This is a genomic window from Pyrococcus sp. ST04 (assembly GCF_000263735.1).
Lineage (GTDB): Archaea > Methanobacteriota_B > Thermococci > Thermococcales > Thermococcaceae > Pyrococcus.
Map to the genome: position 1 here is coordinate 113,934 of NC_017946.1, position 227,546 is coordinate 341,479.

Annotated in this window: 227 protein-coding genes, 3 tRNA genes, 2 rRNA genes, 7 other RNA genes, 2 pseudogenes and 1 CRISPR repeat array (2 of these 242 cut by a window edge); of the genes and pseudogenes, 134 read left to right on the forward strand and 107 right to left on the reverse strand. The window is 42.5% G+C overall.

From position 1 onward, the window contains the following. The 8 genes from PY04_RS00615 to PY04_RS00650 all read right to left on the reverse strand — a co-directional run. Positions 1–22, reverse strand: the start of a protein-coding gene (locus PY04_RS00615) for a DNA cytosine methyltransferase (protein WP_014733246.1). The gene continues 875 nt to the left of window position 1, outside the view; the window shows 22 of its 897 coding nt (coding positions 1–22); the start codon lies at positions 20–22; its stop codon lies beyond the left edge, outside the window. 19 nt (positions 23–41) lie between these two features. After that, positions 42–335 (reverse strand): DNA-directed RNA polymerase subunit L, encoded by a 294-nt coding sequence (locus tag PY04_RS00620; RefSeq protein WP_014733247.1) that lies wholly within the window; start codon positions 333–335, stop codon positions 42–44. Further along, entirely contained in the window at positions 295–954 is a 660-nt protein-coding gene (locus PY04_RS00625) for a DUF2067 family protein (protein WP_014733248.1), read from the reverse strand. The genes PY04_RS00620 and PY04_RS00625 overlap by 41 nt, the downstream gene beginning before the upstream one ends. Further along, the gene (locus tag PY04_RS00630; protein WP_048055853.1) at positions 951–1,541 is read right to left on the reverse strand and encodes an exosome complex RNA-binding protein Csl4; all 591 of its coding nucleotides are present in this window, start codon (positions 1,539–1,541) and stop codon (positions 951–953) included. Before PY04_RS00630 ends, PY04_RS00625 begins: the two co-directional genes overlap by 4 nt. Further along, positions 1,517–4,075 carry a DUF5814 domain-containing protein gene (locus tag PY04_RS00635; RefSeq protein ID WP_014733250.1) on the reverse strand — a complete coding sequence of 853 codons (2,559 nt, stop codon included), beginning with the start codon at positions 4,073–4,075 and terminating at the stop codon, positions 1,517–1,519. The genes PY04_RS00630 and PY04_RS00635 overlap by 25 nt, the downstream gene beginning before the upstream one ends. 8 nt (positions 4,076–4,083) lie before the next feature. Next, on the reverse strand, positions 4,084–4,551 hold the full coding sequence (locus PY04_RS00640; protein ID WP_014733251.1) for an Lrp/AsnC family transcriptional regulator: 468 nt from the start codon (positions 4,549–4,551) through the stop codon (positions 4,084–4,086). An 82-nt stretch (positions 4,552–4,633) separates the two neighbouring features. Then, complete coding sequence (locus PY04_RS00645; RefSeq protein ID WP_014733252.1) at positions 4,634–4,963, reverse strand: transcriptional regulator; 330 nt, start codon at positions 4,961–4,963, stop codon at positions 4,634–4,636. 89 nt (positions 4,964–5,052) lie between these two features. Continuing rightward, positions 5,053–5,421 carry a cupin domain-containing protein gene (locus tag PY04_RS00650; protein WP_014733253.1) on the reverse strand — a complete coding sequence of 123 codons (369 nt, stop codon included), beginning with the start codon at positions 5,419–5,421 and terminating at the stop codon, positions 5,053–5,055. Positions 5,422–5,515: 94 nt separating this feature from the next. On the opposite strand from PY04_RS00650, the gene PY04_RS00655 reads away from it, so the two are divergent. Further along, positions 5,516–7,186, forward strand: coding sequence for a DUF4910 domain-containing protein (locus PY04_RS00655; RefSeq protein WP_048055854.1), 1,671 nt, complete (start codon positions 5,516–5,518; stop codon positions 7,184–7,186). On the opposite strand, the gene PY04_RS00660 is transcribed toward PY04_RS00655, so the two are convergent. The 7 genes from PY04_RS00660 to PY04_RS00685 all read right to left on the reverse strand — a co-directional run bounded on the left by PY04_RS00660 (position 7,173) and on the right by PY04_RS00685 (position 13,267). Further along, the gene (locus PY04_RS00660) at positions 7,173–8,228 is read right to left on the reverse strand and encodes a glycosyltransferase (RefSeq protein WP_014733255.1); all 1,056 of its coding nucleotides are present in this window, start codon (positions 8,226–8,228) and stop codon (positions 7,173–7,175) included. The two genes, PY04_RS00655 and PY04_RS00660, sit on opposite strands and share 14 nt — an antisense overlap. Before the next feature lie 37 nt (positions 8,229–8,265). Next, positions 8,266–8,949: a fibrillarin-like rRNA/tRNA 2'-O-methyltransferase gene (locus PY04_RS00665; RefSeq protein ID WP_048055855.1), complete on the reverse strand. Its 684-nt coding sequence runs from the start codon at positions 8,947–8,949 to the stop codon at positions 8,266–8,268. A 5-nt stretch (positions 8,950–8,954) separates the two neighbouring features. Further along, positions 8,955–10,163, reverse strand: a complete 1,209-nt coding sequence (locus tag PY04_RS00670) for a hypothetical protein (protein ID WP_014733257.1) — start codon at positions 10,161–10,163, stop codon at positions 8,955–8,957. A gap of 173 nt (positions 10,164–10,336) precedes the next feature. Continuing rightward, positions 10,337–11,335, reverse strand: coding sequence for a pyridoxal-phosphate dependent enzyme (locus PY04_RS00675; protein WP_014733258.1), 999 nt, complete (start codon positions 11,333–11,335; stop codon positions 10,337–10,339). A gap of 84 nt (positions 11,336–11,419) precedes the next feature. Next, an RNA gene (gene ffs / locus PY04_RS09425) (signal recognition particle sRNA) lies at positions 11,420–11,734 on the reverse strand. Positions 11,735–12,090: 356 nt separating this feature from the next. Then, on the reverse strand, positions 12,091–12,783 hold the full coding sequence (locus PY04_RS00680) for a ThiF family adenylyltransferase (protein ID WP_014733259.1): 693 nt from the start codon (positions 12,781–12,783) through the stop codon (positions 12,091–12,093). Continuing rightward, a complete protein-coding gene (locus PY04_RS00685) occupies positions 12,773–13,267 on the reverse strand; it encodes an HIT domain-containing protein (RefSeq protein WP_014733260.1) in 495 nt (164 codons plus the stop codon). The genes PY04_RS00680 and PY04_RS00685 overlap by 11 nt, the downstream gene beginning before the upstream one ends. A 136-nt stretch (positions 13,268–13,403) precedes the next feature. Between PY04_RS00685 and PY04_RS00690 the strand changes: the two genes are divergently transcribed. Genes PY04_RS00690 through PY04_RS00705 form a run of 4 tightly spaced genes read left to right on the forward strand, consistent with a single transcriptional unit; the run spans position 13,404 to position 16,178 of the window. Then, entirely contained in the window at positions 13,404–13,880 is a 477-nt protein-coding gene (locus tag PY04_RS00690; protein ID WP_014733261.1) for a 30S ribosomal protein S15, read from the forward strand. Between the two features lie 27 nt (positions 13,881–13,907). After that, on the forward strand, positions 13,908–15,335 hold the full coding sequence (locus PY04_RS00695; RefSeq protein WP_014733262.1) for a DHHA1 domain-containing protein: 1,428 nt from the start codon (positions 13,908–13,910) through the stop codon (positions 15,333–15,335). Continuing rightward, positions 15,319–15,570: a KEOPS complex subunit Pcc1 gene (locus PY04_RS00700; RefSeq protein WP_014733263.1), complete on the forward strand. Its 252-nt coding sequence runs from the start codon at positions 15,319–15,321 to the stop codon at positions 15,568–15,570. The genes PY04_RS00695 and PY04_RS00700 overlap by 17 nt, the downstream gene beginning before the upstream one ends. Continuing rightward, on the forward strand, positions 15,570–16,178 hold the full coding sequence (locus PY04_RS00705) for a 30S ribosomal protein S3ae (protein WP_014733264.1): 609 nt from the start codon (positions 15,570–15,572) through the stop codon (positions 16,176–16,178). The genes PY04_RS00700 and PY04_RS00705 overlap by 1 nt, the downstream gene beginning before the upstream one ends. A 2-nt stretch (positions 16,179–16,180) precedes the next feature. Here PY04_RS00705 and PY04_RS00710 read toward each other — a convergent pair whose 3' ends face one another. The 3 genes from PY04_RS00710 to PY04_RS00720 all read right to left on the reverse strand — a co-directional run bounded on the left by PY04_RS00710 (position 16,181) and on the right by PY04_RS00720 (position 17,359). Continuing rightward, positions 16,181–16,627 (reverse strand): Lrp/AsnC family transcriptional regulator, encoded by a 447-nt coding sequence (locus PY04_RS00710; protein WP_014733265.1) that lies wholly within the window; start codon positions 16,625–16,627, stop codon positions 16,181–16,183. Positions 16,628–16,706: 79 nt separating this feature from the next. Next, a complete protein-coding gene (locus PY04_RS00715) occupies positions 16,707–16,982 on the reverse strand; it encodes a nucleotide pyrophosphohydrolase (RefSeq protein ID WP_014733266.1) in 276 nt (91 codons plus the stop codon). Then, the gene (locus PY04_RS00720; RefSeq protein ID WP_014733267.1) at positions 16,979–17,359 is read right to left on the reverse strand and encodes a helix-turn-helix transcriptional regulator; all 381 of its coding nucleotides are present in this window, start codon (positions 17,357–17,359) and stop codon (positions 16,979–16,981) included. Before PY04_RS00720 ends, PY04_RS00715 begins: the two co-directional genes overlap by 4 nt. Positions 17,360–17,475: 116 nt before the next feature. Here PY04_RS00720 and PY04_RS00725 point away from each other — a divergent pair, with 116 nt between their 5' ends. The 4 genes from PY04_RS00725 to PY04_RS00740 all read left to right on the forward strand — a co-directional run bounded on the left by PY04_RS00725 (position 17,476) and on the right by PY04_RS00740 (position 19,705). Further along, positions 17,476–18,231, forward strand: a complete 756-nt coding sequence (locus PY04_RS00725; RefSeq protein ID WP_014733268.1) for a DUF2666 family protein — start codon at positions 17,476–17,478, stop codon at positions 18,229–18,231. A gap of 60 nt (positions 18,232–18,291) precedes the next feature. Further along, positions 18,292–19,005, forward strand: a complete 714-nt coding sequence (locus PY04_RS00730; RefSeq protein WP_014733269.1) for a PrsW family intramembrane metalloprotease — start codon at positions 18,292–18,294, stop codon at positions 19,003–19,005. Beyond that, positions 18,999–19,214: a hypothetical protein gene (locus tag PY04_RS00735; protein WP_014733270.1), complete on the forward strand. Its 216-nt coding sequence runs from the start codon at positions 18,999–19,001 to the stop codon at positions 19,212–19,214. The genes PY04_RS00730 and PY04_RS00735 overlap by 7 nt, the downstream gene beginning before the upstream one ends. Before the next feature lie 278 nt (positions 19,215–19,492). Further along, complete coding sequence (locus tag PY04_RS00740) at positions 19,493–19,705, forward strand: hypothetical protein (protein ID WP_014733271.1); 213 nt, start codon at positions 19,493–19,495, stop codon at positions 19,703–19,705. On the opposite strand, the gene PY04_RS00745 is transcribed toward PY04_RS00740, so the two are convergent. Together PY04_RS00745 and PY04_RS00750 are read right to left on the reverse strand one after the other, a co-directional pair. Continuing rightward, entirely contained in the window at positions 19,689–20,675 is a 987-nt protein-coding gene (locus PY04_RS00745) for an asparaginase (RefSeq protein WP_014733272.1), read from the reverse strand. The genes PY04_RS00740 and PY04_RS00745 overlap by 17 nt on opposite strands. Positions 20,676–20,761: 86 nt before the next feature. Continuing rightward, a complete protein-coding gene (locus PY04_RS00750; RefSeq protein WP_014733273.1) occupies positions 20,762–21,451 on the reverse strand; it encodes a DUF4152 family protein in 690 nt (229 codons plus the stop codon). Between the two features lie 75 nt (positions 21,452–21,526). On the opposite strand from PY04_RS00750, the gene PY04_RS00755 reads away from it, so the two are divergent. Beyond that, on the forward strand, positions 21,527–21,979 hold the full coding sequence (locus tag PY04_RS00755) for a hypothetical protein (RefSeq protein WP_048055856.1): 453 nt from the start codon (positions 21,527–21,529) through the stop codon (positions 21,977–21,979). Positions 21,980–22,027: 48 nt separating this feature from the next. On the opposite strand, the gene PY04_RS00760 is transcribed toward PY04_RS00755, so the two are convergent. Next, positions 22,028–23,371 (reverse strand): glycogen/starch synthase, encoded by a 1,344-nt coding sequence (locus PY04_RS00760; RefSeq protein WP_014733275.1) that lies wholly within the window; start codon positions 23,369–23,371, stop codon positions 22,028–22,030. A gap of 82 nt (positions 23,372–23,453) precedes the next feature. Here PY04_RS00760 and PY04_RS00765 point away from each other — a divergent pair, with 82 nt between their 5' ends. Further along, complete coding sequence (locus PY04_RS00765) at positions 23,454–24,287, forward strand: carboxylate/amino acid/amine transporter (RefSeq protein WP_014733276.1); 834 nt, start codon at positions 23,454–23,456, stop codon at positions 24,285–24,287. A gap of 5 nt (positions 24,288–24,292) precedes the next feature. Here PY04_RS00765 and PY04_RS00770 read toward each other — a convergent pair whose 3' ends face one another. Further along, complete coding sequence (locus PY04_RS00770; protein ID WP_048055857.1) at positions 24,293–24,874, reverse strand: DUF99 family protein; 582 nt, start codon at positions 24,872–24,874, stop codon at positions 24,293–24,295. A 48-nt stretch (positions 24,875–24,922) separates the two neighbouring features. Here PY04_RS00770 and PY04_RS00775 point away from each other — a divergent pair, with 48 nt between their 5' ends. From PY04_RS00775 to PY04_RS00785, 3 genes are all read left to right on the forward strand, one after another. After that, positions 24,923–25,510 (forward strand): molybdenum cofactor guanylyltransferase, encoded by a 588-nt coding sequence (locus PY04_RS00775; RefSeq protein ID WP_014733278.1) that lies wholly within the window; start codon positions 24,923–24,925, stop codon positions 25,508–25,510. Between the two features lie 95 nt (positions 25,511–25,605). Continuing rightward, on the forward strand, positions 25,606–26,217 hold the full coding sequence (locus PY04_RS00780; protein WP_014733279.1) for a TIGR00288 family NYN domain-containing protein: 612 nt from the start codon (positions 25,606–25,608) through the stop codon (positions 26,215–26,217). After that, positions 26,099–26,614, forward strand: coding sequence for a TIGR00288 family NYN domain-containing protein (locus PY04_RS00785; RefSeq protein ID WP_081482806.1), 516 nt, complete (start codon positions 26,099–26,101; stop codon positions 26,612–26,614). Before PY04_RS00780 ends, PY04_RS00785 begins: the two co-directional genes overlap by 119 nt. Here PY04_RS00785 and cobO read toward each other — a convergent pair. Beyond that, a complete protein-coding gene (gene cobO / locus PY04_RS00790; RefSeq protein ID WP_014733281.1) occupies positions 26,562–27,086 on the reverse strand; it encodes a cob(I)yrinic acid a,c-diamide adenosyltransferase in 525 nt (174 codons plus the stop codon). The two genes, PY04_RS00785 and cobO, sit on opposite strands and share 53 nt — an antisense overlap. A gap of 6 nt (positions 27,087–27,092) precedes the next feature. Next, positions 27,093–27,146, reverse strand: an RNA gene (locus PY04_RS09430) — C/D box small nucleolar RNA. Between the two features lie 49 nt (positions 27,147–27,195). On the opposite strand from PY04_RS09430, the gene PY04_RS00795 reads away from it, so the two are divergent. The 4 genes from PY04_RS00795 (at position 27,196) to PY04_RS00810 (ending at position 33,932) form a co-directional block, all read left to right on the forward strand. After that, a complete protein-coding gene (locus PY04_RS00795) occupies positions 27,196–28,041 on the forward strand; it encodes a DUF835 domain-containing protein (RefSeq protein WP_048056168.1) in 846 nt (281 codons plus the stop codon). Continuing rightward, positions 28,038–29,120 (forward strand): P1 family peptidase, encoded by a 1,083-nt coding sequence (locus PY04_RS00800; RefSeq protein ID WP_048055859.1) that lies wholly within the window; start codon positions 28,038–28,040, stop codon positions 29,118–29,120. Before PY04_RS00795 ends, PY04_RS00800 begins: the two co-directional genes overlap by 4 nt. Before the next feature lie 150 nt (positions 29,121–29,270). Further along, positions 29,271–29,918: an alanyl-tRNA editing protein gene (locus tag PY04_RS00805; protein WP_014733284.1), complete on the forward strand. Its 648-nt coding sequence runs from the start codon at positions 29,271–29,273 to the stop codon at positions 29,916–29,918. 75 nt (positions 29,919–29,993) lie between these two features. Beyond that, positions 29,994–33,932, forward strand: coding sequence for a bifunctional RecB family nuclease/DEAD/DEAH box helicase (locus PY04_RS00810; protein ID WP_048055860.1), 3,939 nt, complete (start codon positions 29,994–29,996; stop codon positions 33,930–33,932). Between the two features lie 9 nt (positions 33,933–33,941). On the opposite strand, the gene wtpC is transcribed toward PY04_RS00810, so the two are convergent. The 3 genes from wtpC to wtpA all read right to left on the reverse strand — a co-directional run bounded on the left by wtpC (position 33,942) and on the right by wtpA (position 36,852). Next, complete coding sequence (gene wtpC / locus PY04_RS00815; RefSeq protein WP_014733286.1) at positions 33,942–34,976, reverse strand: tungstate ABC transporter ATP-binding protein WtpC; 1,035 nt, start codon at positions 34,974–34,976, stop codon at positions 33,942–33,944. Between the two features lie 4 nt (positions 34,977–34,980). Beyond that, positions 34,981–35,724, reverse strand: coding sequence for a tungstate ABC transporter permease WtpB (wtpB, locus tag PY04_RS00820; protein ID WP_048055861.1), 744 nt, complete (start codon positions 35,722–35,724; stop codon positions 34,981–34,983). A gap of 78 nt (positions 35,725–35,802) precedes the next feature. Continuing rightward, positions 35,803–36,852: a tungstate ABC transporter substrate-binding protein WtpA gene (wtpA, locus tag PY04_RS00825; RefSeq protein WP_014733288.1), complete on the reverse strand. Its 1,050-nt coding sequence runs from the start codon at positions 36,850–36,852 to the stop codon at positions 35,803–35,805. Between the two features lie 140 nt (positions 36,853–36,992). Between wtpA and PY04_RS00830 the strand changes: the two genes are divergently transcribed. Next, entirely contained in the window at positions 36,993–38,282 is a 1,290-nt protein-coding gene (locus PY04_RS00830; RefSeq protein ID WP_014733289.1) for a 2,3-phosphoglycerate synthetase, read from the forward strand. Beyond that, positions 38,266–39,171 (forward strand): 2-phosphoglycerate kinase, encoded by a 906-nt coding sequence (locus PY04_RS00835; protein WP_014733290.1) that lies wholly within the window; start codon positions 38,266–38,268, stop codon positions 39,169–39,171. The genes PY04_RS00830 and PY04_RS00835 overlap by 17 nt, the downstream gene beginning before the upstream one ends. On the opposite strand, the gene PY04_RS00840 is transcribed toward PY04_RS00835, so the two are convergent. Beyond that, positions 39,157–39,864, reverse strand: coding sequence for a biotin--[acetyl-CoA-carboxylase] ligase (locus PY04_RS00840; protein ID WP_014733291.1), 708 nt, complete (start codon positions 39,862–39,864; stop codon positions 39,157–39,159). The two genes, PY04_RS00835 and PY04_RS00840, sit on opposite strands and share 15 nt — an antisense overlap. A gap of 57 nt (positions 39,865–39,921) precedes the next feature. On the opposite strand from PY04_RS00840, the gene PY04_RS00845 reads away from it, so the two are divergent. The 5 genes from PY04_RS00845 to PY04_RS00865 all read left to right on the forward strand — a co-directional run bounded on the left by PY04_RS00845 (position 39,922) and on the right by PY04_RS00865 (position 44,594). After that, positions 39,922–39,998, forward strand: a tRNA-Phe gene (locus PY04_RS00845). Positions 39,999–40,004: 6 nt separating this feature from the next. Next, positions 40,005–40,082: transfer RNA gene (locus PY04_RS00850), tRNA-Gly, on the forward strand. 572 nt (positions 40,083–40,654) lie between these two features. Then, a CRISPR array of direct repeats spans positions 40,655–42,047; the repeat unit is 30 nt; unit sequence GTTCCAATAAGACTATAAGAGAATTGAAAG. An 18-nt stretch (positions 42,048–42,065) separates the two neighbouring features. Next, the gene (locus tag PY04_RS00855) at positions 42,066–42,554 is read left to right on the forward strand and encodes a hypothetical protein (RefSeq protein WP_014733292.1); all 489 of its coding nucleotides are present in this window, start codon (positions 42,066–42,068) and stop codon (positions 42,552–42,554) included. Between the two features lie 114 nt (positions 42,555–42,668). Beyond that, complete coding sequence (locus PY04_RS00860) at positions 42,669–43,079, forward strand: cyclic nucleotide-binding/CBS domain-containing protein (protein ID WP_014733293.1); 411 nt, start codon at positions 42,669–42,671, stop codon at positions 43,077–43,079. 6 nt (positions 43,080–43,085) lie between these two features. Then, positions 43,086–44,594 (forward strand): metallophosphoesterase, encoded by a 1,509-nt coding sequence (locus tag PY04_RS00865; RefSeq protein WP_014733294.1) that lies wholly within the window; start codon positions 43,086–43,088, stop codon positions 44,592–44,594. On the opposite strand, the gene PY04_RS00870 is transcribed toward PY04_RS00865, so the two are convergent. Next, positions 44,589–45,452, reverse strand: a complete 864-nt coding sequence (locus PY04_RS00870) for a type I restriction enzyme HsdR N-terminal domain-containing protein (RefSeq protein ID WP_014733295.1) — start codon at positions 45,450–45,452, stop codon at positions 44,589–44,591. The two genes, PY04_RS00865 and PY04_RS00870, sit on opposite strands and share 6 nt — an antisense overlap. A 56-nt stretch (positions 45,453–45,508) precedes the next feature. On the opposite strand from PY04_RS00870, the gene PY04_RS00875 reads away from it, so the two are divergent. Then, positions 45,509–46,330, forward strand: coding sequence for a class II glutamine amidotransferase (locus tag PY04_RS00875; RefSeq protein ID WP_048055862.1), 822 nt, complete (start codon positions 45,509–45,511; stop codon positions 46,328–46,330). On the opposite strand, the gene PY04_RS00880 is transcribed toward PY04_RS00875, so the two are convergent. The 11 genes from PY04_RS00880 to PY04_RS00930 all read right to left on the reverse strand — a co-directional run bounded on the left by PY04_RS00880 (position 46,275) and on the right by PY04_RS00930 (position 57,967). Beyond that, positions 46,275–46,931 (reverse strand): DUF257 family protein, encoded by a 657-nt coding sequence (locus PY04_RS00880; protein WP_167884974.1) that lies wholly within the window; start codon positions 46,929–46,931, stop codon positions 46,275–46,277. The genes PY04_RS00875 and PY04_RS00880 overlap by 56 nt on opposite strands. Positions 46,932–46,941: 10 nt before the next feature. After that, complete coding sequence (gene cca, locus PY04_RS00885; RefSeq protein WP_014733298.1) at positions 46,942–48,309, reverse strand: CCA tRNA nucleotidyltransferase; 1,368 nt, start codon at positions 48,307–48,309, stop codon at positions 46,942–46,944. Positions 48,310–48,340: 31 nt separating this feature from the next. Beyond that, positions 48,341–48,898 carry an RNA 2',3'-cyclic phosphodiesterase gene (gene thpR, locus PY04_RS00890; protein WP_014733299.1) on the reverse strand — a complete coding sequence of 186 codons (558 nt, stop codon included), beginning with the start codon at positions 48,896–48,898 and terminating at the stop codon, positions 48,341–48,343. Positions 48,899–48,900: 2 nt separating this feature from the next. Further along, a complete protein-coding gene (locus PY04_RS00895; RefSeq protein ID WP_014733300.1) occupies positions 48,901–49,488 on the reverse strand; it encodes an MBL fold metallo-hydrolase in 588 nt (195 codons plus the stop codon). A gap of 48 nt (positions 49,489–49,536) precedes the next feature. Beyond that, positions 49,537–49,998 (reverse strand): phosphoribosyltransferase, encoded by a 462-nt coding sequence (locus PY04_RS00900; protein WP_014733301.1) that lies wholly within the window; start codon positions 49,996–49,998, stop codon positions 49,537–49,539. An 85-nt stretch (positions 49,999–50,083) separates the two neighbouring features. After that, positions 50,084–51,829 carry a radical SAM protein gene (locus tag PY04_RS00905; RefSeq protein ID WP_014733302.1) on the reverse strand — a complete coding sequence of 582 codons (1,746 nt, stop codon included), beginning with the start codon at positions 51,827–51,829 and terminating at the stop codon, positions 50,084–50,086. Further along, on the reverse strand, positions 51,826–52,569 hold the full coding sequence (locus PY04_RS00910) for an amidohydrolase family protein (RefSeq protein WP_014733303.1): 744 nt from the start codon (positions 52,567–52,569) through the stop codon (positions 51,826–51,828). Before PY04_RS00910 ends, PY04_RS00905 begins: the two co-directional genes overlap by 4 nt. A gap of 80 nt (positions 52,570–52,649) precedes the next feature. Continuing rightward, positions 52,650–55,100, reverse strand: coding sequence for a phosphoenolpyruvate synthase (gene ppsA / locus PY04_RS00915; protein ID WP_014733304.1), 2,451 nt, complete (start codon positions 55,098–55,100; stop codon positions 52,650–52,652). Between the two features lie 176 nt (positions 55,101–55,276). After that, positions 55,277–56,329, reverse strand: a complete 1,053-nt coding sequence (locus tag PY04_RS00920; protein ID WP_014733305.1) for a hypothetical protein — start codon at positions 56,327–56,329, stop codon at positions 55,277–55,279. Then, the gene (locus tag PY04_RS00925) at positions 56,295–57,275 is read right to left on the reverse strand and encodes a hypothetical protein (RefSeq protein ID WP_014733306.1); all 981 of its coding nucleotides are present in this window, start codon (positions 57,273–57,275) and stop codon (positions 56,295–56,297) included. The genes PY04_RS00920 and PY04_RS00925 overlap by 35 nt, the downstream gene beginning before the upstream one ends. Then, positions 57,272–57,967 (reverse strand): hypothetical protein, encoded by a 696-nt coding sequence (locus PY04_RS00930; protein WP_014733307.1) that lies wholly within the window; start codon positions 57,965–57,967, stop codon positions 57,272–57,274. Before PY04_RS00930 ends, PY04_RS00925 begins: the two co-directional genes overlap by 4 nt. 44 nt (positions 57,968–58,011) lie before the next feature. Between PY04_RS00930 and queC the strand changes: the two genes are divergently transcribed. Then, positions 58,012–58,731, forward strand: coding sequence for a 7-cyano-7-deazaguanine synthase QueC (queC, locus tag PY04_RS00935; protein WP_014733308.1), 720 nt, complete (start codon positions 58,012–58,014; stop codon positions 58,729–58,731). Here the strand turns inward: queC and pheA are convergent. From pheA to PY04_RS00950, 3 genes are read right to left on the reverse strand one after another with little or no spacing between them, the layout of a single operon-like run. Beyond that, positions 58,728–59,531, reverse strand: a complete 804-nt coding sequence (gene pheA, locus PY04_RS00940) for a prephenate dehydratase (RefSeq protein WP_193384568.1) — start codon at positions 59,529–59,531, stop codon at positions 58,728–58,730. The genes queC and pheA overlap by 4 nt on opposite strands. A gap of 51 nt (positions 59,532–59,582) precedes the next feature. Next, on the reverse strand, positions 59,583–60,314 hold the full coding sequence (gene mobB, locus PY04_RS00945; RefSeq protein ID WP_048055864.1) for a molybdopterin-guanine dinucleotide biosynthesis protein B: 732 nt from the start codon (positions 60,312–60,314) through the stop codon (positions 59,583–59,585). An 11-nt stretch (positions 60,315–60,325) separates the two neighbouring features. Next, positions 60,326–60,535 (reverse strand): LSm family protein, encoded by a 210-nt coding sequence (locus PY04_RS00950; protein ID WP_014733311.1) that lies wholly within the window; start codon positions 60,533–60,535, stop codon positions 60,326–60,328. 146 nt (positions 60,536–60,681) lie between these two features. On the opposite strand from PY04_RS00950, the gene fba reads away from it, so the two are divergent. The 3 genes from fba (at position 60,682) to PY04_RS00965 (ending at position 62,942) form a co-directional block, all read left to right on the forward strand. Next, positions 60,682–61,527 carry a class I fructose-bisphosphate aldolase gene (gene fba / locus PY04_RS00955; RefSeq protein WP_014733312.1) on the forward strand — a complete coding sequence of 282 codons (846 nt, stop codon included), beginning with the start codon at positions 60,682–60,684 and terminating at the stop codon, positions 61,525–61,527. 84 nt (positions 61,528–61,611) lie between these two features. Then, a complete protein-coding gene (gene speB / locus PY04_RS00960; RefSeq protein WP_014733313.1) occupies positions 61,612–62,472 on the forward strand; it encodes an agmatinase in 861 nt (286 codons plus the stop codon). Continuing rightward, positions 62,469–62,942 carry a THUMP domain-containing protein gene (locus PY04_RS00965; protein WP_014733314.1) on the forward strand — a complete coding sequence of 158 codons (474 nt, stop codon included), beginning with the start codon at positions 62,469–62,471 and terminating at the stop codon, positions 62,940–62,942. The genes speB and PY04_RS00965 overlap by 4 nt, the downstream gene beginning before the upstream one ends. Positions 62,943–63,971: 1,029 nt before the next feature. Here PY04_RS00965 and PY04_RS00970 read toward each other — a convergent pair. The 3 genes from PY04_RS00970 to PY04_RS00980 form a co-directional block, all read right to left on the reverse strand. Then, positions 63,972–64,184 (reverse strand): putative toxin-antitoxin system toxin component, PIN family, encoded by a 213-nt coding sequence (locus tag PY04_RS00970; RefSeq protein ID WP_014733315.1) that lies wholly within the window; start codon positions 64,182–64,184, stop codon positions 63,972–63,974. After that, on the reverse strand, positions 64,181–64,516 hold the full coding sequence (locus tag PY04_RS00975; RefSeq protein ID WP_237710129.1) for a type II toxin-antitoxin system ParD family antitoxin: 336 nt from the start codon (positions 64,514–64,516) through the stop codon (positions 64,181–64,183). Before PY04_RS00975 ends, PY04_RS00970 begins: the two co-directional genes overlap by 4 nt. A 237-nt stretch (positions 64,517–64,753) precedes the next feature. Continuing rightward, a complete protein-coding gene (locus tag PY04_RS00980) occupies positions 64,754–65,290 on the reverse strand; it encodes a cyclic nucleotide-binding/CBS domain-containing protein (protein ID WP_014733317.1) in 537 nt (178 codons plus the stop codon). Between the two features lie 76 nt (positions 65,291–65,366). Between PY04_RS00980 and PY04_RS00985 the strand changes: the two genes are divergently transcribed. The 4 genes from PY04_RS00985 (at position 65,367) to PY04_RS01000 (ending at position 69,272) form a co-directional block, all read left to right on the forward strand. After that, a complete protein-coding gene (locus tag PY04_RS00985) occupies positions 65,367–67,268 on the forward strand; it encodes a phosphoadenosine phosphosulfate reductase family protein (protein WP_048055865.1) in 1,902 nt (633 codons plus the stop codon). Positions 67,269–67,408: 140 nt separating this feature from the next. Beyond that, the gene (locus PY04_RS00990; protein WP_014733319.1) at positions 67,409–68,293 is read left to right on the forward strand and encodes an asparagine synthetase A; all 885 of its coding nucleotides are present in this window, start codon (positions 67,409–67,411) and stop codon (positions 68,291–68,293) included. Positions 68,294–68,339: 46 nt separating this feature from the next. Then, positions 68,340–68,987: a phosphoribosyltransferase gene (locus PY04_RS00995; RefSeq protein WP_014733320.1), complete on the forward strand. Its 648-nt coding sequence runs from the start codon at positions 68,340–68,342 to the stop codon at positions 68,985–68,987. Between the two features lie 3 nt (positions 68,988–68,990). Next, positions 68,991–69,272 (forward strand): hypothetical protein, encoded by a 282-nt coding sequence (locus PY04_RS01000; RefSeq protein WP_014733321.1) that lies wholly within the window; start codon positions 68,991–68,993, stop codon positions 69,270–69,272. Here the strand turns inward: PY04_RS01000 and mce are convergent. Continuing rightward, positions 69,269–69,673, reverse strand: coding sequence for a methylmalonyl-CoA epimerase (gene mce / locus PY04_RS01005; RefSeq protein ID WP_014733322.1), 405 nt, complete (start codon positions 69,671–69,673; stop codon positions 69,269–69,271). The two genes, PY04_RS01000 and mce, sit on opposite strands and share 4 nt — an antisense overlap. Before the next feature lie 393 nt (positions 69,674–70,066). Beyond that, complete coding sequence (locus tag PY04_RS01010) at positions 70,067–70,318, reverse strand: hypothetical protein (protein WP_052306411.1); 252 nt, start codon at positions 70,316–70,318, stop codon at positions 70,067–70,069. A 217-nt stretch (positions 70,319–70,535) separates the two neighbouring features. Here PY04_RS01010 and PY04_RS01015 point away from each other — a divergent pair, with 217 nt between their 5' ends. The 5 genes from PY04_RS01015 (at position 70,536) to PY04_RS01035 (ending at position 72,260) form a co-directional block, all read left to right on the forward strand. Next, entirely contained in the window at positions 70,536–70,799 is a 264-nt protein-coding gene (locus PY04_RS01015; protein ID WP_048055866.1) for a hypothetical protein, read from the forward strand. A gap of 23 nt (positions 70,800–70,822) precedes the next feature. Next, complete coding sequence (locus PY04_RS01020; RefSeq protein WP_014733323.1) at positions 70,823–71,044, forward strand: hypothetical protein; 222 nt, start codon at positions 70,823–70,825, stop codon at positions 71,042–71,044. Positions 71,045–71,048: 4 nt separating this feature from the next. After that, positions 71,049–71,603: a stage II sporulation protein M gene (locus PY04_RS01025; RefSeq protein ID WP_014733324.1), complete on the forward strand. Its 555-nt coding sequence runs from the start codon at positions 71,049–71,051 to the stop codon at positions 71,601–71,603. A 6-nt stretch (positions 71,604–71,609) separates the two neighbouring features. Next, positions 71,610–71,816 carry a hypothetical protein gene (locus PY04_RS01030; RefSeq protein WP_048055867.1) on the forward strand — a complete coding sequence of 69 codons (207 nt, stop codon included), beginning with the start codon at positions 71,610–71,612 and terminating at the stop codon, positions 71,814–71,816. Positions 71,817–71,903: 87 nt separating this feature from the next. Next, entirely contained in the window at positions 71,904–72,260 is a 357-nt protein-coding gene (locus PY04_RS01035; RefSeq protein WP_014733325.1) for a hypothetical protein, read from the forward strand. A 34-nt stretch (positions 72,261–72,294) separates the two neighbouring features. Here the strand turns inward: PY04_RS01035 and PY04_RS09610 are convergent, their stop codons facing one another. Beyond that, positions 72,295–72,459: a hypothetical protein gene (locus tag PY04_RS09610; protein ID WP_167884975.1), complete on the reverse strand. Its 165-nt coding sequence runs from the start codon at positions 72,457–72,459 to the stop codon at positions 72,295–72,297. Between the two features lie 59 nt (positions 72,460–72,518). Here PY04_RS09610 and PY04_RS01040 point away from each other — a divergent pair, with 59 nt between their 5' ends. Both PY04_RS01040 and PY04_RS01045 read left to right on the forward strand, forming a co-directional pair. Then, positions 72,519–72,788 (forward strand): hypothetical protein, encoded by a 270-nt coding sequence (locus PY04_RS01040; protein WP_014733326.1) that lies wholly within the window; start codon positions 72,519–72,521, stop codon positions 72,786–72,788. A gap of 12 nt (positions 72,789–72,800) precedes the next feature. Next, on the forward strand, positions 72,801–73,091 hold the full coding sequence (locus PY04_RS01045; protein ID WP_014733327.1) for a hypothetical protein: 291 nt from the start codon (positions 72,801–72,803) through the stop codon (positions 73,089–73,091). Positions 73,092–73,131: 40 nt separating this feature from the next. Here the strand turns inward: PY04_RS01045 and meaB are convergent, their stop codons facing one another. Together meaB and PY04_RS01055 are read right to left on the reverse strand one after the other, a co-directional pair. Further along, positions 73,132–74,085 (reverse strand): methylmalonyl Co-A mutase-associated GTPase MeaB, encoded by a 954-nt coding sequence (gene meaB, locus PY04_RS01050; protein WP_014733328.1) that lies wholly within the window; start codon positions 74,083–74,085, stop codon positions 73,132–73,134. 42 nt (positions 74,086–74,127) lie between these two features. Next, on the reverse strand, positions 74,128–74,559 hold the full coding sequence (locus tag PY04_RS01055; RefSeq protein ID WP_014733329.1) for a cobalamin B12-binding domain-containing protein: 432 nt from the start codon (positions 74,557–74,559) through the stop codon (positions 74,128–74,130). 128 nt (positions 74,560–74,687) lie between these two features. Here PY04_RS01055 and PY04_RS01060 point away from each other — a divergent pair, with 128 nt between their 5' ends. Continuing rightward, positions 74,688–75,287 carry a 7-cyano-7-deazaguanine synthase gene (locus tag PY04_RS01060; RefSeq protein ID WP_014733330.1) on the forward strand — a complete coding sequence of 200 codons (600 nt, stop codon included), beginning with the start codon at positions 74,688–74,690 and terminating at the stop codon, positions 75,285–75,287. Then, positions 75,280–75,338, forward strand: an RNA gene (locus PY04_RS09435) — C/D box small nucleolar RNA. Before PY04_RS01060 ends, PY04_RS09435 begins: the two co-directional genes overlap by 8 nt. Here the strand turns inward: PY04_RS09435 and PY04_RS01065 are convergent. Further along, positions 75,336–77,054: a hypothetical protein gene (locus PY04_RS01065; RefSeq protein WP_014733331.1), complete on the reverse strand. Its 1,719-nt coding sequence runs from the start codon at positions 77,052–77,054 to the stop codon at positions 75,336–75,338. The genes PY04_RS09435 and PY04_RS01065 overlap by 3 nt on opposite strands. Positions 77,055–77,173: 119 nt before the next feature. Between PY04_RS01065 and PY04_RS01070 the strand changes: the two genes are divergently transcribed. Genes PY04_RS01070 through PY04_RS01085 form a run of 4 tightly spaced genes read left to right on the forward strand, consistent with a single transcriptional unit; the run spans position 77,174 to position 80,862 of the window. After that, a complete protein-coding gene (locus PY04_RS01070; protein WP_014733332.1) occupies positions 77,174–78,640 on the forward strand; it encodes a DHH family phosphoesterase in 1,467 nt (488 codons plus the stop codon). A 1-nt stretch (position 78,641) separates the two neighbouring features. Continuing rightward, positions 78,642–80,171, forward strand: a complete 1,530-nt coding sequence (locus PY04_RS01075; protein ID WP_014733333.1) for a dihydropteroate synthase-like protein — start codon at positions 78,642–78,644, stop codon at positions 80,169–80,171. A gap of 6 nt (positions 80,172–80,177) precedes the next feature. Next, a complete protein-coding gene (locus tag PY04_RS09615; protein WP_193384569.1) occupies positions 80,178–80,372 on the forward strand; it encodes a hypothetical protein in 195 nt (64 codons plus the stop codon). Further along, positions 80,362–80,862, forward strand: a complete 501-nt coding sequence (locus tag PY04_RS01085; RefSeq protein ID WP_014733334.1) for a PUA domain-containing protein — start codon at positions 80,362–80,364, stop codon at positions 80,860–80,862. Before PY04_RS09615 ends, PY04_RS01085 begins: the two co-directional genes overlap by 11 nt. On the opposite strand, the gene PY04_RS01090 is transcribed toward PY04_RS01085, so the two are convergent. Beyond that, positions 80,859–81,701: an ATP-dependent Clp protease proteolytic subunit gene (locus PY04_RS01090; protein WP_014733335.1), complete on the reverse strand. Its 843-nt coding sequence runs from the start codon at positions 81,699–81,701 to the stop codon at positions 80,859–80,861. The genes PY04_RS01085 and PY04_RS01090 overlap by 4 nt on opposite strands. Before the next feature lie 196 nt (positions 81,702–81,897). Between PY04_RS01090 and PY04_RS01095 the strand changes: the two genes are divergently transcribed. From PY04_RS01095 to PY04_RS09720, 6 genes and pseudogenes are all read left to right on the forward strand, one after another. Further along, entirely contained in the window at positions 81,898–83,262 is a 1,365-nt protein-coding gene (locus tag PY04_RS01095) for an extracellular solute-binding protein (RefSeq protein ID WP_014733336.1), read from the forward strand. Positions 83,263–83,300: 38 nt separating this feature from the next. Continuing rightward, positions 83,301–84,200 (forward strand): carbohydrate ABC transporter permease, encoded by a 900-nt coding sequence (locus tag PY04_RS01100; RefSeq protein ID WP_014733337.1) that lies wholly within the window; start codon positions 83,301–83,303, stop codon positions 84,198–84,200. After that, positions 84,197–85,402, forward strand: a complete 1,206-nt coding sequence (locus tag PY04_RS01105; RefSeq protein ID WP_014733338.1) for an ABC transporter permease subunit — start codon at positions 84,197–84,199, stop codon at positions 85,400–85,402. Before PY04_RS01100 ends, PY04_RS01105 begins: the two co-directional genes overlap by 4 nt. After that, positions 85,399–89,484: a glucodextranase DOMON-like domain-containing protein gene (locus PY04_RS01110; protein WP_014733339.1), complete on the forward strand. Its 4,086-nt coding sequence runs from the start codon at positions 85,399–85,401 to the stop codon at positions 89,482–89,484. The genes PY04_RS01105 and PY04_RS01110 overlap by 4 nt, the downstream gene beginning before the upstream one ends. A gap of 34 nt (positions 89,485–89,518) precedes the next feature. Next, positions 89,519–90,350 (forward strand): annotated as a pseudogene (locus tag PY04_RS01115) (ATP-binding cassette domain-containing protein); the annotation flags it as partial. A gap of 15 nt (positions 90,351–90,365) precedes the next feature. Then, complete coding sequence (locus PY04_RS09720; RefSeq protein WP_237710146.1) at positions 90,366–90,647, forward strand: TOBE domain-containing protein; 282 nt, start codon at positions 90,366–90,368, stop codon at positions 90,645–90,647. Here PY04_RS09720 and PY04_RS01120 read toward each other — a convergent pair whose 3' ends face one another. The 4 genes from PY04_RS01120 to speD all read right to left on the reverse strand — a co-directional run bounded on the left by PY04_RS01120 (position 90,648) and on the right by speD (position 94,705). Beyond that, positions 90,648–92,345, reverse strand: coding sequence for a DUF505 family protein (locus tag PY04_RS01120; protein ID WP_014733340.1), 1,698 nt, complete (start codon positions 92,343–92,345; stop codon positions 90,648–90,650). 81 nt (positions 92,346–92,426) lie between these two features. Further along, positions 92,427–93,287 (reverse strand): transcriptional regulator, encoded by an 861-nt coding sequence (locus PY04_RS01125; RefSeq protein WP_014733341.1) that lies wholly within the window; start codon positions 93,285–93,287, stop codon positions 92,427–92,429. Between the two features lie 13 nt (positions 93,288–93,300). Beyond that, positions 93,301–94,044: a KaiC domain-containing protein gene (locus PY04_RS01130; RefSeq protein ID WP_048055869.1), complete on the reverse strand. Its 744-nt coding sequence runs from the start codon at positions 94,042–94,044 to the stop codon at positions 93,301–93,303. A gap of 238 nt (positions 94,045–94,282) precedes the next feature. Further along, complete coding sequence (speD, locus tag PY04_RS01135) at positions 94,283–94,705, reverse strand: adenosylmethionine decarboxylase (protein WP_014733343.1); 423 nt, start codon at positions 94,703–94,705, stop codon at positions 94,283–94,285. A gap of 408 nt (positions 94,706–95,113) precedes the next feature. Here speD and PY04_RS01140 point away from each other — a divergent pair, with 408 nt between their 5' ends. Then, a complete protein-coding gene (locus PY04_RS01140) occupies positions 95,114–95,809 on the forward strand; it encodes a DUF92 domain-containing protein (protein WP_048055870.1) in 696 nt (231 codons plus the stop codon). Between the two features lie 60 nt (positions 95,810–95,869). Here PY04_RS01140 and PY04_RS01145 read toward each other — a convergent pair whose 3' ends face one another. Continuing rightward, the gene (locus tag PY04_RS01145; protein ID WP_014733345.1) at positions 95,870–96,640 is read right to left on the reverse strand and encodes an MBL fold metallo-hydrolase; all 771 of its coding nucleotides are present in this window, start codon (positions 96,638–96,640) and stop codon (positions 95,870–95,872) included. A 74-nt stretch (positions 96,641–96,714) separates the two neighbouring features. Between PY04_RS01145 and PY04_RS01150 the strand changes: the two genes are divergently transcribed. From PY04_RS01150 to radA, 8 genes are all read left to right on the forward strand, one after another. Beyond that, complete coding sequence (locus PY04_RS01150; protein WP_014733346.1) at positions 96,715–97,332, forward strand: HVO_0476 family zinc finger protein; 618 nt, start codon at positions 96,715–96,717, stop codon at positions 97,330–97,332. A gap of 48 nt (positions 97,333–97,380) precedes the next feature. Continuing rightward, positions 97,381–97,959, forward strand: a complete 579-nt coding sequence (locus PY04_RS01155; protein WP_048055871.1) for a DUF998 domain-containing protein — start codon at positions 97,381–97,383, stop codon at positions 97,957–97,959. 43 nt (positions 97,960–98,002) lie between these two features. After that, positions 98,003–98,608, forward strand: a complete 606-nt coding sequence (locus PY04_RS01160; protein WP_014733348.1) for an IS607 family transposase — start codon at positions 98,003–98,005, stop codon at positions 98,606–98,608. Next, a complete protein-coding gene (locus PY04_RS01165) occupies positions 98,583–99,818 on the forward strand; it encodes an RNA-guided endonuclease TnpB family protein (RefSeq protein ID WP_014733349.1) in 1,236 nt (411 codons plus the stop codon). The genes PY04_RS01160 and PY04_RS01165 overlap by 26 nt, the downstream gene beginning before the upstream one ends. 63 nt (positions 99,819–99,881) lie before the next feature. Then, positions 99,882–100,580, forward strand: coding sequence for a SagB/ThcOx family dehydrogenase (locus tag PY04_RS01170; RefSeq protein ID WP_048055872.1), 699 nt, complete (start codon positions 99,882–99,884; stop codon positions 100,578–100,580). Next, positions 100,577–100,753 (forward strand): hypothetical protein, encoded by a 177-nt coding sequence (locus PY04_RS09620; protein WP_014733351.1) that lies wholly within the window; start codon positions 100,577–100,579, stop codon positions 100,751–100,753. The genes PY04_RS01170 and PY04_RS09620 overlap by 4 nt, the downstream gene beginning before the upstream one ends. Before the next feature lie 31 nt (positions 100,754–100,784). Further along, positions 100,785–101,789 carry a TrkA family potassium uptake protein gene (locus tag PY04_RS01180; RefSeq protein ID WP_048055873.1) on the forward strand — a complete coding sequence of 335 codons (1,005 nt, stop codon included), beginning with the start codon at positions 100,785–100,787 and terminating at the stop codon, positions 101,787–101,789. Positions 101,790–101,917: 128 nt separating this feature from the next. Continuing rightward, positions 101,918–104,239 carry a DNA repair and recombination protein RadA gene (gene radA / locus PY04_RS01185; protein WP_014733353.1) on the forward strand — a complete coding sequence of 774 codons (2,322 nt, stop codon included), beginning with the start codon at positions 101,918–101,920 and terminating at the stop codon, positions 104,237–104,239. Positions 104,240–104,329: 90 nt separating this feature from the next. On the opposite strand, the gene PY04_RS01190 is transcribed toward radA, so the two are convergent. Genes PY04_RS01190 through PY04_RS01200 form a run of 3 tightly spaced genes read right to left on the reverse strand, consistent with a single transcriptional unit; the run spans position 104,330 to position 108,025 of the window. Beyond that, on the reverse strand, positions 104,330–105,400 hold the full coding sequence (locus PY04_RS01190; protein ID WP_014733354.1) for an SPOUT family RNA methylase: 1,071 nt from the start codon (positions 105,398–105,400) through the stop codon (positions 104,330–104,332). A gap of 6 nt (positions 105,401–105,406) precedes the next feature. Beyond that, positions 105,407–107,116, reverse strand: a complete 1,710-nt coding sequence (gene arcS, locus PY04_RS01195; RefSeq protein ID WP_014733355.1) for an archaeosine synthase subunit alpha — start codon at positions 107,114–107,116, stop codon at positions 105,407–105,409. 6 nt (positions 107,117–107,122) lie between these two features. After that, complete coding sequence (locus tag PY04_RS01200; protein WP_014733356.1) at positions 107,123–108,025, reverse strand: coiled-coil protein; 903 nt, start codon at positions 108,023–108,025, stop codon at positions 107,123–107,125. A gap of 136 nt (positions 108,026–108,161) precedes the next feature. Here PY04_RS01200 and PY04_RS01205 point away from each other — a divergent pair, with 136 nt between their 5' ends. Next, positions 108,162–108,971: an energy-coupling factor ABC transporter ATP-binding protein gene (locus PY04_RS01205; RefSeq protein ID WP_014733357.1), complete on the forward strand. Its 810-nt coding sequence runs from the start codon at positions 108,162–108,164 to the stop codon at positions 108,969–108,971. 3 nt (positions 108,972–108,974) lie between these two features. Next, positions 108,975–109,709 (forward strand): energy-coupling factor transporter transmembrane protein EcfT, encoded by a 735-nt coding sequence (locus tag PY04_RS01210; protein ID WP_014733358.1) that lies wholly within the window; start codon positions 108,975–108,977, stop codon positions 109,707–109,709. On the opposite strand, the gene PY04_RS01215 is transcribed toward PY04_RS01210, so the two are convergent. The 3 genes from PY04_RS01215 to PY04_RS01220 form a co-directional block, all read right to left on the reverse strand. After that, the gene (locus tag PY04_RS01215) at positions 109,660–110,271 is read right to left on the reverse strand and encodes a hypothetical protein (RefSeq protein WP_048055874.1); all 612 of its coding nucleotides are present in this window, start codon (positions 110,269–110,271) and stop codon (positions 109,660–109,662) included. The genes PY04_RS01210 and PY04_RS01215 overlap by 50 nt on opposite strands. A gap of 36 nt (positions 110,272–110,307) precedes the next feature. Next, an RNA gene (locus PY04_RS09440) (C/D box small nucleolar RNA) lies at positions 110,308–110,363 on the reverse strand. After that, entirely contained in the window at positions 110,356–111,150 is a 795-nt protein-coding gene (locus PY04_RS01220) for a DUF63 family protein (protein WP_014733359.1), read from the reverse strand. The genes PY04_RS09440 and PY04_RS01220 overlap by 8 nt, the downstream gene beginning before the upstream one ends. Positions 111,151–111,214: 64 nt before the next feature. On the opposite strand from PY04_RS01220, the gene nucS reads away from it, so the two are divergent. Continuing rightward, positions 111,215–111,967 (forward strand): endonuclease NucS, encoded by a 753-nt coding sequence (gene nucS, locus PY04_RS01225; RefSeq protein ID WP_048055875.1) that lies wholly within the window; start codon positions 111,215–111,217, stop codon positions 111,965–111,967. On the opposite strand, the gene PY04_RS01230 is transcribed toward nucS, so the two are convergent. Beyond that, positions 111,964–112,344 (reverse strand): DUF473 domain-containing protein, encoded by a 381-nt coding sequence (locus tag PY04_RS01230; RefSeq protein WP_014733361.1) that lies wholly within the window; start codon positions 112,342–112,344, stop codon positions 111,964–111,966. The genes nucS and PY04_RS01230 overlap by 4 nt on opposite strands. A 10-nt stretch (positions 112,345–112,354) precedes the next feature. Beyond that, a complete protein-coding gene (locus PY04_RS01235; protein WP_014733362.1) occupies positions 112,355–113,083 on the reverse strand; it encodes a proteasome assembly chaperone family protein in 729 nt (242 codons plus the stop codon). A 113-nt stretch (positions 113,084–113,196) separates the two neighbouring features. Here PY04_RS01235 and PY04_RS01240 point away from each other — a divergent pair, with 113 nt between their 5' ends. From PY04_RS01240 to radB, 6 genes are all read left to right on the forward strand, one after another. Then, positions 113,197–113,970 (forward strand): S-methyl-5'-thioadenosine phosphorylase, encoded by a 774-nt coding sequence (locus PY04_RS01240; RefSeq protein WP_014733363.1) that lies wholly within the window; start codon positions 113,197–113,199, stop codon positions 113,968–113,970. An 858-nt stretch (positions 113,971–114,828) separates the two neighbouring features. Beyond that, positions 114,829–116,088, forward strand: a complete 1,260-nt coding sequence (locus PY04_RS01245) for an ORC1-type DNA replication protein (protein WP_014733364.1) — start codon at positions 114,829–114,831, stop codon at positions 116,086–116,088. Further along, positions 116,088–118,034 carry a DNA-directed DNA polymerase II small subunit gene (locus PY04_RS01250; RefSeq protein ID WP_014733365.1) on the forward strand — a complete coding sequence of 649 codons (1,947 nt, stop codon included), beginning with the start codon at positions 116,088–116,090 and terminating at the stop codon, positions 118,032–118,034. The genes PY04_RS01245 and PY04_RS01250 overlap by 1 nt, the downstream gene beginning before the upstream one ends. Beyond that, the gene (locus tag PY04_RS01255; RefSeq protein ID WP_014733366.1) at positions 118,034–123,160 is read left to right on the forward strand and encodes a DNA-directed DNA polymerase II large subunit; all 5,127 of its coding nucleotides are present in this window, start codon (positions 118,034–118,036) and stop codon (positions 123,158–123,160) included. The genes PY04_RS01250 and PY04_RS01255 overlap by 1 nt, the downstream gene beginning before the upstream one ends. Positions 123,161–123,211: 51 nt before the next feature. Continuing rightward, positions 123,212–123,844, forward strand: a complete 633-nt coding sequence (locus PY04_RS01260) for an MBL fold metallo-hydrolase (protein WP_014733367.1) — start codon at positions 123,212–123,214, stop codon at positions 123,842–123,844. Continuing rightward, positions 123,825–124,535, forward strand: a complete 711-nt coding sequence (gene radB, locus PY04_RS01265; RefSeq protein WP_048055876.1) for a DNA repair and recombination protein RadB — start codon at positions 123,825–123,827, stop codon at positions 124,533–124,535. The genes PY04_RS01260 and radB overlap by 20 nt, the downstream gene beginning before the upstream one ends. On the opposite strand, the gene PY04_RS01270 is transcribed toward radB, so the two are convergent. Beyond that, the gene (locus tag PY04_RS01270; protein ID WP_048055877.1) at positions 124,532–125,941 is read right to left on the reverse strand and encodes a ribonuclease E/G; all 1,410 of its coding nucleotides are present in this window, start codon (positions 125,939–125,941) and stop codon (positions 124,532–124,534) included. The two genes, radB and PY04_RS01270, sit on opposite strands and share 4 nt — an antisense overlap. Next, positions 125,907–126,626 (reverse strand): hypothetical protein, encoded by a 720-nt coding sequence (locus PY04_RS01275; protein ID WP_014733370.1) that lies wholly within the window; start codon positions 126,624–126,626, stop codon positions 125,907–125,909. The genes PY04_RS01270 and PY04_RS01275 overlap by 35 nt, the downstream gene beginning before the upstream one ends. 80 nt (positions 126,627–126,706) lie before the next feature. Between PY04_RS01275 and PY04_RS09355 the strand changes: the two genes are divergently transcribed. From PY04_RS09355 to moaA, 3 genes are read left to right on the forward strand one after another with little or no spacing between them, the layout of a single operon-like run. Beyond that, on the forward strand, positions 126,707–127,546 hold the full coding sequence (locus PY04_RS09355) for a DUF835 domain-containing protein (protein WP_081482809.1): 840 nt from the start codon (positions 126,707–126,709) through the stop codon (positions 127,544–127,546). Continuing rightward, a complete protein-coding gene (locus tag PY04_RS01285) occupies positions 127,482–128,489 on the forward strand; it encodes a class I SAM-dependent methyltransferase family protein (RefSeq protein ID WP_048055878.1) in 1,008 nt (335 codons plus the stop codon). Before PY04_RS09355 ends, PY04_RS01285 begins: the two co-directional genes overlap by 65 nt. Before the next feature lie 49 nt (positions 128,490–128,538). After that, the gene (moaA, locus tag PY04_RS01290) at positions 128,539–129,459 is read left to right on the forward strand and encodes a GTP 3',8-cyclase MoaA (RefSeq protein WP_014733373.1); all 921 of its coding nucleotides are present in this window, start codon (positions 128,539–128,541) and stop codon (positions 129,457–129,459) included. 25 nt (positions 129,460–129,484) lie between these two features. Here moaA and PY04_RS01295 read toward each other — a convergent pair whose 3' ends face one another. Together PY04_RS01295 and PY04_RS01300 are read right to left on the reverse strand one after the other, a co-directional pair. Continuing rightward, on the reverse strand, positions 129,485–130,930 hold the full coding sequence (locus PY04_RS01295; RefSeq protein WP_014733374.1) for a replication factor C large subunit: 1,446 nt from the start codon (positions 130,928–130,930) through the stop codon (positions 129,485–129,487). 6 nt (positions 130,931–130,936) lie between these two features. Next, positions 130,937–133,540: a replication factor C small subunit gene (locus tag PY04_RS01300; protein ID WP_014733375.1), complete on the reverse strand. Its 2,604-nt coding sequence runs from the start codon at positions 133,538–133,540 to the stop codon at positions 130,937–130,939. Positions 133,541–133,658: 118 nt separating this feature from the next. On the opposite strand from PY04_RS01300, the gene PY04_RS01305 reads away from it, so the two are divergent. Further along, a complete protein-coding gene (locus PY04_RS01305) occupies positions 133,659–134,117 on the forward strand; it encodes a metal-dependent hydrolase (protein ID WP_048055879.1) in 459 nt (152 codons plus the stop codon). Here PY04_RS01305 and PY04_RS01310 read toward each other — a convergent pair. Next, positions 134,110–134,790, reverse strand: a complete 681-nt coding sequence (locus tag PY04_RS01310; RefSeq protein ID WP_014733377.1) for a thioredoxin family protein — start codon at positions 134,788–134,790, stop codon at positions 134,110–134,112. The genes PY04_RS01305 and PY04_RS01310 overlap by 8 nt on opposite strands. 132 nt (positions 134,791–134,922) lie before the next feature. Between PY04_RS01310 and PY04_RS01315 the strand changes: the two genes are divergently transcribed. From PY04_RS01315 to PY04_RS01325, 3 genes are read left to right on the forward strand one after another with little or no spacing between them, the layout of a single operon-like run. Then, positions 134,923–135,639 (forward strand): helix-turn-helix domain-containing protein, encoded by a 717-nt coding sequence (locus PY04_RS01315; RefSeq protein WP_014733378.1) that lies wholly within the window; start codon positions 134,923–134,925, stop codon positions 135,637–135,639. Further along, positions 135,608–135,802, forward strand: a complete 195-nt coding sequence (locus tag PY04_RS01320) for a DUF362 domain-containing protein (protein ID WP_014733379.1) — start codon at positions 135,608–135,610, stop codon at positions 135,800–135,802. Before PY04_RS01315 ends, PY04_RS01320 begins: the two co-directional genes overlap by 32 nt. Beyond that, on the forward strand, positions 135,799–136,980 hold the full coding sequence (locus PY04_RS01325) for an NAD(P)/FAD-dependent oxidoreductase (RefSeq protein ID WP_014733380.1): 1,182 nt from the start codon (positions 135,799–135,801) through the stop codon (positions 136,978–136,980). The genes PY04_RS01320 and PY04_RS01325 overlap by 4 nt, the downstream gene beginning before the upstream one ends. On the opposite strand, the gene PY04_RS01330 is transcribed toward PY04_RS01325, so the two are convergent. Further along, positions 136,964–137,737 carry an NAD+ synthase gene (locus PY04_RS01330; protein WP_014733381.1) on the reverse strand — a complete coding sequence of 258 codons (774 nt, stop codon included), beginning with the start codon at positions 137,735–137,737 and terminating at the stop codon, positions 136,964–136,966. The genes PY04_RS01325 and PY04_RS01330 overlap by 17 nt on opposite strands. Further along, positions 137,734–138,684: a lipopolysaccharide assembly protein LapB gene (locus PY04_RS01335; RefSeq protein WP_014733382.1), complete on the reverse strand. Its 951-nt coding sequence runs from the start codon at positions 138,682–138,684 to the stop codon at positions 137,734–137,736. Before PY04_RS01335 ends, PY04_RS01330 begins: the two co-directional genes overlap by 4 nt. 56 nt (positions 138,685–138,740) lie before the next feature. Here PY04_RS01335 and PY04_RS01340 point away from each other — a divergent pair, with 56 nt between their 5' ends. The 9 genes from PY04_RS01340 (at position 138,741) to rnpB (ending at position 145,622) form a co-directional block, all read left to right on the forward strand. Beyond that, positions 138,741–139,181 (forward strand): molybdenum cofactor biosynthesis protein MoaE, encoded by a 441-nt coding sequence (locus PY04_RS01340; RefSeq protein WP_014733383.1) that lies wholly within the window; start codon positions 138,741–138,743, stop codon positions 139,179–139,181. A 108-nt stretch (positions 139,182–139,289) separates the two neighbouring features. Then, positions 139,290–140,210: a radical SAM protein gene (locus PY04_RS01345; RefSeq protein ID WP_014733384.1), complete on the forward strand. Its 921-nt coding sequence runs from the start codon at positions 139,290–139,292 to the stop codon at positions 140,208–140,210. A gap of 124 nt (positions 140,211–140,334) precedes the next feature. Next, positions 140,335–141,081 carry an ATPase domain-containing protein gene (locus PY04_RS01350; RefSeq protein ID WP_014733385.1) on the forward strand — a complete coding sequence of 249 codons (747 nt, stop codon included), beginning with the start codon at positions 140,335–140,337 and terminating at the stop codon, positions 141,079–141,081. A 13-nt stretch (positions 141,082–141,094) separates the two neighbouring features. Continuing rightward, a complete protein-coding gene (locus PY04_RS01355) occupies positions 141,095–141,850 on the forward strand; it encodes an RAD55 family ATPase (RefSeq protein ID WP_014733386.1) in 756 nt (251 codons plus the stop codon). A 37-nt stretch (positions 141,851–141,887) separates the two neighbouring features. Then, positions 141,888–143,021 (forward strand): hypothetical protein, encoded by a 1,134-nt coding sequence (locus tag PY04_RS01360; RefSeq protein ID WP_014733387.1) that lies wholly within the window; start codon positions 141,888–141,890, stop codon positions 143,019–143,021. After that, complete coding sequence (locus PY04_RS01365; protein ID WP_048055880.1) at positions 142,997–144,121, forward strand: tripartite tricarboxylate transporter permease; 1,125 nt, start codon at positions 142,997–142,999, stop codon at positions 144,119–144,121. The genes PY04_RS01360 and PY04_RS01365 overlap by 25 nt, the downstream gene beginning before the upstream one ends. Before the next feature lie 30 nt (positions 144,122–144,151). Next, complete coding sequence (locus PY04_RS01370; protein WP_014733389.1) at positions 144,152–144,742, forward strand: membrane protein; 591 nt, start codon at positions 144,152–144,154, stop codon at positions 144,740–144,742. Beyond that, entirely contained in the window at positions 144,723–145,289 is a 567-nt protein-coding gene (locus tag PY04_RS01375) for an aldolase (protein ID WP_014733390.1), read from the forward strand. Before PY04_RS01370 ends, PY04_RS01375 begins: the two co-directional genes overlap by 20 nt. A gap of 8 nt (positions 145,290–145,297) precedes the next feature. Then, an RNA gene (rnpB, locus tag PY04_RS09400) (RNase P RNA component) lies at positions 145,298–145,622 on the forward strand. Here the strand turns inward: rnpB and priS are convergent. Together priS and priL are read right to left on the reverse strand one after the other, a co-directional pair. Further along, on the reverse strand, positions 145,608–146,657 hold the full coding sequence (gene priS, locus PY04_RS01380) for a DNA primase catalytic subunit PriS (RefSeq protein WP_014733391.1): 1,050 nt from the start codon (positions 146,655–146,657) through the stop codon (positions 145,608–145,610). The two genes, rnpB and priS, sit on opposite strands and share 15 nt — an antisense overlap. Then, entirely contained in the window at positions 146,620–147,789 is a 1,170-nt protein-coding gene (gene priL / locus PY04_RS01385; RefSeq protein WP_014733392.1) for a DNA primase large subunit PriL, read from the reverse strand. The genes priS and priL overlap by 38 nt, the downstream gene beginning before the upstream one ends. A gap of 46 nt (positions 147,790–147,835) precedes the next feature. On the opposite strand from priL, the gene PY04_RS01390 reads away from it, so the two are divergent. Together PY04_RS01390 and PY04_RS01395 are read left to right on the forward strand one after the other, a co-directional pair. Continuing rightward, complete coding sequence (locus PY04_RS01390) at positions 147,836–148,897, forward strand: Clp1/GlmU family protein (protein ID WP_014733393.1); 1,062 nt, start codon at positions 147,836–147,838, stop codon at positions 148,895–148,897. Between the two features lie 63 nt (positions 148,898–148,960). Beyond that, on the forward strand, positions 148,961–149,428 hold the full coding sequence (locus PY04_RS01395) for an Lrp/AsnC family transcriptional regulator (protein WP_014733394.1): 468 nt from the start codon (positions 148,961–148,963) through the stop codon (positions 149,426–149,428). Positions 149,429–149,510: 82 nt separating this feature from the next. Here the strand turns inward: PY04_RS01395 and engB are convergent, their stop codons facing one another. Next, entirely contained in the window at positions 149,511–150,080 is a 570-nt protein-coding gene (gene engB / locus PY04_RS01400; RefSeq protein ID WP_048056170.1) for a GTP-binding protein EngB, read from the reverse strand. A 52-nt stretch (positions 150,081–150,132) separates the two neighbouring features. Between engB and PY04_RS01405 the strand changes: the two genes are divergently transcribed. Beyond that, positions 150,133–151,287 (forward strand): MFS transporter, encoded by a 1,155-nt coding sequence (locus tag PY04_RS01405; protein ID WP_081482810.1) that lies wholly within the window; start codon positions 150,133–150,135, stop codon positions 151,285–151,287. Here PY04_RS01405 and PY04_RS01410 read toward each other — a convergent pair. From PY04_RS01410 to PY04_RS01445, 8 genes are all read right to left on the reverse strand, one after another. Continuing rightward, positions 151,278–152,468, reverse strand: coding sequence for a proteasome-activating nucleotidase (locus tag PY04_RS01410; RefSeq protein WP_014733397.1), 1,191 nt, complete (start codon positions 152,466–152,468; stop codon positions 151,278–151,280). The genes PY04_RS01405 and PY04_RS01410 overlap by 10 nt on opposite strands. A gap of 184 nt (positions 152,469–152,652) precedes the next feature. Continuing rightward, complete coding sequence (locus tag PY04_RS01415; RefSeq protein WP_014733398.1) at positions 152,653–153,738, reverse strand: ABC transporter ATP-binding protein; 1,086 nt, start codon at positions 153,736–153,738, stop codon at positions 152,653–152,655. A gap of 5 nt (positions 153,739–153,743) precedes the next feature. Further along, positions 153,744–154,613: a carbohydrate ABC transporter permease gene (locus PY04_RS01420; RefSeq protein ID WP_014733399.1), complete on the reverse strand. Its 870-nt coding sequence runs from the start codon at positions 154,611–154,613 to the stop codon at positions 153,744–153,746. Beyond that, complete coding sequence (locus tag PY04_RS01425; RefSeq protein ID WP_014733400.1) at positions 154,613–155,551, reverse strand: carbohydrate ABC transporter permease; 939 nt, start codon at positions 155,549–155,551, stop codon at positions 154,613–154,615. The genes PY04_RS01420 and PY04_RS01425 overlap by 1 nt, the downstream gene beginning before the upstream one ends. Positions 155,552–155,555: 4 nt before the next feature. Further along, complete coding sequence (locus tag PY04_RS01430) at positions 155,556–157,178, reverse strand: extracellular solute-binding protein (RefSeq protein ID WP_014733401.1); 1,623 nt, start codon at positions 157,176–157,178, stop codon at positions 155,556–155,558. A gap of 140 nt (positions 157,179–157,318) precedes the next feature. Next, positions 157,319–158,560 carry a PLP-dependent aminotransferase family protein gene (locus PY04_RS01435; protein ID WP_014733402.1) on the reverse strand — a complete coding sequence of 414 codons (1,242 nt, stop codon included), beginning with the start codon at positions 158,558–158,560 and terminating at the stop codon, positions 157,319–157,321. Positions 158,561–158,874: 314 nt separating this feature from the next. Then, the gene (locus PY04_RS01440) at positions 158,875–159,840 is read right to left on the reverse strand and encodes a ribose 1,5-bisphosphate isomerase (protein ID WP_048055882.1); all 966 of its coding nucleotides are present in this window, start codon (positions 159,838–159,840) and stop codon (positions 158,875–158,877) included. Continuing rightward, entirely contained in the window at positions 159,837–160,232 is a 396-nt protein-coding gene (locus tag PY04_RS01445; RefSeq protein ID WP_014733404.1) for a UPF0146 family protein, read from the reverse strand. The genes PY04_RS01440 and PY04_RS01445 overlap by 4 nt, the downstream gene beginning before the upstream one ends. Positions 160,233–160,359: 127 nt before the next feature. On the opposite strand from PY04_RS01445, the gene trmBL1 reads away from it, so the two are divergent. Further along, complete coding sequence (trmBL1, locus tag PY04_RS01450; RefSeq protein WP_014733405.1) at positions 160,360–161,388, forward strand: HTH-type sugar sensing transcriptional regulator TrmBL1; 1,029 nt, start codon at positions 160,360–160,362, stop codon at positions 161,386–161,388. A gap of 10 nt (positions 161,389–161,398) precedes the next feature. On the opposite strand, the gene PY04_RS01455 is transcribed toward trmBL1, so the two are convergent. Next, complete coding sequence (locus tag PY04_RS01455; RefSeq protein ID WP_014733406.1) at positions 161,399–161,620, reverse strand: PRC-barrel domain-containing protein; 222 nt, start codon at positions 161,618–161,620, stop codon at positions 161,399–161,401. Between the two features lie 111 nt (positions 161,621–161,731). Between PY04_RS01455 and PY04_RS01460 the strand changes: the two genes are divergently transcribed. Then, positions 161,732–163,066: a DEAD/DEAH box helicase gene (locus tag PY04_RS01460; RefSeq protein WP_014733407.1), complete on the forward strand. Its 1,335-nt coding sequence runs from the start codon at positions 161,732–161,734 to the stop codon at positions 163,064–163,066. Here the strand turns inward: PY04_RS01460 and speE are convergent. Next, a complete protein-coding gene (gene speE, locus PY04_RS01465; RefSeq protein ID WP_014733408.1) occupies positions 163,054–163,896 on the reverse strand; it encodes a polyamine aminopropyltransferase in 843 nt (280 codons plus the stop codon). The two genes, PY04_RS01460 and speE, sit on opposite strands and share 13 nt — an antisense overlap. Positions 163,897–163,968: 72 nt before the next feature. Here speE and PY04_RS01470 point away from each other — a divergent pair, with 72 nt between their 5' ends. Next, positions 163,969–165,162, forward strand: coding sequence for an ATPase (locus tag PY04_RS01470; RefSeq protein ID WP_014733409.1), 1,194 nt, complete (start codon positions 163,969–163,971; stop codon positions 165,160–165,162). Beyond that, on the forward strand, positions 165,159–165,662 hold the full coding sequence (locus tag PY04_RS01475) for a metal-dependent hydrolase (RefSeq protein ID WP_014733410.1): 504 nt from the start codon (positions 165,159–165,161) through the stop codon (positions 165,660–165,662). Before PY04_RS01470 ends, PY04_RS01475 begins: the two co-directional genes overlap by 4 nt. On the opposite strand, the gene PY04_RS01480 is transcribed toward PY04_RS01475, so the two are convergent. Next, positions 165,649–166,257, reverse strand: coding sequence for a MarC family protein (locus PY04_RS01480; protein ID WP_014733411.1), 609 nt, complete (start codon positions 166,255–166,257; stop codon positions 165,649–165,651). The genes PY04_RS01475 and PY04_RS01480 overlap by 14 nt on opposite strands. Before the next feature lie 60 nt (positions 166,258–166,317). Here PY04_RS01480 and PY04_RS01485 point away from each other — a divergent pair, with 60 nt between their 5' ends. The 6 genes from PY04_RS01485 (at position 166,318) to PY04_RS01515 (ending at position 174,545) form a co-directional block, all read left to right on the forward strand. Beyond that, entirely contained in the window at positions 166,318–167,208 is an 891-nt protein-coding gene (locus PY04_RS01485; protein ID WP_014733412.1) for an LEA type 2 family protein, read from the forward strand. Between the two features lie 363 nt (positions 167,209–167,571). Then, a 16S ribosomal RNA gene (locus PY04_RS01495) occupies positions 167,572–169,068 on the forward strand. A gap of 61 nt (positions 169,069–169,129) precedes the next feature. Further along, positions 169,130–169,207, forward strand: a tRNA-Ala gene (locus tag PY04_RS01500). 123 nt (positions 169,208–169,330) lie between these two features. Next, a 23S ribosomal RNA gene (locus PY04_RS01505) occupies positions 169,331–172,378 on the forward strand. The 16S and 23S rRNA genes sit together here with 1 tRNA gene alongside, the layout of an rRNA operon. A 116-nt stretch (positions 172,379–172,494) precedes the next feature. Next, complete coding sequence (locus tag PY04_RS01510) at positions 172,495–173,976, forward strand: DUF2139 domain-containing protein (protein ID WP_014733413.1); 1,482 nt, start codon at positions 172,495–172,497, stop codon at positions 173,974–173,976. A 5-nt stretch (positions 173,977–173,981) separates the two neighbouring features. Then, a complete protein-coding gene (locus PY04_RS01515) occupies positions 173,982–174,545 on the forward strand; it encodes a DUF366 family protein (protein WP_014733414.1) in 564 nt (187 codons plus the stop codon). Here PY04_RS01515 and PY04_RS01520 read toward each other — a convergent pair. After that, positions 174,529–175,128 carry a membrane protein gene (locus PY04_RS01520; RefSeq protein WP_014733415.1) on the reverse strand — a complete coding sequence of 200 codons (600 nt, stop codon included), beginning with the start codon at positions 175,126–175,128 and terminating at the stop codon, positions 174,529–174,531. The two genes, PY04_RS01515 and PY04_RS01520, sit on opposite strands and share 17 nt — an antisense overlap. A gap of 83 nt (positions 175,129–175,211) precedes the next feature. Between PY04_RS01520 and lysS the strand changes: the two genes are divergently transcribed. Next, the gene (gene lysS / locus PY04_RS01525) at positions 175,212–176,783 is read left to right on the forward strand and encodes a lysine--tRNA ligase (RefSeq protein ID WP_014733416.1); all 1,572 of its coding nucleotides are present in this window, start codon (positions 175,212–175,214) and stop codon (positions 176,781–176,783) included. Positions 176,784–176,813: 30 nt separating this feature from the next. Beyond that, on the forward strand, positions 176,814–177,722 hold the full coding sequence (locus PY04_RS01530) for a hypothetical protein (protein WP_048055884.1): 909 nt from the start codon (positions 176,814–176,816) through the stop codon (positions 177,720–177,722). Here PY04_RS01530 and PY04_RS01535 read toward each other — a convergent pair. Continuing rightward, positions 177,693–178,376, reverse strand: a complete 684-nt coding sequence (locus PY04_RS01535; protein WP_014733418.1) for a class I SAM-dependent methyltransferase — start codon at positions 178,374–178,376, stop codon at positions 177,693–177,695. The genes PY04_RS01530 and PY04_RS01535 overlap by 30 nt on opposite strands. A 68-nt stretch (positions 178,377–178,444) precedes the next feature. On the opposite strand from PY04_RS01535, the gene PY04_RS01540 reads away from it, so the two are divergent. Genes PY04_RS01540 through PY04_RS01550 form a run of 3 tightly spaced genes read left to right on the forward strand, consistent with a single transcriptional unit; the run spans position 178,445 to position 181,161 of the window. Next, a complete protein-coding gene (locus PY04_RS01540; RefSeq protein ID WP_014733419.1) occupies positions 178,445–179,392 on the forward strand; it encodes a beta-ribofuranosylaminobenzene 5'-phosphate synthase family protein in 948 nt (315 codons plus the stop codon). Next, positions 179,385–180,536, forward strand: a complete 1,152-nt coding sequence (locus tag PY04_RS01545; RefSeq protein WP_014733420.1) for a DUF1464 family protein — start codon at positions 179,385–179,387, stop codon at positions 180,534–180,536. The genes PY04_RS01540 and PY04_RS01545 overlap by 8 nt, the downstream gene beginning before the upstream one ends. A gap of 40 nt (positions 180,537–180,576) precedes the next feature. Further along, a complete protein-coding gene (locus PY04_RS01550) occupies positions 180,577–181,161 on the forward strand; it encodes an indolepyruvate oxidoreductase subunit beta (RefSeq protein ID WP_048055885.1) in 585 nt (194 codons plus the stop codon). Between the two features lie 69 nt (positions 181,162–181,230). Here the strand turns inward: PY04_RS01550 and PY04_RS01555 are convergent, their stop codons facing one another. Continuing rightward, positions 181,231–182,388: an MFS transporter gene (locus PY04_RS01555; protein ID WP_048055886.1), complete on the reverse strand. Its 1,158-nt coding sequence runs from the start codon at positions 182,386–182,388 to the stop codon at positions 181,231–181,233. 88 nt (positions 182,389–182,476) lie between these two features. Here PY04_RS01555 and PY04_RS01560 point away from each other — a divergent pair, with 88 nt between their 5' ends. The 4 genes from PY04_RS01560 to PY04_RS01575 are packed head-to-tail and all read left to right on the forward strand — an operon-like array spanning position 182,477 to position 186,446. Further along, entirely contained in the window at positions 182,477–183,391 is a 915-nt protein-coding gene (locus tag PY04_RS01560; protein ID WP_014733423.1) for a phosphate uptake regulator PhoU, read from the forward strand. Between the two features lie 52 nt (positions 183,392–183,443). Then, positions 183,444–184,361, forward strand: coding sequence for an isoaspartyl peptidase/L-asparaginase family protein (locus tag PY04_RS01565; RefSeq protein ID WP_014733424.1), 918 nt, complete (start codon positions 183,444–183,446; stop codon positions 184,359–184,361). Beyond that, a complete protein-coding gene (locus PY04_RS01570) occupies positions 184,361–185,521 on the forward strand; it encodes an MFS transporter (protein WP_014733425.1) in 1,161 nt (386 codons plus the stop codon). The genes PY04_RS01565 and PY04_RS01570 overlap by 1 nt, the downstream gene beginning before the upstream one ends. Beyond that, positions 185,514–186,446, forward strand: a complete 933-nt coding sequence (locus PY04_RS01575) for a radical SAM protein (RefSeq protein WP_014733426.1) — start codon at positions 185,514–185,516, stop codon at positions 186,444–186,446. Before PY04_RS01570 ends, PY04_RS01575 begins: the two co-directional genes overlap by 8 nt. Here the strand turns inward: PY04_RS01575 and PY04_RS01580 are convergent. Genes PY04_RS01580 through PY04_RS01590 form a run of 3 tightly spaced genes read right to left on the reverse strand, consistent with a single transcriptional unit; the run spans position 186,438 to position 188,473 of the window. Next, on the reverse strand, positions 186,438–187,022 hold the full coding sequence (locus tag PY04_RS01580) for a potassium channel family protein (protein WP_014733427.1): 585 nt from the start codon (positions 187,020–187,022) through the stop codon (positions 186,438–186,440). The two genes, PY04_RS01575 and PY04_RS01580, sit on opposite strands and share 9 nt — an antisense overlap. Next, the gene (locus tag PY04_RS01585) at positions 187,000–187,626 is read right to left on the reverse strand and encodes a potassium channel family protein (RefSeq protein WP_014733428.1); all 627 of its coding nucleotides are present in this window, start codon (positions 187,624–187,626) and stop codon (positions 187,000–187,002) included. Before PY04_RS01585 ends, PY04_RS01580 begins: the two co-directional genes overlap by 23 nt. Before the next feature lie 55 nt (positions 187,627–187,681). Continuing rightward, complete coding sequence (locus PY04_RS01590; RefSeq protein WP_014733429.1) at positions 187,682–188,473, reverse strand: SDR family oxidoreductase; 792 nt, start codon at positions 188,471–188,473, stop codon at positions 187,682–187,684. A gap of 64 nt (positions 188,474–188,537) precedes the next feature. Between PY04_RS01590 and PY04_RS01595 the strand changes: the two genes are divergently transcribed. Further along, entirely contained in the window at positions 188,538–189,158 is a 621-nt protein-coding gene (locus PY04_RS01595; RefSeq protein WP_048055887.1) for a hypothetical protein, read from the forward strand. Positions 189,159–189,161: 3 nt separating this feature from the next. Continuing rightward, positions 189,162–189,965, forward strand: a complete 804-nt coding sequence (locus PY04_RS01600; RefSeq protein WP_014733431.1) for a hypothetical protein — start codon at positions 189,162–189,164, stop codon at positions 189,963–189,965. Here the strand turns inward: PY04_RS01600 and PY04_RS01605 are convergent. Together PY04_RS01605 and purC are read right to left on the reverse strand one after the other, a co-directional pair. Continuing rightward, the gene (locus PY04_RS01605) at positions 189,962–190,618 is read right to left on the reverse strand and encodes a TIGR00266 family protein (RefSeq protein WP_014733432.1); all 657 of its coding nucleotides are present in this window, start codon (positions 190,616–190,618) and stop codon (positions 189,962–189,964) included. The genes PY04_RS01600 and PY04_RS01605 overlap by 4 nt on opposite strands. A gap of 48 nt (positions 190,619–190,666) precedes the next feature. After that, positions 190,667–191,371 carry a phosphoribosylaminoimidazolesuccinocarboxamide synthase gene (gene purC / locus PY04_RS01610; protein ID WP_014733433.1) on the reverse strand — a complete coding sequence of 235 codons (705 nt, stop codon included), beginning with the start codon at positions 191,369–191,371 and terminating at the stop codon, positions 190,667–190,669. Between the two features lie 94 nt (positions 191,372–191,465). Here purC and purF point away from each other — a divergent pair, with 94 nt between their 5' ends. Further along, entirely contained in the window at positions 191,466–192,794 is a 1,329-nt protein-coding gene (purF, locus tag PY04_RS01615) for an amidophosphoribosyltransferase (protein WP_014733434.1), read from the forward strand. Positions 192,795–192,816: 22 nt separating this feature from the next. On the opposite strand, the gene asnS is transcribed toward purF, so the two are convergent. Further along, positions 192,817–194,121, reverse strand: coding sequence for an asparagine--tRNA ligase (gene asnS / locus PY04_RS01620; RefSeq protein WP_014733435.1), 1,305 nt, complete (start codon positions 194,119–194,121; stop codon positions 192,817–192,819). Positions 194,122–194,231: 110 nt separating this feature from the next. Beyond that, positions 194,232–194,288: C/D box small nucleolar RNA (locus tag PY04_RS09445), an RNA gene on the reverse strand. 170 nt (positions 194,289–194,458) lie between these two features. Here PY04_RS09445 and PY04_RS01625 point away from each other — a divergent pair. Beyond that, positions 194,459–195,499: a hypothetical protein gene (locus PY04_RS01625; protein WP_048055888.1), complete on the forward strand. Its 1,041-nt coding sequence runs from the start codon at positions 194,459–194,461 to the stop codon at positions 195,497–195,499. A 31-nt stretch (positions 195,500–195,530) separates the two neighbouring features. Continuing rightward, positions 195,531–195,588, forward strand: an RNA gene (locus tag PY04_RS09450) — C/D box small nucleolar RNA. An 85-nt stretch (positions 195,589–195,673) separates the two neighbouring features. Here the strand turns inward: PY04_RS09450 and PY04_RS01630 are convergent. From PY04_RS01630 to psmB, 4 genes and pseudogenes are all read right to left on the reverse strand, one after another. Next, positions 195,674–198,493, reverse strand: a pseudogene (locus tag PY04_RS01630) (STT3 domain-containing protein); the annotation flags it as partial. 4 nt (positions 198,494–198,497) lie between these two features. Beyond that, positions 198,498–200,294, reverse strand: a complete 1,797-nt coding sequence (gene glmS / locus PY04_RS01635; protein ID WP_014733438.1) for a glutamine--fructose-6-phosphate transaminase (isomerizing) — start codon at positions 200,292–200,294, stop codon at positions 198,498–198,500. Between the two features lie 125 nt (positions 200,295–200,419). Then, positions 200,420–201,475 carry a hypothetical protein gene (locus PY04_RS01640; protein ID WP_014733439.1) on the reverse strand — a complete coding sequence of 352 codons (1,056 nt, stop codon included), beginning with the start codon at positions 201,473–201,475 and terminating at the stop codon, positions 200,420–200,422. Between the two features lie 16 nt (positions 201,476–201,491). After that, on the reverse strand, positions 201,492–202,085 hold the full coding sequence (gene psmB / locus PY04_RS01645; protein WP_014733440.1) for an archaeal proteasome endopeptidase complex subunit beta: 594 nt from the start codon (positions 202,083–202,085) through the stop codon (positions 201,492–201,494). A 245-nt stretch (positions 202,086–202,330) separates the two neighbouring features. Between psmB and PY04_RS01650 the strand changes: the two genes are divergently transcribed. Further along, the gene (locus PY04_RS01650; RefSeq protein ID WP_014733441.1) at positions 202,331–202,945 is read left to right on the forward strand and encodes a DUF257 family protein; all 615 of its coding nucleotides are present in this window, start codon (positions 202,331–202,333) and stop codon (positions 202,943–202,945) included. Here PY04_RS01650 and PY04_RS01655 read toward each other — a convergent pair. Further along, on the reverse strand, positions 202,934–203,503 hold the full coding sequence (locus PY04_RS01655) for an ECF transporter S component (protein ID WP_014733442.1): 570 nt from the start codon (positions 203,501–203,503) through the stop codon (positions 202,934–202,936). The two genes, PY04_RS01650 and PY04_RS01655, sit on opposite strands and share 12 nt — an antisense overlap. Positions 203,504–203,635: 132 nt before the next feature. Here PY04_RS01655 and PY04_RS01660 point away from each other — a divergent pair, with 132 nt between their 5' ends. Further along, a complete protein-coding gene (locus PY04_RS01660; protein WP_014733443.1) occupies positions 203,636–204,838 on the forward strand; it encodes a cysteine desulfurase in 1,203 nt (400 codons plus the stop codon). On the opposite strand, the gene PY04_RS01665 is transcribed toward PY04_RS01660, so the two are convergent. The 3 genes from PY04_RS01665 to PY04_RS01675 are packed head-to-tail and all read right to left on the reverse strand — an operon-like array spanning position 204,825 to position 207,149. Further along, a complete protein-coding gene (locus tag PY04_RS01665; RefSeq protein ID WP_014733444.1) occupies positions 204,825–205,520 on the reverse strand; it encodes an HAD family hydrolase in 696 nt (231 codons plus the stop codon). The two genes, PY04_RS01660 and PY04_RS01665, sit on opposite strands and share 14 nt — an antisense overlap. Further along, a complete protein-coding gene (locus PY04_RS01670; protein WP_048055890.1) occupies positions 205,501–206,028 on the reverse strand; it encodes a TIGR00725 family protein in 528 nt (175 codons plus the stop codon). Before PY04_RS01670 ends, PY04_RS01665 begins: the two co-directional genes overlap by 20 nt. Further along, positions 206,025–207,149: a site-2 protease family protein gene (locus PY04_RS01675; protein WP_014733446.1), complete on the reverse strand. Its 1,125-nt coding sequence runs from the start codon at positions 207,147–207,149 to the stop codon at positions 206,025–206,027. The genes PY04_RS01670 and PY04_RS01675 overlap by 4 nt, the downstream gene beginning before the upstream one ends. A 68-nt stretch (positions 207,150–207,217) precedes the next feature. Here PY04_RS01675 and PY04_RS01680 point away from each other — a divergent pair, with 68 nt between their 5' ends. From PY04_RS01680 to PY04_RS01690, 3 genes are read left to right on the forward strand one after another with little or no spacing between them, the layout of a single operon-like run. Next, entirely contained in the window at positions 207,218–207,721 is a 504-nt protein-coding gene (locus PY04_RS01680; protein ID WP_048055891.1) for a DUF3201 domain-containing protein, read from the forward strand. Further along, complete coding sequence (locus tag PY04_RS01685) at positions 207,718–208,875, forward strand: RsmB/NOP family class I SAM-dependent RNA methyltransferase (protein WP_014733448.1); 1,158 nt, start codon at positions 207,718–207,720, stop codon at positions 208,873–208,875. Before PY04_RS01680 ends, PY04_RS01685 begins: the two co-directional genes overlap by 4 nt. After that, positions 208,875–209,900 (forward strand): flippase-like domain-containing protein, encoded by a 1,026-nt coding sequence (locus tag PY04_RS01690; RefSeq protein ID WP_014733449.1) that lies wholly within the window; start codon positions 208,875–208,877, stop codon positions 209,898–209,900. The genes PY04_RS01685 and PY04_RS01690 overlap by 1 nt, the downstream gene beginning before the upstream one ends. A gap of 129 nt (positions 209,901–210,029) precedes the next feature. On the opposite strand, the gene PY04_RS01695 is transcribed toward PY04_RS01690, so the two are convergent. Continuing rightward, positions 210,030–210,767: a DUF835 domain-containing protein gene (locus PY04_RS01695; RefSeq protein WP_014733450.1), complete on the reverse strand. Its 738-nt coding sequence runs from the start codon at positions 210,765–210,767 to the stop codon at positions 210,030–210,032. Further along, a complete protein-coding gene (locus tag PY04_RS01700; protein WP_014733451.1) occupies positions 210,761–211,735 on the reverse strand; it encodes a bifunctional N(6)-L-threonylcarbamoyladenine synthase/serine/threonine protein kinase in 975 nt (324 codons plus the stop codon). Before PY04_RS01700 ends, PY04_RS01695 begins: the two co-directional genes overlap by 7 nt. A gap of 157 nt (positions 211,736–211,892) precedes the next feature. Between PY04_RS01700 and PY04_RS01705 the strand changes: the two genes are divergently transcribed. From PY04_RS01705 to PY04_RS01775, 15 genes are all read left to right on the forward strand, one after another. Then, positions 211,893–212,774, forward strand: coding sequence for a protein translocase subunit SecF (locus PY04_RS01705; protein WP_237710130.1), 882 nt, complete (start codon positions 211,893–211,895; stop codon positions 212,772–212,774). After that, positions 212,771–214,288 (forward strand): preprotein translocase subunit SecD, encoded by a 1,518-nt coding sequence (locus PY04_RS01710; RefSeq protein WP_014733453.1) that lies wholly within the window; start codon positions 212,771–212,773, stop codon positions 214,286–214,288. The genes PY04_RS01705 and PY04_RS01710 overlap by 4 nt, the downstream gene beginning before the upstream one ends. Before the next feature lie 4 nt (positions 214,289–214,292). Beyond that, positions 214,293–214,976, forward strand: a complete 684-nt coding sequence (locus PY04_RS01715; protein WP_014733454.1) for a TrkA family potassium uptake protein — start codon at positions 214,293–214,295, stop codon at positions 214,974–214,976. A 127-nt stretch (positions 214,977–215,103) separates the two neighbouring features. After that, the gene (locus tag PY04_RS01720) at positions 215,104–215,415 is read left to right on the forward strand and encodes a V-type ATP synthase subunit H (protein WP_014733455.1); all 312 of its coding nucleotides are present in this window, start codon (positions 215,104–215,106) and stop codon (positions 215,413–215,415) included. Positions 215,416–215,417: 2 nt separating this feature from the next. After that, on the forward strand, positions 215,418–217,394 hold the full coding sequence (locus tag PY04_RS01725) for a V-type ATP synthase subunit I (protein WP_014733456.1): 1,977 nt from the start codon (positions 215,418–215,420) through the stop codon (positions 217,392–217,394). 14 nt (positions 217,395–217,408) lie between these two features. Next, complete coding sequence (locus PY04_RS01730) at positions 217,409–217,888, forward strand: V-type ATP synthase subunit K (protein WP_014733457.1); 480 nt, start codon at positions 217,409–217,411, stop codon at positions 217,886–217,888. A 30-nt stretch (positions 217,889–217,918) separates the two neighbouring features. Then, a complete protein-coding gene (locus tag PY04_RS01735; protein ID WP_014733458.1) occupies positions 217,919–218,515 on the forward strand; it encodes a V-type ATP synthase subunit E in 597 nt (198 codons plus the stop codon). 5 nt (positions 218,516–218,520) lie between these two features. Then, positions 218,521–219,633: a V-type ATP synthase subunit C gene (locus PY04_RS01740; protein WP_014733459.1), complete on the forward strand. Its 1,113-nt coding sequence runs from the start codon at positions 218,521–218,523 to the stop codon at positions 219,631–219,633. Beyond that, a complete protein-coding gene (locus PY04_RS01745) occupies positions 219,630–219,941 on the forward strand; it encodes a V-type ATP synthase subunit F (protein ID WP_014733460.1) in 312 nt (103 codons plus the stop codon). The genes PY04_RS01740 and PY04_RS01745 overlap by 4 nt, the downstream gene beginning before the upstream one ends. A 6-nt stretch (positions 219,942–219,947) precedes the next feature. After that, positions 219,948–222,809, forward strand: a complete 2,862-nt coding sequence (locus PY04_RS01750) for a V-type ATP synthase subunit A (protein WP_014733461.1) — start codon at positions 219,948–219,950, stop codon at positions 222,807–222,809. 5 nt (positions 222,810–222,814) lie between these two features. Then, positions 222,815–224,206 (forward strand): ATP synthase subunit B, encoded by a 1,392-nt coding sequence (locus tag PY04_RS01755; protein ID WP_014733462.1) that lies wholly within the window; start codon positions 222,815–222,817, stop codon positions 224,204–224,206. 20 nt (positions 224,207–224,226) lie between these two features. Further along, positions 224,227–224,871, forward strand: coding sequence for a V-type ATP synthase subunit D (locus PY04_RS01760; protein ID WP_014733463.1), 645 nt, complete (start codon positions 224,227–224,229; stop codon positions 224,869–224,871). Positions 224,872–224,953: 82 nt separating this feature from the next. Then, the gene (locus PY04_RS01765; RefSeq protein ID WP_048055894.1) at positions 224,954–225,721 is read left to right on the forward strand and encodes an MBL fold metallo-hydrolase; all 768 of its coding nucleotides are present in this window, start codon (positions 224,954–224,956) and stop codon (positions 225,719–225,721) included. A 5-nt stretch (positions 225,722–225,726) separates the two neighbouring features. Then, positions 225,727–226,494 (forward strand): methyl-accepting chemotaxis protein, encoded by a 768-nt coding sequence (locus tag PY04_RS01770; RefSeq protein WP_014733465.1) that lies wholly within the window; start codon positions 225,727–225,729, stop codon positions 226,492–226,494. After that, on the forward strand, positions 226,491–227,546 hold the 5' portion of the coding sequence (locus PY04_RS01775) for a DHHA1 domain-containing protein (RefSeq protein ID WP_014733466.1). It continues 159 nt past the right edge of the window; 1,056 of the gene's 1,215 nt are visible here — the first part of the coding sequence; the start codon lies at positions 226,491–226,493; its stop codon lies off the right edge, out of view. Before PY04_RS01770 ends, PY04_RS01775 begins: the two co-directional genes overlap by 4 nt.

Here is a 227,546-nt window from a genome sequence, read left to right on the forward strand (position 1 = left end):
CAAATAAGTCAAGAACCTTCATGATTGGAGAAAAGGAGAGGCTACTTTTTCTTTTTGATTGCCTTCTCCCACACTTCAAGTGTTTCCTTTGCTCTTTCGAATATCTTCTTTGCAGCTTCCTCTAAGGCTTGCTCTGGCGTTACTTTCCCATCCGTAACTACCCTAAACCTCGGCTTCCTAGCCATCGTTATTGGGTGCTCTATTGTGTATGCTGTGAACTTCACGTGTGGATTCTCTCTTAGAGTTTCAACGAGGAGGTTGGCAAACGTGTGATCTTCCCCTTCTAGATAGAACTCAAGCAGGTTCTCCTCCCTCTTTATGACCTCTATCTTCATCTTCCTCACCCTCTAGATATTCTAACAGCTCCTTAAGGGCCTGCTCCTTGTTCTTTATTAGTTCGTATTTAAACTTATCCTCCTTGTACTCAGCCAGCCCTAAGTCTACAAGCATGTCGAGTAGCTCTTCCGGGTCAATATCATATGCCACGGAAACCGGAACGACTACCTCTCTTATCTGTCTCGTCGTCTGTAGGGCTATCTGCTCCAGGTTCTGACTTAACCTTTTAACTAGATCTACTATTTCTCTCCAAGGCATTGAGGTCTTTATGTAATCCTCCTTAGTCTCCACTGTTTCTCCCAGAAGTTCTAGAGTTTTCAGGAGGATTGGAAGTGAAATGTTGGCACTCGCCTCTCTGAATATGTCATCTGGGTAATAAGTGAAAAGCCCCTTCCTGTCTGGATAAAGTCTTCCCCTAACCCTCTTGTGGGCCTCTCTTATTGCTCTAATTGCTTCCCTTATTTCATCTTTTGTCCCTTGAACGTTTACTTTAAGGGAGTCTAGCTTCCCATGGATGTAGACGAAGGCTGAAAGGTTTAGCCTTTGTACTTCTTTCATGAATTCTTCCTTCTCAACGTCATCCCTCACGTGGATCACTATGACTTTCTTTGCCCTCATATCTTCACCTTCCTGTAGAGTGTGGAGAGCTTTCTCGTTTCAACGTTGCCACACTTTGGACAGACGAGCTGGTTACCCTTTCTAACAAGAGGAGTCCTGCATTTGGAACAAAGGGCATAGACAACTCCAAGGTCTGGATCTTTGGTTGTGAGCTGTATTGGGCTCTTTTCATCAGTTATTACCCTAGCCCTGACGATGTCCCCTATCTTAAATTCATTCCTCAAATCTTCAACGAACCCATCTTTGACCTGCGAAATGTGTATTCCGGCAAGCTTTGATGTTGCTATCTCCCTGTTGTCCTTACCTTCGATCTTTATCATTCTCAGGAGGACTGCCTGTTGCTTTACATCTATAACCCTCGCGTACACTATGTCCCCTACCTTTGGGATTGGGGGTGTAGAAGAGGCGGGCTTCAGGCTTATCTCTATCTTATCCTTATCAATTTTAACCCAACCTGCCCTGGTAGAGTACAGGTTTCCGTCCTCCACTATTACGCCTTCTCCAGGCAGGTATTCTTCTATAACTCCAAGATAGTCACCCGGAAGGACAAAGTCTCCCTCTTTTACTGCCCTTTTCTTCTCGTCCAATTTTCTCCCCCTCCCGATATCTTATTGGTCATCCCAACTTTAAACCTTCTCCCCTCCTCTATTTCCCTCCTCACTATAGAAGCTTCCCTGGCGACTTCCTTTTTGTTGAAAACGCTCGCTATTCTCTCAACGGCCTCAAGCTTCCTGACAATACCGTCGAGCCATGTAAAAACATCTCCGGGATATACTATCAATCCATAAACTTTCCTGAAGTGCTCAGAGATTTTTGAGGGTTCTCCGCCATTAACTCTGAGTTCCACTATCTTCCTCGCGATTCTTTCCATTGCAAAATCAGTACAATCTTGTTCCGGACAGTTAAAGAAGTCTTGGTAAATTAGAAACAGTCTATCCGCAGCGCTTGGGCTTATCTCTGGAATCACTTTGTCAAGCTCTTCTAGGATAGAGGTGAATGAGCTTGAGAATATGTTCGAGCTTATCCTTCCCCTAACGGCACTTTCCAGCTCTCTCTGAAGAAAGCCTGGCAAATAAACATTCTCAAAGGGGAACAGCCTTATAGCAATTCCCAACGGATCCAAGGAATCGAGGGAGTCTCTTATGAACTCGGCTTCCTTGGGTAGGAGAAAACTCATGCTCGTTGCCCTTCCAAAGGGGGTAACTTCAACCCTGGTTGAATGTATTCTAACGAATCCCCTCTCTTCAAGCTTTTTTAAGACATTTTCAGCACTCTGAGAGGCCCCGAGAGTTAGGGAGTGAACTTCCTCAATTACCGGAAGTTTGTTGAAAACGCATGCGTGGGCAAGCACGTTGTCTTCTTCCATTTCTTCTCCCCATTCAACTATTACTGGCTCTATTGGAGATGTTAGAAGTTTTAACGCCACTTCATCTTCAGTCCCTTCCATCTGAGCTGAATATTTCTTCCCCGGCTCCACTATAAGGTAGACTTTACCTTTTTCATGATAAAGAGGCCTTCCTGCTCTTCCAAGCATCTGATGGAATTCCCTAACGGTAAGCCACTTGTTTCCCATTGCCAGGCTCTCGAATATAACTTGACTCGCTGGGAAATCAACACCAGCTCCTAGGGCTGCCGTTGTCACGACAACATCTATCATTTGGGCCTGGAACTCCATCTCTGTTATTTTTCTTTGCTTGTAGGGAAGGCCAGAGTGATAGGGCTTTGCCCTTAATCCCTTGCCCGTTAAAAAGGAGGCTAGCTCGTGGCATCTCTTTCGGGAGAAGGTAAAGACTATTGTTTGTCCCTTAAATCCCCTGGAGCTGACTCTCATTGCTTCCGCTCTGCAGAGTTTTGCTATGTGCCTCCATTTTTCGCTTTCATTTCTCGCTATTATTATGTGCCTCTCAAGATCCACAGGTCTCTCGTCGTAGAGAACGAGCTTCATTCCCAAGGATTTCGCGAGTTCTTCCGGGTTTCCTATTGTGGCCGAGAGTCCTATGAACTGGGCCCTTGGGTAGAGTTTCCTCAGCCTAGCAACAAGCCCGTCCAGCCTTGGTCCCCTCTCCTCATCGTCAAGCATGTGGATTTCATCAATTACTACCGTTCCCACATTCCCTATTTTCTTCCCGGCCCTTAGGAGATAATCTATTCCCTCATAGGTTCCCACTATGATGTGGGCGTCTATTCCCGTATCAACGACTACAGGTTCCTCTCTTGTCTTTATTCTGCTCATTCCAACTCTTATTGCAACCTTAAGGCCCAGTCGTGAGTATCTCCTCTTGAAATCTTCGTATTTTTGATTGGCCAGGGCAACTAAGGGGACTAGAAAAAGGAGCTTCTTTCCTTCTAATGCCTTTGGAATACCTGCCAATTCTCCAATTAACGTCTTTCCGCTGGCGGTGGCTGAGACTACAAGGAGATTCTCCCCCTCAAGAAGACCCTTTTTGATTGCCAAGACTTGGACAGGGAGCAGTTCTTTTATTCCCTCAAGCTTCAGCACATCCTTGAACTTTTCAGGTATTTTGAGCTCGTCAATCGTGAGCTTTTCAACTTTCACCCGCTTCGCCTTTAGCTCATCCCACTTTGTTACTTCTGGATGCTCCGTTGGGTCAAACCTCGGGTCGAAAGCATAGAGAACTTTGTCTAAATCTCTGAACTTCTCAAGTAGCTTTTTTGCCTGTTCGAGCATTCCAAGGGAATTGAATCTAATTCGAAGCTCGTTCTTCAGTTCTTCCTCCGCACAGCTTTCACATATGTATTCGTCCCTGTACTTTATTCTGTTTCCCTCGGTTAGTACTGTTATCTTTCCATTTATGAGACACAGTCTGCATAGGCTTGCTTTTTCAACATTCTTGTTCATGAGCTTTCTTCTAAAGTAGTCCTCCCACTCATCAGCGTCAGCAAGGATTATCCTTGAGCTCCTTAATAGCTTCTCAATCTCCTTGGGATTCCTATACTGGCTTCCCTCGAGAACCTTGAATAACCTGCCATCTCGCATTATTAGCCTAAGTACTCTATCAGCTTTGATATTCCTTATTTGAGAGAGCTTCTCAGGGGGGTTCTCAATTATGAATGCCTCAAGCTCTCCCTTTTTACGCCCCCTCCTTATTACGAATAGCATCTCACCACCTACTTCAAGATTACCCCACTCTCTTTAAAGTTCTCGAGGACTATTGAAACTCTCGTTCTCCTGGCAAGGTTCTTTAGATAGATACCCCTAAGATCCTTTAAAAAACCATTAAGAGAATCAACGTCCTTGAAGGTTCCCCTTATAACTAGTTGGAACTCTCCAGTTTTCTTATAAACGTCATTTATGCTTTCCATCCTAAGGATTGGTCTAAGTAATTTGGACAACTCTTGAGAATCCGGCTCAACTAACTCGACCTCTATTATGGCAGTTATAAACTCCCCAAAGAAGGAGGGATCGACAACTGCAGAATATCCCTTAATAACTCCCAATTTCTCAAGCTTCTCAATTCTGTTTTTTATTGCAGAGGCTGTGAGACCTACCTTCTTTCCCAGTTCTGTTAGGGTTATTCTCCCGTTTTTCTTAAGCTCTCTAACTATTATTTCATCGATCTCATCAACGCCTGGCATTTTTCACCTTAGTAAAATACGTTGAGATGGTTTTTAGCTTTTCTTATATGGAGTGATACTTTTTAAAACGTTCATAAATGGATCAACTCTTAAACTCCTTCTCAAGCTCTTCTATTCTTTGAATTATGCTCGCCTTTATCTTCTGCAGTATCTCTACAGGAGAAACGGGAAGATAAACATATCCAAGCCACCCACGCTGTATTAATTCTCTCCTGAGAAGACCCTTTCTATACAAACTGAGAACGTGAGCCCTTACGCTCCTCTCACTTATACCCAACTCTTTCTGAATCTCCCTTATTCTCATTCCTCTTTTTTTCTCAACCAAAAGTCTGTATATTCTAATCTCATTCTTCTTCAAACCTATTACTCGTAATAAGGCCTCGAGTTTTTCTAAGGCTTCTCCTGAATCCATAACTTCCCACCTACGAATGATCGGCTTCATATACAAATTCGTGTAAAGAAATTAAAAAGGTTTCCAAAATTAGGAATGCCAAAATGATATCACTCTGCCCATTCGTCATCTGGAATTGCCTCTCTTTTTGCAGGAATTATGCAGATGAACTCAAACGTCTCGGAGTCCTCATTTTTGTAGCCATGGGGCTCATTTGGAGGTATATAAATGTAACTGCCAGGAACAACCTTGAACCAGTTCTTGCCATCCTTAGTTAAGTACCCCTCACCCTTCACAACGAATATCTCATGCTCCCAGTCGTGCTGGTGAATTGGGATCTCTCCTCCCTTTTTGATTACAAAGTACCTCATTGCAAAGTTCTTTGCCCCAACCTTTGGGCTTATCAGCCATCTTATTGTCGTCTCTTTGGCATTTGGCACATCCTTTTCAGGGGTATCATTAATATGTCCAATGTACATTTTCGTACCACCGATGTATGCTTCCGAATGAGTGTATTTAAATGCTTCGCAAAGAATATTTAGATCAAATCTTGATTTTAACATGGTGATATACATGGAAATCCAAGAAGTAAAGGAGTTCAGCGTTGAAAACGTGTTCAACGATGTAGTGAGCATAAGTAGGTACCACAGAATCCAGGGGTCTCAGGGGATTGTGGATGCCGCCAAGTACGTTCTTAACAGGCTGGAGGAGATCGGAGTCGATGCAAAAATGATAACCGATGTATATGACGGAGAAAGATACCACCTGACACTCCCTTCCCCTATAGCGTGGGATATCATTGAAGGAGAGCTTAGCTATGAAAACAAAACCTTCACAACCAAGGATTCACCCCTTTTAGTAATGGCACACTCCCCACCTGGGGAGGCCGAAGGAGAAGTCTTACCAATTTTCAGCGAAGAAGACTTTGAGAAAGCTGAGGGAAAGATCGTTCTAGTCGGCGAAAAGTGGAGAGATTATTACAAAAAGGCCAACGAGGCCGGAGCAAAGGCTTTTATTGCCTACAGGAAGGGAACTGGAAATGCTTTTCCATACATCGGTCTCTTCTTGACTAAGAAAGATTTAGAGTGGGCAAAAATTCCAGCCCTCACAGTCCCAGAGAGCGTTGCGAGTGATATGATAGGAAAAGCTAAGAAGGGAGGAGTTAGGGTTAAGGTAAGGGTTGAAACTAAAATACTGACAAAAAGAGACCTTCCAATAGTTTATGCAAAGATCGGAGAGCCACCATATGTTCTCTTCTCAGCCCACATATGCCATCCAAAGCCCGGAGCAAACGACAACGCATCCGGTTCGGCTATGTTGATAGAGTTGGCAAGAATCCTCAGTAAAGTTGAGGGAAGAGTTGGGTTCGCATTCTTATGGATCCCGGAATACCATGGAACTCAGGCCTTCATTCCTAAGGTGAAGACTGAAGAGTTTTATGCAAACATAAACCTGGACATGGTTGGAGGTAGCGAAGATAGGGCCAACTCAACCATAATGCTCGTGAGAACTCCACTTTCAAGATTTTCGATAATCTCAGGAATAGCAGAGATGTTTATCGAGAAATACAATTCCGGAGGAAGTAGCTTCTCCGGATCTCCCTTACCCAGAATGAAGTTTAAGGCTTATCCATATGAGATGGGAAGTGACCACGACATATTCAACATCTTCTCTGTTCCGGGAATAATGCCAATAACCTGGCCAGACAACTACTACCACACCTCAGCGGATACTCCAGAAAAGCTGAGCCTTGAAAGCCTCTCTATAATAGGAAAGGCCGTGCTTTCGACTGCCATTTTCCTGGCAAAGGCAGAGAAAGATGAGTTGGAGAGAGTTGCAAGGGGATACACTATGAAATATCTAGGAGAGCTGGGAGTTGAGAGGAAAATAGAGGTGGCAGAAAGTTTTGTCATGGATGGATTAGCGAGGGATTCAAAATTCCTTGGTCTAAACATGGGGCATGAACTTGAAGAGGATGGATGGATAGTGTGGAAGGATAGGGGGATAATAAGCACAAAGAAGATCGAGTACATAAATGAAAAGCTCGCCAACAGGCTGAAGGACATCTATGAAGACGGGAGAATGACTATAGTCCACATACATGAGTTCTTAATGCTGAGTGAGAGAGTCAAAGAAGAAAAAGCATGGAAAGCATTGAGGGACGAATACGGGAAGATAAAGGAGGATAGAGTAAAAGAGGCAGTAAAGATACTAGAAGAACTGAATATAATCAGCCCCATGTGACATGCCTGTTTACGATATACCTTACTATAAACGAAAACACTATTCCAACGAGGTTCGCGAACAGGTAGTATACACCAAGGAAGAGTAAGACCCAGTATATTACGAACTGGACAACTGCTCCACTAAATGCCGCGAGGTGAAACTTCACTAACCTTGAAGCTAGGCTTCCCTTCTTTACATCTTTAAACGTCCACAAGTCATTCCATATGAAGTTGTTTATTATTGAAAGCTCCGTTGAAGGGATAACTGCCACCTCCTTCGAGAGGCCAAGCTTAACGAAGAGCCAAAGGAAGCCTTCATTAACGAGAATTCCAGAAAGACCAACTATAGAGAACTTAATTATCCTGTCGATCTCTCCCTCCCACTTCATTAACCTGTAGATGTGTCTCAGATAGTTGAGCATTGTTTTTCCCTTAAGCTTGCTCTTTCCAGTAAGTCTAGTTCCGAAAGTAAACGGCACTTCGACTACTTTTGAATAATTCCCTTTGATGAGGATCTCCATGAGTATCTTGAAACCGACCGGATTAAGCACTACACCTTCAACAACTTCTCTTTTCAATGCAAAGAATCCACTTACTGGATCCTTTATTGTTTTTATCTTGGGTAATGCAACCCTTCCTATCATAATAGCCGCCTTTGAAATAAGCTTTCTGTAGAGAGGCCAATTCTCTACCTTTCCCCCTTTTACATACCTACTGGCAATCGCTATATCGGCACCTTCCTCAATTTTCTTTAACAACGCTGGTATAACCTCTGGAGGATGTTGGAGGTCAGCATCCATAACAACTAGAACGTCTCCACTTGCTTCTTTGAACCCTCTTATTACGGCAGAAGACAATCCTCTTTCATTTATTCTCCTGATAACCTTGACAGGGTACTTTGAGGCCAATTCCTGGGCTTTTTCCCAAGTTTTATCTGGAGAATCATCGTCTACTATAATTATTTCATAATCATAATTTTTCAGCGCGTTATCTATTCTCGAGAAGAGCTCTTCAAGATTATCTCTTTCATTATAGGTAGGTATAACAACTGAGACTTTCATTATTATAGCACCTGAAAGTTAGAAAAAGAAAGCAAATTTAAGGCTTTCTAACGACAAAGAGGGCGTGGTCTTTTTCATATGGCTCAAGGTTAAGCCTCTCAACAACTTCAAAGTACTCACTTAGCTCTCTCTCAACATCCCTAAAGACTTCCTCTGGCTCCTTAGTAACATCAATGCTCCTGCTCTTTACGGCTATCATTCCATAGCCTCCCCTCTTTAGGTAGGCCTCAGCGTTGTCTATGAGTATCTTTGCCTGTGTTGGCTGAGCGACGTCCTCAAATATAACATCAACCTTAGTTACAAGGGCCCTATACTCCTCAGGCTTCGTGGCATCGCCGAGTATTGGCACTATGTTTTTCCTGTCTTCAACTATTGGGACGAGCTCTCTAAGAACTCTTGGAGAGAACTCTATTCCATATATTTTCCCTTCCCATCCGATTATGTCGCTCACGTGTGATGCCGTTGTACCGCTGGCTATTCCAAGGTAAAGAATCGTCTTTCCAGGTTTTATTGGAAAGTTTCTTAAACCATTCATTATTGCGGCTCCCAGCTTTGAACGGTGTGGGTTCCATATCCTATATTCTTCGCCCTCCCACTTGATTACCCTTTCACCATAAACTCTCTGCCCCGGAACAAGGTTCTTCGTTGCTATTTTCTCACTTCCATCCTCGTCAATAACTACATAAACTCCAGGGAACTTATGCCTCTTAATCTCAACCATTTACCTCACCTCTTACCTGGCTTCTTTTTCTTCTTTTTCTTTTTCTTCTTGTCCTTCCAGGGCTTCTTGCCTCTCCTCTCCTCTTTCTTTCTCTTTGGTGGCCTAGGATACTTCTCTTTTATCTCCCTGATCCTGGCTTCAAGTTCCTTTTTCAGCTCTTCCGCTATGTATTCACCTGAGAAGTAATCCACTCTCGCCGCTATAGCAAGCTTCCCTGCTAGGGCCCTGGCAATCTTACCTCTCTGCCACCATGGTGAGCGGTTTATTGCAGGATACTGATAAATTACTCCATGCTTTGGTGGCTTTGCTCCAGTTCTGAGATGCCTAAACAAGGCTTTTTCTGCACCTAGAACTTGTATCGTTGAGGATGGCATCATTGCAAGCTCTCTCAGGCCTCCAGCAAGACTAATAAGCCTGGCCGCAAGCTTTGCCCCCACAAGAGCCTTGAGGTTCGGAGCAACATCATCCATTGCCCTGTCAATATAATCTTCAAGCTCCCTTCTGAGCTTGTACAGCCTGTCAATCTCCTCAGCGAAGTCCTGAACAACCTTTATATCTGTCTCATCCATCCATGCACCCATGGTTTTCTCTTTTGCTTCAAGGATCTTCCTTATCTTCTCCTCACTAAGGCCAATCTCCTTTAACTTCTCTTCGTCTGCATTATCCCTATGCCCTATCGTTTTAACGAAGGCCACATACTGAGGATGCCTGGGGAGTATCTCATCAAGCTCTGGGAAGTGCAGAGAGTACCACTCCCTGAGCCTTGAAACTAGGAGATTTATGACCTTATCAATGTCATCAAGGGCTTCTATAGCCTGTATTACCATCTTATCCCTTGCACCGCTCTGCTCCTGGATTCTAAGCCTCGTTAAATCAACCCCGACCCTGTAATAATCTTCGAACCAGTTCTCTCCCAAGAATTCCTCCGGGTTGCTCCTTAGCCTCTCACCCGCTAAGTTGGGGAATTCTGTTGTTGCTGAATACCCAAGCTCCTTTGCCCTTCTGCTCAGCTCTGGATGTTCAAACACAAACTCATCATATCCCTTCTCCTTCAGCTCTTCCAAGAGAACCTCTAGATCCTTAACGAATTCCCCCTTAAGGAGCTTGTCAAGAACTTTTTCTGGCTTCTCTGTGAAGTACCTCTTTGCTATGAGCTTGCCGTTTTCGTCGAATGCATAAATACCCCGAACATTCTCAGCTATGAACGCCTTCATCATCATCACCAAGGACGCTTTTGAACTTCTCTAATTTGTGTCTTGATGGATGTTTAAAACACTTTAGCTATTCACCCAAATATGAAGCTTCCAAGGGAAACACAACTATGATAGTGAAGACTTAGCGAGCAATAGAACATAAGAAGATAAAAATTAAGTTTTGTCATCCTCACTCAAACCTTACCAAGGAGCTTAAGCATGTCCTCGCCATAGTGGAACAAGCCAGAGATTCCTCCTGTATGGACAAAAAGTATCTTCTCTCCAAGGTCACCCTTCTTTGCCCGGTCAATTAGCCCGTAGAATGCCTTTCCAGTGTAAACAGGATCCAAGAGTATTCCCTCCTTCGTCCCAACTAACCTTATAATTTCGGAAACTTCCCTCACTATCTTTCCATATGCACCAAAGCTGTAATCATATATCTCCGGAACCTCAACTTTAACCTTGACTCCTAACAATTCTGAAGTTTCTCTAAGCAAATCTTCAATTCTCTGAACCATTTTCTCTCCAAATAACCCCACTGCCATTCCGACAGGCCTGGTTTTCATCCCAGCCAATGCCAAGCCTAATGCCAGGCCAGCTATCGTTCCACCACTCCCAACGGCATCAACTATAGTATCAAACTCCAGCCCGAGAACTGCAGATTGTGTGGCGATCTCCCCAACCGCTCTAACGTAGCCCAAGGTTCCTATTGGAGAGGCTCCCCCAACTGGTATTATGTAGGGCCTCTTACCCTGCTCCCGAAGCTCTTCCGCAACCTCTTCCGCATATTTCATCAGCTCAAATGAATTTTCAGCTTCATATATTCTAGTCTCTACTCCCATGAGCTTATCGAGGAGGTAGTTGCCCCTAAGAACTTCCTTCCCCCTTAATACCAACACAGCATCAAGCCCAAGCTTTTTGGCAGCAAGGGCGGTAACAAAAGCATGATTAGAGTGTACGGCCCCCATTGTTATTACAACATCAGCTCCTTTTGCAAGGGCATCTCCGAGCAGGTATTCTAGTTTTCTAACTTTATTACCACCGATCCCCAAACCCGTTAGGTCATCCCTTTTTATATACACTTCCACTCCAAGCATTTCACTTACCTTGGGAAGATACTGAATCGGAGTTTCCCATGGTATCAGTTCAACTCTTGGAAACTTAGCAAGCAAGGAAGCTATTTTTGGGTGCATCACGATCACCACGCTTATATGAGAATCGAAAGGATAAAAGAATTTTGATGTCCCAAAGCTTAAATTACAAGAAAGCTCGAGCGGCGGCGGGCACGCCCGAGGGTGGGAACCCTCCACCGCTCCCTTCCACCGGAGCCTACCTCATCCCCGCACCCCCGCGAGCGTGCTCCGTGGCCCCTACCGCTGCTCCCTTCCGGGCCTTGCGGGGTTCAGGGCCTAAAGGGGGTTAGCGCGGCCCTTCAGCCGCGCCTCCCCCACCGGGCACCCCGCGGGACGAGGACTCATCGTTCGGCTCCGGCTTCCGGGAGCGGCTTCGGGAACCGCCCCTCGGGCTTCGGCCCCGGCATATCGGCGGTTTCCGGTTACAGGGGACGCCGAACCCCCCGGCCTAGCCCGCCGCCAAGCTACCTTTCGAGAATCTTCATTATAAATGTTTGGTTCATTGGGAAATTTACAAAATTTTGACCAAAATACTTTTAAGAGATTGTAACTAGGTTCTGTGGGTAAAATTCACGAACTTACATATATATGCTTAAATCATGCCGTTTCTAAAATCAATATTTACATAAATCTGTTTTTCAAGGGATTTATAACTCAATAATATCCAAGAAATTGTAAGAATATTAGCCAGCCTTGCAGTATAAACTGGACAATGTTTAAGTATCTCCAACAACGTTATCATGGGGAGAAAGAAGGCGATGACGACTGAATCCAATGCTGAGCTAATGCGATGATTGGCCCCAGAGTGGCCGAGCCTAGAGAGTTATCACCTCATAAACATTGTTCTCTAAATCTATGATCAACAATTTATTTGCCAGAGGCTCTCCATATCCCGTTATTAGCTTAACAACCTCAGCAACTTGGATACTGGCAACCACTCCAGCAGTTGCCCCAAGAATCGGGAATTTTCCCTTTTTTCTAACCCTGGGAAATATTTCCCTCAACCTCTTTGTCTTTCCGGGAATTATAGTTGTTACCTGCCCATAAAGCCCCTCAACGGCTCCATGAACAAGAGGGATGCCAACTCTATGAACGAAGTCATCAAGCAGATACCTAGTCTCAAAGTTATCAAGGCAGTCAACGACAATATCAACCCCCTTAAGAACATCATCTATGTTATCTTCACTTAATTTCCCAACAAAAGTCTCTATCTGAACATCTGAGTTGAACCTCTCAAGCTTCCACTTTGCCGAAATTGGCTTCGGATTCTTTCCAAGATCCTCCTCCCAGTGAAGGATTTGTCTGTTGAGATTACTAAGTTCTGGAACCTGTTCATCTATTAGGAGAATTCTCCCGACTCCAGCCGCCGTAAGGTAATAAGCAACGGGACTGCCCAATCCTCCAACTCCAACAACAGCGACCTTCGATTCTTTAAGCTTCTCTTGTCCTTCTCTTCCGAACAACATTATTTGCCTATCATACCTTTCAAGTTCCCTCTCACTCAGCATTTTCAATCTCCTCTAAAGCCTTCTTAAGCTCGTCATAAGCCTGTTCAAGGGACTCGGGTATCACCTTAGTGTCTGCTATAACTGGCATAAAGTTTGTGTCCCCGTTCCACCTGGGGACTATGTGGAGGTGAACGTGCCCATCTATCCCAGCACCTGCAACCTTCCCTATGTTAAATCCAAGATTGAATCCATCAGGTTTCATTACCTTCCTTATTGCCTTCATGATTAAGGCAGCAAGCTTCATGATTTCAAGCATCTCCTCATCCGTCAAATCCTCAATGCTTCTAACATGCCTATAAGGTGCAACCATTACATGACCGGGGTTGTAAGGATAATTGTTCATTATTATAAACGCGTGTTTCCCTCTGTAAAGGATGAGCCTTTCTTTATCCCTGTTCTCCTTTGGAAAGTCACAAAATATGCACCCCTCATGCTTAGGGGACCTTATATATTCAATCCTCCATGGAGCCCACAGTATCTTCATCTCACCACCCATTTAGGAACTCAAGGGCATTTTTAAAAGCTTTAGTCATGTGCACAAACCTTTTAAGCAGAACCCAATAGGATGAGCCGAAGGGGCGGCCGGCCAAGGCTGGCCGTCACCATAGGAGGTGGTGTGAATGGCGAGGATGCATGCTAGAAAAAGGGGTAAGAGCGGTTCAAAGAGACCTCCAAGGACTGCTCCCCCAATATGGCTCGAGTACACGGTAGAAGATATAGAGAGGCTTGTTGTAGAGCTAAGGAAGCAAGGTTACAGCACAGCAATGATAGGAACTATACTAAGAGATCAATATGGAATACCAACCGTTAAGCTGTTTAAGGATCCAGACAACCCAAACAGAAACTTAACGATAACTAGGATATTAGAGAAGTACGGCCTAGCTCCAGAGATACCTGAGGACCTCATGTTCCTAATCAAGAGAGCCGTAAATCTGAGGAAGCACCTCGAGCAACATCCAAAGGATCTTCACTCAATGCGCGGTCTACAGCTCATAGAGAGTAAGATAAGGAGGCTTGTGAAGTACTACAAGAGGAAGGGCAAACTACCTAAGGACTGGCGTTACGATCCAGAGCAAGCAAAGCTTCTTGTCCGCTGATTCCTATTATTTCCTTTGGTGTTTTTTATGGACAAGGAGGGATTTTTGGGAAAAGTTAAGGAAGCAGTTGAAATCGTTAAGGTCCACATTGAGTTAGGACACACCATCAGGATAATCTCCCATAGGGACGCAGACGGAATAACGGCGGCAGCAATTCTCGTTAAGGCACTTACAAGGGAGGGTGCAGATGTTCATGTCTCAATAGTCAAGCAGGTAAGTGAAGAGCTAGTTAAGGAACTTAGAAATGAGGACTACAAGATATTAATATTCTCCGATTTAGGAAGTGGGAGTATAAACCTAATAAGACAATACTTATCCGACAAAACTGTTGTTATTCTAGACCACCATCCACCTGAAACTACTGAAACACATGACAAGCATATCCTCGTGAATCCAGTGCCCTTTGGAGCAAACAGCGTTAGGGATCTCAGCGGTTCTGGAGTTACTTATTTCTTTGCCAAAGAGCTTAACGAAGTAAATAAGGATCTAGCTTACATAGCCATCGTAGGTGCAGTTGGGGATATGCAAGAAAATGACGGTGTATTTCACGGCATGAACCTTGATATAATAGAAGATGGGAAATCCTTGGGAATTCTTGAAGTGAGAAAGGAGTTAAGGCTGTTTGGGAGGGAAACAAGGCCCCTCTATCAAATGCTCGCCTATGCAACAAATCCAGAGATTCCGGAAATAACAGGAGATGAGAGAAAAGCGATAGAGTGGCTAAGAAACAAGGGATTCAATCCCGACAAGAAATACTGGGAGCTGAGCGAGGAGGAGAAGAAGAAACTTCACGATCTACTTGTTATTCATATGATAAAGCACGGAGCAGGCAAAGAAGAAATAGACAGATTAATAGGGGACGTTGTAATAAGCCCACTCTATCCGGAGGGCGATCCAAGGCATGAAGCTAGAGAATTTGCCACGCTTCTCAATGCAACGGGAAGACTGAATCTAGGAAACCTCGGAGTTGCAGTGTGCCTCGGAGATGAAGAGTCATTCAAAAAAGCTATGAAGATGGTCGAAGAGTACAAAAAAGAGCAAATTGAAGCGAGAAAGTGGCTGATACAGAACTGGAACACCGAAGTATGGGAAGGGGAAAACGTCTACATCCTTTATGTTGGCAACAACATCAGGGACACACTTGTTGGAATAGCCGCGAGCATGGCAATAAACGCAGGGCTAGCAAATCCAGAAAAGCCAGTAATAGTCTTTGCAGATACTCCAGAAGATCCAAATCTCCTAAAAGGCTCAGCCAGAACCACAGAAAAAGCAATAGCAAAAGGTTATCATTTAGGTGAAGCTCTCAGAAAGGCCGCAGAGATTGTGGGAGGGGAAGGAGGGGGACATGCAATAGCCGCTGGAATTAGGATACCAAAAGCGAGACTTGCAGAGTTCAGAAAGCTGATAGATAGGCTACTTGGGGAGCAGGTGAAAAAGGATGAAGATAAAAGCTGAGGTAGAGTTTGTATGGGAATATGAAGATGAGAGAATCGCTGAAGCAATTGCGAAAGCCGTAAACGTTGATAACATTTCAATTCCCGAAGGACTTAAGAAAAGTTTAAATTTAGTTACATTCCCCGAAGGAGCGAGGGTAATAACAAAAGTTAAATATGATGGGGAGATTGAGACCCTCATAGTTGCTCTCGATGATTTAATATTCGCGATCAAAGTTGCTGAGGAGGTGTTATGATGGCAGCTAAGAGGAGAGTAACCGCGACAAGAGATAAATGGAAGCTCAAGCAGTGGTATATCATTTACGCTCCAGACTTCTTTGGAAATGTTGAAGTTGGATTGACCCCAGCAGATGATCCAGAGAAGGTCCTCAACAGAGTTATCGAGGTAACTCTCAGAGATGTTACGGGAGAGTTCTCCCCAAAGGCCGGCTACATTAAGCTATACTTCCAAGTTTATGACGTCAAGGGGCAGAATGCCTACACCAAGTTTAAGGGCATGAAGCTCGCAAGGCACTACATAAGGTCAATCGTTAGAAGGAGAACCACAAGAATAGATGGAATATTTAACATAACAACAAAAGACGGCTACAAGTTAAGAGTCATGGCAATGGCAATTGCTATGAGAAGGATACAGACAAGCCAAGAGAGAGCTATAAGAAAGATCATGCAGGACATAATATATAAGAAGGCTGCAGAGCTCAACTTCAAGGACTTCGTTCTAGAAGCTGTAAACGGGAAGATAGCTGCAGAGATAGCAAAAGAGGCAAAGAAGATATACCCGCTCAAGAATTCAGAGATTAGAAAGATAAAGGTTCTAGAGGAGCCAGAGGAAGTAGCAGCTTAGGGCTAAATAATTTCAAATTTTGAAATTTTGCTCACGAATACCACATCTGCCTCTTCTATATCTTTAATCCTCTTCAAAAATTCGTTGACTTTCTCTTCAGCACCATGCAAGTCCTTCGGAACTAATAAATGAACTAGGAGGTTATATTTCCCGATACCCTTCTCTATAACCTTGACGTATTCAATATCCGCGATATCATTAATGACATCGTCGACATCGATGAGAGGCTTAAGCTTAATGAGGACTATCGCATACATATAGCCAAGTTTTTCAAAATCAGGCAATATTGTAAATTTTCTAATAACTCCAAGTTTTTTCAATTTCTCCATCCTTCTTGCAATCCTTTGTCTCGTTGTACCAAGTATTTCAGCCAATTCTCTATAAGTAAGCCGAGAATTCTGAGATAACACCTTAATTAACTGCAAATCAACCTTATCAATTTTCCTCATACGCCCACCCTTTCTGATGAAGAATTGGCAATATAAAAACGTTTCGGAAGATTTCCAACATTCCAAAGTTAATACAGCGTCACAAATCTCTTGTTGAATATTTTCTAATTGTTTGTCTCAAAGCACTTTCAAGATCAACTTCGAAATAGTTGGCTATACAAATTAGTGCAAAAAGAACATCACCAAGCTCTTCCTCAAGCTTAGCACGACTCTTCTTTCCCTTTACCCCCTCAAAAGATAAAATAACATCAGCAAGCTCCCCAACTTCCTCAACCAACGCAGTAAGCATCTGTGATGGAGTCCAGTAGCCTCCCATTTTCTTTATAAGCTCGTCAACGTCTTTCTGAAGCTTCATACCCCCAAATCCTCCAGCATTGCATTCAAGTACTCCCTAAGCTTCTCCTTATTTGTTCTATAAAATCTAAGCTTACCCTCCTTCTTCTCCTCCAATAAGCCGAGATCCTTTAATATCCTAAGGTGATGGCTAACCAGGGTTTGATCAACCTCTAACGCCTCAGCTATCAAACAAACACACATCCACCTGTTCATGAGCATCTTCAAAATTCCATACCTAATGGGATTCGAAAGTATCTTCAAGAACCTACCAACCTCATTTCTCGGATAAATTTCAATCTCCTCATCCATATCAAAGAGGTTGCACCTTTCAAGACAGCCCATAACAGTCTTCCTCTGCCTCTCACTAAGCTTTTCAATAAGTTCCCTAACCTTCACCACGACCACCAACATAAAGTGTTAAACCAAAGGTATAAAAAATTTGTTTCACTTGAAGTACACAAACATACCAAAAGATTTTCAACACAGAATTCTAAAATCAAGGGGGGAGAAAAGTGGAGGTACTCGAGTTTACCGTAAAGCATAGGGACTGGAATGTGGGAGATGAAGTGAAAGAATTCACAAATGAAAACATAGCAAGCTTCCTTGCAAAGGTCTCAAACACTGTTCTAGATAAATTTCCCCAATACCTAACAGAAAAAATTGACATTGATGGGTTGCTAACACTAAAACCAGAAGGAACAGTTGAAGAAAGGTTAAAGCTACTGAAATCCCCTGGAACATCTAGAAAGATTGGAAGCTACGTAATTGAAGATGACAAAAAACTGAAAAAGCTCCTCGTCGATGTCGCTAAGGCCGTCCTCGTCAGAGAAAGCCTGAAGGACGTTCTGCCAATAGAATTCGCCCTAGGGAAAATAGAAGAAATGAAAATAAGACCCAGGTACGAGGAAGACCACATAAACTTTACAGCAAAGTACGGGAGATGGATAGTTGTTAAGAGGCTAATAATAGACGAAAAGACTCCCCTCCTAGATATAGCAAGATTGCTGGCCAGCATAAACGAAACTGCAATAAATAAAATCCCTGAATTCGCGGGAATAGAAATAAAAGACATTAAGGAGCACTTTAAGGAATTCAAGAGAGTAAGAAAGGACGAAGACATAAAAAGGCTCGTTGAAAAATTCAACGAGTTCCAGCCCAAAAACAGCTTCGAAAGTAGATACGCCGTGAGTATTATGCTCTCAAAGTTAAACTTAACAATAGACCCTCCCGCAAAGAATCTTGAGAAATACCTAGAAAAGGCGGGATGAGGAAGCCGAGGACACCTGAAAGGATGATGACTCTTCGCTTCGCCGACCGGTGGTGATAAAGTGTCTCTCCTCTCCTACCTAATATTCTTTGCATATGCCCCAGCATTAGCATTCCTCTGGTACTTCTACCACCAAGATAGGCTAGAACCCGAGCCAAAGAGAGTCGTTATAGGAACCTTTATCCTGGGAGGAAGCCTTTCCATTGCAGTAGCAATCCTTCTAGAGAGCATCCTAGTCCCAAGATGGTTTACAACAATTCCAGCCCTCCTCCCGGCGACGTTCTTCTACACGGCGCTGGTTGCAGGACTCGTTGAAGAACCCTCAAAGGCAATAGCAATAAAGTACGCATACAATACTGGAAACCTCTTCGGAATAATGGATGGAGTCGTTTATGGAGTTGCTGCGGGATTAGGATTCGCCGCCACCGAGAACCTTCTCTATGGCCTGGGTTATGGTCTCGGAGTTACAATTCAAAGAGCCCTGCTAACTCCATTTGCACATGCAACTTGGAGCGCAATAGTTGGGGTAGGATATGGACTAAAGGCCGAAGGAAAGATCAACAGCGTTTTACCATACTTCACGCTGGCTATGTTGCTACACTTCCTATGGGACTACTTCGCATTCCTCTCAACTGTTGTTCCCATATACTCAATCCTCGTATGGTTCCTACTGTTCCTCAACTTTCTAATACTTAGGAGGTTGATAATCTTAGGGAAGATTGAGGATATGCAAAGATACTGGTGGTACAAACTCCTGGGTGGGAGAAAATGGTGAACATCGAAGAAGCCTTAATGGAAGTTAGACCCTATGTTGAGTACTACTCAAAATTAAGAGAAATAGCACTAAAACTTTCTAAAGAAGCAAAAAATCTTGAAGATCTGATAAACCTACTCGAGAAAGAGGAAGAAAGAGCTGAGGAACCCTTTAAGACAGATATAAGGATACTAATAAACCATCTAAGAGCAGTACCTCCGCGTACTTAAGGATAAAGCCCTAAACCTCAGGTGATGCGGACTTCATCACGTCTCAGCCGGTTGATCCATCATCATAGGTTATATTATCTCCTTGACTCTGCCCTCTATTGCGAAGATGTTGATTGCTCAATACACGTTATTAGCCAAAATAATTTAAGGTTAACCTGATAATATTTGAATGTCCGATGATGGCAACAGGGTAGCTGCCGAGCTGATGAGGAAGCCGTTCCAGACTGAGGAGGAAAAGATTTTATTTCTATGAAATAATTTTCCAAAGGGTGATGCTCATGTACATGGCCGAATTCAAGCTTAGGTTTGGAAACAAAAAGTGGTACGTTAGAAGGATAGTTGAAGCCGAGAGTTACGAAAAGGCCGTAGAGATAGCTAAGAGGTATGCAGAACTGATGAACAAAGGAGAAGTAAAATGGGAGCTTGCCGATGTTTATGAGGCAACAAGGCCGTTAATGATTGGAGAAGAAGAACTCAAAAAGCTCGAGTAAGTTCTCCCACAAGATTCTTTCTCATTAGGTCCCTAACATCTTCTACTTTTCTTGTGTGCCCAAGTATCCACATAAGTTTCGTCACCGTAGCCTCCTTAGTCATGTCACCGGCCGGAATTATACCTGCCTTAAGGGCCATTCTGCCAACTTTATATCTAGTTAAATCTACCCCATCATAGACAGCCTGAGTTGTCATCACTATAGGAATCTCCCTGGAGGCCTCAGAAATTGTGCTTAATAAATCACTATTCCTATAGGGAATTCCTCCAGCTCCATATCCCTCCAAAATAATTCCCTTGTATCCAAGCTCTATAGCACTCCTTATTATATCCCCCGAGAGTCCGGGGATTAACTTGAGAACTAGAACCTTAGGCTCATACCTAGTATCTAGCCTCACTTCACCCTTACTTACCTCAGGAACGTGGAGAACTTCTAGTTTTCCCGAGGATAGCTTAGCTATTGTTGGATAGTTTATGCTTTCAAAGGCATCAAAGTGCATAGTCCGAACCTTTGATGTCCTTACTCCAAGCATAACTTTCCCATTGAATGCCACATAAATACCTCTTATTCCAGTTTCAATGAACTTCAAGGCCGTGAACAGGTTGAGGGGAGCATCACTATTCTCCTCCGTCATAGGAATCATTGAACCAGTCAAAACTATGGGGATTGGAGGGTTCCTAATCATAAATGAAAGCATCGAAGCAGTATAAGCTAAAGTATCGGTACCATGAGTTATTACAACCCCATCGAACTCCCCAATTTTATCGTAAATAGTTTCTGCTAGGAGAGACCAATCAGAAGGCTGGATTAAAGTGCTATCAACGTTCATCAGATCCAAAAATTCTATTTCGTGACTTACTCTAATACCTGAGAGTTTTAATATCTCATTCGCTGAGAGGGCACTTTCATACCCCTCTTTACCTTTAATGCTAGCAATAGTACCACCCATTCCAATCATGAGAATCTTCATTTAATCACCAATTGAAATAACAAACCTCAAATTTAGAATTTTTGGCAAATTATTTATAAAAAATGAAATAAAAAATTGTCAAAATGTCAGCATTTAAAGGTAACTTCGAATATCATAAATCTTCTCACAAGGGGATTTGGATAAAGCTCCCATTCCAAACATGTCGGAGGCTTGAACTTCACCTCCCCGTATAAGCCTCCTTCCCTAGGGTCTAGACTCTTCCCTACTATCGTATCCTCTCTAATCTCAACCTCCATATACCTTGGAAGTCCAACAATTACATGACCTTTCTCTTGGGCCTCTTTAAGAGCCCACATTGCCGAATATATACCAGAGTATATTTCAGCTATTCTGACGGGAACACTACTTTTTCCGATGGCCAATACTTCTATACCAGTTTCCTCCCAGAACTTCTTAGCCAATGGTTGCAAGTCCTTCGAAAGATCCTTCCAAACTTCCTTTCCCCTGTCAGATATCTCAAGAGCATCAATGGTTGGCTCATCTAGCTTCCTAACCTCTATCCCACCAAGTGTTGAGTCCAAGTGAACGACGTCAGGCCTAACTTTCCTTGCAAGCTCTATGGCCAACTTAAGTTCATCTCTTATAGCCTGTCTCCCAGTTAAATCATAGTTGTAAGGATCAGCATACTGCACGATTACCTCCTTTGCAGTTCTATACGGCTTTTCAACAAGAACGGCGACAGTAGCTATCAGACCTATCGGCTGGAAAGCATCGTCAAGTACAGCTCCTCCAGTATCAGCTGCTACTATTCTCATTTCCCAACCCCCTGAAAGCGTTAATTGGCAATTACTTAAGCATTTTGAAAACAAAAATTAATATGATGAAGCAGTATGGAGACCGTAAAGTTTGTCATAGGGAGTTATATCAAAGATCTATGCGAAGGACTTAGGATAATGAACGTCAAGGGAATTGCGTACTTAGTGATTGGGGAGCACGAATACCCTCTTATAGAGGGAATAATCCCGCCAACGATTCAAGTTTACCTTAGGGATGGACATCTGACCTTTTATTCGTTCTGGAGAGAAAAAGAGGAGGAGCATGAAGCATTCATAAGAGTTGCGTTAACAAAGATTCATATGCTTAATGATACTCTATACGTAGAACCACATGGAGCTCTAGAAAACTTTGATGCTTCCGTGGTCATAAAATTAAAAGCCCCGAAAGAAATAATAAGGCTATTAAAGGAGCTAGTAGAGGAGGAAAAGCTTTGGACAAAAGATGAAAACTGTGAGATAGCCTCCACGTATTTAGAGGATTACCTTAAAAGAAAAAGGAAGAGATGATGAACTTGGCCGCTTCCCGAGTGGTGAGGGATAAACTCCGGTACTGATCTAAATTGCAAACTCAAAGAACCTGTCGACATTTCCTCTATATACCTTAATATACCTCTTTGCAGACTTTTCCCAGGTAAAGCTCCTAGCTCTTCTCCTACAATTCTCCCTCAATTCTTCTATAACCTCTGGCTTCTCTTTATAAAGTGAATACAACTTTAGTATTCCATTTGCCAAGGCCCATGGATCACCTGGAGGAACTAGGAGACCAGTTGCAGTGTGAGGTTCTCTATCAAGGCTTATTATAGTGTCCCTAAGTCCCCCAACGGAGGAGGCTATTGGAATAGCTCCAAGACACATAGCCTCGAGCTGAACCAGACCAAAAGGCTCGAAGTACGAGGGTATAACGACAAAATCAACGGAACCATAAATCTCTCTGACGAACTCTCTAGAGAGCATCTCGGTAATAACGGCTATATTGTTATATGTTCCTGCCAGATTCTTCGCCCAGTTTTCAAGCTCAGGATCTCCCTTTCCAATGATTATAAACCTCATATCCCTAAATTCTTCTCTCTTGCTAAGAATCTCTATCGCCCTAAGGAGAACGTCAACTCCCTTTTGCCCTCTGTCAAACCTTCCAATGAACATAAAGGCAATCCCCGGTTCAAGACCCAGCTTCTTTAATAGTTTATCTCTTCTCTCCTCCCTAGAACCTTCAAGAAACTCTTCGCTCCAGAAGCTACAGTCTATTCCATTAAAAACATATGTAACTTTGCCATCAAAATTTCTGAAGAACCCCCACTCATCCAGCAGATACCCTTTGCTCACAGTTGTCACTAAGTCCGCGATGTATCCTCCAGTATGTTCCGGATCGAGATCAGGATAAGGAGCCAGCTCTGATAAATTAGCCTCATGGAAGTAATAGGCAGGAACTTTTGCCTTGTTAAGCCTATGAATTGTAAAAACAGACCTAATGTTGAAATACTTTTTAATTAATGCACCGGCAAATACAGTATGCCAATCGTGAAAGTGCACAACATCTGGAAGCTCTTCCTCTTTTAAAAGCTCATTTAGTAGGAGAACACTCGCCTTTCCGAATATAACAGACTTCCTAAGTAGGCCATCCCATCCTGGTCCATAAACATCCGTGGAATCCAACAAACTTCCTCCAATCCTATATATCCTTAAACTTCCATCTTCCTCCTTGTGTACCTTAACTTCATGAGTCTCCCCAAATGCCTTTACCCTTCCAATAGGCTCACCCTGATAGCGGCCATGAGAGGGTGTAAAGACTATAACCTCATTTCCCAAAGAGGCCAAGGCTCTTGAGATGTATGTCAAAGCTTCAGCAAGGCCCCCAACTTTTATTGGGAGGTACTCAAATCCCAGCAATAGAACCTTCATTTTTCAACACCGATAGAGATACAGAAGAACTGCTTATAGCCTTTCCCTAAAGTTAATAAATTGAAATCCAAATGGTGGAGCGATGAGAACAGGGTACATCCTAGTATTTTTGGCCGCAGCCATGTGGGGAACACTCGGAATCTTTGCAAAATTCCTGTACCAGTTCAACCTCTCAACATACACAATAGTCTTTTACAGGGTCACCTTTGCTCTAATGTTCCTCTTTGTTTATCTGAAGATAAAAGGAACTCCCGTTTTAATCCCAAGAGAAAGGTTGAAATTCTACATTGCTTTTGCCTTCTTCAGCATATTCCTATTTTACTCCCTCTATTTCTACACCGTTAAGATATCCTCTGTATCGTTCGCCGTGCTAATGCTCTACACGGCCCCTGCATATTCAGTCGTATTTGGAAGGATAATATTCAAAGAGAAGATAACTCCAATGAAGTTATTGGCAGTAGCATTAGTCATAGGGGGAGTCTTGCTACTAAACACCGACTCATTCAATTTTTCAACGCTGGCTATATTTGCAGGACTAGCAAGTGGGCTGACCTACGCACTTTATGGTGTATTTGCGAAAATGGCAGTAAAAAAGGAAGAACCAGAAAGGGCTCTCTTCAACGTTCTGCTCATAGGGGCGATATTTCTACTTCCCTTCGTGGACTTCAAGGTGCCACTTAAGGCAATTCCTTATCTACTTGCACTAGCCTTCTTCCCAACATTCCTTGGCTATGTGCTATATAACACGGCCCTAAAGAGCGTTGAAATAAGTAGAGCTTCAGTTATAGCTACAATAGAGCCAGTCGTAGCAATGACACTGGCCTTCGTAATATTTGGGGAAAAGCTAAGCCTAATTCAGTTAATTGGAGCGGGGATGATAATAACGGGGGCAATGATAGTTCAAGCCAAAACCTAAATCTACTATTCTCTCTTGCTCTCTCCTGTCATTACTGCGGATGCAATCATGTGAGCAAGTCTTAGTGCTTCTGGAATCAGAGAGTTTTTCCGGGTGATCTCTATCACCTCCCTGGCAACCTCTTCAGTAAGCCCAACAGCCTGATAATAAAGTTTTCCAGGAACAAGTTCGACAAGCTTGCCACTTTTTCTTAGAAGACTTATCCTAACTTCGTAGTCATCAAAATGCTTTTTCAGAGCTTCTTCCATAGCCTGAATATTGGGTTTCTTCCTTATGACAACAACCACTGGAAGGCCCGTCTCTCTAAAAACCCTATGAACGTCAACTATGTTAAAGCCAGCATAGGTTATTCCTTTAAGTAGGATTACTCTTAAATCCTTAAACCTTGAAGAGAGAACGGCATCAATAATGGCATCGGTCACATCCAGACCATCTATAGTTATCCACCTTGTGACAACGCCGAGAACATCGACAGAGCCCTTCATAACAACCCCAACAAGTATTACCCTCTCACCCCTAGCCTTCCACCTAAAGGTTCCATCGTCAAAACCTATGACCCTAACCTCCCTCTTCACTTTCCTTATCATCGCAGACCTAATTCAACATCAACCTTTAACGCATTAGCGGTGGTTAAAGTGATAGGAATAATATTTGCCGTGAAGATTAGGAAAGAAGACAACTACTTAATCCCAATAAACGACGAGCCCATGGTTAAAATAATCGAGAGAAGGCTAAGAGAGGCCAAAAGGATAGAAGACATAATAACACTTGTCAGAAAAGGCCAAGAAAAGAAATTTTCTTTGCATGTTTCCAACGTCAAACCGGTAAGGGCCAGGAATGTGATAGACGCCCTATTAGAAGGCCTTCCAAGTGGAGGAGATATATTCCTAATAGAAGGAAATAGACCCCTCGTTATGCCATTCCTAGTGAACTACCTAACCTCACTATATCTAGACGAGTTTGCAGATGCCATAATACCAAAATGGAAACATGGAAAAGCTGAAATCTTCCATGCAGTGTATAACGCAAGAGCACTCAAAAACGCCCTCGAGGGAATGAAAGCTGATGGAGTTACATCACTCTCAAAGTTGCCAGAATACATAGATGCTGAGTATGTAATAATAGAGAACCTAATTTCAAAAAATGAAAAGGTTTGGTGGAGCTTTTTCAGAGTGAAAACCTCAGAAGACTTAAGGAAAGTACTGGGAAGTGGTCTAATTTAAACAACGTATGGAAAAACAAAAATACCACTTAGTCTCATTTAATATCTGGCATGCCTCCCCTATTGTATAGATCTCATCCTTAAAAGGTGTCACAGATGGCAAGTTGGGAGAGAATAGTTGAAGGGGTCAAAAGCATAGCATTCATAAAAAGTAAAATAATGGCGAGAGGAAAGAGGATAGCACTCCTCGTTGATGGACCAAACATACTCAGGAAAGATCTTGGAGTACATCTAGAGGATATAGTTGAAGCCCTAAGCAAGTTAGGGAACATCAGGGTTGCCAAGGTTATTCTAAACCAATATGCCCCCCAAAGCTTAATCGAAGCAGTCTCAAACCAAGGTTTTGAACCCGTCATAGTCGCGGGGGAAATTGGAGTTAAGCTCGCTGTTGAGGCTATGAGAGAAGTTTACAACCCGAACATAGACATGATAGCCCTAGCAACGAGAAACACTGAATTCGTACCAATAATACTAAAGGCGAAGGAAAAGGGAAAAGAAACTGCAATAATTGGAGTAGAGCCCGGTCTGAGCTCAGCATTGAAACACGCGGCAGACTACGTGATAATACTTACCCCAAGAGGTGAGGGTGTTGAGGAAGGTTATAGCGAGGATACTGAAGAGGGAAGAAGAGGAAGAAGGGGAGAAAACAATAGGATTGATCATAGATGGACCCAACATTCTGAGGAAGGAGTTCGGAATAAAGCTTGAAGATATAAAGGCCGCCTTAGAGAAGATAGGGAAGATAAGAGTGGCTAAAGTTGTTCTTAATCAATATGCCCCCCAGGGGTTAATAGAAGCAGTTGTGAACCAAGGATTTGAGCCGATAATAGTTGCTGGAGACACAGATGTCAGAGTAGCAATAGAAGCTATGGAGCTCATTTACAACACAGACGTAGATGTGCTGGCCCTAGCAACCAGGGATGCAGACTTCCTACCCCTAATAAGCGAAGCAAAAAGGAAGGGAAAAGAAACCGTAATAATAGGAATAGAGCCCGGATTCTCAGTTGCACTTCAGAATGCAGCGGACTATATAATCAAGATGGAGAAAAAGGCTAATACTCAACACCCCTCCTCGCAAGAATCCCCTTCTGATAAGGATGCTTAACCTCCCTCATCTCGGTAACATAATCGGCAAAGGCATAAAGCTCCTCAGGACAGTACCTCCCCGTGAGTACAAGCTCAGTCTTCTCCGCCTTCGACTTTATAAGCTCTTTAACATCTTCAATACTTATTAATCCAAAAGCCACTGCAACGCATATCTCATCCAAGATAACAAGATCCCACTCACCACTCTTCACAACTTCCCTTGCTCTCTCCAAGGCTCTCTGAGCAGCTTCAATATCTTCCTTATCTGGCTTCCCGTGAACAAACTTTGGAGGACCATACGCCTCAATTCTGAAACCACACTTCTCGGCCATCTCATATTCTCCATAAACCTTCGGAGCCTTCATAAACTGGACTATAATAACCCTTCCCCCAGAACCCAGCATTCTAACGGCTAAACCTAAAGCTGCTGTAGTTTTTCCTTTTCCATTTCCCGTATAGATGTGTATCATCCCCAACTTATCCTTCCACATACAACCACCTCAGCCAGTATGCCCCTCATCACCTTTCAGCCGAGCGAGATTCATCACGGGACAAAGGATATAAGGGAGTATGGATAATTAAACCTTCTGGAGTAGAATGGTGGAAATAGTCCATCTAGGTTACTTTATAAGAGACTTAATAGTCCTTGCGACAACAACCACAGCAGCTCTCATAATAGTCCTATTAAGGAGAAAGGCAAAGGCTACCATGAAGTATAGGCCTTTCGGAATAGCAGCATTTTCGGCACTCCTAAGTTTTGTTCTGATTTCAATAGCCCAAGTAATTGGAGCTTTGATAAATACAACAATTCTTTTCCCGAAAATGGATTTTTGGCAAGCAATAAGATCTGTAATGCTCACCCTAGCATCATTCCTTCTCCTACTCTCTGTCATGATGTTCTACATCCCCTTCGGAAGAGGAAGGTATATGGTTCTGAAAGTAGCAACAGAGCCAACTTTAGAGTCCTGGGGCGGATACTACTGCGAAAGGGAAGAATGCTATGCAGCATTCAAAGAACTCTTAAATCTGAGATTACCTGGCATAGCCATAAGTAGAGACCCGCCAGAAATCTTCAGAGAAAAACTTAACCTAAAACTCACTCCCGTTATCTGGATATCAAAAGTCAAACACGAAGAGGCCGTTTCACCAACGAAGTTGGAATACCTCACCCAGAGGCTCGCAGACTTTATGAGAGGAGTTGAAATTGATAAAGTGATACTCATAGACTGCATAGATTACCTTATTTTGGAGAATGGAGAAAGAGCTGTTTTCAAATTCATAACAACTCTCAAAGATATGGCAACACTATACAGAGGAATTTTGATAGTGGCGGTAGAGAAAGAAACACTTTCAGAAAAAGCCTATAACTTTCTTACAAGCGAGCTAGATTCATTAGAAAAATTGAAGATAGATTTTTATGGTAGAAAGGAAAAAGAAAGTGCATGAAAGCTCCCGAGCTGGGGATAGAAATAGGAACATTTGAAAGAGGAAAAAGGAACAGCATAACTGACGTTAAAGGCGTCAAAGTTGGGCATGTAACACTTATAAAAGGAAAAGGAAAGTTAATCCCTGGGAAAGGGCCAGTAAGGACAGGAGTCACAGCAATTCTGCCCCACGAAGGGAACATATACAAGAAAAAGGTTCTCGGAGGAGCCTTTGTAATGAACGGCTACTCAAAGCCAGTAGGCTTAATCCAGCTCTGGGAGCTAGGAACTATAGAGACACCAATTATACTCACAAACACGCTAAGCATAGGAACAGCAATTGAAGGGCTGCTAGACTACATTCTGGAAGAAAATGAAGACATAGGGATTAAAACAGGCTCAGTCAATCCAATAGTCTTAGAATGCAATGACTCATACCTAAACGACATAAGAGGAAGGCACGTAAAGAGAGAACACGTTGTTGAGGCTATAAAAAACGCATCAGAGAACTTCGAAGAGGGGGCAGTCGGAGCTGGAACGGGAATGAGCGCCTTTGAGTTCAAGGGAGGAATAGGATCATCATCAAGGATAGTCGAAATTGAAGGGAAGAAGTACACGGTGGGTGCCCTCGTTCTTTCGAACTTCGGAAGGAGAGAAGACTTAACGATAGCAGGAGTTCCAGTTGGAATAGAGCTAAAAGACTGGCCAGGAAGAGGAGGAGAAGGAAAAGGGAGCATAATAATGATAATCGCAACGGACGCTCCATTAACCCACAGACAGCTTAACAGACTCGCCAAAAGGGCCATTGTAGGACTCGCCCGAACAGGAGGATATGCGTACAACGGAAGTGGAGACATAAGCCTAGCCTTTTCAACGGCCAACATAATAGAGCACTACGAGAAGGAAGAAATTGCAATAAAATCCCTTCCAGACCCAGTACTCTCCCCATTATTCAAAGCAACAGCAGAAGCAGTTGAAGAAGCCATAGTGAACTCCCTTTTAGAGGCCAGAACCCTAGATGGAAGAGACAACCACATTAGGTACAAACTTCCTGAGGATAAACTTATTGAAATAATGGAAAAGTATGGGAGGCTTAGATAGAGACCAATACATTGTTTTTATCTCTATTTTATGAGCTCGCACTTCCATTTCCTAGGAAGCGAGTTTCACAGCGAACCGCTGGATTTTCCATAGCTATTGATTAGGAAATAGTGATAAAAGTTTGGTATGGATTATCCCATTGGTGATATCATGACAAGGAAGCTCTACTATGAGGACGCCTACCTAAAAGAGGCCAAGGCAAAGGTTATTGAAATCCGAGAAAATGCTCTCCTACTCGATCAGACCATATTCTATCCAACAGGAGGAGGTCAGCCTCACGATAGAGGGTGGATAAATGGTGTTGAAGTGCTAGACGTTTACAAGGAAGGGGATAACGTTTGGCACGTGGTGAAGGAGCCAGAGAAGTTCAAAGTTGGAGATGAAGTAGAGCTCAAGATAGACTGGGATTACCGCTATAAACTTATGAGAATCCACTCAGCCCTCCATCTGCTCGAGCACGTTCTCAACGAAGTACTTGGCTATGGGAAGTGGGAGCTAGTAGGCAGTGGTATGAGCGTTGAGAAAGGAAGGTACGACATAGCTTATCCTGAAAACATCAATAAGTATAAGCAACAGATAATAGACCTATTCAACAAATACGTCGATGAAGGAGGAGAAATGAAGATCTGGTGGGAGGGGGAAACAAGATACACACAGATAAGAGACTTCGAGGTTATTCCCTGTGGTGGAACCCACGTTAGAGATATCAGCGAGATCGGCCACATAAAGAAGCTCAAGCGCTCCAGCATTGGAAAAGGAAAACAGAGGATAGAGATATGGCTCGAAGACAAGGCCTAGCTTTCTTTACAAAGTTTAATGCCTTCTAAAATCAAGAAGTAACACTTTTATTTCTTTTCTAAATTAGTACTCCTCATGATTGAGCTACATCCAAGCGAAATTGCAAGGTTCTTTGAACTCCAAGGGTGCCCAAGATTCATGAATCTTCTTCGAAAAAGGAAGGAAGGAGAACTGAAAGATGTTGAGTGGATTGTAAACAGAAAAGAAGCTGAGGGTAGAGAGCTAGCTAGATGGGGAAAGAACTTCGAGCTTGAAATCCTGCAAGAGCTAAAGAGAAAATTCGACTTTCAGTTTTACGCTTTCTTTAAAAGTAGTGACGATGATGTAACCCTCAGGTTCTTTCAGAGGTATTATCCAGATGGTATTGTGAGGTACCAAAAGGAAGAAGAAGCCCTCGACAAAGTAAAAGACCTCTTAAAACAGAAGGAAAACTTCCTGCTATATCAAGCTCCCCTTATTGGAAGCATTGGAAAGTTTAAGATTAAAGGCATTGCCGACTTTATTGTGAAAGTTAATGGAAAATACTACCTGCTCGAAGCCAAATTCACGAGGGAAGAGAAGCTACCCCACAGGATACAGGCCGTAATATACGGGATGTTGCTGAAGAATATAATTGATGGTGACTTAGAAATCTCCGTTGTTACAAAGGAAAACTTCCCGTGGCCAAAGAAGTTCTTGAAGTTTCCGGAGGATGTAACAGAAGTCATCCTGACTATCGAGGAAGAGCTGGACAAGGACATAAAAGACACTACTCCCTGGATCACGGCCAGATGCACAACTTGTCAATTTGAACCACTCTGTCTTTCAGAGGTCTTAAAGAAGGGAGATTTAGGCCTTCTTGGGATATCGCCTGGAGATAAAAGGATACTCGAGGAGGCAGGTATAAAAACAATTGAAGACCTCGCAAAGCTAGTAGAATTCTCATCAAATTCTCCCGTAGACTTTACTCCTCCAAAAGTTAAGGAACCGGAGAAGGTAAAGAATATAGTGGCCAAAACCGGTCTTAACATTATAAAACTATCGAGGATAGCACAGGCAGTAATACTTGAAAGGAAGGGAGATGCAAAAAGACTTTACATACCCGGGAGCGGGTACAACCTACCTAAGATAAGCGGATACGAGTACTCTCACTTAACCAAGGTCTTTCTCTACGTTCAAAAGAGCCCGATAACAGAAACTCTCCTCGCAATCTCCGCCCTTATCAAAGGAAAAGCCGGCAAAAAATATGTTGTAAGTATTGTTAAAGAGCCTCCAATCGATATTGAAACAGGCCTTGAGGAAGAGAAAAGAATGCTAAGCAAATTCTTTGAAGAACTGATAGACGCCATAAAGGATGTAACGCCTGGAAATGAAATATATCTCCATCTATACTTCTACACAAGGGGTCAAAGAGAAGACCTAGTTGATGCCCTAAGAAGGCATGAAACTCTCTGGTGGAGCGCTCCTATAAGGGCAATACTAAGCCTTAGAAAGGTCATCGACTGGGAAGGGTTCTCCATACTCAAAGACGAGCTCATAGACAGACATGCAATGCCCTTCGCCCAGGGACTGGGAATAGTTCCAGTTTCAATACAATTCGGCTACAGGTGGAACGACAATGAATCATTCAGAGATATGCTAATGATCCTAGCCAAAAAATCATCTGACGGTTCGATATCCCTAAAGAGACTCTACAGTGTGGCAGAGATTGATTCGATAAAGGAGTACTATCCAGTATTAAACAGAGATGATGACGAAATACCGTTCGCACTCTTCTGGAAAGCCCTAAAGGATGGTCATCGTGAGGATATAGAGGACATCCTAATGCAAATTGTCTCGGCTATGGAAAAGATAGAGGAAGAGATAGAGGAGGAGTATAAGGATTACTACGCCAGAAAAAGACCAATAAGAAAAGAGGAATTTGACAGATTTAATTTGCCAGAGAAAGACCTAGTTGGCGTTCTTATGGAGTACCTAGCGCTTGAGTTCGGGACAAGAAAAGGCCAATTAGAGAGATACTACCGATTGCCATTGGAAATAAGGGGATATTCGGAGGACTCTGCAATCTTGAAAGTCGAAAGAATTGAGAGAAAGGTTAAAGGAGAGTGCATAATCTACGGCAAGATAATGCTACCCGTTGAAGGGGGATTCAAAGATTATTCACCAGATGAAGTCCTGATAAACATCGATGAAGATTCTTGGGTGTCCGTCACTCCCATAGAGGCATTTGGACGGGAAGATCCTGCAAAGACCGTTAGAACTTCCCCACTGGGAGTCGTCGAGGGTATAAACTACAAAACCGGAGAGTTGATCTTGAAGATGATTAAAATAGGTGGGAAAAAGTTTGTTCTAAAGAAAAAAGAATTCAAGTGCTGGAACGGGAAGCTAGAGATTAGCGGAATAAAGATATCAGCTGGAAGTTATCTAGTACTCGACCCAGCTATAGACGAAGTTGGCATGTCAAAAGCTTATGAAGAACTTGAAAAAATCCAGAGAGAGGGTAAACACGCCATTTATATCTTCTTGAATAGCCTGTATAACGGGAACATCCAAGCGGATTACAGAATAAACATCTGGAGAAAAGAGGACATAGAAGAGATTCTAGGCAACCTCAACTATCTTAATGAAGAACAAAGAAAATTTGTAATGGACATTGAACATAGGCTCGTAACCCTTCAGGGACCACCTGGTACAGGAAAGACCTCAGGAGCGCTTGCACCGGCAATCCTTGCTAGGGCATACTCAAGCCTGAAACAGGGAAAGAATGCCCTCTTCATCGTTACCGGACTCTCACATAGAGCAGTTAATGAAGCCCTAATAAAGACGCACAAACTCCTCGAAAAACTAAAAGGAACGTTTAAGGAACTGAAACACGTTGAACTCGTCAGAGGAGTTGCGGGTGAGGAAGCTGTTGAGGCAATAAAGAAGGAGCTACCAATGAAGAACATCAAGTTTAAGTATCAAAAGCTTGATATTGATGTAAACTCTAGGTCGTTCCTTCCAAAGGTCACAATTCTCTTCGCAACCCCTCAAACTGCTTACAGACTCGCTGGAGATACACCCAGAGACTTAGTAGTTATTGATGAAGCCAGTATGATTGATCTTCCAATGTTCTTCCTGGCAACCTCAAAAGCTAGAGGCCAAGTTCTACTCGTTGGAGACCATAGACAAATGCAACCAATTCAGGTTCACGAATGGGAGCTGGAAGATAGAAAAACCATTGAAGAACATCTCCCGTTTCTATCGGCGTTGAACTTCATAAGGTTCCTAAGAGGAGAGCTCGAAGAGAGGGAACTTAAGAGGTTCAAGAGAATTTTAGGAAGAGATCCCCCAGAATGGAGGGAGAAGAGCAAGGATGAAGTACTCCCACTGCACAGACTCAAGGAAACTTACAGACTTCCACAGGCCCTCGCCAAGTTACATTCCGAACTCTTCTATTCATTTGACGGGATAGAGCTTAGAAGTAATAAAAAACTCAATGAAAACGTCATTAAGGCCCTAAGAAGTGCCGGGAGTACTGAATTCCTAAAGTTCATCCTCGATCCAGACTATCCAGTAATTCTCGTTGTCCATGGAGAATCATCCTCAACCAAGGTAAACGAGTTTGAGGCTTCACTCGTTGAGGAAATAGTAAGGGCAATAAAAGAGGTCGACGTGGGAGTTGTTGTTCCATACAGAGCCCAGAAGAGGATTATAAGGGAAAAAGTTAACGTCCAGGTTGACACCGTCGAAAGGTTCCAGGGTGGAGAGAAGGACGTCATAATAGTTTCAATGACATCAAGCGACCCCGCATATCTCATGAAGGTCATGGACTTCATATACAACCCAAACAGACTCAACGTTGCAGGTAGTAGGGCCAAAGAAAAGCTAATCCTAATAGCCTCAAGAACACTCTTCACTCTCTCCCCAAGGGATTTGGAGAGCTTTGAACTGATGAGACCATGGAAGAGGTTTTATGTGAAGATGAGAGAAAACGGTGAAAAGATCAAAACAAGCATACGGGAAATACCAGTAGAGGTATACAGATGGCATTAGGCCAGAATTTTAGAATATATGTATCGAAGAGGCCTTAAACGTTATGTACACTTCTTTCCCCTCACTTATCCCCATTTCTATCATTGAGGATCTCGTTATAAAAGCCTTAAAAGGAATCCCCTCTACCTCAACAGTAACCCTAACGAGGGCACCCAAGTCCTCAATAGAGACTACCTTCCCCCTAAATTCGTTTCTTGCTGAAGTTCTAATTCTTTCAGTGGAGAGAACTATATCCTCAGGTCGTATGCCAATCCTAACCTTTCCCTTAACCTCCCGAGGTAGTTCTATTTTTATGCCCCCAACTTTTAACACCCTCCCCTCCGCCTGTCCTTCCAATATGTTCTCAAACCCTAAGAACTTACCAACTTCCTCAGTCTTCGGCCTCGAGAATACTTCGGTAACTTTTCCAACCTGAACAAGTTTTCCATTCAGCATTACTCCAACTCTATCACCAAGTGAAATTGCCTCTTCAAAAGAGTGTGTTACATGAATTGCCGTAAAGTTCAGCTCCTTCCTCCACCTTTTCATCTCTTTAATAAGTCTTGATCTTGTTTGAACGTCAAGGTTCGCAAAGGGTTCGTCCATAAGGATTAAGGGAGGCTCTATTACAAGGGCTCTCGCAATGGCAACCCTCTGTTGCTCACCACCACTAAGTGTCGTCGGTTTCCTGTGAAGCAGGTTCGCTATTCCAAGTATCTCGGCAATTTCTTCAACCCTTTTCTTAATCTCCTCCCTGGGAACCTTTCTAATCTTCAGCCCAAAGGCTATGTTGTCAAAAACTGTCATGTGGGGGAAGAGAGCATAATTCTGAGGGATGTACGCCAGCCCCCTCTTTTCTGGGGGAAGATTAGTAACATCCCTCCCGTTCAGTAAAATTTTACCCTCATCGGGCTCTATTATTCCAGCTATTATCTCAAGCAACACAGTCTTACCAGCACCGCTAGGCCCTAGGATTATGAAATACTCCCCCCTCTTAACACTGAATGTTATCCCCCTCAGCCTGAATTCTTTCCAATCCTTCGAAACGTTTTCCACGCTCAGCATAGTATCACCTTGAGGCCTTACCTACCAGCCATCTAAGGAGTATGAATATCGTGAGGCTCATCGCTATTAGAATCACAGATATCGGCCTGGAAGCTCTAAGCCCATAGTTGTTGAAGTACTCCATAACAAGAATTTGTGCCGTTTTTGGATAGTAAGCAACTATTAAGACAGCCCCGACTTCACTTATCGCTCTGGCCCAAGCCATGATCCCACCACTTGCAATCGAGGGGAGAGCCATTGGGAGGGCTACTGAAAAGAAGGCCCTAAGCCTAGAAGCTCCAAGTGTTCTTGCAACGTACTCAAGCTTTTCATCTACCGCAAGAAATCCATCTCTAGCAGCATTGACCGCAAACGGGGCAGATACAAAAAGCATTGCAGCAACTATTCCCTTATAACTGTCTAATATTGCCGTTGAGAAAGTTACCAAGAGCATTATTCCAACAACCGAGTGAGGAATGACCACTGGAACATCAATTAAAGCCTGCACTATGCTCTTCCCCCTAAATTCCTTCCTTGCAAGCACGTAACCCAGGGGCACTCCAAAGAAAACTGACAGGATTGCAGTTGCAGTTGCGGTGATTACAGAGTTTCGAAGGGCCTCCCTCACAAGAGGGTCATGAATTGTCTTCACAAGCATTTCAAAGTCATAAGCCTGCTTAATGAAAATCACCACTAATGGAAGGGCTATGAACACCACAAGGAAGCTCCCCATCCCTGCAAAGAAATATAGTGTGTATTCCTTCCTCATCGCTCGCTAATGCGCTAAAAAATTTTTAAACCTTGCTTGATGTTAAACACAATTGTTAAATATAAAAATAGAGGGAGATCACTCAGAAGAAACTTTAACAAGCCCCCTAATTTCCTCAGGAACATTTCCAAAGGCCACGGGTGGGTTTATGAAATCCTGATAATTCTCTCTGAATATTCTCTGACCGGTCTCTCCAAGCAGGAATTTCAGAAATTCAATTGCCAAGTCCCTGTTTGGAGCGTCCTTTAGAACTGTAACTCCATAAACTATCGGCTTTGCCTTTATCGTCTTCCCCGTAGAGCCCAAAGTTATTGAAACCTGACCATAAAAGTCAGCTTTGCTAAAGTCCCTAAGGTTTATCTCATCGGGCAGGGTTATATACTTGAGATGATGCTGCTCAGCGACACTCTTATATATGAAGAAGTAATCCAAGCTTCCACTCTCAACAAGGGCCACCAGGTCAGTTTCCTTAGGCCTTATGACAACTCTCCTATCCTTGACCTCAATCTCCTTTGGAGCAAATATGTGAGTCCCATTCGCGTAGATGTTGGTAGTCTTCTCAACGAGAGTTTCAAATATCGGCTTCTTGTAGTAGAGGTCTGCAAGCTTCATGACCATAACACTTCTATACCCACACGGATCCTGATTTGGATCAGAAAACCCGAACCTAACATCAGGCCTTGCAAGAATCTCGTACCACTTGTCTGGGTTCTTAAGCATCTCATCCGCATACTTGCTCTTATCCGTGAAGGCTATAACTATCTCGTTTGTCGCAAAGAGAACGTAGAAGTCGGTGTAGTTAGGTACCATGAGTTGGGGAATTAGGGTGTAGTCAGCAACCGCAACTATATCAGCCTTCCTCCCCAGGTCAGTAACCTTCCTAACAGCCTTCACACTTCCGCTGGCCTCATCTTGAAATGTCACCTTAACCCCAAAGTTCTCCTCCGCATATTTTGCAAACTCCTTCTCAAGCTGCTGGAACGGAACGCTCAAGGAACCTGCATGAAATATTATAAGCTTAGCTTCTTTTATTCCTCCGCCTTCAGACTTCGTCGTGGCTTCTGAACCTATGCAACCAAGGCTTAGAACAACCCCAAGGAGAAGGAGTAGTACAATGGCCCTCCTCATAGCTAGCCCCCAACTGAGTGCCAGGGTATCAAATTTAAGAATTTCGTTAAATTTACCTAATTGTTAAATAAAGTAATTTAACTAAAAATTTTCGGAGGAAACGTTTTAATCCCTCCAGCAAAGTTTAATGGGGGATTCTCATGAGGCTAGCCCTCATAGATGGCGAGCACTATCCTGATGTTAACAGGTGGGCCCTGGATAAAATAAAGCCCTGCTGTGCAGTCTTCGTCGGAGGAATCGAGAAGATTGGAGGGATAGAGGACGTTGAAAGGGCTCTTGGAGTCAAGCTCTATCATGATACCGATGTGTTTAAAGCCCTGGAGAAGGCATTGAAAGAAAATAGAATTAAAGAAGTTATAGACCTAAGCGACGAGCCCGTTTTAACCCCTGAACTGAGATTCAAGATAGCATCATTTCTCCTAAGAAGGGGAGTATCGTACAGAGGAGCAGACTTTGAGTTCAAACCAAAGGAATGGATCAAAGTTGATGTACCTTCAATCAACATAATAGGAACGGGTAAGAGAGTAGGCAAAACATCCGTAGGAGCCTTCGTTGGCAGAACCCTGAAGGAACTCTACAATGTCGTCATAGTGACCATGGGCAGAGGAGGGCCTGAAAAGCCAGAGGTCATCAGAGGAGACCTCATAGAGATAACCCCAGAATACCTTCTTAGAGTAGCTGAAGAAGGAAAGCACGCTGCATCAGACCACTTCGAAGATGCCCTAATGGCAGGAGTCGCGACAGTTGGTTGCAGAAGGTGTGGAGGAGGGCTTGCGGGATTTTCATTCTTTGACATAATAAAGGAAGGAATAGAAGTAGCAAAGTCCCTGAACCCTGAGATAATAATCCTCGAAGGTTCTGGCCCAACATTTGCAAACGTTCTAGCGGATGGATTCATAACAGTTGTAAGCGCCGTTCAAGGCATTGAAAAGGTTAAGAGCTACTTCGGCCCTCTAAGAATCGCCCTTGCAGACATAGTAGTAGTGACAATGGCCGATTCCTCGCCCGAGAATGCAGAAAAGATAGTCAAGGCTGTGAGAGAGATAAACCCAGACGCTGACATCCACGTTACAAGGTTTGCCCCAAGACTCATAGGAAGCGTAGAAGGAAAAGCATTCGTGGCAACAACATCATGGGAATCAGCAAGAAAGATTTCTGAGGAATTAAACAGGCTAGGCTTGGAGATAGTAGCATTCTCAGGAAATCTGGCAAACAGAAGAAAGCTTATGGAGGAGCTGAAGAAGGCCAGCTATGACACGATGATAGTAGAGCTAAAGGCCGGAGCCGTTGACGTCGCGGTAAGGGATGCACTTTCCAAAGGAAAGAAGGTCGTATTCCTAGACAACGAGCCAAGAAACATCGATGGCAAAAGCCTTGCAACTGCAGTAAAAGATTTAGCCAGGAGGGTAGTCAATGATAAGGGTCGTTGAAAAGGACGGCAAAATAGCATTGCCCTTCTCGAGAGGCATCCTCACCAGGTCAATAACATCCGTGGGAATAGACGTTGATCTCGCATACGCAATAGCAATAGAGGTTCAGGAAGAACTAAAGAAGGGAGGCAAAACCATTGTAACGAAAGACGAGATAAGAAGGCTGACTTATCAAAAATTAATAGAGAAGGGGTTCAAGGAAGAAGCAAGAAGGTATCTATTCTGGAGAAGATTCAGAAAGATGAAAATCCCATTAATAATTCTCCTCGGCGGCCCGACTGGAGTTGGAAAGTCAACAATAGCCACAGAGCTAGCCTTCAGACTTGGAATAAGAAGCGTGATAGGAACGGATACAATAAGAGAGGTCATGAGAAAAATAATAACACCAGAACTCCTTCCAACAATTCACACATCAACATTCCTCGCATGGAAAGAGCTCAAAGGAACAGTCGAAGGTTCCCCAATAATAGCGGGATTTGAAAGCCAGGTAAGTGCAGTAACAGTTGGAATAAACGCCGTGATCCAAAGGGCAAGAAGAGAAGGGCTTAACGCCATAATAGAGGGGATCCACGTTGTCCCTGGCTTCGTCGACATGAAGCACGAGATGACGTTCATGTATATGATAGTTGCAAAAAGTAGAGAAGACCTGGAAGCTAGGTTCTACGAAAGAACGAGATACAGCAAAAGATCCGCAGAGTACTACATCTCACACTTAGATTCCATAATGGAAATCCAAGAGTACCTAATAGGAAAGGCCAGAGAGCATAACGTACCAATAATAGAGAACATCGAACTTGAAAGCACGATAGCAAAAATAATGCAGGACATAATGGAAAAAACACTCGAAATTATGAAGAAAAAAGGCCTCGACATGTTAGAGGAACCTTAGGGACACGTCACCATAAATCACGGCCTTCTTACTGCCATCCTCAAGTCTAACAATGAGCCTCCCATAATCATCAACATCCTCAGCAACTCCAACTACTTCACCATCCCCCACAACCTTCACCGGAACACCCAGTATCATTAACTCCCTAGCCAGCTCAAGGATCGTTCTTGGAGATTCCATGAAAACCTTATACAGCTCATCAAGGTTCTCTATCAACGATTTGAATACATTGGTCAAAGCAAGCTCAGACCCAAGATAAAGTTTCATCGAAGTTCCATTCTCAGGAGCATCGTTGTTAACATTGAGACCTATCCCTAAGATAACTCTTTTTCCCTTTTTTTCGACAAGTATCCCGGCTATTTTCTTAAAATCAACAAGAACATCGTTTGGCCACTTTATCCTTGCTGGTACTGAAAATTCCTCAAGGGTCCTAACAACGGCCACCGCGCCCAGGAAAGTTATCTTGGGTAGGTCTTCCATGGAAACATTAGGTTGCAAGATAACACTAAGCCACAAGCCTCCCCTAGGAGATTCCCATTTCCTGTTTAATCTTCCATGTCCACTGATCTGGACATCGGCCACTATCACAGTCCCCTCTTCAAACTTCTCGGACTTAGCTACATCGTTTGTTGAAGAAATTTCCTGAAAGTAAACAACTTTTTTCCCAATGAGAGAGGTTTTTAGTCCGAGCATATATTAAAATGACCGCAAGGTTTATAAAAATCCTCCTTCACCATAACTTTCGAGGGTGGGGCGGTAGCTCAGCCTGGGAGAGCACCGGACTGAAGATCCGGGTGTCGGGGGTTCAAATCCCCCCCGCCCCACCAGCAAGTGCGGTGGTAGTCTAGCCTGGTCTAGGACGCCGGCCTTCCGAGCCGGCGACCCGGGTTCAAATCCCGGCCACCGCACCACAATTTTCAAAACAACATCATTTTCTTCCAGAATTGCACTCTTTTAGGGATTCTATTGTTAAAAGTAAACTGAACAGGAGTGTACATGTCCTCGAATTTTTTCGGTTTTTGGTGTTTTGGGTTGTTTTTAGTTTTACTCTTCTCTAAGCCCTTTACTTCAAAATTAACTCCTCGAGAGTGGATTGGAGGGCTTTAGTAATCAATCGTTAGAATATTACAATCCGTAATAATTAATCCAAAAAACCATCACGAAATTTTTTCAAAATTTTTAGTAGAACCACTAGAACCCTCCAAAAACCCTAAACATTATGGAAACCTAGAGTTTTAGAGAACACTCTACCCTCACGCCCGGATTTTGAGTTTACTCTTATGATTGACCATTGGAGTTTAACACTATTCAAAACTTACTTGAGGGTAGAGGATTCACAAGGCGTTGTTTTGGATGATAGAACGGTTTAGAGTTCTCTTCTCTAGGCATTCATCCAACTCTAAAAAGCCCCCCTCACAAAAACCTTATAAAAAATCAAGGCAGGAAAATACTACAAAAACAAAAAACACCAAAAAAGCCCCCTGTTCCAATAAGACTATAAGAGAATTGAAAGCAAGAGGATCCAGAAGCCAGCTGATGAGCGTCTCTGGGTTCCAGTTCCAATAAGACTATAAGAGAATTGAAAGGGGGCTGTTAAAAGGGCTGAAAAAGAGGCTATGGGGGTTCCAATAAGACTATAAGAGAATTGAAAGATTCGCCAGAAAAGCCGAAGAAGAACTCAAAACCTTCGTTCCAATAAGACTATAAGAGAATTGAAAGCTCTTAAACTGACTTATTATCTCAGATTTGGCTCCAGGTTCCAATAAGACTATAAGAGAATTGAAAGTATTTTCAACAAATAAGACATAGAAAGCAAGAGCTTTATGTTCCAATAAGACTATAAGAGAATTGAAAGGAACTGTGCTGGCTCGGAGAGCTTCTTGCGGCCGGCGGTTCCAATAAGACTATAAGAGAATTGAAAGTGGGCTCGATTTCATCCCATGGGGGCTACTGATAATCGTTCCAATAAGACTATAAGAGAATTGAAAGAGGGCTGTTCGTAGACTACTGGACGGGCCGCCTTTGCGTTCCAATAAGACTATAAGAGAATTGAAAGAACTTCTTACACATTTCATCAAATTCAGCAAATTTTGAGTTCCAATAAGACTAAAAAAGAATTGAAAGGTGGAATCCTATCAATTTTCGTTCGCGGAGGCTCTAGTTCCAATAAGACTAAAAAAGAATTGAAAGTCATAGATAAGGGATTCTCCCTCATGGTATCTTGTCATGTTCCAATAAGACTAAAAAAGAATTGAAAGCTCTTCCTTACCAGTCTGTCTGTCCTTGTAGACCGCCCGTTCCAATAAGACTAAAAAAAGAATTGAAAGCCAGGTGTTGGAGGAGATGGGGAGGGCTTCTTTAGGGGTTCCAATAAGACTAAAAAAGAATTGAAAGTCAAGTTGCTACCCAAGTCTTGTATCACTCCAAGACCGTTCCAATAAGACTAAAAAAGAATTGAAAGGAGTTACTCTCAGTGTCCTGGACATCCACTGCAATCAGTTCCAATAAGACTATAAGAGAATTGAAAGTCCCACTTGGGTGGACACTTGGAGGCAAAACGGTAAAGTTCCAATAAGACTATAAGAGAATTGAAAGTTGGAACGAACACAGCAACGCTAATCTCAGTGCCCTTACTGACATCACTGTTCCAATAAGACTATAAGAGAATTGAAAGAGGCCCTGAGCCTTACGAACTGCTTGCCATTAACCTCGTTCCAATAAGGCTAAAAAAGAATTGAAAGATACAGACTAATAGCCGACGTGGGCGACGGGCTGTTGTTCCAATAAGACTAAAAAAGAATTGAAAGAACATCGTTCACTCTCACCTTCTTGTTAAACTCCTCGTCGTTCCAATAAGACTATAAGAGAATTGAAAGTTGAATGTGGTGGGGATCGTGAAAGTCAAATTGTTGATATACGGTGACAAGGACAAGATTAAAATTCTACGTGAAAAACTGAAGGGCATCAGTTCAATAACGTCAGTGAATATTGGTGTTGACATTACTAAACTCGTCGTTGACGTCTATGAGATGATAAACTCGCATGTTAATTTGGACGAAATTCTTGAAAGTGTTTTTGGTGAGTTGTGTGAGAACAACGTATTGTGCAACGTTTGTGATTTTAGTGGTGTTTTGGAATTTGTAAAAGTCAGTGTTGAGAAATGGAATGGGGAGAGGGTCGTTGTCGTCAGGCCCGTTGTTGATGGTGTTCTTGGTGAGTGCATCCTGTATGACCTTGCGTGTGAATTAATGTTAGAGGATTATATTATTGAGGATTATAACGGTGGTTCTGATGCAATTGTTATTTTTGAAGACGACGTGTTCCCTTCCTCTCTTAATGAGGTCGCCGAAGATATTATCAAGATGTTGAAAAGTTTTGGTTGACATGTGTTGTTCTAATAAGACTATAACAGAATTGTGAAAGCCAAGAAAATTTAGAAAGAGGAACAGTAAAGAAAAATAAGTTGAAAAGTATAGTTAGATTTTAGGGTGAACGAGATGGACATGCGGGCTCCAATTAAGGTTTACATGACAAAGAAGCTTCTGGGCGTTAAGCCAAATACAACAGTTCAGGAAGCCTCAAGAATTATGATGGAGTTCGAGGTCGGGTCGCTAGTTGTTGTGGATGACCATGGCAACGTAATAGGCTTCTTCACCAAAAGTGACGTTCTAAGGAGGGTCATAGTCCCGGGGCTACCCTATGATACTCCAGTAAGGGAGATAATGACAAAAAATCTGATAACGGTGGATTCAAATACGCCACTTGGTGAAGTTCTAAAGAAGATGGCTGAGCACAGAATCAAGCACATTCTTGTAGAGGAGGAAGGGAAGATTGTGGGGATATTCACACTGAGTGACCTTCTTGAGGCCAGCAGAAGAAGGCTTGAAACAGCAATTTCAACGGAGTGATGACTTATGCTCATAGCCCACATAAGCGACACCCACATAACAAATGAAGTTGCATTCAAGTCATATGCTTTTGATTTGATAGCAAACGAGATAAACACTGGCCCATTTGACCTTGTAATTCATACGGGGGACGTCACAAACAATGGCCTTAGGGAGGAGTACGAGCATGCAAGCTACTTAATAAGGAAGATAGAGAAACCGCTAATAGTTGTGCCAGGGAACCATGACGCAAGGAACGTTGGCTATGAGCTATTTGAGAAGTACATAGGGCCGCTGTTTGGGGCTTATGAGTTCGATAATGGCGTAGTAATATGGGTCGACTCAACGATTCCCGACCTAAGCGACGGAAGAATAGGGGGATATAAGTTCAGATGGCTCAAGGCAAAGCTTGAGGAGTACAGCCATAAGAAAATCAAGATCGTCGCGGCCCACCACCATCTAGTCCCTCTACCTGACACTGGTAGGGAGAGAAACGTTCTTTTTAATGCAGGTGACGTTTTAGATCTTCTGCTAAGCCACGAGGTCACGCTCTACATGTGCGGCCACAAGCACGTCCCCAATGTTTACAAGGTGGAGGACTTAGTGGTGGATAATGCCGGATGCACTTCATGCAGGAAAACCAGAAAGGGGGATGTAAACAGTTACAACATCGTGAAGATAACCGAGAGGGGCGTCAAGGTTAAGATAAGGCGGGTAACTGGAGAAGAAAGGGAGAAGGAGCACAGACCTATAAGGCCAAAAATATTCATACCGAAAGGAAAGAGAATTCTAAGAATAGTCCAAGTTAGTGAAAGCAATGTCTCGGATAGGAGATACTTCAGGAGGAAAGTTCTTGAAAACGCAATAAACGCAATAAATGAAAAGTACAAGCCAGATATAGTAATACACTGTGGTGACGTTGTGGAGAAAGGGATAGAGAGGCATTACGAGATGGCACTGGAGTTCTATGAGAAGGTCAAGGCCGAGAAGTTGATAGTTCCCGGGCATAATGATATTACATACCTTGGATATGACCTCTTCAGAGAGTACTTTGGGGAGCCTGAGGTCATAGAAAAGGGGGACTTCGTGTTTATTCCAATCCTCTCGGCCCAGTACGAGACTCCGATAGGGGTTGTGGGGAGAATAGGGCAAAAGGTATTGAAGGGACTGCTGGAGGAGTTTAGAGAGAAGTTTAGGATAGTGGTTATGCACCACAACCTTGTTCCGGTGCCAAGGGCAAGGGAGATTGGATACTTGGAAGATGCCGGAAACGTTCTGAAGATAATCACCGATGAAGAGACGGAGTTGACCCTAACTGGACATGGAGGAAATTCTCATGCAGTAAAGGTCGAAAAAACTCCCATAATAAATGCTGGTAGCATAAGCTGGGAGCTTCATAGGAATCCCTTTGGAAACAGCTTCAACTTAATTGACATATACGAAGATATGGTAATGGCCTTTGAGGTTCAGGCAACATGGGGAAGCAGGAAGTTGCTGGGGATGTGGAAGATAAAGGGGGAGGTTCCTTGGTTATAGTGCTATCCTTATTTCAATCCCCTTTTCCTCCTCAATACCCTTAATTAGGGCGATTATCTTCTCATGCTTGAGCTCCATAACCTTAAGGTTTGAGATCGCAATCTCTATTGCCTTTCTTTCATCCCCACTCACCTTGTCCCTGTAGTATGAGAGTATTGCAATTAGGGCATCCTTCACGCTACCCCCTGGAACCGGAAGAAACTTCCATTTGTCTTCGAAGAGGTAAACTCCCCTTATTCTCTCCGAAGGCCCCACTTCCTCGATACTGACAACGTTACCAGTCATGGAGAGGGAGTAAAGGTAGCTCGACAAATCTCTCTCGGATAGGCCAATCTTGAGCAATTTTCTTGATGATTCCTCAAATTTAGAGAGACTGTCATAAAACTCAAGTGCATTCTCTATCAAGTCTTTTCTTATTCCCGAAAACTTAACGAGAACTCTCTCGGGGGGTTCGTTTATTATATCAATGGAAGCTATAATCCTATCGTCGATTTCCTCCCCTGGGGAAAATGCCCTCAATATGAGCCATATTCTCCCATTTGTTACTATTCCAATCTCAACACCCTTATCAAAACAGTACTTGGCAAGCTGAAGTATAACCTCACGCTTATCTATGCTGACGCTGAGGTTCTTAGCTTCAAGGAATGCAACTATCCTGTTATCCTTTATTAGTGCATAGTCCGCTCTACCTTCAATTGTTTTTTCTTCAGGCCTCACTTCCGTTGGATCCTCAGTGTTCCAGCCCAAGGCCTTTAGTATTGGGAGTATCAAGTGCTGCTTAACTGCCTCTTCGTTTCTCATGTATATTGGGGCAAACTTTCTGATTTTGCTATTAACTTCACGTATTACTTCCCTCATCTTCACTCCAACAAATATATACGGAGTTCTAAATATTTTCCTAAGGGGGAGCTAAATTGTGTAGGATTCTTACCGCTGTTGGTGAAGGATTCAGGATGAGGCCGTTGGTCGAGGCCTTGATAAAAGCATCTCAGAATGACCCATACAAGGCTGCAAGGGGAAGGGGGAACCAGCATAAAGATGGATGGGGATATGTTCTTGTAACAAAGGAACACTTAGAATATTATAGGTCGCCAAAGCCAATCTTCGAGGATGAAATGGCCACCAAATTGATGGAAAAGCTCAAAGGGTTCAGCGTGCTACTGCTCCATTCAAGGGCTGCAAGTCAGGGTGGAGTGAATGTATTCAATACCCAGCCCTTCTCCTATTGTAGCCCGCATGGATACCAGCTGTATTTTATTCACAATGGAGATCTTATCAAGGATTTGCTTCTTGAAGGGTTAAAGCTTCCAAAGGAGAGATTTGAGGAAGTATCTGACTCATATCTCGCCGGAATGTATACTTCACTATTCCTCACTGAAATCGACGATAAGGAAATCGTCAGAAGATTCGCCCTGTTAAAACCTGTTGTGAGGACTTCATTGAACACTGGAGGAATAATAATGACTCCAAAAAAGATAAAGGTGTTCGCAACGGCGTATACGAAAGAGGATCTGTGGGAGGATGAAAATCACAGAAGATACACCCAACTCCTCACGTTCTATGGGGCCGATTTGTTTGCGGTAATGTCGTCAACTCTGGAGTTATATACATTCCTTCCACTGGACAAGGTAGATAATGGAACTGGGTTTGTCATATCCGTAGATTTTGATAAGGAAAACTTTACTCCAAGATCTTATTCCCTCGATACTGAGCCTGAAGAACTTCCAGGGCTGTAGTTCCTAGGGTTATATCCTCGATTGATGGATTTGCCGATTTAACAATATGGAATATAAGTCGCTTTCCAACTCTCTTCCACTCGACTATTGAGGTTGCTATTTCATTCCAGAGCTCTACGCCCCCTCCCCGTCTATTCATAAAATCCTCGTTCACGAAGTAGAAGGTGACACCCTTCTTTTCCCCAATCAAGGATGAAATGCTACCAACTAGATTAAGAACCTCTTCTCCTGTAAGAATACTAGTGAGCTTATGCAGACCCAAAACAACATTAATTACCTCCTTTCCAATGAGATCAGAGTAAGCCTCAACGTCTAGCGTATACTTATCTATTTCCATTTTCTCATAAACCTCTCCAACCTTCCTGAAGCCCCCTACTTTTACAACCCTGAGTTTTTCACAGATGTCTGCACCGACTACCTTCAACCTCTTGCAGTACTCACTTAGGGTGTCCATGATATCTGTAACGACGATGTCTTTTCCTAGCCTAGTTAATATGTAGAACAGTAATTCTGGGGAAGAATCCGGCTTGTACTTAATGAGCACATTCTCACCTGGGTAAAATGACTTCAAGACATCCTCTATCCTCATGTCTATTCCCAATTTACAACAATTATCCATTTGACTTATAACATTTAATGATAAACTTCTGCCTTGCCAAAAATATGTAGGCATCTTCATGTAAGCTTCTTGGAACAAAATCAACTAAGATATCCGACTCCTTCACAACTTTTTTAACGTTCTTTCCTGCCGAGAACCCTCCACTTTGGAGTATTTTCTCGAGCACATCAACTATGTGATCTTCTCTCTCCCTTTCAGAGTACAGATCCTTCCCCTCTATCCACACCCTTTCGTTCTTCTCATAGAACCTCATTCCATGGGTAGAAAAGTATAGGGGGCCCCTCTTTATCTCAACTCTTGGAAGCTCTGTCCTGTCAACTTCGATGAATATGAAATTCTTACCGTAATCATAACCTAGAACTTTAAATCCCTCGAGCTCGAGTTGTCTTGTGATTCCTTTTGCTGTTCTCTCGAGTTGGGGCAGGAGGATGTCATCAACTAAGTTGGGAGGTTGGAATATGAGGGTAACCAGGTGAGTTCCTCTCCTCTTCAATTCCTCCCTGTAGCTCCCAATCCTCTTTTTAGGGAAGAAAAAGTCTTCAGAAGGACTCTTTAAGAACTGGGCTGACCTGAAGTAGAACAGGCCATACCTCTCCCAGCTGAGATTTGCGGCAACGTTTCTCCGGGGATCAACTGGATCTATTACCACTATGGGTTTATCCTCCTCGATTTCCCTTTTCACGGTTTTCATTGCAAGTTCTGGCTCTTTCTTGAGCCAGCCCGCTGGATCTATGACCTTCTGCTTGAGCATGAAGTCGGCCTTTTCAAGAACCTTAAGAAAGGAGCCGAACTTTATGACCAATATCTCGGCCAGGTAACCAGAAAAGCCCCTTATATAAATTTCACTCCCATAGGCATTTATTCCCTTGAGAAACCTTTTCAGCAGTCTCACTTCGTCATTTTTTCCATCTATGTTCTCTAGAACCCATTTCGTATGAAGTATCGACCTGTCAACGGCTGTCTTAACTTCCCTCCAATCCTTTACATTGTAACAAGGGACTAGATCGACCTGATATCCCTTATAATAACCCCTCACATAGGGATGCTCGGCATATCCAATTTCATACCTCTCAAGTCTCCTTCCAATCTCTTTTGCTAACTTAAGGCCCTCTTCTTTGAGCTCGTTTAGGGATAGATCTAGGGGAAATGCCAGGAATAAATCGATATCATGATCTCCAGACAGGAAAGTATCCTTAGCTATTGAACCAACGGGAACGGGAGTAACATCTAGGCCAGATTCTTCAATCACTTCTCTACTCAACTCAATAAGGTCACGTGTTATAGAATTTACTACCTTTTTCTCTTCCTCGCTCGGCCTTATCTTTACCAGTACTCTCTCAATTACCTCGGTGACGCTCATGAGACCTTCCTCTTTTGGTATTTGAAGTAAGTTAATCTGCAAGCTCAAATCTTGCTAGTGTTTCATAGATAGGACCCTTTGGGGTGAGGGTGCTTTTCTTTAGCTCTATTGCCTCAACCTTAAAACTCCCGAACTCCTCATTTGCTAGTTCCTTTAATTTCATTGCCAAGCCCAGCTTATCCCTCACGAACTTGACCCTTCCTAGAGTGACATGAGCAACGAAGTCTTTTTCCCTCTTAAAGCCAAGCTTTGCAAGTGCTTCGTCTATTTCTTTGGCCATTGCCTTTATTGTTTCATCGTTTTCTACACCTGCCCATATGACCCTGACGTAGTTCGGATTAGGAAAGACGCCTATTCCTTTAACTCGAACCTCATGCTTTCTGTATTTTCTGGCTATCTTTTCAAGAATTTTCTTTATTTCCTCGATCTGCTCTTGACTTATCTCTCCCAGGAATTTCAGTGTTATATGCAAGTTTTCTCTCTCAACGAATTTTATCCTCGCTTCTTTTGTTCCTATGAAATCCTGAGCTCTAACTATTGCGTCTCTGACTTCTTCACTAACATCTATAGCTATAAACGCCCTAACCATCTTTATCCCCCTAATCTTTTGACAAGTTCTTTTACTCTCTCCTTTGCTTTTCCAATAACTGGATTACCGTGAGCTGGGTAAAGATTTTCGAAGTCTATATTTAACAACTCTTTTATCCTCTGCCTATTCATCTCAGGATCAAGAGAGTACTGCCTAGGTATTTCCTCAAGTTTCCCACCTTTTTCCATAAGTAAGTCACCAACAAAGAGGCTCTTTGAATCTTCATCTAGAATACATATGCTTCCCCTAGTATGGCCCGGCATGTGGAATATTCTAACGCCTTCAATGACCTCCCCACCCTTCACTTTCACGTCCACTTTCACCCCTGTATTCGCTTCAATGCTTGGCGAATCTTCTTCGTGGGCAACTACTTTGGCTTCTGGGAATTTTTCTTTTAGACATCTAAGAGAACCCGTGTGATCAAAGTGATAGTGGGTCAGAATTATTAGCTTTAGTGGTTTTCCTATTTCTTTAACTTTCTCAACTATCTTATCGCACGTGCTTTCTATCCCCGCATCCACACAGATCAGAAACTCTGGCCTCTCAATGAGATATACGTTGACGAACTCGTCAAAAATTCTGTGGATCATCTCTTACCACCAAATTACCTTTTTTCAAAAATTGGAATAAAAATGTGCTCACTCCCTCGTGACTACTGGAAATTCCTCCCATGGGAATACTATCCACTTGTCTGTTCTGAAGACGTAGTAATCTGGAACCACGCTTGTCCACGGCTTCATTGCGAGGCAGGCTACTTTTATTTCCTTCGCACCAAGCTTCTTAACCTCCTCGATTACAACTTCAAGGGTCTTTCCTGTATCGCTAACGTCATCAACTATTACAACCTTCTTATCTTTTAGATCTCCATGAATTGGTATTGTTATGACGGGCTTTTCGGCCCTCTCGTCTATGCCTTTGTAGAACTTAACGTCTATCACTTTAAGGGGGATATCTCCCAGAATGTGGCTCAATCTTACGGCCGGTATCAGGCCTCCCCTTGCAACGCCAATAATAACATCTGGCTTGTAATCCCTAAGCTTGTCTGCGAGGGCGAATATTGCCCTATCAACCTGCCACCATGTGAGGTATACTTTGTCCACACTCTCACCTCCCGCCTAAACGTTTGAATGTTCAGTTTAAAACGTTGAACCTTCATAAGTCTAACTTTTAACACGAAAATGACTATCAATCAGTCGTGATCTTACCCCTATACAACTCTCTCACGTTGTCTGGCAACAGGTTTAAGAATTCCTCTTCGGTTTTAAACGGTCTTTTGGCTAATATCTTGGCTGCCGTTTTCTTACCAATTCCCGGAAGCCATTTGAGAACTTTTGAACTTTCTTTGTTCACATTTATTGGGACTGGAATTCCAGTAACGCTCCTTAGACCGTGATCCACTATCATCACGTCATAGTACCTATCAAGTTCAAGCCTCTTTGGAACTCCAACTATCAAGGGATAACTACCAAACTGTCTCCCAAATGTTAGGTTTCCATCGTAAACCTCCATTCTGACATCTCTTAAAATAGTCCCCACTGGAACCACCCTTCTAAGCATTGGTAGATCTATCTCATGCCGTATCTTGTGCCTGTAGTGTTCTATCAGCTTCTTATGCTTCTCAGTCTTCACCTTGTCCCTCATATTCCAAAGTGGTGTGCCAGGAAAAACGACTACTTGCCTTATGTTTATCCTTCTGACCATCAAGCCATCGTCAAGCAGTTTTTTAAGAAATTCAAATGTCAGCTCGTATGTCTTCTTCGTTTCCCCTGGCAGTCCAAAGATTATGTTTATACCCGGAAGAAGCCAGGGTAAACCATTGTATCCTCTCCTTCCTCCAACCTCGTTGATTATTTTAACTGCTTCATATGTTTCCTCAGGTGTGGCATTGAGGTTATTTAGCTTCGCAACTTTCGGATCAGCTGTTTCTAAGCCGAAAGCCACGACGTTGCCTGGAGTTCCATATTTAACAATTGCCTTTGCGATTCTTCTTGCCTCTTCAGGGTAGTTAGCTATCACTGCAGGATTTGCATTGTCAACGTGTAAAGTTTTCACGTTTGGAGCAGCTTCCCTGACTGCTCTGAACAGTTTTTCAACTTCTTCGGGGCTCGGAATGGGTACCCTTCCATTGGGCTTTGCCTTATAGGAGAATATACAACTCTGTCTGCCAATCCTAAAATGCCTTATTCCCAGATCGTAGAAGGTCTTAACTTCTTGGGCCACGTATTCTTGGGGCCTATCCTCGACAACCGGATACCTCACTGGTTCAGTACAGAATGAGCATCCCCCAATCCCCATAGCCTTTGGACATCCACGCTGAGTTTCTATTTCAACGAGAACGAATTCTGGATAGCCGGGATATTGCTTAACTACCTCGGCTCCTAGAATAGCATAGGGCTGAAGCTCCTCATAATCCCTAAACCTAAAAGGATCAACTTCCCCTCCGCTGAAGTAGTCATAGAGAAAAGCCTCAAGATCTCCGTAGACCACATAATCAAAGACTTCCTCAGCAAACTTAAGCTCCTTAGTCGTTATCTTTATCCCGCCCATTTTAGCTGAACCCATGAATGCGGGCCCGCCGAGAATTTTGGTTCCTTTGAATGGAGAAATAAATTTTGCAACCTCTTCCACGCTACCTGGAACTGCAGAAAGATATTTTCCAGGAGTGTGGAGGCCTCCAATGAAAATTATTACATCAGCCTTCTCCAGTATCTCCCTTACTTTTGGGAAGTTTGGTGTTTTGTTCTTGGTTCTTATCCCTCCTTCTCCCTCAAAAGTGGCTCTTAGGTCATCTATGGTCAGATAAAATATGGATGTGTCTTTCCTAGCTTTTTTTATTGCTCCATAAGCATACCTAGGGTATAGTCCAAGGTAGGGGGGAACTCCCAATCCAGCCGGCTCATCTGTATAGCCGTCTATTATTGCAACGATCATAGCAACACCTTTGCGTTTTTGTAAAACACCCTCTCAATGGCATCTTTGTCGAGACCTGAGGTTAGGACTTTAGCTATTTCAACAACGGGGTGATGGCAAGGAAGATCTATTCCGAAAACAACCCTTTTAGGTGCAACTTCATAAGCCTGCCTTATCTTAGCTGGCATTGGCATTCCAGAAGTTTCTAAAAATATATTCTCAAGGCCATTTGCAACTTCAATTGCCGCTTGGATGTAAAAAGCATTCCCATGACCCATATGAACCATGACCACCCTAACCTCTGGAAACTTTTTGGCTAGTTCCCCTATTTGCCAGGGAAGTGAAGTCGGGGGGTGTCCGGAGTGTATCTGAACGTGGACGCTGAAGTCTTCTGCGATCTTCATTACCTCGTACACTCTGGGGTCGGTGGGAGAATACATGTGAAGCAAGGGGTGAAGTTTTATTCCCCTGAACTCATGCTTCTCTAAAAACTTCTTCATCTCCTCAACCGAGGCTCTGCTTCTTGGGTTTACCCAGTATATCCCAATGAACTTGTCCTCATGCTCCTTAACTACATCAAGAATCTTCTCGTTGTCAATGTCGCTTATTATTGCCTTCTCAATTCTATATGCATCCATTAAATCAATGAACTCTTCAGGAGTTATTGAAACGTTAAAGGGATAATCAAGTTCCTGTATATGGGAGTGAGCATCTATCTTTCTGAAGTCATCTCCTTCAAGTCTAATATCATTCCTCCACACGATGTTCACCAGAAGGGAGTTGGGCGTTTTGGGTTATAATTCTTCCATAAAAAGAGGATATATGAAAAGAAGTTAAGAATTCAGAAGAGGTCCTCCTCTTCTTCCTCCTCAAAGAGTTGCTTCCTTGCTGCTTCTAGCATGAGCTTCCTCTCTTCCTGGGCGACTACCTGTCTTATGAGCTGTACTGCATCTGGGTTGGCTGAGATGCTGTCAATTCCAAGCCTAACGAGGATTCTTGCCATCTTTGGATCACTTCCTGCCTGTCCACAGATGCTGGTCTCAACTCCATACCTCTTACATACCTTAATGACATGCTTGATTAGCTTGAGTACGGCTGGGTGGGTCTCATCGTAGAGCTTTGCAACTCTCTCGTTGTCTCTGTCAATTGCGAGGGTGTACTGAGTTAGGTCGTTGGTACCGAAGCTGACGAAGTCAATGCCCTCCTTGATGAGATCCTCAATGATTATTGCCGCTGCTGGAACCTCGATCATGACACCCCATGCAACGTCCTTGTGTGGTTCAAGGCCAACGCTTCTTGCAATCTCCTTGGCCTTTCTGATCTGCTCTGGGTGGCTGACGAGTGGTAGCATGACACCAATGTTGTTGTATCCCTTCTCAACGACCTTCTTAATTGCCTTGAACTCGGCCCTGAGGAGCTCGGGCTGGTCAAGTCCTCTCCTAATACCTCTCCATCCAAGCATTGGGTTCCTCTCTTCTGGCTCGTCCTCTCCACCTGGCATCTCTCTGAACTCGTTGGTTGGAGCGTCAAGGGTTCTGTACCAAACTGGCCTTGGATAGAATGCTGCTGCAACCTTCTCTATGCCCTCTGCAAGCTTCTCTACAAGCTCTTCCTCCCTACCTTCCTTTATGAACTTGACCGGGTGCTGGCCAATGCTGAGGATCATGTGCTCAGCCCTTAAGAGACCAACACCATCAGCACCAGTTGCTGCTGCCCTCTCGGCAACCTCAGGCATTGAAACGTTGACCTTGACGAGTGTTCCAGTAACCAGGGGTGCTCCTGCAACAACGACCTTCTCCTCGGCCTTGGCCTCTTCCTTCTTCTTGACAAGGCTCTTTACAATGCCCTTGTAAACGAGACCTCTTGTACCGTCAACGGTAACGTACATTCCAGTCTTGAGCTTCTTGGTAGCCTCCTTTGTTCCAACGACAGCTGGAATACCGAGCTCTCTACTTACGATAGCAGCGTGGCTTGTTCTTCCACCCTCATCCGTGATGATTGCTGAAGCCCTCTTCATTGCTGGAACCATGTCCGGGTTGGTCATTGTTGTAACGAGGACATCGCCCTCCTTGACCTTGTCTATCTCACTTGCATCGAAGATAACAACGACCCTACCTGCACCAATTCCTGGTGATGCACCGAGACCCTTGAGAATGACTTCAGCCTCTTCAACCTCCTCAACCTCTTCACCAGCGGCCTCTTCTTTGAGGGTCGTAACTGGTCTGCTCTGGACGATGTAGAGCTTACCGTCATCCTTGTCGTAAGCCCACTCAATGTCCTGTGGCCAGCCATAGTGCTCTTCAATCTTCTGACCCATCTTGGCGACCTCAATTATCTGCTCGTCTGTGAGCACCTGCTTCTCAACCCACTCTGGGCCAAGGTACTCTGCAACCTTCACCATAACGGTGCCCTTTCCTGTCTCTGGGTTCCTGACAACCATTACCTCCTTCTTTGCAATGACCTTCTCCTTGATCTTCCAAGTGCCCTTCTCGACTATGTACTCATCAGGTGTAACGGCACCGCTAACGACTGCCTCACCAAGTCCCCAGCTGGCGTTTATCATTATCTCATTCCTGTTGTTAGTTACTGGGTTTGCGGTGAACATGACACCGCTCTTCTCGCTGTTGACCATCTTCTGGACGACTGCTGAGAGGTAAACCTTGCTGTGGTCGAATCCCTGCTTAGCCCTGTAGAAGGTTGCTCTTGCAGTCCAGAGTGAGGCCCAGCACTTCTTAACCTTGTCTATTACATCATCAGCGCCTAGAACGTCAAGGTAAGTCTCCTGCTGTCCTGCAAATGATGCCTCTGGAAGGTCTTCAGCGGTTGCTGATGATCTGACTGCAACATAAACTTCCTCCTGACCAAACCTCTGGCTTAGCTCCTTGTATGCCTGCTTTATCTCATCTGCAATCTCTGCAGGCATCTCAAGGGCCTTTATCAGCTCTCTAATTGCCTCAGTGTTCTCTTGGAGCTGCTTTGAGTCATCAACGTTGGTTCTGCTGATTATATCCATAATCCACTCTTGAAGTGGCCTTGGCTCATCAGGTGCCTGTGCGAGAACCTCAGCTATGGTTCCCTTGTTGGCCTTCTCCCCGAGAATCTTCTTAACGTCTTCCTTGGAAACTTTAACGTTTTCAACGAAGTACTTATATGCCTCAGCGGTTACACAGAAGCCTGGTGGAACAGGGATTCCAGCCCTTGTCATTTCACCAAGGTTTGCTCCCTTACCACCAACAAGAGGTACGTCCTCTTTACTGAGCTCCTCAAACCACTTTATGAACTTGTACGCCATTTCCGTTCACCTCCAGTCTAAAATAACCGAGAGTGATAAAGGAAGAACGTATTTAAAATTAACGTGAATTCATTAGAGGTTTAATGTCCAATTTTGTCAATTAGACTTATAATGTTCATCTAACTTGACAAGATCGCAATTGAAAGCTCACTTTACTCGAAATATCTCCCCCAAGATTAGGAGGTATCTTTGGACGCTTGAGACAAAAAAATCGAGCTTAAGTATGGAAGAAGGAATATTGCACTCAACTTCGGCACATCTAGGCCAACTTCAATACATATTGTGAGCACCGTGAGCATGAAGACATGAGCCCATTTCACCTTCCTAACGCTCCTCACTGCTAACCCAAGAAGAAATCCTTCCAAGATACCAAACATCCCAAAATCAACGACAGGTTGGCCGAATATAGAGTAGGTGTATCTTGATGTTCCTCCAAATATTTTTGCAATTTCATAACCCGGAACGATATTCTTCAGAATAAGTCTAGTTCCCCAAGGCATAGAAATTTGAAACAGATGCTCGTAAACGGAGTATGTAAAGGCCGGCCTCTCAAGGAGAACCTCCATCCCAAGTAGTTTCCCTGAGATCTTCATCTCCGCAAAGCTTCTAACTAGAAACGCAAGCAATAAACCCATCCCTCCAACAATAACCTCCTCTCTCCTAAACTTTGGGAACTTTGAATAGAAATACGATAAGAAGGCGAGCATTGCGACAGTTCTAAATGTAGAGATCCCAGATATTAATACTCCCACTCCTAGGAGAACTAAGGAAGGATTGAGCGAAATTGCCAAAGCGTTTACATAACCAGCTATGACGTAAGATATCGCAATTGGCTCAACTCTTTCTTTTGGAGATATTATCGGTAATACTCCATCTAGGATTGGAATAAGTGAAAATACAATTATCAAAGAGATAGCCGTAATGAATAGAAATCGCTTCTTGTATTTGACAAATCTTTCGAAGCCAAGCATTATGATAATTAGCAATGACAAGGAAAGTAACCAATATTTTCCGAGAAATATTCCCAACGCAAAAGTCAGAATCAACCAAGTATGCCTATTAACCCTTAGTCTAATTTCCATTCCAAGCATCATCATAAGTAAAAATAGGAGCGCATAGGCGAGTGGACCAAAGAGAGGAGGATCGTGAAAATAAATAATTTTTCCAAGTATTGCCAATCCAACAAAAATCAGGTTAAATCCAAGGAATAATTTTTCTAACACTAACATTCTTCTCCCTCCAGAATACAAGGATCCCTAGGAGGAAGAGGACATAAACTGGAAGGTCGAGAAGACCTGTCTCAACTCCAACAATGCCATACGCTAGTGTTGAGTAGTACAAGGTTCTTCCAAGGTTTGAGTGAACGTTCTCAAGGAGTCCATAATAAAAGCCCAATAGTAGCATCTCTAAACCCGCTAACATTCCAAAGTCCAAATACATTCCTCCAATCAAAGTTGCCGTTGTCGTTACATCATGAACACCCAAATATCTTGATATCATCATCCTCGGACCAAATCCCCCCCACAAATATGATGTTATACCTGCCATCTGAAGTTTTCCCTTGTAAAATCCCAAAAGACTACACCTTTTTACTATTACATCGAGAACAGAAGTCGTCCCCTGAACCCTAACAAGGAAGTTAAGTCCTGTTCTAACAAAGGACAATGCCAAGAATGCAATAACGCCTAGAGTTAGTACTAAGACAACATTTCTCTTTTCGAGCTTTTGAAGATACACAAGAGATATCGCTATTACAGAGACAAGAACAGGAGTCCTATAGGCATATAGAGAAATTATCACCGGATACAGCAATCCAAGTTTTCGACCATTAAGTAGTAAATAAACGGAAGAAGGAACCCCTAGAAGATAAGTCAACATTGTTAGTTTTGGATTTAACATACTCCTTATGCTTGGGTTTAGTAGAGGCACCGAGCCAATTTTCAAAATTTGCACGAGAATTATAACTCCAGCAATAAATAAGCCCAGATATCCAAGTCTAACATCATCCCCCATACTAATAGATCCTAGGTTCCCTCCAATTCTTGTTCCCCTCGAATAACCATAGATATAGAGCAGAGAAAAAAGAACAACTACCCCTATAGTCTTTACCCTTGCTAATCCAATTGTAACAAAACTAACTAACATTATTGGAATTATGAGAGGAAGACCTCTCATTTAGATCTCACCTCAACGATCTTAAGAGGTAAAGTCCTTTCCTCGGAATTTACTATCAAGAGCCCATAGAAGAAAACCCTCTTCCCCCTAAGCCCCTCTTTCAGAATATCTATTGGAACCATGTTAGCTACTAAAATAGCATTGTTTCCGTATATCCCCTTAATCGTCAATGAACCAAAAGTAGTATAATCTGCCTCGTACTTAAGCTTTCCAATATCTATCAGGCTAATATTTTCAACATAAATTGTTCCGCTAAATCTCTCAGAGTATACTCCCAAACCTTTCTTTTCATATTTCCCAAAGGCACTAAATCCCTCCCCCTCAGTTGGAGGCACCTCATACACATAAACTCTCCCTCGCACAATTACCTCTATATGCTTAGCTTTGACTTCCTCTTTACTAGCCGACGGCCCTCCAATAGTCACTCTACTCCCATTAACTATTGCTATTATGGTAGAACCCCTAGCAGCAAACACTTCCCCCTCAAGAATCTTCCCATCAACAGATTCAACCCTAACAGTAACGTTAAAACCCTTAGAAAGCCAGTTCATAGCATCGTTCGCGGCCTCGTATATCTCACCACCCTGATAATGTTTGACCTTTATAGTTAGCAAAACGCCGAATAAACCTATTATGATCACGAGCAGGGCCACAATTTTTACTTTCTTTTCCACCAAAAACACCCCTAACATTGGTGAGGCTAAGGTATATAAAACTCCCTCCCTATCCAAAAACCATGAAGAGAGCTGTGGTGTTATTCTCAGGAGGACTTGACAGCACGGCGAGCTTATATTGGGCAAAAAAGAACTATGATGAAGTAATAATGCTCACAATAAACTATGGAAGCAATGAAGAGAAAGTAACGAACAGAGTTGCAGAATTCTTCTCAAAAGAACTGCAAGTTCCCCTAAAGATAGTTAAGCTTAACTTCCTTGAAGAATTTTCTAAACTAAGAGGAACAACACTTGTCGGAGGGGAAACACCAAAAGTAACAGCAAAAGACCTAGAGAAGGTAGAAGTTGCCAGGGAGACTGCAAAAAGTGTCTGGGTGCCAGCTAGAAATCTAGTCCTAATATCCGTGGCGGCCTCCCTACTTGATGCTCTTGGAGGAGGAGATATAATAGTAGGGTTTAATGCAGAAGAAGGAGAGACATTCCCCGACAACACGAAAGAATTCGTGGAAAGGGTAAATGAGGCACTAAAACTTGCGACACTTAATCCAGTAAAAGTCGTCGCTCCCTTAATAAACTTAGACAAAAAGGGAATAGCAAAACTCCTTAAAGAGCTAGACGCCAAATACGAGTACTCGAACTCATGCTACATGCCTAAGGGATTCACAGAGGATGGAAAGCCAATACACTGTGGCGAATGCGAGAGCTGTGTGAGAAGGCACAGAGGGCTAATCGAAGGAATAGGAGAAGATAGGACAGTTTACCTAAAAGTTCCAGAGATTTAGAGCTCTACGACACAATAACTTCCCAGATGTTTTATAAAAGATGCATGTTTCTCAAGATCCCTCAACAGCTCGTCCTCATTTGGATAGAAGTCGTAATCAATGTAGAAGTAGTAGAGGCCAAGATCCTTCTTTGAAGGCCTCGACTCTATCCTGGTTAAGTTTATATTTCTCCTGGCAAATTCTCCAAGGGCCCTATATAACGATCCCGGCTTGTTCTCCTTAAGCTCGACTATTATAGAGGATTTTGAAGGATTACATTCTAGCGGGTTCTCAAAGGTGGAAGGGCCTATCATAATGAACCTAGTCTTGTTGTTCCTGTAGTCCTGAATATCCTCGGCCAGAACAGGAACGTTGTACCTCAAAGCGGCCTCTCTAGGACCTATAGCAGCAATTCTAGGGTCTTTGAGCTCAGAAACTATTTTGACTGCAGTAGAAGTGCTCTCAACACTCTCAACCTCCCAACCCCTCTCCCTTATAAACCTCCTACACTGGGCCAATGCCTGCGGGTGGGAGATTACCTTCTTGATCCTTGCCATATCATAGCCAATCAGGCAATGCCTCACCTCAATGCTAACCTCTCCAAATATTCTAACCGGGTACTCCAAAAGAAGATCCATGGTAAGTGTAACTGATCCCTCGATTGAGTTCTCAACCGGAACAACACCGTAATTGCCGAGGGAAACCATCTCGAAAACATCGTATATAGAAGGGAGGAGCACTACCTTACTGCTAAGGAGAGAAGAGAAAACCTTCGCTGCCTTCTCGCTATAACTACCCTCCGGACCAAGGGTGTATATCATCATCCCGCCCTCACAGCCCTAAAATTAAAAGATTTGGACAGCCTAACCTGGCTAATCCCTGATTATAATTTCAATCCTCCTGCCCTCTCTATATCCTTTCATAGCCGAGAGCATGCCCTTTATAGTCTTTTCAACAAGCTCCTGAACCCAGTCCTTAAGTGGAAGAACTTGCCCATCAATTTTCACAGTAACCTTTGGCTTAGAACTCAAAACAACACAGTCCTTTATCGTCTTCTCCCCCCTAACTATTAACTTTGCCATCTCCGCACAGTTGAAGCCACAGAGCCCACAATCTATGTTGGGCAACATAAAACCCCTTTTCTCCACAATCTCCGCCAGCTTTTCAGGTTCTTTGGTAGCATCAATAACTGGAAGACCCTCGATCTCCCTAATTCCCGACGATGCTATTACACCGCTCACGGCTATTCCCAGACCATCATTAAGCTCCCTAACCTCACTCTCCTCTCTAGCACAAATAACCTTAGGAACATGCTTTATTGACTTAAACCCCTCAAGAAGGAATATATCTGCAGAGACCATGGAGAAGAGGGCATTTATGTCTTTAGCCCTGAATAGCAGAGCGTCGGTATCGTGGGCATGAACGAGAACTGCATCCGCAACCCTTGAAAACCTCCAAGTGTCAGAACCTTCCCTATCGAAATCCACATGCATACTCTTAACTATCACAACCCTATATCCCTTCTCCTTCAGAATCCTGGCAACTTTCTCTATCGTTGTAGTTTTTCCGCTCTTCTTGTAGCCAACGAAGGCAACTGCCTTCACTCACACCACCCCTATTCAAGGAGCATGACCCAACTAACATCATCCAATGAAACGAGCATGGCCTTGCCCCTATTACCCACAACATCCACAACGTTCCTGAGAAGCATTACCTCACCATCAAAATCCTCCAGGATTCCCGTAAAAGAATGCTCGCTACCAACAGTTATAGCAACCCTGCGACCCCTCCATTCATTGAGAACTTTTTCAAGTAAGCTCTCCACTTCACCCACCCCCACTTCACATAGCAACTATAATTTAAATTTAAACATGATGCCCATCACAGATTTATTGTCACAAAGGCAAATGAAAGACAAATCCATTGACAAAAGCTTTTAAGCAAAAATCCTATTCACCTTAGGTGATACATATGGATGCCCTTCAGAGCGTGGGTATTAGGAGGAGGCTTAGGAGGTTCTTTAGGAGGGATGGAAGAGCCTTAATATTCGCCATGGATCACGGATTTGAGCACGGACCAACAGACTTTGAACCCGTTTGGGAGCACGTAAATCCAAAGGTTATAATCAGAAAAGTCGTAAGGGCAGGAATCGATGGAGTTATGATGCTCCCAGGAATAGCGAGAATAGCGGGAGATGAAGTCAAGCCAAACGTTGGGCTCATGATAAAGCTAACGAGCAAGACAAACCTAAGACCTAAAGATGAACAGCTCCTGCAGAGCCAGCTTGCATTCGTCGACGATGCAATAAAGCTCGGAGCAGATGCAATAGCAGCAACAGTTTACTGGGGCTCACCCCAAGAAGATGCAATGATGAGGCAGTTTGCAGAAATAGCCAGCTACGCCCACGACTTAGGCTTCCCGGTAGTACAGTTCGCCTATCCAAGAGGCCCATACATTAATGAGAAGTACGGAAAGAAAGAAGACTACAGGGTAGTCATGTATGGGGCCAGGGCGGCTGCAGAAAGCGGAGCAGACATGATAAAGACATACTGGACAGGCTCCAGAGAAACATTCGCAAAAGTCGTCGATGCAGCCTCGGGAGTTCCTGTTCTCTTAAGCGGAGGAGCCAAGACAGAGAACCCATTAGATTTCCTCAAGGTGGTATGGGAAGTAATAGAGGCAGGAGGAGCTGGAGCAGTAGTTGGAAGGAACATATTCCAGAGAGAAAATCCAGAGCCAATGATAAAAGCTCTTATAAGAGTAATACACAGAAATGAAGACCCAGAAGAGGCTGCAAAGGCCGAAGGATTAATCTGACTTTTCTCCTTTAATCCTCACCCTTTTAGAGGGAACACCCGCAAACAATTAAAGGCTTCACACTTCTTTTCCCTCGGTGGTGAGATGCTACTCCACACATACAGATCATTCGACATGGAGCTACCAACAGTAGACCTAGAAAAAGCCGATTACATAATCCTAGGACTACCCTACGACGGCACAACAAGCTACAAGCCAGGAGCAAGATTCGGACCTGTACTCATAAGACAGGCCACACTCAACTTCGAAAGCTATCTTCTAGACTACAATGTGGATCTTGCAGAGCTTAAGATTGCCGATGCTGGAGACGTTGCCCTTCCAGTAGACGTCGAAAAGGCCCTGAAAATAGCAAGAGAGACTATTGAAGAAATGAAGAGAATAAACCAAAAAGCTCTCCCAATATTCCTCGGAGGAGAACATTCGATGACCCTCGCACCCGTTGAAGCACTAAGGCCAAAGAGCTACGTCGTTTTCGATGCCCACTTAGACCTGAGGGATGAATACCAAGGCTCAAAGTTTAACCACGCATGCGTCGCAAGGAGAATTAGCGAACTCGGTATAAAAACAGCAATTTTTGGAGTAAGAAGCGGGACAAGAGAAGAAACAAAATACGCCGAAGAAAAGGGCATAGAATGGGTTCACGCTCGAGACTACAGCTTCGAAGCCTTTGTTGACCTCGTACTCTCGATGCCAGAACCAGTATATGTATCAATTGACATAGACGTCTTTGATGCATCACTCGTTCCAGAAACCGGAACCCCAGAGCCTGGTGGACTGTCATTCTGGGATGTAGTTGAGGCCCTCGAATGGATAACCGAGAGAAAGGAGATAGTTGGAATTGATATTATGGAAGTATCAGGAGACAGATTAGGGAACTTAACAGCACTCACAGGTGCCAAACTGCTCTTCCACATCCTCGGCATGCTCGCGGAGGTAAAGAAATGAAATTCTTAGCTACCTGCCCTCCTGGAAGAGAAGGCGATGCAAGCCTAGAGCTTGAATGGGCATTAAAAGCAAAGGTTAAGAGAACCAGATGGGGAGGAGTCCTAATCGGAGAATCCCCAATAAACAGAAATGAGGCTTTAAAGAAAATCAGGGAATTCGAGACCTTTGCACTACAAAAGTTTATCCCCTTAGACTACCTAGTCCCTTTAGAGGAACTCGAAAGGAAAATAGAAGAGATAGCGAGGGAGCTCCCAAAGGGCAGTTTTGCCGTTAGAGTAAAAGTTAGAGGAGCAAAAATTGGAGAGAAGACCCTAGAAAAAAAGCTAGGAGGAATAATTAAAAGAGTGACGAATAACCCAGTAAACCTTGAAGAACCAGAAATAATTGTCCTCATCAACGTACTTGGAAAAAAAGCTGGGATAACAATAGCAAGAAAAGACGAAATAGTGAAAAAAGAACCGGATGATTAGTGTTATTTTTTGTTTGGTTGGTGTTATTTTGTGTTATGCTGGTTTTTTCATTTGTAGAGTTAGGGTTAATGCATTGAATACTCGAGGATTGAAGCACTGCTCGGGGTCAAGATTCAAAAAACAAGCAATAACGAGAAAGTAAGACAAGAATAAGACCCTGAAAACGGGTTTAGTTTTCAGATTACCCCGCCAGTAGTAATTCCCTGCCAATTGAATACATTTGAAAACTGGGGGTTCTCATAAGTCTAATTAGGGAGTGAAGGCGGGAGACCCCAAGATTGGATAGTCTAGGAGGTTTAGTTGAGCATTGTTTTTGAATTCTCTTGGTTTTAGGTAATTTTTTCATTTTTAACATGCTTCGATTTCTTGAATTCTTGTTTTAACTATTCACAATCCTCCACTCGTTAGTGTGAGGGTTTTCGTGAGTTCTTCATTTTAGGGTTGGGTTTATAAAGGGAGTGCAGTAGCACGGGTTTCCTGAAGGGGTAAATTATTTAAGCCTGGGGGAGGGAGTAATGAAGGAAAACAACCAAAAAACCCAAAGTTTCCGAAGAACTAAATAGTATGGAAAGAAAGGGTTTGGAAAACCCTTCCAACCTTCATTGGCTCACCCCCAAAAGATGGTTTCCGAAGAACTTAGTAGTATGGAAAGCTCTATTATGTTAATAATTTCTTCCACCTTCATACAATGTTTCCGAAGAACTTAGTAGTATGGAAAGAGGATTTTTGATAGCGGAATTGTGATGGTGTCACCGTGTTTCCGAAGAACTAAATAGTATGGAAAGTAGATTCTGGAGGGAGCTTCGGCGAAACAGTCAAGAACGCCATCAAAGTTTCCGAAGAACTTAGTAGTATGGAAAGGGGAGGAGGCGATGGGCTGTTAGGTTTATGAACACCTTTTCTTGTTTCCGAAGAACTAAATAGTATGGAAAGATAAAGTGCTCCGTGACAGAAACGACTTGACTTTTCTTTTTTCAAGCCTCGCCCTTCAGGGCGGGGAAGAAGTCAGCCCGTACATAATGCGCCATATCACGCACTATTCGCAAGCACTTGCAGCCAATTTTTGTTCAGTTTTCCTTCCTCTTCTAGAATTGCAATTTTAACTTGGAGTTCCTCCAAGGCTTCTTGGCTGGTATAATTGATAAAGTGCTCTTTGTCGAGAAGCTCTACGAGCAGAGCTGCTAGTCCTTTTGGTTTTATCATGGCAGCTAGGACAACATTGGTGTCCATGACGAGCTTCATTTCTTTGCACCTTTGAGATCCTTCCACTTTTTGTCAATTTCTTCGAGAATATCCTTGATCTCTGACCATTCGTCCTCGATCTCCCTAGTAAGGAGCTTCTGGAGAGCTTGCCTCGACCTTGCTTTAGCTTCTTTTGGTGTGATTGTTTTCGCCTTCTCTCTCGCTTTTTCCATCATTATCTGTCCAAGAGTCAATGCCACAGCATATTTGATAAAGTCTGATCTACTCCTAAACTCACCTTCTTTTATGAGTTCGTCTATTTTCTTGATCATATATTTTGGAAGCCTCACTGAGATAGGGGATTCAACACCCTGAGTAATCAACCTCGCCAAATACTATTGTATTACAATTGTATTTAAAACTTACACAATAATCAGAGAACAGCTCTCAGTGACTTACCCCGCCCTAAAGGGCGAGGCTTGAAAAATAAAAAGTCATTAAGGGCAATTAACACATTCTATGCAATGTTCGTTTTTAATCTCTTTTTAGAATTATCCTAAGGGGAAAATTTAGAGAAAAGACTCGGACCGTGGGCGTTTCATCATTTTCTCAGTGGAGGTGCTTTCTCTTCATCGTCCTTCGATCAAGTCCTTACAATTCTCGCAAACCCAGATCTCCCTACCCTCGTACTGAACCTTATATAAGGGACCGTACTGACCACAGAGCTCACAGATTCCGTAAACTTCGGGCTCTTCTTCTGCTTTCTCTTCCTCTTCATGGTTTTGGGACGCTAGGGCAGCCAATAGATCAGCCGCCGTTACAAATCCAATTGGCTTTCCAAACTTAGTCACAAGTATCCTTCTCACTCCCTTCTCTGTCATGACCTCGATAGCATCTTGAACATCATAATCATATTCTATCTTAATGGGATCCTTCGTCATTATCTCCCTGACCCGAACCTGCCTCGGGTCTTTGCCCTTGGCAACAACTTTGTCAAGAATGTCTCTCTCAGTTATTATTCCTAAAATTTCATCTTTCTCCATTACAACAGCACTACCAACTTTATTCCGGGATAGAACTCTTGCAACCTTATGGACGGTGTCATCGGGCTTAACAACCACAGCTTTTCTCTTGACAACCTGTTCCACTAGTATCTTTGGTGCCATGGCAACCCCTCCCACTCAAACCGTTTTGGCAAGGGAAATTTAAAAAGGTTATGCGAAAGGCTAAGTCGGTGGTTTGGTGAGGAAGAAGGGACCAGTGGTATTGGGAAGATTTTGGATTCATTGGTGTGAGAAGTGCAACGTCCCCTTGATTTCAGATAGGTGTAGCGTTCATGGTAAAGATGGCGTGTTTAAAATAGAGCTAACTCCTCCAGGGGACGTTAGGTTTGCCTTTAAGAGAGACATAGAGCTTATCGTTGAAGTTTTTAAGAAACATTATGGAGTGGACATCTCAGAAGTTCTGGAGGGTAAAATCGTTCTTCTAAATAAGGTTCCAAGTGAGGATGATGCATATGAAATAATATTCGATGGCTTTATTTTCGGGCTGATAATATTTGACCCAATAAGGCTCGAATGGAGGCCTGCCTTAAAGGTCGAAGGGGCAAAGCTACTCTGGGAGAGATATGGGAAGAATATGAAGAAGTGGGTCATAATTGACAGGGGGGCAGTTGAACCAGTAAAGAATGGGGCAAATGTCCTCCCCGTTGGAATAATCGAGGCGGAAGAGAGCATTAGGAGAAACGATGAAGTAATTGTCGTGAGTGAAGATGGAGAAGTCATCGGAGTGGGAATAGCGAAGAAGGACTATAATGGACTTGTATCCAGGGAGAGAGGTACTGGGGTAAAGATGAAGAGAAAAGCTCAAGGGAGTGGGAAGAGAGTCCCAGGAAAGAAAGCAAGTATTGAAGATGTCATAAGAGCCAACAGAATATCTCTAGAGGAAAAGGTTGAAGAGGCAAAGGATTTCATGAAGAGAATCGCTGAAAAGTATAAATTACCCATTGCAGTTGCCTACTCAGGGGGAAAAGACAGCCTAGCCGTCTTAGGCTTGGCCCTCGAGACATTTGACAGCTTCGCCGTCTTCTTTAACAATACTGGAATAGAATTTCCAGAAACCCTGGAGAATGTTGAGGAGATAAGGAGAGAGCTTGAACCAAGAGGGGTAAGGTTCATTATAGCCGATGCTGGAGACGCATTTTGGAGAGCGATAAATGTTTTTTCACCACCTGGGATGGATTACAGGTGGTGCTGCAAGGTTACAAAACTAGGACCCATAACATTGGCCATAGACAAGCATTTCCCTCAGGGTGTCTTGATGTTCGTCGGTCAAAGGAAATTTGAGAGCTTCAAGAGGTACAAACAGGGGAGAGTTTGGAGAAATATTTGGGTTCCAAACGAGATAGGGGCTGCACCAATATTCCACTGGACTGCCCTCGAAGTTTGGCTTTACATCTTCTCGAGAGGCCTAAAATATAACAGGCTCTATGAGAGGGGAATAGATAGGATAGGATGTTTTCTCTGCCCCAGCCAATCATTGGCTGAGATAGAGAAGCTCAAAAGAGAAAAGCCTGAGCTTTGGGGAAAATGGGCAAAGGAGCTCGAGAAGTGGAGAAAAAGATTAAATCTACCAGAAGAGTGGATAAGATACGGCTTTTGGAGATGGAGGAGGCTAGGGAAAAGGGAAAAGGTACTGGCAAGACAGTTGGGTATAGAACTTCCAGAGGAAAGAAAATGGGAACCGATAAAATTTGAGATTGAGGAGAGAGATGGAAAGTATCTCGTGAAAATCAGCACGAAGATAAACTTGAAGAGAATTAGAGAGGTCGCTCCAATTCTCGGCAAGGTAGAGGAGGGAGAGGGGTATCTAAAAGCTGGAGAGAATGTGTTCAGCGAAAAAGACAATATTATAATATCGCCAACACTTGACGAAGCTTACGCATCCTTTTTCCTCATTAGGAGGGCGTATGAGTGCGTTGGGTGTGGAGTTTGCGTGACGAAATGTCCCGAAAGGGCGATAAGTATCGATGAGAGGAGAAGGAAGATAGTAGTTGACCCCGAAAAGTGCACCCACTGCAGGGAATGCATGGAGGTATGCCCATTAGTCGTTATAAAAGGTGTCGAGATTGGTAGCCAGCTTTAGATGTCTGGCAAATTTTCTAAAAATTTTTGAACTATATTCAAATTTCGACCATTTTTAATGATCAATTTTGACCCATTCACAAAATTCATTGCACAAGTGACATAAAACTCTCAGTAATTTTATCAAATTAGGTGAGAAGCATGAACGCTGTTGAAATAGTGTCAAGGGATTTGAGTGGAACCCTCGAACTTCAGACAAAGGTTTTAGATTACATGACCGAGTTCTTCGTGAGAAAGGGATTCAAGTGGCTCCTTCCAGTAATGCTTAGCCCGATAACAGATCCACTCTGGCCAGACCCAGCTGGGGAAGGAATTAAGCCAGCGGAGGTTGAGGTGTATGGAACCAGGATGAGGCTGACGCATAGCATGATACTCCACAAGCAATTGGCAATAGCAATGGGTCTGAAGAAGATCTTCATACTTTCCCCAAACATCAGGCTGGAAAGCAGAAGCAAGGACGATGGAAGGCATGCCTACGAGTTTACCCAGCTGGACTTTGAGATTGAAGGAGCGAAGATGAAGGACGTAATGGAGTTAATCGAGGAACTTATCTCCGGTTTATTCAGAAAGGCTGAGGAATGGACAGGGAGAGAGTTTCCAAAGGCCAAGCACTTCAAGGTTTTTGATTATAAAGAAATCCTCGATGAGTTTGGAAGTGATGAGAAGGCAAGCCAGGAGATGGAAGAACCCTTCTGGATAGTGAACATACCCAGGGAGTTCTATGATAGGGAAGAGGACGGTGTATGGAGGAACTACGACCTAATACTCCCCTTCGGGTACGGGGAGGTCTCAAGCGGCGGTGAGAGGGAGTGGGAGTACGAGAAGATTATAGCAAAGATAAGAGCTGCAGGGCTTAGTGAAGATGCATTCAGACCCTATTTAGAGATTGCAAAAGCTGGAAAGCTTAAGCCCAGTGCAGGAGCCGGAATAGGTGTGGAAAGGCTTGTTAGATTTATTGCAGGTGCGAAACACATTGCAGAAGTTCAACCGTTCCCAAGAATTCCGGGCATACCCGCAGTCATTTGAGAAAAATTCTTAAATCCTTCAATTCCCTTCTTTTGGGAGGGAAACCATGAAGAAGTTCCCCGCATATCTGGCTTCTTGGCAGGATATTGAGGAGTGGGCTAAGGCTGGGGCATGGAAAGTTCTTAACAGCGGATGGATGCCGGATGTTATAGTTGGACTGGCCAGAGGAGGCTGGATCGCGGCAAGGCTGTACTGCGACTACCTTGGAGTTAAAGATCTCGTCAGCATAAAGGTGGAGCACTGGGGTGTTACCGCAACTCCAGACGGAAGAGCAAGACTAAAGTATGGAGCCCAGTACGACTTTGAGGGAAAGAAAGTCCTAATAGTTGACGACATAACAGACACTGGAGAAAGCATGAGCCTAGCCTACGAGTACATGAAGTCAAGAAAGCCAGCAGAAATCAGAACGGCAACCCTCCTGAACATTAAGGGATCCAAGTTTGTTCCAGACTATTATGCCAAGGACATCGACTGGGCATGGATAATCTTTCCCTGGAACTTCGTCGAGGACATGATAAACCTCACGAACAATTTGTTCGAGGAGAAGGACAAGTTAACAAGCGATGAGATAATAGAGCTCTTCAAAGAGCTACACGGAATTGAAGTTCCAAAGGAGAGGCTTGAAGAGGCCCTCAGAATGGCCGAGAAAAGAGGTATATTTAAGTTTGAAAACGGATTCTGGATGAAGGTGTGAGATTTGGACAAGAAGAAGGCCATAGAGGAGATAAAGGCACACAGTACGTACTCCAGGGAAATATACGAGATGAACAAGGAAGATATCGGAAGGGCCCTTGACAACTATGAGAATCTGAAAGAGAACTATCTAGACAACCATCCGAGGGCCAGGCTGATAAGGATAGTCGTGAATGAAGAGAACGATCTCCCCCTAGCGATGGAGTTCCATAGAAAGGACGACTCTTTCAAGGGCTTTACAATAGCCATAGGAAAACCATATGTAAGGAATAAAGAAAAGGATTAATCTTCTTTCCTTTCACACAATTCCAGGAGAACCCCCGTAACGCTCTTTGGATGAACGAAGGCTATCTTTGCTCCACCTGCTCCAACTCTTGGCTTCTCGTCTATTAACCTGTAGCCCTTCTCCTTAAGCTCTTCAAGCTTAGCTTCTATGTTCTCAACCCCTATTGCCAGGTGATGTATCCCTTCCCCCCTCTTTTCTATGAACTTTGCTATTGGAGAATCCTCACTTGTAGCCTCCAAAAGCTCTATCCTACTTTCTCCAACCTTTATAACGGCTACCTTAACCTTCTGGTCGGGAACTTCTTCCACCTCCTCAACCTTGAAACCGAGCCCCTCCCAAACCTTTATTGCCTCCTCAAGGTTCTTCACGGCGATTCCAACATGATCTATCTTCTTAAACATCCCCCACCACCTCCAAAACCTTTTCATTACCAAATAGGGACAGGGCCTTCAAAAGAAATCAAGATTAACCCTCCTGGGATACTTATCTGAGAGGTTGGCATCACCATCTTGACACAACGACAAATAGGAGCACCAGATATAAAAACTTAGCTTTCCTAGCCTTTGAACCTTCCCAACTTCCAAACTTAAATCATCAACAGCTTTACATTCCCTTTTTAAAAGCCCCGCCCCTGAGGAGGAGGTCAGCATATGGTATGGACACTATCACCTTAAATCAGCTTTCATGAACCTTACATATGCTATTGCAAAAGGCAAGATAATCATAACAAGCAGTGCAGTAATGTTTGCCCATGCCAGTCTGAGGCTCTCTACGACACTCCTCCAAAGAGTATTCTAATTATTTCTTGATTTTAGAGAGATGTAAAGGATTTTCTCTACCGTTATTGTCAGCTTGGTCAGCCATGCTTGATATGCCGGGTCTTTAAGAAATATCTCTTGGAGTTGATCTTCGGTTAGATTTGTAGAATTCTCGGGGATGTTGGGAACTGGAGGCAAGCCAGCCACTACAAATGCCACTATCCCAGCGATTATTGAAAACAAAAAGCCAAAGAAGACAAACAGGAAAATTGACTTTTCTTTTTTCAAGCCTCGCCCTTCAGGGCAGGGAGGAGGTCAGTGTCCTTATACTAATCACCAGTTCTTGAACAGCAATTACTTTGTTTAAAATAATTACCTTTTGTATATTGTCACCTATTCAAAGGCAAGATTACAAGAAAAAACACACAGTGACAATAATTATGAAGAAAACTTTAAGTAGTATCTGCAACATTCGTAATATGAAGAATTTAGAGGTAATTGAAATGTGGAGGGAAGCTTTGGTTATAGGACTGGTGTTGATGGCAATTGGAATGGTGTGGGAGGAGCAGTTGAAGAAGGGAAAGCTGGATGTATTTATGGACTCTATAGATGGCATAAAACAGGGGACTGGAAAGAATTTGTTAAAGGTGTTGCAGGTGGATATGGTGCTCTAAAAGGTGCTGAATTAGGAGTTAAAGTTGCATTAAAAGTTGGCGCAAAAACCTTAGCTAGGTTTATACCATATGTTGGTGTCGCGATTTGGGCATGAAATAAAGTCCAGGAGAGATGAACATGAGAAAGTCATTAAAGAAAAGACTAGGTATTGTCGTGGTTGCAGTAGTAATGGGATTATCTACGAGTGCAGCAATAGCATTAGCATTTAATGACATACTTCCCATAGAATCCATCACAGATTTCCTAGGAGCAAGTCTTGGATTCTCAATAATGTATTTGGGTTTAGGAGAGCTACTTGAATACCAACTCCCCCCTAGCAAGCAACCACAAGGTGAGTGAAGATATGAAAAAATCCCAAATCCTTTTTTGTTTTTCATTTTTATTATTTTCTATTGGTTTTCTCCTCGGCTTGAGTCTTTCAAAGCGTTATGAGATCCCACATGACGTTAATTTTGTACCACTTTTGGAGCGTGAGATTAATAGTGAAATGCCCACCTTCCATTACATACTTACCAACAATCTTAGGGTGATCTTGCTTCTATCTTTTGGCGGGACTTTAGCCCTTGGCGGATTGACCTTCCTAAACCTTATTTTTAACGGCATGGATCTAGGAACTCTATTTTATGGAGCATTGATTTCGGGCGAGCTTAAAGCCTTTTTCTTCCTAATCCTCCCTCACGGCATTTTCGAAATCCCTGGGATGATAATTGCCGGAGCCGCTGGCTTTAAAATCCCTTACGAATTGTTAAGGTTCGCTTTGGGCAAAAAGAAGGAAATAATCACGGAAGAAGATGCTAAGGAATTCTTCAAACTCGTTGCTATCTCGGTAGTTTTGATTTTCATTGCCGCTTTGATTGAGAGTACGATAACACTTAAAATTGCCGAAAGTTTGGGGTGATTAGAAATGTGGAGGAAGGCTTTGGTTATAGGGTTGGTGTTAATGACTGTAGGAATGGTAGTAGGAGGTGCTACTGGTAACAGCTATCTAACATATTACATGGCCAAAAAAGGAGCTTCCCCAGAAGCAACACTGGTGACAGATTTAGGGCTAGGAACAGCAGGTTTAATTTGGTCAACAGCTTTTGAAATAACCTCGGCAGGTTTGCAGTAGGACTTGCATGGATGGTTGGACAGGCTCTGTGATCTAAATTTTTAATTTAAACTTTTAACATTTACAATTGCATAGGAGGTGTGTAGTATGGGTGTTGTTGAGAGACGATTGTTGTTGATTGGCAGTATTGTGACATTGTTATCGTTGATTTATGTTGTTCTTTCGGTTTCGGTAGTCGATTTGAGGCATGTTGGTGTCATGCTAGTATTCTTTGGTGTTGCTGGGGTTTCCTTGTATGGGGCGTTTAGGGTTTACAGGGAGTCCAAGATTAAGTGGTTGCTGTTTGGTGTGGGGTTTATAGTTGCTTCGGTCGCCGTTTCCCAGCTTACGGTAAAGTTTGACGACCCAGTCAGCGTCATAGTTGCAGGCTTAATAAGCCTCCTCATTATTTCCCTAATGGAAACCATAAAAAACGCAAAAAGTGTCCCGATTAAACAGTTGTAAGGTGACAAAAATTGACCGCGCTAAAGAAGCTCGCTTATATTTTTGTTCCCCTTTTTACGTTAGTTATCATCGCAGGATTAGTGAAAGACGTTACTTTTGGTGTTGTATCAGGCCTCACTCTTGGGGCCTTCTTGACGGCTACCAAACCCTCTTGGAGGAATATTATAGTAGCCATAGGCCTTATACTGGGACTCTTCATAGGTTACTCTCTCCTATCAAAACTCTGGCCATGAAGATAAACGTTGGGGGGTGGTGGGCATGGTGTGGAAACTAACAAGAGAAGAGGTGTTTTGGTTGTTTATTCTTGCAGTGTGGGTGTATAATGCATTTGCATTACTCGACCTATTCAACATAACAAGAATCCAGGGAGCGTTATTCTACATCCTAACCTCTCTCCCGCCAATATTCATGTTCCTCTACATCATAGCAAAACCACCAGAGCCCAACTTCATGACGGTGGTTAAAGTGGGAGGAACATCAGTAGCAATACTCTCAATACTGGCAGGAATACACGCTTACATGCACTAGGGGGTGATAGGAGTGAGAATCAAAGAGGATCTGCAGGATTTCCTGGTGGTTGTTGTAATGCCTTTGGTAGTAATGGGCATCTTGACCGCTGTAACCATGACTTATACGCAAATAATTCCAGTTAGATCACTAAAGGATTTCCTTGAGGTAACTTTTGTATCAATCCTGATATATGGAACATTACTTTATGCATACACAGTGATAACTGAAGCCAAGCAAGAAATCAAAAATATTGAAAAACACTTTGAAAAAGAATCAAGGATAATCAGATCTTACCATATAGACAATGAAGGTTTGCACTAATATTTTTCTTTTGAAAGCCTCGTCCTGAAGGGCAGGAAAGTCAGGTTCCCAAAACGTTCTTCATTACCAAATCAGCTGCGGTGTATGGATCAACTTTCTTCGAAAGGACTTCTCTTATTAAATCGTTGAGCTCTCCTTTTTCAATTTGCATCTCAACTTTTCTGGCAATTAAACCCGAGACTATTGTTTTTATTTCTTCTTCAACTCTCTTCCTTCTCTTTTCCTCCAGTCTACCAGATCTTTCAAGGAACTCCTTGTGTCTTTTGATTTCATTCCAAAGCTCTTTTATTCCCTTTCCAGTAGTCGCGACTGTTTCTACTATTGGGGGCCTCCAGCCAAGCTTTTCCCACTTGTCCCTCTCAAGATCGAGGGTTAGGGTAAGCTCAAAGTAAGTGGCATCTGCTCCCTCCTTATCGGCCTTATTGAGAACGAATATATCAGCTATTTCCATAAGACCAGCTTTTATTGCCTGAACATCGTCTCCAAGCCCGGGAACAGTTACAAGAACTACCGTGTCGGCAGTTTTCACTATGTCAACCTCAACCTGGCCAACTCCAACCGTTTCAACGAATATTACATCACAGCCGTAAGCATCAAGGACTTTTATTGCATCGTTTGTGGCCTTTGCTAAACCACCAAGCGAGCCTCTCGTGGCCATGCTCCTTATAAACACTCCTGGATCGGTTGCATGCCTCTGCATTCTAATTCTATCACCAAGCAAGGCCCCGCCCGTGAATGGGGATGTCGGGTCGATCGCTATAACCCCAACGACAAGCCCTTCCTTCCTAGCTTCTTTGATTAGTTTGTCGAGAAGGGAAGATTTCCCAGCACCTGGAGGACCAGTGATTCCAACAATGTAGGCGTTGCCCGTTAAGGGGTAGATTTTCTTCACTATCTCTCTAGCCTTTTCCTCATCGTTCTCGACTAGAGTTATCAGCCTCGCTACCGCTTTCCTATCCCCAATCTTTAGCCTCTCGATTAGCTCATCTATCATCATTTCACCACTGGAGAAATTATCCAATTATAAAATATAAAGTTAGCTTGAGCGGAACTTTTTGAGCTTTTCAACGTTTTTATCAATGAAGTCTATTATCTCTTGAAGCGGAGTTCCGGGTCCAAAAACCTCCGCAACTCCCATCTTCTTAAGCTCCTCAGCATCGTCTGGAGGGATTATTCCACCAGCAACAACCAGAATGTCTTCATTTGGCTTTATTCCTCTCTCTTCGAGGAGCTTAAGTATTTTCGGAATCAGAACCATGTGAGCACCGGAGAGTATGCTTATTCCGAGAACATCTATGTCCTCTTCAATGACAGTTTCAACTATTTGTTCAGGAGTTTGCCTTATCCCGGTGTATATAACTTCATACCCAGCATCCCTCAACGCCCTTGCAACTACCTTTGCCCCTCTGTCATGACCATCAAGACCTGGTTTCGCCACGAGAACCCTCACTTTTGATCTATCCACCATTTTCCTCACCTACGATTTTTATTTCCATGAAATAGTATTTAAGTGTTGCTAAATGTCAAGGTTTTGGACATTTTATCCCGCAATTTGCAAAGGGAAAGAAGTTTTAATCAAGCCTGCAACTTCTCTACATGCCCAGGGAAGTTTACCATCTTTTCAGTGGGGGAAAAGATTCGTCGTTGGCAGCCTTAATACTAAAAAAGCTTGGATATGAGGTCAAACTTGTTACTGTGACCTTCGGAGTTCTTGACAACTGGAAGTACGCCAAGGAAACTGCTGAAATTTTAGGGTTTGAACATGAAGTCGTAAAAATGCCAATTGAAATCCTAGAAGAAGCGGCTGAGATGTGCATAAAAGATGGAAGGCCAGGGAGGGCAATTCAGTTTATCCATGAGAAGGCTTTGGAGTTCATAGCCTCCCGCGAGTACGTTGAGAGGGTGAGTGATGGAACGAGAAGAGATGATAGAGTTCCGTTTTTGGACATAAGAAAAGCCAGATCCCTTGAGGATAGATTTAACGTTGCCTACATAAGGCCACTTCTGGGGCTTGGATTTAAGACGATCAGGGAACTCGTGGATGACATGTTCGTGGTTAAGGAGGAGGAAAGTGAAAAACTCGAGAAAGGAGATTACGAAACCGAGCTTAGAGAAATTTTGAGGAAAAAAGGGATAAACCCCAGGAGCATATTTCCACCAAGGCATATACAGTCTAGAGTTATTGGATTGAGATGATGACCTCGGCAGGTTCTGATGTTGGATGATGAGGATCTTGAGTGCTGATCACCTAACTAGAATGTTCAGCCTCTTTATTCTTATCTGAACTTGGTGGTCTCTTGACACCTCTCTAATTATTCTCGTTATTATCTCGGTTGCCCTCCTTCTGATTTCCTCGCTACTTATACTAGATAGTGCACCAAACAGGCCTTCTTCCTCCATTTTTGCTAAACTGGCCTCCAATAATACTTCAATAACGTTTCCATTTGTCTCATAGTTAACCTTTATCCATCTCAAATTTGCTCGTGGAATTGTTTTGAGTTCATCTTGTAATCTTTCCTTCAAATCCTGTACTGCAGAGTTTATTCTAGATGCTATTATAGTCGTCTCAAGGCTCCTTTTCTTATCTTCTACTAGATACTTTAACTCCTCAATCCCAGCCTCTTTGAGTAATTTCTCCACTTCCTTTTCTATTTCTTCTTTCTTCTTTAGAACTTCTGCTGCTTTTGCAGAGAACTCTGTCTCTAAAGGCTTTTCCAATGATACATCTACATTGTTAATCCAAACATACTTCCCCACGATTTTTGTTAATTCTGAAGCATGCCTCTTTGCAAGACTTAGAATATTAGCCTGTAACACTGGTTCATCAACGTCCCTGGCTTTACCCCGCAGGTGTATATTTATTTCAAACTCCCTTAGACCTCCAAACACTTCTATTTCTAGCCTATTGACTAAAACACCCCTGTTTTCTATTTCTTTAAGAAGCATTCTTGCAAATCCAACAAAGTATTGCTTAAAGTTTGGATCCACAGTTAGGTACAAATTGGGAGCAAGTTGATGAGTTGGAGGTCTTGTTAATCTCCATAACGTAGTTTCCCCTCTTTCTCTAGCTTCCATAGACGCAACTTTATCTCCAATAACAACGTTTACCTTAAAGTCCTTGATTATTGGCTTAAGATTTGTCATGTTTCTAATCTTCGGGATATGCTTGTGCAGTATAAACAACCCTTTTCTTTTCATTATCTCAGGATTTCCAGAACTAGAGACTATATAGAACTCTCCAACTAGAGACAAAGTCCCAGATCCAATCTCTCCATCTATTGCAACGGACTTTAACTGTGCCCCAGAAATAGTTCTAGCTATATCGGCTCTTACGGTATTTATGTATTCCATAATTGCATTCTTTACCCTTTCTTTTACCCTCTCCTCTGCGTCCCCTTTTATTGTTACATTTACACCCTCCCTGACTTCAATCTTTCTCTCCTCAATTGCTTTTTTTCTTTCCTCAATTAACTCTTCCTTAACTTCCTCTGTCTTTTTAATAATCTGCCTGATTTCCTCTTCTCTCTCAGCTCTTGCCTCTGTTATTGCTTCTCCAATTGTCTCGCTTGCCTTCTTTCGGAAGACTTCCGCTAGTGGAACTGCAGGGGTTTGGGAGTATAAAGCTAAATTGTCGGCTAATACCTTCTTGAACGTAACTTCATCAAGAACATATGCGGCTACTATTATGAGGGGGTTATCAGCGATCTCAGCAAGCTTTTTTATTGCATCCTCCCCATAGAGCTTCTCTCCGGTTCTATCTTTTGTCACCTCTATCGCAAGCAGCTTTGACTTATCTATAAGTACCTCGGCAAGATAAGAGCTTGTTGCGTCCTTTCCACTTATCTTGGCATATACCCCTTTAACGTTCTTTGGACTAAACAATCCCGTAAGTGCATCTAGTGCCTCCTCAACACTTAAACAGACATGGTTTTCCAACACGGGCTTAATTTCCGGAATTTCCATCGTCCTCACCATTAGGTATATATATCACAATCATCAGCTTGTTTTGAATAAATTAGTGAACACGCATTTAAATACATTAGAGGATAATATTTAAACATTGTTGGGCTAGGTGGAGGATTATGAAGGTACTTGTCCTTGGTGGTGGGGTGCTTGGCAGGGCAATTGCCGAGGCCCTAATGGGAGAATTCGATGTAACCGTTATCGAGAAAGATGTTATTAGAGCTCAAACCTTGGCTGAGAGTGGTCTTCAAGTTGTTCAGGGTGATTTTTCATATACTGCAACTCTACTAAAGGCCCACATTGAAAGGGCAGACCTCGTTATAATAACAACAACAGATGTGAACACTATAGCAAAGACTTTACACGTAGTGAGGACAAATAACAAGGATGTATCGGTTCTTGTTATCTTGCCAGAGGAGATATCAGTAGACGATATAGAGAACATACTCAAAGAGGAATACGAAACAGAGATGAAGATCGACTATGTCATAAATCCAAGAACTGCAATAGTAAGGGCAGTAGTTGAGACAATAGAGAAAGTTGGAGAAAGAAAAAATGCAATGAAGCTGTTAAACAAGCTCAACGAAATAAAAGAAAGAACAGATACACTCTTAATAGTTATGCACGATAATCCAGACCCAGATTGCATGGCAAGTGCATCAGCACTAGCATTAATAGCTCAGAGTGTAGGCCTAAAAACTCAGATAGTGTACGGAGGAGACATAACCCACCACCAAAACAGGGCCATGGTGAATATATTAGGCCTCGAGTTCAGGAGGGTCTCAAGGGGAAGCTATGAAATAAAGAGGCATTCAGCGATAGCCATTGTAGACGCCCAGCCAAACGGCAACATAACGATACTCGACGAGGATGACGTGAAAAAAGTGGAGATCATAATAGACCACCATCAGATCCTTCAGAACTTAAGGGAAAAACTGTCCCCTACTTGCCTCGTTGATATTAGACCAGAAGTCAACTCTACTTCCGCGATAATGGTCGAGTACTTAAAGGCCCTAGAGATTCCAGTTACAGAGACCCTTGCAACTGCTCTCTTTTACGGAATGTATATAGATACAAAGAAGTTCTCAAAGCTAAGCAGAATAGATATAAAAGCAATAGAATTCCTCACCGGAAAGGTGAATTATGACCTTCTAGACAAGATAGAGTTTCCAGATATAAGCACCGAAACCGCAGAAATTCTTGCGAGGGCAATACTCAACAGGAAGATATACAAGAACGTTGTGATAAGCAATGTTGGATTCATTGCAAACAGAGATGCGATAGCTGAAGCGGCAGATTTCTTGCTTAGGCTCGAAGGAATAACTACAGTTCTTGTATTTGGAATAGTAGATGATAGAATTGAGATCTCAGCAAGAACCAGGGATGTCAGGGTTAACATAGGAGCAGTAATGAAAGAAGCCTTTGGAGAAATCGGAAGTGGAGGAGGCCATGCACAGGCAGGAGGAGCTAGAATACCGCTGGGAATATTTAAGCTTGCCAAAGACAAAACATCCCTATTGAGACTCGTCGAAGAAGCGATAACGGAAAAATTCCTCGAAGCCCTCGGAATAAAGGAGGGCCCATGATGTGAAGATCCTTTTAGTCACAGGAAAGCTCGCGGAGCCAATAGTTAGGAAGTACGGGAAGGGCTGTGACGTTTTTGTTGCTCCCGTAACGGTTGCTGCTTTTCTGACTCCTAAAATGATAGCGGATTACCTTGAGAAAGCCAACGTCAGAAACTATGATATGATAATTATCCCAGGCCTTGTGAAGGGCTCTACCGAGGAGATAGAAGAGAGAATAGGAATACCAACATATAAAGGCCCAAAAAACGCAATTGATCTACCACAGATTTTGAAGGCAGTAAGGAATGGATTTAAGCTTAGCAAAACAATTCCAGCTGACGAACTTTTCTCCGAAGACTCTCTTAAAAGAGTTCAGGACATACGGAACAGAACAAAAAACAGGAAGTATATAGAGAAAGCACTCAAAAAACCCTGGAACTTCCTCGTTGGTGACCTGCCAGTAGGTCTAGACTTCCCAGCAAGAATAATGGGAGAAATAATAGATGCTCCCAGACTGAAACATAAGGAGATAATAGAGAAGGCCAAGTATTATCTGGCACAAGGAGCGGATATAATAGATATAGGAATGATATCCGGAGAAACAAATATTGAAACTGTGGAAGAAATACCCCTCATAAAAGAAGAGATAGGCGTTCCAGTTTCTCTAGATTCACTAAACATCAAAGAGCTTGAAGTGGGAATAGAGGTAGCGGACTTAATCCTAAGCATTGACTACAGCAATGTCGAGGAGCTTGTAACAGAAAAGCCTGTAGTCCTAATTCCAACAAACATGAGGGAAGGAGTATTCCCCCAAAACCCAAGAGAAAGAGTTATGTTCCTAGAAAAGCTAAAGCTCAAGGCAAAAGACCTCGGGTATGAGAACATGATAATTGATCCGATTATCGAGCACTATCCAAACTTCTCGAGGTCAATAGTGGCTTTCTACATGTACAGGGAGAGAAACGAGAAGGATGTTATGATGGCGGGAGTTGGAAACGTCACCGAAATGACAGATGCCGATAGTCCAGGAATAAATGCACTACTAGCAGGTTTAGCCTCGGAACTAAAACTTTCCCTTCTACTAACAACAGAGGCGAGCGATAAATGCAGAGGAAGCATAAGAGAACTAAGGAGAGGAGTAGATATGACATTATTAGGTAACCTGAAGGATGTGGGAATAAACCTCCTGATACTTAAGGAGAAAAGGAAAAAGGACATAACCTTTGAACTTGCTGAGAAGATCGTCGAGGCTAGGGCTAAGGGTGTTAAGCTTGAGAAGGTTTACTTTAGGATATTTCTTAAGGATTCAAAGATATATGTGAACGCCTACATGGGAATGAAGCCGGTTATGACGATTATTGGGGACGATCCAGATGCAATAATTGACACAATACTAGAGAATTTTCCAATAAGCCCAAGGCACGCATTCTATTTGGGAAGGGAGCTTGAAAAAGCTAAAACTGCATTAAAACTTGGAAAGTCCTATATTCAGGAAGAAGATTTATTTCCAGATTTTTACAGCTCAGAAATATTTATAACCAAATCTGACTAAGTTTAGGTGAGGGATATAGATATGCAACCCAAAAAGAAAGTCAAGAAAGAATTCGAAGAGGAAGAGGAGCTTTTAGAGGAAATGGAAGAAGATTGGGTTGAAGAGGAAGACTGGGAAGAGTGGGAAGAGGAGGAATGGGAAGAAGAAGAGTGGTACGAAGAAGAGGAAGAAGAGTGGGACGAGGAAGAAGATGAGTGGTGAGATAAGAGTCAGGAGAGTCTCTTCCTGGGAGCTCGATTTAATTTTAAAGGAAGCAGAAAAGTATGGCGAACTTCTCCATGAATTTTTTGGGATTGTTGAGGGGAGATATAGGGACGTTTATGCCGTAAATGAGGAAGTTTGGAAAACTATTGAGAATGTTAAACTAAGGCCATATGCTTTTGGAACGTTCGTGGGAACAATAAAGGTGGATGAAAACCTCGTAGAGAAGTTTTACCCGAATATAGAATTTTTCAACTTCGTCAAGATTGAAAAGAACTATGCAATCCTGGGCCCCAAGGCGGCCTTCCTGTTCACGACAGGTAAAGACGCTCCAAAAAAGGCTGTTAGACAATTAAACTGGAGTGGAAGCAAAAAGATAATTGTAATGAATGAGTGGGGAGATGTTATCGGAATAGGGATGATAAATCCAAAAAGCGAAGAAAGGTTTATAAAAAATATAACAGACGTTGGAGAGTTTCTCAGGCGCTAATGCCTGTTCTCCTGCTTTACTGGATATGGAACAAATTCAACGGTTCCCCTCTGCCTCACTGGTTGCTTATAGAGCTCCATGAGGGCATAAACTTCTTCTGGAACGTCTGTTGAAACGTCAAGACCAAGTTTTCTTGCTTCCTCAACTGTTATTGGATAGTCATGGGTCCACCTACCCTCGGTAAGGATCTGAGCTAGCTCCTTAGCCTTCTCCTCTCCATACTTGTCCTTGAGAAGATCATATATAAAGTCCCTAACCTGTCTTATAGCTTTCTCAGCAACATCAGCTAGTATTAGAGTTTGGTCATCAACTTTGTCAGCCCCTTTTCTTTCTACAGCTCTAAGGATGCTTGGAGCTGGATACTGGCCAAGTTGAGGGTCAACAGGGCCCAAAACTGCATGAGGATCCATTATTATCTTATCAGCGGCTAGTGCAATTAACGTTCCGCCACTCATTGCATAGTGGGGAACTATAACCCTTGTCTCTGCTGGGTGATCTTTGAGGGCCTTTGCTATTTGAGTCGCCGCTAGAACTAGCCCACCAGGGGTGTGGATTATTAAGTCAATAGGTTTATCCTTTGGAGCCATTCTTATTGCTCTAAGAACTTCCTCACTGTCCTCAATGCTGATAAATTTATAGACGGGTATCCCAAAGAGGCCTATACTCTCCTGTCTGTGTATTAGGGTTATGACAGTTGAGTTCCTCTTCCTCGAAAGCCTTTCAAGTAGCTTGGCCCTTGCCAGCTGAAGTTGTCTGTATTGCATTTGGGGCCATAGTAGGATGTAAAGGAAGAGGAACCACCATATCAAAGAACCAAAAAATCCACTTAGGGGATCCATATTTGACTACCACCCAATAAAATTTGCTCTCTTGGACTTTAAATAGATTTAGAAATGTTTGATACACCCTTACACTGTAGTACTATTTTGTCCATTGTGCTCAATGTAGTGTATCAGGGAATACATAAACACAAGATATTTAAACCTCCGAAAATATATATCACTCTCGATGATACCAAGAAAGGGGTTGAAGAATATGAGGAAAGGAATGTATGCACTCCTCTTGATAGTCCTTGTCTCCCTTGGAGTGATTGCCAGCGGATGTATAGGGGGAGGAACTCAAACATCAACTCCTCAGCAAACACAATCACCAACAACCCAAACATCACCAACAACACCCACTCAAACCACTACTCCAACTCCTACTGAAACTACCCAGACTCAAACCACTCCCACAACTACGCCCACCACTGAGGAAGAATGTGGGAGTGGAAAGATAGTAATCTGGCATGCAATGCATCCCAATGAATTGCAAGTTTTCCAGAGCTTAGCTGAAGAGTACATGGCAATGTGTCCAGGAGTTGAAATAGTCTTTGAACAAAAACCCAACTTAGAAGATGCACTTAAGGCAGCTATTCCTGCTGGTCAAGGTCCAGACCTCTTCATTTGGGCCCATGACTGGATAGGAAAATTTGCCGAGGCCGGATTACTAGAACCAATTGATGAGTACATTACGCAAGATATACTCGACAAGTTTGCCCCAATGGCAAGAGAGGCAATGGAATATAAAGGACACTACTATGCAATGCCCTTTGCAGCTGAAACTGTGGCCCTAATATATAACAAAAAGATGGTAAAAGAGCCACCAAAGACCTTTGATGAAATGAAGAAGATAATGGAACAATTCTACGATCCAGCAAATGAGAAATATGGAATAGCCTATCCAGTTAATTCATACTTCATCTCGGCTTGGGCCCAGGCATTTGGAGGATATTACTTTGATGATAAAACAGAACAGCCAGGTCTAGACAAGCCTGAAACAATCAAAGGATTTGAATTCTTCTTCAAGAATATATGGCCTTACATGGCCCCAACGGCAGATTACAATACCCAACAGAGTATCTTCCTTGAAGGAAGAGCTCCAATGATGGTTAATGGACCCTGGAGCATTGGAGATGTGAAGAAAGCAGGAATAGACTTTGGAGTAGCACCACTTCCACCAATAATCGAGAATGGAAAAGAATACTGGCCAAGGCCATATGGTGGAGTTAAGTTGATTTACTTCGTTAAGGGGATTAAGAATAAAGAAGCCGCCTGGAAATTCGTTAAGTGGCTTACTACAAGTCCAGACGCCATAAAGACGCTTGCATTAGAACTTGGATATATTCCAGTATTGAAGGAGGTTCTAAATGATCCAGAAATAAAGAGCGATCCAGTAATTTACGGATTTGGTCAGGCAGTACAGCATGCATACTTAATGCCTAAGAGCCCCAAGATGGCCGCAGTTTGGGGAGGCGTCGAGGGAGCAATAAATGAAATCTTAAAGGATCCAGAAACCGCTAACATTCCAGAGATATTAAAGAAGTACCAAGAGGAGATTCTAAAGAACATGCAAGGTTGACCCCTCTTCTCATAATTTTATTTTGGAGGGATTTCTTAATGAGAAAGACAGTGCTTGCAGCTTTAATGTTAATAATACCTGGTCTTACCGCATTCTTATTTTTCAATCTATGGCCCATAGTTTATTCTATTTACTTATCTTTCACGAACGCTCAACTGGGCAATTTTCCCGTACAGTCCCCAAATGCACCTCCTTTAAAATTTGTAGGACTTGAAAACTTTAAGTGGGTTCTTTCTGATGAAAAATTTAGAAATGCGTTTAAATGGACCTGGATTTTCGTAGCGACAAGTGTTACGCTAAAAGTTGGTGTTGGAGTTCTATTAAGCCTGCTCTATAATAGCAAATACGTTAGGGGAAAGATGATATACAGATCCCTCCTAATAATTCCCTGGGCTCTTCCACTCTTGTTCTCGATAACAGTTTGGAGGTTTATGTTTGATCCAGTTTTTGGACCCATAAACAAAATTCTGAGAGAGATTGGAATACATAACCTTCCAAACTGGATTAATGATCCATTCTGGGCATTCCTGGCCCTAAACATAATAGAAGTGTGGCTTGCCTATCCTTTTATGTTAACAGTCATCACAGCAGCCCTTCAATCAGTTCCAGAAACCCTCATTGAGGCAGCAATAGTAGATGGAGCTAACTACTGGCAGAGGTTTAGGTACGTAATCCTTCCGGCCGTGGGTAAACCTATAGCGTTTGCAACAATATTAACGAGTGCAGCAAGCTTCCAATATTTTATGGTACCCTATCTGTACAACGCAGGACTGTTTGAAGATAAATTCATCCTTCTCTATGGATTCAGAAAAGCATTCGGAGCAGTACCCCACTATGGAAGAGCAACCGCCGTGATGGTTATTGCAACCTTAGTCCTCGCGATCTACATGTACATCAACGTTAAGATAACCAAACTACAGGAGGGAGCTAAGGAATGAAGATAAGAAAAAGAGAATTAGGGAAGTCACTAATATTAACCGGAATTGCAATCCTAGTCCTATTCATAATCCTGTTCCCAGTTTATTACATCTTCACAGTTTCAATAAAGCCTTCAGCGGCCTTGGCAACTACAAAAATAGAGTTAATCCCAAAGAACATAACCCTCGAGGGATACAAAGAAGTGCTGTTTGGTCTTGGAGGGGAAAAGATAGACGCAAACTTTACTGGAACAGTAAGTGGAGACTTCACTCTTGTAAATGGCATGCTCTACGTTAAAAGTGGAATAATAAAAGGGAAAGTCAAATACGGACCATTTACTGGATTCACTTTTGAGATACCAATTAAAGGGAAATACTTTACCCTTTCAGAAATACCCAAGGAAGAGCTAAAAGTCAGAGGGGAGATAATAATAACAAAAATAGAGGGAGATAAGATAGGATTTGCAATAATCAAGGACGTAAGTTCCGAAAAGGGGAAGTTAAAAGGATACATTGTTGCAAGAAATTCCGGAACAGTAAAATTCTCAGTAATAGGCAAATTCGTCAATTCAGCATTCTTCAAATACCTTAAAAATAGCCTCATACTGGCAGGACTAACAGTTGTATTAACACTAATTTTTGTAATTCCAGCTGCTTACGCCTTCTCAAGAATGAAATTCTTCGGGAGGGAGCACGTACTATACTTCTACTTAATGTTCACCCAAGTCGCTGGAGGGCTTGGAATAGCCGGCCTTATAGCCCTCTATGGTATGCTCGTCAAACTAGGCCTTTACAACAAACTACCCGCTCTAGCCTTAGTTTACGCTGCAGGTGGAGTCCCATTTAACACATGGTTACTAAAGAGTTACATAGACTCAATAAGCCCAGACTTTGATGAAGCCGCTTTAGTAGATGGAGCCAGTTATCTCCAGATAATAAGATACGTACTCCTTCCAATGGCTTTGCCAGGAATAGCAACTGTTGCAATATTTGCATTCATCGGAGGATGGACAGAATTCATACTCGCCAGTTTATTATTGACAGAAGAGAACCAACCTCTTTCGGTTTGGATATACACCCTAATGGGAAGCATTGGAAGGGGAATTGATTGGAACTATTTTGCAGCTGCAGCCCTATTGTTCGCTCTTCCAGTGTTTATTATGTTTATGCTCGCCCAAAACTACATTAGGAGTGGACTAACTATAGGAGGTTTGAAAGAATGAAGAAGGTTTTGGCACTATTTTTAATTTTTAGCCTCTTTGGTGGTATTATAATGCCGGCAGTTAAGGCCCAGGAACCAAAGCCACTAAATGTCATAATAGTATGGCATCAGCACCAGCCTTCGTATTACGATCCAATTCAAGGAATATTCACAAGACCATGGGTCAGACTTCACGCGGCAAACAACTACTGGAAGATGGCTTATTATCTGAGCAAATATCCCGAAGTTCACGCAACAATAGACCTATCAGGAACACTAATATGGCAAATAAGCATGTATATGAACGGGTCTAAGGATACATATCAAATAATTTCTGAAAAGATAGCAAATGGAGAAAAGTTGAGTGTCGAAGAAAAATGGTTTATGCTCCAAGCTCCCGGAGGATTCTTTGACCATACAATTCCCTGGAATGGAGAACCAGTAACCGACAAAAATGGAAATCCGATCAGAAAAATTTGGACCAGGTATACTCAACTTAAAAACAAGATGATGAGACTGAAGGCAAAATATGCCAACCTACCACTAGAAGAGCAGAAAATAAAGGTCACCGAAGGTTTCACGGAGCAAGACTACATAGACCTCGCAGTACTTTTCAACCTCGCATGGATTGATTATAATTACATAATGGAACACGACGACTTGAAGAAGATCTATGAAAAAGTTGACGTAGGTGGCTACACAAGAGAAGACCTAAAAACAGTCCTAAAGCACCAAATGTGGCTACTAAACAACACATTCAAAATGCATGAAAAAATAAACTACCTCCTAGGAAATGGAAATGTAGAAGTAACAACCGTCCCATTCGCCCATCCAATAGGTCCAATACTCACAGATTTTGGATGGTACAAAGATTTTGATGATCAAGTAAAACGAGCAAACGAGTTATACAAAAAATACCTAGGTGAAGGAAGAGTAACTCCCAAAGGAGGATGGGCAGCTGAAAGTGCATTAAATGATAAGACGCTAGAAATTCTAGCAAATAACGGATGGCAATGGGTAATGACAGATCAACTAGTTCTTAAAAGGCTTGGAATAAAGTACAGCCCAGAAAACTATTACAAACCCTGGGTCGCAGAGTTCAATGGAAAGAAAATATACCTATTCCCAAGAGACCACATCCTAAGTGATAGGGTCGGATTCACGTATTCTGGTATGAACCAATACAAAGCCGTTGAAGACTTCATAAACGAACTCCTCAAGATCCAGAAATATAATTACGATGGCTCCCTAGTTTATGTAATAACCCTTGATGGAGAAAATCCCTGGGAGCATTATCCCTATGACGGAAAAATATTCCTAGAAACTCTATATCAGAAGCTCACAGAACTTCAAAAGAAGGGACTCATAAGAACAGTTACACCTTCCGAGTATATTAAACTCTACGGAGATAAGGCAAATGTATTAACACCCAAAATGTTGGAAAGATTAGACCTGACAGGGAACAAAGTCGAAGCTCTAAAGAAAGCTAATTCCCTAGGAGAGCTATATGACATGGTTGGAGTTAAAGAAAAAATGCTATGGCCAGAATCAAGCTGGATAGATGGAACATTGTCCACATGGATTGGTGAACCACAAGAGAATTACGCATGGTACTGGTTATATCTAGCAAGAAAGACACTCATGGAGAACAAAGACAAGATAACGGAAAGTAAGTGGGAAAAAGCCTACTTCTATCTCCTACTAGCAGAAGGAAGTGACTGGTTCTGGTGGTACGGAAATGATCAAGATAGCGGTCAGGATTATACATTTGACAGATACTTCAAAGCTTACCTATATGAAATTTACAAACTAGCCGGGGTAGATCCACCAAGCTATCTCTTCGGAAATTACTATCCCGACGGTAGTCCATACTTCACAAGATCTCTCGTTGGGCTCTCCGAAAACAAGACAGAAAAATTCTCAAGCCTATCACCATTAGCAAGGGAGATCTCCATATACTTTGATTCAAACGGCATGCACTTCGTAGTATCGGGAACTAACGTTACTAAGTTGGAGATCTCAATATACGAGAAAGACAAAAGAGTAGGGAACACCTTCACATTACTCCAGAAAAAACCCAAAGACCTTAGGTACTCCATGTTCCCATTTTCAAAAGATAGTGTTGGCCTAATGATAACGAAACATATAGTCATTGAGGGAGATAAAGGTGAAGTCTATAAAGCAACCAGCTATGAAGAGTCAGAAAAAGTTGGAGATATCAAGGTAATAAGAGAAAACGGAACCATTCATGTGATTTTACCATTTGAATACATAGAGACTCCAGAAGACTTCTACTTCGCAATTTCAACTACCAAGGACGGAGAACTTGAAGTGATAACAACTCCAATAGAAGTAAAACTCCCAGTTCAAGTTAAAGGAGTCCCAATAGTTGACATTAGAGATGTCGAAGGAGATGACCATGGACCTGGGACTTATAAGTACGCAACAGACAAAGTCTTCGTCCCCCACCACTTAGACTTACTAAGATTTAGGATGCTTGAACAAACAGATTCCTACGTTATGGAATTCTACTTTAAGGAGCTTGGAGATAATCCATGGAACGCTCCGAACGGATTCAGTCTCCAAATAATTGAAGTGTACCTAGACTACAAACCAGGAGGAAACACTTCTGCCATTAAGATGTACCCAGACGGGCCCGGAAGTAACGTAAACCTCGATCCACATCACCCCTGGGATGTAGCATTTAGAATAGCCGGATGGGATTACGGAAACATAATAGTTCTAGCAAACGGCACGGTTTACCAAGGAGAAATGAAAATCTCAGCAGATCCAACCCAAAACAAGGTAATAGTCGTAGTTCCAAAGAAGTTCATTAAAATAAATGAGAGTTATGGTCTCTGGGGGGTTGTTCTAGTTGGGTCACAAGACGGATATGGTCCAGATAAATGGAGGCCAGTTGCAGTAGAACCATCACAATGGAAACTAGGTGGAGCAGACCCACAGGCTGTAATTGATAATCTTGCCCCGAGGGTCATGGATATGCTTGTTCCACCAGGATTCAAGCCAACACAAGAAGAACAGCTCAAGAGCTATGATACTAAAGAAAAGAAACTAGCAACAGTCCTTGCGATACCCTTCATTAAGCCCGCCATAGTAATCAAAGATCCCGAGGGAGATGACCATGGACCTGGGACTTATAAGTACGCAACAGACAAAGTCTTCGTCCCCCACCACCTAGACCTCCTGAAGTTTGTCATGAAGGAAGAAGAAAAATACTGGAGACTCGAGTTTTACTTCAAGGAATTAGGAGACAATCCATGGAATGCTCCAAATGGGTTTAGCTTACAGATAATCGAAGTGTACTTTGATTATAGACCAGGAGGGAACACTTCCGCCATTAAAATGTACCCAGATGGACCTGGAAGTAACGTAAACCTCGACCCACATCACCCGTGGGACGTAGCCCTCAGAATAGCTGGCTGGGACTATGGAAACTTAATAGTCTTAGCAAACGGCACAGTTTACCAAGGAGAAATGAAAATCTCAGCAGATCCAACGAAGAACGCAATAGTAGTTGAACTACCGAAGAAGTATCTATCAATAAACGAGACACACGGCCTCTATATAGCAGTTCTAGTCGGATCACAAGACGGATATGGCCCGGATAAATGGAGACCAGTTGCAGTAGAACCATCACAATGGAAACTAGGTGGAGCAGACCCACAAGCCGTAATCGATAATTTAGCACCAAGAGTTGTCGATCTACTGGTTCCTCCTGGGTTCAAACCAACACAAGAAGAACAACTGAAGAGCTATGACATTAAAGAGAAGAAACTAGCAACTGTCCTTATGATTCCAGTAATAAAAGGCAAAGAAACCGAGAAGCCACCAAAGACGGAAACACAAACCCCGACACTAACTCCCACAAAAACGACACCAACCAAAACAACACCGACAAAGACCAAGACAGAGACTAAAACACAACAACCAACCAAGACAACGACAACCCAGACAAAAACTCAAACAAAAATCACCACAACACCAACCCAAACCCAAACTTCACCCTCACCAGAAAAGGGAGTATGCGGACCAGGAATCTTTATACTCATCGGATTAGCAACCTTATTCAAGAAGAAGCGCTAATCTCCCTAATTTTATTTATTTGGAGGTGAAACTAATGGCGGGTGTTGTTTTGGTTGGTGTTTGGAAGGTTTTTGGGGATTTCGTTGCAGTGAGGGATTTAAACTTGGAGGTAAAGGATGGGGAATTCCTAGTCCTCCTCGGCCCAAGTGGGTGCGGAAAAACAACAACACTAAGAATGATTGCAGGATTAGAGGAACCAAGCAAGGGGAGAATATACATTGGAGAAAAACTAGTGGCTGATGCTGAAAAAGGAGTATTCATTCCACCAAAGGAGAGGGACGTGGCAATGGTCTTTCAAAGCTATGCCCTCTACCCCCCACATGACAGTGTACGAGAACATAGCCTTCCCACTAAAACTCAGAAAAACTCCAAAACAAGAAATCGAGAAGAGGGTTAGGGAAGTGGCGGAAATGCTCGGACTAGAAGAACTACTAAACAGGAAGCCAAGAGAATTATCAGGAGGACAAAGACAGAGGGTTGCACTAGGAAGGGCTATAATTAGAAGACCAAAAGTCTTCCTAATGGACGAGCCATTAAGTAATTTAGATGCAAAGTTAAGAGTAAGGATGAGGAGTGAGTTGAAGAGGTTACAGAGGAGGTTGGGGGTTACTACAATTTACGTTACTCACGATCAAGTTGAGGCGATGACGATGGGGGACAGGATTGCAGTCATGAATAAGGGCATTCTCCAACAAATAGGAACCCCCGAAGAAATCTACCACAAACCAAAAAACACCTTCACAGCAAGCTTCATAGGAACACCACCCATGAACTTCATAGATGTCTCAATAGTAGAGGACGATAAAGGGGTATGGGCTGACGCTGGTGAATTCAAGGTCAAGTTCTTAGAAGACCAAGCAGATGTTCTTAGAGAGTTTAATATGATTGGAAAAGAGGCCATATTTGGAATAAGACCCGAAGATATCTACGATGCACTTTTTGCTCAAGTTAAAATACCAGGAGAGAACATGGTCAAAGGGAAGGTCGAAATTATAGAAAACTTAGGAGGAGAGAAAATCGTTCACTTAAAAGTCGGGGATATAGCAATACAAGCAAAGTTCCCAGGAGAATCAAGAGTCAAGGAAGGGCAAGAAGTAGAGGTTGTATTTGACATGAGAAGGGCTCATGTGTTTAAAAAAGAAAGTGGGGAAGCGATATTCTGATCATGCATAAGCTTCAATCAGAATCTTCCCTGCCTCAGTTAAATTCTTCGTTCCAAGAAATCCCAGTCTTCTGAGCATTGTCAATGCTTTCTTTATCTCTTCCTCCGTGAGACTTAAGTGTTTCTTTATTACGTCAATCTCTTCAACCTTATAATCCCTGGCCTCTCCCTTTTCTTTCCATATCTTGTTGAACGTTTCACTATTACTGTGGATTACGCTGAGAACATTGTAGAGCGTTGGAGTCATGCTGAAGCTCACCTTTATTATTTCGTCGAGCTTCGCTGATTCAATGGCATCTTTGACCTTCTCTCCAAGTGAAGTAAGCCTGACCATGTTGTTCTGAAGCTCAACGATGAACCCCTTAGCCTCAGCTTCCCCTATAGCTCTCAAGATGTCCTTTTCTTCTCCACCGACGTACTCCTTCACCAGCGAGACTAGTTCATTCCTAGGTAGGTACTTCCTCTTTGGCAGTTTAGCAAGTATTGCAACGTCATACCTAGTCAGGAAGGGCTTTCTCTTAATCTCTCTGCTCATCTTTAAGTAAAATCTACCTTTCTCAGTGAGGCCCGCCTTAATGACACCTTCTTCTTTTGCCACTTTCACCCATTCAGCTATTGGAACATCCCCGCTCTCAGCGTAGGTTACAGCCTTCATCGCATCAACGCTGACCGGTCCATAGTTGAGGACTTCCCTGCCCCAGGATGTTAGCCAGTAACAATCCTTGCCCTTCTCTACCCTTCTTTGAATCAGTTCTTTGCTCTCGAGAATGTGAAGTAACTCCCCAACGTTTTTGAGACCTGTTCTCTTTTCAATTTCCTTTTCAGTTGGGAGTATATCTGGATTTGTCTTGAATTTCTCCTCAATCTCTGCTATGGCTTTGAGAATTTTTATTTCATCGTCGAGAACATATATTGGCAGAACTTTCTCTTCAACTTTCCCTATAGCCTCGTAAGTATCCATTACAGCCTTTCCAAGCTCTGTAACACTTCCCTCTCTTGATAGACCCATGCTCTCTAATTCACTGTCTTTTCTACCACTTTTTAGAGCTTCAAAATCTTCCCTTCTAAGTATGATTGCCCTTGTAAATACGGGTATCATTGAGAGAGCCCTAAGGGCAAGTTTCGCCGCTGGAGTAACTGAAAATGCCCTTCCTTCCCCTGTCGGAGGAGATATCATTAGAAGTCTCATTGCTTGGAGAGCATTTATTATGTTCTCCCCGTACTCTCTCGAATTCTTATACGCCACAAGCTCATCATAAGTTCCAACTTTTGGCATCCCCTTTAAGAAGGAAGCTATTTCCGGAGTTAAATAAACGACTGGATGAGTGTTCCTATATACCTCCAAGATCGTCTTTCCAAATTCTGTAATCTCATTACCATCCACGAGTTTTCTTTCCCTTAGTATTTCGAGCCATTCTTCAGGAATTGCCGAAGTCTCTTCTAGGAGCTCAAGCATCTTTATTATTGAAGAATCCACGATGACGTCTGGAAGTTCACTAGGTTCGGGTGCAACTTCGACTATCTTTCTCCCAGCCTCAGTTATTATAACTTCACTGCCCCTAAGCTCTGCTAGTCCCAAAATAAAAAGTTCAAGAACCCTTATCTGGAATTCCTCTGGTAGTTTCCCTTCTATTTCAGCCTGACTCCTTGTCCTTGTCATTTCTTTTAGAAGCTCTATATGCCTCTTCTTTAGGAACATTTTTGCATCACCAATAATTTGGTAACATTAAGTTTTAAAAAATTTTGGTTACTAAAATTGAGAAAATAGAAAATAATCGAATCATGCGAGAGAATCGAGGATCTCCTTAGCTTTCTTTATACCTTCTTTAAGCCTACTAACTTCCGCTTCAAGCTCTTTGACCTTGTTCTGTAGCTCTTCAGCTTCCTTAGCTTTTGATTCTAACTCCTCAACTTTCTTCTTGAGCTCTTCCGCTTCCTTTGCCTTCTCTTCAAGCTCCTTTACTCTGCTTTCAAGCTCTTCGACCCTCTTGGATTTTTCTTCAAGCTCTCTAACCCTTGCCTCGAGTTCCTCTGCCCTCTTTGCCTTTGCCTCATACTCCATCAGCTTTACCTTGGCTTCCTTAAGTTCCTTCTCGAGCTCTTTCTTCTCTTGTGTGAGCTTCTCTATTTCCGCTTTGAGATCCTCAATTTCTTTTTTGGCCTTCTCTAAGCTTTCTAGCTCTGCCGCTTCAACTTTTGCCTTTATCTCTTCGAATTCCTGCTTAAGCTTTTCATACTCCTGAAGGAGCTTTTCATACTCTTCTTTAGCAACTACCTCCTTGAGGCCGCCCTTCTCTATCATCTCTATAGTTTTAATGAGCTCATCAAGCTTACCCTGCTTAATAAGCTCATACGTCTCCCTGACTAGCTGTCCTGCCTTGCTTTCTCCTTTGAGGTGTTTTCTTATAGTTGCTTCAGTTCTTCCTAGCTCTCTGGCTATTTCACTAACTGTCATGCCGGCTTTCTCTCTGGCTATGGCTCCTGCAGCCACTGCTAAGCTATCTACCCACGTAAGTCTCTCCGCGGGATCCTTTATCAATTCTATTACTTCTGGCCTAAAGAGCGTTGCGAAGAGGAGCAGGCTCTCAAGCTGGTGTATTTCACTTCTTGTAATTGGGTTTAGTGGAACCTCAACGCTCATTCACACCACCCCCTCAAATTTCTAGAACTCTTCCCCTCTTGAGAACCTTGTCAGGATACACTATTATCCCCTTGTCCGTTATATCGAATGGATGCCTCCTCATGCTATGGCTCGTTCCACGCATCTTCCAAACTATGAGAGACCTTTTTAGTTCTCCATCAATTTCATCGAGATCTAACCTTATTATTCCATCAACACCATGTTCAACTCCCGGTCCTCCAAATCCTCTCTCTCCAACGCTTATTTGGCTAACGAAAATACTTGTACATCCTGTTCCTGCAAGAACCCTCTTAAGTTGGAGGATTATGCTTCTGGCCATTGCAGGCTTGTTTATGTAGAGAGTCGTTACTGAATCAACGACAACCCTCTTGGCGTTTATGTCCCTAATTGCCTGTCTCAGAACCTCTATGAACTCCCTTATATCAGTCAAGTCATGCACTATGTACTTTTCATATTCCTTGCTTTTTCCGATTCCAGCAGTAAATGCATCAACCATTGCGAACAAGCCTTCTTCTTCGTACTTCCTCACGTCCCATCCGAACTGGGCCATGTTCTGTCTGACCTGGACTGGGTGTTCTTCTAAGGCCACATATATTCCTGGCTCACCCATCTGGAGACCATTCCAGAGGAACTGCTGGCTGAATATTGTCTTCCCAGTTCCAGGACCGCCACTTAATAGTACAACATTTCTCTCGGGGATTCCTCCATGGAGTATTTCATCCATTCCAGGTATTCCAGTCTTTACCCTCTTAGCCACTTCAATCACCCCCCACATAGATCAGGCATATTTTAGTCACTTCAAGATACTATAAAGCTGAGGATATTTAAAAGTTACTTCCCTTTCTGTAAGACATTGTCCTTTGAGAGAAGGTAGAATTAGTCAAGATGAAGTTCAACATACTAGAATTCCAGAAAACCTCAAAGTTCCAGAAAAACGTTCATAAAAGCAAACAAGGTTCTACATAAGTTAAAGATAAAAATCAAGAGTGCCATGCCTATTTAGATTTACCATTCCTTATGTCAAGCTTTTCCTCCCAAGTAAGTATCGTGTGGGTAAATGTTTGATCCTCTTCCTCAATGCCTCTCTTTATCTCAGATACGTGAGCGTATTGAGCCTTGAACTTCTCTAGTATGTAGTCAACTGCCTTCTCCGGATCAGCCTTCTCACCACAGGTATAAACGTCAAGAGCCGCATATCCTTTTTCTGGCCATGTGTGAACTGAAATATGGCTTTCTGCCACTATGACAACTCCACTCACTCCCATTGGTGAGAACTTGAAGAAGTAACTCGCTTTTACCTCCATGTTTCCTCTCTTAGCTGCTTCAAGGAATATCTCTCTAATCTTGTCGGGGTCAGCGATGATGTCAGGATCGCAACCCGCAGCCTCAACTACATAGTGGTGGCCAATTGTATCCATACCTCTCACCTCCACAAATTCCTGTTACATTTTGAGGGTGCAATGGAGATGCTTTTAAAGTTTTTTGGTCTAACGGAAAGAAATTAACGGGATTTCATTTATTTATACCGAAAGAATCTGGCCGTTTTTGATTTAAGCTGTCATTTAATGAATGTTCTTGGAAAGTTCTGAACTATAATTGCCGTTTTGAGTTTAACTTGGTAATTTCTAAGTTAGGTTAGTTTAATCCGCTAATTATCGAATATTCATTATTTAAAGGAGCAAACACACTACAAAACCTCCTCAAGGCAAAAAGAATCCCCTTCTTATTCAACATAAAAACAACAAAGACAGGGAAGTCTGAGAAAATAATCTGCTACGGTAAATTTAAATATCCAAAATAGTACCCTCCCTGCAAGGGCGTACAGAATGGCAGTGATAGAAGCTATAATAATACTAACATTAGGTGCAATAAGCTACAAATTCAAAGCCCTCGATTTAAAAGGAACCATAGGGGCAATGGTTCTTGGATATGTGATTCTCTCGCTAGGGAGTTGGCAAACATTTTTTGCATTACTGACATTTCTAATCATGGGAACAATTGCCACCAAATTCAAAAAACATGAGAAAGAGAGAATTAAAAGTTTTGATGAAAGTAGAGGACTTGGTAACGTCCTAGGAAACGGTCTTGCCCCAGTTTTGTTCCTCATTCTTGAATTTATGATAAAAAAAGACTTTGGTTGGGCCGCAGTATTCTCTGCAATAGCAACCGCAAATGCGGACACATTAGCAAGTGAAATAGGAAAGCCCCTAGGTAAGAACCCCAGATTAATTACAAATTTCAAAAAGGCAAAGCCCGGAGAAGAAGGAGCAATAACACTTATTGGAGAGATAGCAGCCTTAATCGGTGCCTTTGTGATTGGAGCCATAGGGGCCTTGACACTTACCAACGAACAGGCAAAGCTTATCACCTCCGTAACATTGGCAGGTTTAATAGGAGCCAACATAGACAGTCTAGTGGGAGCAACCCTAGAAAAGAGAGGCATAGTTGACAACAACGGCACAAACTTTATAGCCACTTTTCTAGGTGGAATAATTGGGATAATACTCTTTATACTCCTGTGATGAAAAGGCGGATTGCTGAAAGGTGATGAGGACCTTAGGGGCTGAGTACGAAATATTCTCTCAGAGCTCTATAATTGTAAAATCTTTCGCAACCTTCCCCTTAATTCCAGAATCCTTAACCTTCTTCTCGAGAACTTCATGCGGATAATTAGTATGACTTATATGAGCAAATACAGTATACTCAGCTCTAACCTTTTTTGCCAACTCTATAGAATCCTTAACACCGAGATGAACCCCTGGAATTGATTCTTTTTTAGTCATCTCAGAAATTAATAGATCCACACCCTCTAGAAGATCTATAACTTTTTCATCCCTCAATATCTCGGGGCCTGTATCCCCAGTTATTCCTATTCTAACTCCATTAATTTCTACTAGGTAACCTCCAGCCATTTCTATTGAATGAGGCACTGGAAAGTGTACTACTCTTGCCTTTCCAATCTTATATTCCTTCCAGAACTCCAGTACGTTGTACCTCCAACTATACCCTCTAGGCACTTCCTCACCAAACGCAATTTTCGCCAGATCCTTGGCAACCTTTATTCCCAATTCATTGGAACTAATGCTGACTTCCTTGAAAATCTGAAGATCTGGAATTCCAAAAATGTGGTCAAAATGAGCATGTGTTATTAAGACTTCCTTGACTCTCTTATTAGTTCTTTCAAGATGATAGTGCAGATCTGGACTTGGATCGATGAGGATTCCTTCAAAATATACCGAAAACCTCGTTCTCCTATACATCGGATTCAATCTAGCCCTAACACAGTTCTCACACGTGCATAGAGGTTTAGGAGTGCCACTATATGAACCAGAACCCAAGATTATAACCTTCACACCCTTCCCCAGATTCTAGTTAAGAAAGAACACCTTTATAAACGCCACACCAATCCCCCAACTCGGGTGAGAGTATGGAAGAATACTTCATATGTCCAGAATGTGGGAGTGATGACGTCGAGGTAATTAAAGAGAGGGGGAGAGAAATCACTTTAAAGTGCAATGAGTGCGGTCACGTTTGGATAATAACCCTACCCAAGATAAGAAAGATCCCAATAATAGTGAGCAAACACGAGAGAAGCTTTAGAGAGTTCGCAGAACTTCCAGAAGGGGAGACAATTAAGGTCGGGGATGTCATAGAACTTGAAAATGATGAAGTAAGGATTCTCAGCATAGAGCTCCCAGGAGGAAAGAGAGTTAGGAAAGCCAAAGTTGAGGAGATACAAACATTATGGGGAGAGAGTCTAACATATCCAAAAGTATTTGGAGTCTCCATATATCTACCAGGAGGAATAACGCAGTCATTTAAAGTAGTTGTTAATAGAGACGAAGAATTCGTCGTAGGCGAAGTCATTGAAGTAGGAGGATACACATTCAAAGTTGAGATGATTAAAACAGAAAAGAAGCTTATGAGGAGTGGAAAAGCAAAAGCCGACAAAATAGTAAGACTAATGGGACATGCAATCCGAGGAAGAGCAAAGAGAAAGTTGAAGATATATGAAGGATATGAGTCCGTTGAATCTTCACCCTGAAATTCAAGCAACAGAATAACTTTTTTGTTTTTCCTAAAAATTATGGATATGGACTGCAAAAAAGATGTACAATATTTTCTAGCAATTCTTGGACCAGTAATTGCAATATCAGGGGTTATCATATCATACTTCATCCACAGAAGCTGGTGGAGGATAACAGAGAACGCAATAAGCGACCTAGGTAGAGTAGGGTTACCCTATAGCTGGATAATGAACGGGGGATTAATTATTGGAGGCTCAATACTGTTTATTATCTCAATAAGGATGACATTCCTTGACAAAAGAACCCCCTGGAAGATTAGCTGGTTTTTGTATTCCCTCGGAATGATGTTTTTAGTCCTAGTGGGAGCATTCCCAGAAGGGACACCTCCTCATTACTATGTCAGCTGGACCTTTTTCATCTCAACGTTCTTGGCAGTTCTTGGAACTTCAATTTCACTACTTCCTGAGAAAAGAAGACACGGAATTGTTGGTATTCTTGCATTTGTTCTTGGAACTTCCCTTGCGATCTGGGCTATGAAATCCTTTAGAGGAGTGGCAGTTGCAGAGACGATCTCAGTAACTACCTTCATCCTCTGGCACTATTTTGCCGTTTTAAACTGTTTTTGTTTTTGTAGAAAATTATAGGAAAAATATATGGGTGTTGTGTGTGATTGTTATTGTGGGTAGTATGGAGAGGCATTATACTTTGAAAGAGGCTTCAAAGATTCTTGGCGTTACTGTGAAGACTCTCCAGAATTGGGATAAACAGGGAAAAATTAGAGTTGTTAGAACTCCGGGCGGGAGGAGGAGAATTCCAGAGAGTGAGATCAAGAGGATTCTTGGAATCCACGAGGAGAGAAAAATCATCGGTTATGCAAGAGTGTCAAGCAGGACGCAAAAAGACGACTTGGAGCGACAAATCCAAGCAATCCAGCAATATGCGAAAGAAAAGGGCTGGAGTGTAGAAATCCTCAAGGACATTGGCTCGGGATTAAACGAGAAGAGGAAAAATTATCAAAAACTCCTCAGAATGGTGATGAATAAGGAAGTTTCGAAAGTCATTATAACATATCCAGACAGATTGACAAGGTTCGGCTTTGAAACACTCAAGACACTCTTTCAAGCCTTTGGAACCGAGATAATAGTCATCAACAAAACACAAAAAGAACCAAAAGAAGAACTCATTGAGGACTTGATAACAATAATCTCCCACTTTGCCGGTAAATTATACGGAATGCGTTCTCACAAGTACAAAGAGGTCGTGAAGAATGCAAAACAACTCTTCAAAGAATGAAACCATCATCAGAGCATACTCAATCCCAATCCAAGCTGACGAGGTCATTCTAGAGTTCATCGAAGAATACCACAAACTGGCAAGAAAAGCACTCCAAGAAATCCTCAACGCTGAAAAATTCACGAAGGTTGAGAGAAAACAACTGCGTGACAAACTCCTTGAAAACTGGAGTTATGCAACTCACTACGTTGATTCAGCAATAAACCAAATGCTCGGTCTCGTAAAATCCTACAAGAAAAAACTCAAGAAGGGCAAGAAAGTTCGAAAGCCAAGACTGAGGAAAAAGTTCGTCTACGTGAAGTCAACACTCTTCACGCTTAAGGGTTCCGTGCTGAGGATAACAATAACCCCAAGGAAACACTATCTGGAAGTAAATCTGGCAAATTACCCGCATATCCTACCGTTCCTGAAGGAAGTTTTGGAGGGAAAACTCAGACTCGGCGGATTGTTCCTATTCCCCGATAGGTTAGTCCTCAACTTTGTAAAAAGTGTGGAATACTTCGAGCCGAGAGACTGGATGAGTATTGACATAAACTTGACGAACGTTACCGTCCTTGCGGGATTGACTGTGTACAGGTTTGACACCCGTGAATTGTACCACATTCACCGTGTTTACGAGTTGAAGAGGCGGAGGGCTCAGAAGATTTCCGCTTGGAATAGGAGGTTGAGCGAAGAACTGCTGGAAAAGTATTCGAGGAGGGAGAGGAATAGGGTGAAAGACTTCCTGCACAAGCTTGCGAATAAAATCGTTGAAATTGCAAGGGAGAAGCGGATGGGCATAATCCTGGAGGATTTGAGGGGGATAAAGGAAAAGTTGAATGGTTCGAAGGAACTGAATAGGAAGCTTTCCAAGTGGAATGCTCGTGAGTTGGAGAGGTTGATTGAGTACAAGGCGAAGTGGTTTGGTGTTCCTGTCGTTTACGTTAATCCGAGGAATTCTTCCCGAGTTTGCCCCGTATGCGGGGGTCGGTTAATACCCCGAGAGGGGCGGTTGGTGGAGTGTCCTAACTGTGGGCTTGTGGAGGATAGGGATTTTGTTGCCGTGTTGAACCTTCGGATGTGGGGCGTTTGGGGTTCCCCCGAATGGGTTGGAGGTTTTGAGGGTTCACCCGATGAAGGGCTGATGAAGACCAATCCCTACGGGGTCATGGCAGTAGAAAAACAGAGAATAGGATTAAAACTCCACAAAATTACACCAAAACCCCCGTAGGGAGAACCCCATTGTACCGGAGATTAAGAAAAAGCTAAATAATATGAACACTAATTCATAAAGATGAAGTGGCTTGCATGGTTAACTGTTTTCCTTGTGATACTTGGGAGCCTATTAGTGCTACTCAAGCCTTACATACCAAGAGAAAGAGGTGGCGTATCGATGACTGGGGAAAGCATAAAGCTGCCAGAACCCAGACTAAAGGGAGAAATGAGTGTTGAGGAAGCCATAGCAAAGAGAAGGAGCATAAGAAGATACAGAAACGAACCACTTACACTTGAAGAACTTTCCCAGCTTCTTTGGGCGGCTCAAGGAATAACAGAACCAAGAAGAAAGTTTAGGGCAGCTCCAAGTGCTGGGGCAACGTATCCCTTCGAGATATATGTGGTCGTTGGGAAGGTAAGCGGACTAAAGCCTGGAATATACCACTACGATCCATTTACGCATTCAATAACTTTAGTTAAGGAAGGGGATTACAGGAGAGCACTTCAAAAAGCTGCACTGAATCAGGCATGGGTGGGTAATGCGGCAATAGATATAGTTTTGGTTGCGTACTATGAGAGGACAACTAAATACTACGGTGAAAGGGGAAAAATGTACGTCCATATGGAAGCTGGACATATAGGTCAGAATATCTACCTCCAGGCCACAGCCTTAAACTTAGGAACGGTAGCCGTAGGGGCGTTCTATGAAGATAGGGTAGCAGAAATCCTTGGAACTGATGGGATTCCCCTATACATCTTTCCGGTGGGTAAGATATGATAGATCATTATAACCTTGGCTACCTAACATTCGCCTTTATGAACCTAACAATGCTCTCAGGGGCACTGATCTTCCTTGCAAAAAAGAGAAAGAAGTTCTGGACATATGCCCATATAATTCTCGCAATAATAACTTACGTCCTAATGACGCTAACAATATGGGTGGTGAGGTAGCTTTTTATTCCAAACCTTTAGAAATCTAAACATGCTACCAGTCCCAATACTCAGAAAGCTCTTGAAGGTGCATTATAAAATAAAGAGAAGTAGGCTTGTATGGCTTGCCATAGGAGTCTCAACCCTAGCAGTTCTATTTGCAATCCTATTCATGGCTTTTGAGAACATTGACTTCTTCACGGCCTTGTATTGGGCTGTAATAACGATGTCAACGATAGGTTATGGAGATATAACACCAACCACTGAGGGAGGAAGAGTTGTCGCAATGATAGCGGCAGTAGCAGGTATCTCAAGTTTCACAGCCCTCGTATCTCTCATAGCCGAATACTTCCTAACTTCATCGCTAAGGAGGATGATGGGGATGCACTCCGTGAAATTTAATGATCACTATGTAGTTATTGGAAAAGGGGCAGGGGTAAAGGCCTTCATCGAGGAACTAATTTCTGCAATGGATAGAGGCGAAGTGGAGAAGAGAGGAGTAGTTGTGATTGTAGAAAGTGAAGAAGAAAAGAGACAGTTAAACCTTCCAGAGGAAGTTGAGGTAATAGTGGGAGACCCAACGGAAGAAGAAACCCTTAGAAGGGCATCTATAGAAAAAGCGAAACATGTAATAATAACTCTAGAAAACGACAGCAAGTCAGTTTTTGTCACTTTAAAGGTTAAAAGGCTCTCAAAAGCCAAAATCCATGTAGAAGCCCTTAGGGAAGAGAGTGTACCAATTCTTAAAACTGCCGGGGCTGAAAGGGTTGTTTTAAGTAGGGGGTTGGCAGGAAGACTATTGGCAAGCTCAATTTTTGAACCAGAAGTTGTTGATGTGCTCGAAGACTTAATGGCATCGAGCACGGGACATGATTTAGTAATAATAGAGGATAGAAGGATCTGGAACAAAACGTTCAAGGAAGCAATTGAAATTCTCTCGGGAAAGATGCTCCCAATTGGATACGTAAAGGAGAGAATAAAGTTAGCCCCACCACTTGACGAGATAGTTCCGGAAGGCGCCAAGTTAATATGCATAGTGAAGCATAGCCAGCAATAAAAATTAGCCATGAAAATCCTTGTTTTTCCTTTTATTGCTCTTATAACAGATTTTTAGGATAATGAGAAAAGTATATAATCCCTCAACGCATACCCACCTTGAAAACTCACGCTCATAGGTGAGGTGATATGGCTAAGAAAAATAGTAACGCTGATGTTAAGGAGATAGATGAGCTTGAAGAGCTTGGTTTTGAACCAATAGAAGAAGTTGAGACAAAGAAAAAGAAAAAAGAGAAAGAAATAAGAACAATTGAGGACTTACCAGGAGTTGGTCCAGCCACTGCAGAAAAACTTAGAGAAGCAGGTTTTGACACACTCGAAGCAATAGCAGTTGCCTCCCCAATAGAGCTGAAAGAGATTGCAGGAATAAGTGAAGGAGCAGCTATAAAGATAATACAAGCAGCGAGAAAAGCCGCGAATCTTGGAACTTTCATGAGGGCCGATGAGTACCTTAAGAAGAGGCAGGCAATTGGTAGAATATCCACAGGGAGCAAAAGCCTAGATAAGCTCTTAGGTGGAGGAATTGAAACACAGGCAATAACCGAGGTTTTTGGTGAGTTCGGTAGTGGAAAGTGCTTTGCCAAGGATACCAAAGTTTACTATGAGAACGATACAACAATTCATTTCGAATCTATTGAAGAGATGTACAAAAAATACGCCTCAATAAATGGAGAAATACCCTTTGACACAGGCTTTGCCGTCCCTCTCAATACTGTTAGTGTCTATACCTTCGACCTAGAGGCCGGTGAAATCAGGCGCACAAAGGCATCCTATCTTTACCGTGAGTATGTCAGAAAGATCCTTGAGGTTCACCTATCAAAGGGCAGAGTTCTGAGGATAACTAAGCCCCATCCCGTGCTCGTCTTCCAAGATGGTCTCAAATGGACTCCTGCTGGAGAGATAAAACCAGGAGACATCGTCGTTGGCATAAGACAGCTCCCTGCAAACTCGAAGAAAATTGACGCTTCAAAAGCTTACTCTCTTGGTATGTCCACCGCAAAGGAAACCACTCCCATTCCAGAAGAAGTGCTCAATGCTGATCACGAATCAATTGCCGCGTTCATTGCAGGCTATATTGATGAAGGTGGCCATGTTACTGAGTCCAAAATAGAAATAGTTACGGAGAATCCTGAGTTAGCGGAGAAATTAATGTTCCTCCTCAAACGCCTTGGCATCTCACCAATACTTTCCAAGAAGCTTATAGAAGATAGTGTTCACTATTACGTCTCCATTACTGGCGAGGATAGAGAGAAAATCTCAGAAATCCTCAAGAGAACCAAGCTTAAGGTTACCACACCCAACATCGAGGAGAACACTAGATATCCACCGGCCTTGGCTAAGTATCTATCCAGACTTTCCTCCAAGTTCTGCCTCCCAAAGAAAGGGGCAGCACCTCAACTATCCACTAGAGAAGAAAATACATGGTTCGGTGAAAAGACCTTACTTCAGTTTGAGCAGTACTTCAGAGAAGTCCTCAAACTCCTTGACCGTGCAGAGAAGACCCTTCTCACTGGAGAACATCTAGAGCTTCCTTTCCCATGGACTGTCCTTAAGAAGCACGGCTTTACCGACGAGCAAATAGCAAGCTACAGCTCTAAGGGACTACCCAAGCACGAACCCGAGAGGAGTCGTGTAGTTGATGCATTGATGAAAGAAATAAACCACCACAAGAAAATCGCCAAGGAAGCTGTTGAGATTATAAAGCTCGCAAGGAAACTTGAGTTTTACGAAGTTGTTTCAGTTAAGCTTATCGAATACAATGACTGGGTCTACGATCTCGTCGTGCCTGAAACTCACAACTTCATAGCTCCCAGTGGTCTCGTTCTCCACAACACCCAGCTCGCCCACACTTTAGCCGTTATGGTTCAGCTACCACCTGAGGAAGGTGGTCTCAACGGCTCAGTTATTTGGATAGACACCGAGAATACCTTTAGACCCGAAAGAATAAGGGAAATAGCAAAGAACAGAGGACTCGACCCAGATGAAGTCCTGAAGCATATTTACGTTGCAAGAGCATTCAACAGCAATCACCAAATGCTATTAGTCCAACAGGCAGAAGATAAGATAAAGGAACTCCTCCACACAGACAAACCTGTGAAGCTTCTCATAGTTGATTCACTAACAAGCCACTTCAGAAGTGAGTACATAGGAAGAGGAGCCCTTGCAGAGAGGCAACAGAAGCTTGCTAAGCACCTAGCAGACCTGCACAGGCTTGCAAACCTCTATGAAATAGCAGTCTTCGTAACTAACCAGGTCCAAGCAAGACCCGATGCCTTCTTTGGAGATCCAACAAGGCCAATAGGTGGACACATACTTGCTCACTCTGCAACACTTAGAATTTATTTAAGGAAAGGGAAAGGTGGAAAGAGAGTTGCAAGGCTCATAGATGCTCCACACCTTCCAGAAGGAGAAGCGGTCTTTAGAATTACAGAAAGGGGAATAGAAGATTAGAGTCTAAACTCCCTGGCTTTTCTCTTCATTCTCCATTCTTCAAATCTCCTTATAAATGGACATCTAGACCTCCACAACATTATTAACTCTTTAATCTTTCCCAATTTCTCCCCTCCTCCTCAATTCTTCCTCATATATTGTCCACAGAGCAACAAGGGTTGCCGGAATTCCATGCTCGGTAGCAAACGTCATATATGGAGCCAAATCAACAACATAATCCGCAAATCTGAATAAGCCAACGGGAATACCTTCCCTCGAGCCTATGAATACAACAACTTCTTTAGCGTAATACATGTCCTTAGCAAGCTTCTCTTTCACTTCATTGAGTGTTGGCCCCTTGGGGTCTGTTATTATAACAAGCCTCCTGTTCCTCCTCTTATCTCTTATAACCTGATACAGGTCCCAAACAGTCACAGGAACCTTTTCAACTTCCCAAGGATATGCTTCCTTTTGAATCTGATATCTACTCTCCTGTCCCTCCTTCACGCCCCTGATAAAAGCCATAAGTTCATACGCATTCATCTTTTCTTTTGGTGCTATAATCAACTCTTTGATCTCAAAAGCCTGCGCAGCCCTACCAATCTTCTCACCAAAAGCCCTCGCAGTTTTGTAGTCTCCCCAATAAGGCATCTGAACTACAGTTAGCTTCCTAAATAGCTTCCTACAGTCCGGCTTATCCTTTGTGTATTTCTTCCACTTCATGTACTCCTCTCCGGGGATTACGGAGATGTAAGCCCTATCTCCAATTATCTCCACCTGAACGACTTTGTCAGGATAGCTCAGGTTAACTTCAACGTTCTTAAGATCCTTTATCCTTGCTCCAAGAACGACATTCACGTCCACACTCGAAAAGTCTTTCTTTCCTCTCTTCTTTGTTCTAACGGCGAAGCTCTCACCATCTTTTATGTGCTTAACTATCTCCTCCGCAGCATTTTTTATATCCTCTAACGTTGCCGGGACCTCGATCAAAACTGGGTAAACTTTCTCAACCTCAGGTACATCTAATATTTTCTCCAATGCTCCCTCCTCATCACTCTCAACGAGAACTATTCCAGGATACCCCTCAGGAGCTATGACAACCTTGGCATTTGGAAGAACCTCTTTGATGTAGTTCCCGGCAACGGCCTCCATATCCATCTGTGTCTTGACTATGAACTTCATTCACCATCACCCTTTGGCCCTCTTTTTCACTTTAATCGCAATACCTTTCCTCGCCCTCACCATTTCACTGCCGCTCAACACGGCCTTACCAACTGCAACAACCTTCCCATCCCTAACAACGCCAACGAAGTCGCCTGGTCTAATACGCTCATCAGCACTCTCAACGCCAGCGGCAAAAACATCTCCCCTAATTTCAAAATCAACCTCGACCCAGTATGATTTCAGTGAGTCATAAACTCTCTGCATTCCAGCAGGAGTCACGCTTATAGTCCCTTCCTGAAATGTTCCAGTCTGAACATTATTTACAATAACCCTCAGCATTTTAGAACCAATTATTTGAGCATTTTCAGGCAGTATGGCCTCCCCAGCACCCAGACCAAAGTAGTAATCGAAAACCTTCCTAACGTTCTCGTAAAATCTGTACCTGCGATAAGCCTTGTCAACATCTCTCAGGTCGTATTCAGATAGCACCTTTGTAAGCCTTGAAAGTGAGTCCTTTGAAGTCGTTGAATCTCCAACTGCAGTAAATATGACGTCTCTCCCGGTAATTTCCATTGCCATCTTCACGGCCTCTTTATATCCACCCTCAACATGGGCAATTATTGGGATATCTGGATATTTTTCAAGAACTTCAGCCAAAAGCTCGCCAGCAAATTTAATCTCACTCTCACTCCAATGCCCAGTAACAACTATGTCATATTTTGCAAGCCACTCCCACTCCCTGGGAACCACGCCATATGGAGAAGTAACGATGAGCTCATGAATCCTGTAAGACTTATCTCCTAACGCCTCCTTAACGGCCTTTCTATACAGAGTATGTGATCTTGACCTTGAATAGGGCTTCTTAGCAGAGCATGGAAGGATGAGAAGAAGCTCAATATCTTCAGGAGGTTTAAATCGTTCAATAACCCTCGAACGCCACCTAAAAACTTCTGGTCTCGTCATTGAATGGTCACTTATAAACACGACAGTTCTGTCAGATATTGGAGTGTATTTTTCGAGGTAGTCCATATGCTCCCTGTCCGCTATTCTCAAGATTCCAACATTCATAGCTGTTGGAAGGAAATTTTCGACCAGGTATCTAAGCTTATTTTCTTCTATTGCAATTTTAATCAGCTTGATCATTCTCCTAGCAAACTCCAGGGGATCGCCTTGGGAATCCCATATTATTGGGGAAAATTGTGTAAAGGCAAGGCCTTCAAATTCATAAATTTTCAAGGATCTTACATCGAATGCATCAATTCCTAGATATACTGCCAAAGGATACAAGAATGGCTCAAGATCCGTTATTAGAACAGCATTCGGAAATTTTTCTCTCAAAGCTCTTATTGTGTTAACGAATCCCCTATAATCCCTTACCATTACCTTCGAATTTCCAATATATATCGCTTCAAATTCATTTTCCTCAATTATTTTAAAGAACTCTCCATAATATTTGTCCCTTTTTAAGGCCGGGAAATAGAATGTATTGAATTTTGAATAATCTACCTCCAAAATCCTCTTTATTGCCTTTTTTATGACCTCGTCAGGAGTATAATAGCTTAGTGGGATAGCGGGGGCTAAATTAAAGTCATACTCACTGTAATTTTTGGGATAGAAGAACGAATTAAAAGGAGAAATTGTGAAGTCAATGCCAGCTAAGGCCGGAGTCTGGACTGGAGGATCTAACCTTATAACCCCTAACCTTCCTGGTCCGTCGTGCTTAACTACTTCCATGTTCGCTCACACAAGATTGTACCTCTGGAGGAGAAGGATCTCATCGAGGGTAAGCTTTTCACCACGCTTGAACTTTTCAAGTGCCTGGACTGCTTTCTCGAAGTTAGCATCCCTCTTTGCCATCATTCTTGCAACTAGTTTGTATGCTATCAACTCCTTGTGCTTCTGGTCATACTCGAGTATCTTCCTATCAAGCTCCCTGAGCTGTCTTCTAACTTCCCTTATTTTCTCCCTAAGTTCAAGAACCTTCTGATGGTACTCGTCAGCCTCTTTCTTCACTTCATCTGCCTTCTGGTATGTCTTGATCATCTGCTCATGATACTGCTGGCTCTGATTTGCGAGTTGCTGAATTTCTAGAGTTATAGCTCTTCTAGCTTTCTTGAGTTGGTCTATTTTCTTTCTGACTTCTTGGAGCTTATTATTGAATCTTTCAATTTGCTGGAGGATTTCAAGCTCAGTTGCAAGAACCTGAATTTGATCAACTATCTGCCTCTCCCTTTCAGGAGTTATGTTTGGATTAGTTTGAAGCTCCCACTCAAGCTTCTCTATTCTCTCTTCTATTTTATCCTTTGGCATTTTTAGCCTTCTAAGCTGCCTGAACTCGTCTCTCTTGGTTCTATATTCCAAAGCCTCCTGATAAAGGAGATCAAGCTTTGCATTTATCTCTTCCCTATTTTTCTTTAATTCTTTTATTTTTGCATTTATCTCATCTCTCTTTGCTTTAAACTCTCTAGCTTTCTCTCTCAGCCTTTTTACTTCTGCGTTCTTCTCATCCCTTTTCTGAATCCACATGTTAAGCTCTTGTTGAAGCTCTTCCAGCTTTAGCTCTATGTTCCTCTTTTCTTCCTGAAGAGCTTCAAGCTCTCTCTTGATTCTCCTAATTTCCTCTGGGTCAACTTTCACTTGCATATTCCTTCCCCTTTCCCACTTTTAGAATAGAGGCTTCTCATGAGTTCAGGCCCCGCTAATGTGGGGAGAAATTTTTTCCAATAAAAACTTTTCTCTCTTCTCAAAACTTTTAACTTAAGAGGGATACGCTCATGTGATGATAGAATTCAAGGATGTGTGGTTCTGGTATGAGAATGGAAAACCAGTTTTGAAATCAGTTAGCTTTGAGTTTAAAGGAGGAATTTTAGCAATAGTTGGGCCAAACGGAAGTGGAAAAACAACTCTCGCTAAAATGATGAACGGCCTCCTCAAACCAAAAAAAGGCAGGATAGTCGTTGATGGTATAAAGGTCAATGAAAGAAGCGTTGCTGAGATGAGCAAGATCGTTGGTTATGTTTTCCAAAATCCAGACTCAATGTTCTTTGAAGAAACAGTTTTTAAGGAAGTAGCATTTGGTCCAAGGAATCTCGGATTAAGCGAAGATGAAGTTAAAAAGAGAGTTAAATGGGCTTTAAAAGTTGTTGGACTTGAAGGATTTGAAGAAAGGGATCCTTTTGAGTTGAGTGGTGGTGAAAAACAGAGATTAGCCATAGCCTGCATACTTGCAATGAAACCCAAATACTTAGTCCTTGATGAGCCAACGACGGGTCTTGACGAAAGAGCATTGAGAAAACTAGTTAAAGTTATAATATCGTTGAGAAGAGAAGGGCACTCCATAATAGTAATAACCCACGACATGGAGTTCGTTATGAAAGTTGCCGATAAGGTTCTGCTACTTGTTAACGGAGAATTAAAGTTTTTTGGAGATGTTAAAGAATTCTTCAAGCTTAATCTTAGAGAATATAGCTTGGAAGAACCTGAAATATTAAAAATAGCCCGAAAGATAGGAATAGATTTCGTCAGGGATATCACTGATATTCTCTCCATCCTTTGGAATAGAGCTTCCAACACACAAAGAGGTGGTTAGGAGATGATGTTCTCCTTGTACGTTGAGAGGGATTCAATCTTACACTCCCTGGACCCAAGGGTTAAAATCATTGGAACGGCAATATTTACGACACTCGGCTTATTAACCAAGGATCCCCTGTTTTCTCCACTGATATTCATCTTAGTCCTCTTAACCTTTAAATTCTTGGGAAAGCTCGATTTTAAAGTTCAATTAACAGCTCTAAAGCCACTAACCCCCATATTTCTCCTAACATTCATAAGCTGGCCAATAATAATCGATCCTTGGGAAAAAGGAGCTCTTATTGGAGTAGCCTATACATTTAGGATAATGGGAATTACATTAATAGCCTTCGGCCTCATGATGACAACTAAGCAGAGGGATTTGATTAGGGGATTCACAAAGTTAGGGTTGCCCTATGAAATCGGACTAGCCGTTCTTATAGCCCTTAGATACATCCCAACGATATACTCGATAGCCCAGAACGTAATGGACGCACAAAAGAGTAGGGGACTTGAGCTCGAGAAGGGAAATTTTATCCAGAGAGCAAAGAAAATGGCAACAATAATAATTCCCCTACTTGTAATAACCATAAGAACCGCCCATGAGCTTGCAATAGCAATGGAAAGCAGAGCATTTGGAGCCTCAAAAAAGAGAACATACTTAGTAGACCTGAAGATGAAAAAGATTGATTACCTAGCTCTCGGCATTATTCTTTCTGTTGCCCTACTTTACCTGGGAATAAAAGTTCTTCTTTGACAGAGAGCTCATGCTCTCCCAAAGATGCTAAATTGTCTAAGTAAGTTCTAAGAACAGTTAGTCCGGCCTTATACTTTCCCCTATAATGAGACACCCTTACAACCAAAAGCTGCTCGAACAGCTCCGGTACATCAAAAATTCTTCTAGCCTCTCCAAGTATGTCAAGTTCATTTAAGTTTTGCTCTTCTGCAATGAACACCCCATAAAGCCCCTTACTGTCAATCATCTTTTTTATTTCAAAAAGCTGTTTCCCATTAATCCCAAGAACGTTGAATGAGCCAACGGCAATCACAGAGCTCTCATCAACAAATTCTAGTGCAGAAAAAACGTCTTCAAGAGAGTAAACTCTTGCAAATAAAATATCACCAGAGTGTATCCTAGATGATACATCCATATAGTAGAAGGTGCCGACGGAAGAAAGGATCAAGTTTAGGACGTAGGAATAAGCCAGCTGATCCGTAACTATGATACCAGCTATATCGCCTTGCCTAAGAGACCCTACAATCTCAGATATCTCACCAAACACGTTTAGAGAGGGTTCTGAAGCAAGCTTCCGAAACATACAGATTAAGTTAGTGGGGAGATATTTAACATTTCCGTCTCGGACAACCGAGTGCTCATCACCTATCAGACAGTGCCGGTTTCCTCATTGACAAACTATCTGCAATACCATCTGAGCAGGATCCCTTATCCCAGGCCCCAACCCAAGGATATAAATCGCCAAATACCAATAATTTCTCTCTTCCTCCTCCGGAACCATTTTCGTAAGTATGTAATATACCGCAATGAGTATCACCGTTATCCAGGGATAATAAGCGTAAGCACCTAGCCAACTCACAAGATGAGATTCAATCCAATGAACCTCCCTATAGTGGTAGAAATGGATGGCCACAACGGTCGAAGCTATGTCAAAGTAATGGGCAAGGACAGGATATAAATAGAGTCTCTCAAAGGGTTTATACCTGTAAAAGATAAGCACAGCCACAAAACTAATGAATGTATGAAGAAGCGTTAATTCATAGGGTTTCCAGCATTTAGCGTTCATCACGAGAAGATAATTAGCATACAAAGCCAATGCAACCCCCCAAGCGAATGTTAACTTTGGATAAAGCCTCAACTTAACGTCAGCGATAAGTACGGGGACTATCAAGAAGAATGCCGTAAAGAATATCCCCGGAGTTAGAATCCACGGGTTCGGTTTTAGAACTCCACCATCAACCAAAGCCCTAACAGTAGCTCCAAAAATAACCATAGGGGTTACTGCGAGAAATAACCTCTCATCGACCTTTATTTTGAGGGGCTTTATTATGTACCTGTAGGTATATATCACGGCAAATCCAAATACCAAGGCATACACAAGGGTGTTTATTGGATTATATCCCTCCCTCGTGTACATTGGCCTGATAAAATACTCCCAAAGAAACTGATGGATATCAACCATTTGAGCCCCCAGGAAGTTAGATAGGAATGATCTTTTTAACCTTTTCACAAATTACCAAATGACTATGAACAAAGTCATTATTAAAGAGAAACCAACGGCAGATGAAATTAAAGAGCTACTGGATATTGCTGAAAAATATGGGGGAGTCATTACAATATTTGCCAAATGCAAGGTCTATTATGAAGGGAGAGCAAAAAGCGAGCTGGGAGAAGGAGATAGGATAATTATAATTAAACCTGACGGAAGTTTTCTGATTCATCAAAATAAAAAGAGGGAGCCTGTGAACTGGCAGCCCCCAGGAAGTTCAGTAAGGATAGAGGGAAACACCATAATAAGCATTAGAAGAAAACCTAGGGAAAAGCTTGAAGTTGAAGTATTAGAGGCATATTCTGGGATAGTGTTCTTTGCAGAGGATTACGAAGAGCTTGCTCTAACAGGTAGCGAGGCTGAAATGGCCGAATTAATTTTTCAAAACCCAGATATAATTGAAAAGGGATTTAAGCCCCTCTTCAGAGAGAAGCCAATAAAACACGGAATCGTTGATATATTGGGAGTTGACAAGGAGGGAAATATCGTAGTTCTAGAGCTGAAAAGAAGAAGAGCCGATTTACATGCCGTTAGCCAACTAAAAAGATACGTTGAATCCTTAAAAGAAGAATATAAGAGAAAAGTTAGAGGAATTTTAGTTGCCCCCTCTTTAACAGAAGGAGCTAGAAAGTTGCTTGAGAAGGAAGGACTAGAATTCAAGAGACTTGAACCGCCAAAAAGGAAAGATAAAAAGTCAAGAGGAAAGCAAAAAACACTAGATTTCTTCTAACCCATGTTCATTTCGTGATGCATCATTTCTCTAACCTTCACAAAGACTATTCCATTCCTCTCCTCAACCTCAATTATCCTCCCAAGACCAACAAGCCTAAGCTGAACTCTGCAAATATTAATCTCCCTTTCATCACTCTCCTCCCAAGGTATCCTCTGAGAAGTCCTTTCTATTCTGATAACCCTCGCAACAATGCCTTCAGTACCTCTTGTAACATCTTCAAGCGATTCATAGGTTAGAAAAACAAGATCCCCCTCTTTGACATTCTCAAGAACAAGATAGTTCTTAGCACTCCTTATTTCTATGGTTCGAAAGGGATTCCTAAGCAAAGCATCCAAAGCTCTTCTTGCAATTCCAGAGAGAAGAGGAAGTTCCATTTTAACCACCTCACAAATACATAGTTTCATACTGCTTCTCAACTTTTCTCCTTGCCTCTTCCATTTGTTCATGCATTTTCCTGAGTTGCTCCTCAATCATTTCAGCTTCCTTAATTAGAGGTTCTGTAGAAACTTCAAAGTTGAGCATCTTCTTCAGGACCTCCACAACGTTGGCAGCTGCTCTTGGATCAGGTCTATCACCAAACGTTTCTCCCAACAGAACGTAGCTCTTAAGACCGAGTTTAGATGCTTCCCACAACAGCCTTCCACTCATTCCACTTATTGAGCCAAATTTCAATATCTTTACTCCCAGCTCCTCAAGCTCCCGGTTCTCCTCCTCAGTACCTCCAACCCCCCAAACCTCAAACTTCTCTTTGAATAAACCAACTCCCATACCTCCAAGAGATATTACTTTCTCAGCGTTAACTCTCTTCAAGTACTCAGCCAGCTCCCTCGCTATCTCATTTATCAACGTCGGAGGGAGGTAGATATCTGCAACGGCGACAATTAAGTTGTCCCTGCCGTAAAATCTGAGAGGAGGATTGGGCTTCCCTTCAAGGATTAGTGTCATAGGCGGGATAAATGGACTTTCGACATATCCTATCATTTCCATTTTAAGTTCCTTTGCAAGGAAATTTGCCGCTATATGTCCAACCAGCCCAATTCCAGGATACCCCTCTATCAGAACAGCACTCTCAACCTCAGGAAGGACTATCTTTACTGGACTCCCGTTCGTCATCCGACCACCAAATTATATTTCACATCAAAGGTAGTTAAGGTTTTGGAGTATCATTTCCACTGGAAAAGCAACTCTTAAATCCAAAAACCACCGAGATTAACAAGGTGATGGCTATGCCAAAGATAGGAATCATAGGCGGTTCTGGAGTATATGGAGTCTTTGAACCAAAGGAAACTGTAAAAGTGCACACACCCTATGGTAGACCCTCAGCTCCAGTAGAAATAGGAGAGATTGAAGGTGTAGAAGTTGCATTTATCCCCAGACACGGAAAATATCACGAGTTCCCTCCCCACGAAGTTCCTTACAGGGCAAATATATGGGCCCTTAAAGAGTTAGGTGTGGAGAGAGTGATAGCAATAAACGCAGTTGGCTCACTAAAGGAAGAATATAAGCCAGGAGATATAGTGATAATCGACCAATTCATTGATTTCACAAAGAAGAGAGAGTACACATTTTATAACGGACCAAGGGTTGCCCACATAAGTATGGCAGATCCCTTCTGTCCAGAACTGAGGAAAATATTTATTGAAACGGCAAAAGAGCTAAACCTACCAGTTCACGAAAAAGGAACTTACATATGTATAGAAGGACCCAGATTCTCAACTAGAGCAGAATCGAAGATGTTTAGACAATTTGCAGATGTCATCGGAATGACCCTTGTACCAGAGGTCAACTTAGCCAGAGAACTTGGAATGTGTTATGTAAACATCTCAACAGTCACTGACTACGATGTCTGGGCAGAGAAACCAGTAGATGCTCAAGAAGTCCTCAGAGTCATGAAAGAAAATGAGGAAAAAGTTCAGAAACTTCTAAGAAAGGCAATTCCAAGAATCCCAGAGGAGAGAAAGTGTGGCTGTGCGGACGTACTTAAGACAGCTTTCGTCTGATTCTTTCTTCACCTTTTGAGTAATAATTGAGCGTCTCGCTATTATTATAAGTATTTGAGCATTTCTATCTTTATCGAAAAACCCCCAGAGTTTCATTTCCACTGGAACTCCACGAGAGAGGTATCCCACAAAATTTTTGACGATACAAAATATGTAAAGAATATGACAGCGTCATGTTTACAATTGTAAAGTAAACAATGTTCATATAATGTACATTTTTGTACACCAACTTTGTATGTTTTTTCAGTAAAAAATTTTAGACATTTATAAGCTGTTCATAGATAAATATTTAAATAGGAAGTCGATCTAATAGGGGAGAGTGTTTGTTTCACAAGAGAAAATAAAAATTTTCTATGGTGTTTGCCGCCGAGTTCCAGTGGAAATGAAACTCTGGGGGGTTTCACTTCTGTTTAATTTTACATGATATGTAAACCAAATCTTTTAACAAAATTGGACATATTTGCTCAAAAATGGATTTATTTTGTTGGACAAATATGTCCAATTGGACTCCACTGGAAATCGGGAACTCCTTTACATTTGGAAATCAACTAAAGTGAACAGATTAGTTCATTCGAGTAGTTTTTCTTATGAAATGATTTCAAATGAGATTATACTCAATTATATATTTGACATGTGAATGTTTAAGCAAAGCATAAAAACTCTCAGTGAGATATCAACGTTGCTTTCCACTGGTTCGTGTGGTTCGTGTGGAAAGACTTAAATATATATGTCATATGGGGGATTTGAGTATAACTTAATGTCATATTTAATGGTGTCTATTTAACAATATGTGTTCCATTTCCACTGGAAACACAGGTCATGTAATTAAAAAGCATAATTTCCACTGGAGGGACATCAATGAACGAAGGTGAACAGTTACACCTGGATAAGCTCTTTGAAAGACTGCTCAAGGCAAGGAAGATATTCAAGAACAAAGAGGTACTTAGACATAGCTATACTCCAAGAGACCTACCTCACAGACATGAGCAGATAGAGACGCTAGCACAGATACTAGTTCCTGTTCTTAGGGGTGAGACTCCATCGAACATTTTCGTTTATGGGAAGACAGGGACTGGAAAGACCGTGACTGTAAAATTTGTGACTGAAGAGCTTAAGAAAATCTCCAAAAAATATAACATTCCAGTTGATGTCATATACATAAACTGCGAGATCGTTGATACTCACTACAGGGTTCTAGCTAACATTGTCAATCACTTCAAGCATGAGACTGGAATTGAGGTTCCTCTCGTGGGCTGGCCGACGGATGAAGTTTATGCGAAGCTTAAACAAGTGATAGACATGAAAGAGAGGTTCGTCATTATTGTTCTTGATGAGATTGACAAGCTTGTAAAGAAGAGTGGAGATGAAGTTCTGTACTCATTAACGAGAATAAACACCGAGTTGAAGAGAGCGAAGGTTAGCGTTATTGGAATATCTAATGACTTGAAGTTTAAGGAGTATCTTGATCCAAGAGTCCTCTCAAGCCTTAGTGAGGAAGAAGTAGTGTTCCCTCCATATGATGCGACTCAGCTTAGGGATATACTAACACAGAGAGCTGAGGAGGCGTTTTATCCTGGAGTTCTAGATGAGAGCGTGATTCCCCTGTGTGCAGCTCTTGCAGCTAGAGAACATGGAGATGCGAGGAAGGCTTTAGACTTGTTAAGAGTTGCTGGAGAAATTGCAGAAAGGGAAGGTGCTAGTAAAGTTACTGAGAAACATGTATGGAAGGCTCAAGAAAAGATAGAACAAGATATGATGGAAGAAGTTATAAAAACGCTTCCGCTTCAGTCAAAGGTTCTCTTATATGCTATAGTTCTTCTGGACGAAAATGGGGAGTTACCAGCGAATACAGGTGAGGTGTACTCTGTGTATAGAGAGCTCTGTGAACATCTTGACTTAGAACCCCTAACTCAAAGGAGAATTAGTGATCTTATAAATGAGCTTGATATGTTGGGCATCATAAATGCAAAGGTCGTTAGTAAGGGAAGGTATGGGAGGACAAAAGAGATAAGGCTAAATGTTACCCCATATAAAATTAGGAATGTATTCAGATATGACTATACAATCCAGCCCCTGCTTACGATATCTTTTGAAAGTGGTCAGCGGAGGTTGATTTAATGGATGAGTTTGTGAGGGCTTTAATCAAAAATAACTACCTCATAACCCCTTCAGCTTATTATCTCCTTGCTGAGCACTTTAGAAAGCAGAATTTTTCTCTATCTGAGCTAATAAAATTTGCAAAGACTAAAGGGACTTTTATAATTGATGACCTAGTAGCTTCTGAGTTTCTTAAATTAAAAGAGCTTGAAGTTCCAGTGGAAACAAAACCCTCTTATATTTCCAGTGGAACTCCTGTTGAAAAAAGTTTAGTCTCTCTTGGAGAGGATAATATATCTGAAGAAACTAGTACTTCTGAAATGCAGAGTTCTATTTCCACTGGAGAACCCTCCATAGAAATGAGTGAACAGCCCTCTTCAAGCGTTGAATCAAAGATCTCTGAGGAGATATTCCAGGGGGAGAGTTCTATTTCCACTGGAAGTGAAGGGGTTGCAGAGGGAGAAGAAGCAGAAATTATAGAAACTGTTGAGGAAGTTGCAAGCGTTCCTTCCAATGGAAGTGAATTTGAGAGTGAGGAAGAAAATGGGAATGGTGTAGCTGTCGTAGCTGATAAATATGGATTGCCAATGGTATACGAGCCCGAGGAAATAGTCGAGGAGAAGGAGTACTCTCTCTATGAAGATTTTGTCATTCAACCGAATCCCGAATTCAAGTTTGCTAAAATAACCCCCGAGTACGAGATAAAGTTTGATATAAGAAACTTCAAACTTAAGCCTCCAAAACCAAAAAATGGGAGTGGGAAAGAGGGTGAAATCATCGTTGAGGCTTATACATCCCTATTCCGGAGCAGACTTAGAAAGCTAAGGAGAATCTTAAGAGAAAATCCTGAACTTAATACTGTTGTTGATATTGGGAAGCTTAAGTATGTTAAGGGGGATGAAGAAGTTACGATAATAGGACTTGTCAACAGTAAAAGAGAAACGAACAAAGGGCTAATATTTGAAATAGAAGACCAGACAGGTGTTGTTAAGGTGTTCCTTCCAAAGGATTCCGAAGACTACAGGGAAGCTTTCAAAGTTCTACCTGATGCCGTGGTTGCATTTAAAGGTTTCTATTCTAAGAAAGGTTTATTCTTTGCAAATAGATTCTATCTTCCGGATGTTCCACTGTATAGGAAGCAAAAGCCACCCTTGGAGGAAAAAGTATACGCTATCCTAATAAGTGATATTCACGTTGGAAGTAAGGAATTCTGCGAGAAGGCCTTTATGAAGTTCCTCGAGTGGCTGAATGGTTATGTTGAAAGTAAGGAGGAAGAGGAAATTGTGAGCAGGGTAAAGTACCTTATAATAGCGGGTGATGTTGTAGATGGTATTGGTGTTTATCCTGGCCAGTACTCTGACTTAATAATCCCAGATATATTTGATCAGTACGAGGCTCTTGCCAATCTATTGGCAAATGTTCCTGATCATATAACGATGTTCATTGGACCTGGAAATCACGATGCCGCCAGGCCAGCAATTCCTCAACCAGAGTTCTATGAGGAGTATGCAAAGCCTATATACAAGCTTAAGAACGCTGTAATAATAAGTAATCCTGCAGTAATAAGATTACATGGTAGGGACTTTCTAATAGCCCACGGTAGGGGCATTGAAGATGTTGTTGCAAATGTCCCTGGACTCACTCATCACAAACCTGGCCTACCAATGATTGAACTTCTTAAAATGAGACACCTGGCTCCAACCTTTGGAGAGAAAGTTCCAATAGCTCCCGATCCGGAGGATCTTCTTGTCATTGAAGATGTTCCCGACCTAGTTCAGATGGGCCATGTTCATGTTTATGATGCGGTAACATATAGGGGAGTCCAACTTGTGAATTCTGCGACGTGGCAGGCTCAGACAGAGTTTCAGAAGATGGTAAATATAGTCCCTACACCTGCAAAGGTTCCGGTTGTAGATGTCGAGAGTGCAAAAGTTGTTAAGGTTCTTGATTTTAGCAGGTGGTGCTGATGGAGCTTCCAAAAGAAATTGAAGAGTATTTTGAAATGCTTCAAAAGGAAATTGATAGGGCATATGAAATAGCAAAAAAGGCGAGAGCTCAGGGAAAGGATCCCTCACTAGATGTTGAAATTCCTCAAGCCACTGACATGGCTGGAAGAGTTGAGAGCTTGGTTGGTCCACCTGGTGTAGCTAAGAGAATAAGGGAGTTGGTGAAGGAATACGGTAAGGAAATAGCTGCTCTTAAAATAGTTGATGAAATTATAGAAGGCAAGTTTGGTGATTTTGGAAGCAAAGAAAAGTATGCCGAGCAGGCTGTTAGAACGGCACTTGCAATTCTTACCGAGGGGATAGTTTCGGCTCCAATAGAGGGTATAGCTGATGTTAAAATAAAGAGGAACACCTGGGCTGATAACTCTGAGTATCTAGCCCTCTACTATGCTGGTCCAATAAGAAGTTCGGGTGGAACCGCTCAAGCTCTTAGTGTTCTCGTAGGAGACTATGTTAGAAAGAAGCTTGGTCTGGACAGATTTAAACCAAGTGAAAAGCATATAGAAAGAATGGTTGAGGAGGTAGACCTCTATCACAGAGCTGTTACTAGATTGCAGTATCATCCATCTCCCGAAGAAGTTAGACTTGCTATGAAAAATATTCCAATAGAGATTACTGGCGAAGCTACAGATGACGTTGAGGTGTCTCATAGGGATGTTCCAGGTGTTGAAACTAACCAGTTAAGAGGTGGAGCTATCCTGGTACTGGCCGAGGGTGTTCTCCAGAAGGCAAAGAAGCTTGTGAAGTATATTGACAAGATGGGCATTGAGGGATGGGACTGGCTCAAGGAATTCGTTGAAGCAAAAGAAAAGGGAGAAGGGAAAGAGGATAAAGAGGAGAAAAGTGAGAATACTTCTCAAGCAGAGACTGCCGTTGAAGAACTTAGGGTTGAAGTTGAGAAGGGGTTTTACTATGAGCTCTATGAAAAGTTCAGGAGTGAAATTGCTCCGAGTGATAAGTATGCTAAGGAAATCATAGGCGGAAGGCCATTATTTGCAGGTCCTTCTTCAAATGGTGGATTTAGGCTTCGCTATGGCAGAAGCAGGGTAAGTGGTTTTGCTACATGGAGCATTAATCCTGCAACAATGATACTTGTTGATGAGTTCTTAGCTATTGGGACTCAAATGAAGACCGAAAGGCCAGGGAAGGGAGCCGTTGTTACACCCTCAACGACTGCAGAAGGTCCAATAGTTAAGCTCAAGGATGGAAGCGTTGTGAGAGTTGATGATTATCAGCTTGCCCTAAAGATACGGGATAATGTTGAGGAAATTCTCTACCTAGGTGACGCAATAATAGCTTTTGGAGACTTTGTTGAGAACAACCAGACTCTTCTTCCTGCCAATTATGTTGAAGAGTGGTGGATTCAGGAGTTTGTTAAAGCTGTGAAAGATATCTATGAGGTTGAATTGAGGCCTTTTGAAGAAAACTCTAAAGATGCCGTTGAAGAAGCAGCTGATTACCTTGACGTGGATAAGGACTTCCTCTTCAAAATGCTTTATGACCCTTTAAGGGTTAAGCCTCCAATTGAGCTTGCCATTCACTTTTCCAAAATATTAGACATTCCGCTCCATCCTTACTACACACTCTATTGGAACTCCTTGGAACCTGAAGATGTAGAAGAGTTGTGGAGGATACTTAAAGATAATGCTGAGATTGAATGGGACAGCTTTCGAGGAATTAGACTCGCAAAAAAGATTAAAATCTCCTTAGAGTCTCTTGGAAAGGCTAAGAGATATCTGGAACTTCTCGGATTGCCTCATACTCTTAGTGATGGAGTTGTTATCATTGAGTATCCATGGAGTGCAGCTCTTCTAACACCTCTTGGCAATTTAGAGTGGGAATTCAAAGCAAAGCCAATGTTCACGGTTATAGATATAATAAATGAAAATAATGACATTAAACTTAGAGATAGGGGAATCAGCTGGATTGGTGCTAGAATGGGAAGACCAGAGAAAGCTAAGGAGAGAAAAATGAAACCACCAGTTCAAGTTCTGTTCCCAATTGGTTTGGCTGGTGGATCTTCAAGAGATATAAAGAAGGCGGCCGAGGAGGGTAAAATAGCGGAAGTTGAAATAGCCTTCTTTAAGTGTCCGAAGTGCGGTCACGTTGGTCCTGAACATATTTGCCCAAGATGTGGAACAAGAAAAGAGTTGCTATGGACATGCCCAAAGTGTAAAGCTGAGTATCCGGAGGAGCAGGCTAAGGGATACGATTACACTTGTCCAAAGTGTAACATTAAGCTCAAACCCTTTGCTAAGAGGAAGATAAAGCCATCTGAGCTTCTGAACAGGGCAATGGAGAACGTTAAGGTTTATGGAGTAGACAAGTTGAAAGGCGTCATGGGAATGACATCTGGCTGGAAAATGGCTGAACCTCTCGAAAAAGGACTTCTCAGAGCTAAAAATGAAGTTTATGTGTTCAAAGACGGGACGATAAGATTCGATGCAACAGATGCTCCAATAACTCACTTCAAACCAAGAGAAATTGGAGTTTCAGTAGATAAGCTGAGAGAACTTGGATATACGCATGACTTTGAGGGTAAACCACTAGTTAGTGAGGATCAGATCCTGGAGCTTAAGCCACAAGATATAATTCTCTCAAAAGAAGCTGGAAAATACTTATTAAGGGTTGCTAATTTTGTAGATGACCTGCTTGAGAAATTCTATGGCCTACCAAGATTCTACAATGCGGAGAAGATGGAAGATCTTATAGGGCATCTTGTTATAGGACTTGCTCCCCATACGTCCGCAGGAATAGTAGGGAGGATAATAGGATTCGTTGATGCATTAGTTGGATATGCCCATCCTTACTTCCATGCGGCTAAAAGAAGAAACTGCTTCCCTGGGGACACGAGAATTTTAGTTCAAGTAGATGGAAAGCCAGCTAGAATAACAATTCGTGAACTTTACGAGCTTTTCGAAGATGAGAGTTATGAGAAAATGGTCTATGTTAGGAGAAAGCCCAAAAAGAACGTTAAGGTGTATTCCTATGACCCAGTGAGCAATAAGGTTGTCCTTACTGAGATCGATGATGTCATAAAGGCACCAACCACGGATCATCTCATTAGATTTGAGCTTGAGCTTGGCAGGAGTTTTGAGACTACTGTGGATCATCCAGTTCTAGTTTACGAGAATGGGAAATTCATTGAGAAAAAGGCTTTTGAAGTTAGAGAAGGCGATTTAATCCTGATTCCAAGGCTTGAACTTCCAAGCGAGAATGCTGAGAAAATTGACGTTTTAGAAATTCTTTCATCTGAAGAGTTCAGTGAGATTTGGGATGGGATTGTTGTTAGGGGCATTGTCCCCTGGCTTCGCTCGAAAGGAGCAAATATTGTTGGGGACTCACTACCAGTTTCAAAGCTTCTCAGAATTCTTAAGGATTTAAAGATACCCCTTGATGAAGTTCCAGACTGTAAACTTTTCTTAAAGGATGATGACGTTGAAATAAGTCGCTTTATTCCAATGAAGCCCTTCTTACGAGTACTTGGCTACTATCTTGCTAGGGGATATACTAAGAGTCCCAATGGGATTGAGTTCTTGATAGAGAGTGATGCTGGAAGAGAAGATTTGGTGAGGTCACTTGGACTGGCCTTTGGTGGTAATATTGAAGTAGAGAGCAAAGATAATAAGGTGGTAATAAACTCTAAGGTTGTTCACTTGCTCCTTGTAAAACTACTCAAGGCTGGAGAGAGTACTGACACTAAGAGAGTTCCAGCTTTTATGTTCTCTCTTGCTCCAGAACTCGTTGCCGAATTCCTTAGGGCATACTTTAAGTACAAAGGAGAAGTCGTGGAGGAAACTTCGAGTGCAATTGTTTATGCCGACAACAGATTATTACTCGAGGACATTGAACTTCTGTTAATCTCAAAATTTGGCATCCTGGGTCACTATGCAGTGGGCAAAGATTCAGTGTATTCACTAAAAATCACGGGTGAGCACTATCTAAAGTTCCTTGACAGTATTGGTCTCGATAGTAAGCGCAAAGTCGAGATTCCAAATGGGAAAAATCTTATTTCGCAAGAAACTGGATGGGTTGTTAGGGTTGAAAAAATTAAGTACCTTAAGCCAAAGGAGAAGTTTGTATTCTCACTAAGTGCCAAGGATTATCACAATGTTATAGTCAATGAAGGAATTTTGGTTCACCAGTGTGATGGGGATGAAGATGCTGTAATGCTCCTTTTAGATGCTCTCCTTAACTTCTCCCGCTACTATCTTCCAGAGAAGCGTGGTGGAAAAATGGATGCTCCTTTGGTCATTACTACTCGGCTTGATCCGAGAGAAGTTGATAGCGAGGTTCATAATATGGACATAGTTAGATATTATCCACTTGAGTTTTATGAAGCTACTTATGAACTTAAGTCTCCAAAAGAGCTAGTTGGAGTAATTGAGAGGGTTGAAGATAGACTAGGAAAGCCTGAAATGTACTATGGAATAAAGTTTACTCATGATACAGATGATATAGCACTTGGTCCCAAAATGAGCCTCTACAAGCAGTTGGAGGATATGGAAGAAAAAGTTAGGAGGCAATTGAACCTTGCAAGAAGGATTAGAGCTGTTGATGAGAACTATGTTGCCGAAACAGTTCTTAATTCTCATTTAATTCCAGATCTGAGAGGTAATTTGAGAAGCTTTACAAGGCAAGAGTTCCGCTGTGTTAAATGTAATACCAAGTTTAGAAGACCTCCTATGGGAGGTAAGTGTCCAGTATGTGGTGGAAAGATAGTTCTCACGGTAAGTAAGGGAGCTATTGAGAAATACCTAGGAACCGCTAAGATGCTTGTTACGGAGTATAAGGTTAAGAATTACACGAGACAGAGAATTTGCCTAACGGAGAAGGACATAGATGCCTTGTTTGAGCATTTATTCCCGGAAACTCAGCTGACATTGGTTGTTAATCCAAACGATATTTGCCAGAGAATGATAAGGGAGAGAACCGGTCATGTAAGTAGTGGTGGACTATTGGAGAACTTTAGGTCAAATAATGCTGAGAACAAGAAGGATTCCGATAATAGACCTAAGAAAAAGGCAAAAGAAAAGCCAAAGAGGAAGAAAATCATAAGTTTAGAGGACTTCTTCTCTTCTCGCTAACCACAACTTTTAAGTTATATGTTGAGAATAAAATCCCTGGAGGCTTAGCCAATGAAGATAGTTTGGTATGGACACGCTTGTTTTTTAATTAAAACTGAAGGAGTGAGTATCCTAATAGATCCTTATCCAGATGTTGATGAAGACAGAATGGAGAAAGTAGATTACATCCTAATAACTCATGAGCACATGGATCATTATGGGAAAACTCCTTTGATAGCAAAACTTAACGACGCCGAGGTCATAGGGCCAAAGACAGTATACCTAATGGCAATTAGTGATGGACTCACAAAAGTCAGAGAGATTGAAGCAGGTCAAGAAATTGAGCTTGGTGATGTTAAAGTTGAAGCATTTTATACAGAGCATCCTACCAGCCAATACCCCCTGGGATACCTAATAAAAGGTGAGAAAAATGTTGCCCATCTTGGAGATACATATTACAGTCCGACATTTAAACAGCTTAGAGGGAAAGTGGATGTTCTTCTGGTTCCGATAGGTGGTAGATCCACTGCAAGCGAGAGAGAGGCTGTAGATATCATTGATATAATAAAGCCTAGAATAGTCGTTCCAATGCACTATGGAACATATGGGCCAAATAATGTTGAGAACTTTAAACAAGAGCTCATAAAAAGGAGGGTTTGGGTTCTTGTAAAGGACCTAAAGCCTTATGAGGGTTTCGAAGTTTGAGGGTAAAGAAATGTTGCTAACTACTGGAGTTAAGGGGTTAGATAGGCTTTTGGCTGGTGGAGTTGCTAAGGGTGTTATTTTGCAGGTGTATGGCCCCTTTGCTACGGGCAAAACAACTTTTGCTATGCAAGTTGGATTGCTAAACGAGGGTAAGGTTGCATACGTTGATACGGAAGGTGGTTTTTCCCCAGAAAGACTTTCTCAAATGGCCGAGGCAAGGGGAATTGATCCACAGAGAGCCCTTGAGAAGTTTTTAATTTTTGAACCTATGGATTTAAACGAGCAGAGGAAAATAATCTCAAAGCTGAAGACAATTATTAATGAGAAATTCTCTTTAGTTGTTGTTGATTCCTTAACCGCCCACTATAGGGCTGAAGGAAGGGATTATGGGGAAATAGCGAAGCAACTTCAAGTTCTTCAGTGGATAGCGAGGAAGAAAAATGTTGCAGTTATAGTTGTAAATCAGGTGTATTATGATTCATCAAGCGGAGAACTCAAGCCAATAGCCGAGCACACTCTTGGGTACAGGACGAAGGATATTCTGAGATTTGAGAAGCTTAGGGTTGGGGTTAGAATTGCAGTCTTAGAGAGGCACAGGTTGAGGCCAGAGGGGGGAATAGTGTACTTTAAAATAACTGACAAAGGGCTAGAGGATGTTGAGGTTGAAAATTGGAAAAATAGGGAGGATTAAACTCTGTCGTAGACTTCTTTGGCTATTTTGAGAGTCGCCTTGTAAAGCTTTTCGCTTATTATTCCATCTTCGTAGTGTTCCTTGAGTTTTTCCTTATCTATTATCTCTTTTTTTCCATCTGGCCACTTAACTATGTCAACTTCTAAGTCTATGTATCTCGCCCTGTCTGGGTAGATTTCTACTGGAGTGTTTATGTTGTAGAACTCTCCTTTCAGGTTTCCTTCCTTGTCATAATATCTATGAACGAACCACCATTTTCCAGCTTCTATTTCGGTTATTGCATAATCTCCATGCTCTATAGGAACCCCTAGTCCATCATACAGCTTCTCTGGCTTTAGAAATCTCTTAATTTTGACTTTTAGCGGATTGGTTGAAACCTCTATTATCTCCCCTGGCCCTATTTTTATTACCTGTCCATCTGGCTTTACGTGGTTCAGCGTAAATAGCCATCCAACCTTTGGCCCTTTGTTTTGAATTACTGCCTCTATAAACCCCTCGCTAATCTTCTGTCTTTGGGAGGGTATCTTTGCCAATATCCCCTCCGCAACTTCCACGGCAAGCGTGAATTCTGGGTCATAGGATTTAAATTGATGGTGTCCCTCTATAGTTGGGACGACTTTGTTCCTTATCTCATCAAGCTTTTTCTTTGCTCCTCCACCGAATTCTACTTCGTAAATTTCTCTGCCTTCAACGATTTCTGCAGGGGCGGAGTATTTCTCGGCTTCTTTTAGCTTATCAGCTATTTTTGAGAGTCTAACTAGTTCATCCCTTAAAACGTTCCACTCCTTATACGCAGCGGCTGTTCTCCAAAGAACTCCCCATTCTCCGAGATCTACACTAAGTCCTAAAATCCTAAGCCTTTCCCTTTCTTCTGGATCTCTAATCTTTCTTGATATCTTAACATGTCTTTGCACACCAATTGGCTTTGGTATTAAGACTGCGTAGTCTCCAGGTATGGTTATGAGAACGCTTAGGTGGGGAAGAACATTGTGTTTTTTTACTTGAACTACAACCTCATCCCCCTCTACAGCATCTGGAAGCTCTTCAATGAGTACAGTTCCAATGGCATTTCCTATGTCAACGTAGACATATCTGTCGTCTCTTTTCACTACTATGCCTTTATATATCCCGTACAACTTATAGGGGAGCTTTCTGAAGAAGACATCAATTAACTCCTCTTCGAGGGCTTTTCTAACCTCCTCAACTCCAGTTCCAACCATAGTTATCCCATGGTTTTTATCATAAATATCTACGTCGAAGTCCTCAAAGCTCTTCTCAATTCCTAGCCTCTCTGCTATAACGTCACTTGGTTGGACAATCTTAAACCCCTTATCCATTAGCAGCTTTGTAAGGGCCGTACTATAAATTCCCCTAATCCTCACCGAGATCTCTGAGTCTGTAGACACTTTCACCACCTCTTTCCATTCTTTCAATTACTCCAATGAGAGCTAGACCATCAAGGATATCCACTATTTCATCCCTCGAAATTCCAGTTTCCTTTTCTAAGTGCCAAATTTCAATCCATTTAAGCCCCATTTCGTTTAATTTTCTAATTGAAAACTCGACTTTGAAAACGTCTGAAGGCCTATGATAGAGATACTTTAAGAACTTTATTAATGCTTCAAATCTTTCAAAGATTTTCTCAACATTTGATATTTTTTCGAGAATTGAAGAGGGTATGCCTCCCTCCTTAATTAGTCCAATGAATTCCGCGTAAGTTATCATTGAGTTGAGGTTTTCGGTTATCAAATAGTCGTAATTTCTGTTAAACTGGATAATCTTTTTTATTGAAAATTGAAACTTATTCAAGTCTTCAGTATTTAGCATGGCTTCTTCTATCATCCCTTTCATTTGAATCATTAGTCTTAATGTTTCTTTTACTGTGTTTTCAAAATCTTTGCCTATCTTGAAGCCGTTGTCAGCTATTTGGGATATTAGTCTAATTTCCTCATTTATTGTTTGATATGCCTCTTCCAATATTGATTTTTCATTTCCTATACGTGGCAGTATTCCTTCAAAATTCCTATGTAATTCTCGGACTTTCTTTAATTCCTCAATCAATATTCTCCCCCATACTATATTTTCTTTCATAAAATATATCAAGATTTCAGTTGTCTTAGAGGAGATCCTCACCAATAAATCTATTAACACTCTATGTATACAAACTCAAAATGGTGAAGATGATAGGTATAATAGCTGGTTTAGTTGTTATATTTCTCCCCCTACTAATTTCATTGCATATACTTACGTTAGAGAGACAGTTAGTTGGGGAGATAAAAAGATTTGCAAGGATGGTTATGTTATCTCTCTTTCTGTTTTCATCTTCTGGAGTGTTTATAGTTTTGGAGGCGATGTACCATGGAAACTACTGGATTTATGCTGCAATTCTAATATTCATCTCATATTTTGCTTTAATAGTGAAGGCTATAGAGTATATATCCGAATTTTCTGAAACAAGAGAAAGAAAAGGTGGGGCGTTTATAGTTAGAAGTGAGGAAGAAATAAAGTTCATTGTCAAAACTCTGGACAAATTACAGATAAGATTTCTATTGTTGACCAGAATAAAATCTTCTGTGGAAAAGTACAAGAATGCCGAAGTAGTGTGGATAAGTAGAGTTGGAAGTGGGGTAAGTCCAACAGATTTACATAGACTGTTGGATGTTTCCCTAAAGTTCCTCTTGGAAAATAGGGGCGGGATTATAATAATAGACTGTCTCGAATTCCTTCTCCTGTACAACGAATTTAAGGCCGTTGCTAAGTTTCTCTTTAATCTCAAAGACCACGTAGTCATGAGAGGAGGAATGCTAATATTACACGCTAATCCCGACATTATTGGAGAAAAAGAGTTCAATGTCCTTAGAGAAGAATTTCCTGAAGCAACAGCAGAAGAGTTGCTAGGCATAATATCTCCTCAAGGGCTCTTTGGTCTGCTGGAGGTGCGCAGGGTTGGCGGTAGTGAAAGTCCCGAAGAAAAAGGCGAGGGAGATTCTAGAAATCTTAAAGAAGAATAAGATTCTTGATGGAAAAAGAAAGGCCTTGAGGGATAATGAATTTGTTTACTTTCCAATAACGGACATTGAAAAGGCTAAACAGTTGAACCTAGAAATTCTTCCTTTAGATGCTCCTAGAAGGCCTGAGAGGCAGATATATAAGAATCTTGAGGATCTATTACCCAAAAATATCGTGGAAAGACTCGGTCGGTTGGATATAGTGGGGGATATAGCAATACTTACAATGCCAGAAGACCTTAAAGAAAAGGTGAGGGAAATAGCCAACGCAATAAAAAAACTTTATCCAGAGGTTAGGGTCATTGCACGTAGAGGATTCCATGAGGGCGAGTTTAGGGTTAGGAGACTTGAAGTTGTATGGGGAGAAAATAGGCTTGAGACAGTTCACAAGGAAAACGGCGTTCTGATAAAAGTTGACCTTTCTAAAGTTTTCTTTAACCCAAGAATGAAGGGAGAAAGGTATAGAATAGCGCAACTTGTGAATGATGGAGAGAAGATCCTTATACCTTTTGCAGGTGTTCTTCCCTATGCACTGGTAATAGCTAGATATAAGAAAGTTGATATTACAGCTGTTGAGCTTAACCCGGAGGCTGTAAAGCTCGGATACGAAAATATAAAGCTGAATGAAAAAAGATTGAAGGGGAGGATTAACTTAATTAAGGGAGATGTATTTGAAGTTCTCCAAAAACTGCCCGAATTTGATAGGGTCATCAGCCCGACACCAAAGGGCGTTGATGCTCTAAGTATAGTTCTCTCCAAGGCACGAAAATTTCTCCACTATTATGATTTTGTCCATGAGGATGAAATTGAGGTGTTTAAAAAGAGGATAGTTGAAGAATGTAGGCTTCAGGGAAAGGAGTGTACTGTTAACGTCAAGAAGATTGCCGACTACAAGCCCCATGTCTACAAGGTCTGTGCCGATGTTGAGATTAAACAAAACCATTAACGCAAAGGCTTATTTTTATCATTTCACCTGTCCTTCTTAGGAGGTTGCAATGTTCATAGACAGATTCGGAAGGCCTGTTACTAACCTTCGAATATCTTTAACAAAAGAGTGTAATCTCAACTGCTTTTACTGCCATAGGGAAGGTCAGCTTGATGGAGAGCGGAGAATGACTCCTGAGGAAATAGAGAGGATAGTTAGGATAGCTTCTCGATTAGGAATCAAAAAAGTTAAGCTCACGGGAGGAGAACCAACAATAAGGAAAGACATAGTCGAAATCGTGAAGAGGATAAGGCCCTATGTGATAGACTTGTCTTTAACCACGAACGGAACTACGCTGTACACACTGGCAGATGACCTCAAAGAAGCTGGGCTTGATAGGGTTAACATAAGTCTTGATACACTTGACAGAAAGAAGTATAAGATGATAACAGGTTTTGACGTTCTTGATCAGGTTATAAAAGGAATTAAGAAAGCCGTAAAGCTGTTCTATCCGGTAAAGCTAAACATGGTCGTCATGAGGGGAATAAATGATGACGAAATCTGGGATATGATAAAGTTTGCTGGCGACGTTGGGGCAATTCTTCAGTTGATAGAGATAGAGGTTCCCAGGGAGATGGAAAACTCTCAGTTTTTTAGGGATTTCTTTTATCCTTTAAAACCCCTCGAGGAGGAATTTGAAAAGATTGCCGTTGAGATAAGGGAGCGGAGAATGCATAGAAGGAGGAAGTACTTCCTACCAGTGGATGGAAAAGTTGTGGAGGTTGAAGTAGTTAGGTCGATGCATAATACTGTATTCTGTATGAACTGTACTAGATTAAGACTTACTGCCGATGGTTACCTAAAGACATGCCTGCTTCGAAAAGATGACTTGATAGACATTCTTGGACCTATGAGGAGAGGTGCAAGTGATGCGGAGCTTGTAGAGATATTCAAGAGGGCTGTATATATGAGGAAACCCTATTGGATTTAAATAAAAACGGAGGAAGGGACTAGTCTTATTTCTTCTTAATAAAGTCGAAGAGTGTAACTTGCTTTCCTTTCTTCTTCTCTTTTGGTTTTTCTTCTTTAGCTTCTTTTTTCTCTTCCTCTTCCTTCTTCTCAATATTTTCCTCCTCGACTTCCTCCTCTGCTTCTTCTACCTCTCCCTCCTCTTCATGCTCTTCTATTTCTTTTTCTTCCTCAGCTTTAGTGAGCTTGAGTTTTCTCCTTATTGCTAGAGCCTTTCCCCAAATTGTGCCTGCATTATCCTTTCCAGCTAAGAATTCAACTTCTTTTTCACTAAGCCCCAAGAAAACTGTAAAGTGGGCTGCTAGATCCAAGTTATTTTCGAATATCGTCCTTAGTATCTTCATTGTTTCAAGGGCCTCAAGCTTGCTCATGTGCATCTCTTTCATTATTTTTTTCAGTATGGAGTCCCTTGTTGATCTCTCCTCTTTGCTCTCTGCCAGTATCTTTAAGGTGTTTGGTGGATAAAACTTTGCAAATCCTCTTTTCTTAGTTCCGGCGACAGCCACTCCGGCGGTCATCATATCTATAGCGTACTTCCACAGGGAGTAGTTTCCGGTTCTGGAGGCCCTTCCTAGGTATATATCTGCCCTGCTTATTGCATCGTATGCCTTTGCCATCTCTTCCGGCCTAAGATACATATGGGGAATGTTTTCGTCAACCCAGAGTAAGAATTCGTCGGGAGACATGTCAAGGTTCCAGAGTGCCATTTTGGCCTTTTTTGCATTATCACTTGAGAAAACGAGACCAAGTGCTTGAAATACAGTCTTTTCGACGTCTCTATATGCAAGTATTTGCTTTGCATCTTCAATTCCACCAATTGCTACTGTTTGCAGGTCATTTATTGCCGCTCTGAGGTCTCCACTGGCTCTTTTTGCTATTTCAACGAGAATTTCTTTTGGAATTGTTATTCCCTCTTTTTTCAGTATTCTAACCATTGCTGTCATTAGGTCTCTCTGGGTGAGTCTTTTGTACTCGACTAACTCTGCTTTCTCTCTGATTTCCTTTGGAACTTCCCAATACTTGTTTGCTGCCATTATTATGGGATTTCTTGCCTTATCAATTAATTTGGCTATCTCTTTCGCTCCACTTGGTTCTATGTTATCTGCCTCATCTAAGAATATCAGCTTTCTCCTTTTTCCAAATATATCCATAGTGTATGCCGCTTGAACGTACCTTGCTATTTTCTCGTAAGTTCTTTCGTCACTTGCATTTAGCTCTATGACTTCGAAGTTGTACTCGTTAGCTATGGCGTAAACTGTAGTTGTTTTTCCGCTCCCTGGAGGCCCAGCTAAGAGTAATGCTTTCTTTTTTGGAGGATTCCCATGAAGCCAGCTTTCTATCCACGCTTTAACTTTCTCTATAGCCTGCTCTTGGTTAACTATTTCACTTAATCTCTTCGGTCTATACTTCTCAACCCAGGGAAGCTCTGGCATGTTTCATCACTTCTTCCCTATTAGCGTGAACTGGGCTAGCAAGGCTTCAAGCTGTATCATTTCATTTGCACCTTCAACGAGTCTGAAGTTGTACTCTCCTATTTTGTCTGCGAGCTGGACTTTTTTGGGCTCTGATATTGGTAGGTTGAACACTTCCTTGTGCATCTGAACCAAGACGTCTTCTCCGCTCAACCCCTGTTTCAGAAGTATCTCTCTGAGTTTTTCCCTAGCTTTGAGGAAGTTTCCTTCGAGTGCTAGGAGCATCATCTGCCTAACATCCTCGGGCCTTGCCCTGCTAGCAACCATAAAAACATTTTCATCTGTTATTTTCTTGTCTAAAGCTGCTGCGGCTTGCAGTATGTTTATAGCTCTTCTCATATCTCCTTCCGCTATATACAGAATCGCTTGGAGTCCCTCCTCTGTTAATTCCAATCCTTCATTTTCAGCTATGAACTTCAGCCTTTTTGCTATATCTTCATCCCTCAAGGGTCTAAAGCGGAAGATTGCACATCTGCTCTGTATGGGCTCAATTATCTTGGAGGAGTAGTTGCAGCTGAGTATAAACCTCACGTTGATGGAGAACATTTCCATAGTCCTCCTCAGGGCCTGCTGGGCATCCTGCGTCAGTGCATCTGCCTCGTCGAGGAATATTATTTTGAAGCTTGCTCCGCCTATGGGCTTAGTCCTAGCGAATTCCTTTACTTTCTCTCTAATAACGTTTATCCCGCGCTCATCGCTCGCATTCAGCTCAAGGAAGTTGTGGCGCCAGTTCTCGCCGAAAAGCTCCCTAGCAAGGGCCAAAGCAGCAGTTGTGTTGTGGAGAACCGTTGGGAGGTTCCCACCTATGAAGTTGTGGTAACCAGGAACGTGCAGGTCATAGATTATGAAGTCCCCCTTAAGCTTCTCAATCTCAACTATCTCATCCCATAGAAGTTCATTTTGGTTTAGGAAGATCAGGTAAGCTATTCCTCTCTTAAGTTTTTCATCACTCAGTATGTCCCTAAGGAGTTTCAGCTCTGCTTTCCTAATCTCTTCAAGGACATCTATCCTCTCTGTGTTGCCTTCAAGGATTCCCTTGACGCTTGAGTTCCACATCCCAACGAGTCTTCCAATTTCTGCATAGCTGGAATACTTCCTAGCAAAGAGGCGCATTGCTTCTACGGTTTCCTTCATATCAATTCCAAGTGCCTCTGCTATTTTCAGGTAGTTCCTTAAACTTGGCCTTCTCTCGCCCTTTATATACTTAAGAATTCTATCTACCCTTATTCCTGTCTTTTTGGCTATTTCTTCCTTTCTCTTCCGAATCTCTTCCCAGTCGATTATGAGACTCCTAGACAGGGCATTTTCCAATCTCTCAAGCTCGCTGAGGCGGTGATATATCTCCTTCATTAGTTCCCATGATATCTTTCTAGCTTCCTCAGGGCTCCAGTGAGCCTTGTTCTCGTGGAATGTTAGCCTGAGTTTGTTCCTAACGTAAGAGATCAACTCTCTATCGATGTAAAGGTAGCCAATGTTCTGATTAGAGCCTCTTATAAGGGTTTCTGCCTTCTTTCTCTTATCTTCCACTGAGAAGCCAACTTCGGTTAAGAAGCGCGAAACATTGTTCTGGCCAGAGATTACCACGTAATAATGGGAGCGTCCCTTTTCATGCCTTTCTTTAACTCTGCTTATGATTCCTAGTCCGGATAAGGCGTATGAAATCTGCTCTGCCATTTCTTTGCTGGCGGTGGAGAGAACTATGCCATCTTTCTCAACACTGGCGTCACAATCAAAGTATGCCCTTAGGAAGGAGCGCAGGCCCTTCCATCCCTGGGGAGGTATGTAAATCTTATCGGCCTTTTTACCAACGAGACCAAGGTTTTTAACTAGTTCCTTGGCCTTCTTTGAGTTCACGTAGACATAAGGTGTGCGGTTTTCCCGGGTCTTCTCTCTTATCTTTGCATCGGGGAAGAGCTTCTCTGTTAGCTCCATGAAGCGTCTTCTAAGCCTCGTGTTCGTGTTTGTGAATATTATAACGTTGCTCTGCATATTGGCATAACCACTTCCCATGAAGTATCCGAGCCATTCCGCGAGAGGATCCTCCTCGAGGATCACAGGGAGAAAGCGCGGAACAGCTAGCTTGTCACCGGGCCTTAGCTCCTCGGCTTTCACCCATTCGATTTTACCATCTTTCCTGTTAACGAGGAGAGGGTGATAGGGTGTTACCTTGAGCTCCCTTCCGAGTTTCGTTCTTATTCTGACTAACTCGTTTGTTCTATCCTTGTAAACGTACTCCACAGGCAGCTCCTTAATCTTACCGTCTTCGTCAATACCAAGAACTACAAGACCTTTGACAGGTGTTGGCCCGAATCTGCCTCCAGATATCCTCTCAACGAGCTCCCCTATTGTAGTTAGCTCGCCGTTAACTATGACTTTTGCTTCTCCAGTAAGACACTTTCCAACACCTGGTGGTCCAGCAAAGAGTAGGTGAGGCATTGAACCAGTCTTAACGTAGTGTTTAAGCCTCTTGACGATATGTTCCTGTCCAACTATATCGTCAAGCCTTTGTGGTCTATACTTTTCAACCCAGGGCTTTTCAAGAACTTTAACTTCCCTGACTTCTTCGCCCATGCTCACGCACCTAATTCACTACAAGAAATATGGGAAAGTTAAATCTTGCGGCACTATGGTGAGAACTTTTGTGTTCTACTTCGCGAAATATTTAAACAGGAACTAGAAACTTGAAAACATGGATCCGGTGGAGCATGCTTCGATACCAGCGATTGCATACATGGCTTTTTCTCAAAATCCTGATCCGATACACCTAGCTTTTCTGATTTTCGGGGCAATTTTTCCTGATTTAGATGTTTTTGCTAAGGAGCATAGATCTTATCTTCACTCCTTCTTCTTACTTCTCCCTCTTTTCTTATTGTCGTTTGTCTCCCCTTATCTAATGATGTTCTCATTGGGTATTTTGTCACATCTTCTCTTAGATATGTTTTCAGGTGTTATTCCCTTCTTCTATCCTATAAAGAGGATTGGATATGGAGTAGAAATTCTTGCTCATGTTAAAGACTTTAGCGTAAGAATAGACTGGAGGGTCGTTAAAAGGTATCCAGATCCAAAAATTGAGAGAACCTTAGAACTCAACAGAACGATTCCTCTTGGAATTTTGGCACTAATAATGATAATAAAGAGGTTTAGCTGAGAGCGGCAAGGAGCTTTTCGAGGAACATCTTCTCTGGGTAAGCACCCTCAAATTGTACCTTGTCTTCGCCGTTGACCTGAATGACGATCTTTGGAACCGCCATGACGTTGTATTGATCTGCCCACTCTGGATATTCAATTGCCTCAACCATGTCTCCAAGGATTTTGCCTTTTCCAGCTTTGGTGTTTTCTATAGCAAATTTATGTGCCATTCTGACTGCCAGTGGGCAGTATGGGCAGGTTGGTGTTACGAATACGAGTATCCTAACGTCTTGGTCTATGTTTCTAAGTGCTTCTTTGCTTTCATCCATTAGATCAGTTTGGGCATTGCTAACATCTACTATGTCCTCAAGGAATGCTGCAAACTCATGACCAGCTGGAAGGCCAAAGTACCTGACTCCAAAGTCCTTTCCATCCTGGGTTATGGTGGTAGCTGGGGCTCTGTCGATTCTGTACTTCCTTGCTAACTCCTGTCCCTCTGGAGTGTCAAAGTCGACTATTTCGTAAGTGAGCTTATCTGAAAGCTCAGATAGCTCTTGAACGAGCTGCTTTAACTGGTCACAATATTGACAATGTTCTTTTCCAATGAATACGATGAGCTTAACTGGGTTTGTCATTTTAGAGAAGAATTCCTCTTTTATTATCTTCTTGTCAGCATCACTAATCAATCCCATCTCACTCACCTCCATCTAAACGTTTATAACGCTCATTAGCAAACCTAAAGTTGGCTTCAATCAAGGTTGTCAACCGAAGGTTGAATGCACAATATATAAGCTTTGCGCCACACATGTGGGTAGGTGGTGAATATGGAACCAGACGTCTTTTATATCCTGGGTAACAAAGTTAGGAGGGATTTGCTATCTCATTTAACATGTACTGAGTGCTACTTTAGTCTCTTAAGTAGTAGAGTTACAGTGTCTTCCACTGCAGTTGCTAAGCATCTTAAGATAATGGAAAGGGAAGGTATTCTGAAGTCTTATGAAAAAGAGGAGAGATTCATAGGCCCTACTAAGAAGTACTATAAGATATCAATAGCCAAATCCTATGTCGTGACTCTAACTCCTGAGATGTTCTGGTATAGGGGATTTGATATAGATTCTCCAGAGCCTATTGATGTAGAAATAACACTCTCAGGCCTTAAGGAGAGCCCTCAGAATTTAAATGAGATGTTATCCGAGTTTTTAAAGGCAAATAAAGAGCTTGAAAAAGTTCTCAGGGCTTTTAAGTCGATTGAGGCTTATCGGAACATGCTCATAAGGAAGATTAAGGATGAGTATCTTAGGACTATAGGTGACATGACCCAATTAGCCATCTTACATTACCTACTCCTCAACGGGGAGGCCACAATTGAGGAGCTTAGTGATAGGTTGAACCTTAAGGAAAGAGAAGTTAAGGAAAAAATTTCTGAGATGGCTAAATTCGTTCCAGTAAAGATGATAAATGAAAACAAGGTTGTCTTAGATGAAGCAAAGATACTTGAAGGTGATAATCATGGGAAAGAAAATAAGGGTAATGGTGAATGAGGATAAGTGCTATCTCTGTGGCGGTTGTGCTGGAGTTTGTCCCACCCTTGCAATAGAGGTTTCCTCTTCTTGGCACTTTATTGAGGACAAATGCATTTCGTGCATGATATGCATAAAGGCCTGTCCAGTTGGGGCACTAACTTACGAGGAGGTGTCTCAATGAGATACGATGTCATTGTAGTTGGTTCTGGGGTTGCGGGCCCAATAGTTGCTAGAAATGTTGCTAAAGCTGGTTTTTCTGTTCTGCTGGTTGATAAAAAACCTGCAATTGGGACACCAAAACAGTGCGCCGAGGGAATTAATGTTAACGTCTTCAAGGAATTCGACATTCCCTATGATAAAAGGTTCATCAACAGAGAAATCTATGGGGCCAGGATATACTCTCCAAGTGGATATACTGCCGAGCTGAGGTACAAGGAAGTTAGTGGGGTTATTCTTGAAAGGAAAGTATTCGACAAAATGCTGGCATATTATGCCGCTAAGGAAGGGGCAGAGGTACTAGCTAGAACTGAAGTCGTGGATGTTCTAAAAAGGAATGGTAAAATAGTGGGAGTCAAGGCAAAGCACGAAGGAGAACCCATAGAGATTGAGGCTGAAATTATAGTGGCTGCAGATGGTGTTGAAAGTACTGTGGCAAGGAAAGCAGGAATAAACACGTATGCTCCTCCTCATGAGTTTGATTCTGCTTACGAATATGAGATGTTGATAGAGGGGTATGATCCCGACTTAATCCATTTATGGTTTGGGAATGAAATAGCTCCTCGCGGTTACGTATGGGTATTCCCAAAGGATGAGGACAGAGCAAATGTTGGAATTGGGATAAATTCAGACAACGAGAAGACGGCCAAATATTACCTCGATAAGTGGCTCAAGGAGAACAATATCCCCAGGAACAGGATCCTTGAAATTAACGTTGGTTTAGTTCCCGTGGGGGGATTCGTTAAGGAGTTAGTCAAGGACAATGTTCTTGTAGTGGGTGATGCTGCTAGGCAAGTTAATCCCGTTCACGGTGGAGGAATGTACGAAGCCATGAAAGCATCGACAATTGCATCCAAATGGATCGTTAGAGCCCTAGAGGAAGAGAATGTTGAGCTTTTAAAGAACTATACAAAAGAGTGGTGGGAAACTGAAGGTCCAAAGATGGAGAAGTTGCTTAGGTTAAGAAGGGCTATGGAGAAGCTAACTGATGAAGACATTGATGTATTTGTACAGCTACTTGGTGGTACGGATCTTGAGAAACTTGCTAGTGGAAATTACTTTGAAGTTGTGAAGGCCCTAATGAAGCATCCAAAAGTTTTAATGAGCAAAAGAAGGCTTGAAATACTTAAGGCTCTTGTATAAGGTCTTCGAAACTTGGTCCTATTGGCAATCTTCTTTTATGTTCGCTATTTTTTATAAGCCTCTCAACGTATTCTACCCTCTCGAGAGGAACATTTAGCTCCTCAGCTATCTTGTCCTTTGGCATTTTCAGATCAACAAGCCTCCATAATATTTCATCAAGCAATTTATATGTGATTCCCAGCTCATCTTCATCAGTCTGTCCTTCCCATAGTCCTGCAGTAGGCTTCTTGGCTACTATTCTCTCTGGTACTCCTAAAATCCTTGCAATTTCCCAGACTTCAGTTTTGTAAAGATTTATTAAAGGTGCATAATCACTGGCCCCATCTCCCCACTTTGTGAAATATCCCGTTAAGAACTCACTCCTGTTGCTGGTTCCAAGGACTAGTCTTCCTAGAGAATTTGCGTGGGCATAAAGTAGAACCATCCTTGTCCTAGCCATTATGTTTCCCAAGGTCTTTTTGTCGATTTCTTCTCCTATTGCTCTCTCGAACTCGTCAACTACTGGTTTTATACTGATAATTTTGTAGTTAATTCCCAGGGATTCTGCAACAAGCTTGGCATCTTCGACATCATTGTTTTCATAGTACGGCATGATTAGGCCTAAAACTTTCTTTTTTCCTAATGCCCTTACCGCTAGATATGCTGTGGTTGCACTGTCTACTCCCCCACTTATTCCTATGACAACTCCATCCTCTGCGTTTTCTCTTATGAAGGAGACTATTCTATCAATGGCCTTGCTATAATCTAGCCTCCTCATAGTTCTGCCTCCCCTAGGAACTCTAAGAGGGAAACTAATCTCTCGTCTTTAACTTTGAGTATTATCTCGCTGACTTCTTCTCTCCCTATTTTCCCATCTTTGTATAAGGCTATCCTTCTCACCCCTTCAAAGAAGTCTCCTAGCTCCGGAAATGCGGCTTTAAACATTGGCATATTATTGTATATCTCCTCAAACTCGTCTTCAAGCATTAGTTGCCATATCACGTCTATTAACCCATCAAATGCTACCTCAAAGAAATCTGATCCCTTAGCCTCAAGCATCGCGTATAGGCATTCTTGGATTGCTGCTTCATAATTTTCCTCATCTTCGAATATCTCTTCGAATGCAAGGTGTATTTGGGCTTTTAACTCACCACTAGGCGTCTCTGGAAGGAGTCTTGCAAGCTTCTCCTTCGCCATGACCTTATCGCCGGCTTCAAAAGTGAGATATGCCTCATAGATTTCAGCTTGGAGCATTTTTTCTTTGTTATTTGCCTTTCTAAACTCTTCTATTGCTTTTTTCATAAGCTCTAATGCTTTTTCATACTCCTGAAGTTCCTCATGAACTGTTGCCATCCCATAATATACTTCTCCTAGCTTTTCTGGATCTTCTATCTCCTTAGTAAGGTCTCTATAGACCTCAAGGGCTTTTTCTGGGAATCCTAGCAGAGCATATAGATCGGCTAGTTGCAGTAAGCCTTCGAATCCAGCCTTCTTAGCTAGCTCCTCAAATTCGGTAATTTTGTCGATTCCAAAGAATTCTGCATAGTAATAGACAACATTTTTGTAAAGGTCAATATTATTGGTTTTCTTGGCCAGTTCTTCAACCATTTCAAGTATTTCCTTCAGCTCTTCATCCGTTGCGGAGTCTATAATCTTTGGTAGAATTTCTCTGACCTTTTCTATGTTTTCGCTTTCTATTGCCTTTTTAATTTCTTCAATTTCCATCACAGCCTCCCCACATAATTTTTAAGCTGGCTCTCTTAAATATCTTGGGACCTGAGATGGATGAAAAGATTGGCCTCTTTAAAAAGCCAGCGGATTTCGATTTGGAGAAGGCAATTGACTTAGTCTCCTCTGAAGAAACTGGGGGCATAGTGGTATTCTTGGGAAAGGTGAGAAACGAAAATATGGGAAAACGAGTTAAAAAACTCATATATGAAGCTTATGAAGAAATGGCATTGGCCGAAATGGAAAGAATAAGAAAGGAGGCCCTGGAAAAGTTTCCAATAAAAGATGCTTTAATATGGCATAGAGTGGGTGAGCTTGAAATTGGGGAGAACACGATTCTCGTGGTTGTGTCGGCCAAGCATAGGAGAGAGGCCTTTGATGCTTGTGTCTGGATTGTTGACGAGGTTAAGAAGAGGGTTCCGATATGGAAGAGGGAGGTAACTGAGGAGGGAGAGTTCTGGATTGAGGGTGATAGACATATTCCAGTTAAGTGAAAGAAGCTTTCTTTTCAATTTTTTACTCACTACTTTGAGTGGTGTGTAAAATCCGTATAGAAAAAGTTAATATAAATCGTTGCTATCTTTATTTTTTGGTGAGTGATAGTGGAGAAAGCGAAAACAATAAGTCATGAAGTGCCCGTTAGTGGTGCGAGAATAACCACTATTTCAAAACCCCCTTGGGTAGCAATTCCGCATACTGGAAAACTTGAGAGAATAATCCTCTTAATAGGTTCTGGAAAGGGTGTCTTCTCGGACTCATCTTATATTCCAAGGAGCATTGGTTGTATTGGTAACAATAAGATAACACTGTATAGGGAGAGAATTCCATTGGAGAAGTTCATGAAAATAATCGATGAGTTTGCAGAGATAGCAAAGGGAGGAGAAGTTTACATAACTAACTATGATAGCATTGAGGAAGCAGTTAGACTCGCCAAATATGCAGCTTCCAAGGATCTTAAAACATATTTAATTGCCCTATTTGAGGATGTTCAAAGGATACCTAAGGATAGGAAGTTTAAAGTTGTTTGTGAGATATTCTTTAAAGAACTGGACTCATTGAACACTATAAACGACCATGACATTGACGTGCTTTTAGTTATCGCAACATATGAGCAGTATCGTGAGTTAGTAGAAAAGGAATTAGATTTTGCTGGAGAAATTTGGATAGACCTCCTATATCCTGGTTCTCTTAGAGGTCTTACCTTTAATCCAATAGAAGTAAGGAAAGTCACAAATCCCACAGCAACCCAGTATAATAACTGTATGGCTGGTTTAGTTGCTATAACACCCGATGGATTTGCTGTTCCTTGTCCTCTACTCAGAAAGTTTGTTGTTGGTGATATAACTAAGGAAAGTTTGAGAAAAATACTGAAAAAACAGAGACTAAAGAAATTCTGGAAACTTACCAAAGACTATATAGAGGGCTGTAATAAGTGTTCTTTGAGATATATTTGCCATGACTGTAGGGCTTTGGAATATCAAGCTACGGGGGACATATTTAGCATGGAGTTTTGCCTGTTGTAGATTTTCTAATTTTTATCTTTTTCAAGCACTATCCTTCTAACGATTTTGGAATTTTATAGCAAAAGGTTTATATTTTTAAGCCCAAGAACTAACGAATAGGTCAGGCTTATCTGGGGTGATGATCATGAGTTATCAACCAATTAGGAGAGTTAAAAGTGGTATTCCTGGATTTGATGAATTAATTGAGGGAGGGTTTCCAGAGGGTACTACTGTTCTTCTTACAGGTGGCACTGGAACGGGTAAAACTACATTTGCTGCTCAGTTCATATACAAAGGGGCCGAGGAATACGGCGAGCCTGGAGTTTTTGTAACTCTAGAAGAGAGAGCTAAAGACTTAAGAAGAGAAATGGCCGCTTTTGGCTGGGATTTTGAGAAGTACGAAAAGGAGGGCATGATAGCGATTGTTGATGGTGTTAGTGCGACTGCAGGTCTTCCAAGTGAAGAGAGGTTCGTTTTGGAGGACAGATTTAACATCGATAACTTCCTTAGGTATATCTACCGCGTTGTGAAGGCTATAAACGCGAAGAGGCTTGTTATAGATTCCATACCATCGATAGCTCTCAGACTAGAGGAGGAAAGGCAAATAAGAGAGGTTTTGCTCAAATTAAACACTATCCTTCTCGAAATGGGTGTGACTACTATACTTACGACTGAAGCTCCAGACCCCCAGCATGGTAAAATAAGCAGGTATGGAATTGAGGAATTTATTGCAAGAGGTGTTATAGTCCTAGACCTCCAAGAGAGAAACATCGAGTTGAAGAGATATATCTTGATTAGGAAAATGCGTGAGACGAGGCATTCAATGAAGAAGTATCCATTCGAAATTGGTCCAAATGGAGTTGTCGTATATCCAAGCGGAGAAATCTACTAGCAGGGGGGCCTCAATGTCGGAGAATGGAGAGGAAAGAATAGAAAAGACAGTTGAGAGGATCCCCACTGGAATTTTAGATGACTTGATCAGTGGAGGTGTACCAAGGGGAAGTGTAATTCTACTTATTGGAGATCCAAAGGCGGGTAAAAGTACGTTTTTGACTCAATTTGCATATAACCAGTTGAGGAATGGAACCCCCGTCATTGGGGTTCTAATAGACGTTTCAAAGTATGAATTCATTAGTAATGCTTTGGACTTTGGTTGGGAGTTTATGCCCTTCCTAGATGAGAAGATAATTCTTCTTGATGCTTATAGCCAGAGACTTAGAAAGGCTCCAAAGTTCTCCTTTGATGAAACAGTAATAGCAGATTTAAGTGACACTACTAGATTGCTTGATGCTATTAAAGATACAACACTCAAGATACTTTCGACAACTCACGCTGACAAGATAGTTGGTTTTATCTCTTCAATGACACCTGTTTTCTTTGAGACATCTAGAAAAGAGATCTACAAATTCTTGGAGGAACTTAGAGAATTTGCCCACAGAAACAGGCAGGTTTGGATACTTGAGATGAACTCGGGAATTGAAGAACCCTACGTAGAAATGATGGTTAAGGCAATCGTAGATGGTATAATCGAATTGAGGCTTATGGAAGAAGGAAAGACACTAAAGAGATATCTCAGGATTTATGGGATGAGAAGAACTGCTCATAAGCTTGATTGGATCGAGTATAACATAACTCCTGAGGGTATTAAATTACTCCTATAAGATAAACATATTTAAATGATATTAGCAAGTTCAAAATATGCAGATTAGAGATGTGATATATTTACTTTTGTCAATAGTTTTCTTGGGCCTTGCTCTAATAGTTTCAAATCAAGAGCCAACTAAATTATCGGATGCAAGCGAAGGAAGCCTTGTAGAGTTCGTTGGAGTTTGTGCATATTCTTCTGGTGACTTTAGCATACTTACAGATGGCCAAGTTTCAGTGCCAGTATACTCTTATCTGGAACCGGGGAAGGTATACAGGGTAGTTGGTATTTATCGGGGAAAAGGGATAAAGCCCAGGGAAATAAGGGAGGGGACATTAGAGCTTGAGGAGTATATAGGAGCGTATTGGGTTGACTATTATCCCTCTATTCTAACCCCCAAGAAAATCAAGTTGAGATTTGGGCTACAGAATGTTACCCCGGGAGATATTGTAAAAGTCAGAGGGGTCTTCTTTGGAAGTAGATTAGTTCCAGTTGAATACGAAAAATTAGGAAGGCTAAGAGAACCGAGGGATGGTTTTCCCTTTAATTTTACTGGAGTAGTTTTATACGGTGGGAATCCGGCTTTAATGTTATGGGAAAACAGAAGTGTCAGGGTCTATCTAAGGGATAATAAAACGCTAACTCCTGGTCATAGGGTTAGTGTACTAGGTATAACTCGAGTTTCCGGAAGCAGAATTACTGTATATGCTTCGAACTTTTCAATCCTGGGAATAGCAGATGAGATGATAGTCTCCGGAGGATGCAGGATATCTGAGGTTCTTGATGACAGGGTTAAGGTCGAATGTCTAGATATGCCCCTCTCTAATGTTACTGGTAGGGTTGGGGATATTGTCGAGTTCAAAGCTTTGAAGAGATTTAGGGACTATCTCTGCCTTTCCTGTAACGTTACTCAGAGGGCTACCATGGAAAACATGATATGCCATCCTGAGATTGGGAAAGTGGGTCGTGTTTCTGGGGTCGTTGAGGAAGCTTCTATGAAAAGAGGATCTTTACTGATTAAGGTGTCAAAAAACGGCTGTAAAGTTCTTGTTAAGATCAGAGAGCAACTAAATGTGAAGCCAGGTGATAAGTTAGATGCCTTTGGGGTGTTCTCAACTTATTATTCTAATCCAGTCCTTATAGTTCAAGGGAGGGAGGACATTTGCGTGAACTCTTCCTGCAACTAATTCAGGGAATATCTTTTGGAACGCTAACGGGATTAACCCCTGGCCTTCATGTTAATTCGCTAAGCAGGCTAGCTCTTCCAGTTCCTGTGCTTTTCATCATGGGACTTGTTCACACTTTCCTTGATTCAATACCTTCTGCACTTTTTGGTGTTCCGGATGGAGATGATACTGTGCCATCTCTGTTGCCCTCTCATAGAATGGTTCTTCAAGGTAGATTTGGGGAATTAGTGAGACTTTCGGTAACAGCGAGTACCCTTGCCGTAATTTTGGCAATCCTTGCATATCCACTATACGCTCGTGTTGCTCCTCTGTATAGGTTTGAAATTGGCGTAATATTCATAGTGTTTTTATCACTTTTCCTTATCCTATCTCAGCGAAACAAGATTGGCGCAACGGTGATATTCTTATTATCTGGATTTTTGGGATACATAGCTTTCGGCATGCCCCTCAGGGATCCATTTTATCCCCTCTTTACAGGGCTTTTTGCTCTTCCCCTACTCGTTGAGGCATACTTAAATCCACCAAAGGAAGTTAAAGTTAGTGACGGTGAGCTCACAGTTGGATTTAAAAGATTGTTAAAGTTTTCCGCCCTTGGGACGTTTTTTGGAGCATTAGCCTCTTTGTTGCCAACACTGACGGCTGGTCAGGCATCTCTTCTTGGCTCAAAGTTTACTAGAGATGATAGAGACTACTTAACGATAATTTACTCAACAAACACGGCAGCCTATGCTTTCTCCCTTGCAAATCTTGCCTTAACGGGTAAAACGAGAAACGGAGTCATGGTAGCAATAGGAGAAGTTTCTGTAAACGAGCTACCCTTCTTATATTCACTCGGCCTTTCGGCGGCAATGTTGGTCATAGTCTTTGCTCCCAGACTGGCAATTCTTATGGGAAAGGTTGCCTTCAAGTGGTACAGACAGAGCATTCTGTCCATAATGGTGTTTCTGTTCGTTTTGGGCTTCGTTTACAATGGTCTTCCTGGGATATTCCTAATGCTATCAGCAACATTTCTTGGATTTCTCGCCCCACGATGGAATGTCTTCAGGGTAACTTATATGGGAGTCTTAATGTTGCCAGTCCTCGTAGAGAGCATTATTTAAGCCTATGCCGTAATCAAATAGGGGATGGGTATGGATGTGTATGAGCCAATTATGGGTGCGTTTCCAGTTGCAAAAAGATTGTGGAAGAAAATAGTGGATGTTAAGGGAATTCCGGATCCTGAAGAAGTTTCAAGTCTCCTTGAAGATATTGGGCTTAAGAAGCTTTATGCTGGAGAAGGGTTGGCAATATTCAGAAACAAGTTCGTTATAGCCCTCCTAATACCCCAGAAGAACATGATTGTCATTGACTTTATTTCTGCTAGTGGCGATTTAAGCGATGCACTGGAGCTAATAGCTTACTACGACAAAGAAATTGAGTGTTACGTTGTTGAAATTTTACCGGCAAATGAACTTGAATATGAAGAAAATCTGGGCATTGAACCGGTTATAATAGATGCAAAAACATTTGAGTTGAAGAGTTATCCCGTTCTTGGTGAATTTACCCAAGGAAAGAAGACTATATACCTCCATATCGATGAAGAAACATATAAGCTGTGGAAAGAGAGTGGTAAACTCAACGTATGTCCAGTCTGCGGTGGAGAATTGAGGTGGAGAGGAAAGAAGGCGGTTTGTGTTGAGTGCGGAATTGAGGTGATAGTACATGAGGAACATCAAGCTTAAGCTCGTTTATTACTCGAAACTTGCCCATAAGAAGGGGCTTACTGGATCATTTGGAGGAAACATAAGCGTTAGGATGGGAAAGTACGTGTTCATAAAGGCGACCGGCGGGATTATGGAGGAACTCACTCCCGAGCAAATTGCAACTATCACAATTAATGGAGACGTTATCTCTCCAATAAGGCCATCATCAGAGTATAGATTGCACATTGGGGTTTACAGGAATAGGCATGACGTAAATGCCGTTGTCCACCTTCACCCTCCATATGCTATTACTCTCTCAATGTTTGAAAAGGAGGCCCCTATGTTAACTCCAGAAGCTGAGCTCTATCTCAGGAAAGTTCCTGTTCTCCCTTTTAGACCTGCTGGGAGTGTTGAACTTGCTGAACAGGTTTCTGAGGCCATAAAAAATTATGATGCAGTCATACTGGAGAGGCATGGAATTGTGACGGTTGGAAGGAGCCTTAGGGAAGCCTTTTACAAAGCGGAGTTAGTTGAGGAGATTTCAAGACTATGGTACCAAAGATTTATAGTAGAGAGGGAAGGTTAATAATTTAGGCGAGGGGGCTGGGGGCTGTCGGGCTCGTACCCGAGGAAGTTCCGCCCACCGCACCGGGGCCGCGGTGCCGCAAGGCACCTCCCGAGAGGGAGGGCAACGGCACAGAAACGACACGTCCCTCGGGGGATGTGGATGAAAGCGGAGAAGGCTCCTGGCGACAGGAGCCGAGCTAACCCGCAGACAATCCCGAGGGGAGCGGTGAAACGGCCGTCCCGCGGGGTGCAAGGCCGAGTTAGGGCCAATGAGTTCCCGGTGTGAGGCCCGTGGTAGGCCGCTTAGTCGAATGCCCCCGCAGGTACAGAAGGCGGGCTATAGCCCCCTCGCCTCAAACTCTTCCCACCATCTTTTATATGCCTCTTTAACTTCTTTTCGCCTGAACTCTGGAACTGCATGTCTAAATGGATTAAATTTTATAACGTCTCTCTCAGTTGTTCCTATGTATTTTGCTATAAGCCCTACTTTTGAGTGAAGTGTGGAGGGTAGCCTTAGGATCCTCTTTATATCAACCGTAACTCTTCCGTCGAAATACGACTTTGAAAACCTTGTAGAGAGTGCAAAGAGTTTTGCAAGTGTTTCAACCCCTACCCCCTCAGGAAAAGATGCTAAGATTGCCTTTCTGACGAATCCTTCATATATCTCCTCTTTGGAGCTAATTATTTTCTCTGCAATATTCTTCCTTATCCCCATATTTCGGAGATGGAAGAACTTCACTCTCAGAATGAAGTATCCAAACCTCATTCTAAAAACCCTGGGGTATGAATGATGTAAAACAAACCATCCTCTCTTCTCCAATAGCAGTTTTCTGAACTCTTTAATGTCTTCAATTTCGCTGGCTGAAACAAAGGCGAGTATTCTCTCCCTAGCCTTAGAGTCAAGCTTTAATGCCCATTCGTCTAATACTCTTATGTGAAATCCTCTGCCCGAATAAATAACGTGAACGTCATTGAATCCAAGTTCTTCTTTTAAAATTATGAGGGTGTCCTTTGCTAACTCCTTCGCGTCGTTGAGACATATTGGACAGACTGTTCCGGGTTCATGGTCGCATCTTTTTAGGGGCAAGTCCTTTGCATCTATGTCAAACACAACCTCTGCTCCAATCCATCCCTCCATTTCTGCGGGTCTTTCATAGAGGGCAACGCTTGAATATACTGCATATGGGCTTGTTGCCCTGATGTAATCTTCTAGATCCCTTATGTCATGGTACTGGTTTTTCCTGTCGCTTGGTCCCTCTCCAGTATGATCGAATCCGAATTCTCTCATTTCGAGAGTGTCCACTATGAATCTTGGTATGTCTCTTGAGCTCCATTCTTTTTTATAGAATTCACTTCTTTCCTCTGGTGTTACTTCTCTCAGAAGCATTCTTCTTCCCCTCCAAGTATAATCTCCTGAGATAATACGTTAATGGGTTTCTAATGTATTTGCAGTGCTTATCTGGGGTACAGAGCTGGGGAGCATTGGCCTTTATTTTTTCACAGTTCGGTGGGAAGTACCATATTGAATTCCCGCTGTCCTCCAACGATGGATTAGCAGTGTAACCGAATCCCAAATGATACCAGATATTCTTAATCTCGTTAGGTTGATCTTCGAAGAGAGGGGGAGAACATCTATTCGCCGCTTCGATAATCATTGGAAGAATTTCATCGGTAATTACTTTAAGGTCGTTTATGCAGTCTTTGACCCTGACATTTCTCCGTGGGGGGTTAGGGCATATCCTGGCATAGCTTAAAAAACTTGTGAGTAACACAGTTATTGCATAGTTTCTCAAGCCTTGAGGAACACCTCTTAAGGCGTTTTTTATACAAGGTGGGAATAGCTCTGGCTTTAGAACTCCTCCTTTAACTTCTGAAATTTTACTGTGGAATTCTTCTTCGGCAAATCTCCTTATCTCTCCCAGTAGTTCTCTATAGAATTCTGGCAACTCATCTCTAACTTCATAGAGCATGCTTATTGCCCTTTCAATGTTTCTCTCAAAGGCCAGTCTCCAAACATTCAATAAGTCTTCCTTCCTTAAATATACAAGTCCGTGCGTTATGTAGTATTTTGAGAGTTGTTCTGCCGGAAGTAGATCTAAAAAGTCTGAAAGTTTGATAACATACTCGGGGAGTTTGCCATATACCCTCTCAAGAACTTTCATGTCATCTGTTGGAAATTCCGTAGCTATGTTAACGTTCACGCTTATCTCTTCTGGTTTTACCTTGCCCACTCTCTTTATTCTCTCTTCATAAATCTTTAAGTTAGCTTTTTTCACTAATTCGAGTTCAAATCCATAGGGAGAGTAAGCTAGGGCTCCTAGAAGAGCGTAGAACTGGGCTAAATCTCTTATATCCTGGATATCCAAGAATTTCTCTATGAGGCTATCATTTTTTACAATCTTAAGCCTTTCAATAGCCTCGTCAATCTCAATTATCTTTGGTATTGTGCTCATGAACTCATTAATTGAGCCGAATTCTTTTAGTAGGTATTTAGCGGTTTCACTAAATGGATCAAGCATGGTAGTTAATATCCTCCCGCTCATATAAAGGTTAAAGGTGAGAATCATGGAAGTTAATAAGGCTGTTTTCACACAAGATGTGCCCCAGGATAGGATTGATGCCATTAGAAAGATATTAGACTTAAAGAAACCTGCAAAAATAATGATAATAGGTGATATTGATACGGGAAAAACTACACTCACGGTCTATCTGGCGAATGAACTTATATCTAATGGCTTAAGAGTTGCCATAGTTGATGCGGACATTGGTCAGAAGGGGATTTTACCTCCGGCAACTATTAGCTTGGCCTTTGTTGATTCTAAATTTTCTTCCTTGGATGAGCTCACTCCTTATGTCCACTACTTCGTTGGAAGTATAACTCCAAATCAGTTCTTTGGTGAAATGGTTGTTGGAACTTCAAGGTTAACTGAAATCGGAAGGAAACTTGCGGATGTAGTCCTTATTGATACCACGGGAATGATATATGGGTCTGGTGTGGAGTTAAAGCGGCTTAAAATAGAGAATGTCAAGCCCGACTTAATACTTGCTCTTGAGAAGGAAGGAGAGCTTGGGCCGATAATAAGGGGATATGAGGATATAACCGTAAAGCTCGAGGTAAGTGAGAAAGCAAGACTATTTTCCAGAAATGAAAGGAGAGCTATAAGAAAGGAAAAATGGAGAAGATACTTTGAAAATTCCCAGCTAAGAAGTTTTAGCCTTTCAGAAGTTAACATAACCGGAACGTCGATATTCCAAGGTAAGCCAATTGGGAATACCGAAAAATCGCTTTTAGAAAGGTTGTTTAAGTGGGTTATACTACATGGGAGAAAGATTGGAGATAAGTACTTTGTAGTTAAGGCTGATGTCACTGAAGGCCCAAGGGTGGTAGATAAGAATGTTGTTAGGTACTTTGATTTTTCAAAGCTTGGGAACCTTCTCGTTGGTCTTCTGGATAGGGAAGGTTTGTGTCTGGGAATTGGAATACTTAAAGGGATAAATTTCAGTGAGGGAAGAGTTGATATCTTAACTCCAGTTAAGGATGAGAATGTGCATGAGATTAGGTTTGGTAGAATTAGGGTTAGGGAGGATGGAGAAGAGCTTGGACTACTTGACAGAGATGCTCTTTAGCCAAAAGATTTATGAAACCAGTAAAGGAGTTATGTTTGTAAAGTTCAAGGATGGTGTAGCTCTATGACAAGGGATAGGGTTGAGCTCACCAATAGACAGGTTGAACTTTTAAGGAAATTGTATAGAGAAGGCAAAACAATTGAAGTTCACACAGTAGAAAAGACTCAGGACGAGCTTGCAGAAGAGTTGGGGATAACAAGGCAGGCTCTGAGCAACCATTTAAAGGTTCTGAAAGAGCTAGGGTATATTAGGACAGGTAGGGGTTTTATAGATTTGACCGAGAAGGCCCTTGAGTTGCTTGGCGAAAAGAAAGGGGATGTGTTCATTTTTGTTAAGATAGAACCAACAAAGAGAAAGGAGGTATATGATGCAATAAAGAAGTTAAGAGTCAAGAAAGTTTACCGTGTAACTGGAGATATAGATCTAATAATTGAGGCTGATAAGAGCAGACTTGATGAAATACTTGAGGAGATAGCTTCATTGGATGGTGTTAAGGAAACAATTACGCATGTTGTTCTAGGCGTTCTTTGATCATAATATTTATTGGTGATTTGGACATTGTAATCCCACTTATTGTATTTTTGTACACAGAATTTTTTGAACATCTTTTTGGCTACTTTTTTGTGAGGTTTTTAGTTGTCAGCTCGTCAATCCTTTTCTTGAGTAAATCTATATTGTCGCCAAATTTGGCAGATATTGGTATGAATACCTTCTCAATATCAGTCCAAGGGACGCCGAACTTCTCTGCAAGGAAGTGTATAACTTTCTGGACGTTCTTTATTTTATCGAGCTTATTCACCGCAACAATAGTTGGTATTTTTAGCTCAGAAAGAAATTGGTAAAATTCGACATCTATTGGTATCTCTCCCCTCTTTTCCCATCTTTCGATGATCTCAGGTGCCGCTTTACCATCGACGACAAGGACGGCTACATCTATTTTATCAGCGTTCTCCTCTATGAAATGAACTATCTCGTCCTTTATTCTTTCCTGAACTTCTTTAGGCAAGCCTGCCATAAAACCAAATCCTGGCATGTCAATGATTTTGTGATTTCGCCATTCTATCTCTATGATCTTTCTTGTAACCCCTGGTCTTTTGCCCCTCCTCACTTTCTTTCCTGTAAGCCTGTATATTAGTGTGCTTTTGCCTACATTTGATCTCCCTACAAATATTATCGTCGCCATCACAACTGAATTGGAGGTATTCTTATAAATCCAACTATAGGGAGAAGGCATGATGTCGTACAAGCTCACAAAGAATGCCTATCTCCTTGTCCTTTACTATTTCGTTGCTTGGCTAGGAGGGACTATGGCATGGTTCGTTCAGCCTTTCTACTTTCAGTCACTTGGTTATGATTACGAAGCCCTTGGAGTCATTTTTTCAGTCATATTTCTTACCCAGGCATTTGCTCTCCTCCTTACTGGCCCATTTACTGCAAAGTTTGGGTACAAGCGAAGCATACTCCTTGCAGTTGGATTTTTCATGACAACAAGGATAATTCATGTTGTTGCCCCGGTTTATCCTCTTTTGATACTTGCCTCCATAACCTTCGGTGTAGGCATGGCACTTGAATATCCCTCCCTTATCAGCTTACTCTCCGAGGCAGTTGAAGAAGAAAAAAGAAATTATGCCTTCTCATTAAATTGGGGACTTGCAACAGTAGGAGGTGGCCTCGGAACGCTTCTTGGTGGATATCTTGCATCAATACTCGGTTATAGAACTACTCTAATAATAGCATCTTTCTTCGTTCCTCTTCAAGGGGCAATAATATACCTAGCCTCATCGGTTGAGGAAAGAGTCGTCGATGAGATAAATCTTACACGCAGACTGATACTCAGGATAGCAATTCTCTCTATACCCATTGCTATAATAGGGATTGCGGGAGGAATAACAATGAACTACATGGGCCCGTGGTTTAGGGACTTTTATGGAGTTAGTGTGGAAGATATAGGAAAAATATTCACATTTTTCATGATATTTACTGGTTTTGGAACCCTTATTTCCCCTTATCTGGCCGAAAAATTTTCAAGTTTTTCAATAATAGTTATCTTCACGTCTGCAACGGCTGTGTTGACTTCGCTAATTCCCTTGGGGTCATTACCCCTTGCCGTGGCCTTTCATTCCCTGAGAATGCTTTTAGTAAACATGGAGACTCCTCTGTGGGATTCACTATTTTTGAAGTTTTTCGGAGAGAATGAGAAGTCCACGGCTCTCGCTCTAAAAAGCTTTGCATGGACTGTTTCTTATGGAGTGGGACAATATATTGGAGGGTGGATGTTTAACTTTTCATTAATGTGGCCATTTTATATAAGCGGGATTGTATATCTACTTTCAGCGTTTACGTTTTGCATAGCTTATTCTAGAGAGAAAAAAAGTAGAAATCAGCCATAAATTATCTCATGAGACAGTATTTGTTGCATTAGTTTTCTTTCGTTGCCGAGCACTTTATCAATTGCCTTAAGGAAGTCTTCTTGAGTTACATAGGTTCTCCTCTCTCTTATTGCGAACATTCCTGCTTCCGTTGCTATTGCCTTAAGATCGGCACCACTTGCCCCCTCTGTCATTTCAGCTATTACCCTAAGATCTACCCCTCTTAGCTTCATTCTCCTCGTGTGAACCTTTAGTATTTCCAACCTGCCTTCAAAGTCTGGAAGTGGAACTTCAATGAGTCTATCAAATCTTCCAGGTCTTAATAGAGCTGGATCTAGTATGTCTGGCCTGTTTGTTGCTGCTATTACCTTTACATTTCCTCTTGGGTCAAATCCATCCATCTCGGCTAATAGTTGCATTAGTGTTCTATTGACTTCTCTTTCACCGCCTGTCGTTTCGTCCATCCTTTTTGCACCAATTGCATCAATTTCATCAATGAATATTATTGTGGGGGCCTTCTCTTTTGCGAGTTCGAATAACTCATGTACTAGCCTTGCACCTTCTCCAATGTACTTCCTTACCAACTCACTTCCAACGACTCTAATGAACGTGGCATTAACTTCATGGGCCAATGCCTTCGCCATTAAAGTCTTTCCACATCCTGGAGGTCCATATAGGAGGACTCCCTTTGGAGGATCTATTCCAACTTCTTCAAATAGCTCCGGATGTTTAAGTGGTAGTTCTATTGCTTCCCTTAGTTCCTGTAGTTGCTTTTTCAAACCGCCTATGTCATTGTATGTTACATTTGGCCTTTCTATAACCTCAAACCCTAAAACTGTTGGATCCTTGGAAGTTGGTAGAATTTCGACAACTGCCATTGTTCTTTGGTCTAGGGCAACTCTCGTTCCTGGTCTAAGTTTACTCTTGTCTATCCAGGGGGCTATCCTTACTACAAACCTCGGTCCATTGTAGTTTTGGACTATTGCCCTGTCATCGTCAAGAACCTCTATCACAGTACCGGCGAAGGCAGGGGGTTGCCTCAGTCTTGACATCTCGCTTCTTAATCTTGAGAGTTCTCTCTCGAGCCTTTCCTTATCAGCTTCAAGCATTCTCACTTGAAGTTCAAGGTTTCTGATTCTTCGTTTTAGGTAAGTTATGTAATCATCGTAATTACCTTGGAATTGAACTTCATCTCCGCTCATAATATCACCTCTCGCTCCTTACCACTACTAAATGAAGCTACTCTTTACTCCTTTATAAAGGTTTGTCCAAAAATGAAACCAATTTTAGCCTTCTTTGGTCAAAAAAGCTCAAATATTTTCGATTTAGCTACTAAGAGGGATTCATGGTTGTTTTTGATAGTGAATTTTTGAAAAATAAGAGAGCTTAGCTGAGTAGTTCAAGGGCTTTTTCACTCTTTTTGTCAAAAAGTACTATGGAGTCTTCATTAATCTCTATCGTTACTTTTTCACCGAAGGTAAACGTTTCTCCTTCTGGAGCGAATACCTTCACAATCTCTTCGTTAACTGATACCGTAACAATTTGCTCTCTTCCCAAAGGTTCAAAAGAGTAAACTTCTCCAACTATCCCTTCGCCAATCCCCTTAATGACTCTGGCATCATGGGGTCTGAATCCTATTAGAACTTCTTTCACGTTGACTTTGCTGATAATATCTTTATACTGGCTGGGAATTGGAATTGAGCTCTCCTCTGTAATTACAAGTTTTCCATCTTCGATTCTAGCTTCTAGAAAGTTCATTGGTGGATTCCCTAAGAATCCTCCAACGAATTTATATTTTGGCTTGTAATAAACCTCATCGGGTGTGCCGACCTGTAGTATTTTTCCTTCTCTTATAACAGCAATTCTATCGGCCATGGCCAGTGCTTCTGCTTGGTCGTGAGTTACGTAGACTGCCGTTATTCCAAGGTCTTTCTGGAGTCTCTTTAACTCTGCTCTGACCTCTAACCTTAGAAGTGCATCTAAGTTGCTTAATGGTTCGTCGAGTAATAGAACATCTGGCTCCTTTACAAGGGCCCTAGCTATTGCAACTCTCTGTTGCTGCCCACCGCTTAGTTGCCATGGGTATCTGTCGAGTAACTTCTCTATGTGTAGCATTTTTGCTACATCCCTCACCTTCCTCTCTATCTCCTCTCTTGGAACCTTTCTGAGCTCTAGTGGAAATGCTATATTTTTATAAACAGTCATGTGGGGATAAAGTGCCCAATTCTGAAATACTAATCCTACATTTCTCTCTTTTGGGGGTAGCTCTGTCACGTCTTTTTCATCAAAATAAACCCTTCCTGAAGTTGGCTTATATATTCCTGCTATTGTATAAAGGAGGGTCGATTTTCCACTCCCTGAAGGACCTAAGAGAGCCATAAATTCCCCATCTTTGATCTCAAGGTTAACATTATCGAGTGCCGTAAAGTTCCCAAACTTCTTCACTATATTTTCGAGCCTTACACTCACCATTCTCCTCACCCCTTAATTCCTCCAGAATACCCTCTAAGGAGTATCTGTTGGGCTGTAAGGAAGAATATTATCGTTGGAAGTAGATATAATGTCCCTGCAGCTGCAATTAGTGGCATGTGAGTATATTCTGCCTCTATGTTGGCCTCGATAAACGTTGCTAATGTCTGATCAATGAGGAACGTTCTCACGTAGATTATGTCCTGCCACCCTGCCAAGAATGCAAAGAGTGCAACTGCAAGTATTCCTGGTTTAACTAAGGGTAGCATTATTTTTCTCCAGACGGTTATCCTGGATGCACCGTCTATAATTCCACTCCACTCAAACTCCCAAGGTATTGTATCAAAGAATCCTTTCATCAGCCAAACGGACATTGGAACTTCTAGGGCTGCCCTCGCGAAGATAACGTATATAAAAGAGTAAAGTCTAACGAGGTTCTGTTGTTCTGGAAATGAAATTCTGTATAACAAGTAAACTCCAACTATTAACGCAACTCCGGGAAATGCATGAAGAAGCATTAATGAAACTATCATCCATTTTCTCCCTTTAAAGTCCATTCTTGAGAGTGCATATCCTGACATCACGCTTATCAGCGTTACAAGTCCTGAGACCCCCAATGCTACTATTAGTGTGTTGATAATTATCCTAACCATATTAACTCTAACGCCACCTGTAATGGCAAGTTTCCCTCTAAACACATTTATCCAATTCTCTATTGTTGGTTGAAAGCTCTTCAAGTCAAAGTTTGTAACCATATCCTTGCTAAAGCTTGAAAGCATTAGGAGACCAAATCCAATAATCAGAGGAAGTGTAGCGAGGAATATTGCTAATATTAGAACCCATTCATATTTCTTAGGTCTTGTCTCAACGTCTTTCATCAGAAGTCACCCCTTGGTTTCTTGATCATTTTCTCAAACTGAAGAACCTTCAGGGTTATTGTACCTCCAATAATCCCAATTATCGAGAGTATTACTGCAGCCGCAGCCGCTAACCCTTGATCTTGTTCTCCTCTACCGAATGCTGTATTGAATACATACAGGGCTAACGTTGTTCCGTAATCCCTATCCACTAGGTCCCATTCAACTAGTAGGAAGAGGTGAGGATACGTCGTTAGTAGGCTTAGGAACTGCCAGGTCAAAACGTAAAGGAAGTGCCACTTCATTAGTGGGAGCAAAATTTTTCTGGATATCTCCCATGCTGATGCACCATCAACTCTCGCGGCTATAACTAGCTCTTTTGGTATCTGATTTAGGGCTGAGGTAAACACTATCATCCCAAAGCTAACTCCTACAAGCCCATTAACAAATATTATCACACTCCAAGCTCCCCAAGGTACTATTTGACCCCAAGCTATTGGTTCGTGAATTAATCCAAGCTTTATGAGTATTGAATTTAGGGTTCCAATTGAGCTACCATGGAAGAAGTAGTACCAAACCAAACTATAAACAGCAATTGGGGACATTCTAGGTAATAACCATAATAGCCTGAAAGTTGATGCGGGTTTATCTTCCATAAAAAACGTCGCTAAGGCCAGGCCAAGACCACCGAGAACGTTTATCATGAGTGTTATAAGGACGAACACAATGGTGGTAAGAATAACGGCCTTAAAAGTAGGGTCATATTTGAACATATGAAACAGTCTCTCATAATTATATAGCCCAACTGTTTGAGAAAGGTACTTATCTACGTTCCAATTCCTCATGCCGGTAAAGCTTATGTAGACGGTCAGAACTAGGGGTATTACATAAAAGAGAACGACCATGAAAATCATGGGAAAAAGGAAGAAAGAAAGATCTCTTAGCTTTTCATTTTTCATTTAATCACCCCTGGGGAAACTTCCAGTCAGTTGGTATTTCTCCAATTATCTCTACGTTCTCTGCGAGCTCTTTGTCTGCTGAGATCTTGTCTTTTATGAACTTAATTGCTTCCTCGGGTGTCATCTCCCCTCTCAAAACTTTGTCTACAGCCTCCTTAAAGATGTCTGCGAGGGCTGGATACTTTGGATGAGCTGGAGCTAAATGGGTGTACTCTAGCATGTAGCTTACATCTGCCAAGAATTGAGCGTTTATTGGGTTAACTGTCTTTTCAACGATTTCTTTTATGTTATCCTTGACTTCTGGAGCAAGATCTAGATCTAAGTTCTTTAGTTTGTTGAGCCATGCTTCGTCTTTTATTAACTTAGCAGCTTCTTTTCTCACTGGTAAGTGGGCAGAGATGACGCTGTGGATTGCATTTATCTCTGGATCGCTTGCCTTGATTACCATCAAGAATGCTAATGCATGGTAGACATCCTTGAGTTCCTCATACTTGGGGTTTAGTTGGCCTGCTTTTGAATTTATCATCCAGATGAAGGGCTGGCTTAAAGTTACTGGCTTGTCTCCCTTCTCTCCAGCTGGGAAAAGGGTGTAGGCAAACCACTCTTTAACTTCTTCTGGCTTGAGTCCCCTTCCATGGTAGTACTGTTTGGTCTGCCACTCGGTCCAGTACCATGTTCCACCAATATCAAAGAGCGTTTTTCCTTCAACGATCGTTGGGTGTATCTGCTTTGCCCAGTCCCAGCTCATAATGTCTTTTGGCAACAGTCCATCCTGAGCGAATTTCCACTCAACGTAAAGCCACTTGTACACCGCGGGAACATCAAGAACTAGCTTTCCTGTCTTCTCATCATAGAGTTTGCCATTGAATGCGAATATGAACTGAATGAGGTCTGGATGTGCGGAGCCTTTCCTGTGTATTAATCCCCACTCTGCACATCCCTTTTCCTTTGCAATCTTAGCCCAATGGTAGACATCGCTCCATGTGAATTCTCCATTCTTGACTTTTTCCGGCAACGTTGTAACGTCGAGACCCGCACACTTTGCTACATCCTTTCTTATGTAAAGGGGTCTAGCTTCAGTGTCTTGGGGGAGGCCATATAACTTCCCCTTGTATTTTGCAGCCTCGAGGAGTGATGGATAGAAGTCGTTTATCACGTTCTGATATGCATTGGCGTAGTCGGTTATGTCGAGTATGTATCCCTCTTCTGCCAAGGTTGGCAGGAATGCATAGCTGTTAACGAAAAAGTCACCGGCTTGGCCAAGAGGTTGCTTGCTTAGGAACTCATTAAATTGATCTTTGAAACTCTGGTCGTACTTCGTTGTGACTGTTATCTTTACCTTAATTCCGTTTTGTTCCCAAATTCTGTTTATCTTGTAGGCTGCGTCCACTATTCCATAGACTCTCATTACGCTGTTTGGATCTCCTGAGCCCCAAGCTGCAAACTTCACCTCATTAATTCCGTTCTTCTCAAGAATCTTTCCTATCTCAACAACGTCTTTAGTGAAGTCCCCTGTTAAGGTTACTTTTGTTGCAGTTTCAGTTGCTGTTTCTCCTCCTCCAATACAGCCACTAGCGAAGACTCCAAACAGAAAAACAGCGATCAATAGTATACCCTTCCACTTCACGATGTGTCACCTCCAATCGATATTTTTGCCAATATGTTGGGCAAAAAACGACAATATAATCTAAGGCTAAATTACCTAAAAGGTCTAAAAAGAATTTCGGTTTGATGAAATATTATAAAAAATTTAGCAAGGTATCTTTGTTATAACTCCTCTTTAATTGTCTCTGCAAGTCTCTTTACACCTTCTCTAATCTGCTCCTCGTCCACATATGTGAAATTGAGCCTCATTGTGTTCTTTACATCTCTATGAGCATAGAACGCCTCTCCGGGAACGTATGCGACTCCCTTGCTAATGGCTTTTTCAAGCATTACTTTCGTGTCTATTTTCTCCGGAAGTGTAACCCAGACGAACATTCCTCCATCTGGCTTCGTCCACGTTATCCCATCGGGCATGTACTCTTCTAAGGCTTCAAGCATGGCATCTCTCCTTGGCCTGTAGAACTCTATTATCTTGGGGATATGCTTCTCTAAGTAGCCTCCTTCCAAGTATCTCCATGCAACAACCTGGCCGAAAGCATTGGTACAGAGATCAACGCTCTGCTTTGCTATCTCTAATTTCCTGATAAAGTGGGGTTCCCCAGCTATCCATCCCAACCTAAATCCTGGAGCTAATATCTTTGAGAATGTTCCTAGATAAAGTACTCTTCCTTCAGTATCCAGGGCTTTTATTTTTGTAACTGGCTTTCCTGAGTATCTAAGCTCTCCATAGGGATCGTCTTCTACTATTATAAAGTCATATTCACTGGCAAGTTCTAGGAGATGTTTTCTCCTTTCCTCACTCATTGTTACCCCAGCCGGGTTCTGGAAAGTTGGAACCGTATAGACGAGTTTAACTTTCTTTCCTTCGGATTTTAGCTTCCTCAGTTTCTCCTCCAAAACTTCGGTTTTCATACCCTCCTCATCTAGAGGAATTTGAATGTATGTTGGTTCGTAAAAGCCAAAGGCTTGAAGTGCTGCAAGGTATGTTGGTGCCTCGACAACAACTATGTCTCCAGGGTTGAGAAACACCCTACCTATTAAATCAAGGGCTTGCTGAGAGCCACTAGTCACAAGTATGTCAACTTTCGATGTTGGTATGTTGTATCTTTTCCTTAGCCATTCCGCTATCGCAAGTCTCAGTGGAGTGAATCCCTTGGTAGTTCCATATTGGAGGGCTTTATCGGCATGTTCTCTCATCACTTCATCGAGTATTTCATCAATGATATCGACGGGGAATGTCTTTGGATTAGGAAGACCTCCCGCAAGGCTTATGACGTCACTTGTTTCAACGAGCTTGAGAAGCTCTCTAATCTCGGAAGCCTTCATCTTTAACGCTTTCTCAGAAAAATAAGCTTCAAAATTAAGAGGACCTTTCTCGAGTTTTCTCTTAAGGACTTCTTCCATAATCATTCACCCCTCACAGTGGACATATATGTCCGTCTGAACATTTTTATGCATTAGGTATTTTTAGTTGATTAAATATAAAGCTTTCGGCATTCGTTGGTGTTCTTCTTTACGTTTGTAAAGTAAATGTACACAATATTTCCTCAAGCTATCAAGTTAAGTATCAATGAACTTAAATGTCTTTCGGACATCTTTAATGATGGCAAATGTTCGAGAAAAGCGGGGGTATTAACCCGCCCAAGTTCATCGACCCCGCCCTCGGCGGTGCTCCCCGGGCTAGAAATAAATAGTATTAACTCCTTAAAATGTCTTCGCTATTCCTCCCAAGGTTCCCTATACTTGAAAGCCCATCCAAACTCTTCTCTCAATATATCTATAGCCGCATAAGGTGGTATTACTCCCCTTTCGGTTATTATAACGTCAATATACTCTGGAGGGGTGACGTCAAATGCAGGGTTCCATACCTCAATGTTCTTTGGCCATGTTTTGAGTTCCTCCTCAGGAATAACCTCTGTTGGATCTCTCATTTCTATCTCAACAAGCTGTCCAAGCATTGTCTCTGGATGGAATTTATAGGTTTCCGCAGCTATCATGACCCAAACTCGGTGCTCTTTTGCCGTAAGTGCTATTAATGCTGTTCCGATTTTGTTTATAACTGCTCCATTTGCAGTTATTGAGTCTGCCCCCATAACAACTTTATCCGTCATTTTCATATAGTGTCTGGCTGCTGCGTCAACGACGTATATAACTGGAATCCCATAACTTGCGAGTTCTTTTGCTGTAATCTTCCCCTGCCATCTTGGCCTTGTCTCAGTTACTATGACCTTGATGTCCTTTCCCTGATCAAAAGCCGTTTTCATTACGCTTATTGCAGCTTTGCTGTGGCAATGGGTCATTATAATATCTCCATCCTCTATCCTCTTTGCTCCTATTTCTCCTATTCTCTCAATAGCCTTCTCGGAGTTGTGTATAAACTCCTTCGCTGAATTTACGACGGTAAATTTGAGTGTTTCCAAATCTGCTCCAGAAGAGTACGCTAATTTTGCCCTATGCATTACATACCTTAAGGCGTTTGGGAGGGAAACAGCCGTTGGTCTTGTATTGTACAGAATTTTTGCAGCCTCTTTAAGTTCTTCCCATAACTCTTTTTCATCTTTCGCTTTACTCTTCTCCGCCTGTATCATTAAAGCTTGTGCGGCAGCTCTGGCTATCCTTCCTGCTCCCCTGATTTCCATACTCTTTATCTTTTCTGCTATCTCCAAAACTTCCTTAACTATCATGGCTCCCACTTGTATATTGGTATTCCCTTATAGTTAATTAACTTCATCTCCCTAGGCGGGATGTCTCCGGTAAGCGGAACAATATAAAGGGGAATCCTAAGCTTCTTGGCAAGATTGAGAAGGGCCGGCATCATCTCTGGAGTTGGTCTTATTGAGTATACTGCCCTAATTTCGGTGTATATCTTGAAATTTGGTCTAAATATATCGTCAATAAAGCCTTCGAGTCCTAATTTCCTTGCTTTCTCTATGACATCGGGTCTTATATCAATAACAATTACTTCTAACCCCAACTCTTTTAGCGTGTTTGCTACTTCAAAATAATGTCCAATCCCAATCTCTGCAATTTTTCCAGTCTTTATTTCGTCTGCAATGAACCTTGCAATCTCTTTCATTTTCCTTCACTCTTACTCTAGTTAGGATGAATTTAGTCTTTATTTTGTTACTTCACGGAGCTAAAACCTTTTATATCTATATAATTCCATATACCACTAAGGATGAGACATTGTTGGGGGTTTTGTCATGATTGAGGAAGAAATAATTCAAAAGTTACAGAGGTTTGGGTTAACAAAGTATGAAAGCTTAGCTTACATTACCTTGCTAAAACTAGGTCCGAGTAAGGCTACTGACGTTACAAAGGAAAGTGGAATTCCTCATACAAGGATATACGACGTTTTAAGTTCCCTTTCAAAGAAAGGGTTTGTGGATATAATGCATGGAACTCCAAGACTCTACGCTCCTGTTAACCCAGAACTTGTTTTAGAAAGACTGAAAAAAGAGCTTATGAATGATATTGAGAGCCTCAAAAATGCTTTTGAGGAGTTATATAAGGAAACCCACGGGGAAGAGTTACCTGAGATTTGGACGATTCATGGGTTTGAAAATACAGTGGAAAGAGCTGAGTATATAATAAAGAGTGCAAAACATGAGATCCTCATTAACACTCCATATGAGTTCCTTAGGCAGCTAAGGGATGCAATAGAAAAAAGAACTAGTGGAATCATGGTGATCATAAGTAACTTTGATGAAGTTCCAAAATGGCTCGAAGGTAAGGAAAACGTTATTCTTGCTAGAAGTGGTGAGGCCCCATGGCTTATGGGTACTTGGGTGATAGGTGACGTTAGCTATGCTTTATTCTTTGGAACGCTTCCAGAAAACAAAGGAAAAGAAAGATTTTACTCATTTTGGGCTAAGTCTGCAAAGCTAATTCAGAATTATGTTCATTGGTTCTACACAATGTACTTTGACAATAGCACCTTAATAAAACCTCTAGAGTATGAAAAATTAGAAAAGCCAATAGTTTTTGCCCATATAAGAACCTTAATTACAGTTCTAAAACAGATTGGAGTTAACAGAAAAGTTGAAGTTGTTGGAAGAACTGTGAAGGATAAGAAACAAGTGACAATACAGGGCAAAATAGTCGAGTTTGAATACACCCCTCTGACAGCAAATATAACAGTAGAGACCGAAGATGGCAAAAAGTTCAAGGTTGGTGGCTTGGGAAGTTATTTGGAAGATATAGAAGGAGACTCATTCATAATATTTGAGTAAATGCTTTCCCTTATTTTTTCTTACTACTAGTCGCTTCAACTAAAATAATGTCTCCTACTGCCGTAACTCTATCATAAGGGATTCCTACCTTTCTCTCCCCAGGTAGGGCCAATATTAATACCTTCCCATATTTCTCCCCAATGTCAATTATAACTTCATCGACTTCCCCAACGTATTTTCCCCTCGTGTTGTATATCTTCTTCTTGTAGATCTTGGATAGTCTCATGACCATTTTAGTCACCTCTTGAGGGAACTTGGGCATTGAGCTTTAAAAATGTTGGTAATGTATGATGCAAATTTTTATAAAATCCCACCCTTAAACATCCCCTTCGTAGTGATGTAAATGGTGGTGTTTAGGATTCCAAGGGGGAGTGCGAAAGTTAAAGTAGAGAGAGCAGATCCAAAAGTGTACTTCCAGATCTACAACTTACTAACATTTAGGCGAGACTTTGGAAAATGGGACAAGGCTGAAAGTCTATATGATCCTTATACGAATACTTTTCCCATCGGTTTGTTACCTAGGGTAAAGAGATTCCTGAATTCTAAGGGATATCGAGTTAGGATAAAGGATGAGAGAGTTGTTGAAGGTGAGCCATTAAATTCAAACTGGAATGAAAAATACGTCTTAAGGGGATACCAAAAGAAAGCAGTAAAGCTGGCGATAAAAGAAAAAATGGGCGTTTTAGCTTTGCCTGTAGGAAGTGGGAAAACTATAGTTGGATTGAGGATAATCCATGAAATTGGCAAATCTGCCTTAATAATAGTACATACTAAAGAACTCCTATACCAGTGGGCTGAGAGAGTAGAGGACGTTTTGGGTGTGAATGCGGGAATAGTTGGAGATAATAAGTGGCATGAAGGTCCAATAACTGTGGCCATGATACAAACTCTTCTCTCAAGAGGGGTGGACAAGCTACAGAATAAATATGCGGTGGTTATGTTTGATGAATGTCACAGAACTTCTGCTGCTGAGAAGTTTTATCAAGTTGGAATGAGTCTTCCTCAGGTTTATAGGTTTGGTTTATCCGCAACTCCTTGGAGGAGATTGAGAGGAGAAGAAATGAAAATTGAAGGAGTAGTTGGGCCTATAATTTACGAAGTTAAGGCTGAAGATTTGATAAAAGAAGGCTTTCTGGCAAAACCAAAATTCGAAGTCATAGAATATACATCTAAAATGCCTGCTTTGGCTGATAGATATAAAGAACTTTATGAAGAAGCCATAATGGAGAATGAGGAGAGAAATAAAGCAATTGTTGAAAAGGCAGTTGAGTTAGCAAAACATGGACATAGAGTGCTTATAGACGTTAAGAGGATAGATCATGGTGAAATTCTTGTGAAAATGCTGAGAGAGAGGGGGATAAATGCAGAGTTTTTAAGCTCTCAGAGTCCTAACAGATGGGAAATCTTGGAGAAGTTTAAGAATGGTGAAATCCCCGTTTTGGTATCAACGCTTCTAAAGGAGGGAGTAGATATTCCGGAAATTTCTGCGATAATTCTAGCCGGGGGAGGAAAGAGCGATGTAATGACAATCCAAACTATAGGTAGGGCGTTAAGGCCGAAGGCTGGTGGTGAGGCTGTTATAGTAGATGTCAAAGATACAGATCCCTTACTTTTCACTCACTTTATAGAAAGACAAAAAGCGTTAAAACAATATTATGGCAAATATTATAACCTTTGAAGAATTTCTCTTATGTACTTAGGCATCTGAAAGAGTGCCTCATGTCTTTCCGGATCGTAGTATTCAAGATTAAGTTTCTTAGCCTTTTCTGTGTTGACTTTTCTGAAGTCTATCTCTCCTTTTATCCCCACCAGGAAGGCCCAAGGAGAAGCATAACCTATTACAGGAAAGCTATAATAATAAACTCCATCAAACACCTTCTTCATCTTTGAGTATGCTGAAGTCAGCTCTTCTGTAAACAGGTAAACACTACCGGCTTGTGTCACGTAAATTCCGGGATCGTTTAGGGCTCTGTAAGCAGTTTTGTAAAACTCTTCGCTGAATAACATCTCAGCAGGACCCACGGGATCCGTTGAATCCACTATAATGACATCAAACCCAGAGTTCTCTCTTATGAACTTCACTCCATCCCCTATAATTAGCTTAGCCCTTTTACATTCATTGTTTAGCATTCTTGTCAATATCCCACCATCGATCTGAACGTGCTTGGCTGATATCTCAACAACCTCCTTATCTATCTCCACCATCACTGCTTCTTCGACTTCCTCATGTTTTAGGACTTCTCTTATTGTTCCTCCGTCTCCTCCACCAATAATGAGTACCCTCTTTGGATTAGGATGGGCAAGCATAACTGGATGGACTAGTGGCTCGTGGTAGCTTTTTTCACCCTCACTAACAAGCTGTACTGTTCCATCTATTGCTAAAAGCTTTCCAAATCCTTCCGTTTCATATACTTCTATCTTCTGATACTTAGATTTCTTTTCGAGGACTTTTTTCTTGACTTTAAATGCAACACCATATCCTTTTGGATACCATTCAATGAACTCCATACATCTCACCAGCAACTGGTGTTATATAAAAGTTTTATAAGAATGGTGCAATATGAGTTTGGAGGGACACCAATGGAAGGCACTTTGCGCATCTATGCTTCCCCATCATACGAGGTTTATGGCCTCTCAAAGAACCCATTTATGGAATTAGCAAGTGAGGGAATTAAAGATATAGAGTCTATTCACGTTTATCAGGAAGTTGATATGAAAATTTCTTCCCTTCTCTCAGATGTTATTAGTAATAAAAGCTCAATAACATTTTCAATTGTTGGACCACTAGGAATGGGTAAAACACAGAGGTTAAAGAGCATTGCAAAGGCTATAGAGGAGAAAGGGGGAAAAGCAATTTACATTAAAGTTGACACGACGGATATACTAAAAATAACAAGGGATATATTCAGCACATTAAAGCCCCCCAAGAATAGAACCAACATATTCCTTGAAAATCTCTCAAGAAAACTTGGCTTTATAAACAGACTAGAAAAAATGTTATCCTCGGTTGATGAATATAAGAGCAGGGACATAGCTGAAATGCTTACCCAGGAGCTCTCAAAGTATCCTTACTCGGCTCTTCTATTAGACGAGATGGAAAATATGCAAGGCGCTAATGAAAAAGAGAAGATACTGTTCTTTGAGATGCTCAGACATTATATAAGCAACATGCCTCCTGGGAGTGTTTTTGCCTTTGCTTGTGTGCCCGAGGCTTATGAGGGGTATTCCAAATTATTCCCCGCGTTTTTCATGAGATTACACTATGAGTTCAAACTAAGACCGATGAGTTATGAAGAAACCCTCGAACTCGTGAAGAAAAGATTGGCCAAAGTTAGGGTGAGGGATACTGCAGATCCTATCTATCCGTTTACTGAGGATGCAATAAAATTAATCCACGAACTTGGAAAGGGAAATCCGAGGCAAATTCTTAGGCTTTTAAATTACGTTCTCAGTGAGGCTGTCAAGCATAAGTTTGATCCCATAAATGAATACGTTGTAACTACAATTCTTGAGGAACCAAAGACCCTCGAGGAGTATCTGGCAAGAATTCCAAGCGAATACAAGCCCCTTGTTAAGATCATAGTAGAGAAGTTTAAGGGCGGTCCAGTGAGCTACATAGAGATAGCAAAAGAACTGAAGATACCAGGGTCTGAAGCCTATGAGAAGCTAGAATACTTAGTGAGTTTGAACTTTCTAGTTGGAGACCCAAGAGGGAACTACAAGGTTCCAGATTATGTAAGGAAGTTTATAGAAAAGGAGGAGAAAAAGGAATGAACTACGAAGAACACGTTTTAGCCGGTCTAATTACATATCCCCTTTTTGTTGTTTTTGCAGAGTTTTTGTCCAAATATTTGCCATTAAAAATTACTTTCATGGCATTGGCTATTGGTTACGCTTTCTACGTCTTGGGTAGCGATCTTCCTGACATAGACCATCCAGATTCTTTAATTCACAGAGGAATAAAGCCGATATTCTCTGTGATATTGGGGAGTATGGTTGCTTATAGAGTTCTTCAATACCTTCCAATGACGTATGCTTGGGGTGTTGGAGGAGTTGCTGCGGTAGTTGGTTGGTTCCTATTCTCGGCTATAATGCCAAGGCATAGAGGAATAGTTCATTCAATTCTCTTTGCAGTAATCTATGGTGTGGTAAGCTTTCTGGGAGTTAGGTATGGTTTGGCTTTCTCTTCAGGTGAAAGCTACTTAATAGGTCTTGCATCATTCAGTGGATATATGTTACACTTGATACTTGACAGGAGCGTTAAGCTCCTCTGAGTATGTTCACAATAATTCCACCAGCGCCTGCAATCATCATTTGAGCTCCAATTGCCATTATGAAAAGTCCAATTATTCTTATCGTAACACTCAGAACAGTTTTATTCACCCTTTTCATTGCATATAGTGCTATCATCATCAAGATTGCAGTAATTGCTATAGCTATTGTAGTGGCCATTACGGAAACATGTATCCCGTACTCAGCTGTTAGTGTTATTGCTGCAGTAATCGCTGCAGGCCCAGCTATTAAAGGAGTTGCTACGGGAACTGCTGCGAGGGCTAAAATATTTTTCTCTTTCTTTATTGTAACCATTCCACCGCTTTCCAAGGCTTCCAGCCCGATCTTAAATAATACAAATCCTCCCGCAACTCTTAATGCGTCAAGCTCAATGTGAAATATATCCTGAAGGATAATTTTTCCAGCAACAGCGAAAATTAGGAGAAGAAGCCATCCTATGAAATTTGCCCTAACAATCAGGCTTTTAACATCTTCTATATGAAAATCTTCCCTTAGCAAACTAACTAGTAAGATCTTATCACTTGGATCTATCATTATCAGCATTAGCAAGGCTGAGCTTAATATTTCCTCGAGCATGATCCTTCCTGCTCCTTAACCTATAAATACCTTAGTGTTGAACTCCTGGGGGGTGAGATAATGGGAAAAGTTGCTGGAATAGTTGGTGTATTGTTCTTGTTATGGCTAATATATACTGGTTATTTTTTGATGACACTAAATCCGAGCGTCTCGGCGTACTGGGGTCCTGTTGAAGGAGACAACGTTAGCATATACTTCAAAATAGACCTTGGAAATCCCTCTCCAGTCCCAATAAAGTTGGAGAACTTGGTTCTTAAATTGAGTGGTATTCCTATAGCGAAAGTTGAGAATGTGAACCTAGGATTCCTAAAGAGAGATGTTTCTGGATCATCCGAAGTCAATCTCAACAACCTTATAGATGCCCTTATAGTTCATATAAAAAACAAGGAAAACAGTAAGATTGAGGTAGTAGGGTCAGTCAAAATATTAAACATTATCCCATACAACTTCTCCAAAGATTTTGAATTTAGGACAAATATCCTTGAGTATCTCAAAAATATCAGGGCTGAGCCAAGGACATATACGGTTGCTGGTATCCTTCCATTAAAGACCCCGGGAGTGGAGGGAATATATGCTAGATGGGGGAAGGTTTCTGAGGATTCCCTGGAAGTCGTTGGTGTTGTAAAGTTGTACAATCCAAATAACTTCCCCTTACCAATTGTTAACATTGGAGGAGAGATTTATTTAAACGGCATACATGTTGGTAGAGGATCTGTAATGAAGACAGTAACTTTGCCAGCTAAAGGAAGAGGAGAAGTTCCTATAAGATTACAGTTGTATCCGAAGGAGTTAAAGGAGGCTCTAAAATCACATATACTCAATGGAGAGAGAAGTGTCCTAAGGCTAGATCTAACTTTCATGTTGAAGGTCAGTGGTGAGGTGGTTGAGGTTAAAGTTGGGGATATCGAGACTACAATTGAGACGCACATCTTGGAGAACATTAAGGTTTGATTGCTTCACATGTATTAGTTTATTTTATTGTGCATTTCTTTCTAATTATTGCCACATTTTTGGCAAATGTTTACCCTTGTGCAAAAATTTTTCATTATAGGGGTTCGGGACTATTGGGTGGAGCCCCCGAATAAGGGGGCGAAAACCCAGGGGTCATGACGGCGGCGTCGGGGGGATTGGGGGCAAAGCCCCCGGCATGAACCCCGCCCTCCTCCCCTGGGTATAGAAAGATGCGCTCCCGAGGAAAACCCCCGAAACGGGGGGACCCCTCGGGGGCAAGGCAGGCCCGGCACCCCGGTTAAACCCCCGGACGGGGAATTGGTACTCCCCCGCGTGGGGAGTTCCACCGGCCGTACTCCCTTAATTCCGGTTGATCCTGCCGGAGGCCACTGCTATGGGGGTCCGACTAAGCCATGCGAGTCGAGGGGGCGTCCCTTCTGGGACGCCACCGGCGGACGGCTCAGTAACACGTCGGTAACCTACCCTCGGGAGGGGGATAACCCCGGGAAACTGGGGCTAATCCCCCATAGGCCTGGGGTACTGGAAGGTCCCCAGGCCGAAAGGGGACCGTTAGGTCCCGCCCGAGGATGGGCCGGCGGCCGATTAGGTAGTTGGTGGGGTAACGGCCCACCAAGCCGAAGATCGGTACGGGCCGTGAGAGCGGGAGCCCGGAGATGGACACTGAGACACGGGTCCAGGCCCTACGGGGCGCAGCAGGCGCGAAACCTCCGCAATGCGGGAAACCGCGACGGGGGGACCCCCAGTGCCGTGCCTCTGGCACGGCTTTTCCGGAGTGTAAAAAGCTCCGGGAATAAGGGCTGGGCAAGGCCGGTGGCAGCCGCCGCGGTAATACCGGCGGCCCGAGTGGTGGCCACTATTATTGGGCCTAAAGCGGCCGTAGCCGGGCCCGTAAGTCCCTGGCGAAATCCCACGGCTCAACCGTGGGGCTCGCTGGGGATACTGCGGGCCTTGGGACCGGGAGAGGCCGGGGGTACCCCCGGGGTAGGGGTGAAATCCTATAATCCCGGGGGGACCGCCAGTGGCGAAGGCGCCCGGCTGGAACGGGTCCGACGGTGAGGGCCGAAGGCCAGGGGAGCGAACCGGATTAGATACCCGGGTAGTCCTGGCTGTAAAGGATGCGGGCTAGGTGTCGGGCGAGCTTCGAGCTCGCCCGGTGCCGTAGGGAAGCCGTTAAGCCCGCCGCCTGGGGAGTACGGCCGCAAGGCTGAAACTTAAAGGAATTGGCGGGGGAGCACTACAAGGGGTGGAGCGTGCGGTTCAATTGGATTCAACGCCGGGAACCTTACCGGGGGCGACGGCAGGATGAAGGCCAGGCTGAAGGTCTTGCCGGACGCGCCGAGAGGAGGTGCATGGCCGCCGTCAGCTCGTACCGTGAGGCGTCCACTTAAGTGTGGTAACGAGCGAGACCCGCGCCCCCAGTTGCCAGTCCCTCCCGCTTGGGAGGGAGGCACTCTGGGGGGACTGCCGGCGATAAGCCGGAGGAAGGGGCGGGCGACGGTAGGTCAGTATGCCCCGAAACCCCCGGGCTACACGCGCGCTACAATGGGCGGGACAATGGGACCCGACCCCGAAAGGGGAAGGGAATCCCCTAAACCCGCCCTCAGTTCGGATCGCGGGCTGCAACTCGCCCGCGTGAAGCTGGAATCCCTAGTACCCGCGCGTCATCATCGCGCGGCGAATACGTCCCTGCTCCTTGCACACACCGCCCGTCACTCCACCCGAGCGGGGCCCGGGTGAGGCCCGATCTCCTTCGGGAGGTCGGGTCGAGCCCGGGCTCCGTGAGGGGGGAGAAGTCGTAACAAGGTAGCCGTAGGGGAACCTACGGCTCGATCACCTCCTATCGCCGGAAACCCCGTCCGGGGGAACTAAAGGGGTGCCGGGCCTGCCTCTTCTAATTGGTGGGCCGGTAGCTCAGCCTGGTATGAGCGCCGCCCTTGCAAGGCGGAGGCCCCGGGTTCAAATCCCGGCCGGTCCACCACGAAGAGATGCACGTCCCGAGCTAATGCTCGGGGCGGAAGGGCCCTAGGCCCCCTAACAGGGGGCGACGATGAGGGCCGTGCATAGGCGGGTGGCCCAAGAAGTGCCTGGCCCCTCCGGTAGGGGGGCTAGGACGCTAAGCCGCCCGGTGGATGGCTCGGCTCGGGGCGCCGACGAAGGGCGTGGCAAGCTGCGATAAGCCCCGGCGAGGCGCAGGCAGCCGTCGAACCGGGGATTCCCGAATGGGACCTCCCGCGGCTTATGCCGCACTCCGGGGTTTATACCCCGGAGGGGGAACGCGGGGAATTGAAACATCTTAGTACCCGCAGGAAAAGAAAGCAAAAGCGATGCCGTGAGTAGGGGCGACCGAAAACGGCAGAGGGCAAACTGAACCCCGAGCCGACGAGGTTCGGGGGATGTGGGGTTGTAGGGCCCCCGTATGAGACCCTCGCGGGTGAAGCCGAAGTCCGCTGGAACGCGGCGCCGGAGAGGGTGATAGCCCCGTAGGCGTAAGCCCGCAGGGTCTCGGGGGACCCTGAGTACCGTCGGTTGGATATCCGGCGGGAAGCTGGGAGGCATCGGCTCCCAACCCTAAATACGTCCCGAGACCGATAGCGAACTAGTACCGTGAGGGAAAGCTGAAAAGCACCCCGGGAGGGGGGTGAAAAGAGCCTGAAACCGGGCGGCGATAGGAGGGTGCGGCCCGAAAGGAATGAGCCTCCCCGAAGGAAACCGCGGCGACGCGGGAGTACGAGGGGAGGGGACCGGGGTTGCACCGTCCGTCTTGAAACACGGGGCAGGGAGTTCGCGGCCGTGGCGAGGTTAAGGGGGTTAAACCCCGTAGCCGCAGGGAAACCGACATGCCCGCAGCCCCCTCTGGGGGCGAGGGGCGGGGTGCGAAAGCGCCCGGAGTCACGGCCGCGAGACCCGAAACCGGTCGATCTAGCCCGGGGCAGGGTGAAGTCCCTCAACCGAGGGATGGAGGCCCGCTAGGGGTGCTGATGTGCAGTTCGCTCCCGTGACCCCGGGCTAGGGGTGAAAGGCCAATCGAGGCCGGAGATAGCTGGTTCCCGCCGAATCATCCCGCAGGATGGCCTCCCCGGAGGTAGGCGGTGGGGTAGAGCACTGATTGGAGGTGCAGGGGGCGAAAGCCCCCGGCCTCCTGTCAAACTCCGAACCCACCGCCGCCGTAGATGGGGGGAGTAGGGTGGCGGTGTAAGCCGTCCACCGAGAGGGGAACAACCCAGACCGGGGTTAAGGCCCCAAAGTGCCGGCTAAGTGTTACTCCAAAGGGTGTCCCGGGCCTTAGACAGCGGGGAGGTAGGCTTAGAAGCAGCCATCCTTTAAAGAGTGCGTAACAGCTCACCCGTCGAGGTCCGGGGCCCCGAAAATGGACGGGGCTCAAGCCGGCCGCCGAGACCCCGGCGCACGGACCGATTGGTCCGTGATCGGGTAGGCGGGCGTGCCGGTGGCGTAGAAGCCGGGCCGTAAGGTCCGGTGGAGCCGCCGGTATCGCGGATCCTGCCGGGAGTAGCAGCGTAGTCGGGTGAGAATCCCGACCGCCGGAGGGGCCAGGGTTCCACGGCAATGGTCGTCAGCCGTGGGTTAGTCGGTCCTAACCCCGCCCGTAACTCGGCGCGGGGGAAAGGGAAACGGGTTTATATTCCCGTACCGCGGGGGTAGGTGCGGCAACGCAAGCCCGGAGGGTGACGCCTCGGGGTAGGCGGACCGGCCGATGAGGCCGGCTAAGCGTATAAGCCCGGGGAGTGCCGTAATGGCGAGAACCGGGTGAAAGCGCGAATGGCCCCCCGTTAGGGGGGTTCCGCCGATCCCTGGGGCCCGTGAAAAGCCCTCCGGGAATTCCGATCCCCCGCGACCGTACCGAGAACCGACACAGGTGCCCCTGGGTGAGAAGCCTAAGGCGTGTCGGGGGAAACCCGGCCGAGGGAACTCGGCAAACTGGCCCCGTAACTTCGGGAGAAGGGGTGCCTGCGGGTGCGTAACCCGCAGGTCGCAGTGACTAGGGGGGCCCGACTGTTTAATAAAAACACAGGTCCCAGCTAGCCCGAAAGGGTTTGTACTGGGGCCGACGCCTGCCCAGTGCCGGTATGTGAAGCCCGGGTACAACCGGGTGAAGCACCGGTAAACGGCGGGGGTAACTATAACCCTCTTAAGGTAGCGAAATTCCTTGTCGGTTAAATGCCGACCTGCATGAATGGCGTAACGAGGTCCCCGCTGTCCCCGGCCGGGGCCCGGCGAAACCTCTGCCTGGCGCGCATGCCAGGGACCCCCGGTGGGAAGCGAAGACCCCATGGAGCTTTACTGCAGCCTGCCGTTGCCACACGGCGGGGGGTGCGCAGCGTAGGCGGGAGGCGTCGAAGCCCGGTCTCCGGGCCGGGTGGAGCCGTCCATGAGACACCGCCCACCTCCCGCCGTGTGGCTAACCCCCGTATGGGGGGACAGCGGTAGGTGGGCAGTTTGGCTGGGGCGGCACGCCTCCGAAAAGGTATCGGAGGCGCCCTAAGGTCGGCTCAGGCGGGTCAGGAATCCGCCGTAGAGTGCAAGGGCAAAAGCCGGCCTGACTGGACCCGTAACAGAGGCGGGTCCAGCCCCGAAAGGGTGGCCTAGCGAACCCCTGTGCCTCCCCGGTGGGGGCCAGGGATGACAGAAAAGCTACCCTGGGGATAACAGAGTCGTCTCGGGCGAGAGCCCATATCGACCCCGAGGCTTGCTACCTCGCTGTCGGCTCTTCCCATCCTGGCCCTGCAGCAGGGGCCAAGGGTGGGGGTGTTCACCCATTAAAGGGGAACGTGAGCTGGGTTTAGACCGTCGTGAGACAGGTCGGATGCTATCTACCGGGGGTGTTGGCCGCCTGAGGGGAAGGTGCCCCTAGTACGAGAGGAACAGGGTGCCGCGGCCTCTGGTCTACCGGTTGTCCTCCCGGGCATCGCCGGGCAGCTACGCCGCAGCCGATAAGGCCTGAAAGCATCTAAGGCCGAAGCGGCCCCCGAAAATAGGCGGCCGTTCCCTGGCGTTTGGGCCTGGGCGACCGGCCCGTTGCCAGGGACGAGGGCTCGGGCAGAAGACCCGGTTGATGGGGCGGGGATGTAAGCGGGAAGGGTCAACCGACCCGCTTAGTCTGCCGCCCCCAATCGCCCGAGGTCCTACCCCCCGAAGGAGGGGCCAGGCACTTGATAGGCCACCCGCCTATGCACGGCCCTTAATCATGGTTCTCTCTTCTGAAAAATCTTAAAATCCTAGCATTTAATATACACTTTAGGTGGTATAATGAAGATTCTCGAAAATCTTGAATATAGGTATCCACCTCGCTATGGTCCAGAATGGGGAAGTGGCGGAATATATGGTCTAAGGTATCACAATGGAACCTTGTACTTCACTTTGGCATTTGAAGGAGAAGCCCACTTTATTACTGAGGATTCTCACAAGAAATATGAGTTTGAACTAGTAGGTCCAAGACCTACTTCTGGAGGAGACACATACAACGCCGTGGAAGTTGTCGATGAGTTTATATATTTCGGTGGATGGGTGCATGCACCTGCGAAATTCCGAGGAAAAGAGCATGGAAATGCCACCATAGACTTCTCTCATAAGCATTCACATGTTCATGAGTATGACACCGAGAATGGAAGGATAAGACTAGTATGGAAGGAATCATATAAACATCCAGAGCAGTGGGTTGGGGAAGTAAGTGACATACTGTATAATCCCTACAAGGATGAGCTTCTCCTAGCGAGAGAAGATGGGCATGTAAATCTTGGTGTTTACTCTCTCGATAGAAGAAGTGGAAAGGTGGAGAGACTCAACGATAAACCAAGTGCTAAAGGTTGTCAGGTTCACGATATTGCATACTTTGGAATTGGAAAGAACTACACAAAGGGACTTGAGGAAATTCATGCGTATGACATGGTCTCGGGCAAGTGGGAGAGGTTTTCTTTAGGAGGTAGTGTTGATGGCGGAGCATATCTCCATCCACACCTTGGAGCGATGGCTTCCATTTATAACAGGGCTTTTGCTTTTGTGCGAGGTGGTTTATTCGTTGGAAATCCATACAATGATGAGCACTTTACCTTCGTTAGATTGTTTGACTTCTATACATTCTACGCCCCATTCAGGATAAATGCTCTTCCTATAGGAGGAGGTGTGCTTATAGCCTTCAACTCCCACCATGATACATATTACAGGCCAAGAACTGAGGGGGAGAAGGAATATTATGAGTTCACGAACACCATAATTGGGCCGAGTGTCTTGGTATACTTCGCCCCACCGATAGTTAAGATAGTTGGAGTTTTTGGGGCGAGGATAACATCTCTAGAAAAGGTTGGAGGGAAGATTCTAGTCGCAACAAGCAACACTCCAAACGTTGGCGCATTGGATGCTACGCCCTTTGATACTGGGTGGAGGGATATCGTTATTCTTGAGGAGAGGGATTTAAATAAGAAACCTCCATCAGTTAGGTTCTCTGTTCCCTTAAGCTTCATCGCAAAGGCCAAAGAGCTTGGTGCTGGTGTCTTTGGAGGAATTCCACTGGATGGGTATTCAAACGCTAGGCTCATACTGAGGGTATCTGGAGATAACACCTTAAGGATTTATGAGTATGACCTAACGCTTCCCTTGAGGGAGGCTGAAGAGGAGAAGTATGATCTGAAAGTTGGAAGAAACGTCATTGATCTGAGGGCATTTTCTGGGATAGTTTCTTTTGAGCTTGAGAAAAGCGATCCAAAAGGGTTCGCTATAATAGAGATGTGGTGATTAAGATGGAATTGTTAATAGTCAGGGATAGAAAGATTAACTATGATGGCTCAGCAATTAAAAGCCACTGGGCGTACAGGAATTTTGGTATTCTTGGCGATTCCTTAGTTGTTTTTAGAGGAAAATGCAATGTTAAGGTTGAGGAAATGGTTGATATAGAGGATCTTAGGATGCGGAAGGAAATAAAGTCTGACGACATGGTTCATTATATAGTGGAGCTATTCTGGGGTACTGATATTTTCCTGGCATCCTCCCTTCAAAAATTGCTCATTGCTAGGTTAGGAGAGCTGTTGAGGGCAAAAGGAGTGGCAGTTGTTAGGAAAGGTGATGATCTGTTCGTTGAAGGTAAAAAGCTCAGCATATCCATTGCCACAATATCTCCCGTTAGTATAAAGATTCACATCGGCCTGAACGTTACTAGTAAGGGAGTTCCCAGGGATGTTAGTGCTATAGGGCTTGAAGAAATTGGAATTAATGTTGACGAGTTTATGGAAGAGAGTGGAAAAGCTTTAGTGGAAGAAGTACTGAAAGTGAAGAAAGATGCCATGAAAGTTAGATGGGTGTCTTAAGGAGAATTATTGCTCCCACTAGTGGAACCATTATATTGTCGTCAATGAATTTCTGATATTCCGCAAGTGTTAGTAAAAGTGCCCACGGAATCGCTTTAAGTCCAAAAAATGGTCCTCCTATTATGATTGCACTACTAAAGAAAGCCAAGCTTCCACTCCAATGCTTCTTTAATTTTACATTGAATCCTATTCTTTTAAAGTAATAAAACCTGACTATTCCAGTTAGGCCGTCACTTATGGCCATAACTAAGAGTATTGGGGTTGCTTTTTCAACAGGTAGAGCTAGAGAAATTATACTCGCAGATATTGCAAAGTAAACTTCCCCATAATTCCCTTTTATTTGAAACCACTTGAATTCTTTTTTGAATGCATGGAATAGTAATTGGCCAAGTGCAAAGGCCATTGCAAATCCTGAGAATATAGACTTCGGTATAAATCCCAGGTATAGCATTATTATTGCTGGTGTTATAGAAAAATGGATTATCTTCCTGTTAACCCAGGCATACTCTTCTCCAAGATCTTTCGTTATCCACATCGCTACGATTATTGATGCCAGTGCTATTGCGACATGGATCCAGGGCATAGTTGAGTATATAATCATCCTGAAATTTAACGGTAGCGATAAATTATTATTTTAGTTGTCCAAGATGGTTGGGAGGTGGTGATATGGTTCACTGGGCAGATTATGTTGCTGATAAAATCATCAAGGAGAGAGGAGAGAAGGAGATATACGTAGTTGAAAGCGGGATAACACCAAGCGGTTATGTTCACATAGGGAACTTCAGGGAGCTCTTTACAACCTACATAGTCGGCCATGCTCTTAGGGATAGGGGTTATGAGGTCAGGCATATTCATATGTGGGATGATTATGATCGTTTCAGGAAGGTTCCTAAAAACGTCCCTCAGGAGTGGAGGGAATACTTGGGAATGCCTGTTAGCGAAGTTCCTGACCCTTGGGGCTGCCACGACAGCTATGCAGAGCACTTTATGGAGAAGTTTGAGGAAGAGGTTGGAAGGCTTGGAATAGAGGTGGATTTCCTTAGAGCAAGCGAGCTATACAAAAAAGGAGAGTATAGTGAGGAAATAAGAAGAGCCTTCGAGAACAGGGATAAGATCATCGCTATTCTAAATAGGTTTAGAGAAATCGCCAAACAGCCCCTACTTCCAGATAGTTGGTGGCCTGCGATGGTATACTGTCCAGAGCACAGGAGGGAGAGTGAAATCATAGACTGGGACGGAAAGTGGAAGGTCAAGTACAGGTGTCCAGAAGGTCATGAAGGATGGACGGACATTAGGGAGGGGAATGTTAAGCTCAGATGGAGGGTCGACTGGCCAATGCGCTGGGCACACTTTAACGTCGACTTTGAACCTGCTGGGAAGGATCATCTGGCTGCGGGTTCAAGCTACGATACTGGGAAGGAAATAATAAGGGCTGTATATGGAAAAGAACCTCCTGTTCCCTTAATGTACGAGTTCGTTGGTATCAAAGGACAAAGAGGCAAGATGAGTGGGAGTAAGGGGAATGTAATACTGCTATCCGACTTATACGAGGTTCTTGAACCTGGTCTAGTGAGGTTCATATTTGCCAGACATAGACCAAACAAGGAGATAAAGATAGATGTGGGTCTCGGCCTGCTTAACTTGTATGATGAGTTTGATAGAGTCGAGAGAATATATTTTGGAGTTGAGGAGGCGAAGGGAGACGAGGAAGAACTAAAAAGAACTTATGAACTCTCTGTTCCGAAGAGGCCTGAGAGATTGGTAGCACAAGCTCCTTTTAGATTTCTTGTTGTTCTTGTTCAGCTTCCTCATATGGATGAAGACAGGATAATATCTACCCTAATATCCCAGGGTCACGTTCCTAAAGCTCTCGATTACGAAGATGTTGAGAGGATCAAACTCAGGATTAAACTCGCCAAAAACTGGGTCGAGAAGTATGCTCCAGATGAAGTGAAATTTACTATTTTGGAGGAGCCGCCAAAAATAGAAGTTCCCAATGAAATTAGGGAAGCAATGTTAGAGGTTGCGGAGTGGCTTAAGGATCATGAAAAGTTTACGGTTGATGAGCTAAATAACGTCCTATACAATGCCGCCAAGAAGAGAAATATACCTAGCAGGGAGTGGTTTAAGGTGCTTTATAAGATCTTCATTGGCAGGGAGAGGGGTCCAAGACTTGCAAATTTCTTGGCTTCCTTGGATAAGGAATTTGTCATTAGAAGACTTAGACTTGAATCCTAACTTTTTAAACTCCTTTTCCTAATTTTAACCATGCTTAATGTTTCAGAAATTGGGATCAAGTTCCTAGGAGAAAATGTTGAAGAGTTCAAAGAAGGCTTTAAAACTTTATTTGCTAGAAGATATCTACCTGACGTTCGAGAGAGTGTTGAAAAACCAAGTATAGTTATAGAGAGGTTCAGAGGAGAAGAATTTAGGATTTTCAGTGCAACATACGATCATATGGGTGTTGATGAATATAAGATAGAATCTCCCAAACCTTCCGCTTATGGGAATGAAGCACCAATATTCTTTCTTCTTCAAGCTGTTGCGAGGGCCAGTGCCAAGGTTGGGCGAGTAGTAGTTACAGACTCAGTAGCCGTTTATGAAGATGGAGAGGTTGTACTTTTTGTTGGCTATCCCCACACGGGGAAGAGTACAATTTCTGTCCTAGCATTAGCTAAAGGGCTTAATGTTCTCAGCACGGAGAATACTGTGGTTGAAGTAAAAGACAGTTTGAGGGTAGTTGGTGGAACCGAGGTATTAGTTTATGATCCCTCTGTTAAACATATTTATGGGGTTAATGTTCCCCATGACTCCTCGACGAAGAGTGGCTATCTCATAAAGGATCTAAAGGGAGAGATGAGGGAGAATATCCTTAAGAAGAAACCTAAAGTGTCTAAAATCGTTCTTTTGCATGCTGCTTTTAATTGTTCTGGTTATTCATTTTCGCAAATGAGGGGAAGGAAGATCAAGAAGACCCTTTGGTACTTCTCAACTGCCCTATTAAAGGGTCTCGATTACTATGAACCTATGCCATTGCATGTTCCACTGAATGATAAGATAAAGGAGACTCTGGCAAAGTTTCTTGATGTAGCCTCTTCGCTTGACATGATTGAGGCTTTTGGCAACCATAAGTCAATATTTGAGGCATTATTTGGGCCTGTAAACGAGAAGGTATGAGTAATCGTTTATTTTCTCTTCCCCTATCTTTTCAAAGTATAGCTTTGCCAATAGCTCCACAGCAACTTTTCCCCAGACATTGAACCTAACCCTAAAGCTATCCCTCTCGCTCATAAATTCTATCATCACAGTTTTTTCGTCGCTATCTGGGAGTATTTTACTTATCCAGTATTCCTGACCTATGACCAGTCCATCTTTTAATCTAGGTAGGAGCTCTCTAAGGTCTGTGAACTGGATTAGGAATTTACCTTCCGGCTTGAGGATTCTTCTAACTTCTTTGAAAACCCTGTTGAGCTCTATGGGTTCGAAGTGGACAAGGCTGTCGATGAAGATAACGTAGTCAAAACTCTTGTCTTCGAACGGTAAGTTGGTGGCATCTCCTACTATGAATTTTACTCTAGATTCCCTGGATTTGGCATACTCTCTTGCCTTTTCTATCATTTCTTCACTGACATCTAACCCTATTACCTCAAATCCATGGTCTTCGAGGAGGAAGGAAAATCCCCCAACTCCACAAGCTAAGTCCAGAACTTTTCCCTTTCTTTTCATATGCTTAATGAGAAGTGGTTCAAGGTCATCCAATCTTTTCTTGTATTCTTCTGAGTGTATATCAGTATATGTGGGGAATGCTTTGTAGTACTCTTTAAATCCCATGTTAGTATCTTCATACTTTTCTCGATATAACTTTTAAGGCAAATTGCCATCTTAGGTGGGGATGTTTCATGAGGATAAAAGCACCTGCCCATCTTCATGCTGGTAATCCGGATCTCAGCGGGGACATGGGAAGGTTGTTTGGCACCGTTGGTTTTGCAATAGCCGAACCCTACCTTGAAATTGAAGTAAGGATAGGAGATAGAGATAAATCAAACGATGAGGATGCCCTAAAGTTTCTAAAAAGGCTTAGAGAGAGGTTTGATTTCCCGCCCGTTGAAGTTGAAATTAGGAGGTACATTCCAAAGTGGGTAGGAGTAGGATTCCACACAACCCTTGCCCTAACTCTGGGAGAGGCCGTTAACAGGATGTTTAACTTAGGTCTTAGTTTAGAAGAGATAGCCCTAACTGTTAGAAGGGGTCTTATAACTGCTCTGGGCTTTTATGCTGTGAAGGTGGGTGGGTTTATAGTTGAGGGTGGCTTCCCAATTGATAGAAGGGAAAAAGTTGTTCCCCCTCTGATATTCAGAGGAGATGTTCCGGAAGATTGGTACTTTGTTGTTGCAATTCCAGAAACCCCTAGAAGGACTCTTGAAGAGGTAAGAAAAAGGGAAGATGAAATTTTAGAGAACTTAAAGAAAATGCCTCCGGAACTTGCTGACAGGCTTTCGAGGATAGTGCTTATGAAGATAATTCCCGCTTTTGTGGAGAAGAACATTAAGGCATTTGGAGAGGGTTTATATCAGTTTAATAATTTGCTCGGACAGTTTTGGAGTGACTATCAAGATAACGTTTATTGCTGTGATATCGTGAATGAGGGAATTAAACTAATGCTTAACCACACTTATACTGCATGTCAAACTAGCTGGGGTCCAACATTTTATGGGCTTGTGGACAGCTTTTCCAAGGCTCAAGAGGTTAAAAGCATAATTGAAAACTTCCTACGGGAAAATGGGGATGGGGGGGAAGTTTTCGTAACTAAAGCCGACAATATGGGGATGGTGGTGCTGGATGGTTAAGGCGATTGGTATTGACTCTGGAACAAAGAGCATGGACATATTTGGATTTGATGATGAAACAGGCGAAGTGATAGTGGACACTGCCGTTGACAGAAATGAGGTAACGAAGAATCCAAGAATAATAATTGACATTCTTAGAAGCGTTCAGGAGGAGTACGGAAAAATAGATGCTATAGTTGGGCCTTGTGGATATGGTATCCCCCTAAAACCTGCAAGGGAAGTTACCGACGAGGAAATAGCGCTGGCTACTTTTATAACTAGGGCTGATGTGGAAAGGAGGCTTAAGATTGTAGGATTAAGAGAATTAATGGTTCTAATGAGAGAAGCAAAGGACTTAAACATATACTTCACCCCAGGAGTTATTCACTTACCAACCGTCCCGGAGTGGAGAAAAGCAAATAGAATTGATTTGGGGACTGCAGACAAAGTGTTTACAGTTGCCCTCTCTATTGTTAGGCACTCCGAAAAGGAAGGGATTCCTTACAATAAGGTAAATCTGATAGCAGTTGAGATAGGATTTGCCTATACTTCAGCAATGGCAGTTAAAAATGGACAAATAGTTGATGCCATGGCAGGAACCGCTGGATTTCCTGGATATCTTGGAATGGGCTTTATGGATTCTGAACTTGCCTATGCTCTTGCAAATGCTCTTGATGACTTTGGCAAGTTAGTCCTGTTTGAGGGAGGAGCCGCTTACATAGCTGGCATCGACCCATTTAGTATATCTCCGGAGGAGTTTGTTAGGCTGGCAAAAGAAGATGAGAACATTGCTAAAGGATACAGGGCGATGATTGAGGCTATAGTTAAGGATGTCTTTGCTATTTTACCGTCAACAAAACCTGATGCAATTTATCTGAGCGGTAGGTTTTCGAGAATTCCTGAGTTCTTTAAGGATGTTAAAGTTGCGTTGGAGGAGGCGTTCTCTTCTTATGGGTTCTCCATAGAGGTTAAAAAACTCGAGAGCAGAGCAAAGGCCAAGGAAGCTGCTGAGGGAAGTGCAATTATTGCAAATGGAATTGCGGGTGGGATGTATGAGGAACTTATTGAGGTTCTGAGACTTAGAGAAAGTTCGGGAGGAATATTTGACTGGGTTTATCTTAAGGAGAGAGACAAACTGAGAATTTTTGAGAAGCTTGAGCTTTAACTTTATATTTTCCTTCCCTTAGATATTTTCGGTGGATGAGATGGAGTTCAATTTAATAATAGCTGGAGTTGGAGGTCAGGGTGGATTAACACTTTCTAGGATCATAGGGAATGCGGCGATGGTAGAGGGGTACAGGGTTAGAATAGGAGAAACACTCGGAATGAGCCAGCGCTATGGTAGCGTTTTAAGTTATATGAGGTTCGGAGAGAATGTCTACTCCCCTCTAATAGAGGAGGGTAAGGCAAATTTGATGCTGGCTCTTGAGCCAGTTGAAGCTTTGAGAAACGCTAGATTTCTCGGTAAGCAAAGTTACGCCATTATAAATGCGTATCCCATTCACACGGCAACTACACTTGTTGGTAAGGAAAGATATCCAAGCCTGGATGAGATTAAGGAGGCTATTGGCAAGATATGTAGTGTTGACATGATGAACTTCCAGAAAGAGGCGGATAAAATAAACCCGAGAACCCTTGGAGTTGTTATGCTCGGTTATGCATATGGAAAGGGATTGGTACCTTTAAAGAAGGAGAGCATAGTTGAGGGGATAAAGTTAACCTTGAGAGAAAAGTTATGGGATATAAATTTTAAGGCTCTTGAGAGGGGAATTGAGCTAGCCAAGTCTTAGTCTCCTTTATCTTTTTCTCTTGGGATTTGTGTTAACTTTTTCTCTTGAAAGTCTTGCCCTTCAGGGCGGTCAGTTATTATGCTTTATGAAGAACGAGTAAAACAATCCCGTTGCTAGAATGTAGAGCACTGCGGTGGCATAGAATGGATAAGATAGGGATATTGCAAATAGTAATCCTCCACTGTAATTTCCAAGTGCTCTCATGAAAGTTGAGAATGCTCTCCTGATTCCTGCAGCCGTCGCTTTTTCTTCAGTAGAGAAGAAGCCCATCATAAAGGAGTCATTTACTGGCCAGACTATGTTCATTAAAATTGATCTGACAACATAAACTAATGCCGCTAGTAGAAACGTTGGAATTGAGGGAAATATTAGGAATAAAAGTGCTGCACTCCACTGGAAGTATGTTATCACCTTGACAGGTCCAAGTTTCCTTACTAGAATTGGAAGGATGAATGAACCTAGGCCCATCACCAATTGTTGTCCGAAGAAGACCCAGCTTATCTCCTTTATACTTCTCCCGAATCTCATATTGAAGTAAATGCTCATGAAGGGTATAGTTATTCCTGCTCCGAGTCCTATTATAGCACTTGGTAGTGAAAACTTTAGGATTTTTACAACAAGCTCTCTTCTCCACTTTATTCTTTGCTCCTTAACTGGAACATCCCTAATTATGGCTAGGGCTGGTAAAACTATTGCAAATTGGATTAAGGCGAGGGAGAGAATTATTCTGTATGCTATTTCATTTTTAAATCCCATTCCAATAAGGTATTCTGGCAGATGTCCAGCAACTAAAACCCCAAGAGCGTTTGCTAGGGTTCCCAATCCGAAAGAGTATGAGAATAATTTATGCCTCTCTTCTTCGCTTGAGACTTTCTCACTTAGTAGTGCGGAATAGTTTGGATCTCTCAGCCCCATATTGATGCCGACCAGGAAGAACCCAAGAACCAGTGTTAGAAAGTTAAAGGCCAGGATTTGAAGTACCCTACCTAGAGCACCTAAGATTGCGGCAATTATTAGGGTCTTCTTGTATCCAAGTTTCAATGACATTTGTCCAGCGAGAAGGAAGAATACACCTCCCGTTAATGTTTGAACTGAAAACAGTGCCCCCATTTTGTCTGTTCCGTATCCTAGGGCCTTGAGGTAGAAGGGCATAATAAACCATGAGAACTGAAGGAAAAGCTGTCCTACTGCCGTTGCTGCTACTATTACTGGGACATCTTTTTCCATGTTTGTAACGATAGTCATAGCGTTTATAAGATTATCGAAGTGAACTATTTATTTTATAGAGAAATCTAAATATTAGTTGGTGAAATCTATGGAGTTTAGGAAAATTCAGTTTACTGGGAGAAGTTCATATATAGTTTCTCTTCCGAAATCTTGGGTAAAGGAGCATGGATTAAAACAGGGAGACGTTGTTTCTCTTGTAATTAATCCTGACGGGAGCATCACTATTTTTCCGGGAAAACCTAAAGAGACATCTCTTTCTAAGATAATAAGAATGTCAAAGAAGTTCTCTCCAGATATGGCAGTAAGACTTGTTATTTCGGCATATATCCAAGGGTATGACATTATAGAGATTGAGCTTGAAGAAGAGATGCCGCTCTATAAGGTAGTGATTAGGAAGACCCTTCAGAGTCTCCCTGGTGTTGAAATAATCTTAGATGAGCCCCAGAAAATCGTTGCAAAGAGTCTCTTGGATGAGGATGAGATTAATTTAGCCGAACTTCTTGGTAGGATGGAGTCCATTGTGAAATCTATGTTTGGTGATTTAGAACTCATAATCCAGAACCCAGGGGAAAAAGAGTTGCTGAGAGATATCAATGATTTAGAGAACGAGCTTGATAGGTTCTACTTTTTAATAATAAGGGCCGTCAATAGGCTACTTTCTAAAAAAGGAGTCACAGAGGAGAGTGGACTTATAAAAAGAACATTTGACTTGATTGGAATTCTGCTCATAGCCAGGAACATAGAGAGAATTGGTGATCACATAATTAGAATAGCCGAGAATCCAAGTGACGTTAATGTTAGATATATGGCTGAGAAGTTTTCTAAGATGCTTTCTCAAATAGAGACTAAGGACTTAGAAAAAGTGGATAAGCTTATGCTTGAACTAAGTGAAGAGATAAGAAATACTGACTATAGAGCATCAATTGCCATGGACAGTTACAGGAGGATTCTTGAGTACCTTGAGAACATTGGGGAGACCATAATAAACATGGCTATAAGTTAGTCGTTTCCATAATTCTTTTAACCTTTCGACATTGTTAAATATGGGGGTGAGCATGGTAGCTATTATCGTTCATGGTGGGGCTGGAACAATAAGAAAGGAGGATAGAATTCCGAAAGTAGTTGAGGGCGTTAAAGAAGCTGTGTTGGCCGGATGGAAAGAATTAAAGAGAGGGTCTGCCTTAGATGCTGTGGAGGAAGCCGTCAAGGTTCTTGAGGATAATCCCTTATTCAATGCTGGAACCGGGAGTGTCCTTACAATTGATGGTAAAGTTGAGATGGATGCAGCAATAATGAGAGGAAAAACTCTCGAAGCGGGGGCTGTTGCTAGTATATGGGGGGTTAAGAATCCAATAAGTGTTGCGAGAAAAGTAATGGAGAAAACAGACCATGTTCTATTGGTTGGCGAAGGAGCAGTTAAATTCGCACGGCTCATGGGATTTCCGGAGTATGACCCAGTAACCGAAGAAAGAAAGAAACAATGGAGAGAACTTAAGGAGAAGCTCTTAAAGGGAGAAGTTAGGCATTGGAAAAAGCTTGGTGAGTTAATAAAGGAGTATCCAGAGGTTTTAAGGAGTACGGTTGGTGCAGTGGCCTTTGATGGAGAAGAGGTAGTTGCTGGAACATCCACTGGAGGAGTATTTCTTAAGATGTTCGGAAGGGTTGGAGATACGCCACTCATTGGGGCAGGAACGTATGCTAATGAAGTAGCAGGAGCATCTTGTACGGGTCTGGGTGAAGTGGCCATAAGACTTGCGCTAGCTAAAACTGCCACAGACTTCGTTAGACTCGGAATGAATGCACAGGCTGCGAGTGAAGCTGCAATAAGTCTCGCAACGAAGTACTTTGGGAAGGATACAATGGGAATAATTATGGTAGACTCTTCAGGCAACGTTGGTTTTGCCAAGAACACGAAGCACATGAGTTATGCATATATGAAGGAGGGCATGAAAGACCCGGAGGCTGGGGTTTAGTGTTGAAGAATTTATGGTTCCTCAACTTCTCAACATTCTTTTTCTTCTTGGGAATAAGCCTCTTAAATCCGCTAATATCACCTTATGCCATAACCCTCGGGGCTCAACCCTTTATTGTAGGCCTAGTTGCAGGGGTTGCTAGTGCTATTTCCCTGTTTTCTAAGCTCTTTGGGGGTTACATTGGGGATAAGGGGTATAGGTTCCATGCAATGTTTATTGGAAATATTCTTGGAATTATCGCTGGATTCTTGTATATCCTCTCCGGCTTTCTGAATAGCATACTAATATTTGCAATTGGAAGGGCTATTCATGGGTTTGCAATGGGGATATTCTTTCCATCCTCTTTATCATCTGCTGTAGACTTGGCCCCTAAGGGGAGAGTTGGAGAGGCATTGGGCTGGAGGGGTATGATGTTCTCTTTGGGGAATATTATTGGACCTGCAATTGGTGGATTTATCTCTGATAAGTTTGGCTTCTCCTCAGCGTTCGTTCTGACCGTTGTATTTTCTGCAATAGGGGCCGTTTTTGTTCTCTCTGTTTGGAAGGATGTTGGGGAGATTAAGGTTGAAAAACATGAGACTCACTCTGGATACAAGGAGCTCTTAAGGCCATACTTTATTTCTGCTTCATTGGCCTTATACTTCATTTCTATGGCCTATTCTGGTGTTGTAACCTTCTTACCAGCCCTGTATAAGGTGGTTGGCCTTGGTCAAGGAATTTTTGGTTTTTACATGATGTTAATGGGCCTTTCCTCATTCTCAACGAGAGTTGTGGGAGGGAAAAGTGCCGATAGGATAGGTCCCATTCCAGTTGCGAGAATTGGAATATTTGGGGTGTTTATTGGTTATTTAATTCTTCTGGCTTTCAAGTTTCCTCCCTACTCCTATATACCAGCAATCATCTCGGGTGCGGGATTTGGGCTTGCCCTTCCGGCTCTACAGTTTATGGCGCTTGCGCGACTTCCCCAAAGGATAAGAACAATGGGATCAAGTATATATACGATGTTCTTTGACCTGGGAATGCTTTCTGGTCAGGTAGCTCTGGGGTATGTGGCTCAGCTCAAAGGTTATGAAGGCGTTTTTCCTGTTGTGGCGTTCCTTCCAGTAGTATCCCTTATAATAGTTAATGTCCCTCTGTTATGGAGGGATAGAAATGGTTGAAATGATTAGGGTTTCCTATGGAACTGCAATAGCCATGGGGCTCATTAAGGCGAGACTTTTGGCTAGGCCAACAACTGCATATCTCATGCTTTATCATCAGGGAAAGTGTATGAACGATTGTAAATTCTGTCCTCAGGCAAGGTCAAGTAAGGCTGGAAGTGAGAAACTGTCGAGGGTTACTTGGCCTGAATTTCCTATTGAGAGGGTTAGGGTTTACTTTCCTAATGGTAATTTTAGGAGGGTGTGTCTACAAACTATTGATTACCAAGGGATGATAGATGATACACTAGAGATCCTGGGCATGTTAGCTGATTTTAATGTCCCTATTTCTGTCTCTATAACTCCAGTTCCTAGAGATGTGCTTGAGGAGTTTAAAGAGCTTGGGGTAGATTATATAGGAGTTGGTCTTGACGTTGCTAGTGAAAGAATTTACAAGGAAATTAAAATTTCAAGGCACTCTTGGGCGGAGATGTGGAGATTTTTTCATAATGTCGTGAAAGTCTTTGGGAGGGGAAGAGCTGTCGTTCATTTAATAGTTGGATTGGGAGAGACAGATAAAGAACTCTTAGAGACAATTCATAAGGTGTATGAAGAAGGGGGATTAGTTTCTCTCTTTGCCTTTACACCAATTAAGGGAACAGCTTTGGAAAACTTGGCTCCTCCCCCAATAGAGAGATACAGGAAAATACAGGCGGCTCATTACCTTATAAAAACTGGTGTCGCTGGATTGGAAGACTTCGAGTTTGATGAGAACGGTAATCTAATAAGGTTACCGAAAGTAGACATACCAGCCATTGCCTTTGTAACCCAGGGATGTCCCTGGTGTAATAGACCCTATTATAATGAGAGACCAGGTAAAGAACCCTACAATTTCCCCGATGTGGAGCTTGTTGATGTTGAAAAGATTAAAAGAGAGTTAATCTAGCTCCTCTTCTTCAGATCTTTCGTTTGAGAGCTCTCTCAGTTTGTCAATTCCAGCACCAACGGCTATTAGGATATCATCCTGCTTTATTACCTCGTCGCTTGAGGGGTTATATATGTATCTATTTCCTCTCTTTATTGCAATTAGCCTTACTCCTATTTTTGATGGAAGTTTAAGCTGCTTTAGACTCTTACCTATCAGAATTGACCCCTCGTGGACTCTAACTCTTCCAATTTCCTCTTCTACATCGTGCATTATCTTCCTTATTATTGGATGAGGCTCCACATCTCTAAGGATTATGTCTGCTATTTCATATGCTGAGTCGCTTATCTGTTCATTAATTGTGGCCATTTCTATTACGCTCAGCATACTTTCTGGATCGTCTAGGTTTTTTGCTGCCCTTAGCGCCAGTTTCTTAACCTTTAGGGTAAGCTCATCTATTTTTTCTTCAAGGAGATAAACTTCTTCCGCTATTTCTTCGCTGTTATACATTACTGAAGAGAACGCTAAATCGACCATCAAAGAGGATAAGTTTCTCATTTCAATAAGGCAGTCTTTAATCTCTTCCAATTCTTTCATTTCCAATCACCCTAATTATCCCCCTGGCTATTTCCTTCAGTTGGTCTATTGAAGTTCTCGTCCCTCTACCTATCAGAATATCTCCAGCTCTTATTTTGAAGTCCTTGTCTGGTCCAAATATCCATCTCTTTCCCCTTCTTACTGCTATTATCCATACTCCAGTATTCGTCGCTAGCTCAAGCTCTCCGAGTGTCCTTCCAACTAGAACAGACTCTGGTGTGACTACAATCCTTCCTATTATTTCTTCTCCTTCGAGGATAGTTTCTTTTATTATCGGATGCAACTCAACTCCTTCAAGGACCATTTTTGCTAAATCTCCCGCGGCGTTTGATATGTCTTCTATTGCATTTGCCATTTGGAGTATTGTGGTTGCTTGTTCTGCTTCTTTAACATTCCTTGCCGCTAGAACGGTGTGTGTCATGAGCTGATAGTTAAGTAAGTCTATTCTCTCTTCGAGCTCAAGTACTTCTTCTGCAATCTCTTTATCTCCAAAGAGAATCGATGCGTATGCAAGATCTATCATGAGTTCAACAGTGTTCTTCATTTCAATAAAGATCTCTTTGACGCTCTTTGGCTCGTACTTAAATTCTTCAATATCTTCCATCTTTACCCTTCCCCTCCACTAGAAACTCTAACAAAAAGGTAAATTAAGTTAACGTCTAGAATACGGAATTCAGCCTTCCTCCATCAACTGGGATCATTGCCCCATTTATGTATGAGCCCAAATCACTAGCGAGAAATGCGACTAGATATCCTATCTCTTCTGGCTTCCCGAGCCTGCCTAATGGGATTGGCTTTGCATATTCTTCTAGCGCTTCTTCTAAAGTCTTACCTTCCCTTTGGGCTCTATCTTTTGCTAGTTGAATCACTCTATCAGTTTGGATTATTCCAGGCATAATTCCGTTAACTGTTATTCCTTTTGGCCCAAGCTCCTTTGCTAATGTTCTTACTAACCCTGCGAGGGATATCCTCACGACATTACTTAGAGCGATATTGGGAATTGGCTCTTTTATAGCTACGCTGGTTAGGTATATTATCCTGCCAAAGCCTTTTCTCTCCATTCCAGGAACGAGTTTTCTTGTCAAATACACTGCTGGATATAGGAGTAATTTTACCGCTTCCTCCCAGTCGCTCATTTCCATTTCCATAAAGTATCCTGGCTTTGGCCCTCCTGTTGAGTAGAAGAATATATCTGGATCCCCAATGTTTTCTACCTCTTTAACAGCTTTCTCGAGATCTTCTCTTTTTGTTAGATCAGCCACTATATAGCTTACATCTACATTGGCTACTTCTTTTATTTTATCCCTTGCCTTCTTTAGGTTCTCTTCATTTCTGGAAAGCAGTATAACGTCTGCTCCTGCCATTGCAAGGACTTTTGCAACACCAAACCCTATTCCTTTGCTTGATGCTGTGGTAAATGCGAGCCTATTAGAAAGGTCGATCTTTATCATAGTTCCACCCATTATACATTTGGGTTAGCAAATACTTTTAAGAAATTCGGATAAGTTTGTGTAGATGACAAAGCAACAAAATATCTTAGATCTCTTAGACATTGAGGCGAGAAAGTTTGAAGAAAGAGCGAAAGTATTGGAAGAGGTTATTATCAGGAGCGAAAGCTCTCTTGTTAAGAAGTATGAGGATAAGCTTAGAAGAAGAAATTCATATTTGCTGATATTTTTAGGTTTGATGATAGTTATCCAAGCAATTGTAATCTTAATTCTTAGGTGGAAATATCCTATACTTGGAGTTAAAATGAGCAGGATTTTAATTGTCTTCTTAATCCTTGTTTTTGGATTGTTGCTCATAGGTGTTTTGTTTGGCCAAGAGAAAGAGGTTGATGAGGGGGATCTAAAGGAGAAGATGAATGCTTATCGTATCGTTGCTAAAAAATTCTACAGGAGACTTAGAGAGGCTTTAGAAAACGAGGATATGGAAAGTATTAAGGGGATAGCCGATGAGATACTTGAGGATCCCATTTTTGGGAAAGCTCTTCAGGTAGCTAACATTGGAGACCCTAAGGTTGTTGCTTACATTCTATATGTTTATTTGAACAGGGAAAGCTTAAGTAGGGAGGAGATTGAGGAAGCTAAGAGACTTGCTCCCGGACCTTTAGCTAAACTATTTGAGGGTGAATGAAAGATGAGAATAATGGTTTCATCAAGAAACTATATGAATGAGCTGTCAAAGCTACTCAGCAAAGCTGGAATTATGAACAAAACCAGGGAAGAGCTAGACTGGGAGATTAGGCATGCCATAAGCATAAAGAAGAAATTCTCAGAGTTGAAAAAGATCGAGATAGCGGAAGTAAAGGAAAAAGTCCGTGAGTTTGAGGCTGTTTACTCTAGCATTATGAAAAAGCTCGAAAAAGGGAATATATCGTTTGAGGATATTGTTGACGATGATATTGTTGCTATAGAAGTTTTGGAGGCATTGGAGAAGGCTGGCGGTATTGAGGTTGAGGATAGTGGCAAAATAAAGCTTGTAAAGAGAGTCCCGTTAGATGATTTAGTCCTTGAAATTATTCTTCCCCTTGAAGATGTTATAGATAAGCTTGAGGAGCTTGAAGAAGTTGGAGGGAAGATAATTACTGAAGTTGCTATAGTTAAGAAGTACTACGTTGAGGTCATGGAAGTCGAGCTCGAGGCCATCCAGAAGGCTATTGAGATTGCGGAGGATTACGCCGATGAAGAAGTTATCTTTGATGCAACCGTCGGTGGTGTTGCCAAGAGTGCGTTGGCGAATGTTATTCTCGATTTAGTAAAAAATGTTAGGAAGAAAGATGAACTTATTGAGGTCTTATCGGCTTTAGAACCAATAACTTTGCCTGGAGATAAGGGGGAGATGAGGATCTACTATGACGAGGATGCTATTGAGGATATCCTAAAAGAGCTTCAGACCCTTGGATACCTAAAAGTAAAGGGAAACAGGATATGGTTCTATTAGGACTTTGGAAGGTGAGGTAAAATCCAGCTCAAGAATCCATCAAGGCTCCTAGTTTGAATATATACGTCTCCAGTTCCACTAAACTCAAAAACGAGTCCTTCCCCACTAAATAGCGTGCTCTTTAGTCCTCCAACTCTTTTTATTGTGAAGTTTATTCCTTCTGTAAATGCTACCATGTGACCAGTATCAACGATTAGGCTTTCATTGTTAAGGCTTATCTTCTGAATTGCACCATAGCTTGAAAGAAAAACTGTGCCATGTCCTTTCATCTCCAAGAGAAAAATTCCTTCTCTACCTATGAACGTCTTTGCACCTCCAAATTTGACATCAATATCAATGTTCTCTGAAGCTGCTATGAACGCTCCACTTTGGGCGTATAGTTTTCCATTGACTTCCATTGCTACAATATCTCCCGGATATCCTGGAGCAAATCCAACTCTTCCTGGTCCTCTAAATATATTCACAAAAAAGCTTTCTCCCCCGAGAACGGATCTCTTTAGGGCTCCTAATATTCCTCCACGGGCCTTAGTTTCAAGTTTAATTGTAGGATCCATGTAGACCATTGCACCAGCCTCGGCTTGGATGGCTTCCCCGTCTCTGAGATTTATTTCAAGTAAAGAAAAGCTTGGTCTATGTTCTATCTTATACTCCATAGTATCACCGAATTATCACTAGAAGTTATGGTTTATAACTATTCTCATTTAGAATTGAGGTTTCTCTCCAGTAAGCCTTTCGTAGAGCTCCTTGTATGCTTCAATTAAGTCCCCTTTATCGAACCTGAAAACATCTTTATCTAAGCTTCTCTTAGTCTCTGCATCCCAGAATCTGCATGTGTCCGGGCTTATTTCATCTGCCAAAATTATCTCTCCTCTCTTGTTCTTTCCGAATTCAAGTTTGAAGTCCACTAAGATTATTCCTCTCTCTGCAAAGAATTCTCTCAGGATTTCATTAACCTTTAGGGCTATTTTTTCCATCTCTTTAATTTCCTCCTCTTTCACGCCTAGAATTTTTGCATGGTAGTAGTTTATCATAGGATCGTGGAGTTCATCGTTTTTGTAGTAAAGCTCAACTATTGGCTCTGGAAGCTCATATCCCTCTGGGAGGGGAAGTCTTTTCTTTAGGCTTCCTGCAACTACATTCCTTACAACAACTTCGAGGGGGTACATTTCAAGTTTTTCTACTATCAGTCTGTTGTCTCCAGCGATTCCAATGAAGTGAGTTTTTATGCCGTGTTCTTCAAGCAGTTTGAATAATCTTGCAGAAATTTGAGCATTCAGCCAGCCTTTGCCCTTAAATTTTGCCTTTTTAGTCCCATCAAAAGCCGTTGCATCGTCTTTGAATTCCATGATGAGCTTATCTTCATCAATGGGTATCATCTTTTTTGCTTTCCCTTCATATATGTCCATGTCTTTCACCATGTTTATGTAAAAATCATAATCCTTTTAAGCATTTTTAGACAAGTAGCCGTCAAAGAAGAGAAAAGCAGAAAGAGGTGAAATAATGAGAGAAAAATGCGGTATTTTTGGAGCTTATGCTCCTGAAGCACCTAAGAAGGCTTATTATGCTCTAATTGCTCTCCAACATAGGGGCCAGGAAGGTGCTGGAATAAGTTTCTGGAAAGGATTTATAAAAACTGTAAAAGGTCGTGGTCTTGTCTCTGAAGTTTTTAAGGAGGGTAGTCTTAATGGCGCCGATTCTCTCCTTGCGATCGGTCATGTTAGATATTCTACGTCTGGATCTTTGAGCGAAGTTCAGCCTATTGAAATTGAGTGCTGTGGATACAGGCTTTCGATAGCACATAATGGAACTTTAACGAATTTTCTTCCAGTAAGGAGGAGATATGAGGAGGAGGGATTTAAATTTAGGTCTTCAGTGGATACTGAGCTGATAGGAATTTCTTTCCTTAGGCATTATGCCGAACTTAAGGACGAGTTTGAGGCCATGAGAGAGGTATTTAGGGAGGTTAGGGGAGCGTATTCCGTGGTTATGCTTTTTGATGGGAAACTTATAGTTGCCCGTGACCCGGTTGGGTTTAGGCCTTTGAGCTATGGGTTTAATGATGGTCACTATTTTGCATCGGAAGATTCTGCTTTGAGAATGTTTGGATTAGAAGTCAGGGACGTTAAGCCCGGAGAAGTTTTCCTGGTTCAGGATGGAGAAGTCCAAAGCAGGATCCTTGAAAAGGCAGAAACGAGGCATTGTGTTTTTGAGTATATCTATTTTGCTAGACCTGACAGCGTTATAGATGGCATAAGTGTTTACTGTGCCCGCTATAGAATGGGGGTTGAACTTGCTAGAGAGAGCCCTGCTGAGGGGGATGTTGTGATAGCTGTTCCTGATTCTGGAAGAACAGCAGCATTGGGCTTTGCTCATGAGAGCGGGATTCCTTATATGGAGGGGCTCATAAAGAATCGCTACATTGGGAGAACGTTTATAATGCCTAGCGGTAGAGGTCTTAAGGTTAAGCTGAAGTTATCTCCCGTTAAGGAGGTTGTAAATGGGAAGAGAGTAGTTTTAGTTGATGATTCCATAGTCAGAGGTACTACAATGAGAAGGATAGTCAGAATGCTAAGGGGTGCTGGGGCGAAAGAGGTCCACGTTAGAATAGCTTCCCCTCCCATAAGGTATCCGTGCTATATGGGAATAGACATACCCACTAGACATGAACTCATTGCAGCATGGAGAAGCGTTGAGGATATAAGGAGAGAAATAGGAGCAGATTCATTGGCGTACCTAAGCATTGAGGGGCTTAAGAGGGCTATAGGTACAGATAAGCTTTGCATGGCATGTTTAACAGGTGAATATCCAAAATGGGCATTTGAATTTTGAGAGGATAAAAAGAAAAAGGCGATCATGGATAAATTCTGGCAGGTGTTCTTGGGAAGAGTGCTGCCCATCTTATGTGGTCGAGCTTTAAGACCCATGCAACTAATCTCTCAACACCAAGTCCGAATCCACTGTGTGGAACGCTTCCGTATCTCCTCAAGTCGAGATACCACTCATAATCTTTTGGATCCATCCCTTCTTCTATTATCCTTTGGACTAGCTTATCATAGTTATCCTCTCTCTCTGATCCACCTATGATTTCTCCATATCCCTCTGGGGCCAGCATGTCGGCTGCAAGAACTTTTCTTGGATCTTGTGGGTCTTCTTTCATGTAAAATGCTTTTATATGCTTTGGATATCCATAAACGAAGAAAGGTCTGTCAAATTCTTCTGTGAGAACTCTCTCTTCATCAGCTCCCATGTCGTCTCCCCATTCTATCTTTACACCCTTTTTCTGCAGTATTTCTATTGCTTCATCATAGCTAATTCTTGGAAATGGAGGTTCAGTGTTCTTTAGAGTTGTCAAGTCATCCCTAAACATTTCGATTTCTTTTCTTCTTAATTCTAGCGTTCTCTGAACCATATAGCTCACTAGCTCCTCCTCGACTTTCATAATGTCCCAGAGATCCATCCATGCCGCTTCAAGTTCTAGGTGCCAAAATTCTGTTAAGTGCCTTCTTGTTCTGCTTTTTTCGGCTCTAAAACTTGGGGTTAGGGACCAAACCTTTTCAAGACCAAATATCGCCGCTTCAAGGTAGAGTTGAGCGGATTGGCTTAGGTAGGCGTATTTGTCGAAGTATTTTAGTTTGAAGAGTGTCGCTCCCCCCTCAACTGCTCCAGTTACGAGGATTGGGGGGAATACTTCGTGCCAGCCCTCTCTGAGTAGCCATTCTCTTGCGGCCATGATTAGGGTCTCTTTAACTTTCATTATTGCAGAAACCTTTGGAGACCTTATGTGTAGATGCCTATAATCTAAGAGAAGCTCGGGGCTAGCTTGATCGGGGTTTTCGGGAATTGGAAATTCACTTACTGTCTGTATAACTTCCAGTTTTTCCACGTGAACTTCTGCCCCTCCGGGAGCTCTCTCGTCTGCTTTGACGATTCCTTCAACTATCACACTAGATTCTCTTCCAAGTTTCTTTGCTTTTTCAAATATTTCCTCTCCGACGACGTTTTTTGCTATTACAGTCTGGACTATTCCAGTTGAATCTCTTATCCAAAGGAATATTTTCTTTCCAACCCTCATGTTGCTGTAGACCCATCCGGCAAGTCTTACTCTTTGTCCATCGAGCTCTGGTTTTATCTCAGAGCAATAGGTTTTCTCTATCATCTTTATCACCTGTGACCGTTACTTGGCATTATTGTTGGCCTTTTATATATAAGTCCTTCGGTTTTTTATCGTAATTTGTCTAATTTTCCGAAACAAAATTGTCAGAAAGAAGGTCAGCGAAGGGCGTGATCATCATCTATTCAGCAAAGCAAAAGTTCTTCATCCCTTGTAGGCCCGGCCGGAACCCCCGGTTCATGGATCCCCGGAGAGGGCGGGAGCCGGGCCCATGTGTTCATTTACATTTGAAAATATAAAACTTTGCGAAAGATGTAAATAGTTATTGGCTGTACTTATTATGATAGAGGGCCTCTTCTTGGGGTCCTTGGAGGTGCTAAGTTTGAAAAAGTTGGCATTGTTAAGCTTGGCGATCGCTGTTCTAATGATCAGCGGTTGCCTTGGAGGTGGGGGGACTTCTACAATAGTTCCCTCTAGTAATGGAGAAGATGAGCAGTACACTCAAACAGAAACACCCGAAACGTCGGAGATCCCTACAGAAACTCAAACTCAAAGTGAAACCTCACAGGAAAAAGCTTCATGGGCTTCTCCCTGGGACATATCCTCCCCTATAACTGTTGATGGGAGATCATACAAGATAGTGGCCATAAAGTATAGGTACAAAGTTAGACATCCTGATTCAGAGAAGGTTTTCGAGTACATAGTTGAGAAGAGAAAAAGCCAAACTGAGATAATGCTCTATGGTGGGGAATTAAATCTTGAGAGTGGCAATGTGGAAAAAGTGGAAATTGGAAAAGTGAAAGTCTATGAGTACTATACAAAATTAACTCCGGTCTCTGGAGAATTTGGTGATCCGGTAGAGTTCTATGTGTGGACATCTGATCCAAGTAGCGTTGATACGTACTTTGCTTATCCCGCCTCAATGACGTTGCTACTAGCACCAGGAGTTGTTGCAACAAAGGTTGCTAGTGGGGACAAGTTTTACATCTTCTACAATCCCCCAGGAATAGGGAACTATGATTATATGCCCTATACGGAGGGAAGTTTGGACTGGTTTAAGAACTCCAAGGATGTTGAGAGTTTGTACTTGAGCTTTATGGTCGTTACAACATTCCCATTCTGGGGAGCTTTGGAAGAGGATAATCTCTACTCTCCTCATGAGGAGTCCTATTCAGTTTTGGGGTTCTCTTATAACTATCGTGTGACTCCTGACTCTGAAGTGTCCATAAGTGAACATACGTATAGAACTTCAAAGGTGGAGTGGACGTACTCTATTCCTGGAGGAGGGAACGGTAAGGGCTCTGCACTTATATCAGCCTCTCTTCCGATCCCAATAAAGCTTGAGGGAGTTTTTGTGTCTCCCCAGGGAGACGGGTGGTATCTTTCTATGGAACTCCTCGAGCTTGGCCTCGAGGAGGCCTGAACCTTTTTAAATTTTTAAGAAAAGAAAAATGTGGGATGATGAATTTTTCCCTCACTCTGAGCTATGATGAGGAGCCGATGCTCTGACCTCAAGCATGACGTATTCCTTCTCTGCTATGAAAACTGGTTCTACTCTTATTCCTCTGATTATAAGCTTGTCTCCGTATTCGGCTTCAAGTTTCTTCTTATAATCACTTATAACGTTCTCGGGCATCTTTGCTTCTACTGTTACTTCATTTTCCCCTTTATGCAGGCTTATTCCTGACTTGAGTTTAGTTATAAAGAACACGTCCATATGAGGCTCAAATGCTGCATTGTAGTCGTCGTTACTTGTTCCGGATTTTCTGACTAGGTATATGAAGGTGGCCCTGAGGTAGAGGTCGGCTTTGTAGTCTTTGTCAACACCAACTTTCAATTCAAGTCTTCCTGATTCTCCATCATTTAGAACTCTAACTGGATTAGCTATCTTTCCATTAACCTTGGGTGGTGCTGTTAGGACTCCAACTGGGCCTTTTTGTACTAGGACAAACTTATACTTATCGGCATCTGGTAATGTGACGTTTACTGTTATTGGTGTTTCATTGAGATGGCTCATGTACTTAATCTCGCCGATCTTTATCCTCTGAATTGTCCTGTTGTCCTTAATTGCATCAATATAAAGGGTTGCGTTTTTTATATCCCTTCCAAAGGCTGAGATGTATAATTTTAATGTATGTTTGCCTGGGGATAGTGTAGTTATGGTTTTCCATGTTCCATTTGTGAATTCTTGAAGCTTGTATATTGCAAACGGTCTGAATTCGTAAATAACAACGTTTCCTTCCTGGTATACCATTTTGAAGTTAGAGAAAAGCTTATCAGTAAATCCGGGCTCTTTGGATGCCGGTATCCCATATGCAAGCTTCAGAAAGTTGCTTGTTGCTACCTTATAATATGAGATTACTCCTAAAGTTGGGGTTAAATAAACAACGAAGGGAAAGCTACCTCCGTTGGTACATGATCCTTGCCCTTTTACCTTTTTGTTTCCCGGTATGAAAACTGTCATCAACGGACTACATGTAGTTGATCCAATCGTTACTGTAACCTGGGAATTGTTGAGTACTTTTATGGAAACTCCATTGTATGGGTTTATGTACTGCTCTCCGAATCTTGGAGCTAAAATAATTGTTGGGATGCTACCTCTTCCTTTTTCATCTCCACTGTATTCCCTCTTTGTTATTGCCCCTCCAAGGTAACTTATTGCATTGAATTTGGCCCAATCGTTTAGGTAAACTATGAAGTAATTTAACTCCCAGCTTTCAAAATCAACTTCGCTGACATTTCCATCTCTTGCGAGGAAGAGTGCGAGGATATGATCTCTATCCCTTGCATGACCTCCATCGGCACTTGCCCTTCTATTTCCAAGGAGGCTTGATTCTATCCAGTATCCATAGTCCCACCAAGAAGTTGCGGTGGCATACTTTGGCGTGTTGTTCCTGAGCCATTTCAATGCCTGTTCCCATCCTGATGTTTCGACCTCTGTTTTGCTCATGGCCTTTGCACTCCTTGCAAGTACAGGACCGTGTGTTATTGGGATCAGTAGAATCATTATTGAGATAACAATTGCAAGGGCGGCTTTTATTCCCACGTTCTCTTTCATCTTCTCTATAACTTCCAGACCATATCCAACAAGAATGCCTGCAAATAGGGCTATTGCATAACTTGCTAAGAATAGGAATCTGACAGCCAAGCTCATTAAGTATATTGACATGACATAGAATGTTATTCCAAGTAGTTCTTTATTTGGACTCTCGCTTTTGCTCCAAAGTCCTATTAGATATAGACTAAGCATTATCAAGAATCCAGGTATGCTAAGGAAGAAGATTAGCCCATTCGCTTTTTCTACACCGTAGTAAAGCTTTATGTCCTGCATGCTTGTCTTTGCGAGCTCTTGAACAGTCTGGTATACTTGCGTTGATTGGTATGCTCCTCCCATAAGCCTAAAGAGCTTAGGGCCAACATATGCATAGGCTCCAGCAAATCCTATGAGTACTATAATGGCAACTACAAGGAATCTATGCTTCTTGTCGGAGTAGTTCAAGAATTTTTCTCCATAAAGCATGACAATTGCTAGGAATACGAGACCAAGGAACACTTCAAATGCGAACCTTATAAAGCTCTGAATCTTAGCAAGTCCAGGGATAGTTAGCAGGTAGCTGAGTATTAGAACTGAGACATAAGCGGGGTAAAATTCTTTGATGAACTTCTTTAGCTCGTCAATTTTTCCAAAGATAAAGAGGGCTATGGTCTGGAGAGATGCAAACCCTAGGAGTACCATTAAGCCAAAGGGAGAACCATTCCAGGCCATTGTGGAAAGTCCGGCTAGAATTACAAAAAGGGCTCCCCACACGGCTTTTCTCTTTATTCTAGCTTCTTCAAGGTAATACAACAATGCAACCATGGAGAAAACGAATAGCATCATAAATGGTCCGTCACCTCTAGCATTTCCCGAGAAAGTTCTTGAAAAGTTTGCCGTAGACACTGCTAGGATTGCAGCGGCCCATAGGCCTGCCCACTCATTGAGAATTTTCCTTCCTAAAAGGTATACACCAATAACACTTAGGAAGCCAACGAACGGAGGCCATAGCAAAAACGCTTGAAACTCGTTGTATCCAAAAGCTGAGAGAATCTTGTAAAATATGGCTGGGAGAATATATAGACCTAGAGGCTCGCCAATCAAGCTACCAAAGGGAGCATCTGACATTGGGTAGTATTTTGGTAGCCCCTCTTTTAGAACAAGCTTATAGATTTCATAGTGATAAAAAGTGTCTGGGTCTGGAAAATACTTACCGGCTGTTAAGTGTCTTATGTGGAAAGCATACCATGCGAAAATCAGCGTGACAATAAATGTTAATGCTAGTTTTATCTTTCCATAGTGTCTAGATATGTTTCCTATTTCTCTCTTTTCTTTTCTATCTTTCTTTTCTCTTTTAACTTCGACTTTTACCAAAGATTTCACCCCCTTACTCAACGGTTACAGATTTTGCTAAGTTCCTAGGTCTATCTGGATTATGACCCTTAATTACAGCTAAGTGATATGCTAATAACTGTAACGGAACAACATACACTATCGGTGATAGCTCTTCTGGAACTCTTGGCATTCTCAGAAAAACATCACTAACGTTAGACAGTCTGATATCGTCTCCTAGGGATATTATATGCCCACCCCTGGCCTTTGCTTCTTCTATATTGGAGAGCATTTTTTCAAACACCTTACCGCTAGGAGCAACAGCCACAACTGGGACTCCCTCTTCTATTAGGGCGAGGGGTCCATGTTTAAGTTCTCCTGCGGATAGTCCTTCTGCATGTACGTAAGCTATCTCCTTTATCTTAAGGGCTCCTTCTAAAGCAGTTGGGACACTTATCCCCCTTCCAATGTAGAAGAAGTCTCTCTTCCCCTTGAGCTCATGAGCAAGTGTTTTTATCTTTTCATCAAATTTAAGGACAGAATCTACTATCTCTGGCAGTCTTGGGATGTGCTTCTCTATACTTTGGACATCGATTCCAATTCTTTTGGCGAGGCTAAGTGATAGTAAAGTTAAAACAGTCAACTGAGTGGTGTATGTCTTTGTTGCGGCAACTCCAATTTCTGGCCCTGCGTGGGTGTAGAGGGTCATGTCAGCGATCCTAGTAGCTAAGCTTCCAACGACATTAACTATTCCAACGACTTTGGCCCCTTTGCTCTTTGCTAACTTCATGGCTGCAACGGTATCTGCAGTCTCTCCACTCTGAGTTATGGCAATAACGAGCGAGCTCTCGTCGATGATATTTTCATATTCATACCTGAATTCACTAGCGTCCTCCACTATGACAGGTGTTCTTCCCATCCTTTGAATCAGGTACTTGCCAACAAGCGCCGCATGATAGGATGTGCCCATTCCAATTATAATTATCCTCTCGTATTTGGATACCAACTCGGCGACTTTGTCAATTACCTCAATATTTCCATAAACGGCATCTTTTATCGCTCTTGGTTGCTCAAATATTTCTTTGAGCATAAAGTGCTCATATCCCCCTTTTTCAGCCATCTCCAATGTCCAAGATATTTCATGAACATGCTTAACCTTGGGCAATCCCGTTACTATGTCCCTTATTTGAAACCAATCCTTATGCACAACTCCATATTCACCATCGTCTAAAAATACGGCCTTTCTAGTATGGGCTAAGAATGCTGGAATATCACTGGCTATGAACATCTCTCCATTTCCTATTCCGATTATCAATGGACTATCTTTCCTTGCAATGTAAAGTCTCTCTGGATCATCTGCAAAGAGAACAACAAGGGCATATGAACCTCTAAGCCTTAGTAGCGTCATCCTAAAAGCATCTTCAAAATTTTTGGTTATTCTCAAGTTCTCTTCTATTAGATGGGCAATAACCTCAGTATCCGTATCACTCTTGAATACATGCCCCTTTTTTAGCAGTTCCTCCTTTAGTTCTTGGAAATTTTCTATTATTCCATTGTGGACAACGGCAATTTTCCCTGTACAATCCGTATGGGGGTGGGCATTTATGTCGTTAGGAACTCCGTGGGTTGCCCATCTTGTATGACCGATTCCAATATTTCCAGGGAGTTCTTGTAATTTGAGCTTTTTAATGAGCTCATTTATTTTTCCGGCTCCTTTTTTGATGAATATCCTACCTTCATAACAAGTTGCAATTCCCGCTGAGTCATATCCTCTGTATTCCAACCTTTTCAATCCTTCGACAATAATCGGAGAAGCCCTTTTTGGGCCAATGTATCCAATAATACCGCACACTCTTTTCCACCATTTGGGGACTATTTTAGAAACTTAAATATCTTATGAGGTTAAAATTAGATGAACAGATTTAAGGAGAAGAGGCGTAGAATAAAATGGCGGGGATGAGCTGGATCCGAACTGATTTAGGATGATGAGGGAGGTACAGCCTGAGCCTTCAGAATTACGAATTTTCCTTCTCTTGCTATATTATACCTTGCTATCTTAACGCCGTAGGAAAGACTTCTTATTGCTTTTTCAAATTCCTCGCTAGCATCTTCTGAGGAAAACTCTACCTTCCAGAACAAGGTTAGATTTTTAGTCAGAACGAGCTTATCTCCACTCCAGCTCTTTGCAATTTTCAGTGCTTCATTCCAGTCGTATACCTGCCATGCAATTAGGAACACATAATACGCTCCTAACGTGTCTTCAATTATTCCACTCTCGTTAATAGTCACATTTTTGGGTGCCCATCCTTTTAGGTATAGCTCCGGAAACATGACAACTTTTGTTGAGGTTGGAGGATTTCTGTAGGCTTCATTAACTAACTCCCACCCACCCTTTTGGTAAAGGAATTGAACGAACTTATCTCCAAAAACGTACGGAAACACATTTAGGCTCCAATATAGGTATCTTTTACTTATATTTGTAATTTTCACGATTTTTATCCCATTTCTCTTGCAAAACATATCTGCAACGAGGTCTGCATCCCCTTCAACTAGGGCTCTAATTGCTAATGTTTCATCCAGGGTACTTCCAGAATATGTGGCGTTTAGGTTTCTTTGAAGGATGTGCGTGAGCTCGTGTGCAGTTGCTCGTAGTGCAACGTCTCCCGACTCCAAGAAGTTCTCTCTAATTATATAGATTTTATTACCGACCGTTGCCGCTATCCATCTTGCTGTGTCCTCTTTCTCTTCTTTGTAGAGGCTTGCATCTTGGGGAAGGATGAACGTTATTTTATAAATCAGCTCCCACAGTTTCATTTCTTCCGTAGGTTTGGGAGGAGAGAACAGAAGTTTTGCTTCGTCCCGAGTGATTATTATAACTTTTGGCCTTTCTTTGAATTGTAAACCCCTTATCTCCTGAACCTGTTCCTCAATGAATGTAATTTTCTTTAAGACTTCATCAGGAGGGGATATCGAGGAGAGAGATTGAAATAGGATTATAAAAATAAGAAGGGTGCAAATATATGTTTTCTTCATGCTTTCAGGCTCCAGATTAGGTAGTTACAAACTCTTCTTTCATTCCCTCCTTGGTTATCGTTACTACCTGCACCTTCTTACTTCCAGTATATACGTCCCTTTTTCCTGCCGCCCTCACCGCTTTTATTGCGAGCTCTTTGGCTTTTTCTATTCCGAGATTCTTTCTGTATCCCTCTTCCAGAACTGCTATTGCAAAGGGTGTTCCTGAACCTGTTGCGGTATAATCGTCGAATATGAGTCCTCCAAATGGGTCGAGGTTTGCTATTGTTGGTTCATCAACATATCCCCCAATTATTATCTGAACCAAATAGGGAAACCATTTGTGCTCGTTCAAAATATTGCTCAGAAGGTTTGCCATGGCCTTTGTGCTCATTGGTCTTCCCCATGTGAAGTAGTAGTATCTTGCTTCGGCTTCCAAAATTCTGGCTAGAACTTGAACATCTCCAACGCTTCCGGCTGTTGTGATGGCTATTCTATCTGTTATTGGGATTATCTTTCTTATATTCAGCGTTTCCACCATGTGATCTAATGAAGCTTGAGTATCAGCGGCTAAAACTACACCATCTTTGACCTTAATCCCAACGGTTGTTGTCCCTGTCTTTCTCTCCATCTTTCCCACCTATATTCATAACCTAAGCCTTCTGTTTTTAACTTATCTGTTGTCTTCTTCAGAATGCTATTAACTTCTGCAAAGCTATGAAGGATGAAAAATTCTCTGACATTATTGGCAGTTTTCCAAAACAATAAGAATTGTCGTATGTTCAAAAATAAGCATTCAAAGTAAATTTTTGGAATGTGAGGGAACACTAAGATTTAAAAGTACCTGGATAACTAAATATCAAGGAGGTTGGGATTATGGAATTTGAGGAGTTCTTGTCAAAATTCAAGCTTGGAGAGACTGTATTGGTCGAATACTCAGCATACTCGAGACCAGAGCTCTTCTTTTATAATCTTGTCACATATTCAAAATTACCTATAGTAGTGGATGATCTTATGGATACTCTTCGGGAATACTACATTAGGTTAAAACTTTCGGGAGTTGATACGACAATAATTAACAATATTAAAGTAATTAAGACGGGAGGGTCTCATAAAGTTGGCGACGTTCTTGGTAAGCTGGATCTTGGGAAATATATAATGGATATTGGAGAATATACAAAAATCCTGGAAAAAGCCGGGAGACCTCCCTTTCTAAATCCAGTTCTTGGCTTACATAAGCTGTTCCTACTTGGAAATGTTCTAGAGAATATGAAACTGTTGAAAATGGTCTCAGATTACGTGGGGAATGAGAGTAGGGTTGCTTTTTACTTTGTAAACAGGGATGCCGTGGCTTCACATTCCCCGCCAACACTTGCAATGCTGGAAGAAATCTGCACTTCGATACTTTCAATTGAAGGAGAGAGGATAGTAGTAAAGAAGTCTGTAAATGAAGAGATATTAGATGAAAAATTCCCGCTTTTAAAACCTTAAAGCCCTCCTCACGAAAGGCAATGAAATGAAGATATCAACTACAGTTTGGATTGTGTTGGGGAGTGCTATTGCAATCCAGAACGGAACGTTCATCATTTCTTCCACAATTCTTACTACATCACTTCTACTGCTTATCTCGTAGCCCATCATCTTTAGGTAGAGAGGAAGCGCGAAGTAATAGTTAAGGGCTATCATTAAGCTATCCCTAATTAAAGTTGAAAGTATGAATGCTGTTATAAAGTATGCGACCTTCTTCTCTTTGACTATATACTCGGCTAATTTTAGCCCCAAGATTACCGAAAGCGTTGCAAAAAACTTCATTACTGGCCCAATCCCCATGCTATTGGCCCCACTAACTATAAATAAACCTAAGGTCATTACTGTTAATCCAAAAAGTGAGGCTTGAAATCCAAGCAGGAAGTATAAGGCGATTATTGGGACGGCAACTAAATCTATGTCCATTCCCCATGGTGTTCTAAGCTTGAGAGGGGAGAGCTGAAGAAGTATGCTTAGAGCCGCCATAAGGGATGAGAATGCAATGACCTTTGCTTTGCTCATTTTAGCACCACCATTTTCAAGAATTGAAACATATTTTTAAAATATTTGTTCCATATATGAGACTAACATGGCCAAGTGTGTCCAGAAATCCCTATTAACTGTTTTTGAAGTTAACTTCATTGGTGGCTTGTAATGAAAATACCGGATGACGTTAGGAAGGATATCCCCCTAACAAATGAAGTCATATATTTCGACAATACCGCAACTTCTCTTACTCCAAGACCTGTAATAGAGGCTATGGACGAATACTACCTCAAATACCGTGCAAACGTTCATAGAGGTGTTCACAGACTGTCTCAACTCGCTACCCACAAGTATGAAGAGAGCAGGAAGATTGTTGCCGATTTTATAAATGCGAAGTTCGAGGAAATAGTTTTCACAAAAAACACGAGTGAGAGTCTAAATTTAGTCGCCTTAGGTCTGGAGCACATCTTCAAGAGGGGGGACAAGATAGTCACAACACCATATGAGCATCATTCAAATCTATTGCCATGGCAAAGGTTAGCAAAGAAGCTTGGTCTCAGACTTGAGTTTATAGAAGGTGATGATGAAGGGAACCTCGACCTAAGTGATGCTGAAAAGAAGATAAAGGATGCAAAGCTAGTTGCAGTTCAGCACGTTTCGAACGCGTTAGGCGTGATTCATGAGGTGGAAGAGCTTGGAAGAATGGCTAAGGAGGCTGGAGCAATCTTCGTTGTCGATGCTGCTCAGAGTGTTGGTCATATGGAGGTCGATGTAAGGAAACTTCACGCGGATTTCTTAGCATTTTCAGGCCACAAGGGTCCAATGGGTCCCACAGGAATTGGTGTGCTGTATATAAATGAAGAATTCTTTGACGTGTTTGAGCCCCCCTTGATAGGTGGAGGAACTATTGAGGACGTCAGCCTTGAAGAATATAAACTAACAGAACCCCCGGAGAGGTTTGAAGCTGGAACTCCAAATATTGGAGGAGCAATAGGCCTTGCGGCTGGAATCAGATATATTGAGAAAATAGGGATAGAGAATATAGAGAAACAGGAAAGAAAACTAGTTAAAAGGACAACAGAAGGTCTGGATGAGTTAGAAATTCCCTGGTATGGACCTAGAGACCTCAAAAAGCATGCGGGGGTCGTTAGTTTTAATGTTCCACCTCTTCATCCCCACGACGTTGCATCAGTTCTAGATGAGCACAAAATAATGGTCAGGAGTGGTCATCACTGCGCCCTTCCAGTAATGAAGAGGCTGAAGATAAACGGGACAGTGAGAGCATCTTTCCATGTTTATAACAGTGTTGAGGAAGTTGAGACTTTCCTAAGCGTGTTAGAGGATTTGGTTAAGAAGCTTAGGTCCCAATAATGTTTAAAACATCTATCAGACCCTTCACGTTTGGAACTTCGAATCCTCTTTCCTCAATTTTCTTAATTCCTTCCCCTTCTGGATTTATCCAAACTGCCCACATTCCAGCATTTCTTGCTCCCTGGTAGTCTTCAGCGTATGTATCTCCAATGTGAAGCGCCCTGTCAGGCTCAACGTTAAACGCTTTTAGGGCCTTTTCAAACATCTCTTTCTTTGGTTTGTAAGTCAGAACTTCATCTGCGAAAAACGTCTTGTCTATAAACTCCATAAGGCCAAATCTCTCAAGAAGAACCCTTGTGTAAGAGCCAGGCCAAAACATAACGTTTCCAAGAACAGCGACTTTAATTCCCCTGCTTTTTACTTCCTTTAGGGTCTCCAAGCTTCCCTCGAGTACTAGTCTTTCATCAATCTCAAGTATTGCTCGTGCTCCAGCTCTCTTGACTAATTCCACATCTATGTTAAGCTTCTCTGCCAGCATTTCTTGACTTCCACTAAGCACTTTTCTTGGATCTTCAGAAGCTTTGGCTCGCATCTTTTTTAATTCGTCCCTCACTTCTATGACTGCCTGAACAACGTCTGCAACGCACAATCCAGATATCTTTGCCAACTGAAATGAAAATTCATCTAACATAAGGTTTAGGTCGAGGAGCGTGTTCCAAACGTCAAAGGTTATCAGCTTCATCTTTTCTCCCTCCAATTTTTACTGCAATCATTGCAGCTTCCTTGGGGTCATTTGTGAAAATTATTTTAACTATCCTCTTATGGTCAAAGTATCCATCCTTTGCCAGCTCTTCTAGCCTATCACTTGGATACCCCGTGTCGGTGATAACCACTACTGGAACTCCTAGGTTATATGCCATTAGTGCCTCTATCATCGTCCCAACGCCTCCCCCGAGAACCACTAGGACATCTGCACTCTCAATCAAGACACCACTCCTTTCTACTGGGTTTAGACCAGTTTTTATCCTTATTGTGTTGTACTTGTTGCCTTCGTCACTATACGGAAGTATTCCAACTACAGTCCCTCCTCTTTTTGTGAACTCTTCACTAACTACTTCCATTATTCCTCCTCTTCCACCCGTAAGAAGGACAACATCTAGTGGAAGGGCTCTAGCGAATTCTCTTGCTTTTTTCTCTGCTTTCTCAATAGGAGTCTTATCACTTGAACCCGCTATAGCGACTTGAATCATCCTACAAGCCCCCTAATTGCTGGAATTATATTTATCACAAGGAGAAGCAAAGAAATTGCCATTATTGAGTATCCTACATGTTTTCCAAATCTTGGCCACAGCTCTTTCAAGCTATCCATCAGCATTCTTCCCCCATCCAGGGGATATAGAGGTAGTAGATTCATTAACCCAACACCAAGGTTTAGGACGTATATCCAGTAAAACGTAAAGAATAACACCATGAGGGGTTTGTCAAATCCTATCTTAGAAACTAAATGTGGGGCTGGATATATTCCTATAAACCCTTTCCCAGGTCTTTCTGGATGTTCGGCCAATTTAATCTTCACTTCTTCCGAATTTCCATGTCTCAAAATTGTGAGAGTTATAACTTCACCAGGTTTTGTCTGGTTCATAATTTTTACGAATTCTTCAAATGTTTTGATATGCTCTCCATTGATACCTATTATGACATCTCCTGGCTCTAGAACTCCATATGCGGGGCTGTTCTCGATTACTCCTTTTACTTCAACTCCATTCTCTTCAAATGCCAGTCCTATAGCGTTCACTACCATCACTGCAAGAAGTGCAACTACTATGTTTGCAAGGCTTCCCGCTCCAAAGACCCTTAACCTGCTGATCAATGGAGCTTTGTTAAGCTTTTCCTCATCTGGTTCCACAAAGGCTCCAGGGATTACAACAAAAAGTAACAGTCCAACGGATTTTAAGGGTATTCTTTCGGCTCTAGCAACAAATCCATGACTCAGTTCATGGACGATAACTAGAATTGCCAACCCTACTAGCCCGTACCATAAAGGGATTGTTACCCCTGGAATTACCAGTTGTACCGAGGGGGTTACAGCTCCTTTTGGTTGGAGAATTTTCAAAGCCTGCTTTCCTAAATAAAACACTATAAAGGCCATACCAATGAATCCTACTACGATTCCAATGTCACCATAAACTTTCCAAAATCTCTCATGGTTTCGCCCAACCCTATCTATGAAGTTTAAGAACTTTTTAGTTCTCCATATCACTTGAAAAGGGCCTACCTCGACGCTCTCGCTCTCTTTCCAAATAGTTGCTCCCATTAGAGTTATTACTGCCCAAAATCCAAGTATTAGGAGGATTATTGTTATTGCTGTCAATTCATACCCACCGAGTTTAAGGTGGTGTGTGAATTAAAAAGTTTTAAGGCATTAACCCCTTTAGCCCACTGATGATTCGGGAAGTTCATGAATTGCTCAATAGGATGTGGGAAGGAATATTTGAACTTAGAGAGGAACTCAAAAGTGAGCTTGTGGGGTTTGAAGTCGAGGAAGTTAGTGAGGTATTTAATGCATACCTCTACATTGATGGTGAATGGAGGGAGATGAAATATCCCCACCCTGCTTTTACAGTTAGACCTGCAGGTGAGGTGGGAGCCACTCTTCAGGGGTTCTACTTTGTCTTTGCATTTCCTAAAGATGACCTCAATCTGGAATTTATTAAGGAATTCATACAGAAGTTTGAAAGATCCTTTATATATGGAATGGAGAACTTCTTAGAGGACTTTTACAATTATGAGAGGCCAAGAACTCCAGAGGAAGTTTGGCGTTCCATTGAGGAGAGTAATGAAGAGATGATAAACTTTGAAGTAGACACGTCTTTTGATAAAAACGAACTAAAGAGAGAACTGTTTAAGTTTATCGACCTTTCTAGGAGGTTCAACTTGCTATGACGTATCTTGAAGCTTTCCCAAAGGAGCTCCAGGATTACTATAGAAGACTCTTTGGCCCTGAAGCAGATGAGATTATGAAAAAGCTTAGGGAGCCTGTTGAGCACTATTACATTAGAGTTAATACCTTGAAGATAAGCAGGGACAAGCTAATAGAGGAGCTTAAAAAAGAAGGATTAAGACCTAGGAGAAGTCCATACCTTTCTGAAGGTCTATACTTTGTTAGGGAGGGTCCAAACTTTCCTGATGACTACAATCCAGAGCTCCCTACAGTTACGGTAAATAAGTTTGCTGCCGAAAGTGTTTATCAGGGAGCAATGCTCTATGCTCCGGGAGTTCTTAAGGCAGACAAGGGAATAAAAGAGGGGGATGAAGTTCAGATAAGGGATCCTAGGGGGCTTTTAGTTGGAATTGGAATTGCTAGAATGGATTATCGGGAAATGATAGAGGCAACGAGGGGTCTTGCCGTTGAAGTTACCTTGCCAAAGTTTAAGCTCCCAAGTTTGAGCGAACTTAAATCTTTTGAAAAGGGATATTTCTATCCTCAGAGTCTTCCTTCCATGATAACTGCGAGAGTCCTTGACCCAAAAGAGGAGGATGTAATAATAGACATGGCTGCCGCTCCGGGAGGAAAGACGACTCACATGGCCCAACTACTCCAAAATAGAGGTGAGATTATAGCTATAGACAAGTCAAAAAATAGGCTCAAGAAGATGGAAGAAAATTTGAAAAGGTTGGGGGTTAAGAATGTTAAACTTGTCCAGATGGATGCTCGAAACTTACCTGAGCTTGGAATAAAGGCAGATAAGATTCTCCTTGATGCTCCTTGTACTGCCTTGGGAGTTAGACCAAAACTTTGGGAAGAAAGAACTCCAAAACATATTGAAGCTACGGCCCGCTATCAGAGGGCTTTTATATGGGCCGCAATAAAATCGCTGAGAAAAGGTGGAATCCTAGTTTATTCTACATGTACGCTGAGCTATGAGGAAAATGAGGGGAATGTCAAGTTTATGTTAAAGAAAGGCATGAAACTTGAGGAACAGTCGATATTTATAGGTTCTCCTGGAATAGGTCTCGAAAAAGTTCAGAGATTCTATCCTCACAAGCATCTAACTCAGGGGTTCTTCATAGCCAAACTTAGGAAGGTGAGGGAGTGATGGGTAGAGCAAAGAAGTATTTCACTATATTCATTGGAATACTAATAATAATGCTCTTATTATGGTGGGCAGGTTTAAGAAGCACACTTGAGCTAATGATGAAGGTTAATCCAAGATTTTTAGGGTTGGCTGTTCTGATGTACTGCCTTACCGTTTTTTCTTGGGCTATTAGGTGGAAGGTGTTTTTAGATGGAGCAGGAGTTCATGCATCTTTTTTAAGAATATTAGAAGGAGTGTTTGTGGGGATATTCCTAAATAATTTAACTCCAGGTGCTAGAACTGGAGGTGAGGCTGTTAAAGCTTTATACATAGCTAGATCTTCTAACGGAACATATCCAAAGGTTTTTGCGACGGTTATGGCGGATAGGATTCTGGATGTAATACCAGTTGCTATATTTATGATTGTGGCATTCATATATGCAGTTGGCATTGGCTCTAAAGTTTTGCTTTATGTGCTTGGTGTGTCTATACTCTTAATAATTGTCGTTCTGGTGTTAACAGTCTTTTTCTCTGTAAAAGAAAATTATGCAGTTGCTCTAATAATGAGGCTCTTAAGGTTCTTGAAAAAGTTGTTCCCAAGGAAGATATTCTCTCATGAAAAAAGTCTAGAAGAGAAGATAACGTCAGCAATAAGGGAATTTAAGTCTACCCTAGTAATGTTGGCGAAGAAGAAAAGGGAAGTCCTTATAAGTATGATGTGGTCTTTTGTGCTCTGGATATCTGATGTCGTTAGGATGTACTTCGTTTTTCTTAGCTTAGGTAGGAACATGTCAATAATACAGGTTTTACTTGTAAAGATGGCTTCTATGGCAATAGCGATGGTAAGTATAATTCCTGGTGGGATTGGAATAAATGAGGCTGTTCAATCTGCTCTATTCTTAGCTATTGGGGTTGAAAAAACTCTTGCAGTCTCAGCAACGATGCTTGATAGGTTAATATCATTCTGGATTCCAACAGTGGTGGGAGGAGTGTTGGTAATAAAAAGGAGAGACGTTCTTAGCAGCTCTTCACTAGAGTATCATTAATCTGATCCTTAATCAGATTGTAGGGATTTCTCTCCGTTTTTAAGAGTATTAGGTTGGGAACCTTTTGTGGTCTGGAAATCTCGTCCAGCTGAATGGAGACTTTTGCTTTATAATAATAAGCCAGAGTATTCAAAAAACGGAAGCTTCTTCTATCTGTGGGAATTCCCTTTTTATGAGGGTAAACTCCCTTTCATCGACAGCGTTTGGGTTTAATACCACAATTAGAGTTGCTCCCCTAGTAAGGAGATGATCCTTTAAGTTGACTAAGAACTTGTAAGTTGCTTTAAATCCATTATATAGAATTAAGAATTCCACACAATCGAGCACAACGGTTCCTCCGATGTTCTCCTTTGCAAACCTTATTGCCAGATCTGTAATTACGTGAAGGGCTGTTGGTGGCACTCCTTGACCTTCTGCACTTGTTATCCATATGACTCTTGAATTGTACTCTTGGTATCTTTTTGGTTCTCTTGTTATTGCCAATATTGATTTTGCCGTCTTTAATATCCCTTCAATTTCGAAGTGCGATGTAGCTAGGTAAGCTCCTACTTTCTCGACCTTAGGTTCTGGAGGAAAGAAGAAGTTCACAAGTTGGCCAGAAAAGGCTATATATACCCACAAAAGCCCAGCCATGACTACTATATGCCCTATTGAGTGAATCTGATGGTAGAAGGGAATGGGAAAATATAGAACAGCAATGTCAATCCCCCTTATGATAGTCGCAAGAAGAAACAGAAGTGTACTATTCCTAAATAACGGTTTAAATTCTTGTGGAGCTTTTTTGTATATTTTTCCGCTGTATAGGGCTAATATTAAGAAAAAACTGAACACGATGACTCTATAAGATAAGCTGAAAAGACTTACCATTTTACCTCAACCTCATCCGTTCTAAACTTCTGCTTAACTACTGTATCTTCAAGTTTGAAGCTTATTCCAGCCTTATACATTCTAAGCCCTGTATATGCTATCATTGCCCCGTTATCCCTGCATAAATCATAAGGTGGAACGAAGAATTTTATCCCTCTATCTTCCGTCATTATTTTTAGCATTTCTCTTAGCCTATTGTTGGCTGCGACACCACCAACAAGAACAACTTCCTCTTTTTCTGTGTGGGCAACTGCCCTCTCGGTTACCTCTACTAATGCCGCAAATGCAGTTTCTTGGAAAGAATAAGCCAAATCCTCAACTCTGTACTTTCCGCTTCTGTATTTTCTAATTGCTTCCGTTAGTAGACCTGAGAAACTTAAGTCCATTCCCTTTACTGCATAGGGCAGTTCTATGTATTTTTCTCCTTTCAACGCTAACTTTTCAAGCTTTGGACCTCCAGGGAATCCAAGTCCTATTTCCCTTGCGAAAACGTCGATTGCATTTCCAATTCCAATGTCAAGCGTTTCTCCGAAAACCCTATATCTCCCTCCTTCAAGCGCTAAAACCTGTGTATTCCCACCGCTGACATAGAGGCCCACTGGGTCTTTTACACCGAACATCTTGGTTATCTCAACGTGTGCTATGCAGTGGTTAACCCCGACTATGGGCTTCCTGTACTTTATTGCGAGAGCTCTCGCTGCAGTTGCCACTACTCTGAGCGCTGGCCCTAACCCCGGTCCTTGAGAGAATGCTATTACATCTATGTCTTCTAATGTTACTCCGGCCTCTTTGAGGGCTTTCCTTAGTAAGGGCTTTAGCAACTTTGCATGATGTTCTGCAGCTTCTTTTGGATGAATTCCTCCTTTTTCTGTTGTTAAGGTGTCAAATACATTAGCGAGAACTTTATCCTCAGTTACTATCCCAATGCCTAACGTATGAGCTGTTCCTTCTATTCCTAAGGCCAGCATAAGCCTCACATTATGTCTCTTTTACCTTTTGGACTGATCTGATAATCCTAAATTCAAATAAAAAGTTATTGCAATATATGGGTTTTTCATTTCTATTTGTCGCATGACCAAAAGTGATTTATTAAGGAATTCTAATTCCGTTTGCAGGGGTGGTAATGTGATCAAAGAGAAACTTAGGGTTCTGGTTGAAATGGAACCAAAGAAGATGATAATGTATCCCCTTATCGTTTTTGGAATTGCATTGATAATAATCCTTGCAAATTACGTGATGACTGGCAGCATTGTAAAGGAGGGCATTGAATTAAGGGGTGGATCTGTAATAACTTTGCAGGGGGTTAATGCAGATCCAGATGAAGTTGCTAAGGCTATCCAAAAGGAAACTGGAATCCCGGTTAATGTTGAAAAATTCACGAGCTTGACTGGGGGAGGGGGAATTAGGGTATATGTTCCTGCGGGAGAAGATGTTGACAAGGTAAGAGACGTTCTAAGGAAGATGTTTCCGAACGTTGAACCGCAGACCACCATTATAGGCCCGACCTTTGGAAGGATGGTAAAGGAGCAGGGAATAAAGGCAATAACGTATGCCTTCATTGGAATGGCAATAGTTGTTTTCTTATTCTTCAGGGTTCCGGTTCCGTCTCTGACCGTTGTATTTTCGGCGTTCTCTGATATGGTCATTGCCGTTGCTCTAATGGATTTGTTTGGAATAGAGCTCAGCCAGGCAACGATAGCTGCACTTCTGATGCTTATAGGTTACTCAGTTGACAGCAATATCCTTCTAACTACTAGGCTCTTAAAGAGGAAAGAGTTTACGATTGAGGAGGCATATTACTCCTCACTTAAGACGGGCTTCACGATGAGCACTACTACTCTAGGAGCATTAGTTTCCCTTTGGCTGTTTTCAACGGCCCAAGTTATAGATGACATAGCATCCGTGCTGATATTTGGACTACTAGCTGACTTCATGAATACGTGGATTCTTAATGCAGGAGTTTTAAGAACGTACATAGCTAAGAGGGAGAAGGAGGGTAGGAAATGAAGTGGAAGAAGCTCATGTTTAATTTTAGGATAATTTTACTCACATTTTTCCTGATAATCTCGATAGTCTCGCTCGCCACAAGAGGGTTAACCTTTGGCTTGGATATAAGTGGAGGTATTTCAATAACTGTGAAACTTGAAAAGCCCGTGGATCAGCAGACAATGGAGCAAGTTAGGATAGCGCTAGAGCAGAGACTTAATGCTTTAGGAGTCAAGGACATAACTATAGAACCTTGGGGGAATCAGTTTGTAATAGTAAAAGTTGCTAGGGTTAGTGAAGAAGAAGCTGACCAGTTAGTAAAGACGATCGAAAGACAGGGTGTGTTCTACGCTGAGTTTCAAGGTGTTATATTTGCGACTGGAAAGGACATACTCAATGTTGGAAGTGTTAGCTACGATCCGAGGCAGGGTGCTTGGGTTGTTCCATTTAGAATATCTAAGGAGGCAGCTGAAAAATTCGCCAAGCTAGCCTTGGGTAAAGCTGGATATCCAGTGGACATGTTCCTAGATCCTCCTGTTAATTCTACTCTCGTTGTCTCGAAGGAGTTTTACGAAGCTTTAAATTCTCCAACATTCATGATGGCAGGAAACATGACCTTAGCTCAGAGGGTGGAAAAAGCCTTTGGAATTAAGATAATTGTATACACCAACCAGACTCCAGAGGAAATTGCCAAGATTGCGAGAGGGTCAGAGAGAGTTATCCTCGTTGATGTTGATGGAAACTTGGCTAAAAAGCTTAGAGAACTTGGTCTAAGCGTTGAAGTTAGAACAAGGAATAAAGATGAGAGTATGGAGGATTTCGTTAGAAGAGTCCTTAGGCTCTACGGTCCATATAGAGTTTCTGAAGGTCTTGCAACTGGGCAACCAAGCACCCAAGTTATGGTCTCTATTGGTGGTTCTCAAAATGATATAAAAGCCAGGAATGATGCTCAAGTTGTGGCAGTTGTGTTGAGGAGTGGCTCACTTCCAGTAAAGCTCTCCATAGAAAGGATAGACTACATCTCTCCAAAGCTTGGAGAGAACTTTAAGAAGCAGGTTCTTATAGCAGGCATTGCTGCCCTATTGGTGGTTGGAGCGATAGTATATCTCCACTACAGGAGGCTTAAGATAGCTATTCCAGTCATGTTCACTAGCTTTAGTGAGGTTTTAATAATACTTGGAATAGCTTCAATAATTCGCTGGAATCTTGACTTGCCAAGTATTGCAGGTATAATTGCCGCAATAGGAACTGGAGTCGATCAGCAGATCGTTATAACTGATGAGCTACTTGGTGAAACATCTTCACGGAGAATTGTTAAGAGGAGTGGTGTTCTTAAGAGGATGGGAAGGGCGTTTTTCATAATACTGGCATCTGCAACCACTACGATAGTTGCTATGAGCTTTCTGTTCAAGTTCTTCGTTGGAGGACTCAGAGGATTCGCCTTTACGACGATTCTTGGTGTTCTGATAGGTATTCTAGTAACGAGGCCTGCATATGGAGAGATAGCCAAGTTCCTTATAGGCGAGGGGAGGTGAAGGGATGTACATAATCATCATGGGGGCAGGGAGGATAGGAACGTTAGTTGCAGAAATGCTGGAGAACGCAGGCCATGATGTAACGATAATAGAGATGGACAAAGAAAGGGCAAAGGAGATTTCGGAACATATAACAGGTTTGGTAATAGAAGGGGATGCAACTGACCAGAAAGTGCTTGAAGATGCAAACATAAAGAAGGCAAATGCTTTTGCTGCTTTAACTGGAAGGGATGATGCCAACATATTAGCTTGTATATTGGCCAAGCATTTAAATCCAAACATAATGACAATACTCAGAATTACTGATCCAACGAAGAAGAAGGTCTTTGAGGAAGTTAAAGAGTTGAAAACATATTTTGATATAGTAGTTTCTCCTGAAGCAATAGCTGCTAGTTACATTTTCAGGACCCTTGTTACTCCAGGATTTGATAGGGTTCTCCTTCCAAAGGAGGGTGCGGAAATAATTCAGTTCCAAATAACTGAAGACAGCGAAGTTGCTGGAAAACCTGTCAAGGAACTTGGTCTTCCAAAGGACTCACTTATAATAGCAGTCTATGACGAAAAAGGAAATTTAGTAATTCCATCGGGAGATACAGTACTTCCTACAAGAGGTCAGGTAGTCATCTTTGCTAAAAACTCTGCCCTTCAAGAAGTGAAAAAAATTATGGAGGCGAAGAGGAGAGAGTGATGTATTGAATTTATTTCACACAATGTGTACTTCCGTTGCAATTTTTCAACGATTTTTCGAAAATATTTATAAATTCGTTCCCATACTTCCTCATGTGTTTTCATATTCATAAAAGGGGATGATGATCATGGAAAACGTACTTAGAGAGATCGTTAAAGCTGAAAAGCTTGCTGAAGAGAGAATTGAAAAAGCTAAAACTGAAGCAAAGCAAATTGTTAAGAATGCAAGAATTGAGGCAAGAACACTTGAGGAAGAGATCATCAAAAAAGCTGAAGAGGAGGCAAAAAATATCATAGAATCTAAAAAGAAAGAGGGTGAAGAAGAAGCCAAAAAAGTAATTTCGGAAGGAGAGAAGGAAATTTCTGAAATGAGAAATAAAGCGGAGGAAAACTTTGAGAGAGCTGTTTCTGAATGCCTAAAGATAATAAGAGGGATGTAGGCATGTTCAAGCCTGAACAAATGGTTAAATTAGAAATTATAACTCTAACAAGGTATAGGGATCCTCTTTTAACTTACCTTCATGAAAAGGGTGTAGTTCATCTGGAGGAAGTTCCAATAGAGAACATCCAGAGAGAGACTCCAAATGAATTTTATAGGAAGGCAACCTCTTACAGCATAACAATTTCAAGGCTTGTTGACACGTTAAAATCATACCTTCCTCCAAAATCTGGAGGATTAAAAGGGTTTATATTTCCCAGGGAAAGGAGTAAAAGGAAATACAGATACGAAGGCATCGAGAAGCTCATAAAAGACGTTGAAGAATTCCTCAGCGAAGTTGAACCGAAAGTTAGAGATGTCGAAGCGAGTGTCACTAAAATAAACAACGAAATAACAAACATAAGAACGGCAATTGAGGCTCTCGAGATACTTTCTGCGCTAAATGTTGAATTGGAATATCTCAGGGCTGGGAGCTTTTTGAATATTGAAGTTGGCCTTCTGGAGAGAGATAAAGTTGAAAGGGCTGTAAAAGAACTTGAGGATGTCTTGTCGGGTAGGGTGTTCATTTTAAGAAGGGATCTTGGCGCCAATAGTATTCTTGTTGTAGTCACGCTTAAAGAAGATTCTTCGAAGGTTGCTTCAGTTCTTGCTAAATATGGATTTGAGAGAATTGAGATTCCCGAAGGTCAAGGGTATCCAAAGGATTTGATTCCGAGATATCTCGAGAAACTTGAAGAGAAGAAGAAAGAGCTCGAAGATGCTAAGAGAAGAGGACAGAAGTTAGCTGAGAAGTATTATGACGATGTTGTCTTTTACAAGGAGCTCATGGATAATGAAAGGGATAAAGCTAATTACCTCTCCTACCTCGTGAGAACGGAAATGACATTTGGCCTTTTGGGATGGGTGCCCAAGGGTGAAGTTGAAAAAATAGTTGAGGGCATTAAGAGAATAACTGAAGGGAAAGTCTACATGAACATCTCAGATCCGACTCCGGAGGAAATAGAAAATGTTCCGGTTAAGCTGAAGAACCCTGAATTTATAAGCCAGTTCGAGATGCTCACCGAGATGTATGGTGTTCCCAAATATAACGAGCTAGACCCAACTCCAATAATGGCATTCACATATTCCTTCTTCTTCGGCTTCATGCTCACGGACTTTATGTATGGATTGTTGTTAGGCATAATATCGGCCCTTCTAGTAAAGGGACACTCAAGACTTAGAGATGGAACCTGGAGATTCGCGAAGATAATGCTCTGGGCATCGGCATTCACAATGTTCCTGGGAATTCTCTTCGGTAGCTACTTTGGCAACGCATTGGACATGGCAGGTATCCATGTTCCAAGGCTCATGGACTCAATGAAGCAGGCGATGGATGTTCTAATGATAGCATTGGCCATTGGTCTGGCACACCTCTTTACGGGCTACCTTCTCGGCTTCATTGTTAGATGGAAGAACAATGACAAGAAGGGAGCTATATTTGAGCAACTCCCATGGTTGTTCATAATAATAGGCGTTACTCTCTTTGCCCTCTCATCAAGGGTGGGGGTACCGCAAATAGCATTTAAGGCAGTGTTCGGGATTGGTTTGGTTTTGTTCGCCATAGGAGAAATTCTAAGCAATGGGGCAATGGCATTGTTGCTTTTAATTTCGGACTTCTTTGGATTTGTGGGCAACTGGCTTAGCTATGCCAGATTGATGGCATTGGCACTCGCTACATCGGGAATAGCTCTCGTCGTTAATATAATGGTTCAAATGATTTGGGGATTTAAGATAGGTCCAGTTCCGTTGGGAATAATCATAGGGCTTGTTGTCTTTATTGGGGGCCATATATTCTCTACTGCAATAAACGCCCTAGGTGCTTTCGTTCATGCTCTCCGTCTTCATTATGTTGAGTTCTTTGGAACGTTCTTTTCAGGCGAAGGTAGGAAGTTTGAACCTTTTGCTGCAAAAAGGGAGGTATCTGAGTTAGAAATTGAATAGGGAGGTGAAAGATTATGGAGCCAATAGTTTACGTTGCTTTGGGAATGGCACTTGGAGCAGGAATTGCTGGTGCAGCTTCCTCGTTTGGAGTTGGAATTGCAGGTGCTGCCGCTGCAGGAGCAGTTGCTGAAGACGAAAAGAACTTCAGAAACGCCCTAATACTTGAGGGTCTTCCAATGACCCAGAGTATCTATGGACTTATCACGCTCTTCCTGATTGGAATGGCAGCCGGAATCATTGGTGGAGGAGGATTCAAGTTTGCTGAACCAACGACCCAGAACATAATCAAAAGCGCAATATTGTTTGGAGCAGGTCTTTTAGTCGGTCTAACTGGACTCTCAGCAATACCTCAGGGAATTATAGCAAGTGCAGGTGTTGGCGCAGTCAGTAAGAACCCCAAGACATTCACGCAGAACCTGATATTCGCCGCAATGGCTGAGACAATGGCAATCTTTGGCCTCGTTGGGGCAATAATTCTAATAATGAGTCTCTGATCTCTTAATTCCTTTTAGGAGGACAGAAAGATGAGCGGAGCAGAGCTCATAATTCAGGAAATAAACAGGGAGGCGGAGCAGAAGATAAAATACATCCTGGAGGAGGCAAAGAAGGAAGCTGAGAAGATAAAGGAGGAAGCCAGAAAAAAAGCCGAATCAAGGGCTGAATGGATATTGAGGAAAGCAAAAACTCAAGCTGAGCTTGAAAAGCAGAGAATAATTGCCAATGCAAGACTTGAAGTTAGAAGAAAAAAGCTTGCGGTTCAGGAGGAGTACATCACTAAAGTGATTGAGGAAGCAAAAAGGCGCCTTGCTGAAATGCCAGAGGATGAGTACTTTGAAACTATAAAGACTCTGCTAAAGGATGCAATTTCTGAGCTTGGTGAGAAGAGGGTAAGAGTTACGTCCAATGAGAAAACACTATCCCTAATAGCCTCTAGAATTGAGGAGATAAAGGCTGAGATCGGTGATGTTGCAATAGAGCTCGGTAATCCTATAGACACAATTGGGGGCGTCATAGTCGAAAGTGAGGATGGGAGCATTAGGATAGACAACACATTTGAATCAAGAATGGAAAGACTCGAGAACGAAATTAGGGCTAAGGTTGCTAAGGTTCTCTTTGGGTGATCTAGATGGAAGTATCGACGATAACCGCAATCCTTGATACAACATTGGGGGTCGTTTTAACGTTCGTTGCTTACAAGACTGGTCAGATTATTTGGAAATATACCCCATATTCATACCCAAATGCAAGGATTAGGGCAATGGAAGCAAGACTCCTTTCAGACCAGAGAATAGAAGAGCTTGCCGAAAGTAAAAACCTCCAGAATTTTGTTGTTAATCTGGAGGATAGTGACTATGGAGAAAGGTTGACCTCAATAGAGAAAGTTAACCTGAAAAACATCGAACTCGCACTTGAATTGTCCCTTGTTGATCTTCTGGAACTGATGGTTAAAATCATGCCCAAGAGAGTTAAAGGATTCTTCGAGTTATTGCTTGAGGAGTGGGATGTAAGGAATATTTCAAACATAGTTAAGGCTAAGCTCTCCAATCTGCCTGCTCAGGATTACATAATTCCAGCCGGAAGGATGTATCAGAAAGTTAAGGCTATGATAGAAGCAAAAACAATGGAAGAACTTCTTGTCATCTTAGAGGGAACAGAGTACGAAGAACCACTTAGAAAACTTCTTCTCAAGGAAATAAGCCTTGAAGAGTTCGAACTTGAACTTTACAGGCTTCATTACCAAAAACTTTTGAACTATGCAACCTCTAGAAGGGGAGAGGAAAAGACAATACTCTTGGAGTTTGTTAGGCTACTAATAGATCAGAAAAACATATCCTCAGTATTAAGGGCAAAGTCGGCTTCAATGCCCTCGGAGGAGATAAAGAAACTCATAATCGAGGGTGGCTCGCTGTCCAAAGTTACTCTAGATGCAATGATAAACGCTGAAGATCCAATAATGGCAATTGGGGAACTTGAAGGGACAAAGTACGGGGAGATAATAAGGGAAGTAAGAGAAGACATTGAACAAGGAAGGCTGGATACAGTTGAAATTGCTCTGAGGAAATTCATGATTGCAAGAATGAAGGAGTTAGCTCAGTTCTATCCATTAAGTGTGGCAGTGGCTTTGGCCTACATCCTTGAAAGGGAAAGGGAAATTAGGAAACTAAAGGCAGTCGCTAAGCTACTCAGCGATGGAATAAGGGCTGAAAAAATTAAGCAGATAGTTGGTGAGGTAGCATGAAGGTAGTTGTTATGGGGGACTCTGATACCGTGGTTGGTTTCAAACTGGCGGGAGTTCATGAAGTGTATGAGTTCGATTACTCTGAGCTTTCCATAGAAAGGGCAAGAAATAAGCTTAGAGAGTTAGTTGAGAGGGAAGATGTTGGTATAATATTGATTACCGAAAGATTAGCTGAAAAAATTGGTGAGCTTCCTGAGGTTAACCTTCCTATTATCCTTCAAATTCCGGATAAGTTTGGTTCCATTTACGGGGAAGAACTCCTGAAGGAGATAGTTAGAAGGGCAATTGGAGTTGAGATAAAGAGGTGAAGAAAAATGCCAGCAAAAGGTAGGATAATTAGAGTTACAGGTCCTCTGGTTGTTGCGGATGGGATGAAAGGTGCAAAGATGTATGAGGTTGTAAGGGTAGGAGAGCTTGGTCTCATAGGAGAAATAATTAGGCTGGAGGGGGATAAGGCGGTAATTCAGGTTTACGAGGAAACTGCTGGTTTGAGGCCCGGTGAACCTGTTATGGGAACAGGTTCTTCACTTAGCGTGGAACTTGGGCCTGGATTGCTGACATCAATATATGATGGTATCCAAAGACCTCTAGAAGTTCTCAGAGAGAAAAGCGGCGATTTTATAGCTAGAGGTATCACCGCCCCAGCCCTCCCTAGGGATAAGAAGTGGCATTTCATACCCAAGGTTAAGGTTGGAGATAAGGTTGTTGGAGGAGATATTATTGGTGAAGTTCCAGAGACGAGCATAATAGTTCATAAAATCATGGTACCCCCAGGGATTGAAGGTGAGATCGTTGAAATAGCTGAAGAAGGGGAATATACCATCGAAGAAGTTATAGCAAAAGTGAAAACCCCGAGTGGGGAGATAAAAGAGCTCAAAATGTATCAGAGATGGCCTGTGAGAGTAAAGAGACCATATAAAGAAAAGCTTCCTCCTGAGGTTCCCCTCATTACGGGCCAAAGAGTTATAGACACCTTCTTCCCGCAGGCTAAGGGTGGAACCGCGGCCATACCAGGTCCATTTGGGAGTGGAAAGTGCGTTGATGGAGAGACTTTAATTCTAACTAAGGAGTTTGGACTTATCAAGATAAAGGATCTGTATGAGAAGCTTGATGGTAAGGGGAAGAAGTTCGTTGAAGGAAATGAAGAGTGGACTGAGCTTGAAGAACCAATCACAGTATACGGATACAGAGATGGAAAAATTGTCGAGGTCAAGGCGACCCACGTCTACAAGGGTTACTCCGCAGGAATGGTTGAGATAAAGACGAGAAGCGGAAGGAAAATAAGGGTAACTCCAATTCACAAGCTGTTTACTGGTAAAGTTACGGAGAGTGGACTTGTACTTGAAGAAGTCATGGCAATGCACTTAAGGCCCGGTGACAGGATAGCAATCGCAAAGAAAATTGACGGGGGAGAATACGTTGAATTGAACTTTGAGAGTGAGATTGTTCCTAAGGTTCTTGATGAGAAACTGGCAGAATTCCTAGGATACATTTTTGCTATTGGTAGTATAACACCAGATGGTATCATAATCAGGGGAGATGAGGGTGTTCTTGAGAGGATAAAGAAGCTTACTGCAGATATCTTTGGAACGAACGAAGTAATAATCGACAGAGAGAACAGCATCTTAATTAACCAGGAAGAGATAGTTAGATTTTTAACTGACCTTGGGATTTTGGGAAGACTAATACCAAAAGAGCTCCTCTTATCTCCACCTAGTGTTGTAGAAGCATTTCTTAGGGCCTATCTAGGAACCATTGGAGAACACAAGGGAGATAAAATTGAGGTTGTCACAGGTTCTATGGAGCTTGTCGCTAGTTTGTCCTACCTCCTCGCAAAGGTCGGCCTTGAGGCCATTATTGAAGACGATAGAATTGTAGTTCTCGAGAAATCGAGTGATGGTTCAGTTCCGGTTGAAATTGGTGAGACTCATGGAGTCTTAAGCTACGAGCAGTTCAAGGATCTTGCTGAGGCTATTGGCCTTAAGGAGGTTGCAGAAAATCACTTAACACATGTCGTCTTTGATGAAGTCGTTGAAGTAAAGTACATTCCTGAGCCTCAAGAGGTTTATGATGTCACAACAGAAACCCACAACTTTGTAGGAGGTAACCTTCCTACGATTCTTCACAATACGGTCACTCAGCACCAGCTTGCAAAGTGGAGTGATGCTCAGGTTGTAGTCTACATTGGTTGTGGCGAAAGAGGAAATGAGATGACGGACGTTCTCGAGGAGTTCCCGAAGCTAACCGATCCAAATACTGGGAAACCCTTGATGGAGAGAACGGTTTTAATAGCAAATACTTCAAATATGCCCGTAGCCGCTAGAGAAGCCTCAATTTACACGGGAATAACGATAGCTGAGTACTTCAGAGATATGGGATATGACGTGGCTTTAATGGCAGATTCAACTTCAAGATGGGCTGAAGCACTGAGAGAAATTTCTGGAAGACTTGAAGAGATGCCTGGTGAAGAAGGTTATCCAGCTTACCTGGCATCAAAACTTGCTGAATTCTATGAGAGAGCGGGGAGGGTACTAACGCTAGGTAGCAAACCAAGAATTGGAAGTGTGAGTGTTATCGGTGCAGTCTCACCACCCGGTGGAGACTTCTCAGAGCCAGTAGTTCAGAACACACTGAGGGTTGTCAAAGTATTCTGGGCACTCGATGCAGATCTTGCTAGAAGGAGGCACTTCCCAGCAATAAACTGGCTTACAAGCTACTCGTTATACGTAGATTCTGTGCAAGGATGGTGGCATGAGAATGTTGACCCAGAGTGGAGAAAGATGAGAGATAGAGCAATGGAACTGTTGCAAAAAGAGGCTGAACTTCAAGAGATAGTCAGGATAGTTGGTCCAGATGCTCTCCCAGAGAGGGAAAGGGCAATACTTCTTGTTGCAAGGATGCTCAGAGAGGATTATCTCCAGCAGGATGCCTTCGATGAAGTGGACACCTATTGTCCACCAAAGAAACAGGTTACCATGATGAGGGTTCTCCTTAACTTCTATGACAAGACCATGGAGGCAATAAGCAGAGGGGTACCCTTAGAAGAGATTGCAAAGTTGCCAGTTAGAGAGGAAATAGGTAGGATGAAGTTTGAGCCTGATGTCGAGAAAATTAGGGCTCTCATTGATAAGACAAATGAGCAGTTTGAGGAGTTGTTTAGGAAGTATGGGGAGTGATGGGCATGAGCAAGGAGTATTCAACAATTAGCAAGATTTACGGTCCTTTAATGATCGTTGAGGGCGTTAAAGGAGTTGCCTATGGTGAGGTCGTTGAGATAGAGACTGAAAGTGGGGAAAAAAGAAAGGGCCAGGTCTTAGATGCAAGAGAGAACCTTGCTATAGTTCAGGTCTTTGAGGGAACCCGTGATCTGGACATAAAAACGACAAGCGTTCGCTTCACTGGAGAGACCCTCAAGGTTCCAGTTTCAATGGACATGCTTGGGAGAATATTCAATGGTATTGGGAAGCCAATAGATGGAGGGCCTGAAATAATCCCAGAGGACAGAAGAGACGTTCACGGAGCTCCCCTAAACCCAGTTGCTAGGGCCTATCCAAGAGACTTCATTCAAACAGGTATATCTGCAATAGACGGGATGAACACGTTGGTCAGGGGTCAGAAGTTGCCTATATTCAGTGGTTCAGGTCTTCCTCACAACAAGCTTGCGGCTCAGATAGCTAGACAGGCAAAGGTTCTTGGTGAAGAGGAAAGCTTCGCAGTGGTTTTTGCTGCTATGGGAATTACATATGAAGAGGCAAACTTCTTCAAGAAGAGCTTCGAGGAGACTGGGGCAATAGAAAGGGCAGTTCTCTTCCTTAACCTTGCAGATGATCCAGCAATTGAAAGAATAATAACTCCAAGAATGGCACTAACCGTCGCTGAGTATCTAGCTTTTGATTATGATATGCAGGTCCTCGTAATTCTTACAGACATGACCAACTACTGTGAGGCTCTCAGAGAAATTTCCGCTGCAAGAGAAGAAGTCCCAGGAAGAAGAGGTTATCCTGGTTACATGTACACTGACCTAGCTACGATATATGAGAGGGCGGGAAGGGTAAGAGGAAAGAAGGGAAGTATAACTCAGATGCCAATCCTTACAATGCCAGATGACGACATCACTCATCCAATTCCGGATCTTACTGGTTACATAACTGAGGGACAGATAGTTCTGAGCAGAGAGCTCCACAGGAGAGGTATATATCCCCCAATTGATGTGTTACCTTCCCTCTCAAGGCTGATGAAGGATGGTATTGGCAAGGGCAGAACCAGAGAAGATCATCCTCAGCTGGCTCAGCAGCTCTATGCAGCATATGCAGAGGGTAGGTCGCTTAGAGATTTAGTTGCAGTAGTTGGTGAGGAAGCCCTTAGCGAGACCGATAAGAAGTACTTAGAGTTCGCTGACAGGTTTGAAAGAGAGTTTGTGGCTCAGGGATATGACGAGGACAGAAGCATTGAGGAAACATTGGATCTTGGATGGGAACTTCTCTCGATACTGCCAGAGAGCGAGCTAAAGAGAGTTAAGAAGGAAATGATAATGAAGTATCATCCAAAGTACAGGAAGCGCTCTTCTCAATAAATTCTTTTTAGGTGACAAGAATGCCAGAGATACTCAAGGTCAAACCAACAAGAATGGAACTACTTAAGCTAAAGAGGAGGGTCAAGCTGGCTGAAAGAGGTCATAAGCTACTCAAGGAGAAGCAGGATGCCTTAATTATGGAGTTTTTCACAATATACGATGAAGCTCTAAACCTCAGACGAGAACTTATACAAAAAATCAATGAGGCATTTGAGGCACTTAGGAGGGCCCAAATTGACATTGGGTCCCTTAGACTTAGGGAAATTGCACTTGGGGTAAAGCCAAATAAAGAAATTGAAGTGAAAACAAGGAATATAATGGGTGTCAGAGTCCCCCTAATAGAGGCACCAGACCTCAAAAGAAAGGCTTCTGAAAGGGGATATGCATTCATATCGACATCCTCTGCTGTTGATGTAGCCGCTGAAAAATTTGAAGAAGTCCTTGAGCTAGCAATAAAACTTGCTGAAGTTGAAGAGTCCCTTAAAAGACTTGGAAAAGAGATCGAAAAGACAAAGAGGAGGGTAAATGCACTTGAGTACATAATAATTCCCAGAATGAAAAACACAATAAAGTTCATTGAGCAACATCTGGATGAGATGGAGAGGGAGAACTTCTTCAGGCTTAAGAGGGTTAAAGCATTAATCGAGGCAAGATCACAGACTTGAATTCTTTTTGTGTTTATGTAGGTTATTGTGTAGGCAAATTGCTTAAATATTTCCTTTTTCAATCTTCTTCTGGTGAGGAAAGGTGGGAGAATACTTTATTGAGCCTGGGTTAGATCCTCGAAAAGATCATGTTCTATATAAAGATGAAGAGCATATGGTTGTTTATCTTGGAACTCAGGAAGGAGGAATGGACGTAGATGTTAACAGTTACTTGATAGTAAGTAGGGGAAGAGGGATTTTAATTGATCCTGGAGGGTACAAGATATTCTCGAAAGTGTTGGCTAATATTTCCAAGTACATAGACCCTAGAAACATAGATTACATCTATATGTGCCACCAGGATCCAGATGTTGCTGGAAGTATCCCCCTTTGGAGGGAAGTTAGTGATGCAAAGATAATAGTTCACTGGCTCTGGGTTAGGTTCCTTCCACACTTCGGCTTTGAAAACATTGGAGGATATGCACATGAGCTCCAAGACGAAGGGGAAGTTATGAACTTTGGAGCGACAACTCTAGAGTTCATACCAGCGCATTTCCTTCACAGCCCAGGTCATTTTACGATCTACGACCATAGGAGCAAGTTTTTATTTACCGGAGACATAGGAATTTCCTTCCCTGAAGAAGGATATCTTGTCGTTGAAAATTTTGAAAAACACGTTCAATACATGAGGCCTTTACATGAGAGACTCATGGCAAGTAATAAGGCCTTGAGAATTTGGGTGAGCAAGGTTAGACACTTGGATATTGAAGCAATTCTCCCCCAGCATGGAGCCATAATACCAAGAAAATACGTAGGCAGGTTCTTTGACTGGCTGGAAAACCTAAAGGTGGGCGTTGACCTTATGAGGTGAGGGAAATGAACCTCAGAAACATAGAGAAGGCTTCCAATGCTTTGGCTCAGTCCTTGAGGATAAAAACTTCAAGCAAAGAAGCTAGCAAAATTGTTGAGGAGCTTGCAGAAGAGATAAGCGGAAAGTTCATGGAGAACAATACAATGATCCTTGAGAACATTGAAAAGCTATCCCAAGTAATGGAGGAACTTGAGAAGTTTAGAAGAGAATTTTTGCCGTTTTTCCAGAAGTTTGAAGTTTTTGCCAGGGAGTTCAATACTCTAGTACAAAATCTTGAATACGTCTCAAAAATTAGCGATTCTATAGCGAGTGTAGCAAAGCAGACAAACTTAGTTGCTTTAAATGCTTCGATAGAAGCTGCGAGAGCTGGGGAAGCAGGAAGAGGGTTCGCTGTCGTCGCGGATGAGATAAGAAGGATGGCTGTTCAGACGATGAACCTTGCTAAGGAAATCAAAGATTTTAACTCCAGGGTGATGGCACAGCTTGATGCCCTTAGGGATGCTTTGGAAGTAATGGACAGAATAAAAGAGGGAACAGAGATTCTTGGAAGGGACATAGAGATGATCGTTGAGATAAGCAACGTCCTCAGTGGTATTTCAAAAGAACAAGAAGAGTTTATAAACGACATCAAGAGGCTTAGTGGCATAGCACTGGCATTAAGGAAGTTTGCTGATATGCAGGATAAGTACAATAAAGAACTCGCTTCTCTTCTCAGGCTAATGGTTAGTGAATATTCTAAGGAGCAACTTAACGAGGAGGGTAGTGTAATATGACCGAGAGAATGTATTATAAGGATCCCTATTTAAAGGAGGCTGAGGCCACTATTGTTGAGGTTAGGGAAGAAGGGGAGAAAGTTGCAATAAAGCTTGATAAAACAATATTCTATCCGGAAGGTGGAGGCCAGCCAGGGGACAGGGGAAAAATAATTGGAGAGCAATTTGAAGTCTTAGTTGAAAACACTATTGAAAAAGCTGATGGGATCTGGCATATTGGGAGTCTGAAAGGAGAGATTCCAGAAAAAGGGGAAAAAGTTAAGCTGCAACTGGACTGGGATTGGAGATACGAGAACATGAGAACTCACACTGGGCAACACATCCTCTCTGCGATTCTCAAGAAGCTCTATGACTTAGACACATCGGGATTTCAGATCTTTGAGGATCATGCCAAGATAGAAGTCAATGGAGAAGTTACATGGGAAATGATTGAGAATGTCGAGATTGAGGCGAATAATATAGTTCTCCAGGATGTTCCTGTGACCATAGAGGAGTACAAGTATCTCCCAGATGACATAGCAAGAATCCTCAGAAAACACGTAACTAAGGTAAAGGACAAGATCAGGATTGTGAAAATCGGAGACATTGATGTAACTCCCTGTGGAGGAACCCACGTAAAGTCAACGAGGGAAGTTGGGCTGATAAAGGTCATAAGGTTTTACAAGAAGTCAAAGGGAACTTGGAGGATAGAGTTTGTATGTGGTAAAAGGGCTATAAAGAAGCTCAATGAGATCTTAAGGGATTACTGGACATCTCTTGACCTAATGCCAAATAAAAACCCACCGCTCTCTGAGAGGGTAAGAGAAGTCTTGAAGTCGATTGACGAACTCGAAGAAAAGTTCGATAGTCAGCGGAAGGAACTGTGGAAATGGAAGGAACAGGCACTATTAGGAAGGAGTTGGGAGGTTGGACACTACAACGTGGTGACTTTTGTTGAGGAATGGGAAATGAAAGATGCACAGGCATTTGCCGTTGATTTCGTGAAGAATAACCCGGGAACGATAGTCATTCTAGCGAGTAATGACTACGTAATATTCGCAAGGAATGAAGAA

Bases quoted from the DNA above. Each gene is read 5' to 3' on its own strand.
- PY04_RS00620 (WP_014733247.1), bottom strand. From the start codon at position 335: ATGAAGATAGAGGTCATAAAGAGGGAGGAGAACCTGCTTGAGTTCTAT.
- PY04_RS00625 (WP_014733248.1), bottom strand. From the start codon at position 954: ATGAGGGCAAAGAAAGTCATAGTGATCCACGTGAGGGATGACGTTGAG.
- PY04_RS00635 (WP_014733250.1), bottom strand. From the start codon at position 4,075: ATGCTATTCGTAATAAGGAGGGGGCGTAAAAAGGGAGAGCTTGAGGCA.
- PY04_RS00640 (WP_014733251.1), bottom strand. From the start codon at position 4,551: ATGCCAGGCGTTGATGAGATCGATGAAATAATAGTTAGAGAGCTTAAG.
- PY04_RS00645 (WP_014733252.1), bottom strand. From the start codon at position 4,963: ATGGATTCAGGAGAAGCCTTAGAAAAACTCGAGGCCTTATTACGAGTA.
- PY04_RS00650 (WP_014733253.1), bottom strand. From the start codon at position 5,421: ATGTACATTGGACATATTAATGATACCCCTGAAAAGGATGTGCCAAAT.
- PY04_RS00655 (WP_048055854.1), top strand. From the start codon at position 5,516: ATGGAAATCCAAGAAGTAAAGGAGTTCAGCGTTGAAAACGTGTTCAAC.
- PY04_RS00660 (WP_014733255.1), bottom strand. From the start codon at position 8,228: ATGAAAGTCTCAGTTGTTATACCTACCTATAATGAAAGAGATAATCTT.
- PY04_RS00665 (WP_048055855.1), bottom strand. From the start codon at position 8,949: ATGGTTGAGATTAAGAGGCATAAGTTCCCTGGAGTTTATGTAGTTATT.
- PY04_RS00670 (WP_014733257.1), bottom strand. From the start codon at position 10,163: ATGAAGGCGTTCATAGCTGAGAATGTTCGGGGTATTTATGCATTCGAC.
- PY04_RS00675 (WP_014733258.1), bottom strand. From the start codon at position 11,335: ATGCACCCAAAAATAGCTTCCTTGCTTGCTAAGTTTCCAAGAGTTGAA.
- PY04_RS00680 (WP_014733259.1), bottom strand. From the start codon at position 12,783: ATGCTGAGTGAGAGGGAACTTGAAAGGTATGATAGGCAAATAATGTTG.
- PY04_RS00685 (WP_014733260.1), bottom strand. From the start codon at position 13,267: ATGAAGATACTGTGGGCTCCATGGAGGATTGAATATATAAGGTCCCCT.
- PY04_RS00690 (WP_014733261.1), top strand. From the start codon at position 13,404: ATGGCGAGGATGCATGCTAGAAAAAGGGGTAAGAGCGGTTCAAAGAGA.
- PY04_RS00695 (WP_014733262.1), top strand. From the start codon at position 13,908: ATGGACAAGGAGGGATTTTTGGGAAAAGTTAAGGAAGCAGTTGAAATC.
- PY04_RS00700 (WP_014733263.1), top strand. From the start codon at position 15,319: ATGAAGATAAAAGCTGAGGTAGAGTTTGTATGGGAATATGAAGATGAG.
- PY04_RS00705 (WP_014733264.1), top strand. From the start codon at position 15,570: ATGGCAGCTAAGAGGAGAGTAACCGCGACAAGAGATAAATGGAAGCTC.
- PY04_RS00710 (WP_014733265.1), bottom strand. From the start codon at position 16,627: ATGAGGAAAATTGATAAGGTTGATTTGCAGTTAATTAAGGTGTTATCT.
- PY04_RS00715 (WP_014733266.1), bottom strand. From the start codon at position 16,982: ATGAAGCTTCAGAAAGACGTTGACGAGCTTATAAAGAAAATGGGAGGC.
- PY04_RS00735 (WP_014733270.1), top strand. From the start codon at position 18,999: ATGGTGAACATCGAAGAAGCCTTAATGGAAGTTAGACCCTATGTTGAG.
- PY04_RS00740 (WP_014733271.1), top strand. From the start codon at position 19,493: ATGTACATGGCCGAATTCAAGCTTAGGTTTGGAAACAAAAAGTGGTAC.
- PY04_RS00745 (WP_014733272.1), bottom strand. From the start codon at position 20,675: ATGAAGATTCTCATGATTGGAATGGGTGGTACTATTGCTAGCATTAAA.
- PY04_RS00750 (WP_014733273.1), bottom strand. From the start codon at position 21,451: ATGAGAATAGTAGCAGCTGATACTGGAGGAGCTGTACTTGACGATGCT.
- PY04_RS00755 (WP_048055856.1), top strand. From the start codon at position 21,527: ATGGAGACCGTAAAGTTTGTCATAGGGAGTTATATCAAAGATCTATGC.
- PY04_RS00760 (WP_014733275.1), bottom strand. From the start codon at position 23,371: ATGAAGGTTCTATTGCTGGGATTTGAGTACCTCCCAATAAAAGTTGGG.
- PY04_RS00765 (WP_014733276.1), top strand. From the start codon at position 23,454: ATGAGAACAGGGTACATCCTAGTATTTTTGGCCGCAGCCATGTGGGGA.
- PY04_RS00770 (WP_048055857.1), bottom strand. From the start codon at position 24,874: ATGATAAGGAAAGTGAAGAGGGAGGTTAGGGTCATAGGTTTTGACGAT.
- PY04_RS00780 (WP_014733279.1), top strand. From the start codon at position 25,606: ATGGCAAGTTGGGAGAGAATAGTTGAAGGGGTCAAAAGCATAGCATTC.
- cobO (WP_014733281.1), bottom strand. From the start codon at position 27,086: ATGTGGAAGGATAAGTTGGGGATGATACACATCTATACGGGAAATGGA.
- PY04_RS00800 (WP_048055859.1), top strand. From the start codon at position 28,038: ATGAAAGCTCCCGAGCTGGGGATAGAAATAGGAACATTTGAAAGAGGA.
- PY04_RS00805 (WP_014733284.1), top strand. From the start codon at position 29,271: ATGACAAGGAAGCTCTACTATGAGGACGCCTACCTAAAAGAGGCCAAG.
- PY04_RS00810 (WP_048055860.1), top strand. From the start codon at position 29,994: ATGATTGAGCTACATCCAAGCGAAATTGCAAGGTTCTTTGAACTCCAA.
- wtpC (WP_014733286.1), bottom strand. From the start codon at position 34,976: ATGCTGAGCGTGGAAAACGTTTCGAAGGATTGGAAAGAATTCAGGCTG.
- wtpB (WP_048055861.1), bottom strand. From the start codon at position 35,724: ATGAGGAAGGAATACACACTATATTTCTTTGCAGGGATGGGGAGCTTC.
- wtpA (WP_014733288.1), bottom strand. From the start codon at position 36,852: ATGAGGAGGGCCATTGTACTACTCCTTCTCCTTGGGGTTGTTCTAAGC.
- PY04_RS00830 (WP_014733289.1), top strand. From the start codon at position 36,993: ATGAGGCTAGCCCTCATAGATGGCGAGCACTATCCTGATGTTAACAGG.
- PY04_RS00835 (WP_014733290.1), top strand. From the start codon at position 38,266: ATGATAAGGGTCGTTGAAAAGGACGGCAAAATAGCATTGCCCTTCTCG.
- PY04_RS00840 (WP_014733291.1), bottom strand. From the start codon at position 39,864: ATGCTCGGACTAAAAACCTCTCTCATTGGGAAAAAAGTTGTTTACTTT.
- PY04_RS00860 (WP_014733293.1), top strand. From the start codon at position 42,669: ATGGACATGCGGGCTCCAATTAAGGTTTACATGACAAAGAAGCTTCTG.
- PY04_RS00865 (WP_014733294.1), top strand. From the start codon at position 43,086: ATGCTCATAGCCCACATAAGCGACACCCACATAACAAATGAAGTTGCA.
- PY04_RS00870 (WP_014733295.1), bottom strand. From the start codon at position 45,452: ATGAGGGAAGTAATACGTGAAGTTAATAGCAAAATCAGAAAGTTTGCC.
- cca (WP_014733298.1), bottom strand. From the start codon at position 48,309: ATGAGCGTCACCGAGGTAATTGAGAGAGTACTGGTAAAGATAAGGCCG.
- thpR (WP_014733299.1), bottom strand. From the start codon at position 48,898: ATGGTTAGGGCGTTTATAGCTATAGATGTTAGTGAAGAAGTCAGAGAC.
- PY04_RS00895 (WP_014733300.1), bottom strand. From the start codon at position 49,488: ATGATCCACAGAATTTTTGACGAGTTCGTCAACGTATATCTCATTGAG.
- PY04_RS00905 (WP_014733302.1), bottom strand. From the start codon at position 51,829: ATGATCGTTGCAATAATAGACGGCTATACAGATGAGCCGGCTGGATTG.
- ppsA (WP_014733304.1), bottom strand. From the start codon at position 55,100: ATGGCGTACAAGTTCATAAAGTGGTTTGAGGAGCTCAGTAAAGAGGAC.
- PY04_RS00920 (WP_014733305.1), bottom strand. From the start codon at position 56,329: ATGTTAGTGTTAGAAAAATTATTCCTTGGATTTAACCTGATTTTTGTT.
- PY04_RS00925 (WP_014733306.1), bottom strand. From the start codon at position 57,275: ATGAGAGGTCTTCCTCTCATAATTCCAATAATGTTAGTTAGTTTTGTT.
- PY04_RS00930 (WP_014733307.1), bottom strand. From the start codon at position 57,967: ATGTTAGGGGTGTTTTTGGTGGAAAAGAAAGTAAAAATTGTGGCCCTG.
- queC (WP_014733308.1), top strand. From the start codon at position 58,012: ATGAAGAGAGCTGTGGTGTTATTCTCAGGAGGACTTGACAGCACGGCG.
- pheA (WP_193384568.1), bottom strand. From the start codon at position 59,531: ATGATATACACCCTTGGTCCGGAGGGTAGTTATAGCGAGAAGGCAGCG.
- fba (WP_014733312.1), top strand. From the start codon at position 60,682: ATGGATGCCCTTCAGAGCGTGGGTATTAGGAGGAGGCTTAGGAGGTTC.
- speB (WP_014733313.1), top strand. From the start codon at position 61,612: ATGCTACTCCACACATACAGATCATTCGACATGGAGCTACCAACAGTA.
- PY04_RS00965 (WP_014733314.1), top strand. From the start codon at position 62,469: ATGAAATTCTTAGCTACCTGCCCTCCTGGAAGAGAAGGCGATGCAAGC.
- PY04_RS00970 (WP_014733315.1), bottom strand. From the start codon at position 64,184: ATGAAGCTCGTCATGGACACCAATGTTGTCCTAGCTGCCATGATAAAA.
- PY04_RS00980 (WP_014733317.1), bottom strand. From the start codon at position 65,290: ATGGCACCAAAGATACTAGTGGAACAGGTTGTCAAGAGAAAAGCTGTG.
- PY04_RS00990 (WP_014733319.1), top strand. From the start codon at position 67,409: ATGAACGCTGTTGAAATAGTGTCAAGGGATTTGAGTGGAACCCTCGAA.
- PY04_RS00995 (WP_014733320.1), top strand. From the start codon at position 68,340: ATGAAGAAGTTCCCCGCATATCTGGCTTCTTGGCAGGATATTGAGGAG.
- mce (WP_014733322.1), bottom strand. From the start codon at position 69,673: ATGTTTAAGAAGATAGATCATGTTGGAATCGCCGTGAAGAACCTTGAG.
- PY04_RS01020 (WP_014733323.1), top strand. From the start codon at position 70,823: ATGAGAAAGTCATTAAAGAAAAGACTAGGTATTGTCGTGGTTGCAGTA.
- PY04_RS01025 (WP_014733324.1), top strand. From the start codon at position 71,049: ATGAAAAAATCCCAAATCCTTTTTTGTTTTTCATTTTTATTATTTTCT.
- PY04_RS01030 (WP_048055867.1), top strand. From the start codon at position 71,610: ATGTGGAGGAAGGCTTTGGTTATAGGGTTGGTGTTAATGACTGTAGGA.
- PY04_RS01035 (WP_014733325.1), top strand. From the start codon at position 71,904: ATGGGTGTTGTTGAGAGACGATTGTTGTTGATTGGCAGTATTGTGACA.
- PY04_RS09610 (WP_167884975.1), bottom strand. From the start codon at position 72,459: ATGAAGAGTCCCAGTATAAGGCCTATGGCTACTATAATATTCCTCCAA.
- PY04_RS01040 (WP_014733326.1), top strand. From the start codon at position 72,519: ATGGTGTGGAAACTAACAAGAGAAGAGGTGTTTTGGTTGTTTATTCTT.
- meaB (WP_014733328.1), bottom strand. From the start codon at position 74,085: ATGATAGATGAGCTAATCGAGAGGCTAAAGATTGGGGATAGGAAAGCG.
- PY04_RS01055 (WP_014733329.1), bottom strand. From the start codon at position 74,559: ATGGTGGATAGATCAAAAGTGAGGGTTCTCGTGGCGAAACCAGGTCTT.
- PY04_RS01060 (WP_014733330.1), top strand. From the start codon at position 74,688: ATGCCCAGGGAAGTTTACCATCTTTTCAGTGGGGGAAAAGATTCGTCG.
- PY04_RS01065 (WP_014733331.1), bottom strand. From the start codon at position 77,054: ATGGAAATTCCGGAAATTAAGCCCGTGTTGGAAAACCATGTCTGTTTA.
- PY04_RS01070 (WP_014733332.1), top strand. From the start codon at position 77,174: ATGAAGGTACTTGTCCTTGGTGGTGGGGTGCTTGGCAGGGCAATTGCC.
- PY04_RS01085 (WP_014733334.1), top strand. From the start codon at position 80,362: ATGAGTGGTGAGATAAGAGTCAGGAGAGTCTCTTCCTGGGAGCTCGAT.
- PY04_RS01090 (WP_014733335.1), bottom strand. From the start codon at position 81,701: ATGGATCCCCTAAGTGGATTTTTTGGTTCTTTGATATGGTGGTTCCTC.
- PY04_RS01095 (WP_014733336.1), top strand. From the start codon at position 81,898: ATGAGGAAAGGAATGTATGCACTCCTCTTGATAGTCCTTGTCTCCCTT.
- PY04_RS01100 (WP_014733337.1), top strand. From the start codon at position 83,301: ATGAGAAAGACAGTGCTTGCAGCTTTAATGTTAATAATACCTGGTCTT.
- PY04_RS01105 (WP_014733338.1), top strand. From the start codon at position 84,197: ATGAAGATAAGAAAAAGAGAATTAGGGAAGTCACTAATATTAACCGGA.
- PY04_RS01110 (WP_014733339.1), top strand. From the start codon at position 85,399: ATGAAGAAGGTTTTGGCACTATTTTTAATTTTTAGCCTCTTTGGTGGT.
- PY04_RS09720 (WP_237710146.1), top strand. From the start codon at position 90,366: ATGATTGGAAAAGAGGCCATATTTGGAATAAGACCCGAAGATATCTAC.
- PY04_RS01120 (WP_014733340.1), bottom strand. From the start codon at position 92,345: ATGTTCCTAAAGAAGAGGCATATAGAGCTTCTAAAAGAAATGACAAGG.
- PY04_RS01125 (WP_014733341.1), bottom strand. From the start codon at position 93,287: ATGAGCGTTGAGGTTCCACTAAACCCAATTACAAGAAGTGAAATACAC.
- speD (WP_014733343.1), bottom strand. From the start codon at position 94,705: ATGGATACAATTGGCCACCACTATGTAGTTGAGGCTGCGGGTTGCGAT.
- PY04_RS01140 (WP_048055870.1), top strand. From the start codon at position 95,114: ATGGCAGTGATAGAAGCTATAATAATACTAACATTAGGTGCAATAAGC.
- PY04_RS01150 (WP_014733346.1), top strand. From the start codon at position 96,715: ATGGAAGAATACTTCATATGTCCAGAATGTGGGAGTGATGACGTCGAG.
- PY04_RS01155 (WP_048055871.1), top strand. From the start codon at position 97,381: ATGGACTGCAAAAAAGATGTACAATATTTTCTAGCAATTCTTGGACCA.
- PY04_RS01160 (WP_014733348.1), top strand. From the start codon at position 98,003: ATGGAGAGGCATTATACTTTGAAAGAGGCTTCAAAGATTCTTGGCGTT.
- PY04_RS01165 (WP_014733349.1), top strand. From the start codon at position 98,583: ATGCAAAACAACTCTTCAAAGAATGAAACCATCATCAGAGCATACTCA.
- PY04_RS01170 (WP_048055872.1), top strand. From the start codon at position 99,882: ATGAAGTGGCTTGCATGGTTAACTGTTTTCCTTGTGATACTTGGGAGC.
- PY04_RS09620 (WP_014733351.1), top strand. From the start codon at position 100,577: ATGATAGATCATTATAACCTTGGCTACCTAACATTCGCCTTTATGAAC.
- PY04_RS01180 (WP_048055873.1), top strand. From the start codon at position 100,785: ATGCTACCAGTCCCAATACTCAGAAAGCTCTTGAAGGTGCATTATAAA.
- radA (WP_014733353.1), top strand. From the start codon at position 101,918: ATGGCTAAGAAAAATAGTAACGCTGATGTTAAGGAGATAGATGAGCTT.
- PY04_RS01190 (WP_014733354.1), bottom strand. From the start codon at position 105,400: ATGAAGTTCATAGTCAAGACACAGATGGATATGGAGGCCGTTGCCGGG.
- arcS (WP_014733355.1), bottom strand. From the start codon at position 107,116: ATGGAAGTAGTTAAGCACGACGGACCAGGAAGGTTAGGGGTTATAAGG.
- PY04_RS01200 (WP_014733356.1), bottom strand. From the start codon at position 108,025: ATGCAAGTGAAAGTTGACCCAGAGGAAATTAGGAGAATCAAGAGAGAG.
- PY04_RS01205 (WP_014733357.1), top strand. From the start codon at position 108,162: ATGATAGAATTCAAGGATGTGTGGTTCTGGTATGAGAATGGAAAACCA.
- PY04_RS01210 (WP_014733358.1), top strand. From the start codon at position 108,975: ATGATGTTCTCCTTGTACGTTGAGAGGGATTCAATCTTACACTCCCTG.
- PY04_RS01215 (WP_048055874.1), bottom strand. From the start codon at position 110,271: ATGTTTCGGAAGCTTGCTTCAGAACCCTCTCTAAACGTGTTTGGTGAG.
- PY04_RS01220 (WP_014733359.1), bottom strand. From the start codon at position 111,150: ATGGTTGATATCCATCAGTTTCTTTGGGAGTATTTTATCAGGCCAATG.
- nucS (WP_048055875.1), top strand. From the start codon at position 111,215: ATGAACAAAGTCATTATTAAAGAGAAACCAACGGCAGATGAAATTAAA.
- PY04_RS01230 (WP_014733361.1), bottom strand. From the start codon at position 112,344: ATGGAACTTCCTCTTCTCTCTGGAATTGCAAGAAGAGCTTTGGATGCT.
- PY04_RS01235 (WP_014733362.1), bottom strand. From the start codon at position 113,083: ATGACGAACGGGAGTCCAGTAAAGATAGTCCTTCCTGAGGTTGAGAGT.
- PY04_RS01240 (WP_014733363.1), top strand. From the start codon at position 113,197: ATGCCAAAGATAGGAATCATAGGCGGTTCTGGAGTATATGGAGTCTTT.
- PY04_RS01245 (WP_014733364.1), top strand. From the start codon at position 114,829: ATGAACGAAGGTGAACAGTTACACCTGGATAAGCTCTTTGAAAGACTG.
- PY04_RS01250 (WP_014733365.1), top strand. From the start codon at position 116,088: ATGGATGAGTTTGTGAGGGCTTTAATCAAAAATAACTACCTCATAACC.
- PY04_RS01255 (WP_014733366.1), top strand. From the start codon at position 118,034: ATGGAGCTTCCAAAAGAAATTGAAGAGTATTTTGAAATGCTTCAAAAG.
- PY04_RS01260 (WP_014733367.1), top strand. From the start codon at position 123,212: ATGAAGATAGTTTGGTATGGACACGCTTGTTTTTTAATTAAAACTGAA.
- radB (WP_048055876.1), top strand. From the start codon at position 123,825: ATGAGGGTTTCGAAGTTTGAGGGTAAAGAAATGTTGCTAACTACTGGA.
- PY04_RS01275 (WP_014733370.1), bottom strand. From the start codon at position 126,626: ATGAAAGAAAATATAGTATGGGGGAGAATATTGATTGAGGAATTAAAG.
- PY04_RS09355 (WP_081482809.1), top strand. From the start codon at position 126,707: ATGGTGAAGATGATAGGTATAATAGCTGGTTTAGTTGTTATATTTCTC.
- moaA (WP_014733373.1), top strand. From the start codon at position 128,539: ATGTTCATAGACAGATTCGGAAGGCCTGTTACTAACCTTCGAATATCT.
- PY04_RS01295 (WP_014733374.1), bottom strand. From the start codon at position 130,930: ATGCCAGAGCTTCCCTGGGTTGAGAAGTATAGACCGAAGAGATTAAGT.
- PY04_RS01300 (WP_014733375.1), bottom strand. From the start codon at position 133,540: ATGGGCGAAGAAGTCAGGGAAGTTAAAGTTCTTGAAAAGCCCTGGGTT.
- PY04_RS01305 (WP_048055879.1), top strand. From the start codon at position 133,659: ATGGATCCGGTGGAGCATGCTTCGATACCAGCGATTGCATACATGGCT.
- PY04_RS01310 (WP_014733377.1), bottom strand. From the start codon at position 134,790: ATGGGATTGATTAGTGATGCTGACAAGAAGATAATAAAAGAGGAATTC.
- PY04_RS01315 (WP_014733378.1), top strand. From the start codon at position 134,923: ATGGAACCAGACGTCTTTTATATCCTGGGTAACAAAGTTAGGAGGGAT.
- PY04_RS01320 (WP_014733379.1), top strand. From the start codon at position 135,608: ATGGGAAAGAAAATAAGGGTAATGGTGAATGAGGATAAGTGCTATCTC.
- PY04_RS01325 (WP_014733380.1), top strand. From the start codon at position 135,799: ATGAGATACGATGTCATTGTAGTTGGTTCTGGGGTTGCGGGCCCAATA.
- PY04_RS01330 (WP_014733381.1), bottom strand. From the start codon at position 137,737: ATGAGGAGGCTAGATTATAGCAAGGCCATTGATAGAATAGTCTCCTTC.
- PY04_RS01335 (WP_014733382.1), bottom strand. From the start codon at position 138,684: ATGGAAATTGAAGAAATTAAAAAGGCAATAGAAAGCGAAAACATAGAA.
- PY04_RS01340 (WP_014733383.1), top strand. From the start codon at position 138,741: ATGGATGAAAAGATTGGCCTCTTTAAAAAGCCAGCGGATTTCGATTTG.
- PY04_RS01350 (WP_014733385.1), top strand. From the start codon at position 140,335: ATGAGTTATCAACCAATTAGGAGAGTTAAAAGTGGTATTCCTGGATTT.
- PY04_RS01355 (WP_014733386.1), top strand. From the start codon at position 141,095: ATGTCGGAGAATGGAGAGGAAAGAATAGAAAAGACAGTTGAGAGGATC.
- PY04_RS01360 (WP_014733387.1), top strand. From the start codon at position 141,888: ATGCAGATTAGAGATGTGATATATTTACTTTTGTCAATAGTTTTCTTG.
- PY04_RS01370 (WP_014733389.1), top strand. From the start codon at position 144,152: ATGGATGTGTATGAGCCAATTATGGGTGCGTTTCCAGTTGCAAAAAGA.
- PY04_RS01375 (WP_014733390.1), top strand. From the start codon at position 144,723: ATGAGGAACATCAAGCTTAAGCTCGTTTATTACTCGAAACTTGCCCAT.
- priS (WP_014733391.1), bottom strand. From the start codon at position 146,657: ATGCTTCTGAGAGAAGTAACACCAGAGGAAAGAAGTGAATTCTATAAA.
- priL (WP_014733392.1), bottom strand. From the start codon at position 147,789: ATGCTTGATCCATTTAGTGAAACCGCTAAATACCTACTAAAAGAATTC.
- PY04_RS01390 (WP_014733393.1), top strand. From the start codon at position 147,836: ATGGAAGTTAATAAGGCTGTTTTCACACAAGATGTGCCCCAGGATAGG.
- PY04_RS01395 (WP_014733394.1), top strand. From the start codon at position 148,961: ATGACAAGGGATAGGGTTGAGCTCACCAATAGACAGGTTGAACTTTTA.
- engB (WP_048056170.1), bottom strand. From the start codon at position 150,080: ATGGCGACGATAATATTTGTAGGGAGATCAAATGTAGGCAAAAGCACA.
- PY04_RS01405 (WP_081482810.1), top strand. From the start codon at position 150,133: ATGTCGTACAAGCTCACAAAGAATGCCTATCTCCTTGTCCTTTACTAT.
- PY04_RS01410 (WP_014733397.1), bottom strand. From the start codon at position 152,468: ATGAGCGGAGATGAAGTTCAATTCCAAGGTAATTACGATGATTACATA.
- PY04_RS01415 (WP_014733398.1), bottom strand. From the start codon at position 153,738: ATGGTGAGTGTAAGGCTCGAAAATATAGTGAAGAAGTTTGGGAACTTT.
- PY04_RS01420 (WP_014733399.1), bottom strand. From the start codon at position 154,613: ATGAAAGACGTTGAGACAAGACCTAAGAAATATGAATGGGTTCTAATA.
- PY04_RS01425 (WP_014733400.1), bottom strand. From the start codon at position 155,551: ATGAAAAATGAAAAGCTAAGAGATCTTTCTTTCTTCCTTTTTCCCATG.
- PY04_RS01435 (WP_014733402.1), bottom strand. From the start codon at position 158,560: ATGGAAGAAGTCCTTAAGAGAAAACTCGAGAAAGGTCCTCTTAATTTT.
- PY04_RS01440 (WP_048055882.1), bottom strand. From the start codon at position 159,840: ATGATAGTTAAGGAAGTTTTGGAGATAGCAGAAAAGATAAAGAGTATG.
- PY04_RS01445 (WP_014733404.1), bottom strand. From the start codon at position 160,232: ATGAAAGAGATTGCAAGGTTCATTGCAGACGAAATAAAGACTGGAAAA.
- trmBL1 (WP_014733405.1), top strand. From the start codon at position 160,360: ATGATTGAGGAAGAAATAATTCAAAAGTTACAGAGGTTTGGGTTAACA.
- PY04_RS01455 (WP_014733406.1), bottom strand. From the start codon at position 161,620: ATGGTCATGAGACTATCCAAGATCTACAAGAAGAAGATATACAACACG.
- PY04_RS01460 (WP_014733407.1), top strand. From the start codon at position 161,732: ATGGTGGTGTTTAGGATTCCAAGGGGGAGTGCGAAAGTTAAAGTAGAG.
- speE (WP_014733408.1), bottom strand. From the start codon at position 163,896: ATGGAGTTCATTGAATGGTATCCAAAAGGATATGGTGTTGCATTTAAA.
- PY04_RS01470 (WP_014733409.1), top strand. From the start codon at position 163,969: ATGGAAGGCACTTTGCGCATCTATGCTTCCCCATCATACGAGGTTTAT.
- PY04_RS01475 (WP_014733410.1), top strand. From the start codon at position 165,159: ATGAACTACGAAGAACACGTTTTAGCCGGTCTAATTACATATCCCCTT.
- PY04_RS01480 (WP_014733411.1), bottom strand. From the start codon at position 166,257: ATGCTCGAGGAAATATTAAGCTCAGCCTTGCTAATGCTGATAATGATA.
- PY04_RS01485 (WP_014733412.1), top strand. From the start codon at position 166,318: ATGGGAAAAGTTGCTGGAATAGTTGGTGTATTGTTCTTGTTATGGCTA.
- PY04_RS01510 (WP_014733413.1), top strand. From the start codon at position 172,495: ATGAAGATTCTCGAAAATCTTGAATATAGGTATCCACCTCGCTATGGT.
- PY04_RS01515 (WP_014733414.1), top strand. From the start codon at position 173,982: ATGGAATTGTTAATAGTCAGGGATAGAAAGATTAACTATGATGGCTCA.
- PY04_RS01520 (WP_014733415.1), bottom strand. From the start codon at position 175,128: ATGCCCTGGATCCATGTCGCAATAGCACTGGCATCAATAATCGTAGCG.
- lysS (WP_014733416.1), top strand. From the start codon at position 175,212: ATGGTTCACTGGGCAGATTATGTTGCTGATAAAATCATCAAGGAGAGA.
- PY04_RS01530 (WP_048055884.1), top strand. From the start codon at position 176,814: ATGCTTAATGTTTCAGAAATTGGGATCAAGTTCCTAGGAGAAAATGTT.
- PY04_RS01535 (WP_014733418.1), bottom strand. From the start codon at position 178,376: ATGGGATTTAAAGAGTACTACAAAGCATTCCCCACATATACTGATATA.
- PY04_RS01540 (WP_014733419.1), top strand. From the start codon at position 178,445: ATGAGGATAAAAGCACCTGCCCATCTTCATGCTGGTAATCCGGATCTC.
- PY04_RS01545 (WP_014733420.1), top strand. From the start codon at position 179,385: ATGGTTAAGGCGATTGGTATTGACTCTGGAACAAAGAGCATGGACATA.
- PY04_RS01550 (WP_048055885.1), top strand. From the start codon at position 180,577: ATGGAGTTCAATTTAATAATAGCTGGAGTTGGAGGTCAGGGTGGATTA.
- PY04_RS01555 (WP_048055886.1), bottom strand. From the start codon at position 182,388: ATGGAAAAAGATGTCCCAGTAATAGTAGCAGCAACGGCAGTAGGACAG.
- PY04_RS01560 (WP_014733423.1), top strand. From the start codon at position 182,477: ATGGAGTTTAGGAAAATTCAGTTTACTGGGAGAAGTTCATATATAGTT.
- PY04_RS01565 (WP_014733424.1), top strand. From the start codon at position 183,444: ATGGTAGCTATTATCGTTCATGGTGGGGCTGGAACAATAAGAAAGGAG.
- PY04_RS01575 (WP_014733426.1), top strand. From the start codon at position 185,514: ATGGTTGAAATGATTAGGGTTTCCTATGGAACTGCAATAGCCATGGGG.
- PY04_RS01580 (WP_014733427.1), bottom strand. From the start codon at position 187,022: ATGAAAGAATTGGAAGAGATTAAAGACTGCCTTATTGAAATGAGAAAC.
- PY04_RS01585 (WP_014733428.1), bottom strand. From the start codon at position 187,626: ATGGAAGATATTGAAGAATTTAAGTACGAGCCAAAGAGCGTCAAAGAG.
- PY04_RS01590 (WP_014733429.1), bottom strand. From the start codon at position 188,473: ATGATAAAGATCGACCTTTCTAATAGGCTCGCATTTACCACAGCATCA.
- PY04_RS01595 (WP_048055887.1), top strand. From the start codon at position 188,538: ATGACAAAGCAACAAAATATCTTAGATCTCTTAGACATTGAGGCGAGA.
- PY04_RS01600 (WP_014733431.1), top strand. From the start codon at position 189,162: ATGAGAATAATGGTTTCATCAAGAAACTATATGAATGAGCTGTCAAAG.
- PY04_RS01605 (WP_014733432.1), bottom strand. From the start codon at position 190,618: ATGGAGTATAAGATAGAACATAGACCAAGCTTTTCTTTACTTGAAATA.
- purC (WP_014733433.1), bottom strand. From the start codon at position 191,371: ATGGACATATATGAAGGGAAAGCAAAAAAGATGATACCCATTGATGAA.
- purF (WP_014733434.1), top strand. From the start codon at position 191,466: ATGAGAGAAAAATGCGGTATTTTTGGAGCTTATGCTCCTGAAGCACCT.
- asnS (WP_014733435.1), bottom strand. From the start codon at position 194,121: ATGATAGAGAAAACCTATTGCTCTGAGATAAAACCAGAGCTCGATGGA.
- PY04_RS01640 (WP_014733439.1), bottom strand. From the start codon at position 201,475: ATGAAGAAAACATATATTTGCACCCTTCTTATTTTTATAATCCTATTT.
- psmB (WP_014733440.1), bottom strand. From the start codon at position 202,085: ATGGAGAGAAAGACAGGGACAACAACCGTTGGGATTAAGGTCAAAGAT.
- PY04_RS01650 (WP_014733441.1), top strand. From the start codon at position 202,331: ATGGAATTTGAGGAGTTCTTGTCAAAATTCAAGCTTGGAGAGACTGTA.
- PY04_RS01655 (WP_014733442.1), bottom strand. From the start codon at position 203,503: ATGAGCAAAGCAAAGGTCATTGCATTCTCATCCCTTATGGCGGCTCTA.
- PY04_RS01660 (WP_014733443.1), top strand. From the start codon at position 203,636: ATGAAAATACCGGATGACGTTAGGAAGGATATCCCCCTAACAAATGAA.
- PY04_RS01665 (WP_014733444.1), bottom strand. From the start codon at position 205,520: ATGAAGCTGATAACCTTTGACGTTTGGAACACGCTCCTCGACCTAAAC.
- PY04_RS01670 (WP_048055890.1), bottom strand. From the start codon at position 206,028: ATGATTCAAGTCGCTATAGCGGGTTCAAGTGATAAGACTCCTATTGAG.
- PY04_RS01685 (WP_014733448.1), top strand. From the start codon at position 207,718: ATGACGTATCTTGAAGCTTTCCCAAAGGAGCTCCAGGATTACTATAGA.
- PY04_RS01690 (WP_014733449.1), top strand. From the start codon at position 208,875: ATGGGTAGAGCAAAGAAGTATTTCACTATATTCATTGGAATACTAATA.
- PY04_RS01695 (WP_014733450.1), bottom strand. From the start codon at position 210,767: ATGGTAAGTCTTTTCAGCTTATCTTATAGAGTCATCGTGTTCAGTTTT.
- PY04_RS01700 (WP_014733451.1), bottom strand. From the start codon at position 211,735: ATGCTGGCCTTAGGAATAGAAGGAACAGCTCATACGTTAGGCATTGGG.
- PY04_RS01710 (WP_014733453.1), top strand. From the start codon at position 212,771: ATGAAGTGGAAGAAGCTCATGTTTAATTTTAGGATAATTTTACTCACA.
- PY04_RS01715 (WP_014733454.1), top strand. From the start codon at position 214,293: ATGTACATAATCATCATGGGGGCAGGGAGGATAGGAACGTTAGTTGCA.
- PY04_RS01720 (WP_014733455.1), top strand. From the start codon at position 215,104: ATGGAAAACGTACTTAGAGAGATCGTTAAAGCTGAAAAGCTTGCTGAA.
- PY04_RS01725 (WP_014733456.1), top strand. From the start codon at position 215,418: ATGTTCAAGCCTGAACAAATGGTTAAATTAGAAATTATAACTCTAACA.
- PY04_RS01730 (WP_014733457.1), top strand. From the start codon at position 217,409: ATGGAGCCAATAGTTTACGTTGCTTTGGGAATGGCACTTGGAGCAGGA.
- PY04_RS01735 (WP_014733458.1), top strand. From the start codon at position 217,919: ATGAGCGGAGCAGAGCTCATAATTCAGGAAATAAACAGGGAGGCGGAG.
- PY04_RS01740 (WP_014733459.1), top strand. From the start codon at position 218,521: ATGGAAGTATCGACGATAACCGCAATCCTTGATACAACATTGGGGGTC.
- PY04_RS01745 (WP_014733460.1), top strand. From the start codon at position 219,630: ATGAAGGTAGTTGTTATGGGGGACTCTGATACCGTGGTTGGTTTCAAA.
- PY04_RS01750 (WP_014733461.1), top strand. From the start codon at position 219,948: ATGCCAGCAAAAGGTAGGATAATTAGAGTTACAGGTCCTCTGGTTGTT.
- PY04_RS01755 (WP_014733462.1), top strand. From the start codon at position 222,815: ATGAGCAAGGAGTATTCAACAATTAGCAAGATTTACGGTCCTTTAATG.
- PY04_RS01760 (WP_014733463.1), top strand. From the start codon at position 224,227: ATGCCAGAGATACTCAAGGTCAAACCAACAAGAATGGAACTACTTAAG.
- PY04_RS01770 (WP_014733465.1), top strand. From the start codon at position 225,727: ATGAACCTCAGAAACATAGAGAAGGCTTCCAATGCTTTGGCTCAGTCC.